A 230686-nucleotide genomic window follows, 5' to 3' on the forward strand; every position below is an offset into this window, starting at 1 on the left:
ATGAACCTTCTATTCATATGCATATGTTTACCCCAACAGCATTATATGTAGGTAACGAGCGCGCTGGCTTCTCTAATTGGAATCAACGATTCACTCATTTTTCTTGGGAAGATACGAGAGATGAAATTGTTGTGTTCGAGCCTATTTTATTTCAGAATATAAACAACCTTGAGGTTAGTTTTGAGTTTTTACAACAAAACGTAGATACATCGATGGTGATCGATTTGAATAAAGAGCAATCCTTTCCCTTTGAGGTCGATTTCTTAGAAGGTCAACTCACCATAGATGAATTCACTAATGAGCAAGATCAAGTATCGATTCAAGTAACAGATGAGTATATTGAAGGGCGTACGCACGAAAACTTGTTTATTTATGGGATGTCCAACGGACGTAGACAGGATTCTTTTTATCCTTCTTCTAGGATTGTAGTAGACAAACTCGGAGAAGAGTATCCTTTCCAGCTTATTATACATCAGTGGGATTTACTTGATGAACCTCGTCACTACACTACTGAATATCAAGACTTGAACAACAAATCAGTAGATGTCGATCAACTACGAATTGACGGCTATGTAGAAACCATCCCCCTAGATGAAATATTCGCGATTGAAAACATTCAGGAAGTTCAAGAATAAACAACAAAAAAAGTCCTCCGCTCGAGCGGAGGACTTTTCATCTATTTTTCTTCTCTAATTGTTGCAAAGGCCTTTTCTGCCGCTTCTATGGTACGATCAATATCTTCTTCAGTATGCTTCGTTGATAAGAACATTCCTTCAAATTGAGAAGGTGGTAAAGAAACTCCATTCTCAAGCATAAGCCGGAAATACTTCTTAAACATATCTAAATCCGAAGAGGAAGCCGTTTCAAAATTAACGACCTTTTCATTCGTTAAGAAGAAACCGACCATGGAACCTGCTCTCGTCACATAATGAGGGATATCGTATTTCGCAGCGGCCGCTGACATTCCAGTCGCTAGTCGATCCCCTAGTTGGTCAAAATGCTCATAACTTTCAGGTGAGAGTTGTCGAAGGGTTTCATACCCAGCAGTCATGGCGAGTGGGTTACCTGACAGCGTTCCTGCTTGATAAATATCCCCTGCTGGGGCAATTCGCTCCATAATCTCTCGCTTGCCACCAAATGCTCCCACAGGTAAACCGCCACCGATCACTTTACCAAGACAAGTTAAATCAGGGGTCACGCCAAGTTCTCCTTGCGCGCAATGGTACCCGACACGGAATCCCGTCATGACCTCATCAAAAATCATTAATGAACCATGATCTTCCGTGATCGACCTTACTCCTTCAAGAAAACCGGGCTCCGGTCGAACAACGCCCATGTTTCCTGCAACTGGCTCCAATATCACTGCAGCAATATCATCACCAAAGTTTTCAAAGGCAAGTTTCAAACTGTCAAGGTCATTATATGGCACTGTTAACGTGTTAGAAGCAACAGATTCAGGTACACCAGGGCTATCAGGCAATCCAAGTGTTGCCACACCTGAACCTGCTTTAATTAACAGAGAATCTCCATGGCCATGATAGCAGCCTTCGAATTTGAGAATTTTATTTCTTCCTGTATAACCACGGGCAAGACGTAACGCACTCATTGTTGCTTCAGTCCCAGAGTTAACCATCCGAACAACTTCAATGGAAGGGACCCGTTCAATCACTAATTCAGCAAGCTTCGTCTCCATTTTATGTGGAGCACCAAAACTCGTCCCTTTTTCAGCTGTTGTTTTAATCGCTTCAATCACTTGATCATCGGCATGACCGTGAACGAGAGGTCCCCAAGAAAGAACATAATCAATGTATTCGTTTCCGTCCACATCCCAAATGTGTGATCCTTTGCCGTGATCCATATAAACAGGGTCCATATCTACTGACTTAAAGGCTCTTACTGGACTATTTACACCGCCTGGCATTAGAGGTTTCGCTTCATTAAATGCTTGTACTGATTGTTCCCATTTCATCACTTCGTCCACCTTTCTATTTATCTTCATTGAGCCATTTGGCTACGTCTTTAGCAAAATAGGTTAAAATAATGTCTGCACCTGCTCGTTTCATGCTCGTCATTTTTTCCATCACGATCGCCTTTTCATCGACCCATCCATTCTGAGCAGCAGCCTTGATCATCGAATATTCACCACTCACATTGTAGGCAACAACTGGAAGGTCGTGACGATCTCTAACATCACGGATAATATCTAAATAGGATAAAGCGGGTTTAACAATAAGATAGTCAGCCCCTTCGTCCACATCAGATTGTGCTTCTCTAAATGCTTCTCGACGATTTGCTGGATCCATCTGATATGTCTTTCGATCACCTGATTGAGGGGAACTGTGTGCTGCATCTCTAAATGGCCCGTAGAACGCTGAAGCGTATTTGACAGCATAGCTCATGATCGGAATGTTGTGATAGCCGGCCTCATCTAATCCTCGACGAATGGCAGCTACAAACCCGTCCATCATGTTAGATGGGGCGATAATATCCGCTCCTGCTTCAGCTTGAGATACGGCTGTTTTGGCTAACAAATCAAGAGACTCATCATTGATAATTTCACCATTCTCCACGACGCCGCAATGTCCATGATCGGTAAATTGGCACAAGCACGTATCAGCTATTACCGTGAGCTGGGGGTGCCGCTCTTTAATTTGACGCGTTGCAGATTGTACGATCCCATTATGATCATAAGCGCACGTTCCCTCGGCATCTTTAGAAGCTGGGATCCCAAAAAGAATGATTGATTCGATTCCCAATTCTACTGCTTCATCTACTTCTTCATTGATTAGGTCTAAAGAGCGTTGGTATACTCCTGGCATGGATGGAACTTCATTCTTGATCTTTTCCCCTTCCAACACAAAAAGTGGATAGATCAGGTCTTCCTTTCGTACATGTGTCTCACGAACGGATGCACGAATACTTGGCGTGCTGCGTAACCGGCGGTGCCGGCGAAATTCTAATTCAGACATGAATGACTTCCTCCTCTAAATGTTCTCACGATACTCTACTAATTTGGATAATACTGCATCCAAAGTAAATTCATTTGGAATAATCAGCTTTTCTATATCATAACGCGAAAGGGCTTCAGCTGTCACAACACCCACGGCGGCAAAGATCAGCTGAGAAGTTACATAAGGTCTATGCTCTTTTTCCAGTTGAGAGAAAAAAGACCGAACAGCCGACGGGCTAGTAAGCAGAATAACATCTAATTCCCTCCTGCCAACCAAGTCGTTCAGGCGCTTTTGTTGATCGGTGTTCGAGACTGTTTCGTAAGCTACCATATCAAAAATCTTTCGGCCAGATTTAGCCAGCCTGTCTGTTAACACATTTCGAGACTGACTACTTCTTGGGTAAAAGAATGTCTCTTCCGCAGAAGATTCTTCTATCAATGCCTCTGCTAAATGCTCTGCATCAAATTGAGCAGGAGAAAGAGCTGGCGAATATCCTTCTCTCTCCAATATTTTTCCTGTTTTTTTCCCTACGACGGCTATTTTTTTCGTTTGTAGGACATCCAAAAGAGAGTAGCCACATTCTTCTATAGCTTTACGTGTAAAGTAAAACCCATTCGCACTTGTAAAAATAACCCAGTCACATTGAAAGATCCCGTTCAGCTGGTTCGATCGTTTGTTTTTGTCTCTAGGTGATTGTATGGAAATGAGGGGAATTTCGATTGAAATTCCCCTCCGTTGTTTAATTGCATTTGTTAAAGAGGCAGCTTGATGAACAGCTCTTGTATTTAATATTCGAAGTCCTCGAAGTGAGCTCATCAGAAATCTCCCTTGAAATTATTCCAATTCTTCTTTGACTTTATCAAGTACTTCTTTTGCTCCCTCGTTCAGCATCTTCTCTGCTGCCTGTTTTCCAATCGCCACAGGGTCATTTCCCGTAACTGTTTCTTTAAAAATAGTTTGTCCGTCCGGGGAAGCAACTAAAGCGGTTAGCGTCACTTGATTATCCTTTTCTAACTGAGCATAACCTGCAATTGGTACTTGGCATCCGCCTTCAACGGTGTGAAGGAAAGACCGCTCAGCAGCTACTGTTCTTTCTGTTTCAGGATGGTTAATATGAGCAAGAAGAGATCGTAAATCTTTATCTTCTTCTCGACATTCAATCCCTAATGCTCCTTGACCAACGGCTGGAAGGCATATAGTCGGATCTAGAAATTCCGTCACGATGTCTTCTGTCCACCCAACTCGTTCTAGTCCAGCAGCAGCAAGGATAATTGCGTCAAACTCCTCTTCCCGGCATTTGCGTAACCTTGTGTCAATATTTCCTCGTATCCACTGAATTTTCAAATCAGGGCGCTGAGCAAGAACTTGCGCACTCCGTCTAAGACTGCTCGTTCCAACAATGGATCCTGGAGGTAATTCCATCAACGTTTCGCCACTATTGGAAATGAATGCGTCTCGTGGATCCACTCTGTCGGGAACAGCACCAATCACAAGCCCGTCAGACATTTCAGAAGGCAAGTCTTTCATGCTGTGGACAGCCATATCAATTTCACCGTCGTACATCGCTTTTTCAATCTCTTTAACGAATAGACCTTTTCCGCCTACTTTCGATAAGGTAACATCAAGAATTTTATCTCCTTTTGTCACAATCTCTTTGATCTCAAACTCATAAGGGAGGTTTAAAGCGTTTAATTGATCAATCACCCATCTAGTTTGAGTCATGGCTAAATTACTTCTTCTTGAACCTATTACTACTTTTCTCATGTAGAACCTCCGTTGTACTTATAAATATCTTTTATTCTAATCAACTTTCCCAATGACTGTCATGGGTTATGTATCTATCTACCAAATATGAAATTCTGAAAACGAACTGGATAAAAAGTAATTAATCAATAAGACTAGAAACGCAGCGATGTTTAATAGTGCTAAATTGTAGCCTCTCTTTTTCTTGACTTGATACTGAAATAAATATATCCCGTATACAATAAGAACAATAAAAGAGCTCAACACTTTTAAATCATACCAAGGGATCGTTTCAAACTTGATCCAAGCCCAAATCATCCCAAGAATAAGACCAATTAACATCAATGGAAATCCGATTAATGCGAAAATAAACGATCTCTTTTCTAGATTTGATAAATTTCCTGTTCTTGTCATCCGTTCTCCCCACCGTTTCTTCTTTAACATTTGATGCTGTAGAAAATATAGCATCGAAAAAGAGAACGATAAAGTAAACGTGGCATAGGACAGCAACAAGACGACCACATGAATAATCAGCAGTTCTAAAATAAATAATTCAGCTAATTGTGAAGATACATCGCCTGCTGGAGCAAAAATACTGATGGTCAGTACAGAAAAACCAATTAAATTGACGAAAAAAATAAGAAAATCCATCCGATACAATCGGTTAATAATAAGAGAGAACGTCACAAGAATCCAGGCATAGAAAAACATCCCTTCAAATATCGTCATAATTGGCAGACGACTATATTCAAGCGCTCTCAATCCTAAAAATACCAATTGTAAGATCCAGACAATAGAAAGCAACCAGAAGGCAATTCGATTCACCTTCTGGTTGTTTTGTATAAAATCAATAAAGTATCCGAGTACACTCAGACAATAAAATACGATGATGAGGATATATAGCAAATTTAAACCTAACATGCTCCAATCCCCTCTCTAGAAAGAGCGGGCGACCGCTTCGCTTTGCGCAGCCAATTTTGATTTCCGTTTCTGAATATTCCACTCTCGCTCAATTCTGTTGATCTGAATATCACAAGCTAACACATTTTCTTGTTTCATTAATTGTTCTTCAAGAGCAAATACTCTTGTCATATAAGCGAGCAATTCCTCTGAGTTTTCTTCTTCCGGTACTTCTTTTAGCGCCGTAATCGGATCACGCAGAAGCTGATTAATCACACTCTTCATATGTTTCCTAATAACCTTCTTTTCCCGATCAGATAGACTGGATAGTTTTCTTTCAAGACTTTCCATCGTATCAGATTGGATCGCTGTAGCCTTGTCACGAAGAGCAGTAATAACTGGAACAACACCTAATGTATCCAACCATTGTCCAAAATAAACTAGCTCTTCTTCAACCATAAGTTCAATCTTTTCAGCTTCTTGTTTTCTATCTTCAAGATTTGCAGCTACAATGCCTTGCAAATCATCTATATCATACAAGTACACATTATCAAGATCAGCAAGTTCCGGATCTAAGTCTCTAGGAACAGCTATATCAACTAGAAACAGCGGACGACCGTTTCTTTTCTTGATTAATTGCTTCACTTCTTCTTTATGAATAACATAATCTTTTGAACCTGTTGAGCTAATTAAAATATCCGTAGATTCAAGAGAGTTGTCTAAGTGACTAATATCTTCTGCTTTACCAAGAAATTTCTTCGCTAATTCCTCAGCTTTTTGTTTCGTTCTATTAATCACAGTTATATCATTTACCCCACTTGAAGACAAATGTTTTGCCGTCAATTCACTCATTTTACCGGCGCCCATAATTAAAACCTTTTTATCTTTAAAGTCACCGAATATTTTCTTGCCAAGCTCTACAGCAGCATAACTGACAGATACAGCATTTTCCCCAATCGCAGTATCGGAGTGCGCTCTTTTAGCAAGGGTAATCGCCTGTTTAAATAAGTGATTAAAGATGGTTCCAGTTGTTTGTTGCTTTTGTGCCGCTAAAAAACCTGTGCGAACTTGTCCAAGTATTTGTGTCTCACCTAAAATCATCGAATCGAGACCGCAGCTTACCCTGAAAAGGTGCTCAATCGCATGCTCATCTTCACGGATTTGCAAATAATGACTGAATTCTTCTTTTTCAATACCGAACCAGTCAGCAAGAAAAACTTTCGTATAATAACGACCTGTATGCAATTGATCTGCTACAACGTAAATTTCTGTACGGTTACAGGTCGAAACAACCACACATTCTAACACGCTTTTGGATTGGCGTAATGTTGTTAACGCTTCGTCAAGATCATCTTGGAAAGAAAATTTCTCTCGTATTTCTACTGGAGTTGTTTTATAATTCAAACTGGTTACTAGAATATGCATATGGTCACCCCCCTGACTTCAAACCGACATCTATTTTACATTGTTTATCTTAATATGACAAAAAATTGTTTTTGTACGTTTATGAATAACTCGTCTTATATTATAACATTTTTAATCTGAACACAATAAATCTAATGCTTTTTTTCTAGTGAAAACTTTGTGACAAGGCTGACAATGACTTCCTATGTGTGAAAATTATTCTATGTTTAAATGATATCTTGCCCTAAAAGACTGTTTTTAGTCACTTAATTCTGCTAAATCGAAGGAGCTACCCTTACTATGAAATCAAATCGGACACTACCTGGAGTGATGTTAATCATTGTGGGAATTTATTTTTTATCCCAACAGTTTGATTTTTCACTTCCTTATACAGATATTCTTCTTAAATGGCCTTCAATCCTATTATTCTTTGGCCTCGCCCTAACTTTTCAAGGTTTCTCAAACCGAGATGACCATAAAATGTTCTCAGGGATCGTTTTACTAGGTTTCGGGATATTATTTCACGCTATACATACATTTGAATATTGGAATTTTCAATGGCCCTATTTCACGTTAGTCATTGCCATCGCTTTTCTATGTAAATATTTTGTTAATAAACGAGACGGGGCTGCAACGGGAATCATTCTTTTGCTCATATCTGCATCTGCGTTGTTCTTCACTTCAATTATGGAGTGGCTTCATTCCATCCATCCAGCATTAGATTCTTATTGGTCAGTGATTCTTATTCTAGTAGGACTATACCTTTTATTTTTTCGTAAAAAATAGCTGTAATGTCACATTAACACAAAGTGAGCCCTTCAAGATGTGAAGTAGCTCACTTTTTTTGTGAAGGTTTTTGAATCAGATAACCTCTTTAAAAGATTAGCTAGGTTCATTCTCTTCATCGTTCTCTTTCGGAAAACGCTCTGTCTTTGAAAATAGCAGTTGCGTGATTTCCTTCCAAGCTCGGTCTTTACCGTAGGCAGTTTCAGAAGAAAATAATATAACTGGATCTTCTTTGTCCACTTGGAGCCCTTCTCTGATTTGCTTAATATGTTTATCCCATTTCCCTTTAGAAATTTTATCAGCCTTCGTTGCAACGATGATTACAGGGAGGTCATGATGTTTCAACCAGTCATACATCATCTCATCATCAACCGTTGGCTTGTGTCTTGCATCAATGAGTTGAACGACGCCTTTTAACTGTTCTCTCTTTTCAAAATAACTTTCCATCGTACGACCCCAAGCTTCACGTTCCGATTTAGATACTTTGGCGTAACCGTATCCTGGAACATCGACAAAATGGAAACGGTCATTAATGAAGTAGAAATTCAATGTCTGAGTCTTTCCAGGACGTTGAGACGTTCTAGCTAATCCTTTACGAGTTAACAATGTATTAATAAATGAGGACTTGCCCACATTCGAGCGTCCTGAGAGAGCCACTTCAGGATAAGGCCCTCCGGGAAATTGATGATCTTTCGCTGCACTTATAATTAATTCTGCGCTTGTTGTTTTCATTTATTTATTCCCTACCAATGCATGTTTGAGTACCTCATCTAAGTGTGAAACTGGAATAAACGTCAGGTCATCCCGCACACTGTCCGGGATATCTTCCAAGTCTTTCTCATTATCTTTTGGCATAATGATATGGGTTAATCCTGCGCGATGAGCACTCATAGATTTTTCTTTCAATCCTCCTATAGGAAGAACTCGACCTCGGAGAGTAATTTCCCCTGTCATCCCAACTTCTCGTCGAACCGCACGATTCGTTAAAGCTGAAATAAGGGCTGTCGCCATCGTGATCCCAGCAGAAGGCCCATCTTTTGGTACTGCCCCTTCTGGAACGTGGATATGGATATCGTTCTTTTCATTAAAACTTGGATCGATCGATAACTCTTCTGACTTAGACCGAATATAACTGAATGCAGCTTGAGCCGATTCTTTCATAACATCTCCAAGTTTCCCTGTTAACGTTAATTTTCCTTTACCAGGAGCTATAGACACTTCAATAGTTAACGTGTCTCCTCCGGCAACTGTATAGGCTAAACCTGTCGCTGCTCCAATTTGATTTTCTGATTCCGCTTTTCCGTAACGGAATTTCGGTTTTCCTAACATCTGCTCGATCGTTTTATCAGTTACGACTACACGTTTTTTCTCATTGGAGACAATCATTTTAGCAGCTTTTCTGCAAATCGTGGCCATTTGTCTCTCTAAATTTCTTACTCCAGCTTCTCTCGTGTAATAACGAATCACTTTTAAAATAGCTTCATCTTTTACTTGAAGTTTGCTTTTGGTTAAGCCATGTTCCTTCAATTGTTTAGGCAAGAGATAACCTTTAGCAATTTCCATTTTTTCCACTTCCGTGTAGCCTGGAATATGGATGACTTCCATACGATCTTTTAATGGAGCAGGAATTGCACCAATATTGTTCGCTGTAGTGACGAACATGACTTTTGACAAATCATAAGGTTCTTCAATGAAGTGATCGCTAAAAGTATTATTTTGTTCCGGATCCAACACTTCTAGTAAAGCAGAAGAAGGATCTCCTCTAAAGTCGTTGGCCATTTTATCTATTTCATCTAGTAAAAAGACTGGGTTAACACTGCCTGCCTTCTTCATTCCTTGAATAATACGACCTGGCATAGAGCCCACATACGTCCGGCGATGCCCTCGAATTTCAGCTTCATCACGAACGCCCCCTAAAGACATCCGCACAAAATTACGATCTAAGGACCTTGCGATCGATCTGGCTAGAGAAGTCTTCCCTACTCCTGGAGGTCCCGCTAAACAAAGAATAGGTCCTTTAAGTTCTTTCGTAAGCTGCTGCACAGCTAAGTACTCTAACACTCGTTCTTTCACTTTTTCAAGGCCATAATGGTCTTCATCTAATATAACTTCCGAACGATGTATATCAAGCAAGTCAGTAGTTTCTTTGTTCCAAGGAATTTGCACGAGCCATTCAATATAGTTTCTGATCACGGAACTTTCTGCAGAACTTGCAGGCATTTTTTCGTACCGCTTCAATTCTTTGTATGCTTTTTCTTCCACAGATTCGGGCATGCTCGCTTTTTCAATCTTTTCAGTCAATTCCTCTATGTCGCCTTCCTTGCCTTCACGATCACCTAATTCCTTTTGGATCGCTTTCATCTGTTCACGTAAATAATATTCCTTTTGCGTCTTTTCCATCGATTTCTTTACACGTTGACCGATTTTCTTTTCTAGCCCTAGTACTTCTCTCTCGTTGCTTAAAATGTCCAATATTTGAGCTATGCGATCGTTCACTGCAATTGTTTCAAGAATCTCTTGTTTCTGAACAATTTTAAGGGGCAAATGTGAAGATATAATGTCAGCCAATCTTCCAGGCTCACTGATATCTGAAACAGATGCGAACGTTTCTTGTGAAATCTTCTTCGATATTTGAATATATTGTTCAAATTGTTCCAGAACATTGCGCATCATCGCTTGTTCTTCAACGGTCGCTTCTTGCCGTTCTTCTATCAATTCCACTTCTACTTCAGATAAGTCTTCATGATCAATATAATTTTCAATATACCCACGCTGAAGGCCTTCTACAAGGACACGAATAGTTCCATTCGGCAGCTTAAGCATTTGATTCACTTTAGCTAATGTACCAACAGAATAAATATCTTTCTCTTCAGGTTCATCTGTGGAAATTTCTCGCTGTGTGGCAAGAAAAATTTCATTGTCTTCCACCATCGCCTTTTCCAACGCTTGAACGGACTTTTTTCGACCTACATCCAAATGAAGAACCATTGTCGGATACACAAGTAATCCTCTTAATGGAAGTAGTGGTATTTTTCTCAATGTTTGTTCGCTCATATGTAAAACACCTCCGTATTTTCCATACTCTATTTAGAGTTGGAGGCTTATCACCAACAGTTTTTAGTGAAAGCCTTCTTCGTATAATTGTTCGTCTTCACCGCGTACATCCCTCTCTAACAAGGGGGTGAAGAACTATAAATGGAGTAGACCCTTCGCAAAAACGACGTCATCCCATTGGATCACGTCTTAGGGGCTAACCTGATGCTTGTTCAATTTTATCCTATTGTCCCTTCTTTGTCTAACAATGCAACAGATGAAAGGATTGCTTCTTGTTTCTCTTCCCTTTGCTTGTCTTTTACCTTTAATGTGAAATCAAAAACTTCCTTTAAATGATCAACAGGATAAATTGAAATCCCTTCCATTTCTGTTAAGATTGATTGACAATTGGCTTTTGGAATAATGACTTTCTTTATTCCAGCCTGTTTGGCTGCCTCAACTTTAGCAACGATGCCCCCTACTGGTTTCACGTCTCCATGGATCCCTACTTCGCCAGTCATCGCCACTGAATACGGTACTGGAATTTGATGAATGGCCGAATAAATAGCGGTTGCCATCGTAATTCCCGCCGAAGGTCCATCTACAGGGACTCCCCCTGGGAAATTAACGTGGAGCTGATAATCTCCTATCTGGACACCCATATGCTGTAGGACTGTTAATACATTCTCCACAGAGCTTTTGGCCATGCTTTTACGTTTCATTGTCCTCATTTGATTGCCTGTGCTTTCTTCATCTGCGATTCCCGTAACGGTAATTGACCCAAGTCCTTCTTTCTTTATGGCGGTCACTTCAAGATCCAATACAAAGCCTACCCCAGGTCCACCAACAGCTAAGCCATTTACAAAGCCAATTTTATCAAATGGTGATATTTTCTTTTCCATCCTAGGAGATTGTTGACCTGCATGGATGACCCACTCCAAATCAAGGGAACGGAGAACATTTCTTCCTTCATTCAGGGCAATTCCAGCTGAGAGTTGAATCATATTGACCGCTTCTCTCCCGTTTGTGGCATATCTCGCTACCAACTCATAGACCGTTTCTTCTACATGAAAATTCAATTGTTTGATCGCCTTTTTCGCTACCACTTTCACTTCTTCCGGAGTTAAGTCCCTGAAATAAACCTCAACACACCGAGAGCGAATAGCAGGGGGGATTTCTTCAGGCCGTCTCGTCGTTGCTGCAATTAACCTGAAATCTGCTGGTAGTCCTTTTTGAAAGATGTCGTGGATATGATCTGGAATTTGTTTGTTCTCTTCATGGTAATAAGCACTTTCTAAAAACACTTTCCGCTCCTCTAACACTTTCAATAATTTGTTTATTTGTATGGAATGCAATTCGCCTATTTCATCAATAAATAATACTCCACCGTGGGCCTTGGTTACTGCACCTTGTTTAGGTTGAGGAATCCCCGCTTGCCCCATAGCTCCTGCCCCTTGATAAATAGGATCGTGTACTGATCCAATAAGAGGATCTGCTATCCCACGTTCATCAAACCTCGCAGTCGCTCCATCTAGTTCGACGAAAACAGAGTTTCTCGTAAAAGGTGAGTGAGCATTTCTCTTAGCTTCCTCTAAGACCAATCTAGCCGCTGCAGTCTTCCCTACACCCGGCGGCCCGTAAATAATCACATGCTGAGGGTTCGGTCCGCATATGGCTGCCTTTAAAGAGCGAATCCCATACTCTTGTCCGACCACGTCGGCAAAAGATTTAGGACGAACTCTCTCTGATAAAGGTTCAGTTAATTTTATCTGTCTTAAACGTCTTAGCTGTTCCATCTCTTTTTGAGATTCTTTATCGACGGATACTCGCTGAGTTCGTTGATTTCTTAGCAAATTCCAGAAATAGAGACCAATCACCACACCGAAAAAAAGCTGGATAAGAAACGCAAATCCTGTTAAGGTCATTTTCCATCCTCCTGTAACTGTTTGTGAAATTAGTGTTTCCGAACAGAATCGAGTTAATCTCATTTTTCAAAGGAGGTAGAAATTAGTAAGTTTGATATGTGTGTAGAAAAGAAGCACATAAGAAAAGGCCTTCCTTTAAAAGGAAGACCTCTATGACTTATGCACTTTCTTTTGGCTCTTGTTGATCTTTTATTTCTTCACCGTTCTCAGATAGTAATGTCGGGCGTTTGTGGTCCCTTACCGTCTCATCCGTAATGATACACTTAGCAATATCATCTCGAGAAGGCAGTTCATACATAACATCGAGCATCATTGACTCAATAATAGACCTTAAACCACGAGCTCCTGTTTTACGTTCAATGGCTTGTTTCGCCACTTCACGAAGAGCATCATCAGAGAATTCCAGTTCAACATCATCCAACTCCAGTAACTTCTGATACTGTTTAACTAGAGCATTCTTAGGTTGTGTTAAAATTTCCATTAAAGCGGCCTCATCTAAATGCTCCAAGCTGGCAATAACCGGTAATCTTCCGATAAATTCGGGGATCAGTCCGTAACGAAGCAAGTCTTCAGGCAAGATTTTAGATAAATATTGTCCTTCTTGCAAATCTTCTTGCCCAACTTCAGAACCAAATCCAATCACTTTTTTACCTAAACGTCGTTTAATAATCTGATCGATTCCGTCAAAGGCACCACCAACAATAAACAGAACGTTAGTAGTATCAATCTGAATAAACTCTTGATGAGGATGCTTACGTCCTCCTTGAGGCGGTACACTTGCAGTCGTACCTTCAAGAATCTTCAGAAGTGCTTGTTGAACACCCTCACCTGATACATCTCTTGTAATGGATGGATTTTCTGATTTACGAGCTACTTTATCAATCTCATCAATATAAATGATTCCACGTTCAGCTTTTTCCACATCGTAATCAGCTGATTGAATCAATTTTAATAAAATATTCTCTACATCTTCCCCAACATACCCTGCTTCAGTTAGAGAAGTAGCGTCTGCAATCGCAAACGGAACATTCAAGATCCGCGCTAACGTTTGTGCCAAAAGTGTCTTCCCGCTTCCCGTAGGTCCGATTAGACAAATGTTACTTTTAGCCAATTCCACTTCGTCATTTTTTGAGCTGGAATTAACACGTTTATAGTGATTGTAAACAGCTACTGAAAGTGTTTTCTTTGCTTGATCTTGACCGATCACGTAATCGTTTAGAATTTCACGAATTTCCTGCGGTTTAGGAATATCTTCCATTTCCACTTCTTCATCCGTTCCAAGTTCTTCTTCAACAATTTCCGTACAAAGTTCAATACACTCATCACATATATATACGCCCGGGCCGGCCACTAACTTTCTTACTTGATCCTGTGTTTTACCACAAAAAGAACATTTCAATTGTCCTTTTTCTTCGTTAAATTTAAACATCCTCTTCACCCCTTACGGTAAGATTGAAACATATTTTAATTAAGAAAACAATTCGTTCCCTCGCAAATTGTATGTTTACATTGTACGTCTGCATATGTGTTTTTAATCATAAAAGGACGATGAACTTTCACACAAATTTTAAACAACAGCTTATTAATTCAGTTATCCTTCTCATTAAAGTGTACCATAATTTAGTTAAATATGATAAGAAAAGCACGAGGTATCCGATTAGTCGTAAACACTTTCTGGAAAATAGATAGTCAATCATCTAATTATCAAAGGGTACATTTAGTTTGATCAATAATCACTTTAAGAACGCTGTTTCAATATGTAGTATGATTAAAGATTAGTGGTTAAATGATCTCCTTGTCAAATGTAAAGTCTTTATTTATGTATAAAACAAGGCACGATTAACTCGCGCCCTGCCTTCTTCTAATCATTCACATTTATGATTACTTTTTAGTGCTTTCGCTCACTAACAAGTCAATCGCTTTTCGAACTTTCAAGTCCGCTTTCAATGTATCTGTACCACCTTGCATAGCAAGAATTTGCTTGATTTCATCAGCAGAACGTTGGTACATTTCAGCCATTTTTTCAATTTCTTGATCTACATCTTCTTCAGATGCTTCAAGGTTTTCTTCAATTGAAATAGCTTCAAGAGTTAAGTTCATGCGAACACGTTTAGCAGCATCATCTTGGAATTGTGCTTTCATTCCTTCTTCGTCTGTTTGAGCGAATTGATAATACATATCCATCGTCATTCCTTGAGATTGTAGACGTTGTCCAAATTCCTCTAACATACGGTCAACTTCTGTGTTGATCATCGATTGTGGAATGTCTACTTCTGCATTTTCAGTAGCTTTTTCGACTAAAGTATCTTTCATCTTCGCCTCAGCTTCTTGTTTTTTAGCAGTTTCAAGTTTTTCACGAACGTCTTTTTTCAAGTCTTCGAATGATTCATGCTCTTCATTCACATCTTTTGCAAACTCATCATCTAATTCTGGAAGATCTTTACGCTTAATGTCGTGTACCGTAACTTGGAACTTAGCAGCCTTACCAGCAAGCTCTTCAGAATGATACTCTTCTGGGAATTCCACGTTTACTTCTACATCTGTTCCAGTTTTCACGCCGATTAGCTGATCTTCAAAACCTGGAATGAATTGTCCAGAACCGATTTCTAATGAATAGTTCTCTGCTTTTCCGCCTTCAAACGGCTCTCCATCAACGAAACCTTCAAAATCCATAACTACTGTGTCGCCTTTAGCAACCTCGCCGTCTTCAACAGCAACAAGGTCAGCGTTCTTTTCTTGAAGTTGCGTGATCTCTTGATCCACGTCTTCATCTGTTACTTCAACGCTCTCTTCTTCTACTTCAAGACCTTTGTATTCTCCAAGCTTCACTTCAGGTTTTACTGTAACTGTTGCAGTAAAGGTAAGTGGCTTTCCTTTTTCAATTTCGTCGATATCAATTTCAGGACGGTCTACTGGCTCAATGGCCGCTTCTTCTACAGCTTCTGAGTAAGCTTCTGGTAAAAGAATATCTAACGCATCTTGATAAAGTGATTCAACACCAAATTTTTGTTCGAAGATCTGACGTGGTACACGTCCTTTACGGAATCCTGGAACGTTAACTTTCTTTACTACTTTTTTAAATGCTTGATCTAATGCATCATCTACGCGTTCACTGTTCACCTCAACAGTTAATACACCAGAGTTGCCTTCTTTTTTTTCCCATTTTGCAGTCATATATACTTTCCCTCCAAGATAAAATAAATCATTTTTTCCTCGTGTCTAATTTACAACCCTTATATTATAACATACGTGTCTTGCTTTTCAATGATTTATCATTGATCATTCATATGAAGCGGCTAAACCTATTAATTATGTATGCCAATTCTGGTTATGTAAGATTTGATCCCATCGTAAATAAAAATGACTCGCTTTCTTTTAAATGATCTACCGCTTTCTTCACTTCAAATTCATCAGCTTCATACTTTTTGATCGTTTCATTCAGGCTTTTCTCATCTTCAAGGAGCGCAACGCCCATATGATGAAGAGCGCATGCCCATATTTCAATATGGAGAGGCTGGGGAGACTTTGGATATATTGCGAACAAGTAATGCCACCATACTTGTTGAACCATTTCAAATAAAGAGGGATTCTCTTGTCCTAACACTTGTTCTAACCTTCTTACGACTGACGTACCAAATTTCTTATGAAAAACATCCTCTAAATCTTCAATTCTTACCGAATACTGTTGCCCAAATTTATGTACTTCAAATTCACCTGTAACATTCATTTCTTTCAACGTTTGCAATATGTAGCTTTTTAATACAGGTTGATTTTCTTTCCCTTTTAAAAATATCCGGTATGCTTCCTCTACTTCTTGAGAGTCATGATGACTTAATTTCTGAATCGCACCCCACTGTTGATCAGGGTTCCCCTTCTTTAGTGTTTGAATAAGTTCTTCTTTCGAAGGTACAATCTCCAGAGAATCTTTCTCCATCATATCTAACTCTTCATCTACTTCTTCAAATCCTTCAGTCATATGTCTTGAAAACTCCAAGAGATGATAAAGTGATTCCGCCATCTTAGCTGGGAGTTTATTTTCTGCAATCACTGCATCTAAGATGTCTACGACTTCTTGGTAATCTCCCAATTGAACAAGTAGCGATACATATACTTGTAGGACATCATAGTAATCGCCAATCCCTTCATTAAGCATTGATTCGCAATGTTTCTTAGCTTCTTCTAGTTGGTGGAGTTCAATATTTGTAATAACCATTCCGTAACGAGCTTGGGCATGATCTGGTTCTAGTTCAGTTGATTGTCTAAAGTAGGATAAAGCGTCATAGTATTTTTTTTCCTTCAAGGAACTCATTCCCTTTTCAACAAGCTTAGCTACAAGCCCTGGAAAAAGGATGACGTTATCGTCTGAACCATTTGTTTCGTTTCCCATACATTCTGACCCCCTTTTTTATGTAGTGTCTTTTTCATTAGTTTATCAATTAAGGTATGGAAAGACAAACTTAATTAATGACTAAAGTCATAATTTTTAAAAAAATGTTTTCATTTATGTCTTTTGGTGAATATACGAAGTAAAAAGCTCTTATTCAAGAAGGAGGAATCTTCATGCTGGTATTGCTCTTGCTCGTTATGATTGCTTCGCTGATCAGTTATGTCATTCTTAAGGAGCCCCGATCAAAAAGACCGACTTTTACAACTGTGAAGAAATATGAGTCTCGCCTTTTACCTAGTGATTTACGATATCTATATGATGCACTGACATCGAGAGGATATTACGTAAGTTGTGAGATTAAAGAGAAACGAAGTGACATTCCTCTTGCCTTGGAGCCTTTTCGAATCGCCCTTATCCCACGAGATAAAGGAATCATTAAAAACACTTGGTTAACAGTATACTTAAACATGAAAGGTTGGAAGACGATTTTGTTCTCAAGTCCAAGTTCTGAGAAGCAACTTGATGAGATCATTGCAGAAATTGAAGGGTACCACCCGACTAGCATGAATGATATGAAGAAAGTACAATAAGAGAGACATGGTACTTGTATTTTTTTATCCTAGCTAGGACAGGCTAGGTTTTTATTTTTGCCTTTTTCATTTAGACTACGCTGATAATAAAAATGCAGCTCGTTTCTTCATCATGAACCGAGGAAGAACTTCGCTCCCTTTCAGCGGATGAACCATCAAATGAAGAATGTTCATTCATCATCATTCAGATCGAGGATGAAAATATAATTAAACTAGACATAAGCAACTGAGGAGTCCATCTTTTTTTACAGCAACAAAAAAAGCACCTTTATAAAAGGTACCTGTAAGTAATTTAAATGGCGTCCCAGGAGAGATTCGAACTCCCGACCGACGCCTTAGAAGGGCGTTGCTCTATCCAGCTGAGCTACTGGGACATTGGGTTTTCATATTTTGTTTGAGTTACTAAATGAAATAATGGAGCGGGTGATGGGAATCGAACCCACATCATCAGCTTGGAAGGCTGAGGTTTTACCACTAAACTACACCCGCACTTATAAAAATTTCTCTTTCAAACTTTGTTTTGTCATGCTTCTTCCTCTTCTAGCATCGCTCTGTAGTTCTGTCCGTCGAAGCAACTCACAGCTTATTCACTGAAGCTTTGTTCGTGGCTGAGGTTTTACCACTAAACTACACCCGCATAAAGAAAAGACGGAATTGTGTTTGCTAACTGTTAATCTAACTTTTCGTAACAGCGACAATAATAAATATATACAATTCCGTCCTTAATGTCAACAGTTTATGTGAAAGTTTTTACTAAGGTCAGCTAATTTGTTTCCATCGAGGTCATAAAAGTTAACTTCGATTTCATTTTCTTTCGTTTCAACGATTACATAAGTCCCCTTAGGATACTGCCTTGGCAGACGCATACTTCCAGGATTCAAGATAACCATATTCTTTTCCTGAATCGCCAGTGGAACGTGAGTATGACCGTAACAAATGATCTGCGATTCCGTTTCCATTCCTTTGTAAATTAAATTCATTTCCGATGTTTTTACATTTAATAAATGGCCATGAGCTACAAAAAATCTCATGTCTGCTACATCCTCCACGCACTCTTCAGGAAAGTCAGTTCCAAAATCACAGTTCCCTCGGACTGTGTAAACCTCATTCAGAGCTGAAGATGAGGCCGAGAGTTCAGAATCACCACAATGGAATAACGCATCCACCTCATAACGGTGCCGATCAACAATTTTCTTTACTTCTGCATCCCAGCCGTGACTATCACTCATTACTAATGCTTTCATGTCAAATCACCTTTCTAAATATTTTCTTTAGACCACTCTTCCCAATAATCCGCTAATTTCACTAAAGCATTCGCACGATGACTTAATTTATTTTTCTCTTCTTTTGTTAACTCCGCCATCATTTTATCCAACTGAGGCAGATAGAAAAGGGGATCATAACCGAAACCGTGATCTCCTTCTAGAGTTTGTGAAATGATTCCATCACACGTTCCTCGGACGGTCTTCACCTTTCCAGTTGGAAAATAAATCGCCAATGCACAAACAAACCTTGCCGTTCGATCTTTGTCCGGAACACCTGATAATTCAGTTAGAAGCTTTTTATTGTTAGCTTCATCGCTTTTAGCCTCACCTGCATACCGAGCTGAGAAAATCCCCGGCTTTCCATTAAGAGCATCAACTTCCAATCCTGAATCATCAGCCAGAACCGCTTTACCTATTCTCTTACCAATGGTTTCCGCTTTTTTCATTGCATTATCTTCAAAGGTGTTCCCATCTTCAACTACATCTATCTCTTCCGGTAAATCTAATAATGATTTCACTGTTAAACCTTTTTGTTGAAAAAAAGCTTTAAATTCTGCTATTTTCCCTTTGTTCCTTGTAGCAATAAAAATTTCTTTATTCACTATTTCCCGCCCCTTGTTTTCATTAACCTTCAATATTTCAGGTCATTCTTTAGCTGAGCTCTCGATGGTTTCCCCGAATTCTTTTAATGCATCTTTTTGCATTTGGAAAAGCTCATAAATTCCTTTTTCAGCAAAGTCTAACATTTCGTTTAGCTGTTTTCTTGAAAATGTTGCTTCTTCTCCAGTTCCCTGAACTTCTACTAATTGACCATCACTTGTCATAATAACATTCATATCAACATTGGCTTGAGAGTCTTCGATATAATCTAAATCTAAGATCGTTTCATTTTCTTCATTAACACCTACGGAAATCGCTGCTAAATATCCTTTTAGAGGGTTTTTCTTCAGTTTCTCTGCTTTTAATAATTGTTCAAATGCTAACCCCATGGCCACAAAAGCACCTGTAATTGAAACTGTCCTTGTCCCACCGTCAGCTTGAATAACGTCACAGTCAATCCAAACTGTCCTTTCTCCTATGGCATCCAAATCCACTACAGACCGAAGAGCCCTGCCAATCAATCGCTGAATTTCCATTGTTCTTCCGGTAATTTTCCCTTTAGAAGATTCTCTAATATTACGCTGCTCCGTTGCCCTTGGTAACATGGAATACTCTGCCGTTATCCAGCCTTTTCCCTTCCCTCTCATAAAAGGAGGTACTCGGTCTTCCACACTGGCAGAACAGATTACTTTTGTATCCCCAAAAGTAACCAATACGGATCCTTCCGGATGCTTTATGTAATTTGTGATAAATTCTACTTTTCTTAATTCATTATCAAGTCGTTGATCTTGACGCACGATACCACTCCTCAGTTTGTCTCACTATAATTATGTAAATCCATTTTTTCTTAAAAAACGAAAAGAAGAAGCAGGTTTTAACAGCTGCTCCTTCTAATAATAAGTCTTTCCAATAGCAATTTCAAATATAGGTTAGATTAAAATTGACCGACATTTACTTGATTAGGTCTCACTACAGGTTCTGTGAGCGACTCCCCGTTACTCATCATAATTGCAGACTCAGAGTCTACCATCAACGATACACTTTCAATCTCTTCTTGTTCCGTCAATGAAAGAACGAGCATGTTTAAGACATTTTCTGAAATAGCCGTGCCCTGCAATTGACTTAACAAAGCTTCATTAAAATTCAGTGTTAACGTTCCATTGTCAAGATCTGGTTCCTCAATTAGCGCTACTTCCTGACGGAAATCAGTTAATAACTGGGACGTGTAAGATGGCCCTTCTAACAGTTCATTGATTACCGCTTCATATAGGTCATCTTGTTGATCTACTCTTCTCGTGACTGGGACGTAGTATGTTTGATCATCCGTTTGTGAAAGGAAATAGACGACAACTGGTGAAGTTGAAACAAGATCAGCTTGATCATTTACTTCTAAATTAATACCATGTCCTCTAGTGTACCCCTCCCCTATAGGCGTGTCATTTTGTGGCATAGCCGCTAACTCTTCTCCATTAATACTTAATTTTACTCGGTCAACTTCTTCTTCTTGCGTCAATGTCCAAGTAATAGATTGAAGAATTTGCATTTCTTGAGAAGGATGATAATCCGTAAAAGACTCATTTAGATCAATGGTAGCTACTCCGTTCTTTACTTTAACGCCTAACACTTCTGTTTCTGGTGGCAGTACAGCTTGGAAGCCATTTGGCAATTGTTCTGTCACTGGCCCTTCCTGCACTAGGTGTTCTACAAGTGCTGTTAATTTATCCTCAGGCATAAGCATGTTCATTGTTTGAGGGGCAACCATCCCATTCCGATCAACGAGATACAATTCATGGAGCTCTTCATCGACGGTCACAGGACCACCTTTCTCCTCTGCACCCTCTTCATCCATTGGCTCCTCTGCATCATCCATATCATCCGTAATTGAACTTATTTGTCCGTCATCAACATCCTGGTCCATCACTTCTACTTCCAGCTCATCTTCATCCTCAATATAATCAATTTGTGGCGGATCAATCTCTTCAAGAACATCATCTGTGATTTGTGATCCACATGCAGTAAAGAGCATCACCATTGTTGCGAAAAACAAGATAGCGAGCCCTGTTCGTTTCCAACCTCGTTGCATTGCATTCCCTCCTTGACTGTTTGTACTATGATATATACGAGCTTTTAACGTATTTATACCAAGATAATTCCAGAGTAACGAAAAAACACAACGTCATAGACGTCGTGTTTAAAATGGTAGATATTCTGTTGATTATTGTTATCTGATTTGGCGGTTTGTAGTAACTAAATTTAAATCTGTTTCCCTTACTTCGAATAGATGACACCCTAACCAACTTTCTGCTACTTTTTGAAATAACTTCTTGGAACCTGTGGTATAGAAGATGTGTTTAGGCTGATTTTCCCCAGTATAAAGTATTTCTTTATAATACAATAAAGCACTGACTTCTCTTGCCGTTTCATCACCGGAACATATAACAGCTACTTTCTCCCCTGTAACATCTTGAATCAAAGGGGCAATGAGCGGATAGTGAGTACAGCCTAAAATTAAGCTGTCAATGTCATAATCCAATATAGGAGACAGAGCATCCGAAATAATTTCTTTTGCATCATCCCCACTAAATTCTCCACTTTCAACAAGAGGAACAAGCGTAGGACAAGCTAGGCTGACTACCTTTACTTTATCGTTGATTGAGGTTAGTTCCCTATGATAGGCTCCGCTGGAAATGGTGCCTTCTGTGCCAATCACGCCAACTTCTTTATTTTTTGTCGTCTTCAATGCGGCAATCGCTCCTGGATGGATGACTCCAATCACAGGAATAGATAACTTCTCCTTCGCTTCTTCCAATACGACTGCTGTGGCAGTGTTACATCCGATTACTAATAATTTAATATCTGCTGAAAGAAGGTAATCAATCATCTCCCACGTAAACGTGCGAACTTCTTCTTCCGTCCTCGGTCCGTATGGACAACGAGCTGTATCACCAATATAAATGATTTCTTCTTTAGGTAATTGACGCATTAACTCTGACACAACTGTTAGACCGCCAACTCCTGAATCAATAACTCCAATAGGCTTTCTCACAATCAAATGGCCTCTTTCTATAGTTAAAATGACTTCCAGGTTTTTGCATCTCGCTTCATTTCATCAAACAGGTAGCTTAAACTTTTTTCTAAAAAATCAACATTTTCCGTAGAAAAATCACCAAGCACGTTTTGTAAATACGCTTGCCTTTCATTAATCACTTCCCGAATAATCGTAGCACCTCTGTCTAGTAAATGGATTCTCACGACACGACGATCATTGGTATCTTTTACACGCTCGACAAGTTCATTTTTTTCCATACGATCTACAAGATCTGTTGTCGTGCTACATGCTAAATACATTTTTGATGATAGTTCACCAATGGTCATATCACCATATTCATGTAACCACTGAAGGGCAACAAATTGAGGTGGTGTGATTGGAAATTCATTTAAGATTTCTCGTCCCTTTTGTTTGACAATGTCTGCAATCATACGTAATGATTTTTCAATATGTGCTACTTGTGTAAGATCCACAGTCTGTTCTTTACTCTGTTCAGGCATTGTCCTATCTCCTTTCAAATCTCTTTCCACTGTCGTTGAATATAAATAAGGATACTTTATATTTTCCTTGTTTTTCATAAGAATATCAAGTCTTTCAATGAAAAGAAAGCTCTCATTTGAGATTTTAAATAAAAAGAAACGCTGATTTATAGTGTTATTCATACTATAAATCAGCGTATTCATCATTTGTATAAAGGTGCTGAATTAGAGAAATGACTTTTCAACCAATTCTTTTACTTCATCAGCGGTATTCAATAAAAGTGCCTTTTCAGCAACTTCTTTAGCTTCACTTTTAGTCATTTGACTAATCTGACTTCTGGCAGGGAGTACGGATGTAGCACTCATACTGAACTCATCTAGCCCGAGTCCAAGAAGTAATGGAATTGCCAATTCATCTCCAGCCATCTCGCCACACATGCCTGTCCATTTACCTTCAGCATGAGAGGCATCAATAACCATTTTTACTAAACGTAAAATTGCAGGATTGTATGGTTGATACAAGTAAGAGACTTGTTCATTCATCCGATCAGCTGCTAAAGTATATTGAATTAAATCATTTGTTCCAATACTAAAGAAATCAACTTCTTTTGCAAATTGCGGAGCCATGACAGCTGTAGACGGGATTTCTACCATGATTCCAATTTCAATGCTGTCACTTACGTCTTTTCCATCTTCTTGAAGCTTCTTCTTCTCTTCTTCAAGAATAGCTTTCGCTTGTCGGAATTCGTCTAATGTAGCAATCATCGGAAACATAATTTTCAAATTACCGAATACACTTGCTCGTAACAAAGCACGCAATTGCGTTCGGAACATATCATCCTTTTCCAAGCAAAGGCGAATCGCACGGAAACCTAAGAAAGGATTCATTTCTTTAGGTAAATCTAGATAAGGTAGTTCTTTGTCTCCACCAATATCTAATGTACGGATGACAACAGGTTTCCCATCGAGGTTCTGAACGACCTTTTTGTAAGCTTCATATTGCTCTTCTTCTGTAGGAAGCTCATCTCTACCCATATAAAGGAACTCCGTACGATAAAGACCTACACCTTCAGCACCATTATTGATGACCCCTTCAAGATCATTAGGTGTTCCAATATTGGCTACTAACTCTACTAGTTGACCATCTTTAGATTTTGAAGGTTCATGAACAAGCTTCGCCCATTCCTTCTTCTTTTCTTCGTAATCCGCAAGCTTCTGACGATACTCTGCCAGTTCCTCTTCTGTCGGATCTATGATCACATTTCCTTCAAGACCGTCAACAATGACTTGCATTCCTTGTTCACCAGATTTAGTGACAGATTTCGTCCCCACGACTGCAGGAATTTCCATCGAGCGAGCCATGATCGCTGAATGGGATGTTCTTCCACCAATATCTGTTACAAAGGCCTTTACAAAATCTTTGTTTAATTGAGCCGTATCTGAAGGCGTTAAATCATCAGCAATTAAAATGACTTCTTCATTTAATTCTGCTAAAGAAACGATAGGTTTACCAAGAATGTGCGCTAATAAACGTTGAGAAACATCTCTAATATCCGCAGCACGTTCTTTCATATATTCGTTATCCATGTTCTCAAACATCGTAATAAATGTATCTGAAACTTCTTTGAGCGCAAAAGAAGAATTCACTTTATCATCTTTTACTTTCTGACGAATCGTGTCAACTAATTCAGGGTCACTTAACACGAGTAAATGAGCTGAGAAAATTTCAGCGTGATCTTCTCCAAGATCATTTTTCGTTTTCTCTTTTATTACCTCTAATTCAGACTTGGATTTTTCCAATGCTGAATCGAATACTTGTAGCTCTTCTTCTACATTTTCTACAGTTTTCTTTACAACAGTTAGATCTGGCGTTTCAAGGCGAAATGCTTTTGAAATAGCAATTCCAGCTGAAGCTGCAATTCCGTTTAGCTGTACTGACATTACTCAGCGAGTCCTTGCTTCATAATTTCATCAAGACCTTGAATAGCTTCCTCTGCATCTGGACCTTCAGCTTTAATTGTTACTTCAGCACCTTGGCCAACACCTAAAGACATTACACCCATAATTGATTTCAAGTTAACGGATTTTCCGTTATATGCCAGGCTAACTTCTGACTCATACTGCCCTGCTTTATTTACTAACTGTGTAGCTGGTCGAGCGTGGATCCCTGTTTCTGCTGTAATAGTGAAATTCTTTTCTGCCATGATTAAGACACTCCTTCAAGTTTAGTAAAATTTTAATTACATTTTTAATTCGAATGTTGTTAGAACGACAAGAAGCACTAAAACACTCGTCTACGCCTTCGTTACTTATTGTTACCCTAATTGATCTCTTCTCACGCTTTATCTTACAACATTATCTTTCACTGTAACAATAATAGAGAAGCGGTTTCAATCAAAAGGAAAAGGCATGAGTAAAGGTTGTCTATGAAATGAGGGTCCCCCTATGGAAAGGTGCATTATGTTGCAACATTCCTTAATCATACACACCTCTTTACTCATGCCTGATCATATCAGTAACACGTAAACGAGTTATGTTTTATTTTGTTTATCCAACACAGTTTGGACATAAATCATTAAATGAATGACTTCCGAACTGCCCAAGGATACTCTTGCTGACTTCTCAATCATCCGAACTAAGTTCCGTGATATATTATAGCATAAAGGGTTATTTTCCTTCAACATTAATATCACTTCTTCGTTAAATTTCGATCCTTCATCATTCACCGGCTCTTTCATTATTTGTTTGATATGATGAATGAGTCTACGGAAAGAAACGAGATCATGACTTAATTTCACTTCTGCCTTTTCTTCTATATAACGGACACATCTTACTAAAAGGTCAGATTCTTTGTTTAATGAAGAGTGACTGTCACGGATAGCACTTTGAATATGAAGAGTAATAAAACCAACCTCTGCCCCAGGAAGCCTCAAACCCGTCTTATCATGGATAAACGCCACAACACTCTCAGCAATCTGATAGGTATCATAATACAACCATTTCGTCTCCGTTAAAAAAGGGTTTTGTATTTCTGTCCGATCCCTGGTTCGCTGAAGAGCCAACGCCAAATGCTGAGTTAAAGCAAAGTGTAATTGTTCTCCTAATTGAAAACCGATAACCTCATGAATTTTCTCGATCGATTCATGGATAATTAATAATGTTTCTTCTGTTTCTTTTGTAACTAATCGTATGTATTTTTCCTGTTCTTGTTCATCTACAAGGGAATAAACTTTATCGTACGTAGTCGACTCAAAGTAATCACCGTTCTTCATTCCAAATCCGATACCTTTTCCAATAAAAATCACTTCTTGATTATGGTCAGACTGAGCAATAACAACATTATTGTTTAGCGCTTTCTGAACAGTAAAAGGTCCTTGTACCATTTAGACACCTTCTCTTATATCTTCGACATTTAGTTACATTTATCATATAGAGATTCACTGTGTAAATCAACTAATCTAAAACGATAAACCGGCTTCCATATCAGAAGCCGGTTTACATCAGATCTTCAGTTCACCTAATCGAATCAACTCAATGACTGCCTGGGACCGCCCCTTCACCCCGAGCTTTTGCATCGTGTTTGAAATATGATTGCGAACTGTCTTCTCACTTATGAAGAGCTGCGAAGCAATCTCTTTTGTCGTTTGATCTTGAACGAGCAATTCAAAAACTTCCCGCTCCCTTTTCGTCAACAATGGTTTTGGCCTTAGATCATGATCCTTCATACATTCACCCTTCCTTGCATGGGCTGTTCTTTCGATATTTTGGCGAATATTTAGTCATCAATATCTTATGTGAAAGGTACAGAGCCCGTGACAACAAAGAGTTATGTTGTTAATAAATACCTGTTTTCAAAGCTTCAATCGCTGTCTCGTCCCAAACAGTGGACTTCCCTGTTTTCTTGGATACCTGTACAATCCTCCCTCTCCCAGACATACATAATTCTTTCGTTTCATTTGTAATCATATAGTGAATTTCAACTGATGAATTTCCAATTTCGACAACTTTCAGTCCGATCTCCAACTGTTCATCAAAGAATATTTGTTTCATATAATCACATTGCAAGTCTGCTGTAACAGGTATCGTTTCGCCATCGTGACTCATCCAATGTTGCATTAATCCTGACTCTTTAAAAAATTGAATTCTTGCGTGTTCAAAAAACACAAAAGCATTCGTGTTATTCAAGTGTCCAAATGCATCCGTTTCAGAAAAACGAACCGTTACAGGATAAATATATTGGAACTCGTTTCTCCAACGATCGACTTGGTCAATATAACTTGGTAGCCTCATAAAAATCCTCCTAGACAATGAATGAATAATCATTCATTTTTTATTTGAATAAAAGGGGCAAATAAATTGCCCCCACTTTAGCAAAATTAAGCTGTATGATCTGTACCGAAGAAATTTTTAAATGATTGTAATGTCGTTTCCCGATTCAGCGCTGCGATAGATGTTGTCAAAGGAATTCCTTTAGGACAAGCTTGGACGCAGTTTTGCGAGTTACCACAGTTTGATAATCCGCCTTCGCCATCCATTAATGTTTCAAGTCGCTCAGCTTTATGCATCGCACCCGTTGGGTGGGCATTAAATAATCGAACTTGAGACAGAGCAGCAGGGCCAATAAATTCTGATTTACTATTTACATTTGGACAAGCTTGCAGACAAACACCACACGTCATACATTTAGACAACTCATAAGCCCATTGTCGTTTTGCTTCAGGCATTCTCGGACCTGGCCCTAAGTCATACGTTCCATCAATCGGAACCCATGCCTTGACGCGCTTTAACGAGTCAAACATACGACTTCGGTCTACTGTTAAATCTCTCATGACCGGAAAGGTATGCATCGGTTCTAATTTAATCGGTTGTTCTAATTGATCAATTAACGCTGTACATGATTGTCTCGGTTTCCCATTAATAATCATCGAACAGGCTCCACACACTTCCTCTAGACAGCTAGCATCCCAAGCAACGGCCGTTGTTTCATCTCCGTTAGCGTTAACAGGATTCCGGCGAATTTCCATCAATGCTGAAATAACATTCATATTCGCACGGTATGGAATCGAGAATTTCTCTTCGTATGGTTCGCTATTTTGATCCACTTGACGTTTAATTACGAGTTGGATGGTTTTTTCACTCATGCCTTTTCACCAGCCTTCTTCTTAGAAGTATAGTCACGCTTACGAGGCTTGATTAAAGAAACATCTACTTCTTCATACTCAAATTCAGGAGATTTTGTTACTGGATTATACTTTGCTTTTGTTGTCTTCAACCACTCATCATCATTACGATCCGGGAACTCTGGCTTGTAATGTGCTCCACGGCTTTCGTTACGATTATGAGCACCAATAGTAATCACTCGAGCTAAGTTCATCATAGATCGCAATTGTCTTATGAAAGCGGCACTTTGGTTTGTCCACTTAGCTGTATCGTCAATATTGATGTTTTGATATCTGTCTAGAAGTTCTACGATTTTCTCGTCCGTCATTTTAAGTCTATCATTTTCACGAACAACGGTTACGTTTTCAGTCATCAAACTACCTAGCTCCTGATGCAATTTAAAGGCATTCTCATTTCCTGTCATGCTAAGAATTTCTTCTAACTGCTCTTGATCCTTTTGGACTTGGCGATCAAATACAGTGCTATCAAGATCTTCTGATGTGGTCTCTAGACCTTCAATATATTCCGCTGCCTTAGGTCCAGCAACCATTCCTCCATAAATAGAGGATAGTAACGAATTGGCTCCAAGACGGTTTGCCCCGTGAATGGAATAGTCCACTTCTCCTGCTGCGAACAATCCAGGAATATTCGTCATTTGATTATAATCAACCCATAGTCCACCCATAGAATAGTGAACAGCCGGGAAGATTTTCATCGGTACTTTACGAGGGTCATCACCCATGAATTTTTCGTAGATTTCCATGATCCCACCTAATTTTAAATCAAGCTCTTTAGGATCTTTATGGGAAAGATCAAGGTATACCATGTTTTCCCCATTGATTCCACGCTTTAAATCTACACACACGTGGAAAATTTCTCTCGTCGCAATATCACGTGGAACAAGGTTTCCATAAGCAGGATACTTCTCTTCAAGGAAATACCACGGCTTGCCATCTTCATCGTAAGTCCACACTCGTCCACCTTCTCCACGAGCTGACTCACTCATTAATCTAAGTTTGTCATCACCTGGAATCGCTGTCGGATGAATTTGAATAAATTCACCGTTCGCATAATACGCTCCTTGCTCATATACAGCTGCTGCTGCATAACCCGTATTGATCATTGAGTTGGTTGACTTACCAAATATTATTCCAGGTCCACCAGTAGCTAAAATAACAGCATCCCCGCGGAATGATTGAATTTCAGATGAATTCAAGTTCTGAGCAGTCATCCCTCTACAGACTCCGTCGTCATCAATCACGGCGTGTAAAAATTCCCAACCTTCATACTTTGTAACTAATCCGCTTACTTCATGCCTGCGAACTTGTTCATCCAAAGCATAAAGTAATTGCTGACCGGTCGTGGCGCCTGCATATGCCGTTCTATGGTGTTGCGTACCTCCAAATCGGCGAAGAGCAAGCAATCCTTCAGCAGTTCTATTAAACATGACACCCATACGGTCTAATAAATGAATAATGCCAGGTGCTGCGTCACACATTGCTTTAACAGGTGGTTGATTGGCTAGAAAGTCCCCACCATATACTGAATCGTCAAAGTGCTCCCAAGTAGAGTCACCTTCACCCATTGTATTTAATGCTCCATTGATCCCGCCTTGAGCACAGACAGAGTGAGATCGTTTAACAGGCACGACAGAAAATAAATCGACTGACATTCCAGCTTCTGCTGCTTTAATCGTCGCCATGAGACCCGCTAGGCCGCCACCTACAACGATAGTTTTTCCTTTGCTCATTATTAACACTCCTTCTTTTTGGCTATCCGACAAATGCTAAAATGGAACGAATTCCGATATAGGTCAATGCTACAAATACCCCTAATGTCACGTACGTAGCAATTTGTTGAGACCTTGGCGTAATCGTAATCCCCCAAGTAATGGCAAACGACCATAGTCCATTAGCAAAGTGGAACGTTGTTGCCGTAATACCAATAATATAAAGGATTAACGCGAGTGGATTTTCGACAATTTCAGCCATCATGTTAAAGTTGACTTCTGCTCCTAGTGCAGCGGCAACTCTTGTTTCCCACACGTGCCAAGTAACAAATATAAGTACAATGACTCCCGTTACTCGTTGAAGTCGGAACATCCAGTTCCTGAAATAACTATATGTAGACGTATTATGTTTTGCTTGGAATGCAATATAAAGTCCGTAAACTGCATGGAAGATTAGTGGTAAGAAAATCAATGTCACTTCCATAAAATATCTGAATGGAAGATTTTCCATGAAATGAGTGGCTTGATTGTAAGCTTCTGGGCCTCTAACGGCAAAATAGTTTACTGTTAAATGTACAATCAAAAAAGCCCCTACCGGGATGACACCTAGTAAAGAATGAAGTTTTCTGTAAAAGAATTCACGATTCGTGGACATCTTACTCTCCCCCTGTTTAGTAGTTTTCTGGAGATTCTATTAAAACGATAAAAACACGTACCTCCTTTTCTAAATATATTACTTTAAAAACTTTGTCAATATTTGAAACAGCCATCAATTTGAACATTAAATGACAATTTCATTTTACTCCTCAAACCCTGCTTCGTCAAGAAAGCGGATACAGCCTTTATTTTAACAGAAAAGCGTTCAACATGGCACAATCATTGAAATTTTCTGATAAAAAAATCCAAATAAAAATGGTTTATCTTCTAATTTTTGGTAGTGGCGCCCGTCTATCAATGAAGGGCGCCTCCTATTAAGAACAATTAGGAACAATTCGAAAAAATAATAGATTGCTCACTTGCTAACAGTGTATTTTTTCACAATACTTTTCATTACCCTATGATAATTCTTTCCGTCGGGTATTTGAAATGTGTTTTCTTCTCATTTGCTCGAATGGAGAATAAGAAAGCGACAAGACCCACTCGTCCGATTAACATGAGCAACATTAGCGTTAATTGACTAGGAAGAGTGAGGTCTGGAGTAATTCCCATAGATAATCCACACGTTCCAAAGGCAGAACTAGCTTCGAAAATGATCGCCATCAAAGCTACTTCGCTGCTACTCTCAAACGCCGAAATCAATATGATGGATGCAAACAGGCCTACTACAAATACCGACAGGACGATAAAAGCTTTTTGACGATCTTCCTGATGGATCTCTCTTCCGAAAACTTTCACATCACTTCTCCCTTGGGCAAAGCTTCGAATCGTTAAAAACATGACAGCCAACGTAGTTGTTCGTATACCCCCACCTACACTAGAAGGACTGGCGCCAATAATCATTAAACCAGATATTAACAGCAAACTAGCTAACGTTAAATTGGAAACGTCCATCGTTGCGAGTCCGCCACTTCTCGCTGTTGCGGAATTAAACATGGAGAAGAATAATTGCTGATGCCAAGTCATTCCATCGTAAAATTCCGTTCGTTCAATTAGCCACAACCCAATCATCCCTATGAAAAACACAATGAAATAAGTTGAAGTTGTGATCTTTGTAAATAAACTGAATCGGAAATTCGAATTTTTAGATGAAAAGTATTCTTTTAATTCCATTAATACCGGAAAGCCAATCGCACCGGCAAAGATAAGCAATATATTCACTAATTGAACAAAATAATCATCCACAAATGGGATTAACGATTCCCCAGTCACGTCAAAACCTGCATTGGTAAAGGCAGATAACGCACCAAAAGCTCCTTGATAAAAAGCTTCGAGAGTTGAATCGAAATAATTTAAATAATACGTTCCTAAAATAAAGGCTCCTATGAGTTCAATTCCTAATGCTACGAATAAAATGCCTCTCATCAACTTCACTAGTCCTGCGAATGATATTTGGTTTTGGTCGACCATGATTAACATGCGTTGAGATAACGGAATTTTTTTACCTAAAACCATCCAAACGAAAGTCCCCAGAGTCATTACTCCGATACCCCCTAGTTGAATCGCCATCGCTAGAAAGAAAATACCGATTGAACTATATGTTTCGGATACGTTTACAACTGAAAGTCCTGTCACACTAACTGCACTAACTGAAGTAAACAATGCTTCAGAGTAAGAGACCGATACTCCATCCTGAGAGGACATAGGCAAGAAAAGAAGGACACTGAAGACTAACATAGCAGCAATATAAGAAAATACAATTATCTTAAAAGGACTTAAAATCTTTGACATCTTCATTTGCATCTTTTCAACCCTCCAAGCAAAGTCGAAAATTAGTATACCATGGACTAACAAAGGATTCCATACAAGAATTGGAACTGTTAGTAAAAGAAAAGGAATTTTTTGCTTATATCAGCCAACCGCTCCTTTGTTTATGGTAAAATGGGATAAGAAAACTTGGACAAACAGCGAAGGATGAGATTGATGCCAGAAAAATTAAATCATCAAGACGAAACACAACCCTCTCAAGTTCCAGCATTTAGCTATGATCTTATAAGACACGAGCTTATTCCTGAATTATTAGGTGAAGACGAAGGAAGGATATTATATTGGGCAGGTAAATCTTTAGCAAGAAAACAAATGGATCTTAATAAAAATATTAACCCTTATGACTTTTTCACCGAAGCCCATTGGGGATCCCTGCAAACTGTAAAAGAATCAAAAAGTGAGAGAATATATGAATTAGCTTCTTCTCACCAAGAAAATAAAAGACCTTTCACATTAGAAGCCGGCTTTCTCGCCCAATTTGTTGAAATTGAAAAAGGAGTCGTTTCAGAATCTTCCTATGCGATCAAGCGTAACAAACCTCTCACCATTACTATTACAGTACGATGGGACAAAAAAGATCCTGCGAATAGTTAAAGAGTACATAAAAAGCACACTTCAAATACATTTTGAAGTGTGCTTTTTTATTTCACCCTTTTTATAACAGACTTCATCCGTTAAGACGCCCTAAATGTTCGTCGCCCTTCTCCATTCACAATAATTTAAAAATGACGCTTGCCGCCTAATAGTTTATCCTATAAACTATCTATAAGTTGAATGGATGAAAGGGGTCTGAAAGTGAATAGTACAAAAATGAATGAATTGATTGAACAATATGCCAATGTGTACTTGTTTGCTACAAAAAAAATCGAACACATTTTAGCTGAAAAGGTAATCCCTATGTCTGTAGAACAGTATGGAATTCTACGTGTGCTAGATATGAAAGGGGCAGCAACTGCCAAAGAGGTGGCTGAATATACAGGTGTGCATAAAAGTGCTGTGACAGCCAAAACGACACGACTTGAATCAAAAGGTCTTGTTAAACGAACGCAAAGTGATCAAGATCGACGACATATTAAAATAGAATTAACGGAAGAAGGCAAAAAAATCTATGATCAATCAAAAGAAGCCATGGCTGAATTTATTGCCGTTTACTTCAAACAGCTTGAGGCTGATGAAGTAGAAAACTTCTTAAACGTTTATAAAAAGATTAATAAAATGCTTGAACAGGAGAACCAAACATTATGAGCCGTTATTATCGGTGGATTTATGCGTTGCCTATTATCTGGATTGTTTGCGGTATCTGGCTGTTTATCATTAGCCCTGATATGGATCAACTCGTACGAGAGCAAGGACAGTTCTCCATTCCGGATGAATATTCTTCAGCTGTCACTGAAGAGATACTAAAAGATAATGAAAGTACTTCTGGCGAATCGATTCTCGTTGTATATCATGATGAACAAGGAATCACAGAACTTCAAAAACAAGATGTTCACACTCAACTAGAATCTATAGGTACCGAAATTAAAGGGTTTCCTGTAGAGGAGGTCCTTAGTCCACTTGATTCTGAAGAACAGGAAGAATACTTAATTAGCTCTGACGGAACCACTATGATGGCCCTCCTTACGATGGATATAAATCTGAATGACATCCCTCTCGTTAGAAACGACCTTGAAGAAGAGGTGGCTGTAGAGGGAATTGACCATTTTGTGAGCGGATCCTCTATTATTGAAGACGATGTAATCATCAGTTCAGAAGAAGGTTTAGCCAAAACAGAAATAATCACCGTCATCTTTGTAGTGACGATCTTATTCCTTGTTTTCCGGTCATTTGCCGCTCCATTCATTCCATTAATAACCGTTGGTGCAACGTATTTTGTGACAGTTTCTATCGTCGCCTTGTTGATCGATTCGTTTCAATTCCCTGTGTCAAACTTCACGCAAATTTTTATCGTTGCAATATTATTTGGAATTGGCACGGATTATTGCATTTTACTGTTAACTAGATTTAAAGAAGAATTGTATCATGGAGCAGACAGGTTAACAGCTATGATGCGAACTTATCGAGCCGTGGGTACTACAGTTTTTTCAAGCGCTTTAACTGGTTTTATTGGGTTTGCAGCAATCGGATTAGCGGATTTTGATTTATACCAGTCCGCAGTCGGGGTTGCCGTTGGAATCATTATCCTCATAGCGGCTCTATGGATTTGGATTCCTGCTGCCATGTTATTATTAGGGGAAAAATTATTCTGGCCATCCAAAGCTGGATTAGAAGCTACCCAAAGCAAGTTATGGGGAGTATTAGGTCGATTCTCCATTTACAAGCCTGGTTGGACGTTAATGCTACTCTCATTGGTTTTAATTCCTGCAGCACTCTTTTACGATCAAAAGCTTTCCTATAATTCTTTGGACGAAATTAGTAGCGATTATCCTTCTGTTCACGCTGTTGATCTTGTCTCTGAGAAGTTTGGAGAAGGTCACTCTTTTCCTGTAAATGTGGTTATAGAATCGGACGCTCCATGGGACCAACCTTCTATGATGCCTTATATTGAATTAATTAGTGCTGAACTAACCAAAATAGATTCTGTTGAAGAAGTACGCAGTGTAACCCGTCCTGAAGGGATCATTATTGAAGATTTTAGAATTCCAGTGATTGCAGAAAATTTAGCTGATGGTTTATCAGATATGGAAGAAGGTCTTGAAGGTCTCTACGACGCTCTCATCGAAATACACGATGATATCCGTGGTCAAGAGGACGACTTAGCTGACGCTTCAACAGGCGTTAATGAGTTAATGAATGGGACTGCTGATCTTCAAGAAGGTCAAGAACAGTTGGCCGATGCTGTTGACGAAACAAGCGAAGGGACAATAAATTCAGCAGAAGGACTTACTCAACTTAGAACTGAATTATCAACGATCAATGAGGGTATTGCCGAACAATTAGAAAGTAATTCACTTCCTGCAGAACTATCTCAATCGCTCTTGCCCTTTTCAAATGGAATTACAGAACTCACTGGGGGCTTCCAAGAAGTCGATGATGGTTTGAGAAGCCTAGCTGAAAATCAACGTTTACTTGCAGAAGAATTGAGAACTCTTGCTACTGGCTTAGACGCATTGCAAAGCGGTCAAAGGGACATGGGGGAAGCTTTTGAAGGTATCCAAGGCGGGTATGATGAGTTAGCTGATGCCATGTTGGATTTAGCAGATGGAGTAGAAGAAATCCAACAAGGTCTTACAGATACTGAAGACATTTTAAATGAGATAGCAGAACAGCCCGTTCATCCTCTAGAAGGGTTTTTCGTTCCACAAGCTGTTTTTGACGACGGGGATATGGAAGATCTAATAGAATTATTCATGACACCTAATCAACAAGTCGCTTTATTTGAAGTTGTCCTAGCAGTTAACCCTTACAGTAATGAAGCCATTGAAATCGTTGAAGCAGTGGAAAGTCAACTGGCCAATGCTCTAGCAGGAACCGCGTTAGAAAATACTCGTTATTCCGTTGGTGGCCTCTCCGTCGTCAATCGTGATTTACAACAGATTTCTGATGAGGACTTTAATCGAACAGCGACTATTATGCTTTCAGGCATATTTATAGTTCTTGTCATTCTTTTAAAGTCACTGGTCATGCCTATTTATATTATAGGTTCACTTATCCTCACCTACATCGCCTCAATGGCATTTACAGAACTAATCTTTGTGAGTGTATTAGGCTATTCAGGAATAAGTTGGGCCGTTCCATTTTTCGGTTTTGTTATGCTCATGGCATTGGGAGTAGACTATTCAATCTTTCTTATGGGACGTTTCGGAGAAAATATAAAGACACTTCCAGTAAAAGAGGCCCTCCTGTCTGCGATGAGGCAGATAGGGACAGTGATCCTTTCTGCTGCGATTATTTTAGCCGGGACATTCGGAGCCATGATGCCATCTGGTGTTCTCTCCTTAGTTCAAATAGGCACACTTGTGCTAACAGGATTACTTCTGTACTCGTTAGTCATGCTCCCTCTGTTCGTACCTGTGATGGTTAGGATCTTTGGTGATAAAAACTGGCTTCCGTTTAAACGGCCCTACAAAGAAGAATAATGCTTTAAATAAAAACTACAGTTTAGAAGGTTGTCTTCATACAAGAGAAAAAGCTACACGGGAGAGTTTCTCCCATGTAGCTTTTTCCGGCTTAGCTTTTCTATAAAGCAGCTTCTTTTACCTTATTAATCTTCTCTTTTTCATTATCATCTAATCCAAAGAACGCGTGTAATGCTTCAGCTGCTCGAACCATATCACCGTCAGGAACAACAGTTGAAACGGCAATCTCAGACGTGCTAACCATTTTCACTTCAATTTCTTCTTTTCCTAATACTTTAAACATATCTGCTGCTACACCAGGATTAGATACCATTCCAGAACCTACAATGGAAACTTTTGCTAAACTGCTCTCATGGCGTATGGTGCTATAACATAATGTTGGTTTGTTATCATGAAGGGCATCAATCGCCTTACCAAGATCAGACGTGTTAATTGTACAAGATACATTTAACCCGTGATCAGATGTCACTTGTTGAATAATGACATCTACATTAATGCCTTGATTTGCCAACAAAGAGAATAGGGTTGACATTGTATCATATTGATTAGGTAATCGTTCAATGGTGATTTTAGTTAACTTGTCTTCAAAAGCCAAGCCTCTTACGATTAAATTCTGTTCCATAGTTGCTTCCTCCTCGACAGTCGTTCCTTTTACTTCCTCCATGCTCGATCGAACGATCAGAGTCACTTGATGATTTTTGGCAAATTCTACAGCTCTCGGGTGCAGGACACCGGCTCCTAAATTAGCTAACTCTAGCATTTCATCGTAAGAGATACTATCTAGTTTTCGAGCTTTCTTTACATACCGAGGGTCTGCGGTGAAAACTCCTGTTACATCTGTGAAGATTGAACACGACTGTGCTTTTAGAGCTGCAGCCAATGCCACGGCAGTCGTATCAGAGCCACCTCGTCCTAGTGTCGTAATATCTCCGTTCTCACTTACCCCTTGGAAACCTGCTACAAGTACAGCTTTTCCTTCATCTAAGTGTTCTTGCACATTTACTGGATCGATATCTGTAATGCGTGCATCCTGATGGACATCTTCCGTTTTGATGCCTGCTTGCCAACCAGTTAATGATACAGCATCTACTCCGATTTCTTTCAATGCCATAACTACGAGAGAGATTGTTACTTGTTCCCCTGTAGTGAGTAACATATCCATCTCTCGGGGGTCAGGATTATCTGTAATATCATTAGCTAATTCTACTAATTTATCAGTAGACTTTCCCATAGCAGAAACGACGGTTACCACTTTTTTTCCTTCATCCATCTTGCGTTTTATTTTTTCTGCCACTCTCTTGATTTTTGTTACGTCACCTACAGATGTACCTCCGAATTTTTGGACAACCGTTGTCACTATGAACGCCTCCTCAATTTTATACCGATCTATTTTATTTATATTGCTTCATTCGTTGTAGAGAAGACCTCGAACATTTTCAAAATAGCAAAGTTTCAAAAGTCTTGAAATCACTTGAATGTTCCGATATTTCCGATTAGTAAAACTTCTTTAATTTAAAATAAGTTGATTCATTCACTTAGCTAAAGGATTAAGAGAATCGACAGGGAGACTTCATCTCACTGCCGAACTAATGTCTACTTCGGCGAAATCCACCAAGATAGAACCTTATCGTTCTTTTGTGCCTACTCTTAGTTTTCACTAGCTCTATCTAATTCAAGAGCCGAAGGACGAAATCTTTTTATTCAAACTCATTCAATAGATTACCAAACGGTTCTTATCATCGCAACACTCATCTAGCGTCATTTCTTTTCTTCTTCGTCGATGATTCTCCTTAAGCTTTCAGCAACCGCCTGAGGTACCCCTACACGCTGAATTTCTTCTACTGACGCCTCTTTTAACCTTTTCAAAGAACCAAATTCCTTTAGTAGCAAGCGTTTTCTCTTTTCTCCAATTCCGTCGACTTTATCTAAAATGGATTGAAACATATTCTTTTTACGTACGTTTCGATGAAAGCTGATAGCAAAGCGATGGACTTCATCTTGAATCCTTTGTAATAAATAGAACTCTTGACTCGTTTTCGATAATGCTACAACTTTCGGGGGATCTCCTATCATCAATGACGATGTACGGTGTTTCTCATCTTTAACCAACCCACACACAGGAATCGTTAAATTTAATTCATCTTCTAAAATCTCTTGAGCTGCTGAAATTTGTCCTTTTCCCCCATCAATAACAATTAAGTCCGGCAAAGGAAGTTCTTCTTTTAAAAGTCTTAAATAGCGACGGCGCACCACTTCTCGCATCGACTCATAATCATCGGGCCCTTGGACCGTTTTGATTTTGTATTTACGGTAATTCTTCTTATCTGGTTTACCGTCTACAAAGGAGACCATCGCTGAAACAGGGTCCACCCCTTGAATGTTAGAATTATCAAAAGCTTCGATTCGGTAGGGAGTATCGATGTTCATCGCTTGTCCTAATCGATCCACAGCATAGATTGTTTTTTGCTCATTTCGTTCGATCAGATCAAATTTTTCTTTCAAAGCGAACTTAGCATTTTTCGTAGCTAATTGAATTAATTCCTTCTTTTGACCTTTTTTTGGTTGCACAGCTTTTATATTTAAAAATTGAGAAACCATGTCCACTTCGATGTTTTCTGGAAGAAGAATTTCTGTCGGTTTTTTATGATGCTCTTCTAAGTAGAACTGACCTAGAAACGTATAGAAATCTTCTTCAGGATCTTGATAAGTGGGAAACAATGAGACATCACGTTCAATTAATTTACCTTGGCGCACAAAAAACACTTGGACACACATCCAACCTTTATCCACATAGTATGAAAACACATCACGGTTGACTTGATCAGTTAATGTCATTTTCTGTTTTTCCATCACTGCTTCAATATGCTGAACTTGGTCTCTTAATTCTTTCGCACGCTCGAAATTCATTTCTTCAGAAGCTTTATACATCTTTTCAGTTAGTTGTTCTTTAACGGTTTGATGCCCCCCATTTAAAAACTTGGAGATTTCTGATACTAAACTGTCATTTCTTTCTTTTGTCACAGTGAATTCACAAGGTGCTAAACATTGTCCAATATGATAATACAAGCAAACTCTGTCGGGCAACGTTCGACATTTTCTCAACGGGTACAATCGATCTAATAGTTTCTTCGTTTCGTTGGCAGCTTGCGCATTAGGATACGGTCCGAAGTATTTAGCGCCATCTTTTTTTACCTTTCTAGTCGTCAGTAATCGGGGGTGCTCTTCTTTTGTAATTTTAAGAAAAGGATATGTTTTGTCATCTTTAAGCAAAATGTTATATCTTGGTTCATACTTCTTTATAAGATTCTGCTCTAAAACGAGCGCTTCTAGATCTGATGATGTAACGATATATTCAAAATCAGTGATCTCACTGACAAGTCTTTGTGTCTTTTTATCATGGGTTCCTCTGAAATAAGATCTGACCCGGTTCCGAAGAACTTTTGCTTTCCCAACATAGATAACAGTTTGATGTTTATTCTTCATTAAATAACAGCCTGGTTGAGCAGGTACGAGCTGAATCTTTTCTTTTAATTCTTCCATCAACATGCTCCTTTAATCAACGATTGTATTTACTATAGCACGGTATTTTATCCTGTTTCCAGTATGAAGAGCATCAGATGTCCTTGAATGACAATTTTCAGCATGCACCTTAATTCACCCGTTCGTGGATCATTCTACATCAACACGCTTGTTTAATATATCCATCCACTAAAAAAAGCTGACTGCCAACTAAGGCAATCAGCTTTCTTATTATGCGATTTAAAGATGTTTGTTTAATGTGTCAGCTAAAGCTTCCTTAGGTTGGAAACCAACCACTTGATCCACTACTTCACCGTCTTTTAGGACAAGTAGTGTAGGAATGCTCATTACTCCGAATTTACTAGCTGTTTCTTGATTTTCGTCCACATCAAGTTTAACAATCTTTACTTTATCGCCCATATCTCCATCTAATTCTTCAAGAACTGGAGCAATCATTTTACATGGCCCACACCAAGGTGCCCAAAAGTCCGCAAGAACGACCCCTTGATTTGTTTCAGTTGAAAAGTTTTGGTCTGTTACATTTACAATTGCCATTGTTTATTCCTCCTCTTAATCATTCATACATGTGATTTCACTTTAAATTACCCTATAAAGATTGTAATGAATCTCATTCAAAAAAGAAACTAATATGCTTGAGTTCCTTTATAGGCTAACCTAATTCTTTTTCACTAACCATATCATAACCAATTTATATAGACTACGCAAAAAAAATGCTTGTAAGAAAGGCACATCTTCTCTCTTTTGTCATGCTAACGGTGAACTTGAGAAAGGACTTAGCACCAGCTTAACTAGAAAGAGTTAGAACGATCTATTATCAACAAAAACTTTTAACAGTACCTTCATATAGAGCAAGAGAATTTTTCAAAAAGGCTGTGGCAGGATTACTAATCCTGCCACAGCCTTTTATAGATCAATATGATTTATACTAATACTTTTTTAAATTCGTCTGTCAATTTAGGAACGACATCAAACAAATCTCCTACAATCCCGTAATCAGCGATTTGGAAAATCTCCGCTTCAGGATCTTTATTGATGGCCACAATGACTTTTGAATTCGACATCCCCGCTACGTGCTGAATAGCTCCGCTTAATCCAACTGCAATATATAAGTCTGGAGTTACCACTTTTCCTGTTTGACCAATTTGAAGGGCATAGTCACAATATTCCGCGTCACACGCCCCACGGGAAGCTCCTACCGCTCCACCTAGCACATCAGCTAGCTCATTTAAAATGGCGAAATTCTCTTCACCTTTCATACCTCTTCCGCCAGCTACAATAACAGAAGCCTCTGATAAATCCACGCCTGATGCTGTGTTTTTCACTACTTCTTTAATGATGGTTTGTAAGTCTTTAATCTCAACATCTAAGCTTTCCGTACCTCCTGAACGTGATTCATCTCTTTCAAGAGCTGGAATATTGTTCGGACGAAGAGTCGCGAATACCAAGCCGCTCTCAATGACTTTCTTTTCAAATGCTTTACCTGAATAAATTGGTCTTGTGAAGACCGTTTCACCTTGATCATTTTCCATTGAAACGACATCGGAAACAAGCCCGGACTTCAAACGACTGGCAAGCTTAGGTGCTACGTCCCGTCCAATCGACGTATGACCTAATAGAATGCCTTCAGGATTCTCTTTTTCTACTACAGCATGTAGTGCCTGAGTATATCCTTCGGGAGTATATTGAGCTAACTTGTCACTTTCAACCGTAACGACTCGATCTGCTCCATAAAGGATCATTTCATTAGCTAAGTCTCCAATTGTTTCTCCTAACAAAGTACCTACAACTTCACCGCCATCAGCAATTTGTTTTGCCGCAGCAATGGCTTCAAAAGAAACATTTCTAAATTCTCCGTCGCGAATTTCGCCTACTACAAGTATTTTTTTAGACATATCGGTCAACCCCTCCTGTTATATCACTTTCGCCTCGTTTTTCAATAATGAAACTAATTCTGTTACTTGCTCTTCTGTTTCACCTTCAAGAATCTTTCCTGCCGCTTTCTCAGGTGGTAAATATTTTTCTACTGTTTTCGTCTTCCCTTCAACATCGTCCTCTTCCAAATCTAAATCATCTAAGTCGAGAGTTTCTAAAGGCTTTTTCTTTGCTTTCATAATTCCAGGTAGTGATGGGTAACGAGGCTCATTTAATCCTTGCTGAGCAGTCACTAGCAAGGGAAGAGGAACTTCTAGTATTTCTTGGTCCCCTTCTACATCCCGCTCGATGTTCGCTTTCCCATCTTCAATGTCAATTTTCACAATAGAAGTAACATGGTTAAAACCAAGTTGTTCAGCTAGTCGGGGACCTACTTGACCTGAACCACCATCGACAGCTATATTTCCGCCTAAAATAATATCCACTTCTTTATCTTTAAAATAAGCTGCTAAGATTTGTTCTGTTGAATAAGGATCTCCATGTTCCACATCTTCGTCTTCAATAAGAACTGCCTTATCTGCACCCATAGCAAGCCCTGTGCGAATCTGTTTTTCTGTTTCTTCATCTCCAACGGAAACGATTGTTACTTCTCCACCGTGTTCGTCACGTAATTTAATCGCTTCTTCAATGGCATATTCATCGTACGGATTAATGATGAATTCAGCTCCGTCTTCGACAACCTCTCCATTTTCAATTTGAATTTTTTCTTCCGTATCAAATGTACGCTTCATGATTACATAAATGTTCATATATTTCCCTCCCAATAGAATCTTGTTATCTTCACAACTAGAATAAACCGCTTACAAAAATGCTCTTAATTAACGATCTTCAAAAAGAGGTTTTCTCTTTTCCATGAATGCTTTGATCCCTTCAGAAGCATCGCGTTTTTCAAATACATCGCCAAACCTTACCGCTTCTTTTTCTTGGCCACGTTCCAATTGTTCTTTTTCAGATTCTTGAACAAGTTCAAGAACGTACGATAAGGACGGAGCGCTTTTCTCACTAATGTTGTGAGCGAACTCCTTCGCTTTCTCTAAGAAATTTTCTGAAGGAAAGCTTTGATTAGCTAAACCTAATGAGACGGCTTGTTCACCCGTGACGGGTTCAGATGTGAGCATCATTTCCGTCGCTTTCGCCTTCCCTACTAATCTCGGTAAACGTTGAGTTCCGGCGAAGCCTGGAATCAGTCCTAATTGCAATTCAGGTAAGCCTAATTTAGCATCATTTGCTACTAGGCGAATATGACAGGCCATGGCTAATTCTAAACCGCCACCTAATGCTGCACCGTGAATGCAAGCCAACACTGGTTTCGTCGATAATTCAAATTTTCTAAAGACTCGCTGGCCTTCACGAGACATTTCCCTGAACTGCTGTCCATGTTTAACAGATGTGAATTCTTTAATATCTGCTCCTGCGGCAAAAAATCGTCCTTCTCCTCGAAGAAGAATCACTTTTACTTCTGGAGTTTCAATTAACTCATCAATAGCCTGTTCGAGCTCTAGAATCATCTCCTGAGAAATAGCATTGGCAGGCGAATGATTCAAGGTAATGATGCCTAGTCGCTTCTCAGTTTCTAATCTTATAAATGAGAAATTATTCATTATTTCACTCCTTTACAAGTTCATTAATTATCCATTGCTTCTAGACAGCCCTCTAAGTAACAGACGATGAATGGTTTCAGCAAGAGGTACCAAATCATATCGATGATCTTTCATCACCCAATTCGTAACCACCTCATCGATGGCACCGAATATGAGTTGGCGAGCAATGCGATGATCCAGTTCTTCTTCAAAAACTCCTGAATCAGACCCCTCTATCAGAATCGAATCCACAAGATTTAAATAATCTTTTAATACTTCATTCACTTTGTGACGTATGGAAATATTTGATTGACGAAGCTCAAGCTGGGTGACAATAGCCAAGTCATGATCCATTTCTAATTGCTTAAAGTGCATTTCTATTAAAATGAATAGTTTTCTTTCAACAGATGGTTCGACGGAAATTTTTTCTTTGATTTGATCAACAAAAAATCCCATCTTTTCCTCAAACAAAGAAATTAATATATCTTCTTTATTTTTGAAATACAAGTAGATCGTTCCATCCGCTACCCCTGCTTCTTTAGCAATCTTAGAAACTTGGGAATGATGATACCCGTTCTCCGCAATAACTTTCACTGCGGCGTCAATGATTTGTTCATATTTTTGGCCTTTCTTTTTCCCCATCGGATCACTTCCTCAATCAATTCCAGAATAAATGAATGATTGTTCATTCATGTTTATATTTTAGAGTATTATTATGATTCTGTCAATTAGTAACATGACATTGTCATCTTTAGCGAATATAGCTAGCCCGTACAGGGCAAAGTAATCATAACATCCGTTTACAGCTCCTCTTCTATGGTATTCCTAATTATCAATCTAATCAACCATCTTTTTAAAAAAAACTCATGGATTCTTAGAACATAGACATAGCTCTTCGTCCGGCGCATGGAAGTGACGCTCTCTCCCATCGTGACTTCTGATGTAATTCTAGATCACCTATTGAATAAAATACACTATCATCGAGGAGGTTGTATTTATGGAAAAGATCATTATTGCAGTATACAAGGAAAGACAGATAGCTGAAGAAGCTTTCCACCAATTATTAACAATCGTTTCTAGAGAACAAATCTCACTCGATGATAGCGAACATTCTTTCAAGGACAGAGTGGCTGACCTATCCCTCCCTCCAATCACAAATAATATCTTTTTCGAAACATTACTTGAGACTGTGTCTTTTGATCAACCTTTAGCAGGGGCATATACAGGAGGATTCTTTCAGACTATTATACACTCCGATTTTAAACAAGAAGCTGCGGGAAGTAAGGATCTCCACTCAAGAGAAGGACATTCGGTGCTCACAGTGGAGACCAAAGAAAGTCACGCCCAACCCGTTCTAGAAATTCTTAAACGATATTTCCCTATTTATTTAATGGAGAAATCTATTTCGTGAACTGGTTGTAATGAATTGATATACAGTCATAGTGCATAGGTGCTGCGCTACTCAACCGTAAGAACCGTCCCCCTGGTTACCTTGGTTACAGCATTAAATCAAGAAAGAGACTTGACATTTAAGTCAAGTCTCTTTGTTATTTAACTTGTTACCTTTTCCTTTTGTTTTTCCTTTTCTTCTTCAAGTAACGCTCTTCTTAACACTTTTCCTACCATGGTTTTCGGTAACTCCTTGCGAAATTCAAATAACCTTGGAACTTTGTAAGCTGAAAGTCGTTCTCGACAGAAATCATTTAATTCTTTTTCTGTCACATCCATCGATTCTTTCAAGACAATAAAGGCTTTGACCGTTTCTCCTCTGTAAGGATCCGGTACCCCTACCGCTACAGCCTCTTGAATCGCTTCATGTTCAAAGAGAACTTCTTCGATTTCGCGCGGGTAAATATTAAATCCTCCGGCGATAATCATATCTTTTTTACGATCTACAATGAAAAAGAAACCTTCTTCATCCATATAGCCCATATCGCCTGTTAACAACCAACCATCATGGAAGGTCGCTCCTGTATCTTCAGGGCGATTCCAATAACCTTGCATCACTTGAGGACCTTTGATGATCAGTTCACCTACTTCACCAGGCTCAGCAGGTTCTCCAGTTTCAGCAGATAAAATGGCTACATCTGTATCGGGCCACGGCAAACCTATACTTCCGGATGGTCGTTTGCCCCACATTAAATTAAAATGCGTTACAGGAGATGCTTCTGTTAAACCAAATCCTTCTGAGAGCTTTCCTCCAGTAAGATCTTCAAACCGTTGCTGAACTTCAACTGGTAAGGGAGCTGATCCACTAATACAAACCTCAATTGATGACAAATTATATTTTTGCACAGTTGGATCATTGATCAGACCAATGTACATCGTTGGAGCCCCTGGAAAAATAGACACTTTCTGCTTTTCAATGGCTTGCAGCGTCTGCTTTGTATCAAATTTAGGAAGGATGACCATTTTGGATCGATCCATCACTGCGAAATTCATGCCCACCGTCATGCCATAGACATGGAAAAAGGGCAGTGCACAAAGAATTACTTCGTTCCCATGGTCAAGTTTGTGCATCCATTTAATACACTGAGTCGTATTCGCAACCAAATTGTAGTGAGTGAGCATAACGCCTTTTGCTACACCGGTTGTTCCTCCTGTATACTGCAACAGTGCCAAATCTTCTTTTGGATTCACCTCCAAAGGAATTTCCTGGTTATCTGCAGATTTCAACAACTGAACAAAAGAATGTGTGGTCCGGCCATACTTTACATCTACTTTTAAACCAGTGTTTTTCTTTTGAATAAACGGATAAATAAGGTTTTTTGGAAATGGCAAATAATCTTTAATATGAGTAACGATGACATGCTCTAATTTTGTTTTTCCTAACACATTCATTACTCGAGGGTAAACAAGATCAAGACAAACGATCACTTTTGCACCCGAATCTACCATCTGGTGTTCTAACTCACGTTCAACATATAGTGGATTCGTTTGAACTACCACTGCACCAGCCATGAGAGTTCCATAATAACTAATGACTGATTGCGGTGTATTAGCTAACATGATCGCTACACGGTCTCCTTGTTCCACTCCCAATGACCGAAGAGAATTGGCAAAACGAAGAGAAGATTCATAGACTTCAGAAAATGTCATTTCTTTCCCCAGGAAATGAAGTAAAGTCTTATTTGGTTCTCTTTCTGCCCCTTCACGTAAGTATTCTTGAAGTGTCTTTTCGTCGTAATCAATATGTTTAGGAATGTCTTCTGGATAATGAGCGAGCCATGGGCGTTGTACTTCTGCATCCATGTTAAATCCTCCTTTGAATCTCCTTTCAACTAAGACATTCATTCCTCTCTCTTCTCTATTCTAATGAAATCGTTTCCAATTGTGAAGAGTTTTGTGAATTTTTTGTAATAAAAGCGTATTTTTCCTGCCTATGTACCATGTTAGACGTTCGATTTATGCCTACATTAACAAAAAAAACACCATCCAATGAGATCGTTTATCAAAATCAATTTAAAAACGTAGCATCTGCTTCCATGCAGATGCTACTTTTGTTTATGATTGGTCTTTTGTTTTTTTCTTTTCTTCTTCCACTAACACACGTCGTAAAATCTTTCCTACCATCGTTTTAGGAAGTTCTTCTCTGAACTCATAAAATTTAGGTGCTTTAAACGCTGCTAAGTGCTTTCTCGCATACTCATCTAACTCTTCCTCTGATAATGTCTTTCCTTCTTTCAGTACGATGAAGGCCTTTACCGTCTCCCCACGGTAAGGATCAGGAACACCGATGACACAAGCTTCCTGTATATCTTCATGTTCATAAAGAACTTCTTCAATTTCTCGAGGATAAATGTTAAATCCTCCTGCAATGATCATATCTTTTTTCCGATCCACAATGTAGAAGTAACCTTCTTCGTCCATATAGCCCATGTCTCCCGATAAAAACCAGTCTTCTCGGAAAGATGCCTGGGTTGCCTCAGGACGATTCCAGTATCCTTTCATTACTTGAGGACCTTTGATGATAATTTCGCCTACCTCATTAGGTTTAGCTTCTTCTCCAGTCTCTGCAGACAAAATAGAAACATCCGTATCAGGCCAAGGTAAACCTATTGATCCTGGTTTACGTTTCCCCCATATTAGGTTAGATACAGCTACAGGAGATGTTTCCGTTAAACCATATCCTTCCACTAGACTACCATTTGTTGCTTCTTCAAATTTCGTCTGAACTTCAATCGGCAACGGTGCAGAACCACTAATACACGCTTTAATTGAAGATAAGTCATGCTTTTTTATATCCGGATGATTTAATAATCCAATATACATCGTTGGCGCTCCTGGATAAAGGGTAGCTTTGTGTTTCTCAATTGATTTTAAAATTCCTTTTGGGTCAAATTTAGGCAAGATGATCATTTTAAAGCCCATTCGAATAGCTAAATTCATAACCGTTGTCATTCCATAGACATGGAAGAAAGGAAGTGCAGCAATGATGACCTCTTCCCCAGGTACCATTTTGTACATCCATTCTTCACATTGCTGGGTGTTCACAACAAGATTATAATGTGATAGCATGACCCCCTTCGCAGGGCCTGTTGTACCACCTGTATATTGAAGTAAAGCTAAATCTTCTTTAGGATTAATTTCTAAAGGTATTTCTTTTGCTTCACCTTTGTTTAATAACTCAACAAATGAATGCAATCGCTCACTATATGTTAAATCTACTTTAATGCCTGTATTCTTTTTTTGAATGAAAGGATAGATCATGTTTTTAGGAAAAGGTAGGTAGTCTTTTATTCCGGTGACAATAATGTGCTTAAGCTGTGTTTTCTCTTTCACTCCAGCTACTCTAGGGTACACGAGATCAAGACAAATCATCACCTTAGCCCCTGAATCATTCATTTGATGCTCAATCTCTCTCTCAACATAGAGAGGGTTGGTTTGAACAACGATTGCCCCTGCAAATAAAGCCCCATAATACGAAATAACAGCTTGAGGTGTATTTGCTAACATAATGGCAACGCGATCCCCTTGTTCCACACCTAAAGATTTCAACTGATTGGCAAGTTTAAGGGCAGAATCATAGACCTCTTTATAATTCATCTCTTTACCCATGAAATGAAGCGCCGGCTTATCTGGATACCGTTCAGAAGCCCTTTTCAAATAGCTTTGAAGTGATGACACCTCGTAATCAATGGATGTAGGAATTTCTTTTGGATAATGTTGAAACCACGGCTTTTCCGTTAATGTTTCCATACCATAACCTCCTTTTTTATCTTTACCCTCTCCTTCTAAAAGATAGTAGTCGATGAAAAGTGAACGAAACGGATGCTAAGTGAACAATCGCTCAGTTACGTTACCTTTTCATCGATAGGCATTCTCCCCTCTTATTAACATTGTAATGAAAACGCCTTCAAAAGAAAACACATTTGTTCAAATTTTTTGAATTTTTATGATTGGAAAGTTGTGTGAATTTAATTGATATAAAAAAACAGCCCCTTAAAAAAGAGGCTGCAATTCCCAATTCATGTGAAAAAGGCAAGATATATCACACCGGCGATCATAAATCCGCCGCACAGAACGACTAATACTTTCCAAAGTGTTTCCATAAATAACTATCTCCTTTACCATTCGTTATCCAATGCTCGCACCAATCACATATGAAAGAGCGACCGACAATATGAAAGAAAGGAGGCCAACAGCTTTGTTGTCTCTTTTAAGCTCTTCATCTACCTTGAAGCCCGGAGTCAAAAATTCATAAATAAAATAGACAAACAGGAGTAATACAAAGCCGAACACTCCCCACCCTAGCAAAGCTAATACCGAATCATTAGCCATAATGGAATGACGAAATACATTAGCTACTCCAAAAACCTTTCCCCCAGTAGCGAGGGCAACGGCCACATTTCCTTGTTTAATTTCAGTCCATGTACCGTATTTCGTTACCCATTCAAAAATAGCTAAAGTCATAATAATGCTCATGACAACAATACTGTAAATTCCAGCAGTATATACATAGTCATGACTGAAAAAAGCTTCCACACCCATGTCCTCCTCGCTTACTTAAGCGATACGATCGTCACACCAGATCCGCCCTCTCCTTGTGTACCCATTCGAGTTTCTTGGACGTTTCTGTGCTTCTTCAATAATTCTTGTACACCTTTTCGTAATGCGCCTGTTCCTTTTCCGTGAATGATAGATACTTGATGGTATCCAGCCAAGACAGCATCATCTAAATATTTTTCCACATCCATCATCGCACTTTCATATCTTTCTCCTCTAAGGTCCAGCTCTGTTTTAACTTGAGCATTTCTTCCCCGAACAGTGGCAAGAGGTTTCGTTGCGACGGCTTTAGGACGGTTTATATAAAGAAGATCATCTTTTTTCACTTTCATTTTCATCATACCTAATTGCACGTAATATTCTTTCTCGCTAATCTCATCTACGATATGACCTTTCTGGTCAAAACTAATGACTTTCACCTCATCACCTGGGATCAATTTATCCACTTTCCCTTTCACTACTTTCGGTGATGGTTTCTTTTTTCCTTTTACAAGGGATGGTTCCGTTTGTTCTAACCGTTTCTTAGCATCAATAAGTTCATGATCTTTAATAGTAGGATTGTTCTTCTGCATTTCACGAAGTTCCGCGATGATTTTTTCCGCTTCTTCTGCTGCTTGTTTCACAGAATGGGCCGCTTTGTCTTCAGCAGATTGTAACACCTTCTGTTTTTCTTCATCTAGCTTTTCCATTTCTGCCGCCAGTTCACGGTGGATCGTTTCAGCTTCCTTACGTAACAGCTCAGCTTCAACCATATCCTGTTCAGCTTTTTTCCGGCTGTCTTCTAAAGAAGAGATCATCTTTTCCATCTGGTTTGAGTCGGCAGTAATATGTCCCTTTGCTTCGTCTATGATCTTATCGCTTAAGCCTAGTCTTCTACTTATGGCAAAGGCGTTACTACGACCCGGTACACCGATTAGCAAACGATATGTCGGCCTTAAAGTCTCCACATTAAACTCAACGCTTGCGTTCATCACACCTTCACGGTCGTACGCGTAGCCTTTCAATTCACTGTAGTGAGTTGTGGCAATCACCTTCGCTCCCACTTGGTACACATGGTCAAGGATTGAAATAGCTAGCGCTGCGCCTTCAGTAGGATCCGTCCCTGCCCCTAATTCGTCAAATAAGACAAGCGATTGAAAATCAACTTTCTCCATGATTTGCACGATATTAGTCATGTGTGACGAAAAGGTACTCAAGCTTTGCTCAATAGATTGTTCGTCTCCTATATCTGCAAATATTTGTTGAAAAACAGCTGCTGTAGACCCTTCTTCACAAGGAATATGTAACCCTGATTGGGTCATCAGCGTTAATAGGCCGACCGTTTTTAATGTGACCGTTTTCCCCCCAGTATTCGGACCGGTGATAACGAGAGAAGAAAACTCTCCTCCTAATTCCACATCGATGGGGACAATCTCTTCTTTTGGAATCAACGGATGACGAGCTTTTGTCATTTTTATGATGCCTTCCTCGTTTAAGGTAGGCTGTGTCCCTTGGATGGATTGACTATACAGTGCCTTAGCAAAGATAAAGTCTACTTCTGTCATGATTTCCACAATCGTCGCCAGCTCTTCCACGAATTCACTCACTCGTGCTGAAAGCTCCTGAAGAATCCGTTGTATTTCCTGTTTTTCTTTTATTTTTGCTTCACGAAGCTGATTATTAATTTGTACTACTGATTCCGGTTCCACAAACAACGTAGCTCCTGAAGCTGACTGATCGTGAACCATCCCCCCGAAATGTCCTCGGTATTCTGCTTTAACAGGAATAACATAGCGGTCATTACGAATCGTAATGATGGCATCGGAAAGCATTTTACGACCACTAGATGATCGGGTAATGCTTTCTAACTTGGATCTTACCCCTGACTCATGGGACCGAATTTGTTGCCGGATCGATCGCAAGGCTGTACTAGCCGAATCTAGAACGCCTCCATTCTCATCAATGGCGTGGTTAATTTCCTGCTCTAATTCAGATAGCGAAACCATTTCACCTACTAATTGCGGAAGAATCGTTAAGTCCACTTCATCTTCTACTAACCCTTCAATAAAACTTTTGAACCTGCGACTTCCATAAAGGGTCGATGAAATATCCAATAACTCCATTTCATTTAAAAGGCCGCCTATTTCTGCACGTTTAATAGATCCTCTTATATCTCTTAAACCACCTAATGGTGCTTGGCCTTTCAAACGAATGACCTTTGCCCCTTCAAATGTCCGTTCTTGAGCATCGGTTATTTCTAGCATATCAAAAGACGGCGTGAGCTCTTTTACTCGTTGTTTCCCAAGAGAAGAGCTAGCGAATTGTATCAATTGATCCTTCATTTTGTTGTACTCTAATATACGACAAACTCGTTCAATCACGAAGGTCACTCCCTACTGTTTCTATCTGTTTTTCCATATAAACTCTTTGAATTGTTCTGCTGTCCAAGTATTAACCACCGTGTCTTTTTTCAGCCAGCCTCTTTTAGCTGTGTTCACACCTATAGGCATATGCTCAAGCATATCAAACCTATGTGCATCCGTGTTAATAGCAAGCTTCACGCCCATAGCTTGAGCTTTAACAACCCAGTCGGCAGATAAGTCTAGCCGGTTAGGATTAGCATTGAGCTCTAAAATCGTATCTGTTTCAGCCGCTAGTTCAAACAACTTTTCCATATTTACAGGATATCCGTCTCTACGTCCAATCAGTCTTCCCGTTGGATGGGCAATCATGGCCACATGAGGATTAGAGCATGCCTTAGCTAATCGCTTCATAATCGTCTCTTCATCTTGCTGAAACGAAGAATGAATGGATGCAATAACAAAATCAACTTCCTTTAGTGTATCGTCTGTGTAATCCAAACTTCCGTCTGGTAAGATATCCATTTCAATCCCTGTGAAAACCGTAAAGTCATTCATTTTTTCATTTAAGGCACGTACCTCTTCATGCTGACGTTTCAATCGCTCTACTGTTAAACCGTTAGCCACCTTTAAAAATTGAGAATGGTCGGTAATTGCCATGTATTCGTACCCTTTTTCAATACAAGCTTGCACCATCTCTTCAATCGATTGAGCTCCATCACTCCAAGTCGTATGCATATGAAGGTCTGATCGAATCAAGGAAAGATCGACTAAATCATATTTGTCGTGGTAGCTTTCCAACTCCTTATTACCTTCACGGATTTCCGGCGGAATAAAAGGTAGATCAAAGTGTGCAAAAAACTCTTCCTCTGAGTCGAAATGTTTCACTTCACCTGTAGATTCTTGCTCCACACCATATTCACTGATCTTCTCACCCCGCTCTTTCGCCAATTGACGCATAAGAACATTGTGATCTTTCGAGCCAGTAAAGTGATGGAGTGTCGTCGCAAACGACTCATCTTTAATCATTCTGAAATCCACTGGAACAATCAGCTCATCATACTGCAGTTCAACACTGATTTTTGTTTCCCCGTGACCGACAATCTCTTTAATATGATCCATTGATACAAGCGTCTCACCCACAGCTGTTGGATCTTCTGTCGACAGGATAAAGTCAAGGTCCTTCACCGTTTCTCTTCCTCTGCGAAAACTACCCGCTAGCTCAAAACGTTTAATAAGCTCTATATCCTTCAAGCGATCATAAAGATCCTCAACAGCAGGGAGTACTTGGGCCAATGTTAACCGTTCAGGACGTTTACCTAGTTCTTCTAAAGCAGCCAGGATCTTCTCTTCTGTCTTTGCACCAAAGCCAGCCAGTTCTTGTACCTTATGTTCATTACATACTTTTTTGAGCGAGTCTGCATCAGTCACGTTTAATTCCTGATATAATTTCCCAATCTTTTTTCCACCGAGCCCCGGAAGCTTTAATAATGGTAAAAGACCTTCAGGAATTTCTTCTTTTAATTCATTTAGCAATGGCGTCTCGCCCGTTTGTACTAAATCGTTGATAATTCCCGCAGTTCCTTTACCAATTCCAGATAACTTAGAGGGATCCTCTATTTCGGCTAACGTTCTTTCGTCTTTTTCCAATGCCTGCGCTGCTTTACGATAAGCTGAAACCCGGAAGGCATTTGCTCCCTTGATTTCTAAATATACAGCAATCCGTTCCATAGCTTGTAACACATCTTTTTTATTCATAGCTGTCATCACAGTCACCTCATTCAATGATCTTGTAAAATTAACGATTTTATCTGCTTCTCCATCATATCCAATCGGTCTATTTCTCCGCAAGCTATAAGAAAAGGCTAAACCCTCTTCAAAGCTAAGACAAGTCAAAGGAGGAACAGCCAACTAAAAGTACCTTTCCAAAATAAAAAGAAAGCTTCTCGCCATTGACGAGAAGCTAATTGTTCCAGCCCTTACTCCAAAGTTCTTTCAGTTCATTTGAAATAATCGGTGTGTAATCAAAAATCATTTGCGCAAATGAAGATCCTTGCAAGATCGCTTGTACCATATCAATTTGAATGAGAGCAGCCAAGTGAAGGAAGACGGCGATCATCACTAGTCCTTCTAAAAATCCGAAGATTCCGCCAAGCCATCCGTTTACAAAATGCAGAATTGGTAAGTGAGCAAGAAAATCGAATAAAGATCCAACAATTTGCATTAAAAACTTTGTAATAAAAAACAACGCAACAAAAGCAATTCCGTTATAATACACCTCTTCTACACTAAATGAGTCCACAAGGAGGTGCAATCCCGAGTCGTCTGATAGTTGAGGAAATGGAATCCATAACCTGATGTACTGAGCAACTTGTTGATAATATATATAAGCTACAACGAAAGCGACGACTAAACCTATTAAGTGGACAAGTTGAAGAACGAGTCCACGACGAAAACCTACAAAAAAACTAATCATTAATATAAAAAATAAAATCAAACTAAGCATCGTTTTTAGTCCTCATCTTTCTTTTCATCTTCCAATTTTTTCAACAGAGTCAAGTAATCATTACCTATATTAATAGCTGTTAATACCGCTAATTTCGTAGAATCCAAATAAGGGTTATGATCTTTTAAATCTTTCATTTTTCTATCTATAAGCGTTGCAATAGCTTCGACTTGCTCAGAGCTTTCTTCTCCGACGATGGTATATTGCTGGTTATATATTGTCACGCTTGTTCGACGTTTTTCGCGTTCTTCTTCCACCAATAATCCCCCATTCGTCATAGAAATCCTAACATATATCATAACATGTCATATCTTCAATGAAAATATTTTATACTAAATAGATGAAAAAGAGTTACCTTTTCTCTATACTTTGATAAAGATACCTATTTCTAATTTCTGAGAAAGGCGGCCTTGATATGAGTTATGAAGTATTAGTCATCCCGAAAAAACAACTTCCAGAGTTAAAAAAATATTATCATTCATCACTAAAAGGACAGCCCCCTCAAGGAGCTTTTTTCGCTGCCAAAACAAGTGCATGCAGTATTACTGCCTACCAATCCGGTAAAGTTCTCTTTCAAGGAAAAGGCGCATCTGCAGAGGCCGATAAATGGAAGAGGACTGGCGTTTCGACTACAAAAAAAACGGCCAGTTCCTCTTCAAAACGTTCAGGTGTAGACAACCATTCCTCCTACCCTCCTAACAATGTAGAACAAAAAATCATGTTAGGAAGCGACGAAACCGGGACAGGCGACTATTTTGGTCCTATGACTGTCGTTTGTGTTCATTTAACGGAAGAACAAATGAAAACGATTGATCGTTGGGGCGTTCGCGATTCAAAAACGATTAAAGACGAGACAATAAGAGAGTTAGCGCCAAAATTGGTAAAGGAATGTACGTACAGTTTACTTATTCTTAATAATGAGAAATACAACTCTTTGCAAGAAAAAGGAATGAATCAAGGACAAATGAAAGCTCTCCTTCATCATCAAGCGATTGAAAATGTCATGGCAAAATGTGAAGAAGAGAACCTTTTCTATGAAGGAATCTTAATTGATCAGTTCGTTTCGCCTGCAGGTTACTATAAATATCTTGCCTCACAAAAGAAAGCATGGACTTCTGAAAAGCCTTTATATTTTGCCACGAAGGCAGAAGGCTTGCACCCTTCAGTTGCAGCAGCATCCATCTTGGCCAGATATTCCTTTCTTCAGGAAATGGACAAGTTGGAGAAAAATTTAGGCGTAAGAATTCCTAAAGGAGCAGGCCCAAAAGTGGACGAAGCAGCAAAAAAATTACTTCAGAAAAAAGGGCAAGAGACGCTATATAAAGTAACGAAATGGCACTTCTCTAATACTCAACGAGTGCTTATGTAATTTGCTTGCTTTCTTATTTTTATTCGCGTTGATGGGTTCTTTAGCCCAACAACGTTTTTTATTAACAATTTAGCCGAAACATTCTCTTATAATACTTCATTGCAGGCTGATCGTTTTGCTTCAATTGTGATATTTGAGGTAAAAAGACCGCATGCGTAGAAATTTCAGCATAGGACCTCTTGTTTTGTGCATAGACGCTCTATTTTTCAGCATAGACCACTAGTTTTTGTGCATAGAACCCCTGTTTTTTCAGCATAGAGAGACATCTACAGAACTGACTCTACATTTAGTTATACGAAGACTATATCGTAAATAACAACAAAAAAACTGCACACTTCCCAAACTAGGGAAATGTGCAGAAAGGGTCATTAGGAGCGCAAAATAGCTCCGGCATTTTCTTCTAAAGCCAGCAATACTTTTTCATGAACAGCTGACACTTCTTCTTCTGTTAACGTTTTATCACGATCCAAGTATCGAAGTGAGAAAGCAAGGGACTTCTTCCCAGGCGCCAAGTTTTCCCCTTGATAGAGATCAAATACTGCTACTCTTGTTAATAACTTGCCTCCGTGATTCAAAATGATCCTCTGTAAGTCTTCAGCTTTCACACTCTCATCTACTACAAGAGCTATGTCTCGATCCATAGCTGGGTACTTAGGAATCGCTTCATAACGAAGGTTCTCCTCTGTCCCTTCCATGAGACTCTGCAAATTCAATTCAAAGACATAGGTGGCTGGTAACGACCATTCTTTGGCTGTTGATGGATGTAGTTGACCTAAGAAGCCAACCTCTTTTCCGTCTATCTCAAGTAAAGCCGTTCGTCCAGGGTGGAGACCTGCTTTTTCATACTGAACGTAACGAATCTCACCGTTTACGTCCAACTCAGACAAAAGTCCTTCAACGATCCCTTTAACGACATAGAAATCAACAGGTTTCTTTTCTCCTTGCCAGCTATGTTCATGCCACAAGCCCATAAATGCACCTGATACATACGTTTTTTCCTCAGGTTGAACCGTTACTTGATTCTCTTCTGTATGGAAAACAGAACCCATTTCATAGAGGTGTACATGGTATGAATTACGATTTTTATTGTAACTAAGAGCATCTAGTAAATGGGGAAGAAGCGTTGTTCTAAGCGTACTTCTTTCCTCACTCATTGGTAAAGCCACTTTCACTCGAGATTGAACATTCTCAGTGAAATGTGCTTCCTTTTCTGCAGTAGTTAATGAGTAGCTAATGGCTTCATGCATTCCAGCTCCCTCTAGAAAACGACGAGTCTTCCTTTTTTTCAATTGTGTCGTCGTAAGTCCACCTGGTGTAGTTGGTGTGTTCGGTAACGTTGTTGGAATATGATCGTATCCATATAACCTAGCTATCTCTTCCACAAGATCCGCTTCAATCGAGATATCTTGTCTTCTTGTAGGAACATCTACCGTAAATAGGGCATTATTTTCTTTAAAAGGAAATTGAAGCTGATCAAAAATCCGCTCGATTTGCTCTACTTCTAATTGTGTTCCAAGAGTATTATTTACCTTATCAAGCGTAATCGACACTTCTCTTGGTTCACGATTCAATTGATCAAACTCAACAGGTCCTTCTAATATCTCTCCACCTGCTAACTGTTGAATAAGAGAAGCGGCACGTAATCCTGCTGCAGCCACACGATTAGGATCGACACCTTTTTCAAATCGAACGCTTGAGTCACTGCGCAACCCTAAATCACGTGATGCTTTTCTGACCGGACCAGGATCAAAATAAGCGGCTTCTAGCAAGAGGTTCACTGTGTCATCATTCACTTCAGAAGTTGCCCCACCCATCACACCTGCAAGAGCAACAGGATCTTCTCCGTTTGTGATAACAAGATGTTCACCAGATAACGTTCTTTCTGATTCATCAAGTGTGACAATTTTTTCTCCTTCAGTCGCACGACGAACGAGTACTTCTTTAGATCCAAAAGTATCCAAGTCAAAAGCGTGTAGAGGCTGTCCGTATTCTAAAAGGACATAGTTTGTTACGTCCACAACGTTGTTAATAGGTCGAACGCCGGAAGCAATAAGAGCTGTTTGAAGCCATAATGGAGATTCTCCAATTTTCACTCCTTTAATGACAGTTGCACCGTAATAAGGGTTATCGCCTGACGCTTCTACATGAACCTTTACAAAGTCACTAGCTTTTTCTTTTGAAGCCACAATGGCTGGCTCAGGGACCTTCACGTCAACACCAAGAATCGCTGCAACTTCATACGCTACTCCCAGCATACTTAAGCAATCAGATCGATTAGGTGTCAGATCCAACTCAAGAATTGTATCATCCAAACCGAGGGGAGATAATGCGTCTTCTCCTGCGAGCATTTCTTGAGGGAAGTTAAAGATGCCTTCGCTATATTTTTTAGGAACTAACTTTCCTTCAAAACCTAACTCTTGAAGAGAGCAAATCATTCCTTCTGATACTTCACCGCGAAGTTTCGCCCGTTTAATTTTCATTCCACCAGAAAGGCGCGCTCCCACTCTTGCAACGGCCACGTATTGACCTTCTCCAACATTTTTCGCGCCACAAACGATTTGAACTGGCTTAATCTCTCCCACATCCACTTGACAAATGTTGAGCTTATCAGCTTCCGGGTGCTTTACACACTCGACAACCTTTCCTACAACTAGATTCGTGATCTCTTTATTAAGCGGGTGAATGGCATCAACTTCTACACCGCTTCTTGTTAGTTTTTCAGCGACTTCCTTAGCAGAATACTCATCTATATCAATATACTCTTTTAACCATTTATATGAGACTAACACGATATTTCCTCCTTTATTATCACTTCAACACTCCTATTTAAAACCTTATACACGGGTAAATTGAGACAAGAAACGAGTATCATTTGTATAAAAATGACGAATATCATCAATGCCATACTTCAGCATGGCAAATCGTTCTACACCCATACCAAATGCAAAGCCCGAATATTTCTCAGGATCAAATCCGCCCATTTCAAGAACATTTGGATGAACCATTCCGGCACCAAGAACTTCAATCCACCCTGTATGTTTACAAGTGCGACATCCTTTGCCGTGACACATGGCACATGAAATATCCAATTCGGCTGAAGGTTCAGTGAATGGGAAGAAACTTGGTCGAAGGCGAATGTTTCTTTCCTCTCCAAAATACTTCTTTACAAAAGTGGCAAAGATTCCTTTTAAATCACTCATACGAATCCCTTCATCCACGACAAGCCCTTCGATTTGCATGAACTGATGAGAATGAGTCGCATCATCTTCATCACGGCGATACACTTTACCAGGACAAATAATTTTCACAGGACCTTGGCCTTCGTGTTTTTCCATCGTTCTCGTTTGAACAGGTGACGTTTGAGTTCGTAATAACAGATCAGACGTTACGAAAAACGTATCTTGCATGTCACGTGCAGGATGGTGCTTCGGTAAATTTAAAGATTCGAAATTATAATAGTCTGTTTCCACTTCCGGTCCTTCTGCAACATTGAAACCCATCCCGATGAATACATCTTCGATTGTTTCTACCACAGAAGTTAAAGGATGACGGCCACCTTTAGAAACAGGACGACCAGGTAAGGTAACATCAATACTTTCTTTCTTAAGCTTTTCTAGTAAAGCTGCTTCTTCAAATGCTTTTTCTTTTTCTTCAATATAGCTAGTCACAGATTCACGAACTTCGTTGGCTTTTTGGCCAACTTTCGGCCGTTCCTCTGCTGATAGCTTTCCCATCCCTTTCATTACTTCAGTGATCGGGCCTTTCTTACCTAGATAAGCAATTCTCACTACTTTTAAATCATTTAAATCCGACGCATCAGCTACTTTTTTCATCGCTTCATCATGAAGCTCTTGCAAGCGGTCTAACATGAATATTCCTCCTTTTATTATGCTTTGTTACTACTCAAAATTGACAAATGTAAGACTTATCATTTCCACTGAAATCCCATTATTTACCTTTTAACTGGAAAAGCCGGTTAGCTATTAACAATGGGTTTCAACAAAGCCATGAATGTTACATTTTTTCTTCAAGGTAGGATTACCTAAAAGATGAAGTGGTTCAACTGTTAATCTATCTAAAAAAACAAAAAGAGCCCTCTTCCCTCTAAAGGGACGAAGACTCGCGGTACCACCCTTGTTAATACGACACGTCAAACATTGCCGTATTCACTCTAATGAAGAAGATAACGGTCTTCTTACCGGATCACCTTAACAAGACATCCTTGTCTTCCAGTGCCAACTCCAGAGTGAATTCTGCCGGGTTCCTCATAGAAATGCTTTCAGTCTAAGACATTTCCTCCCTAGATGGGAACGAATCAGCATACTACTCTCCTTCTTCGTCTTTTCAGTGCTTATATGTTGAATATTATATAAGGTTTGTCTCCATTTCGCAAACCTTCATTTAAAAGAAATGGCGAGCTGTATTATTTGTAAACAAATATCACGTCTCACGAAGATGATAAAGCAAAATTCCTGTAGCAATCGCAACGTTTAAAGATTCCGCATCGCCAAATATAGGAATGTATAAATTCTGGTCTGTCATCTTCAACAGATTCTCACTGACTCCGTTGCCTTCATTTCCAACAATCAAAGCAAAATGTTCTTGAGGTTCAATAGCAGTATATGTACTTCCTTTAAGGCTAGTCCCAAAAACAGGCACATCGTTTTCTTTACACAATTCAATTGCTTCTTCTAAATTCATCTTCTGAATAGGTAAATGAAACAAGGAACCTTGTGTAGATCGGATCACCTTTCCATTAAAAGGATCAGCTGTTCCATCACCTAACACAACTCCGGACATGCCTGCAGCATCTGCCGTTCGTATCATCGCTCCTAAATTTCCCGGATCCTGTACGCCATCAACAAATAAATATTTTCCTCCTTCTAGAGGAAGATTCATATTTAAAGGCTTTTCACATATAGCAGCCATCCCTTGAGGAGTCTCTGTCTCAGATAATTCTTTCATCACTCGCTCACTTACATAAATTAATGATAATTCTTTCACATTCCATTCTTGAGGCATTTCAAGCCCTTCTTGGATAATCAATTCTTTAATCACTAATTGTGACTTTAATGCTTCTTCAATTAAATGCCTCCCTTCAATGAAGAAGAGGCCAGATTTCTCTCGTTCTCTTTTCGTATGCAATTTTTTCCATGCTTTTATTTTCGGATTTTGAATCGATTCAATAATTTCCATGTTTTCTCCTTTCCCACTTGTTCAGAAAATCGTCAGCGTTCGATAAACGGTTACATGATTCCATACTATCTTTACATATTCTTGGATGTTTTCATCCATACTATAACAGATTTCTCAAATCAAAACGATTTAATTTTTAATAGATCTAATAAAGAAAGGGTGATTTTAATGAGTAACTTTAATTTACGCGGAGCTATTTTACAAAATGTATCGGGGAGTAGTCAAGATGACGTAGAAGCTACGATCGTCGATGCCATTCAAAGTGGAGAAGAAAAAATGCTTCCTGGATTAGGTGTATTAATGGAGATTTTCTGGAATGAAGCAAATGAAGATGAGAAGCAATCACTAACGGAGAGGATTTCCAGAGGCCTCCAGTAAACAAAATTTTAGTGCTCGAACATGAAAGCAAAGATCTTTGCTTTCATGTTCTTCTTTTACGTTCTTAACTTGATCCTTTATCAACCAATGAGGAAGATCAACGCTCCCTTTCTCCTGAGGAACCGTCAAACTTCCATGGGAGTATCACGGTGAGGTAGACTGCTTTAATCTCTTCTAAAGTTCCCCATGACTTCCATGCTCTCACTGACACTAACAAATGCATTTGGATCAATCTCTTTCAAAATAGGCCGTATAATCGCCAGCTCATAGCGAGTGATCACCGTATAAAGAACTTTCTTACTCTCACCTGAGTATGCTCCTTGACCTTCTATGACGGTAATTCCCCGGACTAAATTATTAAGAAGCTCTTTCTTCAGTTCCTCTCCTTTACTAGAAACGACCATTAAGCTCAGTTTTATGTGACGAGTGTGCACACGATCGATAACAAGCCCAGTAATATAGATAGACAACATCGTATAGAGAGCTAGATCCCAAGCGAAGAAAAAACCTGAAATCACGACCACGATACTATTTAAAGCGAAAATTAACCCTCCGAGGGGAACATCCCACTTCTTGATTAATACAAGACTGACCACATCAAAACCGCCCGTTGAGCTGTAAAAGCGAATAATGATTCCTATTGCAGCACCAGCAATGACTCCTCCAAAGACAGAAGATAATAAGGCATCATCTGTCACTTGGATAATGGGAATATAGATCATGGAAATCGAAGTAACGATAACTGAGAAGACACTGTTTCCGATGAACTCTTTACCTAATTTCATCCATCCTAATACTAAGATTGGGATATTCAATATAAAGATCCAATACCCTGTGTTGATTGGCGTTAACAGTCCAAAAACCATAGCGAGTCCTGTAACTCCTCCAGTTAACACTTCATGAGGTAATAGAAATAAATTAAAGGCAAACCCCAATATGATTGATGCTACTAATATGACAAGAAGACGACTCGTTTTTTGCATGAGATCACTCCTAACTTCACTCTACGTTAAAAACACTGAGTGAAGTATAATGACTAATACTGCCTATCGTCAATAGGTATGTGACATTTATTTGCATAAATCCGTCTTTTGCATGAAAAAAGCTGACCCTCTCAAGGCCAGCTTGGATAACTTATTTAGTTAAAAGTAATTTGCTCGACTGTTTTACGATCCATCTTCTTAATGACTTCAACGATCAGTTGACATGCATTTTCAAAATCGTCGCGGTGGAGAATGGCTGCGTGAGTATGAATATAACGCGTGGCAATGGTTATCGATAATGCCGGAACACCGTTAGCAGTGAGATGAATCGCACCCGAGTCCGTTCCGCCACCAGGGACTGAATCAAATTGGTAAGGTATTTCATTGGCGTCCGCTGTGTCCGTCACAAAATCCCGTAACCCCTTATGTGATACCATGGAAGCATCGTACATAATAATTTGAGGACCTTTACCCATTTTAGCTAAGGCATCTTTTTCTGTAACTCCTGGCGTGTCTCCAGCGATCCCAACATCTACTCCGAAACCGATATCTGGCTTGATATAATGAGCCGAAGTCCGCGCACCACGAAGACCTACTTCTTCTTGCACGGTTCCAACTCCATAAACCGTGTTCGGATGCTCTTCATCTTTTAATCGACGCAACACTTCAATAGCAATCGCGCAACCAATTCGATTGTCCCACGCTTTTGCCATTAACATTTTTTCGTTTTTCATAACAGTGAAGTCACATACAGGAACAACCGAGTCTCCAGGACGGACTCCGAATTCTTCCGCTTCTTCCTTGCTTGTTGCCCCAATATCAATAAACATCTCTTTTTTATCAACGGATTTTTTTCGAGCTTCTGCTGGAAGAATATGTGGTGGTTTAGACCCAATCACGCCTGGTACATTTCCGTTTCTTGTCATAACCGTCACACGTTGAGCGAGCATCACTTGCTCCCACCAACCACCAACGCATTGAAATTTCAAGAATCCGCGGTCATCGATATTCGTAACCATAAAGCCGATTTCATCAAGGTGACCTGCCACCATAATTTTAGGTCCATCTTCCACAGATCCAGTCTTCTTGGCGATGAGGCTTCCTAGATGATCCATTTCTACATTGTCTGCAAACGGTGAGATGTATTTCTTCATTACTTCACGGGGCTCTCTCTCATTTCCAGGGATCCCTTTAGCGTCTGTTAGCTCTTTAAGCATTTTCAACATATCTTCCATGCATATTCGCCTCCTATAATTAGCTAAAAATTATGTACATATACCATTATAACGATGATAGAGCGTTTTCTCAATTCTTTTCGTAAATCGAAATAATTGAATCTTTTCTAATATCCTTGGTCTTGACGTTCATGGTTCACTTCATTTTTTCTTACATAGGCTTGATTAATGTCTGAAGCCGAAAAGCCCAATCCTGCTCCTAGTTGTATGTATCCTCTAAAGAGTTGCTCATACGCAGCTAGCGTATTTTCTTCACGTAAATAAAGAATATCTTTCATCGTAGCAAAAAAGCCTTCAACAAGATCTTCTTTGGATACTTTTATTGCTTCCGGATAATCTATGTTGATCAATTCATCAAAACCATACTCAATACCGATTGATAAAAGAAAGTGTATACCATCTACGTACTCTTCAAGAATGATTGTTTCCTCCGAAGGACCTTTTTCACTCCAAAATTTGAAACATCTTGTTTCGTTTGCCAGTTCAGCTAACTCAACTTGAAATGCCATCAGTTTTCTTTCCAACAAAGATTCTTCCACTAGACCTTGTTTGTCTTCAATATACTTATCTAAGTCTTTTTGCATCCTAAACAATTTAGAAAAATTCATCGTTTACATCTTCTCCTTGTTTATAATCAATCATTTCATTATACTTTAGTTAACTTCTAATAGTTTTAAATACCAACTTTTTTTCTACACCTAAATTTCTCATGATTTTATGAAACTTTCTATCATCGTTCATCGTAGCATATATTAAGAAAGCTTTCACACGAATAAATTTGATATTTATTTATAAATAAACTAGGAATTTCAAGGAGTTCCTCATGAAGGAGAGATGATCATGTTCACCGTGATCTTGTTTCGAGTATTCCTTCTGATCGCTGTTGGAATCATCGTTTTCAGTTTAGCGAAATACCTTATTGATCCTCGCCGTAAGCTTGAAACGGCCCATAGACAAGGAAATTTTTATTTATTAGACGATCCAGATAATGTCCGCAAAAACATCTTGTTTACGTTTCGCAGTACGATGTTTGAAGGTGAGAAGTTTCTCGGGGCAGCAAATGATTCGTTCGAGGTCACTTCTATCATGGTATGGACAGAAGATGGTGATCAATTGCAGGGATTAAGCAGAAGAGACTTTCAATTTATTGAGAAAGAATTATTATTACGCTATCCAAAAGCAGAAGTAGAATGGCGCAGTCCCATTCGAGAATTATTAAAAAGATTGGAACGGCGTGGAAAATAACTGATCTACATGAAATACGACAGGCAAGGAGAATTATTTCCGCACTCTTTCCTACCTCCTCTTTATAGGGAGCCTTTCATCAAGGCTTGTTCTGTTAATAGTTAAAGCCAACCCTTTACTCATCGAGTGAGTAAAGGGTTGGCTTTATTTATTTATCCTCTTTCGTATGCTTTCCTGGGAAAAAAACGGTGCCATTTATACACGGCAGTTCCTCGCTTTCCTAGATAAGAAAAAATTAGCGCTAAGCTTCCAAAGAATATGATTGACACGTACCAAGGCATTTCGGTTATTGCTTGACCAAAAGCAGTGAACAACATCGAAGGAAGAATAACTCCTACTACTGAATAACGCATGTATTCTTTAAAGGATGAAGTCATCTCCATTAAATATAAGGAAAGTAAATGAAAATGAACAAAGGGCATCATTCGCAAAATCATAACCTGTCCGATTGTCATTGTTTTATCCTTAAACATTTTCTTCTTTAATCTTATCACTCTGTTTCTGATCGAAGGAAAGACAAAAACTAGTTTATAAAAGACTAAACTCATCAGAGATAACCCGATGATAGAATAAATTGTTCCATAAACAAATCCAAATAAATACCCACCGACAATACATATAACAATAACAGGGAGAAATAAAAGCGGCCGTACAAGGTGCAATAAGATAAATAAAACAGGCGCAAGCCATCCTGCTTCTTCAATGATTTGAGGAATTGCCTCGTTGAATGTTTCCATGATGACAGTCATCCTCCTCTCGTGTTAAGTGTATGTTCGGGCAAAGGTGGTCATGCTTACAAAACCACTTCTGATTAGTACATCCAATATATCATAGCCGAAACATGTATTGCTATGAGTAGTGGGAGACCAAGACGAAACTTCAGTTTTCTAGTTTTATGACGAAGCACATTAGAAGCAATTAGCATCCCACTTGCCGCTCCAATTAAAGCGGTGAACATCAGAGTGTTTTCTGAAATTCGCCACTCCCCTTTTTGGGATTTCTTCTTATCAGCAGCCATGAATGCGACACCTGTAAGATTGATTACGACTAGATAGCCAATGAAGAGTAACATTAAAGATTCCATAAGCGTTTCGTTCGCTCCTTTATGATCTTCGTAAATAAAAAAGGTGACAACGAAAGATTATATACAATCCTCCGTGCCACCCTTGGAATTCTTACTACTATTACTTCAAACCTGCTTTTGCTTTTTCAGCAAGATCAGCGAATGCTTGTTCATCATGAACAGCTAAGTCTGCAAGCATTTTACGGTTCATGTCGATACCAGATTGCTTAAGACCATGCATGAAACGGTTATAAGAAAGACCGTTAATGCGAGCTGCAGCATTGATACGAGCAATCCAAAGCTTACGGAAGTCGCGCTTCTTCTGGCGACGGTCACGGTAAGCATAAAGGAATGACTTCATTACCTGTCCTTGTGCTGTCTTAAATAATCTATGCTTGGAACCTACATACCCTTTTGCAAGTTTTAAAACTCTTTTACGACGACGACGGGCAACATATCCGCCTTTTACTCTAGCCATCGTAATCCCTCCTTTTAAGTCAAATTATTCGTAGTTGTTGTACGAACGGTATTCATTACATCTAATCCATTAATGGAAAAGTGTTTTATATCATATCTCCGATGCGCTTTTGGTCACCTTTGCTTACAAGTCCAGATTTACGTAGCTTACGCTTTTGCTTCTGAGATTTGTTTGCAGATAAGTGGCTTGTGTAAGCATGGCCACGCTTTAGTTTACCAGTCCCTGTCTTCTTGAAACGCTTTGCTGCACCACTATGGGTCTTCATTTTAGGCATTCTAAATTCCTCCTGTCCGAGTATTCGTTGTTGTTGTCGGTGGGTGAATCTCCGGTCGGTTTCTGTTGTCTTGCAATTGATCAAGTCGATCAACGGTGAATCGGTCTATTTTTCAGCCAGTGGAGCAAGAATTAAGAACATGCTACGGCCTTCCATTTTAGGTTTCGATTCAATTGTTGAAATGTCTTCACATTCTTTGGCTAACTTCATAAGAACATCGCGACCAAGTTCTGAGTGAGTAATGGCACGTCCACGGAAACGAATGGCTGCTTTTACCTTATCTCCTTTAGTCAAAAACTTCCGAGCGTTACGTAGCTTCGTGTTGAAGTCGTGCTCTTCAATATTTGGACTTAAGCGAACTTCTTTTAAGTTAATCACTTTTTGTTTCTTACGAGCTTCTTTCTCTTTCTTTTGTTGCTCGAAACGATATTTCCCGTAATCCATGATGCGGCAGACGGGAGGTTTTGCATTAGGCGCAACCATGACTAGATCCAAATCTGCAGTTCTTGCCATATCAAGAGCTTCTTGTTTTGACTTCACACCAATTTGATCTCCATTTGCGCCGATTAAACGAACTTCTCGAGCGCGGATGTTTTCGTTTACGAACATATCCTTACTAATATTGAGCCACCTCCATGATAATTGCGGATCAAAGCAAGATGTTCCTCTTCATCATCGTCCTTTCGATCGAAAGGACGATGATGACACAAAAAAAAGCGTGGGTGCTAATCATTAGCGCCCACACTTCTACATACGTGTTTGAAAAAGTCGAAACCTGTCAACGTCTTTGTCAATCAGGTGAGAAGCGGGCGCTTCTTCTTGCTTTGTTTCCTGTGTTTTGTTCACTTGAATAATTTATCATACCCAGATAGACATGTCAAATAGTTTATTTAGAGAATCGCTCAATGTCTTGTTTGATTTGCTGGATAAACTGTTCAAGGCTGACTTCTTCTGTTTCCTTTTTACCGTACCGGCGGACGTTCACGCCGTTCGCTTCAATTTCTTTATCTCCCAATACGAGAAGGTAAGGAATTTTTTGCATCTGAGCTTCGCGAATCTTATATCCTAGCTTTTCATTACGAACGTCTACATGAACACGAACGCCTGCTTTTTTCAACTCATCTTCAACTTTTCTTACATAATCCATATGCACATCGCTTACTGGAATGGCCTGAACTTGAACTGGGGCTAGCCACGTAGGGAAAGCTCCTTTATATTCTTCGATCAAGAAAGCAACAAAACGTTCCATTGTTGAGACAACACCGCGGTGAATAACAACAGGACGGTGGTCTTTACCATCTTCACCAACGTATGTCAGATCAAAGCGATTAGGCAAGTGAAAGTCTAATTGAACAGTCGAGAGCGTTTCATCTTTTCCAAGGGCCGTTTTCACTTGAACATCCAGCTTTGGTCCGTAGAACGCAGCTTCCCCGTCTGCCTCAACGTAATCTACTCCCATATCATCGACTGCTTCTTTGAGCATTGCCTGAGCTTTTTCCCACATCTCATCATTATCCACATACTTCTCTTTATCTTCTGCATCTCGATAAGATAAGCGGAAGTAATAATCATTTATACCGAAGTCTTTATACACGGCTTGAATGAGCTCCACCACTCGAATAAATTCATCCTTCAATTGATCAGGACGACAGAAAATATGCGCATCATTTAAAGTCATAGCCCGTACACGCTGTAATCCAGCTAATGCCCCTGACATTTCATGACGATGCATTGTCCCTAATTCTGCAATTCTTAAAGGCAAGTTACGGTAACTGTGCTTCTCATGCTTATAAATCATCATGTGATGGGGGCAATTCATAGGACGAAGAACTAAATCTTCGTTATCCATCTCTAGGATGGGAAACATATCTTCCTGATAATGATCCCAGTGGCCAGATGTTTTGTAAAGATCTACGCTACCTAATACCGGTGTATAGACGTGATCGTAACCAAGGCGCTCTTCAATATCAACAATGTAGCGCTCTACCGTCCGGCGAATCGTCGCACCTTTAGGAAGCCATAATGGCAAACCTTGTCCAACTTTTTGATTTACTGTGAAAATGCCCAGTTCTTTTCCTAATTTTCGGTGGTCTCTCTCTTTACGCTCTTCAAGCAATTTTAAATAATCATCCACTTGATTTTGCTTTGGAAAAGCCGTTCCGTAAATTCGTTGCAACATTTTATTGTTACTATCTCCACGCCAGTAAGCACCGTTGATCGTCATTAGTTTGAATTTCTTTAGTTTACTTGTGGATGGAACATGAACGCCGCGACAAAGGTCGAAGAACTCACCTTGTTCATAAATGCTGATGACTTCTCCTTCGGGGATATCTTCAAGGAGCTCAAGTTTTAAATCATCCCCAATTTCTTTATAACGCTCAATCGCTTCTTCACGTGTTACTTCCACTCGATTAATTTCCAGGTTTTCTTCAATAATTCGTTTCATTTCTTTCTCTATCTTCGGAAGGTCTTCCGGAGTTAAAGCTTCCGGCATATCAATATCATAGTAAAAACCTTCTTCAATAACAGGGCCTACACCTAACTTCACATCACCGAAAAGTCGCTTCACAGCTTGAGCCATTAAGTGAGCCGTACTGTGGCGAAGGATGTGCAATCCATCCTCTGAATCATATGTCACAATTTCAATTCGTCCATCTTTTTCGATTGGTTTCTTGAAATCAATAGGCTCGCCATCTAATTTTCCAGCTAACGCATTCTTCTTTAAACCTGGAGAAATAGATGCGGCAATTTCCTCAGTTGTCGTTCCTTTATCAAATTCCTTTTTCGCCCCATCAGGGAACGTTAAAACAATTTTGTCTTTTAGTTCTGCCATTAGTAACACTCCTTTTTACAAAATAGATGTCGATAGGAACGAATTATTCATTTATACTTTATTCCTTTTTACAGAAGATAACAAAGCACAATAAAAAACACCCGTCCCTTGAGTAAGGGACGAGTGTGAGACCGTGGTTCCACCCTTTTTTCTGAATACAAAATAAGCATTCAGCTTCGTTCATTCCGTAACGGGGAGTACGTTGATGTATACTAAGATTCATTAATCTCTCTCTGTTCCACATCAATGCTTAGAGGGGGTAACACATGAGTTGCACATAGGAAACTTCCAGCCGTGATTTCCTTCTCTGTAAGGCAATTACCATGAATCATGTCCTCATCATTGCATACATTATGATGGTGCTTATGGATAGTATTATAATCATCCATTTTAAAAAAATCAAGACAGAAATTTAAAGCGGGGATGATTGCACGTACTAAGCTCATTGGCTTTATCATCAATTAAAACAATTCTCTCTTCAAAGATGTTTTTAAGCGTATGAAATAAATCATCATCACATTCTTCAGAGTGAATCATAATTTTAGCTGGCGCCATGCTTACTAACGGGCCAATCATTCGCTCATGAATAGGTAAAAATTTCTCGAAAGGCGTGGCCGTTTCAAGCCATTGACAAATTTGATGGAAAGGAATTTGTTGATGTTTTCCGTCAAAGAAGTCTATCCCTCTACTTAGTCTAACGTAGACAGTCTCAATCCTTGGTTCATGAGAATTTAAAAAATCCCTGCACCTTTGAAGCATCATCTGATAATCAATCTCCATCCGGTATTCATCAATGGCTGTTTCTACTATACTCAGTAGACTTTCTTTACATGTTTGGAGTCGAAAATAAAGGAAAGAGTCGAAAGAAAAAGAAATGTTTTCTTTTACAAAAGGAGCGATTTTCTGATAAATTTCCTGTTGCCATTGTATAAATGTTATCAGTGTTTTTTGCTCCTTATGTGTTGGCGAGGGATAAAATAGTGATTTTGCCGTTTCTACAATGGATTGAATCTCCATTTCTTCTTCATAATGAAAAGTCTCTTTCAAATATTCCTCCACCCACTTCTTGAAAAAAATCATCGCTGTTGTATTCGTAAGCACACTAATAATAGCATGCTCTATCATGTGGTCCCCAGAAGTAAACCCACCAATCGATAAAACAGCTCTTTTTTCCTTTTGGTCCAATTGAATCGTTACTTGTTTTTGAGCTTTGTTCGTTACCATAGATAAAGAATGATGAAGTTGTTCGTAAAAGGATGCACCAATAAGTGAATCCTTGAATTCAATTGTTAACAACAGCAGCCCCTCCCAATCGTCCAATTCGAGTTGAGGGTCTTGTTGGTCCGATCCCAGCTGATTTTCAACTCTTTGCGCTAATACATATATATGGATAGGCTCTAAATTTATGAATTGAAGTTTACTGGAAATCAGAAAAGCATTTAGTCAATGAAGGACTTGTTTATGTATGAGGGGGGGCAAAAGGCGAGATATAGAGGACACAAGGATAATAATATGAAAATCTATAGCTCTCTTTAATTTGACAGAAATTAAAGAAAGGCTGCCTCTACGTCGATGATTGATCAACGTAAGAGACAGCCCTGTATCTTTTAATTTTGCATGACAAAGTCTTTTTCGACCACTTCGCCTTCTGCAAATTCATGAATCGTATTGTATTTCGTATCCCGTTGAACAGGAATTTTACCTGCTTCACGGATCAAGCGAATAATTAAATTTGTATCCACTTTATACGTCGCACCTGCCGCTGAAACAACATTCTCTTCCATCATCGTACTACCAAAGTCATTACAGCCGTAAGAAAGAGATTTTTTCCCTGTTTCAGGCCCCATCGTTACCCAAGAAGACTGGAAATTAGCAATATTATCTAGGAATATACGAGAAATCGCTAAATTTTTCAAGTAATCTCTTGGAGTGACTTTCTCGCCTTTCATGTTCGTATTCTCAGGTTGGAATGTCCATGAAATAAATGCAAGAAAACAATCGGCATCATCTTGAGCATCTCGAACACGCTGAAGGTGTAGAGCTCGTTCTTCATACGTTTCACCGAAACCAATCACCATCGTTGCCGTTCCATGCATACCCACTTTTTTGACCATTTTCATACACTCGATCCATTCTTCCCATGTCCCTTTTAATCGGCTAATTCGTCGGCGAGTACGGTTATCTAGTATTTCAGCTCCGCCACCAGGGACAGAATCTAATCCTGCTTCATGAAGTTCCGTCAGCACCTGTTCTAAAGAAAGGCCTGATACTTCTACCATTTTATATATTTCTGCCGGTGAAAAAGAGTGCATCGTAATATCAAATCGTTTTTTGATTTCTCGAAGTAAGTTCGTATAATAACTAAATGGAAGGTTAGGGTTCGTCCCACCTTGCATTAATATTTCAGTCCCATTTACATCTTTGGTTTCTTGAATTTTTTGAAAGATGACGTCGTCGTCTAATACATAACCATCCTCTGCATTCGGTGGTCGATAAAATGCGCAAAAGCGACAGTACGTATCGCAAAGATTTGTGTAATTGACATTTCTACCAATGACAAAACTTGTTTTAGGCTCTGGATGCCATTTTTTCATCTTTTCATTGGCTACTTCACCCATTTTTTCTACTTCATCACTTTCATAAAGTTTAATTGCATCGTCCACGGAAAGTCTTTCCCCATTACGTGCACGTTCGAGAATATGATCTATACTCATCGTGTTTCCCCCATTCTCAAAAGCTTGTACTCTTTTTCTATACTAACATAAATAGAAGCCATTTCGCTCGTAAAGAGTCAAAAATCAGCTTCATTATGACGGTCTTGTGACTGTTTATTGCAAGGAGACAGAGGAATAAGGCGTTATTATGACTTTTCTCGTTTATTTTCGCCTTTCATATCAATCACGTCATTTAAATGTTTGATTCTTTCTAGTATTCTTTTTGCTTTTAACTGATCCACTCTTTCCACTCCGCCACGTTGCGTAGAAGAGAGATGAATTTCAAGTTCGTGTAAATCAAAGTTGGAAGTGAATATTGTTGGTAATTTTTCCATCATTCGAAATTGTAGGATCGCTCCTAAAATGTCATCTCGAATCCAGTTAGACATGGTTTCAGCACCGATATCGTCTAGAATCAGGACAGGTGCCTGCTTCACTAAATCCATCTTTCCCTGATACGAGCCATCAGAAATCCCATTCTTCAATTCCCGGAAAAAATCAGGAGCATAAACGATCATCGTAGACATTTCTTCGTCTGCTAAGTAGTTAGCAATCGCCCCAACCAAAAATGTTTTACCTACTCCGAATGGGCCATGAATGTACAATCCTCTTCCATCTCCGCCAGGTTTCACTTCTGCGCAGAAGGCCATCGCTTTCGTGTAGGCATGCATCCTTGATGGATGATCTTCATGAAAATCTTCAAAACTAACTTGAGTCATTTCCTTTGGAATGTAAAGACTTTGTACAAAAGAAGCCTGTCTTTTACGCTCTTCATCTTTTTTCTTCAATGAACAAGGGTAATATTCAAGATGAATTTCGTTTCGGTAAAGGCTCAATTTAGGCTGATAACCTTGAATCAAGTTTGGGCAATTTGCAAGGCCGGGACAGTGATCGCAATTTTCCCATTGTTTCTTATATTGATAAAACTCATTAACACCGTTCTCTATTTGTTTCTCAGATAATTCAGGGTTACCTGCAATAAACGAACGAATGCGGTCGTCTTGCATTGTCTCTTTTTTAATCTTTTCAAAACGTTCGTTAAATCCACCCTTTGAAAATTGGCTTAACGATTGATTGATGGAATCCATTTATGATTCCCCCTTTTGTTGCTTCTTTTTTCTTAACATTTCCCGATATTTCGCCGCTTCCTGTTTAGCTTTCACTAATTCTTCTTCGTTGCCTTCTTCTTTCTGCCACTTTTCATCTTTCATCCATTTAGGGACTGGTTCCTGTTTCACTGGTGCTGCGTAAGACCTGGATTTCTTAGTATATGGTTGATCAGGTTTTTGCTTGAATTCTTGTCGTTTTTGATTCTCTTTGATCGCAAGCTCCATCGCTTGTTTGACGGTACGTATCTTTTTCCTGTTCCAATGTCCTGCAATAGTGAAGGCTAATGGCTTAGACAATTTCTTGTCGTTTACCATAAATATATAGTCAAGCAGAACATTGACAACGCCCGGGGCTAGTTTATATTCAAAGATGAGCCGTTCAATGGTGTCCATATCTCCTTCATAAACTTTAGCCCCGTTGCTCAATTCCTCTAAATATTCAATTGGAGCTGTCGTTTCAAAATAATGAATCGTTTTCTCTTCATTCGTTTCAGGTACTTTATTAAGAGATTTCAATTCATCAGGCTGTTTTCGTAACCCTAACCTTGGAGGTTCATCTTTTTCATTCATGCGGTAGCGCCTTTTCGCTTGAGTTCTTAACTCATCTAAATCCAACTTATCTGTGTGTAACATGGCATCTTGAATAACATTCGCCATTTCTTCTGGCGGTAGTTTATAAATAAAGGCCAGCTGATAAATAAGCCGCTGATGTTTCGGTTTTTCCAGTTCTTCTTTAGGGATAAATGAAGGTAAATAAGCAGTTAACTGTTGAAAATCAAAATCCCCTTCTCCCATTTGATATGGTGAATTTGGTTCAGGACGCCCCACTAGAGAATCCGTTGATGAGAGCATTTCAAGCATCTCGGGATTTGTACTTTTCAATTCCGATGGGTGAATGGATGTAAACACTTGACTAAAACCTTGTGTTACATTTTCTAATTCTTTCGTGTCTATTGCTTCGATACTGAATAATTGCCGAAGCTCTCGGTATTGATCTTTACTACCTAATTTATTATAAAGAAAAACACTTAATAAATCGTCCCTAAAAAACTGGGCGGCATTCATTGGCGGATGAAGATGATAATAATAAACATACTCTTCTTCTTCCTTTTTACGATAAACAGTTAACAAGCCTATAGCTTCCAGTTTTTTTCGTTCTTTAAAGAGGTGATCTAAATGCTGTCCAGTAAAGATCATTAATGACTTATGTGTTCGTTCTACCTTTTTGGATGACTGTTTTTGAATGTCTAAACATAAGGTCATATATAGACTATAAGCGGTCGCTCCGATTAAGGGCTGGTAGAGCAAAGTAAGAACGTCATGATCCAAAGGATTGGCATGTTCACTCATGTATGCAACGTAACGATTGGATGGCAACACTTCTTTCCAATGCATTTCATTTCACCTATACTTTCTTTTGAGTCCATGAAGCCTAACCTTTTTTATAAGGCTATGGTATTGATGATTGTTGAGGATGTTAAGAGTAGGTCTACCATGCTGAGAGTAATCGTCTAACTACAAAATGAACTTAAATGATCTATAGAGAAAAATGGAGCAGCAAGGCCCCATTTTCATTTAACTTATTTTTTGTTTTCACGGTCGATAAGTTCTTTTAGTTCATCTACGAAAACATTTATATCTTTAAATTGTCGGTAGACAGATGCAAAACGTACATAAGCCACATCATCCACTTGTGCAAGATATTCCATAACTTCTTCGCCAATCTGATCGCTGTTAACTTCAGAAAGTCCTTTATTTCGAATATCCTTCTCTACATCATCGGTAATGGTTTCTAACTTCTCCAAAGGCACTGGCCTTTTTTCACAGGCACGAATGAGTCCTCTTAGTAACTTTTCACGGCTAAATTCTTCTCGGTTTCCGTCTTTTTTCACGACTATGAGTGGCGTCTTTTCTATACGTTCAAAAGTTGTATAGCGATAACCACAAGCTTCGCATTCTCTTCTGCGTCGAATGGAACGACCTTCATCACTCGGTCTGGAATCCAATACTTTAGTTCCATTATGATGACAACTTGGACAAATCATTGGCACTTCACTCCATTCTGTGGCTAACCGTCGTTATTAAGTCAGTTCATTCCCTATTCCAGTTCCAACAAATTGAAGCCTGGAATCTAACTCTTTGTACATCACTTCAATCACTTTTCGACTGAAGCCGAAATCACTGAATAACATTGTTTCCGTAGATACTGAAAAATCAACGGCTGTCCGGAAAGGTCTGACCATTATGATTGTAACAACCATAAATGCTTTTTTCCCTTTTTTAACATTAACGATAATTTCGCCATGGTCTTCTGAGATGGAAGCCACTTCAAAACCTTCCTTGTTTTTCAGCAAAGCTTCAACTTCTTTGATCGCTTTATCTTTCATTATTTTATAATAATGTGTTTGTAAACTTTCTACATGATGATTTTCACTTGTCTCAGTGCTTGTACTAAATATCTTTTTCAGCGTTTGTTTCATTCCCATTTTTTCATCCCACCTCGTCTCTATTAAGGATAGCAAGAAAAAAGAAATTGTTCAATTGAAAAACGCCCCCTCGCAAAGGATAGAGCGTGAATCATTTCATGAACTTGATAAACCTTTAAGAGCTCTTCTTGTTCTAATTTGAATTTCGCCCATGCCACGAGGCAGTTCAATCATTTCAGATGATTTAGCTTCTAGACTTTTAGCGATGTAAGAAACTGCAACATTTGGATCCATACGAACTCCACACGTATACACATCTATGCTTGCATATCCGTGTTCAGGAAAACTATGAATAGTCAAATGAGATTCACTTATGATAACCACACCGCTAATCCCTTGCGGAGCGAATAAATGGAAGGCCACTTTGACCACTTCAGCTCCCGCAAGATGGGCTGCATCAATAAAAACCTGTTCAATGTATTGCAAATTATTTAATTTATCTACTGCACAGCCCCATAGTTCAGCTATGATATGACGCCCCATCGTTTCCACTGTCCTCAGCCCTCACCTTATAAAAAGTTATTGCTACCTGTATACATGACTGTAGCACTTGCCATTGATCTGCAAGTGCTACTTTTGTATTCCCTGTCGTTAATGTGCCGAATTGATCTGTTGATTATTCATAACACATCGTTTTAGTTTGTTCAGCGGGAACCTAGACTTCTATTTAAATCGAGATTCTAACCTTGATTAGGAGGCAGTCACTTTCGACTTTAGTGGCAAACTAGCTCCGACATATTTAACTAAATCAACTACACGGCAAGAATAACCCCATTCATTGTCATACCAAGCTAACACTTTAATTTGTCGATGATTGATAACCATGGTACTTAGTCCATCAATAATGGAAGAATGAGTATTTCCATTAAAGTCAGTTGATACGAGAGGCTCATTTGTATAATCCAAAATCCCGTGCATAGACCCCTTTGCTGCTTGGCTAAATACTTGATTCACTTCCTCAACTGTTGTGTCACGTTTTATATTGCCAACAAAATCTACTAAAGAAACGTTGGGAGTCGGGACCCTCAAGGCCATACCATGAAGTTTTCCGTTCAATTCTGGAAGTACTTTCCCAATCGCTTTTGCAGCTCCTGTTGTCGTCGGTATGATTGATTGACCGCATGCTCGAGCTCTTCGTAAGTCTTTATGAGGGTTATCAATATTTTTTTGGTCATTTGTATAGGAGTGAACCGTGGTCATCACTCCAGACTCAAGATCAAATGCTTCATTCAAGACTTTCACAACCGGTGCCAAACAATTCGTAGTGCAAGAAGCATTAGATAGAATATGATGTCGCTCCGGGTTGTAAGCCCTTTCATTCACACCATACACAATTGTCATATCTTCGTCACGCCCTGGAGCAGTGATAACAACTTTCTTTGCACCTGCTTCAAGATGAAGCCCCGCGTCTGCTCGAGATGTGAACTTCCCAGTGGCCTCTACAACCACATCCACGTCAAAATTACCCCAAGGCAATTGTTTAGGATCACGATTCTGACAAAGAATCACTCTTTTTCCATCTACAATCAAAGAGTTTCCATCTGTTTCAATCTGTTTATTTAGTGTCCCATGAATAGTGTCATACTTTATTAAATGAGCCAACGTTTCTGGAGGATAGCTAGCATTTATAGCCACCACATCTATTTGACTGTCTTCTATACACTTTCTAAATACCATCCTACCAATTCTTCCAAAACCATTAATTGCTATACGCGTCATCATGATCCCTCCACACTATATAGTACATACAATTACTCTTATTATGTTAAATAGTATAACATATTATATGATTTAGGTTATTAGTTTTGTGAAAAAAAAGGGCGTTTGTCAAAAAAAATAGAGTGCTAGTTAATTAGCACTCCTTCTTCCATTCATTTAACAAATGAATGACTTGGTTTCTTGTTTCCTCTAAGGTACCTTCATTATTTATCACATACGAAGCAAATTTCTTTTTCTCATCTATAGGTAATTGAGAATCTATTCTTTGATTTGCTTCTTCTATTGAAAAATTATTCCTTGTTCTTAATCGATCAAGCTGGATACGCGGCGATACGTATACTAAAAGAACTTCATCGACCATATGGAGTAATTCGCTCTCAATAAGCAATGGTATATCCATGACAATCAATTGGTGGCCTTTTTTCTGCCATTCTGCTGCTTGAAGACGCATTTCTTCTCGAACAGCAGGGTGAACAATTTGATTTAAAACTGTTCGTTCCTTTTCGCTCTCAAACACAATCTTCCCTAACTTCTCTCTATTGATCGTTCTGTCCTCGTGAAGGATCGTTGAACCAAAATGGTCGACAATTTTTAGATAAGGCGAACGACCAGGTTCTACAACTTCTCTAGCGACGATATCTGCATCGACAACTGGTATTCCTTCATTCTTTAGCATCGTAGAAACGGTGCTCTTACCAGAAGCAATACCTCCTGTTAAACCTATAATCATTTGTGCCTCCCCCTTCGTCATTTACCTTTCTAGAGTTTGAATATACCGATCATAATGAGTAGAATTCCTGGAGCATATGCTACATGTTTCATTTTTTCTGTTGTGAACAAACGTTCCCCGGTAAATTTCCCTAGTACGAGAAACAAGCCGCACATCAAAGCTACACTTCCTGCTAAAACCCAAGGGGATCCACCAAATAAAGCAGCACCCATACCAGCCCCAAATGCATCAAGCGACAATGCTGTCCCCAGTAAAAAAGCTTCTCTGCCAGTAATCGATCCTGAATCATCTAAATCAGCTTCCATAGGTTTTCTCAACACATTCACAACAATACCGAGTCGTTTTAATTCGACATTTAGCAATGTACTTTCTTGAATTCTTATTTTCCGTGCTGACTTTGGTTTTCGCAAGACTTGATAAAATGCATATAAGCCTATCGTTATTAAGATGGCTCCACCTAGTTGCTCAGCCCGCGCAGGGGACATATATTCACTAATTCCCCCTCCGAGCCACATAGCCAATAAAACAGCGAACGCTGAACAACCCATGATAAATAAGACCGATAATAAAGGTAATCTCATCTTTCGCAATCCATACGTCACACCTACACCAAAGCTGTCTAAACTAACAGCAAAAGCCAATACAAACAAAGGTAGATAGTCAGTCATTAGGATGGGCCCCTTCCCTTTCTTGCTATGTTAGTATATGGCAGGAGCCCATCCAACGTACTTCTTTCCTTCATTCTATTCTTGAAATTGTGGCTGACAAGAAGGGCATGTATGTGTGCCTCTTCCACCTACAATCGTTCTTATTATTGGAGTGCCACACGTATGACAAGGTTCCGCAGTACGACCATAAACACGTAAATTCTGTTGAAACATGCCCATCTCTCCTTGACCATTCACATAGGATTTAATTGAAGAGCCTCCAAGTTTCACCGCTTCATTTAATGTTTCTTGAACCGAAGTAAATAACACGGCCCTTTCACCTGGCGAAAGGGAATTTGCCGGCTTTTCAGGATGAATTCTCGCTTTAAATAATGCTTCATCTACATAAATATTCCCTAATCCTACAACAACAGACTGGTCCAAGAGAGCAGCTTTAACAGCTCTTGTCGTTCGGCTCAAGCGTTGAGTTAACTCTTCACTCGTAAAGTGAGAAGATAATGGCTCTGGACCTAATTGGGACAATGGACGATTCACGTTCTCCTCTCCTTTTTGGAAAAGGTGCATCGTTCCAAATTTACGAACATCTCCATAGCGTAACTCTCGCCCACTTTTAAATGTAAACCGGACATGTGTGTGAGGAGCCTCTTCTTCTTCCTTTTGATAAACACCGTAGCGTCCCTCCATTCTTAGGTGAGAGACTAGCGTATAATCATCTAAACAAAAAACAAGAAATTTTCCCCTTCTAGAAATTGAACGAAAGGTTTGCCCTTCCAATAGATGAACAAACTGATTCACATCATCCGGTTCTTTAATCATTTTCGGCCAAGTCACATTTACTTGCTCAATGGTTTCATCAATAATAAGTTCTGATAACGTTCGTTTGACTGTTTCAACTTCAGGTAATTCTGGCAATTCATTCACCTTCTCATCTATCAAATTCTCACATGTCAGATGGCTATTTTGCGTCGTACCATGTATCACCATAAGCAACGTCTGCTGTGAGAGGCACATCTAACTTCACTGCATCTTCCATGACTTTCGGAACCAGTTTCTTCATTTTTTCCAGCTCTTGTTCCGGCACTTCAAATATTAATTCATCGTGTACTTGCAGGAGAAGTTTTGATTCCATGTTTTCTTTTTCTAACGTTTCCGCCATATCCACCATGGCCTTCTTAATAATGTCTGCAGCACTTCCTTGAATCGGTGTATTCATGGCTGTCCGCTCTGCAAAACTTCGTTGATTAAAGTTTCTGCTCGTTAGTTCTGGTAAATAGCGGCGCCGGTTTAGCATCGTCGTCACATAACCTTTTTCCCGCGCTTCTTCAACTACATTTTCCATATAGTCTTTAACCCCTGGATAACTTTCAAAATACCTGTCTATAAACGTTTTTGCTTCTTTTCGAGTGATATCCAAGTTCTGTGATAAACCATAGTCACTTATTCCGTAAACAATTCCGAAGTTTACTGCTTTTGCCGTTCGGCGCATTTGGTCTGTCACTTCATCTCCACTAACTCCGAAAACATCCATGGCAGTCTTCTTATGCACATCCATCTCGTCTGTGAATGCTTGTTTTAGATTCTCATCTTGCGAAATGTGAGCTAACACTCTTAATTCAATTTGTGAATAATCTGCGGCCAAAATAAATGATTTCTCTTTTTCAGGCACAAACGCATGACGTATTTTACGACCTTCTTCAAGTCGAATTGGGATGTTTTGTAAGTTTGGTTCTGTTGAGCTCAATCTGCCCGTTTGAGTGATGGCTTGATTAAAGATTGTATGAATTTTTCCTGTCTGTTTATGGACAACTTTAAGGAGCCCCTCTATATAAGTGGAATTCAGCTTCCCTAATTGTCTGTAATGAAGGATGGTAGGAATCATCTCATGTTCATCTTTTAACTTTTCTAAAACGTCAGCCGAAGTAGAATAACCCGTTTTCGTTTTCTTAATCGCAGGCAAATTTAACTTTTCAAACAGCACTTCCCCTAGCTGTTTCGGTGAGTTGATATTGAATTCGACCCCCGCAAGTTTATGAATCTTCTCTTCCATTTCATTTAAACGCTCTACTAGGCTTTCACCCATTTTTTTAAGCTCTTCTTGATCAACTGATATTCCGTTTTTTTCCATCCTACCTAAAATAACGGATAAAGGCATCTCTAAATGTTTAAATAGTTCTAGCTGACTGTTTTCAATGAGTTCTTGTTCCAAATCATCTTTTAAATCTAATATGGCAGCTGCTTTCCTGCCTAAATGTTGAGCCAGCTCTTCTTGATTAGGTACGTGACGCTTTTTTCCCTTTCCGTATACAACCTCATCTGATTGAACTCGGAGACTTTGCTTTCGCTTAGCAATATCCCCCATCTCATGAGAACTGGCAGAAGGATCAATTAAATAAGAAGCTATTTGAACATCAAAACAAACACCATCTAATAACACGTCTTTCCAGCCGAGAGATACAACTGCCCTCTTAGCATTAAAGATATACTTTTCCTTCGAAGCATCTGCTGCCCATGTCTGAAAAGAATGACTTGCAATCGCTACCTCTGATGGAATGAAGAAGACTCCATTACTGTTGGCAATAGACAAACCTATGACTTCCGCTTGATGGTAGTTTTCGTCCAACGCCTCAACAACGAGTGCGCTTGGGGATTGCAGCATGTTGTCAGTCACTTCTGTCACCAATTGGACATCAAGTTCTTCCATTTCTTCTTTTTCAGATCCTTCATCTACACCAATTCGGTCTAAAAGAGAAGCAAATTCCAACTCTTTAAAAAGCTCCTTCAATTCATGTTGATGAGGTTCTCCCAGCACTAAATCTTCAAAAGTCAAACTAACTGGCGCATCTAGCATAATCGTAGCAAGCTGTTTACTCATAAGAGCTTGTTCTTGATTGCTCTCAAGTTTTTCTTTTAACTTTTTCCCTGACACTTCATAAATGTGTTCATAAACACCTTCAACGGTTTCATACTGTTTCAACAATTTTAAAGCGGTTTTTTCTCCCACGCCAGGAACACCAGGAATATTGTCAGAGCTGTCGCCCATTAATCCTTTCATGTCGATAATTTGCATAGGAGTGATTCCGTATTTCTCATCCACCATCTTTAAATCATATGTATCAACATTCGTTATTCCTTTACGAGTAAGGGCAACATGGACTTTGTCTGTTACTAGTTGCAACAAGTCTTTATCACCTGTATAAATTTTCACATCTAAATTTTCTTGCTTAGCTCCTTGGAGGGAGAGCGTCCCAATAATGTCATCAGCTTCGTAATTTTCCACTTCGAAATAAGGGATATTAAACGCTTTAAGTAAATCGCGCATGACAGGCAGCTGTTCTGATAGCTCAGGAGGCGTTTTCTCTCGTTTTCCTTTGTATTCTTTATATGTTTCATGACGAAAGGTCGTCTTCCCAGCATCAAAAGCTACAAGCATGTGAGTAGGTTTTTCATCTTCTAATATTTTTAAAATCATCGTTGTAAATCCATAAACAGCATTTGTATAAACCCCTTTTTCGTTATTTAACAAGGGCAATGCAAAAAATGCACGGTAAGCTATACTATTTCCGTCTACTAGGACTAGTTTCTCCACGTCTAACACCTCATTTATTCATGATATCTGTATTTTATCACGAATGGCTGAGAATAAAAAAAGGAACGAAAGCTCTAGGGGAGACTTTCGTTCCTATCAAAGGGGATGTAAAACTTGAAGCAACCTCAGAAGAAAGATTGCATTCATATAAAACAGTTCACCCTCTCACTATACGAGATGAACGTAAACACCACGTAAAGGGACTGTTAATATATTGTAAAGTTTTAATTGAAGTTATTTATTCTCTGGCCTTCGCTTGTAAAACATGAGACGAAAAACCGTTCCTTTTCCTTCATCACTTTCAACTGATAAGTTAGCATGGTGGGCTTCAGCTAAATGCTTCACGATGGCTAATCCCAGTCCTGTACCGCCTGAATTACGACTTCTAGCACGATCTACTCGATAAAATCGTTCAAAAACTCTTGGTATTTCTTTTTTATTGATTCCAATTCCAGTATCCTCAACTTCTAATAAAACCGTTTCCGCTTGTTCTTTTACTCTTATCGTTATTGTCCCCTGTTCCGGTGTATAGACAATAGCATTATTCACAAGGTTAATTAGAATTTGTTTAATTCGGTGAGGATCGCCTGCAATCATAGGAGTTCCAGTGACTTTCTTCACCAGTTTCATTTGTTTCTTTTCTGCCTTGTCATTTAATATGAGAAAGACTTCATCAGTTAAAGAATCCAATGAAATTTCCTCCCAATTTAATTGAAATTGGGTCCCTTCGATTTTGGAAAGTTCCAACAAGTCATAAATCAAACCCTCTAACCGCTCAGATTCATTGGCAATAATTGTTAAGAACTGTTTCCGCAAATGTTCATCTTCCATGGCACCGTCTAGCAATGTTTCAGTAAAACCTTTTAATGATGTAACGGGCGTTTTCAATTCATGAGAGACATTAGCAACAAAGTCTTTTCTTGCTTGCTCTAATTTTTTCAACTCTGTAATGTTATGGAAAACAAGGACAATCCCTTTCAACTTATCATCTTGACCCAAAATGGGAGCGCCATGAACATCAAAGTGTTTATAGTAAATACCGATTTGTAATTTAATTTGTTTCCGAGTGGGCTTTTCAGTTAGGAAAATTTCCTGGATAAACTTGATAATCTTTTTATGTTTGATCACCTTATAGTATAGTTGATTTTTCCATAATTCAGTTTCTTCATCAAAGATTACTTTGCACGATCGGTTAAGAAGAGTAATATCCCCTTTCGTATTAATTAAGATCAAGCCACTCCCCATATTTTCAATTAACGTCTCTAGACGTTCTTGCTGGTTCTCATACGTTTGTGTAATCTGTTGCAGATTTTCAGCAAGGACATTGATGGAACGATTCAATTCACCTGTTTCCAAGTTAGCTCCTTCAAATGTTCTTGCACTGAAATTTCCTTTGGCAAGTTCATTAGCCACTCTTCTTGCATCTTCTACCGGCTTAACCATTTGATTCGTGAGCTTAGAGGCAAGCACTAGAATGATCAGGAACGCGATAAAGAAAGAGACGAATAACAAGGTCCATATATTTTGATAAACCGAATTTAGTTCTTCCATTTCCATCCCTAAGCGAAGAAACCCAGCCTGTTCTCCATTAGATTCCAGTGCCATAGCATAGTAAAGAAGTTCGCTTTCTACGGTAGCACTATAGCGTGTTTCTCTTGCTGGGGTTCCTTGGATGACCGATTGTATTTCCTGCCTGCTTAAGTGGTTCTCCATGTCCTGCGGATCAGCGTCCGTTTCTGCTAGTACTTCGCCATCAGGAGCGACTATAGTGATTCGAACATCTAAACGATCAGCTAATTCCATAGTGACTTCTTGCAAACTTTCTTGATTACCAAGATCCATATCTTGCAGATAATAAGCAACCACGTCTGATTCTTTTTCTATTCGATCACTCATTCGTTCTAAGTAAAATTCTTTGAAAAATGGTCCTTGGATCGCTCCTAATCCAGCTAATACTAGCAAAATAATCAGTGACAATGGAACAATTAATCTAAAACGATAACTATTCATCTTTTGTCGGTGTCTCTAATTTATAACCTAAACCGCGGATGGTTTTAATATAGATAGGCTTTTTAGTATTCGGTTCAATTTTCTCTCTAAGATGACTAATATGAACATCAACGATTCTAGTATCCCCTACAAACTCATAATTCCAGACAGCATTTAGTAATTGATCCCGCGTTAACACTCTTCCTCTATGGGTAGTAAGATACACGAGTAATTCAAATTCTTTAGGAGTTAACTCCAGAGGTTCCCCCCGCAAAAATACTTCGTAGTTATCTGGAAAAATTTCCACATCCCCAAAAGTAATCGTATTATTTTTCTTTTTAGTTTCTTGAGGTGGATGAACGGACTGAGACCTTCTTAAAATTGCTCTGACGCGAGCGACCACTTCTCTAGGACTGAATGGTTTCGTCAAATAATCATCAGCACCTAACTCCAGTCCAAGTACTTTATCGAATTCATCATCTTTAGCTGTTAACATGAGAATCGGTGTCAAAATTTTATTCTGCCTTAACTCTTTGCAAACTTCTAAACCATCCATTTCAGGAAGCATTAGATCAAGAACAATCATATCAAATGATTCTTTCAATCCCTTTTCTAACGCCGATTTTCCATCCATAGCGGTTGTAACATCAAATCCTGCCTTCTCTAGGTTAAATTGAAGCAAGGTCAAAATTGATTCTTCATCATCTACAATGAGTATTTTTTGTGACATTCTTCTTCCTCCCGATTTGCTTTGACCCCCAAGATCAATTTTATCAAAGCTTTCTATTTCTTTTGTGACTGTTTATTTTATCTTACTACATTTTTAATTAATGACAAAGCTCTCTACAAGGCCAATAGATAGATGAATGACTAAAATAGTGATGATTCTCCTCTCTTATGTATTAAACAAAAGGAGGAATATATACCCAAAAAAAGTTCCTCTCCTGTATTTAGAAGAGGAACCGTTCAATTTAAAAGTTGTCAAAGTTTCCTGAATCGTGTGTCATAGGTTTCCAAGGATAAGGGGGTGAAACGACTAGAGATCCCTCTAAAACAGTTTCATCATACTCGTCTTTCCCAGTGACAGCCATATATACCTTGTGCTCTTTCTTCTCTAAGTTTGTAATAGTAGCCTTTAATTTAAACGTTCCATAATGATACAAGGGCTTTGGGAATGATAAATTTTGCTGAAGAATTGCACTGCCCGGTCCAGGAAAATTCATTGAAATGACGGATGAGACAAACCCATTCAACATGATATGAGGAACGATTGGTTTCTTAAAGGGAGTTCTCGATGCATAATCATGTTGGATATAAATTGGATTTGAATCATCTGTAAAGCCTAAAAATAGCAGAATATCTTTATCTTCAATTTTTTTCTCCTGTTCAAACACATCTCCAACGTTTAACTGGTCAATCGTTTTACCTAATTTTCTTTTTCTTGTAAACAATTACATCACCCCACTGTATAATAACTATGATTAGTAAGCGCTTTCAATAGAGGGTAAAGAAGAGAGAAACCCTTTCTTTAGGGTTTCTCATTTACGTATCCTCTATTGAACTAATTTCATAACCTCTTTAACAGAGTCAACAGACTTATCAAGACCTGCTTTTTCTTTTTCATTAAGTTCTAATTCAAAGATTTTTTCAATGCCATCTCCACCTAAAATGGTAGGAACGCCTAAGTAAATATCATTATACCCATACTCACCTTCAAGGTAAGCAATCGACGGAAGAATACGTTTTTTATCTTTTAATATAGCCTCTACCATTTGAACAATAGACGCTGCTGGTGCATAGTATGCACTGCCTGTGCCTAGAAGGTTAACAATTTCGCCTCCACCTTTACGTGTACGTTCCACAATGGCATCTAGACGGTCTTTAGAAATTAATTTTTCCAGTGGTATGCCTCCAGCAAAGCTGTAACGGAGCATTGGCACCATATCGTCTCCATGACCACCTAATACGAATCCTGTTACATCTTCGACAGAAACATTTAATTCTTCAGCTACGAATGTATTAAATCGTGCAGTATCTAATACACCAGACTGACCAATCACTCGATTCTTAGGGAATCCAGATTCTTTGAATACTGAATAAGTCATGGCATCCACTGGATTTGTTAAGACGATGATAAAACAATCAGGCGAGTACTTTACAATTTCTTTTGTGACACTTTTCATTATTCCAGCATTTGTCGCGACTAAATCATCTCGACTCATCCCCGGCTTTCTAGGAATACCCGCTGTAATCACAACGATATCAGAATTAGCAGTATCTTTATAGTCTGACGTTCCCGTAATTTTAGCGTCAAACCCTTGAACTGGGCTCGCTTCCAACATGTCTAGAGCTTTCCCTTTAGTAGGATTTTCCGATTGAGGGATATCTACTAATACTACATCTCCAAGTTCTTTTTGAGCTGTCATTAGCGCAGTTGTTGTCCCTGTAAAACCTCCACCAATAACACTGATTTTTCTTCGTTTGATTGTCATATCTATCGCCCTCCCATATTTATGACTAAATTATCGATAAGTTGAGAGTATGAAAAGTAACCGCTTTCTTCACGGGGACAGACTTCGAGATTCCAAAGGAATCTACCTCTGAGAATCTCGATTGATCTGCTTTTCCGCGACAGTGTTGCGGTTTTTTCTAAAATAACAACTGTCTATAACTTAGTCTTTTTTAATAAAGACTATAGAAGATAAGTGATTCATATCAATTTACAAGTTGGAAATTAATGCATCACCGAATTCAGAACACTTTACTTCAGTAGCGCCGTCCATTAAACGAGCAAAATCATACGTGACCGTTTTGTTTCCAATTGTTTTGTCCATGGAGTTCTCGATCATATCTGCTGCTTCTACCCATCCTAAGTGACGAAGCATTAATACGCCAGATAATAGAACAGAAGATGGGTTCACTTTATCTTGTCCTGCATACTTCGGAGCAGTTCCGTGAGTCGCTTCAAAGATCGCATGCCCAGAGTCGTAGTTAATGTTCGCTCCTGGAGCAATACCGATCCCACCAACTTGAGCAGCTAGTGCATCAGAGACATAGTCCCCGTTTAAGTTCATTGTTGCAACTACATCAAACTCTTTAGGGCGAGTTAAGATCTGTTGTAAGAAAATGTCAGCAATTGAATCTTTAATAATGATTTTACCTTCAGCTTCGGCTGCAGATTGTGCATCGTTTGCAGCAGCTTGTCCTTTTTCTTCTACAATACGATCATATTCTGCCCATGTGAATACTTTATCGCCAAATTCCTTTTCAGCAAGTTCGTATCCCCAATTCTTAAACGCACCTTCAGTAAATTTCATGATGTTCCCTTTATGGACAAGAGTAACACTCTTCCGTCCTTCGTCTAGAGCATATTGAATCGCAGAACGAACAAGGCGCTCAGTACCTTCTTGAGATACTGGCTTGATTCCAATACCTGACGTTTCTGGGAAACGAATTTTTGTCGCACCCATTTCGTTTTGCAAGAAGTCGATCAATTTCTTCACTTCATCTGACCCTTGTTGATATTCAATCCCTGCATAAATGTCTTCAGAGTTCTCACGGAAAATAACCATGTCTGTATCTTGAGGACGTTTAACAGGTGACGGAACTCCCTCGAACCAACGAACAGGACGTAAACAAGTATATAAGTCCAACTCTTGTCTAAGAGCTACGTTTAATGAACGGAAACCTCCGCCAATCGGTGTAGTTAAAGGTCCTTTAATAGCGATGAAATATTCACGGATCGTTTCTAATGTTTCTTCAGGAAGCCACTCACCAGTTGTATCATGAGCTTTCTGACCAGCAAGAACTTCTTTCCAGTGAATTTTCTTCTCTCCGTTATAAGCTTTATCAACAGCTGCTTCGATTACACGAGAAGCTGATTTCCAGATATCCGGTCCAATTCCGTCTCCTTCAATATAAGGAATTACTGGCTCACTCGGTACATTTAATACTCCATTATTTACTGTAATTTTTTCACCTGACATAAAAAAATACCTCCTATAAAATATATGTATTGATACATAGAAGAAGAAAGAAAATCATCTCTCTTCTTCTTGTTAAACACGGGTTATCTTTCTTCTAATGGTACCCACTTTTGATGATCCGGTCCTGTATATTCTGCACGCGGACGGATTAAACGATTGTTTTCAAACTGCTCTAAAATATGAGCGATCCATCCAGATACTCGGCTAACCGCAAAGATCGGCGTAAAAATATCATGTTCTATACCTAAACTATGGTAAACAGATGCAGAGTAAAAATCAACATTTGGAAGAAGTCCTTTTTCGTTAGTAACCACTTCATCAATTTTCACACTCATATCATACCATTTAGACTCTCCAGTTATCTCAGTTAACTGTTTAGACATTTCTTTTAGATGTTTCGCTCTTGGATCACCGTCTTTGTATACTCGGTGTCCAAAGCCCATGATTTTAACTTTACGCTCTAGAGCATCTTTAATATATGATTCAGCTTTGTCAACTTCACCAATTTCTGAAAGCATGGACATCACACGTTCGTTAGCTCCACCATGTAAAGGCCCTTTCAAGGCGCCAATAGCCGCCGTAATACCTGAATACATATCAGATAAAGTAGCTACACATACACGAGCTGTAAACGTCGATGCATTCAACTCATGATCCGCGTGTAAAACAAGCGCTTTATTAAACGCTTTTTCAGAAGTGGCATCTGGTTCTTCACCATTTAACATGTAAAGGAAGTTTGCTGCAAAACTTAAGTCCTCTTTAGGTGCTACTGGTTCTTTTCCTTGTCGAATTCTCGAAAAGGCGGTCACTATAGTCGGTAACTGAGCTTGAAGTTTAAGCGCTTTTTCGTAGTTTGCTTTTTCATCTTGCTCATCTGCTTCACTATCGAATAGCGCTAGAGTTGAAACAGCTGTTCTAAGAGCGGCCATTGGATGAACTTTGTCAATAGGATACGTTCTCATTTGATCGAGAACTTCATCAGGAACTTTAGCAGCTGAAGCTAATTGCTTATTAAAATCAGCCAACTCTTCTTTTGATGGAAGTTTATGGTTCCAAAGTAAATAAACCACTTCCTCAAAGCTAGCATAATCAGCCAAGTCGTCAATATTATACCCGTGATACGTTAATACACCATCAATAATTGAACTGACACTTGACGTCGTCGCGACAACACCTTCTAAACCTTTAGTTGAACTCATGCTACCTCTCCTTTGCAATAAATATGGCTTATGTATTGTTAACACCCGTAACCATGGCTTTTCTAACAATAAGCACTCCAATACCGAGTGAAGGTTCACTCAATGATTGTTCCGATATCAATTTATTTTCCTAAAATACTTTAAGGTAAACATGTTACCTACGTAACAAATGATAACAAACATGTCACTAAAGAGTAAGCGGTTACGAAAAAGCTAAATAACGAAAACCAAATAGTTATTTCTATGTATTTGGTATCATCCGCTTTCTATTATACCATTTTTAACATTTTTGTGAACGTAAAATTTTAAAACAAACCAACATTCACATTTGCCTGAATTCTTTGAATTAGAAGGAACGCCATTCAGCTACCAAAAGACGAAAAAAACTCTGCTATTTTCATGGCCATGTAGGCAATCCCTGCACCGATTAATGGTCCCACTGCTACCCCGTTAAAGACGGCAACAGCTAATATAGTACCGAATACGAGAGCTACTGTAATATGCGGATCTGTTTTTAACAGATCAATTCCATTAGCAGCAATCACTGCTACAAAGATTCCAGAAGCTAAAGCAATCCACGCGTAGGAGGATTTCAATGCTTGTTGAAGATCTTTCAGACCAATTTCTCCCGTAACGATTGGAACAAGAACAGCTATTGTAATAATCGTTACCCCAATATTAATGCCTTTTTGTTGGGCAAAGGGGAGTACTTTATCAGCTAAACCTGACCATTTGACAATCAATAAAAAAGATACAGCTACAATCAGCGATTGGTTTTTGGCAAAAACTCCTACGGCCAACAAAATGAACATAAATATTGTTGCTTGACTCATTTTGGTCTCCCTCTCTATTATTTCGTACAAATTATTCTAACATATCCTTCGTTCCACCGACATTCCCCAGCTCATTTCAATAAAATCATCTCATAAATTACCTGGACATGCATAGCTTATAGTAGGTGAACAAACGGGAGATGATGATCTATGGACAGGAATGATTCAAGCTATACTTTAAAAAAACTAATTCTCTTATCCATGATGATTCTAAGTTTCTTATCTTTCTCGTTCGTTTCCGTAGTTTATTTTTATCCCTTTATTTTAGCTTTTCTGTTCTCTCTTTTATTTCTACCAGTTGTAAATTTTTTAGAAACTCATTGGAACTGGAACCGGGCATTTGCCACATTATTTGTTATTGGCTCTTTTATTTTCGTTTTATTAACGATCGTTACTTTTATCATTGCCGAACTCGTTCACGGTTTATCCTATTTGATGAAAGTATTACCTGCCTATATTGATGAAATTTTAGCAACCACAAAAACATTTCTAAATTCAACCATCTTTCCATTTATACATACCATGGCTCAATTCACATCCGGTTTAGGTAAACAAGCGAATATGAATTTTGATCAAACAACCGACCAACTTTTAAGTCAAGCAGGACTTCAAGTAGGCAATGCTCTTCAATTCATCTTAAATAATTTAAGGAATTTTTTCCTTGCCATTCCTCACGCGATGACAATGATTTTATTTTCTTTACTAGCGTCTTTTTTTGTGACGAAAGATTGGCCGCAAATCATTTCCTGGCTAGATAAACATACACCTAAGCGTTTATTCCAGTTTACAAACCGTATTTTCTTGGAATGGAAATCTGCAGTTGGCCATTATTTAGTAGCTCAACTAACGCTAGTATCCATCACTGGGGTAATCGTCTTCATTGGACTACTTGTCTTAAATGTTGATTATGCATTTACTACTTCCTTACTCATTGCCGCGGTAGACATCCTTCCTTATATAGGAACTGGCATTGTCTTTCTTCCGTGGATTATCTATTCTTTTTTAAATGGAAGCTGGTTCATGACTATAGGGTTGGCGGTTTTATACAGTATCGTCGTTCTTCAAAGACAAATTTCAGAACCGAAAATCATTTCACACCATATAGGAACTCCCACACTCATATTTCTTTTTACCATCTTTGCCTGTTACCAATTTTTCGGCTTTGCAGGAGTTCTGTTCGGACCTTTAGTCTTGATTGTAACGCAATCCTTTGTCAGAGCTGGAGTAGTGGACGAAATTAAAACATTTTTAGGAAGATAAAAGATGTTTAAATCTTTATTCCGATTTAAGATTGCACTTCTGAACCGGTATTTGGGCTTTTATTAAATCATGAATCACAAAAGAGATATTCTCTAATGAGAATATCTCTTTTCGGTTAGTAGCCAAGAAAATCTAGACTTTGCTAGTCTCCATAATATTATGGTTTGCGATTCCAACGGTTATTAGATACATAGACAAAGTTCCCTGACTTCACGGCTTTTTGAAAAACTTTTTGTAAAAAAGCTTTGAAAACCGATCGCGTCTGTGGAATTAATAGAAAAAATCCAAAGGCATCTGTTAGAAATCCTGGGGTCAATAGAACAACTCCCCCAACAAGAATACATATCCCATCTAATAACACTCCCCCTGGAACTTGCCCTTGAGAAGTTTGCATTTGTGCGGTTCGAATGGCATTTAAGCCTTCCTTTTTAGCAAGAGCAGCTCCTAGAACTCCTGTCAAGATGATCAATAATATTGTTAAAGGTACCCCGATCGTATTTCCAGACAATATAAGCACCCAAATTTCCAATGCAGGAACAACAATGAGCAACAACAAGAATATTTTTCCCATTTACAATCTTCCTCTCATAAAAATCAATTTACCTCTTTATAAACGAATTACAAATAAATATAACTCTACCGTGAAATATAAATGAGTGTGTTTCAGTTTCTTTTTCAAGGATGAGGAAGACTTTTCGATTTCCTCGAGAGTTGCCAAGACCTCAGGCTGGCATAGTCCTATAATACAGGTTATCTCTAATCAACAACATTTATTTGAGTTCAAAAGAAAAAGAGAAGGGAGACAAGTCCCTTCTCTTTTCCCTTTATTTATTATAGGATACTTGCTTGTCCTTTGTAAATCTTTCCGTGCTGACCGTCTACTGTAATCATGTCTCCATCGCTAAACAACGAGGTTGCATTATCTACTCCTACAATGACAGGGATGCCTAAATTCAGGCCGACAACTGCAGCATGGGAAGTTAATCCACCTTGTTCAGTAATAACTGCTGAAGCCTTCTCAAATGCCTCCATCATGTCGCGGTCTGTACTTGAAATAACGAGAATATCTCCATCTTTTGTTTTGGAAATAGCTTCGCTCGCATTATTTGCAACGATGACATTACCTGTTGTTGCTTTTCGTCCAATACCTTGTCCTTTAGCAGCAACTTCGCCAATGACATGAACTTTCATCAAGTTCGTTGTTCCTTTTTCACCTATTGGAACACCTGCAGTAATGACGACGAGGTCACCATTTTTTACAACGCCAGTTTTAAGAGACTCATCAACTGAAAATTGTAGCATTTCATCCGTTGAATCTGCTTTAGGTCCTACTTGTGAATGAACTCCCCAAACAAGAGCTAGAGCTCGTGAAACACGGTCGCTGCTAGTTATTGCTACAATCGGAGATTCCGGTCGATATTTAGAGATCATTCGAGCCGTATGACCGCTTTCAGTTGACGTTAATATCGCTGAAGCACGTAAGTTTTGAGCTGTATGCGTGACTGATTCACTGATTGCATTCGTTACCGTATGTTCACTTTCTTTTGACCTTTTGCGCAAAATATCTTCATACTTCAATGCAGTTTCAGTCTTAATTGCAATATTTCTCATTGTTTCAACTGATTCAACTGGATAAATTCCAGCAGCAGTCTCCCCTGAAAGCATAATTGCATCTGTACCATCAAAAATAGCATTTGCTACATCACTTGCTTCTGCTCTTGTTGGACGAGGGTTTCTCTGCATAGAATCAAGCATTTGCGTAGCAGTGATAACCGGCTTTCCTAGCTTGTTACATTTTTTAATTAATTCTTTTTGAACAAGTGGTACATCTTCAGCAGGGATCTCAACACCTAAGTCTCCTCGTGCCACCATTAAACCATCTGAAACTTCAAGAATTTCGTCGATGTTATCGACACCTTCTTGGTTTTCAATTTTAGGGATGATTTGAATATGACCTGCATTGTGTTTTTCTAGTAGTTCACGAATTTCAAGAACGTCTGATGCGCGGCGGACAAATGATGCAGCGACAAAATCTACATCTTGCTCAATTCCGAACTCAATATCTTTTGCGTCCTTTTCAGTAATACCTGGAAGATTGACGCTAACGTTCGGCACGTTAACTCCTTTTTTATTTTTCAACACACCGCTGTTAACAACGTCTGTAACTAGTTCATTTTCTTTGATCTCTGTTACTCTTAGTTCAATCAGTCCGTCGTCAAGTAATAAAGTTGAACCGACATGTACGTCATTTACGAGACCTGGATAAGTGACAGAAATTACTTCTTGATTCCCTACGACCTCTGTCATTGATACTCTTACAGTCGCTCCACGCTCTAATGTAACTTCTCCGCCTTCTAATGTTTGAGTACGGATTTCAGGCCCTTTCGTATCCAGAAGGATAGCGACGTTTTCTCCTGTTTGAGCCGCAGCTTCGCGAATGTTTTTAATACGAGAACCATGTTCTTCAAAGTCACCATGGGAAAAGTTTAAACGGGCAACGTTCATCCCTGCATTAATAATCTTTGTTAACTTCTCTGGGGACTCACTTGCTGGTCCAATTGTACATACGATCTTTGTTTTTCTCATCTTTCATCCTCCTCAAAAATATGAAACCAATAGTGTCATACTTACCTGATTCCTCTCTTCCCGCACGAAAGCTAGGACAAACAACGTTGCCCCAGCAATCGATGGTTTCTAATGGAACCAAATAAGTGAGCTGTACCTTATATAGATAATTCCTGTGATAACTTATACATCTTTTCATCTAAAGCATGTTGCCTTGAAAGAGCTTCATCAATATTGTGGGAAACTAATTCGTTCTTTTCAATCCCCACCATTTTTCCAGCTTCACCTTCTAATAATAGTTCTACGGCTTTAGCTCCTAGTCTACTTGCCAACACTCGGTCCTGTGCTGTTGGTGAGCCGCCACGTTGGATATGTCCAAGAACAGTCACGCGAGTTTCCAATTCAGTTTTTTCCTGAATCTCTTTACCAATGTCTACACCTGAACCGGCGCCTTCCGCGACAACGATAATACTGTGCTTCTTACCACGATCATGCCCTCGCTTTAAGCGTTTAATAATATCTTCCATGTCATCATCAACTTCTGGAACCATAATTGTTTCTGCTCCGTCAGCTAAACCAGACCATAAGGCTAAGTCTCCAGCGTCGCGACCCATAACTTCAATCACATACGTCCGTTCGTGAGACGTTGCAGTATCGCGGATCTTATCAATCGCATCGATGATTGTATTTAGAGCAGTATCAAATCCAATGGTATAGTCAGTACCGGGAATATCATTATCAATCGTACCAGGAACCCCAATCGTTGGGTACCCATGCTCCACAAGTTTCTCTGCACCACGGAAGGAACCGTCCCCTCCGATAACAATAAGACCTTCTATTCCAAATTTCTTTAATTGTTCAATTCCTTGTTTTTGACCTTCTATCGTTTTGAACTCTTCACATCTAGCTGTGTAAAGTTTCGTTCCTCCACGGTGAATGATGTCACCAACAGAACCTAATTCTAATTTTTCGATATCGCCGTTGATCAAACCAGCGTAACCATAATAAATACCATAAACTTCAAGACCATGGAAAATCGCCTTACGAACGACAGCTCGAATGGCCGCGTTCATACCGGGCGAATCACCACCGCTTGTTAATACACCTATTCGTTTCATATGAATGTTTCACCTCTAATTTTCAGTTCTATTTTTTAATATGTGTTAAAAATACCATTTTCATTTATTAAAAACAATAGAGATCAGACATCTATCAAAAAGGCTTTCTCCATAAAGAGAAAGCACAAGTCTTATTCATCAACCATGACACCGTTTACATGGTCGTATTCACCAATTTTATTAAATTTTTCGTAACGTTTGTTCACAATTTCATTTAAGTTATATTTTGTTAATTCCACAATCGCAGATTTCAATGTCTGCCGAATATATCCAGCTTGAACATCTACATTCCGATGAGCCCCACCGCGTATTTCATGAATGACATCGTCAATGAGAGCTAACTCTTTTAGATCGGTCGCTGTAATCTTCATCGTTTCTGCTGCCCTTTTCGCTTGTGCAGAATCTTTCCATAACAAAGCTGCCGCTCCTTCAGGTGAAATGACTGAATATGTCGAGTTCTCAAGCATATAAATGCGGTCACCAACTCCAAGAGCAAGCGCCCCACCGCTTCCCCCTTCTCCGATGACAATACAAATAATCGGAGTACGGAGGCCTGCCATTTCTATAAGGTTACGAGCAATGGCTTCACTTTGACCTCTTTCTTCAGCAGACTTTCCAGGATAAGCACCTTTCGTATCTATGAAGCAGATAACAGGTCGGCGAAACTTTTCAGCCTGTTTCATAAGTCTTAACGCTTTACGATATCCTTCAGGGTGAGGCATCCCGAAATTCCTTTTTAAGTTATCTTTCGTACCTTTTCCTCTTTGATGGCCAATGATCGTGACAGGTGTACCTTCAAACTTGGCAATTCCACCAATAATAGCTGCATCATCTCCATATAATCGATCCCCATGGAGTTCCATGAAGTTAGTAAATAATCTGTCAATATAGTCCATTGTTGTGGGGCGTTGACTATGCCGAGCCAACTGCACCCGATCCCAAGCGTTCATATTGCCATATATATCATCTTCCAACTGTTCTAGACGATTTTCCAGTTTTTCAATTTCACCGGACAAGTCTATATCTTTTTCAACAGTGAATGTTTTTAGTTCTGAAATTTTGTTTCTTAGTTCTATGATCGGTTTCTCAAAAGGTAGTTGCTCAGCCATCAGTTCCGTCCTCCTCTCTGTTTATTAAAGGTTGCTGATGGATATCCAATATGTTCTCAAGTGTTTGCTTTAATTCTTTACGGTGGATGACTTGATCTAATTGGCCGTGATTCATTAAAAATTCAGCGGTCTGGAAATCATCAGGTAATTTTTGCCGAATCGTTTGTTCAATAATACGGCGCCCTGCGAAACCAATTAGTGCCTTAGGTTCAGCTAAGTTTATATCCCCTAGAGAGGCGAAACTAGCTGATACTCCACCAGTAGTAGGGTGGGTCATGATAGAAATGAATAATAATCCGGCTTCATGTAGACGATTTAACGCGGTACTCGTTTTCGCCATTTGCATAAGACTGAATACACCTTCTTGCATTCGTGCACCACCAGAAGCTGCGAACATAATGAATGGCTTTTTTTCTTCTACAGCATGTTGAATAGCTCTGCACATTTTTTCGCCAACAACAGATCCCATGCTTCCCATTCTAAATCTTGCGTCCATCACGCCGATCACAACGCCCATACCTGCAATCGTTCCTTTTCCCGTGATAACCGCTTCATTTAATCCTGTTTTTTCGCGATCTTTAGCGGATTTTTCTTTATAGTCCGGAAAATCAAGTGGGTCTTTAGCGATCATCGTTGCATCGAATTCTACAAAGCTTCCTTCATCAAGTGTGATATTTATTCTTTGTGAAGAAGTCAGTCGATGGTGAAATTGACAGTTGTCACAGACCATCTGATTTTTTCGTAACTCCTTCGTATACATAATCGATTTACATTGCGGGCACTTTGTCATTAGTCCTTCTGGGACTTCTTGTTTTGCTTCCTCTGTGGGAATCGTAGCGTACTTTTTTCGTTTAGAAAACAAATCTCTTATCACAATCTCACCTCTTTTTATTAGAAAAGCGCAAGTGCCTTACACACACCGACGTAAAGAATGGGTAAAATAGTTTCCCCATTGCGGCAGGCGTCCACTTAAAAGACTTTTCAGTGACCTAGTTGTTAGGAAGCCTTCGTTAAATACCATTCAAATTTAATATAAAATGTTGCTCTTTATAAAGTTTTGCCTATAAATCTGTTTTATCATACCTTGTTACCAGAAACGATTCAAGGCTGCTATTAGGAACTAGTCCTAATTTCAGTTTCAAAAAACACTGTTAATATTGTATTAACAGGGATGTTTAAAACCGACTATTTTCCAAGTGATTTTTCAATTTCTTGATCGCTCGCTCTTCGTTACGGTTCAAGATGGCTTCATAAATTCCCTGATGTTCAATTATCGAATTCTCAGGTCTTCCTTCTCGAGCCAGAGACTCTCTTAAAGCGATCTTGCTGTATTCTACTAGTGGGCGCCATATATTTAACATCAATTGATTATGACTGCATTCTACTAGTGTTTTGTGAAATAGATAGTCTTCTTCTACAGGTAATTCTCCTACAGACCACGTTTCATGAGACTCATGAATCAAGTCACGTAAAAGATTTAATTGTTCTTGTGTTGCTCGCTTACAGCCTAGTCGAACAGCTTCTATTTCGATGATTTGGCGAGTTTCGGTAACATCTTGCCTCGCCTGCTGGTCTTTCAGGAAAAAACTCGCTAACACTTCTGCAAGCCTGTGACTTCCAGGTTGCTGAATAAACGTTCCTTCACCTTTTCTCGTCTCTATCAAATCGAGCAGTTCTAAAGCCCGTAACGCTTCACGAACTGACGATCTTCCCGCTTGAAGGCGTTCCGCCAGCTCCCTTTCTGAAGGGAGTTTATCCCCAACAGTTAACTGATCGTGATCAATAATTTCTTTCACTTTTTTCAAAATATTCAGATAAGCTTTCTCGCCTTCACTCATTGCCTTCTTTTAGCCTCCTGGACTTTAAAGAATGTAATGAAAGGTCCCCTAAACCTTCTCGGAGAACCTTTCATCACCTTTTATAGATCGAGATTATTTACTTGTTATCTCCATCAATAATAGTTAATTCTTTCGTTCTCTTTTCAACGTCATCAGGATTCACTTTTCTTCTAGCTACGCCAGTTTCCATCGCTGCTATGGCCACACTTTTGGCCACTGCAGGAGCTACTCTCGGATCAAAAGGTGCTGGAATAACATAGTCAGTGTGAAGATCTTCTTCTCCAACTAATTCTGCTATAGCTTTAACAGCCGCTACTTTCATTTCTTCGTTGATGTGAGTAGCCCGAACGTCTAATGCTCCTCTGAAAATACCTGGGAAAGCTAACACGTTGTTCACTTGATTAGGAAAATCGGAGCGGCCGGTACCTATTACACTTGCTCCCGCGTCCTTTGCTTCCTCCGGCATGATTTCAGGAACGGGATTAGCCATAGCAAAAATAATTGGATCGTTATTCATGCTTTCTAGCATCTGCTTAGTTAATGCGCCTGCAACAGATACCCCAACAAACACATCTGTTCCTTTAATCACTTCTTCTAATGATCCTTCTAGTTTTTCTAGATTCGTTACAAGAGCCATCTCATGCTTTAAATTATTCATTCCGAAAGGACGGCCTTCATAAATAGCTCCTTTAGAATCACATAAAATAAAATGTTTACATCCCATGCTCATCAATAATTTAATAATGGCAATTCCTGCAGCCCCCGCTCCATTGACGACAACTTTAATTTCAGCCATAGACTTCCCTGAAAGTTTAAGGGCATTCAGGAGACCTGCTGCTGTAACAATAGCGGTGCCATGCTGGTCATCATGAAAAACAGGAATGTTCATTTCTTTCTTTAAACGTTCCTCTATTTCAAAACACCTAGGTGCAGCAATATCTTCTAAATTAATTCCTCCAAAAGTCGGTTCCATTAATTTCACTGTTTCAACAATGGTATTAACATCATTTGTATTCAAACAAATTGGAAATGCATCTACACCAGCAAAAGATTTAAATAGAACAGCTTTTCCTTCCATTACTGGCATTGCTGCTTCAGGTCCAATATTGCCTAAACCTAAAACTGCCGTTCCGTCAGAAACAACACCTACCATATTTCCTTTAACCGTATAATCATAAACAGTTTGAGGATCTTCAAAGATCTCTTTGCACGGTTCAGCAACTCCAGGTGAATAAGCTAACGACAAATCGTTTGCATTACGAACAGGTACTTTCGATTTCGTTTCTATTTTCCCCTTATTGATGCGGTGCATATGTAATGCTTCTTCTCTTAGTGTCGTCACTTTCCCCACTCTCCCTTATGAACGTAATCGAAGTGGTCTGACCACCCCATAGACAACTCTCATTATAACAAATTTTTAATCTGGTTACACCCTTGGTTTTTTCAAAAACACATTCTTATTTCCTAAAAGCCCTTTAATTTTCAAAATAAAGCTGTCGTTACTTGCAACATTCCACATTTCAGATAAGCGAATCGCTTTTTTATTTGATTCATATTTTAATACGACTGCAACTTCTCCTGGTGTATCTTGAAGATAACGTTTCAACTTATCCAACGTGCCGTCCCGCTCGTGCAAATTGGTAATATATAAATATAGCACTGGCTGGTTTCGTTCCTGTTGTTTTCTTTTAAGCTCTTCCACTGTTATGCATTTATCAAGAAGTATTTTATTAGCCCCTTTATGCTCTTGCAATCTTCCCTCAACAAATAACAACTCATCTTTTTGAATTTTCGTTTGGAACTTTTGAAACGGTTTAGGAAAGATGGTGACTTCTACTTCTCCCGTATCATCAGACATTCGAAGAAAGGCCATTTGCTCTTTTTTCTTTGTCTGAATTACTCTTGATTCCTCTACTAACCCTGCAATCCGTACCATTTTACGCTCTTCTGCTTCCTCATTGATTTCAGCAATCATTGAACGACCGTAAGAATCAAGCATTTCCCTTTCCTGTTCTATCGGGTGACCAGAAGCGTAAAATCCAAGTACTTCCTTTTCGTAGCGTAGCCGATCTTGATCAGAAAGAGGAGCTACATCTGTGTATCGAGGTTCATGCTCTTCTTCAAAAAACAAAGGGGCCTGACCTCTTTCTGCTTTTTCTCTTTCTTTAGCACCAAAGTCCATGGCATCATCAATTGAAGCAAGCAAAACGGCACGATCTACCTTGAAGTCATCTAGAGCTCCTGTAAACGTAAGCGCTTCTAATGCTCGACGCGGCAAAAATTTCGTTGGAATTCTTGCACATAAATCAAATAAACTGGCAAAAGGAGCCTTCTTCCGCTCTTCGGTGATGATATCTACCGCTTGAAAACCAATGTTCTTTAACGAAGCCAGACCAATCCAAATGGTATGATCTTTTACAGTAAATAGAGCCTCACTATGAAGAATTGAGGGTCCGTCTACATCAATCCCCTTTCTTTTTGCCTCGGAAATATATTCAGAAAGCTTATCCTGATGATGGATCGACATATCCATTAAACCGCTCAGAAATTCAAGGGGAAAGTTTGCTTTTAAATAAGCTAGTTGATAAGAGATCATACTGTAAGCGACTGCATGACTTCGATTGAAGCCATAATCAGCAAACTGAACAATAAGATCATATACAATCTCAGACTCAGAAAAACTGTATCCTTTTCTCTTTGCCCCTTCTACGAATTGCGCTCTCGTTTCTTCAAGAACTTCTCTTTTCTTCTTTCCAACTGCTCTTCTAAGTACATCTGCTTCTCCTAAGCTGAACCCTGCCATTTTAGATGCAACCTGCATAATCTGTTCCTGATAGATCATAACTCCATAAGTAGGTTTAAGAATCTTTTCTAGGTCAGGATGAGGATAGGAGACAGGCTTCTCGCCATGCTTCCTGGCAATATATGCTGGAATATTGTCCATCGGGCCCGGTCGGTATAGAGCGTTTACAGCCACAATATCTTCAAAATGAGTGGGTTTCAATCGTCGGAGGACGCTTTTCATACCGGAAGATTCTAACTGGAAAATCCCGCTTGTATCCCCTTCACCTAACATACGAAACGTTTTCTCATCATACGGTGGAAGGTTATTTATAGAAACAGCTTCTCCTCTGTTTTTCAGAATAAGTCTCAAAACTCTATCGATAAAACTTAGGTTTCTCAGACCTAAAAAATCCATTTTCAGCAGTCCGATATTTTCCAAGTCTCCCATAGGGAATTGAGTTAAATAGAGACCATCGTTCCCCATTTGTAGAGGAACGACCTCTGTTAATGGTTCTTTACTAATAACGACGCCTGCTGCATGAATAGAGGTGTGCCTTGGTAAGCCCTCTATATTCTCAGCTATACGAAACCATTCAATAAGTTCTTCATCATTTGCTATCATTTCTTTCAAGGTGGTATTTTCTTTAACCGCATCACGAAGACGAATATTCGGGCGACTTGGAATAAGTTTAGCCACTCGATCAATCTTTGTCGCTTCTACACTTAACGCTTTACCTGAATCTCTTAAAGCCGCTTTAGCTGCCAATGTCCCAAACGTAACGATTTGCGCTACATGGTTCTTCCCATATTTTCGTGCGACATATTGAATTACTTCATCACGTTGTTGATCTGAAAAATCGATATCTATATCCGGCATAGACACTCGTTCAGGGTTCAAGAAACGCTCGAACAACAATCCGTATTTGATTGGATCAACATTTGTGATTTTTAGTACGTAAGCCACTAGAGAACCTGCAGCGGAGCCACGGCCAGGGCCTGTCAAAATCTTCTGCTCGTGAGCGTACTTCATAAAATCAGCAACAATTAAAAAATAATCTTCATAATTCATATCAGAGATAACTTTTAATTCAAAGTCCAATCGATTTCTTACTTCGTCTGAAGGGGACGAGTATCTTTCATATAAACCTCTCTCACATATGTCTTTCAGATATTGATGAGAGCTACTTTCTTTCGGTACAGGGAAATGAGGTAAAACCGGCTTGCCTAAGTCTATCTCTACATGGCACTTTTCGGCTATTCGGCCCGACTCTTCTAATGCCTCGATCCAAGATGGAAAGACTTCTCTCATCTCTTCTTCACTCTTCAACGAATACTCTTCACAAGTCACTTCATCAGACATGGAAGATAGGCGTTCACCTGCACGTATCGCCTGTAAAACACGATGAGCATCCACTTGATTCTTATGGATGAAGTGGACATGATTGCTAGCCACAACAGGAAACTGTTTATCATTCAGCCACGTTCGAAGAGCTAATAACCGTTCTCTTTCTTTCTTTCTCCAATGATTTTGAATCTCTATATAAACATTTTCTTTCCCTGCAAAAGATTGTAATTGTTTCAATAACTCGTTCGCTTCATTTGATGAACCTGTTTCCACAAGCTGTTGAATTTCACCTTGCTCAAATGGACTGATTACAAACACATCTGATAAATGGGTCATCATTTCTTGGAAAGTAATATAAGGGTTCAGTGCTTTTTCCTTTGTTTGAGCTCTACTTGTCAATGTTAATAAATCACGATAGCCTTGATTATTCTTCGCAAGAAAAAGCAATCGGTAGGGCGCATGCTCTCTTTCAGAGAGAACAGATCTTGCTACAGCTAACTCCACACCTATAATTGGTTTGATCCCCTGCTCTAAGCATTCTTTGTAAAAAGGAATAATTCCGTGCATCGCATCTACGTCTGTGATCGCAATGGATGAAAAGTTTAACGTGACCGCTTCTCTCACTAAATCTTTTATTTTCGCTGCACTTTGCAGAAGACTAAATTCACTATGTACATGAAGGTGAACATAATTCAATAGGAGCCCCTCCTTTCTAAAATCTTATTGTCTAAATTGTATCAGAAACAACTGGTACTATCTCTCCGATCGTCATAACAGAAGCTTTTCTACATTATAACGCAAACACACGTTTGTTTCACGAAAGAAAATCGAAGTCATACGTGTCCACTATTGTCCATATTTATAATTATGAACCAATTGATAAGGAGGACTCGTCATGGATAAAGATTTTATAGCCACACTTGTGATAGATTTTTTTGTAGCTTTTGGTGTCATCATCGGTGGAACCATTGTGGGAGGAATTGGTGCTTATCTTATAGGTAAACCTCCCTTGTCTATTATGTATGATTTAGCTTCCAGTTTAAAGATATGGGCGCTTGTAGCAGCAATTGGAGGTACCTTTGATGCCATATCCACCTTGGAGAGAGGAATTTTTGAAGGAACTCATGCTGATATTTTCAAAACGTTAGTGATGATCTTTGCCGCCTTATCTGGCGCACACAGTGGCACAGTTCTCATTCAATGGATCACACAAGAGGGGGTCAAATGAGAATTCCACCACTTTATCGTGACAAGAGCTGGCAACGATTTTTTGCCGGCTTTTTTATAGGTCTACTATTCGGCTGGATGTTTTTTTTATACCATTTTGGTACAGTTCATGAGAAGTTAGTTCTAGAAATCGGTGATCAACAGACTGAAATCGAAAAACACGTAAAAATGATTGAAATTTTAAGAGAAGATCAGGATGAACAAAATGAGGAAAATCAAAAATTACTAACCGTTCAAGACATACGCATTTACTTCATGAATGAAGATGATGTGAGATTGAGTGAATTAACACTACATGAATTAAGAGGGGCAGTAGAAAGTGAATTAGGAGAGGTTCGAAATAAAAATATTGAAACAGTAGCTAATTCAAGAAATTTCATTTTGAAAACCGTTCAAAATAAGATTTTTATTGTAAATGATAAAAGATATCAATTGAAAGTAGAGCAACTATTTCTTTCAACAACTCTGGAGATGCACGTGATGATTGTCCCGGCAGAGTAAGCAGTATCGACGTTTCTGTGAACATTCTTTCTAAGTTGTTTCGATATGTTAAGGTTTAGGGTATTATAAAAGTAACAAGAAGATATTTATCAGCCAATATTGTGAACCGTTTCACAATTTATGTTATTATTAAACAAGTTAAGGAGGCGTTAACGATGAAAGTGATCAGTAGAAGTAAAATGGCTCAGGAGAAAGTAAAAACTCTTCAGTCTGGTTACACGGCCTTCGCTGAAACGAAAGAGTTGTCTGAACGACTCAGACAGGAGTTACACAATTTAGGAATTGATTATATTGAGGAATCGACCAATGTGGGATCTTGGTTCATTCCAAAAAAATGAGCGTGGTGCGAAATCCACGCTCTTTTTTTGATTACTAATTTATTCTCATGGATTCATCTTGCACAGGTCATCTAATTCATTAAGAACTTGTTCTGTTTCATCCCAGCTAGAGACGGATGCTCCAGAGGCCATAGGATGGCCACCTCCATTAAACCTGCCGGCTAACTCATGGATTTCAGGACCTTTAGATCGAAGACGAACCCGAATGACATCCTCCTCCTCCACAAAAAACACCCATGCCTTTAACCCTTTTAAGCTTGAAAAACAATTCACGATTGACGCCGCTTCTTTAGATGTGACTTGAAACTGTTCTAAAGTCTCTTTTGTCAAGTTGACATACCCAGCACCGGAAGGTAATACATTCAGTTCACTTAGAACGTACCCCTCAAGCCGTAACACTGGTAATGTCGTTTCATAAAGGTGATTATAAATATCCGCCCTGGAGAAATTAGCTTTTATCAATTTTCCAGCATATTGGAACGTTTTTTCAGTAGTATTGGAAAATTGAAAGCGCCCTGTGTCCGCCACTATACCTGCATACAATAAACGGGCCATCTCATCATTCATGTTGGAATCTTCTTCAAGCTCTAAAGATAATTCCAAAATCATTTCACTAGTGGAGCTAGCAGTTGGGTCTACCCACATAATCGACCCATAATGATCAAGATTTGGATGATGATCAATTTTTATCGTTTCTTTTCCAAGAAGATATCGTTGATCGTCAATCCTTTCCGTATTAGCCGTATCACACACGATAACTAAAGCACCTGTATAGGTTCCATCAGATATTTCATCCATGTTAGCTAAGAACGTTAACGAACTCTGTTGTTCACCAGCCAGTAAAACAGTTTTATTTGGGAAATGATGCTGTATCAACATTTTCAATCCAGCTTGAGATCCAACAGCATCGGGGTCAGGCCTAACGTGACGATGGATGATGATTGTGTCATATTCTTTTATTTTATTAATAATTTCTTGTTTCAAGTGGAGCACTCCTCTTTAATCAAATTCTTTTTTATTGCCATTCGCAATGAAGTTGCTTACAAGCAGTTTCTACTTTACAATAAAGGACGAAAGTCTTTCGTGGAAAAAGCATTTGTAAAGGAGAAAATAAAGATGATCCTTCTATTTCTAATCTTCAGTTCAATAGTTGTTTTTGTCTATTTTAAAGTACAGCAGTCACGAGGAGTTGGTCCAATGGAAACGCGTTGGCACTCTTCTAAAGCTAGTATGTCAATAGGCGTATTTTTTATTGCTTTCGGGGTAAACAGTTATGTGAACTTGCAATCTTCTGTAGCCGCTATTGTTGCCCTTTTATTCGTTACTTTCGGAGCGATAAATATTTTCTTTGGCTATAAGCATTATAAGGCCGTCTCTCCATACGCTAAAAAGGAAATGGCGGAAAATGAGAAGCAAACAGCAAAATAATCAATCCTAGATAGCGCCCTAAAACATAAAGTTTTAGGCGCTACGTTTCTTTTAGCGATCAATTAATTGAGCCATTAGCATTGCTTTCCCTACAATTTTATCTTGGTGGAATAATTCCACATCCACTTTACCAAATTTACGTCCTACTTCTAGTACTTTAGGTCGAACGAGAATCAACGTATCAATTTGAACAGGTTTAATGAAAAACAACGTCATACTCTCAACCACAAGGTCCCCTTTTTTATACTTCCTTAATACCCTACTTCCTGCCTCCGTTACGATGGTTGTCATCACCCCATAAGAAATCGTCCCTAAATGATTGGTCATTTGAGGTGTTACTTCCAGTTGAAATCCGAATTCACGGGCAGTAGAGACATCTTCAAAGTGCCTAGTCACTAAATCCTCAATGGTATCACCAACGTGAGGCTGCCTTTGAATCATCTGCAGAGCTTTAAGAACATCCTGTCTACTAATTACACCAAGCAACTTCTTGGATGAATTGATAACAGGTAGAAGTTCTATTCCTTCCCAGACCATCATATGGGCCGCAGAAGCAACAGACGTTTGACTAGTCACTGTAATCGGTTGCTTTGTCATCACTTTTTCAATTTCTGTGAAGTGACTAACTCCCATCACATCTTTTGCTGTGACAATTCCATGCAGTTTCAATTCATCATCTACGATAGGATATCTACTATGACCTGTTTGTAGATTAAATTCGTGCCACTTCTCTACTGTATGAGCGGTTGTTAAGAAATTGGTATCTTCTACCGATATTAAAATATCCTCTACAGAAATAATTTCTTTTTTAATTAGTTGATCATAGATCGCTCGATTAATCATCGTAGCAACCGTAAAGGTATCATACGTGGTGGAGATAATCGGTAGATTTAACTCGTCCGCCAATTGTTTCACTTCGTCATTTGTATCAAATCCGCCAGTGATTAATATCCCTGAACCTTCTTCGAGAGCTAATTTATGTACTTGTTCACGGTTACCTACTATAAGCAGATTTCCAGCTTCCACATAGCGCATCATCGCCTCAGCTTTCATAGCACCAATCACAAATTTATTAAGGGTTTTATATAAACCATTTCTTCCACCTAAGACTGAACCATCTACAATATTAATGACTTCTGCATAGGTGAGACGTTCTATATTATCTTTTTGTTTCTTTTCGATACGGATGGTCCCTACTCGTTCAATCGTACTGACTAACCCTTGATTTTCAGCATCTTTGATCGCTCTATATGCTGTTCCTTCACTGACATTTAAAACTTTAGCAATATGCCTAACTGAAATTTTATTTCCGATTTCTAAAGATCGAATATGCTGTAGTATTTGTTCATGCTTAGTCATAATGGGGGTCACTCCCTCTTTGATAAACTGTATAACCCTATTTGTCCTTCTGTACTATTACAAGTATAATCGCCCTTAAGAACGACTTCAAGTTTCATTAAAAACAACTTCTAAAAAAGAATGTATAACAGAGCTATATTTTGGGGTATATGAAAGATGAAGAAACACATTCATGAAAAAGTACGCCTTGAGAAAGGAGAAGGTTCTTTGTGCGTTTAACGACAATCATAGGTTTATGCATACTCATATTATTTTTTATTGTTTCATGTAATGACCGAGAAGCCAATCAGAATCAGATAGTAACTGAAGACAATGATACTGTCGAAGTTATTTTTGGTGACCAACAAATAAGCTTAACAGCCAATAACTATAAAGACTTAACTGAAGAAGCTATTGAGTTATATGAAGAAGAGACCTCCCTTTTCAAACCAAATCGCACTGAAATCCAAAAATGGTTTATTCGTTACTACATTCAAATGCATGAATATAACGAAAATGTTACAAATGAAGAGCTTTTTCAACTGGCAGAGGAAAGATATGAATACGAGGAAGCTTGGAAAGAATATGCCAGTGAAGCCTATTCAGTAACCGTAAGTGACGAAGCAGTGGAATCTCAAGCCAACTATAATCTTGATATTTATACAAGCAACCTTCCACCTTCTATTAAAGGGATGTCCAGCGGACTTGATTTATCCGTCGAAGAGTTCATGGTAGAGTTTGACCGGGACCATGTAGAACGTTCAGTCATTTGGCAGCAACTCATGCCGAAATTATTAGAAAAACACCAATCAGAAGAGGCTCAAACACTGGATGGTGTTTACTTGGGACAATTATATGAAGAAGAGGTCTTGGAGTACTTAGAAGAAAATACGTAAATGAAAAGAGCGCACCGATAGAAATTCGGTACGCTCTTTTTTTGAGTTATTTAAATGTCTATCTCATCCCCTGCTTCCAATACAATTCCTTCACCAGTTTTTACTTTATTAGCAAATTTATGAGGATCTTGTTCAATGACAGGCATCGTATTGTAGTGAACCGGCACAACTTTCTTTGCACCTATCCAATCCGCGGCAATCAGGGCATCTTCAGGCCCCATTGTAAAGTTATCACCAATTGGTAAAAAAGCCACGTCTATATCATGTTGTTCTCCGATTAATTTCATATCTGAAAATAAAGCTGTATCTCCTGCGTGGTAAATCGTCTTCCCTTCAGCGGAAAATACAATCCCACCAGGCATACCTGTATAAATAATTTGTTGATTTTCTTCGTCTGTATATGCAGAACCATGGAAGGCTTGCGTGTATTTCACTTTACCAAATGCAAAATCATGAGCGCCGCCTATATGCATGGGATGGGTATTTAAACCTTTCCAACCCAAGTAGGTAGCTAATTCAAAAGGAGCAACTACTAGTGCATCATTTCTTTTAGCTATGTCTACAGTATCGCCCACATGATCATTGTGACCATGCGTCAATAGGATGACATCAGCTTTCGTATCATTAGCTTTCAAATCGGTCATTCCATTTCCAGTTATAAATGGATCGATATAAATGTTTGTTCCATTTGTTTCAATTTTAACAACTGAGTGTCCGTGAAAAGAAAGTTTCATCTGTGAATTCTCTCCTTTTAAGATATTTTGACTCTCTCAACTATTTACCCTGCCCTTCTCCACATTAAGCGTCCAATTTAACTAAATGTGATATCATGAAGAAAAGCTTTAGACGACTGAAGATTTGTATATTAATTTAGAGGAGGAAAATGAATGTCAAATCGTATTGCATACATAAAAGAACACTTACAAAAGGAAAACACAGATGTATTAATGGTACAAACAAGAGCCAATGTACTTTATTTAAGTGGTTTTGACACTGACCCCCACGAACGGCTCGTAGCTGTCATTGTGTTTAAGGGTCACGATCCATTATTGATCTGTCCTAACATGGAAGTGAATCAAGTTAAAGAGGTTTTTCATCAGGGAGATGTCATTGGGTACAGTGATTCAGAAAATCCTTGGCAAAAATTGAACGACTACTTTACCACGAATCAACTGAGTTTGAAGAAAGTTGCTTTGGAGAAGAGTTTGTCGTGGGAAAGGTTACAAGCTTGGCAAACGATCAATCAGGACATCGCATTTACTGAAGCTGATCCAATATTAAATGAGCTAAGAATTATAAAGGATGAAGCAGAAATAGACATTTTGCGAGAAGCAGCTCAATTAGCCGATAAAGGTATTCAAGCTGGTATATCCGCTCTCAAAGAAGGGGTGACTGAAATGGAAGTCCTAGCTACAATTGAATATTCACTTAAAAAAATCGGCATTCGAGAGATGTCCTTCTCTACAATGGTTTTATTCGGAGAAAAAGCTGGAGATCCTCACGGAAATCCCGGATCTCGTAAATTGAAGAAGGGAGATGGGGTTCTTTTTGATCTTGGAGTCGTTTGGAAAGGGTATTGTTCTGATATCACTCGTACAGTTTTCTTTGATCATGTGAAGGATAAGGATGCTGAAATATATGAAACAGTTCTAGAAGCCCAAAAGAAATCATTAGCTTCTTGTCAACCTGGAGAACCGATTTCATCTTTGGATGTCATAGCCAGAAAACATATCACCGATGCAGGTTTTGGTTCTTATTTCCCTCATCGAATAGGACATGGTTTAGGGATTGAAGTGCATGAATTCCCTTCTTTGAATGACCAGAACGCAACCCTTCTCAAAAAAGGAATGACATTTACAATCGAGCCGGGTATCTATGTTCCAAACCAAACAGGAGTTAGAATTGAAGATGACGTATTAATTACTGAAACCGGCTATGAAACATTAACCCAATTCACAAAGGAATTAACGGTTGTCCCTTGTAAATAGTGATGCAAGTTGTGGAATTCAAGAGTCCTGTCAAAGGTCGTTAGAACCTGATTTCATTAACTTGTTCCTCATCCGTTCAATCATGATCCACGATAAAAGACCCTGTGCTAGGTTAATTTCCTTTCACAGGGTCTTTCATTTCATTTGGTTTCTTCCATAACCATGTTTGCAAACAGCGATCACTGTCTATTCGTTTCACATCTATCCGGACCGGATTTTCATAGTGCTCAGCAACCACATCAACTGTCTCCTCAGAAATAATCGGTTCAGACAAATCGATCACTTCTAACAATTGTTCAAAGGATTCTTTTGCTTCAGAACCTCTCAAAATCCTTGATCCTGCTTCGTATTCAAACAGGTTAGGATTTTCGTACTCCCATTCGTATAGCGTATCTTCTGTAGTTATTCTTATCTTTAACGATGAATCTTGCAGCCATTTGTATTCTTGTTCATTTGCAGGATTGATAATGGTGAGAAACATAAACGCCATTAATACTACTTTTAGAAACATCCATGATCACCTCTTTTGTATGATGTGGAAGACCATGGATATTTATTCCTGTTTAGCGAAATTTGTTTAGTACGTCCACACCACCGGTCACTTCTAGCACTGCCCCTGTCACCATATCTGATTTAGGGTCGGCTAAAAACAGGATTGTTCTCGCAATATCTTCTCCTGTTCCTGAACGACCCACAGGCGTTTCTGCATCAGAAACAGAAGAAGAATCTTCTATATTTGCTTCTTTCATCTCCCCCGTGATTTTACCTGGACAAACCATATTGGCTGTTATTCCATTTCCTGCTTCCTCAATAGAGATGGTTTTCGTTAATGAAACAAGACCCACTTTGGCCGCGGCAAATGCCGACCTGTAAATCCATCCTGGTGCATGTTGGGCCTCTTGAAATCCATAGGTAATAATTCTTCCATAACCTTGTTTTCTCATGATAGGTATGACATGTTTAAATAAATAGAAAGCTGACGATAAATTACCATCAATCATTTGCTGCCATTCCTCGTCGGAATAATCCATTAATTTTTTCCGTTCAAATATATAAGGGCCAGCATTTAGAATTAGCACATCTATTCTTTCAAAACGATCGTATGCTTGCTGAACAATATAGATTAGATCATTTTTGTTCGTCACATCACCCTTCACAAATTGAATGCGGTCTAGGTGATCATGCCACTTATCACGTAATTGTTCCAATGTCTGATTGTCACTTCGGTAATTAATTGTCAGAGAATAGCCTTCTGCTAACAACGTTTCAGCTACTTTTTTTCCAAGGCCTTTAGTTCCTGCTGTGATCAGTGCATGACGCATTCTATAACCCTCATTTCTTAGAAAAACTTTGATGTCACTTTTACTGTGGGAAAAAGATTCGAATAAGTACTTCCTCTTGTCATTATACTAATAGGCATGGATACTGTAAAAACATATACACTTAATATATGTGAACCGAATTGTCAAAATAATCAATAATAACTTTCGTCATTTATGGCTGGATTTGTTATAATATAGGTGTATCGCATCAATCTTTTCCTACTAAAAGGAGGTAATACTATGCCAATTAAATACAATACTATCTTAGTGGCTGTTGATGGATCTAGTGAAGCGAAGCGAGCTTTCAAGAAAGCGTCTGTTTTGGCGAAAGATCAAGGAGCAAAATTACTCCTTACTCACATTGTAGATACGAGAACATTTGCTTCTGTTGAACATTATGATCGGACCATTTTCACAGAAGCTGAAAAGTACGCAAGAGACATGCTGGAAGAATATAAGAAGCTCGCTCTTGCAAGTGGATTAACCGATGTGACTTTGATTTTAGATTATGGTTCTCCAAAGGTTAAGATTGCCAAAGATGTTGCGAAAAAATACGAAGTAGATCTAATCGTGACAGGGGCTACAGGGTTAAATGCCGTAGAACGTTTCTTAATCGGAAGTGTATCCGAGCATATTACCCGGCACGCAAGTTGCGATGTATTAATTGTTAGATCTGACTCGGATTAACTAATATTGGAGGATTTAGCATGGCAGTGGCATTTATTTACGATTCACGATTAGGAATCCCAGTGCCCGAATTAAAGAAACCTTGGGAAGACCTTGATCCTCAAAACCAAAGTGAGATCTTAGCTAAATGGGAAGAAGTGCGTGGGGATATACCTGATCGTATTAAGATCATAGAAGAATCGATTAATGAATTACAAGCTCAGCTTTACAGAGAAAGTGATTTTAACCGAAGTTGTCAAATCAATAGTGATATTGCTGAATTGGCATCGATCATTAACGATTTATGGATCTGGTACCGAACAGGTGATGACGTACACGTTACTGCCCGTTATTAAAATATGAATATACCAAGATCTCCATGGAGCAGGAAATTATATTCCTTGCTCCATTTTCTCTTGTAACCATCTTTTTTGATAAAATATATGAGCTGATTCTGCGATTTGAGAAGCAAATCGGTAGTTCATTCCTGCTCCAATAATGATGCCAACAATAGGAACTCCTTGAATCAATTTTTTCTTAGCAAACTTCACGATAATCAGTTTAATTAATTGCTTTAATGGTTGTTGGATCCATGCTTGAGCCACAACATCTTCTTTTCCTTCGTAAAAAAACAGATCATGATGATCAGGTAGAGTTTCTTCAAATAATTCATGCCAAGCAATACCTTGGAGTTCTTTAGGTAAAGAAATCGCATGAAACAATTTCAAAACAAGCATGACTTCAAACGGTTTCCTCATATCATATCCATATACCATAGCAATAAGCTGAATGGTGCGAAGATTAATAGCCAACATCAAAGGTAAATCAGCTAAAAAAGCAAGGATCCCTCCTGCACCTGTCAATCCTCCTTGTCCTAGAGCAGTAATCCTTTGTCTTGCTAATTGCTTATGTGCAATGAAGCGCAATTGATCTATAGATAATTTTTTCATATCCTTCAGTTCATTTACACCTGAATGGAAGACCCGCGCTTCTAATAAAAGATTATCTAACGAGCGTTTTTCTAATTCTGCTTGTTGTAATACAGCGTGAATGTGGAAAAGAGTCTCATCTAAAAGGGTAAGAACCCGTTTTTTAATAACAGGATTTAGTTGATGTATGGAGTGATTAAGCCATTTTTGATAAGTAAGTGAGAAATCATTCCCCCCTTGAGAAAACTGCGTTTTTTCCCAAGTCATCATTTCCTTCCATAATTCTTGTTCTCTATCTGATAAACTCATCTACATCCTCCTCTCTTTTATGTACCTTACGTTAACGATTCAACTAACTCTATAGAAATTCCTGCCAATTCGTCAGAGTAATTTACCTCCTCCACCAAATTACCACGGCACGAAAAAGAGCCAAAAAAAAACTGTCCCCGTATTTAGGGACAGCTTTGAACGTAATTAACTTAATCTCATCGTATCTCGAGCAATCATGACTTCCTCATTCGTAGGAATAACCATGACTTTCACTGGTGAGTGAGGATAATTTAAAAAGGCTTCTTTTCCACGGATTTTATTAAGGGTTGGATCCCAATAAATCCCCATAAATTCAAGACCTTTCAATACTTGAGACCGAATAAGGTCACTATTTTCACCTATACCAGCTGTGAAAATGACAGCATCTAACCCGTGCATTCTAGCCGCATAAGAACCAATATACTTATGAATACGTGAAGTAAATACTTCAAGAGCTAACTGTGCACGCTCATTTCCTTCTTCTGATTGGATTTCTATATCTCTTAAATCACTAGAAAAACCTGACAAAGCAAGCATTCCGCTCTTCTTGTTCAGCACATTCATAACTTCCTCTGCGGACAAATCTGCTTTTTCCATAATATAAGGAATTAATGCAGGATCAATATTCCCTGATCGTGTTCCCATTGTTACGCCTGCAAGAGGTGTGAATCCCATTGAAGTATCGATGGATTTACCTCCATCAATAGCAGCAATACTGGCACCATTACCTAAGTGGCAAGAAATCAATCTTAAGTTTTCAAGGGGACGACCAAGCATTTCAGAAGCCCTTTCAGATACATATTTGTGAGATGTACCATGGAAACCGTACTTACGAATACCGTACTTCTCATAATATTCATAAGGAAGACTATATAGATATGATTCCTCTGGCATAGTTTGATGAAACGCCGTATCAAAGACAGCTACCGAAGGAACGTTTGGCAAAATTTCTTTAAATGCGCGAATCCCAACTAAGTTCGCTGGATTATGAAGTGGGGCAAGTTCAGATACATCTTCAATCCCCTGAATAACTTCTTCTGAAATTAACACAGAGTCATTAAATTTCTCTCCACCGTGCACTACTCGGTGTCCAATACCTTCTATTTCGTCTAAAGACTGAATAACCCCATAAGTTGTCAGCTTGTCCAGCAAGATTTTAACAGCTTTAGCGTGATCTTCAATTTCTGTCGTTTCTTTTTTCTTTTCTCCATTTACTTCAATAGTAAAGACCGCATCATTTAATCCAATTCGTTCAACGAGGCCTTTTGTAACTACTTCTTCACTTGGCATCTCTAGAAGTTGAAACTTTAATGACGAACTCCCAGCATTGATAGCCATAATTTTAGACATAACGTAATCGCTCCTTCTTTTCTCATGCTAACTTATCTTATTTCTAATTTTCGTAATCATAAATAAATCTTGAATTGGTGCGTTTGGATTAGTAAAAATCAATTTTAGAACTACTAACTTTTTTTCAACATTAATAATTAAACCATGGTAGAAAACAGATTGCAACCTCTGTTTCAATTAATTTATCATACAGGACTATAACAATAATTCTCATCAAAATCCAGTAACTATAGTGAATATAGAGCCTATATACTCTCATCTGTCCCTGTACAGTTATAAAAAGAATGAAACACGACCGATGATGAGAAAAAGTGAAAGTTTTGTGAAATTTCTATTTTTCTTGTTTTAGTAAATCATCAAACCATGAACTAATTCTTTGCATCATATCTGCAAGTTGTGCTTCCTTTGTAAATGAAGGTAATTCCGCTAACAATGCTTGCTTTGGTTCAACAATTCCTTCTCCTCTTTTTCTCAATACAAGAATACTTTTTGCTGCCTGACTATTTTTAAACATGGAAGAAGGAAGTTGCATAAAGGAATAAATGACTGCTTCTTTCTTTATAAACTGATGCAGTTGCTTTGACTGGTCAGATTGAAACAGGTGATTCGGAACGACAAAGACGACAAATCCACCTGGTTTAACATGCTTTATAGACTGCTCAATAAGTAGATGATGAACATACGAATGACCTTTCTCTGCTCTCGTATCAAAATTCGTTACTACTTCATCATTTGGATAGTAACCTGCAGGTAAATCAGAAACTACTAAATCCACGTTAGTGACTGTAGGAGTGCTTACACTATCCTGATGAAAAAGATCTACGGAGTGCTTTTGTAAATTAGCATTTACAAATGCTAATTTCAATAAGGTTTCATCGGGTTCTGCACCAATGAAATGTGCGTTCGAATGCATTTGATTCATTACAGCCGTCATCAAGTTGCCCACCCCAACAGCAGGATCTAACAAAACTGGTTTTTGCTGTGATTGGTCATAACTTAACAACTTATTTACAATGTAGCCAATAAATAAACTAACTGCATCTGGTGTCATGGCATGATGGGGCTGTGTAGCTTCTTTCATTCCTTTAAGAACAGCTAATTGGACCGCTCTCCGATATTCTTCAGGCGCAATATCTTCTTTTGGGATTTTATCTATCATTGATGTGATCTTTTCTTTATTATCCTCAGAAACCTCTTGAACCACTCTATTTTGGAAGAAGTTCTCCCCCATCTCTCCAAGTGCATCTAAATAAGGCAGATCTAACTCATTTTTTAGAATTTCTGAACCTTCGTCTAATAATAAATAAACTTTTTCAGTGTTTGTATTTTTTTCCATGAATATCACTTCCTCTTTTTCAATCTAAACAGTGTTTACCAATAAACTTCACACGATTAAGTACGAAAGTCAACCAGTTACTAAAAATAACGAGCCACCTAGTAACCTCTTGAACGACGCTAGATGTTATTAACAGTAATAACGATTCGTTGATAACAGATATAAAAACAAAAGAAAAGCACCTTTACTAAGATGCTTTTCTTACAAAAATCAGATTATTTTGCATTATTTGCTGCTTCTACTGCCGCTTCGTAGTTAGGGTGGTTAGTAACTTCTGGAACATATTCCGCATATACCACCGTGTCTGAACTATCTACTACGAAAATAGAGCGGGAAAGTAGTCGAAGCTCTTCTATGGCTACTCCATATTTTTTTCCAAAATCCAGCCCGCGATGATCAGATAGAACTTGTACATTTTCAATTCCTGCTGCTGCACACCATCGTTTCTGAGCGAACGGAAGATCTACGCTTATTGTTAAAACTTCTACATTATTAAGATTTGCTGCTTCTTCATTAAATTTACGTGTTTGTTGATCGCAAACTCCTGTATCAACAGATGGAACAACACTAATCAGTCGAACCTTACCTTTTGAATCGGATAATTTTACTTCAGAGAGGTCGTTAGCTAATACTGTGAAGTCAGGTGCTTTGTCTCCTACAGACACTTCGTTTCCTACAAGTGTCACAGGATTTTCTTTAAATGTTACTTCTGCCATTTATAGATCGCCTCCTATTAAGAATTACAAATTGCTTTCGTAATAAGAGTACCACAAATATCCACCAATTAAACAGAAGTTTGCTTATTAAACAAATCCTTTAAAAATCAAAAGGTTGTTCATTTGAGTTTGGGCGAGGATCTTTTCCTTTACGCGAACCTTTATTTGAAGATTGAAGCATTTGTTGAATTTTCTCCACAACTTGAGGAGTAAACTCCATAAGTTTTTCATACAGGTGAGCTTGGTGATCTAAGTGAATCATCTTTACTCCATGACTGCTAACTACAAGAAAGGCAATAGGCGTAATAGAGACTCCTCCCCCACTTCCTCCACCAAAGGGATGTTTCTTTTCTTCTCCTTCAGGGCTTCTTTGGCCAGGACCATGCAAATTTTGATTCTTTAATACAAACTCGCTTCCTCCAGCTGCAAAACCAAATCCCACTTTTGAAACGGGCAATATTACACTACCATCAGGGGTTTCAACAGGATCACCTACGATCGTATTAACATCTACCATCTCTTTTAAATTTTCCATTGCCGTCTTCATAAGTCCTTGAATAGGATGTTCAGACATACGTTTTCCTCCTTCAGTAAACATTATCAACTACGCACTGCTACTTTTCTTATGCCGTAAAATCTTTAAACCCGTATGGATAGCATAACCGATTCGGAATGATACCATGCACCGAAAATTAGTTGCTAATGTCATCCCTTGAAAGTGAGGTATCACTTCTATTTCAGGTCGTTTAGTCATTCTCATGTAATGAGCTAATAAACCTACAAAACTTCCCTTCATCCCCCAAACTAATCCACACCCTGATCCTGTTTTTGCCGCATCATCCAAACCTAAGTGTGTTTGCCATTCGATTGATGATATTTCTACCTTTGATAAAAAATATTCTAGAATGAGATAGAATCCAATAATTTGCTTAAGAAAATCTTGAAATAGCTCTATATCCCGAATAAAATCAAATACAGAAAACTTTTTTTCCTCGGTTTCTTCTACTCCTAATCCCTCATTCGTCTCTCTATATACAACAGAAGGACTTTCCTCATCTAAATCCAAAGCTGGAATCTTCATGGAATAACGAAGTAAACGGAAAAAGGTTTTAAAGACAATCTTTCCGTCAAAATCTTTATTCTCTTGATGAATGTCTATTTCTATTGTTAGTTTCATGAACAAGAGCATAATTAGTAATAACAGGGTGATTAACACTATAAGAAATACAATCTCCATTCTCTCCACTCCACCCGTCCAGTTTCTTCCATACTTATCGTAACCAATTTCCACAAAAAAAATCCTGACAGATAAACCTGCCAGGATGACTATTTAAATATCCTCTTCTTCAGTACGAATAACTTTTCCTTTCCTTGGTTCTAATCCGACAAAAGTATGGCCAAGTCTGTCGTGAATTCCTCTTTTTTCTGAAGAGAATGGAACGATTAAATAAAGAAGATTTGTGAAAACGAGCGATTGGTGAATAAATCGTCCCACGATTTCCCTAAAAACAACATCTAGCCACGACAAGTGTGAATTTTCATATGAATAAACCTTAATACCAAAAATTAACTTTCCTAATGTTTGACGAAAATACTTCGTCATTAATGTAAAATAACCAAATGCTGTAACTGTCGACAAGAATCCTCCTAAGGTGAAGACTCCCCAAGTTAATTCATTAACATTTAAAAGTAGATAAAAAGGAACGAGGAGAATTCCCGTTAAGCTGGATACAATGATTAAATCAACAAGATATGCCCAGAATCTTATCCAAAACCCTGCGTATCCCACAGTCTTTTCTTCAGTTCGTTGATCTTGTCGTTCAATGATTTCATGCTCAGACGGCACATGGCTATGTTCTTCATTCATAGTCTTCACCTCAATTCGTATATAAGTACATTAATTGTGGACCTTGATTTTGTTGAAACCAATTCTTAACATCCGTTAACTGATGATTATTTACCATTTGCTGAATAGACCCGCCTAACAAAGCAGGAAAGCCAACATTGGCCTCATACTCCACGACGCTAATATCTCCGCGATCAAGATCTTCCTTCATCTCATCTATCACATCTTCCAAGTGACCTAAGCCATCAATTAAACCTACGTCCAAAGCTTGAGACCCTGTATAAATTCGACCATCGGCTAATTCCAACACTTCATCGCGATCAAATTGTCTGCCTTCTTCAATAACATGGACAAATTGATCATATGCATCATCGACAAGACTTTGCAAAATTTCCCGTTCATCGTCTGACATTTCTCTTGTTGAAGACATGATATCTTTATAAGGGCCACTCTTGATCACTTCAGCGTTGATTCCCCATTCTTCTGCAAGTTCACTTACATTTATTTGTTGCATGATTACTCCTAGAGAACCTGTGATAGTTTGCGGATTAGCATAAATTTGGTCAGCAGGAGCGGCTACGTAGTAACCACCACTAGCGGCCATGCTACCCATTGATACATACACTGGTTTGCGAAAATCTTCTTGAATCTCTTTCACTTTGTCGTGAATTTCATCACTTTCCACAACTCCTCCACCTGGCGTATTCACCCTTAATACTACACCGTGAACTTCAGGGTCCTCGGCAGCATGGTCTAATTGTTCAAGGAGTAAGCGATGATCATATCCCCCTGCAAACAAACCTCCACCTGCGTCTGCTTGGATCACTCCATTTAAATGAATGACTGCTAGCTTACCTCGATCTGACCCTTCTTCTAAAGTTGTTTCATGAAACGCTTCTCCACTTCCCCCGAACACTCCTTCAATTCCTGCAGAAACATCCGTTGTAAATGTACTCACTGCAAGAGAGGCAACAAACAGAACTGCTGCTATCGATAATGCTATCCACCTTTTTAAATTCATAATATCCTCCTCTTTCCATCTTTAATTTGAACTTGGCTTGTTTCGTTTTTGTTACAATTAAGTACCCTCTAATCAACACCTACTATTAACAAAAGAAATGGTGTTAAACAATGTATACCGTTTCTCTTAATCGATCCTCCCTTTTCACATACTCAACTTCATTCCTAATACTATCCACTTATCGATCTTTTTCTGATACTATTAATGTAGAGGTCGTTCTAGGTTACTTCTTTAATACAAAGAGTTCCAAACGATCATCTTCCAATCATGAACAGTGATGAATCTAACAAGAGAAAGGGAGAATCTATGCTATGATCGATCGAAAAAAGACGTATTTATTTTACAAACCTTCCGATGAACTTGAAGAAAAAGTACAAGCCATTCGTAAAGTTGGACGCAAACACGGTTTTCAGTTAGTTGAAGATCCAAACGATGCGAATATAATTGTGAGCTTTGGCGGAGATGGAACATTCCTGCAGTCTATTAGAAAAACTAATTTCCGGGATGACTGTTTATACATTGGTGTTAATGACGGGAAATTGGGCTTCTATACGGATTTCAGTACGACCGATTTAGAAAAGATTGAATTAGGTCTGCAATCTGATAATATTGAAGTTCTCCGCTATCCTACAATAGAAGTAACTGTAGATGGGATGAAAAGTTTTCAATGTTTAAATGAATTAGCGATCCGCTCAAACATTATTAAAACATTCGCTATGGACATTTACATCGATGATATTTATTTCGAAACGTTCCGTGGAGATGGAATGGTTGTTTCAACGCCTACAGGTAGTACGGCATACAACAAGTCTTTAAAAGGAGCGGTAGTAGACCCAAAGCTAAAGTCTATGCAGTTAACAGAAATAGCTTCCCTAAACAACAATCAGTATCGAACACTAGGTTCTCCTCTTCTGCTAAGTAAAGAACGGGAACTAGTATTGAAAATCATTCAAGATGGAAACGATCATCCGATTATCGCTGCTGACAATGAAGCATTAAGTATTCGCCATTCTCACGAAGTAAGAATAAAAGTATCTGAAAAAGAAATTAAAACCTTGCGAATGAAAGATAATCTCTTTGTTCATAAAGTAAAGAGAAGCTTTCTTTAATCTGTTTACTAGGCCCCTCTAAACAAGGGGCTATTTTTTTCTTTCATACATCGTCGTGTTATCTACAATGGTTCTTTCTACTTTTACGTTAAGCCACTCATCTGGCTCTAAATCAAATAGATCACTACTGAGCACCGTGAAATCTGCTTGATAGCCTGGAGCTATCATCCCCTGTCGATCCTCTTTTACAATAGCTTTCGCACTGCCAATCGTAAATAATTGAAGGGCTTCATACAGCGATAATTTTTCTTTCTCATTATATCCAACATGATTTTCAGACGGTTTACGTCTGGTCACGGCAGCATGTATTCCTAAAAGAGGATCGATAGGCTCTATGGGAGCATCTGAACCTCCTGCACAGATAAGACCGTGATCTAACATCTTCTTCCAAGCGAAGGAGTAGTCCAACCTTTCCTCCCCAAGTCTCTCTTCAACCCAAGGGAAATCAGATGCAACAAATCTTGGTTGAATATCTAATGCGACTGGTAACTTTTTTAACCGGTCTAACAAGTCTTGATTGACAACTTGCAAATGAATCAAACGGTCTCTCTTTCCAGAAGGTACCGGATATTTTTCAATGGCCGCTACCGCATAGTCTAGAGCTAGATCACCAATGGTATGGATGGCAACAGGCATCTGTTTCTTTCTAGCTTCTTTCACGATTAAGCTCAATTGCTCTTTGCTGTGAATAGACATCCCACGAGTTTCAGGATCATCGCTGTAAGGTTCGCTGAGTAATGCTGTGCGACCTCCTAACGCTCCATCAGCGAAAATCTTGACTGAACCTAAGTCAATATAGGGATGTTGGTGATGTTCAGCTTTCTTAAAAATTTGCTCTGCAACTTCGTGATGAACTAAAAGGTTGGTACGGAACTTTCTATTTTCACCGTCAATCACTTTGAAAAACGTTTGTAACGTTTTTTCTGCATCACCATAATAGTTTAAATCTTCAGAGTGTCCCCCTGTAAACCCATGCTTAAATAGATCTTCAAGTGACGTTGAAAGAGCCTTCTCAATATAAGTAAAACCTTCTTCAGGTAGAACTTTCTTTACAAGCTCCTGAGCCTGATCATGCATATACCCAGTAGGTTCACCCGAGTCATCTCTTTCGATTAAACCACCTGGGGGGTCAATTGTCTTAGAATCAATCTTTGAAAGTTCGAGCCCTAGTGTATTCGTTGTAATAGCATGTCGACACACCCTCGTCAGCATAATAGGATGTGTTGTAGAAACTTCGTCTAAAATATATCGATCGGGCACCGTGTGATTTTGATAAAGGTTTTCATTAAATCCTTCAGCCAATAGCCATTGTCCTTCAGGAATGAATCGAGCGGCATTCGTTAAAATTTCCTTTAACTCCTTTATACTCTCTACCTCTGAAAGATCCAATTTTAACAGTTTTTCCCCATGCCCAATCATATGTAAGTGGCTATCTACAAAACCAGGGTACATTACAGAACCATGTAGATTTATTTCCTCGGAAATATCGTTGCTATGGTGCTTTAAGATATGATGATATGTTCCTACCTCTACGACGTCTCCATTTTTGACAAATACTGCATCGTGTACCTCGTCCGCTGTCCGAAGTGTTCGAACTTTTCCTCCATGCCACAATGTCCCCATAAGAATGTTCCTCCCTTGCCCTTAATCTCATTTAATTTATACAAAAATACTTATATTTTTAGATTGATATAAGTGAATATTAGTTTCTTTTTTAGTGCCCTCAATAATGGTTAACAAAGATAATCATACAGGGAGTTGGAAAGAAAATCAAAAAGAAAGGGCATCTATGAAAGATGCCCTTTATAGCCAGAATATTTTATTATTGTTGCTTATAACCACTCATTTGTTGTTCAGCCATCTGAACTAACCTTTTTGTAATTTCACCACCAACAGAACCGTTAGCACGTGAAGTTGAATCAGGACCAAGCTGAACACCAAATTCTTGAGCAATTTCGTATTTCATTTGATCCAATGCTTGTTGAACACCAGGGACTACTAATTGATTTGAACTATTATTGTTAGCCATATGTTTCACCTCCCTTGTACACATAGAATGTGTAAAGAGGAGATACTCAATACAAGAAAATCAATGGGAAATTATCCAATAAAAGGGTATTAAAATAATTTTTCGAACCCTTTATTTTCATCTATTCCTTCATGAATTTTCATGGTTTCCATTCGTTCAACTGTTTGATCGACCATCTTTTCAATATCCAAAAAACTTTCATATCTTTGTGCTTTTAAATGATTAGGCTTTGTTTTCGATTCACTTGGCAAAAAGATCGTACAACAATCTTCATAAGGTAAAATAGAAATATCATACGTGCCTATTGCCCTTGCCACATCAATGACTTCCAATTTGTCCATTGTAATTAACGGACGTAAAACTGGAATACTTGTCACTTCATTAATGGCGTACATACTCTCCAATGTCTGACTTGCCACTTGACCGAGGCTTTCTCCATTCACGATACCCTTTGCTTGATTTATTTCTGCCAGTTTTTCGGTAATGCGTAACATGAATCGTCGCATAACGGTCATTTCATAATTATCAGGGACTTGTTTATGAATAGCTGTTTGAACGTCTGTAAACGGAACGATGTGCAGGTTCATGTTACCGCCAAACTTTGTAAGAACTTTAACTAAATCTTCTACTTTTTGTTTCGCCCGTTCGTTTGTAAAAGGCGGGCTGTGAAAATGAACAGCTTCGATCGTTACCCCTCTTTTCAAAGCAAGGTAGCCAGCCACAGGACTGTCGATCCCCCCTGATAGCATTAACATTACCTTGCCACTTGTCCCTACTGGTAATCCACCGGAAGCTTTTATTACTTTACAAGTAATGTAAGCAGCTTCTTGTCGTATTTCTACTTTTAAGTGAACATCGGGATGATGGAGGTCCACAGATAAATGATTCATATTTCTTAACACATGTCCGCCAACGATTTGATTCATTTCTTGAGATCCTATAGGGAAATCTTTGTTCGTACGTCTTACGGACACTTTGAATGTTCTATTTCCTTCTGGTAATGCATCTTTGGCTGCCCACAAAGCTCCCTCACAAATAGCTTCTTTTTCCAAAGGAACTTTAACAGCGGGACTGAAAGAATGAATACCGAAAACATTCTTCAAACGATCAGAGACTTTTTCTTCATCCTCCCCATTTAATTGGACAAACATGCGCCCAAATGACTTGCTCGTTTTAACTGCTGGAAACGGCTTTAATGCCTCACGGATATTAGACTGCAACTTTTGTTCGAAAAATTTTCTGTTTTTCCCTTTTAATGATAACTCGGCATAACGGATCAGAATGTGTTCGTAATTCATCATACTTTCACAACCTTCTTCATAGTAGAAACAATGTCTTTTAGCGTTTTTACAAAATATATAGCCTCATCTTTTGTATTATCAAAAGAAAGTGATACACGAATTGCCGAGGAGGCCCTTGTCTCACTGAATCCTAATGAACTTAAAACTCGGCTTGGTTCAAAATTTTTAGATGAACAAGCTGATTTAGTGGATACATAAATGTCTCTTTCAGCTAAGGCTTGTACGATCACTTCAGGTTTCATATGAAGAATAGAAAAATTCAATATATGCGGTGCTCTATTTAAAGGAGAATTCATGACAACCCCATCAATTTCTGAAACTTCACGCTCAATCCATGTTGAAAGATCTTTTAAGGAAGCTATCTTGTCGTCAGCTTTGTCAAACGCCATTCTCAGGGCCTTCGTTAAGGAAACAATTCCAGCTAAATTCTCTGTGCCTGGTCGAAACCCTTTTTCTTGTTGACCTCCTGAAAAAAGAGGAGAGAGTTTTAGGCCTTGCCGAACGTATAATACACCATTCCCTTTTAAGCCATGAAATTTATGAGCGGAAATGGTACATAGATCTATTGAAGCATCCTTTATAGACAAAGGAACCTTTGTAATCCCTTGGACATGATCGACATGAAACACAATTTTAGGATATTTGCGTAAAATAGCACCTGTTTCTTCCACCGGTTGTTTACTACCTAATTCATTACTAACATGAATCATAGACACAAGAATGGTCTCACTTGTAATCGCATTTTCTATTTGTTCAGCACTTACTTGCCCATTCATATCAGGAGTTAAGTACGTTATGGAAAAACCATCATTTTCTAGTTCTGCCATAGCGTCATGTGTGGACGAGTGTTCTAAACTAGTCGTAATAATATGCTTTCCCCTCTTTTGAAGTTGTCTAGCTGTACCTTTAATAGCCAAATTGTTCCCTTCTGTTCCTCCAGACGTAAAGAAAATTTCTTTTGCTTCGACAGCTAATATAGATGCTACCTTTTTTCTAGCATGATTCAATAACTGTTCTGCTTCTTTACCTAATGGATGAAGTGAAGAAGGATTGGCAAAATAAGAACGAGCTACAGTAGAGAAAGTATCAATGACTTCAGGATAAGGAATAGTGGTGGCGCTATTATCAAAATATACCATTGGTTAGAACTCCTTTAATTGTTCATAGCTTTTCAACAAATTATCATAACACATTTCTAATGATACCTACAGTTTTTTGTCAACCTTTGATCTATACGTTTTCTTTTAATTTATAGTTTTCACAATGTTCCCATTTGTGATAAAATATTTTTCGGCAATCCTCTACATATTCTAAACAAATATTCACCCTATGATTTGAAACGGAGGCTTATTTATGAATAATGATCACTACTCTTTTAAAGATACACTAATGCTTGGTCTGATGATGTTTGCGCTATTCCTTGGAGCCGGAAACTTAATCTTTCCACCTGCACTAGGCCAAGAAGCAGGTACATCGGTCTGGTCAGCAATTATCGGCTTTCTCGTAACAGGAGTAGGCTTGCCTATTTTAGCCATGATTACAATCGCTAAATCAGGTGGAAACCTGCAGCAAATTTCTCAACGGGTCGGCATTCTATTTGGTTTGTTTTTCCCTTTAGCTGTTTACTTAGCGATAGGACCTCTATTTGGTATACCAAGAACTGGTTCAGTTGCCTACGAAATTGGTCTATTACCTTATTTGGCCAATGGTCCAACTCCCTTATCGCTACTTTTATTCACGACTGTTTTTTTCGGGATCAGTTATTGGCTTAGCTTAAACCCTTCTAAATTAGTTCCGAGGGTGGGGAAGATCCTTACTCCTATATTAGTTACCGTTTTAGCTATTTTAACTCTCGTGGGTATTATTCAACCTGTTGGAACAGCAACTGCCCCAACTGGAGCATATGAGACTCTTCCTTTTTTCAGTGGATTTAAAGAAGGGTATTTTACGATGGATGCCATTGCTGCACTTGTATTTGGGATTATCATCATTACAAGAATGAAAGAACGTGGAATACAGGACAGAAAAGAGTTAACAAGAAGAACTATCCATGTTGGGATCATCGCAGGTACAGGATTGATCCTAGTTTATTTGTCTTTAGCCTATTTAGGTTCTACCAGTGTTTCTCTTTTAGGATATCAAGAGAACGGTGGAGCTATCTTAACTGGGATTTCTCAAGAGTTGCTTGGATTAGCAGGGCTTCTTTTATTGTCTGTAATAATTACTATTGCTTGTTTAACCACCTCTATTGGGCTCATATCTGCATTTGGTGAATATGTTAGAACGTCTTTCCCTGTCATTCCTTACTGGGCTGCTACAGGTGTTGTAGCCTTATTCAGTTTTGTTATGGCAAATATGGGATTGACTCAACTCATTCAGTTTTCTTTACCTATGCTGGTGACAATTTATCCAATTGCTATCGTTTTAATGATCTTGACCCTTTTTGAAGAGTTGTTTCAAGGAAGAAAAGAAGTCTTTGTCGGATCTGTCATTGGTGCGGCTCTTGTCAGTGTTGGTGACGGACTGGAAGCTGCTGGACTCTTCGAAGAAGCAATTACTAATTTCTACATGGTATTCCCTTTATATGATCAAGGGATCGGATGGCTCCTACCAGCAGCCGTAGGAGGAATAATAGGTTATTTTGTTTCACATGTGTTTCAAACGTCTATTAAAAAAGCATAGATATCATTATTCCCGTTTTTTAGAGCTGCTGGCAAGGTCCAGTCTCACCATTTTTGTCGGTATATTATCGATTAAATTTATCTGAGCATCCAAATGTACTTTTTTCAAAAAAAAGCTTACCGCCGCGGCGGTAAGCTTTTAATCATTAACTTCTAATAATTCTTCTAGTATGATATCGATGGAAATGGTTCCATCCGGAGCTATGTGATCAAAATCACCAGGATATATTTCACCATTCCCCCTGCTTTTTTCAACAAATTCATCTGATGGATTAAGTTGATTAACTTCTTTTGTTGCCTCTCTCTGAATGTCTAAATCCTTGTCTAGGTTAACCTCTTCAAGAGGGTCTTCCTCAGCTTCTTCAAACTCTTCTCCATAATATTCATATAGAGAATTTTGATCATTCTCAGCCAATGAATCAGGTTCACCTTCGCTATTATTAAAGAAAGAGAAAAGAAGAAAAAGCCATATCGTCAAACATACCGTGCCTATGCTTGCCATACCTATCCAGTCTTTTCTCATCTTCGATCCCCTCTATCAACGTTGATTATGAATTAGACACAAGCAAATTTTCTTGTTCTTTTATTTTCTCTATTGCGTTAGGGTCTACCGATTCCACTGCGTCGGTGGCCATTTCCAAAGCTTCTTCGTATAAGTATCTTCTAAAACGATCTTCCGCTTGCAGTAGCTTGATATTCACTTGGTCATGATGTCTTCGATAGCGATTTCCGTATTTAATGACAGCTTCAGCTAACTTTGCTTGATCAATTGTCTTTGTTAATTTCAACATGCATTCATCCACGTGCTCTCTCGCTTTTTCCACTTTGTGATTTACTTCGTTCATAGAAATAGGAATTTGTTTTAGCTTGTATGAAGCCTCATAGAGATTCTTTTCGGCTTCATCTAATTGAAAGATGATATTCTCGGGTACTCCCGGAATATTATGCTTCCTTAAATTTTTCTGACCTTGTAAAAGAGTGGTTTTAAGTTCACTGATCGCTTCTTCTGCTTTTCTTTCATCGCTTCTTAAGTGGTTTAGGTTTTCTTTTGTCTCCTGAACTTCATTTTCAACGTTCTCCAGTTCTGCGACAAAATCCTGAGTCATTTTCCTTAATGTAGTAAACGATTGTTTGTTCTCTTCAGAAGCATCCTCAATAACTGCATATTGGTTAGTAAGTTCCTTTATTTGTTTTTCAATTTTCAGTTGTTGTTCATCGTGAGCTTCATTAAGCTGATAATTTAGCTTAATTGTTTCTGTTTCAGCACGGAGCGCTTGAAATAAACTTGGAAGCTCATACAATCTTTCCCTTAAAACAGGCAATTCTTTCTCAACAAAATTTCTTGAGAGAACTTCATGTTCTAGTTTCTCATAAATATCGTTGATTTCCTGTTCAATACTTTCTATCGGTTGAGCAGCCTCATCCAATTTCAAATGCTCTAATAATGGCAAAGAATCTTTAAGGCGTCGCTTCATATCCTCTGTTAGCCATCCAAATGAAAAGTGATGAAGAGCATATCCGTTTTGTTGCATTTCCTCTAAACCATTCTCTAACTCCTCTAATTGTTTAGGCAAATCTTTTTCAATCTTCACCAAATATTGCGGAATAAGATCAATCATACGATCATAATCTTCAAGAAATGATTGAATGGTCAACAGAGTCTCTCTTGCTTGAAAGTAATTCCCTTCTTCTGTTTGTTCTTCAAAAGAAGAAAACATATCCTGTAAACCTTGCATTTTTTGTTCTAATACACTTCCCGCTTGACCTAGCGTCCCTTTTTGTACCCATAGTTTTTTCTTCGTTTCATCAAATTCATCTTTTACTATATGGATATCTTGACGATTCTGTTCTTCACTATGTACTAGTTGATCCACTTCTTCTACCATGTCATTCATTTGCTGCTCTACTGCCTCTAATTCTTCATCTACCAATTTTATATTTTGTTTCGCCTTATTAAATCGATATTTGTTGGCAAACTCCTCAATGTCGAAAAGCTTCTCTTCCATATTTGGCAATTGCACCGTCACTATGTGATCCCACTCTTCTCGCCATTGTTCAAATCTTTCCTCTGTTTCTCCTAACATCTTTAGTCCTTTAATTTTGGACAATTCTTCTGTAATGGGTTCATTCATTAATTGGAGTTTTTTGTTTTCCAAGCGGTCTACCTCGTTGAAAACCCTTTTCCTTGACCATGCCCCATAGATAATAATAAATAGAAACAGAAGTATAAAACCATAAATGATATATAACATTATGAGGCCTCCTCTACCTGCTACACTGCTGATTATGATAATCCACCGATAAAAATTATGTTACAATATACCCGATTCAAAGAATTATTAAACGTTTAAAAAGAATACTCCTATTCTTTTTAAATCATCTCCATCAAGAAACAATAATTATGAAATGAACTCAATTAATTCAATTTTTTACAAATATTCTCTAAGATGATTAAATACCCCCTTTATCATACCATGGAAATGTCACTTTTGGTCGGATTTATTCATGTTTTTTGCAGATAATTTAGAAAGGAATGGTTTCATTGATTACCCACGATAAGCACATTCATACGCAATTTTGCCCCCATGGGTCTAAGGATTCCATGTTTCAGTACGTAGAGAGGGCATTAGAACTCGGAATGTCTTCCATCTCATTTACAGAACATGCTCCTTTACCTGAAGGATTTACAGATCCCGTCCCTCAACTAGATAGCGCCATGTCAAAGGAAATATTGCCGCAATATATTGAGAAATGCCAACAAATAAAAGAAAGATTTATTGGTCAAATTGAAATAAATATTGGGCTAGAAGTGGATTACGTTGCAGGCTACGAAAAGGAGACAAGAAATTTTTTAAACACGTGGGGCCCTGAGCTTGATGACAGCATTTTGTCTGTTCATTTTTTGAAACCTGTGGGCGGTGCTTATGTTTGTTTAGATTATGATGCAAATGCTTTTCAAGACCTTGTTCGACAATGTGGTTCTTTAAAAAAGGTTTATGAACTCTATTTTGCCACATTGCATTCGGCCATTTCTTCTGATTTAGGAAGTTTCACACCTAATCGTATTGGACATATTTCACTTGTACGAAAGTTTCAAAAACTATTCCCGAGAGAGTTTGATGATTCCTCTATGCTTAACGAAACATTACAATTACTAAAAAAACACGATAAAGCAATGGATGTGAACGTTGCAGGGTTAGTCAAAGAATTTTGCAAGGAAATCTATCCGCCGGTTCCCTGGATCGAAAAAGCAAAAAATATGAACATCCCCTTATATTATGGGTCTGATGCCCACTCTGCTAAGCAACTTGGCCAAAACCGACACATGGTCGAAACCTTGCTCTAACGTTTTACAGCTTCTTCTGGTCTAGTTGAGGCTGTAACTGTATCTTTAAAGTGGATCGACACCCACTCACATAATTCAGAGAAATACTGATCCAAAAAGTGGTTTTCGTGAGGCATAAGGTGATACACTTCCCTAATATATTGAGGATGTAAAAATGGCATAGTCAACATCCCACGTAGCTGAAGAACAAAATACTCATTAGGCTTTGTATCCATTTCGCCTCTCTCATAAGCGATCTTCAATAAGGTATGATATAAGTGTTTCTCTTTAGTCAAATAGGATGACATTAATTCTCTAACTAACGTAGTATCTAACGTGATTTCCCTATGAACAAACCTAGCAAGTCCATGATGTTTTTGCTGGTACAGCATCACGTCCCAAATCGCTTTTAATAGGCTGTCAAATACTAGTTCATTATTTTCTTCAACGCGGAGAGCTTGTTTTTCAATGGCTGATACATATCCTTCTAAAAATTTAGTCATTAAATGCTCTAATAATCCTTGTTTACTGCCAAAGTAATATGAAATTAACGCAACATTAGCTTCTGCTTTTGTTGCAATATCCCTAACGGAAGCTCCTGTAAAGCCTTTGACATTAAAAAGTTCTATCGCTGCTTCTATAACCTTTTCTTTTGAGGCTTTTTTCTCCATCGAATCCCCTCCCCCCGACTTTCGCAGAATCATTCAAATAAGACTCCTATCTTCATTATTCACTGAAAGAGGAGTGATTTCCTGCCTAAATCACTCAACAAAGTGTATTTATTTATTCATTATGATCTCTATGGTATACTTTGCAAAAATGTTTATGAAAGGGTGAGTACTTTGTTCCAGCCTGAAACAAAAAAAGACACACTGCAAGAAAAATATCTTCTCCTCTCTAAACAATTAGAAGCCTTATTAGATGGCGAGGAAGATCAGATAGCAAATTTGAGCAATGCCTCGGCTCTTTTAAACCAGTTTCTCCAAGACGTGAACTGGGTAGGCTTTTATTTATGGAAAAATGGAGAATTAGTTCTTGGTCCTTTCCAAGGGTTACCGGCTTGTGTGAACATCGCTCACGGTAAAGGAGTATGTGGGACTGCAGCAAAAGAGCAAAAGACATTAATAGTCGACGATGTTCATTTATTCCCTGGACATATTGCTTGTGATTCTGCCTCTAATTCAGAAATTGTTATTCCAATAATGAAAGATGGATCATTGTTCGGAGTTCTTGATATTGATAGCCCTCAGAAATCTCGCTTCAATGAACAAGATCAAGACGGTCTTGAACGATTTGTTCAAACGCTTGTGAAACACTTGTAGTATTGCACACTTTTAAATAAGAGCCTCATTAATATACTTAAAAGAGCACTTGCAGTTGCATGTGCTTTTTTAACCTAGAAGAGAATAGTTCTTGCTGTTCATGAAAAACCATCACTTTAATTCATTGGTAGTTTTCGATCATCACTTGACTTTAACCTGAAATAATTATACACTGTACGTTGTGCAAATAAGACAGCCAATGTAAACGTCATGTAGTTCATTTCATTCCCGCTAAATGCGAGGGGTATTGTGTAACCTCTAGCTGTCGAGGCGAAGATGCCTAAAATGAAATGTCTAGGTGCGCGGGATTACTACTGTTAATTATTTCACGAAATCTTATATTTTAAAGGAGGAGCTATTTATGGCTCGCTATACTGGACCAACATGGAAGCTTTCCCGTCGTCTTGGAATTTCTCTAAGCGGAACTGGAAAAGAGCTTCAAAAACGCCCTTACGGACCTGGACAACACGGTCCCAACTCAAGAAGAAAGTTAACAGAATACGGAATTCAGCTTCAAGAGAAGCAGAAACTTCGTCACATGTATGGCATGAACGAACGCCAATTCAGCCGTATGTTCGAACAAGCTGGTAAGCAATCTGGTATTCACGGTGAAAACTTCATGATTCTTTTAGAATCACGTCTCGATAACATCGTTTACCGATTAGGTCTTGCTCGTACTCGTGCACAAGCTCGTCAATTAGTTAACCACGGTCACGTAACGGTCGATGGCGGACGCGTTGACATCCCATCTTATCGTGTACGTCCTGGTCAAACGATCGGACTTCGGGAAAAGTCAGTTAACCTTGACATCGTAAAAGAAGCACTAGAAGTTAACAACTTCACGCCAGCATACGTTGAATTTGATGCAGAAAAAGTTGAAGGAAAGTACACTCGTTTACCTGAGCGTTCAGAACTTCCTGCTGAAATCAACGAACAACTTATTGTTGAGTGGTATTCACGTTAATAACAGAAAACACAGCCATCTGGCTGTGTTTTTTTGTCTTTTAAAGGGGTGGGTGTGTGCTATAACTCCTTATCCAAGCGCGATCCCACTCTTGTCCGGCACTTTAGAATTCCTCCTTCACATTTTTCACAAAAAAATACCCTAGTCATGGACCAGGGTATTCCAACTTAATATTTAATTAAGAAAAACTTCTTTTTCCCACGTCGGATAATGGTAAACTTCTCATCAATTTTATCAGATTCACTCATCACCTTGTCCAGCTCTTGACAACGATCGCCGTTAATATATACAGCTCCATTTTTAATATCTTCTCGAGCCTGTCTCTTCGATGGGGAGATTCCTGATTCTACAAGAAGATCTACAAGCCCTTTGTCAGCTTCTTGAACTTCATAAGACGGGACATCTTTGAAACCTTGAAGCACTTCATCTCCAGTGAGTGACTTTAAGTCACCACCTCCAAATAAGGCTTCACTAATCCTTTGAGCTTGCTGCAAAGCCTTGTCACTATGAACAAAACGAGTCAGCTCCTCAGCAAGACGACGATGAGCCAATCGTTCATGTGCACGCTCTTGAAGTTCAGTTTCCAACTCATCAATTTCTTCTTTAGATAAAAATGTAAAGAACTTAAGGAATTTGATGACATCTTTATCATCTGTATTTAACAAAAATTGATAAAATTCGTACGGGGACGTTTTTTCAGGGTCAAGCCAAATCGCTCCACCTTCTGTCTTCCCGAATTTTGAACCGTCTGCCTTAGTCACTAAGGGAATCGTAAAGCCGTAAGCATCTGGACGGTCATTTTCTTCTGCGCCGGACATTCGCCTGATCAATTCTAAGCCTGCAGTGATATTCCCCCATTGGTCACTACCTCCAATTTGGAGCTTCACCCCTTCTTCTTTGTTTAATCTGTAGAAATCATAAGATTGGAGAATTTGGTAGCTGAACTCTGTAAACGAAATGCCTGAAGAGATTCTTGATTCAACAGATTCTTTAGCTAACATGTAATTTAATCCGAAATATTTCCCCACATCTCTTAAAAAATCGATTACGCTCATGGAGCCAATCCAATCGTAATTGTTGACTAGCGTAGCGCCTTCTTCCCCTTCGAAGTCAAGAAAACGTTGCAACTGGCCTTTAATTTTGTCACTAAACCCCTCTACGACGTTCTGTTCATTTAACGTTCGTTCAGCTTTCTTACCGCTAGGATCGCCAATTAGTCCAGTTGCCCCTCCCACTAGTGGGTAGGGTTTATGACCGTGAAGTTGAAAACGTCGAAGAGTCAAGATCGTTAATAAGTGGCCTATATGAAGACTGTCTCCGGTAGGATCAAACCCACAATATAACTTTACAGATTCCTTGTCCATCAGCGACTTTAAACCTTCTTCATCCGTCACTTGGTTAACTAGTCCGCGGAATTTTAAATCTTCTAATAATGTCATGTTATTCACCTCTATTTCGATTTTTAAACACAAAAAAACGCCCCTTAATAACTAAGGGACGAATAGATCGCGGTACCACCCTGATTGGAAAAATTTCCCACCTCAAAAAATGAGTTAACGCCTCACATACGAATCGTGTTTCCACGACTAAACTCCAAGGGGGTAATTCATTTCCGTCTTTACATCGGTTCGCAGCTACCACCGATTCTCTGAGCCAGGGAGACAAAAACTACTGGATCCTTTTCACAGTCCATTTTTCATTTATATATTTTATATTTTTATCATAAAGGCAGATTCATTGTCAATATACAATCAATATTTATATCAATTATGCTATATGTATAAGGTGGGGATATGCTATAATGTGAGTGACTTTTTAGGGGGTTTATTATATGAGTAACGAGAAATTTTCAATGAAAGAGTTCTTTAGTCGAAAAGAACCTAAATATGTAGTAAAAGGGGTTCGGATCACCTCTCAAGTTTTTTGGAATATATTCTTGATTTTTGCAACCATTGCTCTTATAACGATGTTTTTTGTAGGTGGCGCTGCTGCAGGCTATTTTGCGTCGTTAGTTCAAGATGAACCCATTCGCAGTTATGAGGACATGGAAAGAGACATTTATGATTATGAAGAAGCGACAGAAATTTATTTCGCTGACGATATTTATTTAGGCGATTTGCCAAGCCCTCTTGAAAGAAGAGAAGTTTCTTTAGATAACATTTCCGAGCATTTAGTCAATGCCGTAATTGCTACAGAAGATGAATACTTCTTTGAGCATGAAGGAATCGTACCTAAAGCATTGTTTAGAGCTGTCTTCCAAGACTTCTCCAATGCAAGTACGCAAACCGGTGGAAGTACCTTGACACAACAACTAATTAAGAATCAAGTTTTGTCAAGCGACGTAACACACGATAGAAAAGCAGTTGAAATTTTACTTGCCATGCGCGCTGAGAATTTCTTCGAAAAAGATCAAATTCTTGAAGCTTACATGAACGTTGTTCCCTTTGGAAGAAACGCTAACGGAAGACAAGTAGCTGGTGCACAAGCAGCAGCTCAAGGCATTTTCGGTGTTGATGCTTCAGAATTGAACATCGCTCAAGGTGCATTTATAGCAGGGTTGCCACAAAGCCCCTTTGCTTACACCCCCTTCACTGGACAAGGAGAGGTCAAAGAAAGCTTTGATGCCGGATTAAATAGGATGAATACAGTTTTAAGCCGAATGAAGTCCAGAGGTTATATAACAGAGGAAGAATATCAAGAAGCGTTAAATTATGATATTCGTGAAAATTTAGCCGAGCCTCAGCCTCGGAGCTTCGATGAATATCCTTTTGTAATTAATGAAGCTAGAAGAAGAGCAGAAGAAAAAATCTTTGATTACTTACTAGAACAAGACGATGTGGATTTAGATGAAATTGAAGATGAAAACCGCAGAGCTTTACTCGTTACTCGCTATGAAGAAGAAGCTACACGCGCTATTCAAAGAGACGGTTTCAAAGTTCATACAACGATCAACAAAGAAATTTATGATGCCCAGCAAGAAGTTGTTGAGAACTTCGAACATTATGGACCTAATAGAACTGAAATATTAGAAGGTGAAGATGGTGAAGATGTAGAAGTTACTCGCATTGAAGAACCCGGTTCTGTACTTTTAGACAATTCGACTGGTGCCGTAATCAGCTTTGTTGGCGGCCGTGATTTTGAACACCAAAACTTTAACCATGCAACCGCCGCTCATCGATCAACTGGATCGACGATGAAACCATTATTAACGTACGCAGTCGGTTTTGAAACAGGAGTTCTCCAGCCTGGGTTCATTACACCTGATACACCTTTTAACTATAACGATGATGAAGAACAACCTTTAAGTAACTTTGATAATGAATATCGAGGCTTAATGACAGCAAGGGAAGCACACGCTTCTTCAAGAAACGTCCCTGCGGTGAGAGAGTTTTTGAAGATTGATCATGATATTGCAAGAGAAGCATTAATTAACTATGGTTTTGGAGAATTCCTTGATGATGCAGAACCTTATGCAAGTACCCCGTTAGGAACTGTCGACCTAACGGTAGAAGCAAATACATCTGCTTTTTCAACTTTTGGAAACAACGGAAATCGCAAAGAGCCATATATGATTGATAGAATTGAAAATTCTGCTGGTGAAGTGATTTTTGAACATGAAGAAACAGAAACTGAAGTACTTTCTCCACAAACAGCTTATTTAATGATTGATATCATGCGCGATGTATTAGTATCTGGAGGAACGGCTCCTCAATTACCTGATTTTCTTGATTTTGAAGCAGATTGGGCGGGGAAAACGGGGACCTCAAATGAAATTATTGATGCTTGGTTTGTTGGGGTTAACCCAAATGTCACACAAAGCCTTTGGATAGGATACGATGACAGAAACCCTATTCAAGAAGAAGTGGATAACATTCGTTACGGTCCTCGTACTCAAATGCTCTGGGCACAATTAGCCAATGCAGCTTATGAAATAGACCCTGACCTTATGGCGCCTTCAGAGGACTTTGAATCTCCAGGCGGGATTGTAAGCGAGACGGTCTGCGGGATCTCTGGCAAGCTTCCATCTGATTTGTGTGAAGAAGCAGGACTAGTCACAACAGACTTATTTAATAAAGAGTTTGTTCCAACAGAGGAAGATGACAGTTTGGAAAGAGTTCAATATGTACGTGTGGACGACGGCATGTACAAAGCGTTGGATTCTACTCCAAGTGAATTTACCCGATCAGGGGTATCTGTTAAAGAAGAATACTTTGACTTTGCTGATGATGGCGATATTTCTGAGTACATCCCTGACGACTGGGATGACCTGATCCCAGATCGAGATGCTCCAGACAATGGAAACACTCCAGGAAGATTGCAATCTGTGTCAGCATCAGGTGGCAGTATCTCATGGAACGAACATCCTGAAGGTGACGTTGTAGGGTATCGCGTATATTATGCTTCAAATGAAGGCGGAAGCTTCAGAGAGGTAGACAGCGTCCGTTGGGACGAAGACTATGACTATTCTGGCAGTAGTGGCGTTTATCACGTGACAGCCGTTGACGTAGCTGGACGCGAATCATCTCCAAGCAGTGACGTTACTCTGGGAAGTGTATCTTCTTCTGATGAAGATGAGGAAGAATCTGAAGAAAGTCCTTCACCTGGTTCAGATGATAATAATGATGGTAGTGACGGTAATGATGAAGAAAACAATGATTCTAATAATGATGAAGGTTCTCAAGACGAAAACGATTCAAATAATGATAATAACGAAGCTACCCGAGAAGATGAAGACGAGGAAGAGAACAATAATAACGACGGCGGGAGCAACGACTCAGACAACAGTAACAACAACGGCAATAACGATGGCGGGAGCAACAACTCCAGCAACAATAACAACAGTAACAATAACGATGGTGGCAGCAATAATTCCGGCAACAATAACAGCAGTAACAATAATGACGACGGGAGCAACAACTCTAGCAACAATAACAGCAGTAACAATAATGACGACGGGAGCAACAACTCTAGCAACAATAACAGCAGTAACAATAACGATGGCGGGAGCAACAACTCTAGCAACAATAACAACAGTAGCAATAACGATGGTGGTAGCAATAACTCAGAGAACAATAACAGCGCTAGTAGTAATACGAACAACAATGATAGTAACAGCAACACGAATACTAGTGAGAACAACGGCACTAACAACAATAGCGGTAATGACGGTGAAGAAAATAATAACAGCTAACTGCTACTTCAGACAGGCAAGAGGAAATTCCTCTTGCCTGTTTTTTGTCATTAATTAGCATTTTTTTCTCATAAAAGCAACGTTTATGATATAGTTAAGACAAGGTCTTTTCTGACTATTAAGACAACATTTTTTTGCCAAATGGTTGAAGGTGGGGTGTCTGTGAAACACAATAAAACATATCATTCGTTAGAAATTCAAGGGAAGGACGGAAAAAAATTTCTTGTTGAAGGACCAGTAGAAAAACGAGTCATTGAAGAAGCTGAATTTGATGAAGGGCTTGTAGCATTTCGACCTCCTCAGCAACAAAAGAAAGCACTGCTGAAAGTCGCTGATTTACCTGAGAATAGAATTATCCTCGTAAGAGAAGAAAACAAGATCGTCGGCTATGCCATTTATCTTTTTCCTGATCCGTTAGAAAGATGGTCAGAAGTAGAACTAGAGAATTTAATTGAACTTGGGGCCATTGAAGTATCAGCCGATTACCGGGGTTACCAATTAGCTAAAAACCTTTTAAAAGTTTCCATGATGGACGATGCTGTCGAAGATTATATTATTATTACGACAGAATACTATTGGCATTGGGATTTACGCGGCACAGGTTTATCCATCTGGGCATATAGAGATATCATGGAAAAAGTGATGAAGACTGGTGGATTAGAATGGTACGCCACAGATGATCCGGAGATTTGTTCACATCCCGCAAATTGTCTTATGGCAAGAATCGGAAAACGTGTCGGCCCTGATGCTGTCCATGAGTTTAACAGAATTCGCTTCAAACACAAATATATGTTTTAAAGACAGGAAGGTGACGTTCTTTGATTGTACGTGACATAATGAAAGATCAACTGATTGTTTCTCATAAAGATATGACCATTTGTGACGCATTGGATTTAATGAAAAAACATCGTATTCGTCACTTACCTATCGTTAATGATTCAAATGAAATTATCGGGATCGTCTCTGATCGAGATTTAAGAGATGCTTCACCATCGATTTTCGACGATCAGCATAAGCAATTTATAAACCTTCCCGTTTCAAAAGTTATGATTGACGATGTCATAACGGCCATGCCTAGGGATTTTGTAGAAGAAGCTGCAAATATCATGGTAGAACAGCAAATCAGCTGCTTACCTGTTGAAGAAGATGACATTCTAGTTGGAATTATTACCGAAACAGATTTACTGAATACACTCGTTAAGCTTACAGGAGCTGACTTACCAACTTCACGTCTTGAAATTGAAGTGTCTAATGAGAGTGGTCAACTTTCTGACGTTTCTAATATTATTAAAGAGCATAAAATTAATATTCAAAGCGTCCTAGTTTATCCTTCATTCCATGATCCAAGTCGAAAAATTCTTGTCTTTAGGATTCAATCGATTGATTTACGGCCACTTTTAAAAACATTAAAACAAAGGAATTACCAGATTATTTGGCCGACAGAGTTGGAGATGAAAACATGAGGAATGAAGCCGCATATATCTTTTCACCTGAACAACTTCAGTATAAATTCCATAATGATCACCCTTTTAATCAGCATCGATTATCGATTACGAACGATTTATTAACCAAAGTGGGCGCTCTTTCTCCAGATTCGATCATCCCTGCTAGAAAGGCAAGCGTTGAGGAGCTGTTATTAATCCATGATGAGGATTACGTTCAAGCTGTTATAGGGGCTACTGAAGGACAAATCCGCTCATCTTATAAAACGACTTATGGGATCGGTACAGAAGATACTCCGGTGTTTCCTTTTATGCATGATGCTGCTGCATGGCTCGTCGGTGGAACGTTAGAGGCTGTTGATCAAGTGTTTGAAAACGATTACAAACATGCCCTTAACCTTGGCGGGGGCCTTCACCACGGTTTCAAAGGAAAAGCTTCTGGATTTTGTATTTATAATGACAGTTCCATTGCTATAGCTTATATAAGAAAAAAATACGACGCACGGGTTTTATATGTCGATACCGACGCCCACCACGGAGATGGGGTGCAATGGGCTTTCTATAATGATCCTGATGTGTGCACCCTCTCATTTCACGAAAGCGGTCGCTTCCTCTTCCCAGGGACTGGCCACGTGAATGAGAGAGGTCATGGAGAAGGTTATGGATATTCATTTAATATTCCTTTTGAGGCGTTTACCGAGGATGAATCGTGGTTAGAAGCGTATAAAACAGCTATGCGAGAAGTCGTAGATTACTTTAAACCAGACGTGATTATTACTCAAAATGGCGCGGATGCTCATTACTATGACCCTCTCACCCACCTTTGCGGTTCGATGCAATTATTCCATGAAATTCCTAAGATGGCCCATGAACTAGCACACGAGTATTGTCACGGAAAATGGATTGCTGTAGGCGGTGGAGGTTACGATATTTGGCGAGTTGTTCCAAGAGCATGGGCGCTCCTCTGGTTAGAAATGTCGGATCAAACTGCTGTCACTCAACAAAATATACCTGAGTCTTGGCTGGATCAATGGAAAGAAGAATCACCTGTGCAGCTCCCAAATATATGGACAGATCCTAAAGGGATGTATCCACAAATCCCCAGACAAAAAGAAATTGAGAAAAAAAATGAACGAACTCTTATAAAATCACTAAAACCCATCTATGATCAAAAAAATACCATAATAAAGAAGATCTAAGGCATTAGATCTTCTTTATTGCTTTTCAAATGGCTAAGGTAAAGAAATTTATTTATCACGTGTTATATATATTTTGTGGATCATTTGTTCGACGATTTTAGAAGAGGTTTCTGCTGCTTTACTCATAAATGTTTGAAAACTTTCAGTTGCTTCTCCGTTAGCTTTATCCGAAATGGATCGAATAATCACGAATGGAACGTTATGAAAATGGGCTACATGAGCGACAGCTGCTCCTTCCATCTCCACGCAATCTGCCTGAAAATGTTTATGTAACCATTCTACATGTTTTTTATCTGCGATAAATTGGTCGCCACTCACTACTTTACCTTTAAGAACCTTCATGCCATTAAGTTGAATAGTTGTAGCCGCTTGATAAGCCAACTCTACTAGCAATGAATCACCTGGGAAATCTGAAGTCCCTTCATACATTGGAATAGTTCCTCTATCAAACCCCAGTACGGATGCATCTAAATCATGGTGTTGACAAGAAGTTGAAACAACGACATCCCCAACTTCCAATTCTGGATTCGTTGCTCCTGCTACTCCTGTGAAAATCAAGTTCTCCACTTGGAACAAGTCGATCATTTTTTGAGCCGTCATGGCAGCATTCACTTTCCCTACGCCACTTTTTGCCATGACAACCTTTTCGTTCTTCCAACTCCCGACGTAAAAGGTATGATAACCTTCTTTCTTCTTTTCAAAGCCAGTCATAGCCTCTTGAAAGTACTCTAACTCAATGTCCATAGCCCCTATAATTCCAATTGTCATGAAGTCACGCTCCTTTGTTATGCTTGCATAGAAATATCCGGAGAAGATTCCCCGGATGAATATTCTATCTAATTAATATACCTCATTGTCATTGTAAGATGGATCAGAAATGACGAGAACGACTCTCCTGTTTTGCTGAAGGTTATCAGCGGTCGTATTCGGTGCAACCGGTCTTGTATCTCCATAACCAACGGCAAGAAACCTCTCTGCTTCCAAATCTTGTTCGTCTATCAAAAACCGGATGACACTACTAGCTCTCGCTCCAGATAATTCCCAATTTGAAGGAAACTGAGCTGTACTAATCGGTCGACTGTCAGTATGACCCTCTACTTTTACCATATTAGGAATCGTGGATAAGAGAGTTCCTACTTTACCAAGAAAAGGTTCTGCGTCCGTAATAATTTCCGCTCTTGCAGACTCAAACAAAGCTTGCTCTTGAAGAACAAGGACCACACCTCGATCATCTCTTGAAGCTGTAATCTCCTCGGTTAACTCGTTCTCCTCTAAATATTCTGTGACTTCTTCTAAGAGATCATCCAATTGTTCACTCATATCGTCTTCGTCCATTTCAATAAAGGACTCAAAAGGATCAATATCTTCTTCAAACGGATCATCTTTTACGTCTCGGTCTTCGGCAGGGTTTTCAAATGGGATCAAAGAAGGATTAAAATCAAAAACTGCTCGATCTTGAAACGAATCGGCAATGGCGCGAAATTTTTGCGCATCGACGACGGACATTGAAAATAATAAAATGAAAAAAACGAGAATTAACGTCATCATATCAGAAAAAGTAACCATCCACTTTGGCGCACCCTTTTCTTCACGAGATTGTCGTCGTCTATTCATTACTATCCTTCTCCTCTAATTCTTCTTCTTTTTCTCCTTTGGAGTGGTTTGGAAGAAAGGCACTTAACTTTTCTTGAAGAATTTTAGGATTTTGTCCTGATTGAACACCAATCACTCCTTCGACAACAATTTGCTTAATGAATACTTCTTCTTCTGTACTTAGCGCTAATTTATTAGACATAGGATTAAAAACGAGATTTGCTAACAAAGTTCCATATAAGGTCGTTAGAAGAGCAATCGCCATATTAGGACCGAGGGTCGATGGATCATTTAGATTCTGAAGCATGAGGACTAGTCCTACGAGAGTACCAATCATCCCCCAAGCCGGCGCATATTCCCCCGCTTTCTCTAAAATCACTCTTCCCTTCCGATGTCGCTCTTCCATGGCGATTACTTCAGCCATCATAATATCTTTAATAATATCAGGTTCAATTCCGTCTACAGCTAACAATACACCTTTTTCAATAAACGGATCATCTACATCTTCCAATCCCGCTTCAAGAGCAAGCAATCCTTCACGACGAGCTTTGGCCGATAGATCCACAAATGTATCTATTAAAGCTTGCAAATCTTGGTCTTTCGTTTGAAACGTTTCTTTGATTACTTTAGGTAATAGTTTTAAATCGGCTATGGAAAAGTTAATTAAAATGGCAGATGATAACCCCCCTAAGACGATTAATAAAGAGGCGATTTGAATAAAGTCAGTTAAATTACCTGCACCTGCTGCATTCGTATAAATTGCGGTGAATACTGCTGTCAATCCGATGAAAATTCCTACTGGTGTTAATAAGTCGATTTTTTTCATAATTCTCTCCCCAACCCTGCCCGTTGATCTATCTGCCATTCTATGTAGAGAACATCCCTATGAAAGAAAGGCTTCTGTCATGAACACATGACAGACAGCCTAAAGTGCCGCTAGATTTCCAAAGATGGTGGTCATCTAGTACTGCTCCTCTATTCTTTTTCTCCAAAAGAAGTGGATTGTCGGTATTCCATACGATGAGGAAGAACGACAACATTCTCAGTAACTTCTTCTTTGTTCATATATTTTGTTAACAATCTCATGGACACAGCCCCAATGTCATACATCGGCTGCACAACTGTTGATAAAGTTGGGCGTACCATAGTAGCTAACCTTGTGTTGTCAAAACCGATTATTTCAATGTCATCGGGAACTTGCAATCCAGCATCTTGAGCGCCATGAATAAGTCCAAGAGCCATTTCATCTGTAGAGGCAAAAACAGCCGATGGTTTCTCATCTAGTTTTAATAAAGATTCCATCGCTTCTAATCCAGAATCATGCGTGTAATCTCCAATCACCACTAGCTCCTCCGAGATATCAAGACCGGCGTCTTGCATGGCTTCTTTATAACCTGAATATTTCAAATATCCATTAATCGGATCTTCTAAGGTTCCTGACAACATAGCAACTCTTTTGTGACCTTCATCAATAAATGATTTAACAGCATCATAAGCGGCTTGCTTGTAATCGATATTGACAGAAGGGAACTCTTTCTTATCATCGATTGTGGCAGATAGAACAATTGGTACAGGTGATTTCTTAAACGTTTCTTCATGTTCTTTTGTAATTTCTCCACCCATAAATACAATGCCATCCACTTGTTTTTCTAAAAGAGTGTTCACAAGATGGATTTCTTTATCTTTATTTTGATCCGAGTTACATAAGATAATATTGTATTTATACATCGTGGCAATATCTTCAATTCCTCGAGCAAGCTCCGAAAAGAAAATGCTCGAAATATCAGGGATAATCACACCGACTGTGGTTGTCTTTTTGCTAGCTAGTCCTCTTGCTACTGCGTTTGGCCGATATCCTAAACGGTCAATTGCTTCTAATACCCTTTTTCTTGTTGTTGGCTTTACATTTGGATTACCATTCACTACACGAGAAACGGTTGCCATTGAGACACTGGCTTCTCTTGCTACATCATAAATAGTTATATTCATTGTTGCTCCTCCTTGTTTTTCTTCCATATTATGGTTTTCATACTTTCATAATGTAATGCTATAATACGACACTTTTAGGAGGGGCGCAAATTCTTTACTTATATCGACAAATCCTCCTAAAATGTTAAGTTCCTTAAATAAATTCCTTATACCTTTTAGATAAATAAAACTATTTATTTTACATATAAAGGAACAAAAGGAGCGTAAGTGTCATCCTGCTAGCTGTTTTCTTACATATAGATTGTCTCATACTAGTGAAAACTATGTAAAAAAAGAAAAAGCCCCAATGAAGGGGCTTTTCTATCAGAGCGGTCAATGCTCTTTCATGATTACTTAACTCCAACTTTCCTCGATTTATAAAGTCCTGATTCTTCTAACTTAGACATAAACTCATGGAATTGTGGAATATCCATTTGTTGAGCTGAGTCAGAAAGTGCTACCGCTGGATCAGGGTGAACTTCTGTCATAACGCCATCAGCACCTACTGCGAACGCAGCTTTTGCTGTAGGAAGAAGCAAATCACGACGTCCAGTAGAGTGAGTAACATCGACGAATACCGGTAGATGCGTTTCTTGTTTCAAGATAGGTACGGCAGAAATATCCAACGTGTTTCTCGTGGCTGTTTCATATGTGCGAATACCGCGTTCGCAGAGCATAATATTTCCATTTCCTTTTGAATGAATGTACTCAGCCGCATTGATAAATTCTGCAATCGTTGCGGACAATCCTCGTTTTAACAATATTGGTTTGTTGACACTTCCAGCAGCTTTTAACAATTCGAAGTTTTGCATATTTCTGGCACCGATTTGAATGACATCCAAGTAATCGACAGCTTTTTCTATATCATGTGGTGTAACAATTTCACTTATTACAGCAAGGTCATGTTTGTCTGCTACTTCTTTAAGAATTTTCAAGCCTTCTTCTCCAAGGCCTTGGAAATCGTATGGAGAGGTTCTTGGTTTAAAAGCTCCACCTCGTAAAAATTTGATTCCTTCTTTTTTCAATGCTTTCGCTACTTCATCAACTTGTTCGAAACTTTCAACTGAACATGGTCCGGCGATTAAACGCTGTTCTCCATCTCCAACTTTTTCTCCTCTAATTGTAACAATAGTATCTTCAGGGTGCTTTTTACGAGAAACAAGCAACGCCTTACTATGATCATCTTCTTGCAACTCAAGACTGGCTTTAAAGATCTCTTTAAAAATATGCTGAAGGGTAGAGGTTTCAAATGGTCCCTCATTATTATTTTCAATCAAATCCAGCATTTTTCTTTCACGTACAGGATCAAATCGATTTAGACCCTGCGCACTCTTTACTCGACCTATTTCTTGAGCGATTTTAGCACGCTCATTAATTAACTCTACCAACTGATCATTAATTTTATCTAATTGGCCTCTCAACTCTTCTAATTGTTCGTTGCCCATTACAAAAAACTCCTCTCTTTGCAGCAAAGTCTTTTACGACTTTTTCGATTTAGCCACTATTATAAACGATACATCCAAGATTGTCACCACCTTTTCTTTAATTCTTAAACGCTTTTAAGCGATAAAGTGTTTTGAGTGTCTTATGATTCCCTATATGTCAGCACAAAGACCAATCCTCATGTATAATAAAATTATTATGATTTTTTTGTTAAATGACATTTATCCACTTAATTAGTGAAAAAAAGATTGCTTATTACACTTTTTGAGACGGAATTTCTCCGCTCTCTTTTTATGTTCTTTTTTTAAGCATTGATAATCTTGTGAAAGAACGAACCAACAGAACGAGTGTAGGTCTTTCCTAACTTTTTTATTCTTAAGGTAAACTCTTATTTAAAAAGGACTAGTAAGAGAAGAGTCAATAGTTATGCTCCATTCGATCACTACAAGCAGGCGCTATTCACTCTTCTCGATTTTAATTCATAAATAAAGAGGTGATTCAATATGTCTTCTCCTTCGCCCGGCCTTATTTTCGCTTTGGACATTGGGACTCGCTCAGTTGTCGGTCTCATTTTAGAAAAGCAAGATCAAGGCTATCATGTTCTCGATGTGTATAGTGTTGAACATAAAGAACGCTCCATGTTAGATGGACAAATCCATAATGTATTGGCTGTATCCAGTACGATTACATATGTTAAAACTCATTTAGAAAGAAAACACGGGACGCTTAAAAAGGTCTGTGTCGCCGCAGCAGGGCGATCACTAAAAACAAAACGATCGAAGGTTGAAGTGGATATTCTAGGTAAACCTATTTTTGAACGGCAGTCATTGCTTCACCTGGAACTTAGTGCCGTCCAAAAAGCACAATTTGATCTAGCTAATGATTCTTACTCAAATCAAAAAGTGAACGACTATTGTGTTGGATATTCTGTGATCGATTATCGGCTCGATGGAGAGGCAATTGGAAGTCTTGTGGACCAAAGAGGTGAAACGGCCTCTGTTGAAGTGATTGCCACTTTTCTACCAAAGGTAGTCGTTGAGTCTCTCATATCTGCCTTGCAGCGGTCAAATTTGGAATTAGAAGCGCTGACATTAGAGCCTATTGCAGCAATCAATGTATTAATCCCACAATCAATGAGGAGACTCAATGTCGCCCTAATCGATATAGGTGCTGGAACATCAGATATAGCCATCACAGACTATGGAACAGTGACTGCTTATGGAATGGTGCCAAATGCAGGAGATGAGATTACTGAAGAATTAAGTGATCACTTTCTATTGGACTTTCCAGATGCAGAAAGAATAAAACGAGATCTGTCTGTAAAAGACAAAGTCATCATGCAAGATATATTGGGGATGGAAAACAGTTATCCTAATGAAGAGGTAGTAGAAGCCCTTCAACCAGCGATTAACCACTTAGCAGATCAAATCACTCTAGAAATCATAAGATTGAATGGACACTCTCCAAAGGCCGTTATGCTCGTTGGCGGTGGGAGTTTGACGCCCCTTCTACCTGAGAAAATAGCTGAACGGTTAGAACTTCCTAAAAGCCGAGTAGCTATAAGGGGCATTGATGCTATAAAAGGTCTAACGTTCGAACAGGAATATGAGGCTACTCCTGAGTTGGTGACTCCGATCGGGATCGCTATTGCAGCTAAAGAAAGTCCAGTGGAATACATCAGTATACGCGTAAATGAACAAACCGTTCGCTTGTTTGATATTAAGAAACTAACGGTAGGCGACGGCCTGTTATCTAGTGGGGTAGAATTATCCAAGCTTTATGGGAAACCAGGTATGGCGATTATGCTGAAATTGAATGGCAGAGTAGTATCTATCCCTGGTCAACACGGAACTCCGCCTGTATTAAAGAAAAACGGCTTGGAGACAGAATTAGATGCACCTTTAGTTCATGAAGACTATATTGAAGTTTCAAAAGGTCAGAATGGTGCCGATGCAACAGCTACCATTAGAGACGTCTTAGATGAACAACCAACCTTGTCGATCATATTCAATGGTCAACAAAGAAGGGTAGCACCGATCATCTTGAAAAATGGTCAGCAGGCAATGCTAAGTGACCAATTAAACGATCGAGATGAAATAGAATGTTATCCCCCGAAAACTGTTGAAGATTTGGCTTCCAAATTAGATTTAAAAGGAGACCTTATCACCTCTTCACCAGTACAAGTATATATTAACAATCAGTCGGTCACCTTACATGAAAAAAAAGCAACTGTATTTATTAATGGGATCAACGCCTCAACTTCTGCACCTATAAAGTCCGGTGATAAATTGGACATTATTTCAGAAGAAGATCAAGATCTCACGCTAAAATCTGCCATAGAAAAACTTTATGATCTCTCCTATCGTGAAATTGTCGTCACATTTAATAATGAACCTGTCCGTTTAGAAAAAGAAATGTACGATTGCTTTCAAAACAGGGAACACATTTCTCTGTATTCTCCCATAAAACAAGGAGATCGTATTGAAGTAACAAAAAAAAAAATATTTCTTTTATCTTTCAAGATGTATTTGCGAAAGTGAATATTCAAAAACCGAATGATCAGCAGAAACGACCAGTCATCTTAAGAAATGAGCAAGAAACCTCGTTCTCTTCTCACATTCACCATGGTGATATTCTTGCTTTAAAATGGGTAGATTTAGAATAGAACAAAAGCTGTACCAAACGGATTCGTTTGGCACAGCTTTATTTAATCGCTAGGTCCATAATTACAGTTGAGTAGTTGCTTTTTCAGCGTTTTTCTTTGTTACCTTCCAATGGGATGCGTTCCAAACCACTTCTTCTTTGTTAATAAATAGCACTTGAGGTGATTCATGCTTCACATTTAAGTCTTCAGCTATTTCATGGGAAACGTCTCGTAGCTCTTGAACATTTAAATAATAAACAGGATAAGCTGGATTAGAATCTGCATAACTTTCCATTTCGTTAAAGGCTTCACTGCTTATTGGGCAAGTTGTGCTGTTCTTCATTAGAAAAAAAGGTTCATTTTGTTTATAAAGCTCAGTGAGTTGCTCTTTACTTTCAATCTTTTTCATACTCAAGATGATGCCTCCCTAAATCAATTCATCGTTCATTTTTCAATCGTTCTTTTTCTTCCACTTCTTTCACCAGTTGTTCTACAGAGCGCTGTAAATCTTCCACTTCTTGCCTTACAGAAGCAGCAATATCTTCACTGATTCCGCCTAGATCATCCACTAAGTTATCGGCCGACTCTGTCAATTGCTCCATATCTTTTCTCAGTGAAAAAGAAAGTCGTTTCACTTTATCATAAAGATGAGTAGACTGATCCGACACGCTTCTAGCTGCCGTTGTAGCCATCGTGCTTCCTTTTTCTACAGCTTGATTTGTCCAATCTGACGTTTTATGTTTCGCTACCTTCGCCTGCTCATTAATAGAACCTCGAAGCTCTCTGCCAGATTTAGGTGTCAACAAGAACGCAACAGAAGCTCCAATTACGCCTCCAACCAAACCTCCGATTAAGAAGTCTTTTGTGTTAATTCCTTGATCACTCATGTTCATTCCTCCCTTAACTATTTCCTGAACTAAGTATTAAAGATTTTGCTTCGTTGTATTCGCTGCCTTCTTCGCTTTGTATTTCGTCCAAAAATCCAAGACCACATTGCCCCATTTCACAGCATTAGCCACTTGCTCTGATTGTTCATCGGCTTTACTAGAAACAGCATTAGAAACTTTTTTAACAGATCGATTCATATTTTGGAATGATTCTCCTAGATCCTTGGCGGCATCAAACACAGAGTTAAGTGAATCAGATTTATGTTGTAAGTCATCTGCTAACTGATTCGTCTTATGTAATAACTGTGTAGATTCTTTTGTTATACCATCCACTTGACTTTGCATTCCTTCAACCGTTGTAGAAACATTTTCCAAAGTCTTTTTCACTGATTGCAACGTTTGAATAATGTAAAACACAAGAAACGCAAACGCAATTGCGATAATTGCTACACTAACGTACATTAACCATTCCATGTCACATACCTCCTGATTATTCCTTATTTTTCATTTTAACCTTATAACGTTAAGATTCAACATCTTTTGCGAAATTTCCTGCTATGATTCGCGAATTATTGCCGTTCCACCCTCTATTCTGGTTAATTTGGAAAGAAGTGTGTAGAATAGAAATGGTAATCATACCAATAAAATCAAGGAGGCAAACGATGAGAGATCCTCGCGTGACGAAACTAGCTCAAAATCTAATACATTATTCTGTCAATCTTCAAAAGGGAGAAAAAATTCTGATCGAAAACTTCGGTGTCCAAAAAGAATTGGTGAAAGCATTGGTAGAAGAAGCTTATAAAGCTGATGCTATTCCCTTTGTTTCCCTTAAAGAGCATGAAATAAACCGTAGTTTGTTAATAGGAGCGTCTAGAGAACAACAAGAACAAACCGCAGAGTTTGAAGCCTACGTCATGGATCAAATGGATGCTTACATTGGCCTTAGAGCTGGTGATAATATAAATGAGCTTTCAGATGTACCTTCGGAGAAGATGAGTTTACATCAACAAACAGTGGGTACTAAAGTTCACAGGCATATACGTATCGCAAAAACAAAATGGGTAGTTCTCAGATATCCTAGTCATTCTATGGCACAGCTAGCTAAGATGAGCACTGAAGGATTTGAAGATTTTTACTTCAATGTTTGTAACTTAGATTATGCCAAAATGGAACTAGCGATGGACGCACTGGTCAAGCGTATGAATAACACTGATACCGTAAGACTGACAGGGAAAGATACAGACATTACATTCTCAATTAAAGACATTCCAGCAATTAAGTGTGCAGGAAGATTGAATATTCCTGATGGAGAAGTTTATTCTGCTCCCGTGAAGCATTCTGTTAACGGCACAATTACTTATAACACAGCTTCTCCGTACCAAGGAACAACCTTTGAAAATGTGAAACTAACATTTAAAGACGGGAAAATCATCGATGCTACGTCCAACGACACAAAAAAAATAAATGAAATTTTTGATACGGATGAAGGAGCTAGATATATCGGGGAATTCGCAATCGGTGTTAACCCTCACATTCTCCATCCAATGCAGGATATCTTGTTCGACGAAAAAATTGATGGCAGTTTCCATTTCACACCAGGCCAAGCATACGAAAATGCATATAACGGTAACGATTCTTCCATCCACTGGGATCTCGTCCATATTCAAAGGCCCGAATATGGCGGTGGAAATATTTATTTCGACGGTGAACTCATTCGCGAAAATGGACGTTTTGTCGTCCCGGAATTAGACGGATTAAATCCAGAAAACTTGAAATAAGAATTGCAAACTCCTTCTTAGAAAAAAAGATTGCTTTTGAACTGGTTAGATCCGGATTTAATCGCCCTTCTTGCAATTGATAAGGAGTTCTGTCCCTAGTAGATTCACTTTCCTGCTATGACAGTTATCCATGATTATAAGAATAAGCCAAAGGGAAAAGCCAACTCGTTTTATGTGAGTTGGCTTTTGGCTATATGATTTGAATTTTCTAGTCGTTTATAGTGTCTTTTCGTAAGCCGTCTGAAACTTTTGTACATCTCCCGCTCCCATGAATACAAGGACAGCCTTTTCGTGCTTTTGCAATACGTCCATTTCTTCTTCTTTAATTAGCGAGGCATTAGGTATTTTATCTTGTAAATCTTCAATAGAAAGTTGCCCATCTTTCTCCCTTGCAGAAGAGAAAATATCGCATAAATAAACATGATCCGCTTCACTTAAGCTAGCTGCAAATTCATCTAAAAACGCTTTTGTTCTTGTGAACGTATGAGGCTGAAATATCGCCACTACATCTTTATTTGTATATTTCTTTTTAGCCGATTCGATCGTCGCTGAAATCTCAGTTGGATGATGAGCATAATCATCAATGAGAATTTGATCTTTTCGTTTCTTTTCCGTAAAACGTCTCTTCACACCTTGAAACGTTTTTAATTGAGCTTGAACCGTTTCCAACTCGATCTCCTCATAGTGACATAATGCAATAATTGATAAAGCATTCAACACGTGGTGAGAACCGTATCCTGGGATGGTAAACGATCCATACAATGAACTTCGGACATATACATCAAAGTGCGTACCTTGATCGTCCGTTCTAATATCCTTTGCATAGAAATCGTTATCTTCACTTAACCCGTAATAAAGTACCGGAACTTGCGCGTTCAATTCTTGTAAATGTTGATCATCACCGCAAGCGATAATCGCCTTTTTTACTTGCATCGCCATTTCTTGAAATGCTTGGAACACATCACTGACATCCTTGAAATAATCAGGATGGTCAAAGTCAACGTTGGTCATAATTGCATAGTCCGGGTGATAATTCAAGAAGTGTCGTCTATATTCACAAGCTTCAAAAACAAAATATTCACTTTCTTCTTTCCCTTTGCCAGTTCCATCGCCAATCAAGTAGGATGTCGGTCTAGCCGCACCTAAAACATGAGAAAGAAGTCCGGTCGTTGTCGTCTTGCCGTGAGAACCTGTTACAGCAATACTAGTGAAGTTTTGGATGAATTCTCCCAAAAAGTGAGGATATGAATGAACCTCCATATTCAATTCTGCTGCTGCTTGAATTTCAGCATTCTTTTCATTATAAGCCGGTGAAGCAATGATCGTTTGTCCTTGACGAATATTCTCTTTTTCAAATGAAAGGATCGGAATTCCTTTTTGCTCTAAAGGCTTTTGTGTGAAAAATACTTTGTCCACGTCTGAACCTTGCACTTGATATTTCATATCATTTAGTATTTGAGCTAAGGCGCTCATTCCCGATCCTTTAATTCCAATAAAATGGTAAACTGTCATGATTGAACCTCCACGTTCTGATTTAAATCTTAACTTTATTTATACTAAAGAATTCTGTTTTACATTAATTAAACTAAGCAGTAAATGGGTAATGTTAACCCATTATAGCAAAAAAGGAAACCAAGAACCATCAAACCGTTGTCCTTCTTTCTGTAAAGATTCAACTCCTCGATTTAGCCCCATAGTTACCGATGTTAGCTAAGTTTTTGAGAATTTAGTGCGTCAATGCCATATTCCTTTAAATACCTTCTATAAACTGTCTTCCCTTTAGCAAATACTGCTTCTAATTGACTAATCAGTTTATCTTCTTCTCTAGAGTCAATTTTTATTGTAGGACCGATCAACTTCTTCTCATAGCCAATGGAAGCTATCCGAGCGAAAACTAATTCCCCTTCTTCTAGATTAGCTGAGAATAAATAGGGTGTAGCTTCCAGTGTCTTGTTGTCCTCACTAAATAGAGGAGTATAGATCACTCGTCCGTTCTCCACCTTATGAACACGTATAGGCTCAAGGTGCATGAGCATCAAAATTCCTGATAACTCCAACATCTCTTTTGACAACTCTGTTTTTTTAGTACGAACAAATAGATCGAGTAATCTCGAACCAACTACAGTCACATAATCAAATAATAACCAATGCTCAAAATGTAATTGTAAATTCTTATCTAATTCTAGTTCGGTTTCTAATCCTAGTTTATGACGGAACAGGTGCTTTGCTCGAACTTTCTCACGAAGGTTCGTTTCCGATTCAACATAGGTAAACATCCAATCATAAAGATCCGCAAAGATTCCATTCACTTTTTTTTGTTTAAATTTCTTTACTTTCTGCAGATCTACTAGAAATTCTGCTTTCTTACGATCCATTTCACATACTCCTTTAATCGTTCTGCTCAAATAATAACAACGAGCAATCTCTATTTACTCATTCCCTAAAAACCTTTCAATACTTTTTTCATAAGCTTGCCCTGTTTCTATTTCACGATGATTAAATCAAAGAGAAAAGCTGTTCAACTTTACACAATTGAACAGCTTTTCTTCTTATTTAATTTAAATCAATTTTTTGTAATCGGTCATTCTTACGGAGTTTGCGTCCTGTTTTCGCTTGAGGCTGTCCATTTAATGTAACACTGTCACCTGTGAAGCCGATATGAATATTGAGAAGACTACTCCCTACACCATACATATCCACTGGAGCGCCGATTCTCTCATACCTTTCAATGCGTTTGGCATCAAACCCACCTGAAGCAACAATTTTAACATGTTGAAACCCTTCTATGTCTAGCGCTTCCCTAAGAGCAAACAAAAGTTTAGGGTTAACACCACGAGGATCAAACGTCCCTAGAACCTCAGGGTGTCTATTGAAATACTTGTCAATTAAATGATTAGACGTATCTACCCTTACTCCTTCTAATTCATTCCCAAAAGCCCTCGCGACTTTAAGGGAATCCGTAATGACATCATTATTGTAGTCGACTAAAGCCAATAGTCCGTCATCGGGATAGGTTTCTTTGTAGGCTTTCGTAGCTTCAACAACGTCTCCTTCGAACAATTGAATCAGAGCGTGAGGCATGGTCCCCATTCCTCTTTTGCCCCACCATTCATTCATAGCATGAGTAGCCTGGGCTTTGGAACCACCTATATACGCTGCATAGCCATCACCTGATTGCATCATAAAGTGATCGTCTCTATCTCCCATGAAAATAACTGGCTTTTCCACTCCTGATGATTTTGCAGCTTTAACCACTTCATACACATTAGTTGCTACAGATGTTCTGCGAGCAAAGATTCCATCGATGACCCCTTCTAAAAATCCAAAATGTTGGTAAGGCCCTTTGATCGTCATCACTGTTTCAAAAGGATCTACTTTGTCTCCATCTTCCAAAGAGTAAACTTCTAACTCTTCAGGTTTAGTAGCGAATGTTTCTAATAAGGCAAGGACTTCATCGGTACCACACAATACCGACTGAGACTTTTGAAAAAACTGCATAGTCACGACATTATCTGGCTTGTACTTTTCAGCAATTTCTTTTGTTTTGAGAAAATAAACGGCCGAAAACCAGCCTTCGCCTACTCTCTCATCAAATTTAAACGTCTTATTCGTTAACCTTTTTATTTTACCTTCAAGCTTCAGACCAATTTCCTTCATTAATTTATCTCCTTGAACTTCCCTACTTCAACTTAATGATAAAGGGTTTCTTTAGAATGCTCTTGAATAACGGCTTCCATAATTTCAGCAACATCATGCTCGTTTACTTTTTGAATCCCATTTCTTAACACGATAAATTGGGATCGTTCTTCTAGTCTTAAAAGGTGAAGCCACTGCGGAGATACATATTGAACCAAATTTTCCAAAGACATCTGTTGCATTTGAACATCCCTCCCTGGTTTTAGTTCGATCTCGCGTGAAGATTGAAGCAAACGAAATCGATGTGAGTCACTACGCTAGCATATTCTTCGTTTTTCTCTTCATCACCTGAAAAGTATTCGCGGATCCCTTATTCAATTGTGACCGTGTTCGTGGAACAAGCTATATGATAAACATTGTATAGAAAAAAAGGAGTCATGTGTAGTCTTAATTCCTCTTTTATCTATTTTCTTCTTTTTAGTCCTGTTTTGTCAAATATACATCTCTTGGTTTACTACCTCGAGCAGGAGATACGATGCCGCGAGCTTCCATATCATCAATTAACCTCGCTGCACGGTTGTAACCCATCCTGAAACGTCTTTGTAGAAGTGATGCGGAAGCTGTTTGCTGCTCTAAAACAAATTCACACACTTCTTCAAAAAGATCATCCTCTGCCTCAACAGCCACCTGCTCCTTTAATTCATCTTTTTCAAATAAAAAGCCGGAGAAAGTTGATTCTTTTACGTAATCAACGACTCGATCTATTTCATCGTCTGAGACAAATGTTCCTTGAATTCGAACAGGCTTAGATCTTCCACTTTCTAGAAGAAGCATATCTCCTTTACCTAACAACCTTTCCGCTCCGCCTCCATCAAGAATGGTTCTGGAATCGGCTTGAGAAGAAACAGAAAAGGCCACTCTAGTAGGAATATTTGCTTTAATTAACCCTGTAATGACGTCCACTGAAGGTCGTTGAGTAGCTACAAGTAAATGAATGCCGCACGCTCTCGCTTTCTGGGCAATACGACAGATGGAATCTTCAACTTCCTGTGGGGACACCATCATCAGATCTGCCAGTTCATCAACTACAATTAGTAAGTAAGGGAGGCGTTTATCTGTTTGGCCTGAACGATCCATTTTCTCATTATATCGGGATATATCTCTTGCACCCTCTTCAGCAAAACATTCATAACGTCTTTCCATCTCTAGTACTGCCCATTTCAATCCTTCCGTTGCTTCTTTAGGATCAGTAATTACTGGAGCAGCAAGGTGGGGGATGTCATTATATGGCGCAAGCTCAACCATTTTAGGGTCGATTAACAATAAACGTACTTCTTCAGGGGATGCCTTATATACTATACTCGTCAAGATTGAATTGACACACACACTTTTCCCTGACCCTGTAGAACCAGCAATTAATCCATGAGGCATTTTTTGCAAGTCGGTGACCACCGGTTCACCTGAAATATCCATTCCCATAGCTACCGTCAACGGGGATTTGGCTTGTTTAAATGTTGGGTGTTGCAAAATCCCTCTTAAAAATACCGGTTCGGAAACATCATTTGGTACCTCAATACCTACTGTACTTTTTCCAGGAATAGGAGCTTCAATGCGAATATCTTTCGCGGCCAAACTCAACTTTAAATCATCTGTTAAGTTGACGATTTTGCTCACTTTCACCCCTGGTTCAGGGTGCACTTCAAATCTCGTGACACTTGGCCCCTTTGTCACATGAACCACTTCTGCTCGAATATGAAAATAATCGAACGTTTCATTTAATTTCTTTGTCTGCTCATCAAGCCAAGATTGGTCTTCATTCGATCTTATTGTAGGCATATTTAAAAGATGAAGAGGTGGGAACGCGTACGCAGATGAACGATTCGAACTCTCTTGAACAGATGAGTCATTTTTCTTATAGTCCCACTCGCTAATATTGTCATCAATCTGACGGATGGGTTGTACGGTTTGTCTAAAGGATCTACTTGGTTGTTTTTCTTCTATATTTTCAGTATCTTCAGTTTTAATTTGAACATTTTTCTTTATAGTTTGTTCACGTTCATCCACTCGTTTGACTGTTCGTCTATTATTATTCGCTTTAGGTTTAAATGGAACGATGTTCTCTTTGACATTCTTGCTAGAATCCACCGCTTCCTTCTGTTCTTTATGAAAGTCACTTACATAAACTTCATCTTTTCCTTTCAAACTATCGTCATTTTGCTCCTTAATATTTTGTTTTTCTGGTGCTTCTTCTTTGTTTGTCCATGCATCCGATTGGTTCTTATCTTGATTCTTTCTCGGTTGGTAACCATAGATTGGCGAAGGAATGGTTTGAACGGCGAAGTGATGCCCTTGAAACTTCTCTTTTGTCTTCTTAGAAATTGAAGTACCGTGAGGACTCACCACTTTTTCCTCTTCTTTTTCCTCTTCTTTTTCCGTTGTACTTTTTTGATTCTTTTCAATCACGTTTATCTTTCTAGGTTCCTCATCTTCGATCAGGGGAAAACGAAAGGACCCGTGTTTAGGATATTGGCTAATCATTCTCACTTCATCTTTATTTTTATCCACGTTTCTGTTAGAGGCATATGTATTTTTAAATGACTGCTTTTCTGGCAGTGTTTTCTCTTCTTCGTTGTCTGGAAACATCCATTTCTTTATTTTGAAAAAATAGTTATTTAGTGCCTTCTTATCCATCTATCATCACCTATTCCTTATAACGATTGTTTTGATCTTCTCAAATTTATTTCTGGCTTTTCTTCATAAGAAAAATAGAACTGGAGATCATCACTCTAGTCCCTTACATCCTCTATTATAAACACATGGTGCAAATGGAGACTTTCTAATCACTCGAAAAAAGAACCACCTTTAAGGTGATTCTTTTTAAGTACTTCTTTCATTTTACCTTTAGAAACAGGGAAAATCATCAATCTTTTTTCGCTTCTTTAGGCTTTTTCTGCGCGAGAATAAAGATTGGCTCTAGTTCTCCGTTCTCATACATAAACGGCAAAGCAGTTAAAGGGACTCTGCCTTGGGAAAAGAACTGAAAGACCATTTGTGCAAGAACATCGTAGCCGGTTTCATTTTGAATGTCTGCAAATATAAGCACATCGTGATGAGGGATCGCTACAGCTAATTCCCCTAAAGCTTTATCGGACATTTCTTTAAGTAAGGACTCGTTAAGGATTCTACTGGCATCATAGCCATCATCCATACTTAAAAAATAAAATGTATTTCCCGCTACTTTGTCCTGTTTCATCGTATGTTTTAACGACCGAAGATTAAATTTAGCGGCCTCTTGAATTTCTTGAAATGTTTTCCCTTCCTTCGCAAGCATTTCTTCATCAATTAATGAATAAGAAGCTCCTTGGTCCACGGCATAAAACACTCTTGTTTCAGCAGTGTGATCTGCATGAAGCAATTTACGGCCGTCATTTGTTTCCGTTTCAAAGGATGTGGAGCGGATAACCGGGAAGATGTGACTTTCATTTCCAGCTAGCTTCACTTCAGTCGTTAACAGCGTTAATCCTTCTTTAATTGTTTTCATAGTATCTTCCAAAGCTTGCTCTTTGTTTTCTTCAAATTTCGGCGCTAAGTTAGCCAAATTGATTGTCAACCCTTTATCAACTCTTTTATCAATAATTCTTAAGGTTCCTTGTTCTCTATCAAAGGATGTTACCCAATGTTCGTTGGTTAATTGACTCTCTATTTCACGTTTTAATTGAATTGGTTTCATCTTAATACCTCCAGTACGTTCCCATTTTAACATGATGTTCATTATTCACCAATGATTCTGCATTTAGCGGCAGTTCGTCAGCTGAAAGGAGAAGGATCTATTCTAACGGAGCCCAAGTGATAACTTTTTATATGATCAAATAAACGAAGTTTTATAAAAATACTTTATTGCTGTATGAAAGCATGGGCCGAATCTTTCTTAATCTTTTGAAAAAAGCAGCCCCCTAGAGAGCCGCTTAAATTGAATTTATTTTTGTTTTGCTTCCGTCAAAAAAGAATCAATTTCTTCTTTTGACTTTCGGTCTTTACTGACAAAACGATGGATTTCTTCTCCCTTTTTAAATACAAGAAAACTAGGAATACCAAAAATCTGTAGATCTTGGCACAATTCAATAAACTCATCACGATTTACTTTGTAAAAATTCAAATCACGATGATTTTGTTGTAATTCAGGTAAAACAGGTTCAATCACAACGCAGTCTGGACACCATCCTGCTGTGAACATCAGTACGGAACCTTCTTCTTGAATGACTTCTTGATAATGTTCCATTGATTTTAGTTCTTCCATGACAAACACTCCTTCTTATGACCTCTCGATGGCCATATCTCCTAATTTAATGATATTCTTTTTTCTTAACCATTCAGATAATACGAAACTAAGTATAGCGGGTAATAGAAAATGCAGCAAAATAATACTTAAGATGACGGACATACCACTCCCCATTGTATGGATTGTCATAATCTGTCCTACAAAGCCACTGGTTCCCATGCCTGCCCCCGCTTGATTGTTTTCCATATAAAACACCATTGTTGATAAAGGACCGACAATGGCTGCCGTAACAGTTGGAGGGATGAGAATGGCAGGATTTTTCACGATGTTTGCAATTTGTAACATAGACGTACCGATTCCTAAAGCTAATAACCCTGACCAGCGGTTTTCTCGAAAGCTACTCACTGCAAAACCAATCATTTGAGAAGCACAGCCAACAGTGGCAGCCCCTGCAGCTATTCCTTCAAGCCCCAGCATAATGGCAATGGCTGCACTTGAGATTGGGGCAGTTAGAGCAAGTCCCATAAATACGGCAACTAGTACTCCCATCAAAAATGGTTGCTGCTCCGTCGCCCACATGATAAATTGACCAAATTGACTTACTATGCTTGCAATAGGTGGTCCAATCAACATAGCGCTTCCAACACCTGTAATAATAGTAACGAGAGGAGTGACAATAATATCTATTTTTGTTTCTTGAGAAACCATTTTTCCAATTTCAGTAGAAATTAACGCTGCCAGAAAGCTACCAACTGGACCTGCCATTTCACCCCCTGCGGCACCACTAACGACTGCAGCAAATAATACAAGTCGCGGCGCACCTAGTCCATAGGCCACTGCAACTCCAATGGCTGGACCTGAGAGACTCATCGCTGTTTGACCCATCTGAACTAAAAGAGAAGCCCCCGGTACCACACCTTCAAGTTGGGAACCAATCGTTTCCATAATCAATCCGATAATTAAAGAGGAAAATAATCCTAAAGCCATGTAACTTAACGTGTTTACGACATAGTTTTGAAATGTTGGTTCTATTCCTTTACGCTTGAAAAACTCTCTCATGACAAACCCCTTAACGTATGAAATTTATTATCCTTTTTAAAATATCTATGGAACAAGAAGTAGCCGCATCGTTCACTTAACCCACGGTTTGAACCTTTTCAGTTCTATTATTTTCAAATATACCATAACACAATCATCCTTTTCACTTTGCAAGGATAAATATTGTTTTCTTTTCATGTGATCAGGGAAAAACATAAACTGGATGTAACTTTTAAGGAGGAGATCAACGATGAACTTAACCGTGTATTTAGCAGGTCAAATCCACGATAACTGGAGAAGCGAAGTAAAGGAGAAAGCAAAAAATTTACCTCTTCACTTTGTTGGACCGATGGAAAACCATGACCGTTCAGACAATATCGGCGAAGAAATATTAGGTGAGCAACCTAACTCTATTTTCAAAGACGACGCAGCTTCAAAGATCAATAATTTACGGACACAAGTGTTAATGGAGAAATCAGATGTTGTGATCGCTTTGTTTGGTGATAAGTATAAGCAATGGAATAGCGCAGCAGATGCAGCATCAGCAGTTGCCTTGAATAAACCTCTTATAGTAGTCCGACCTAAAGAGCTTCATCACCCATTAAAGGAGCTTTCCGAAAAAGCACAAGTGACGGTGGAGAATATAGATCAAGCAATCCAAGCTTTATCTTATATTTTTGAAGAATAGGTTTGAAATAAGTAAATCTTATTGAACTGAAAAAAGATCATCAACTTTAAATGAAGTTGATGATCTTTTTTATCATAGCCTAATCTTTAAGAAATCTTTTGTATTGACCAAACAAGAGCTTATTAATATGAATAAACATCTCTGCACGGTTTACATTTCCTGCCGTGAAAATGCCTACTGCCCCTTGACCTTTACGCACATCTCTCTCATTTAACCAGGAATCCATCGCATCCCCTAGCTCTTTTCCTTCTTGAACCATTCTAGCAATCGACTTAGGCAAGGGGATTCTAGCGCCAGATGCCACAAACAGATGCTTATCTTTCGAGACGAGAGCCCCCCAATTACACAAAAACAACTCATCATCGATGGTCATCACTCCTCCCTCGAGGCCAATGGCTAATTCTGCTTGTTGATCATGAATAAGAAAGTTAGCTCTGTTTAAAGCTCCTTCTTTCGTTTCCCTATCAGAGAATGGCTGAGAAGACACAGATGAAGGAGCATTCACCCCTTTAATGACATATTCTTGTCCAAACACAGCTTTAACTGAGGCAATTTTTGCTGGGTTTTCTGAACCCACATAGAGTGTCGGTCTCATAAAATACTCCTTCTCCTTCATTCCTACTTAATCAGTCTCCGTTAAGCGCATCGTCCTTCTTCTAAGAGTATGACCAAATCCAAAAAAAGAAGTCTCGATTAATGAATCGAGACTAGATGGTTTCTATTACACATTATCACGAATGGTTTTTAAAGTCGTTTGATCTGTTTGGCGAACTAGAGTTGTAATTAACTCTTTAGCCGCTGCGTAATCATCAATGTGAATCATTGATGCAGCAGTATGAATATATCTTGAACAAATTCCTATCACTGCAGATGGTACCCCGCTATTGGAAATATGCACTCTCCCAGCATCCGTTCCACCTTGTGATATAAAGAACTGATAAGGAATATTATTCGTCTCAGCTGTATCTAGAATAAATTCCCTCATTCCACGATGGGTCACCATCGTACGATCAAATATCCTTAATAATGCACCTTTACCTAAATGTCCAAAGGCATCTTTTTCACCGGACGCATCGTTAGCTGGACTGGCGTCAAGTGCATAAAAAATATCGGGCTGAATCATGTTTGCTGCGACTTGAGCACCTCGAAGACCAACTTCCTCTTGTACAGTGGCTCCGGAAAATAATATATTTGGTGTTTTTTCCCCTTTTAACTCTTTTAATAATTCAATTGATAGTCCTACACCATAGCGGTTATCCCAAGCTTTCGCCAACACTTTTTTGTTATTTGCTAGTGTCTCCATAGGACAGATTGGAACAATTTGCTGCCCCGGTTTAATACCAATTTTCATCGCATCAGCATGGTCATCTGCACCAATATCGATGTACATATTTTTAATTTCCATAGGTTTACTACGCTTTGCCTCATCTAGTAGGTGAGGGGGCACAGAACCAACAACACCAGTGACTGGACCACTATCAGTAATAATTTGCAATCGTTGAGCAAGTAATACTTGACTCCACCAACCGCCTAATGTTTGAAAGCGAATCAACCCTTTTTCATCTACTGAAGTCACCATGAAACCGACTTCATCCATGTGTCCGGCTACCATTACTTTGGGACCTTGTTCATTCCCTCGCTTGACACCAAACACTCCACCTAAGCCGTCTTGAATCACTTCATCACTATATTGACCTAATTGTTTCTTTACGTATGCTCTTACTTCATGTTCAAACCCTGGTGCTCCAGGAAGCTGAGTCAATGTTTCAAACATTTGATACGTTTCTTGATTCATAAAAAAACTCCTCCTATGTTTATGTATCTTCCTTATCATTTTAACGAATAGTCAGAATGGTTTCCACTTTTTTCGTAATACGAAACAATTTCCCCTAATTCATTTTTGTTATTTTATTTAAAATTTTGAAGAAGATTGGCTTTTAGATGATGTTTCGATATACTTAGAATGAAAGCCATTACAAGATTATTTATTATTCTTAGAAAGAAGGTGTATTTCATGGGTTGGAAACGATTCGCAGCAGGTGTAGGAGCTGGGGTAGCTGTTACCATTCTTGCAAAAAATCAGCTGGATAAAACAGATGGAAAACTATCACCGGAAAAAGCTTTGAAATTAGTTAAACGAAAAACCACCAATCTCGGAACCATTGAGGGATCTTGGGTACATATGGTTACGGAAGAATTTGAGCATGACCATTTGTTGTATCAAGTCTATCGTGGCGGTATTACTTGTTCAGATGAAAATGGAAAAATGGATGCCTATGAATTTTTTGTAGATTCCTCCACTGGAACTGTCCTTGCCTTGAATAAACAAGATAATTAGTATTCAGTACCTCACAGACTTTTCTGTGAGGTTTTTTTCATTAGATTATACAGTTGCTTTGTCACTCTCCTAACGTGATTTCCATTAAAACTCGGAATTCATATTCCCGAATGCCCTATCAACGAACTGGTATTTAAAAGTCCTAAATCTAATTCGTTCTTTTGACCCATTTCATTTTCCCCCTTAAGTTTCCTTACCCCCTTCTCTCCCTCTGTATTTCATTTTTTTCATAAACGGTTATTTTTTTTATCTTTTTTTGTTTTATTTACCTATCTTAGGACTCATAAAAATTTGTCGTATTTTGTAGAAAATTTGGTCTAATAGGAGTAAGAGCTTGATTTCCTAACTATTCTAAACTCATACTTATTTAGAAAATTTAGAATAATGATCCAATTGTTGCAAGGAAAAAATCTATCGACAACCGAAATAAAAGAAGAGTAGAAAATAAATCAAATCATTTTTTATCGATTTTTGGAGGTGATTCATTTCAACGGTTTTGGTACGAATAACAATTTTGACTTTGTTTAACCTCATTTCTCTTTTACAAGAGTATTGATTTGAGCACAAAGGAGCGGACAGCTTCATGGGAATTAAACAGAGTCTCATTTTAAATTATTTTAGGAGGGGTTTTTTTGAAAGGTATATTAAAAAAGAAAAGCGCATTTATTTTTCTCAGTACTTTGTTATTTTTGTCTAGTTTTGGTGGAATGGCGATGGGGCAAACACCAGATCGTTCTTTTGAAAGTTTAACGGAATTAAAAGGATCCTATGATTTTTCGTCCGATGACGACGTCACTGTCATGATTCAATTAGACGAGCCATCTGTAGTAGAAGCAAAACATAAAGGGAAATCGCAATCAAAAGGAAAGATTGAGTCAGCCAGAGATAAAGTCATCGCAGACATCTCTGCTAAGTTGCCGGATAGTCAAGTTGACCGAGAATATGACTACTTATTTTCTGGTTTAGCTTTAACGTTAACTGAAAAAGAGGTTCTTCAATTAACTGAAGTTGACGGTGTACAAGCCATCTATCCTTCAATTTCTTACGAAGCGAACGAATTTGAGCCTGAGTTGATTTCTGATGAAGCTTTTTCACCAGCAATGATGGACAGTGCCCCTTTCATTGGAGCCAATGAAGTATGGGAAGATTTAGGTATTACTGGTCAAGGTGTGACAGTAGCAGTTATTGATACTGGTGTGGATTATACTCACCCAGACCTTGCCCATGCTTTTGGTGATTATAAAGGTTATGACTTTGTAGATAATAATGACGATCCACAAGAAGGTCCAGGACAATATCATGGAACTCACGTGGCTGGAACAATCGCCGCCAATGGAAGAATCCAAGGTGTTGCACCTGACGCTAGCCTTCTTGGCTATCGAGTTCTAGGTCCTAATGGTGGAACAACTGCAGACGTTGTGGCTGGGATTGAATTAGCTGTGCAAGATGGTGCAGATGTTATGAACCTTTCCCTTGGAGCAAGCATAAATGATGCCGATTGGGCAACATCGATTGCACTTGATTGGGCAATGGCTGAAGGAGTTGTTGCGGTGACGTCCAATGGGAACAGCGGACCTAACAATTGGACCGTCGGTTCACCTGGAACGAGTCGTGAAGCCATTTCTGTCGGTGCCACTCAACTTCCATACAACGAATATGATGCTACTCTATTCACTAGTGAAGGAACAGAATACCCTTCTACGGAAGTCATGGGATTCAGTAATGATGAAGACTTACTTGCCCTTAATGAGGGGGTGTATGAATTCTTCAATGCAGGTTTTGGTACAGTAGCGGATTTTGAAGGAACAGATGCAGAAGGAAATATTGCACTTATTTCACGTGGGGCGATCCCATTCGTGGAAATGGCTGAAAATGCTGCTGCAAATGGAGCTGTTGGAGTTATTGTTTACAATAACGCAGACGGTCCGATTCCATTCGTCATTCCTGGAATGGACGTTCCAACATTGAAACTAACTGCCGCTGATGGTCAAAAAATGCTTGAAGAACTGGAAAACGGGAATAATGAAGTGAGTTTTGAGATTGATTTTGCTAGAGAAGTTGGAGAAACGGTGGCTGACTTTTCTTCCAGAGGACCAGTATATGGTACATGGATGATTAAGCCTGACGTTTCAGCACCAGGTGTAGATATCGTCAGCACATTCCCTGATGACAGTTATGCATCTCTTCAAGGAACAAGCATGTCCGCTCCTCACGTAGCAGGGGCTGCAGCACTCTTATTAGAGAACAATCCCGATTGGAATACCGATCAGGTCAAAGCTGCATTAATGAACACAGCAGAGTCAATCAGTGACGCTGACGGAAATGTTTATCCATTCAATACTCAAGGCGCTGGTAGTATTCGTCTTGTAGAAGCATTAACAACCGAAACATTAGTCACGCCAGGCTCTTACTCTTTCGGTGTCTTTGAAAAAGAGAATGGCCGACAAGTGGAACGCCAGCACTTTGAAATTATGAATCTCTCCAACGAGAGAAAGCGTTACGAGATTGATGTAGATATTTACGATGGTAGTGATAGTATTCGAGTAAGTACGAATAATAACTTGAATGTGAAAGCAGGCAAAAGTCAAAAGGTAAACATGAATGTTGAAGTGAATGCAAGTGGATTAGAGGCAGGATATTATGAAGGGATGATCACTCTCACTCATGGTAATGATGAGATCGAGGTACCGACTATTCTTTTCGTGATGGACCCTGATTATCCTCACTTGAGCTATGGAGGGATCACTAGCGTAAGCGATGAAGGAATCTTCGACTTTTATTTAAATTTAAATCGTGATGTAGATTACGTAGAGACGTATATTTTCACTGCTGGACTAGCTCCAGTGGCCTTTGTAGAGGAATTTGGCAACCTGCCTCAAGGGGAACATGATCTTACAGCGGATGCTTCAGACTTTTATGATCTGCTTCCACCTGGAGAGTATGCTTTTGTTACATTTATCGGTAAAGGTGATGTGGAAGAAGGATATGTGGTTGGCTATTTTGAAAAATAATTTTAACTTAGCATAACAATAAAAGCTGTTCAAAGGGGTGAATTCCTTTGAACAGCTTTTTCTTTCTATAGAGATTTCTTACTCATTCGATCGGTCTCGTTCAAGACTATCAATCACTTCTTTTCCAGAAGAATCCCACTTTAATAGGCGATATTTATAATCATGATAAAACATAAACCAAGATTCTTTTTCAATTGCCGGTAAGACATACTGTTGCTTCTTGGCGATGGAATCGATTGGGTAATCATCATAGGCAAGAACCCATAGAACGTTTTGATGGGCGTGTGTCGGCATAATATCTGCCATATGCCAGACCTCTTGACCACCTCGCTTTATGTGAAAGATACAATGGCCGGCGCTGTGCCCGCCCGTATGAATTAGACGAATACCCTGAAGAACTTCCTTTTCATCTTTAAACGTTTTTACTTGACCAGAGATCGCTTTCCAATTCTCTTCAAAGTAAGTGTTTCTAGAACGAATATTTGGATGACGTATCTCATCCCACTCCGTTTCTTGAACGTGGATGATCGCGTTTGGAAATGTAGAAACCAACTGGTCGTCTTGCCACATTGTTAAGCCACTGGCATGGTCGAAGTGCATATGCGTCATTAGAACTTCATCAATATCTTCTCTAGTTAAACCAAGTTCCTTCAAATTGGTATTAATCGCTGATTCTTCCGTCATACCATAGTTTTTTTTCGCTTTTTCAGAAAGTTTATCATTCCCCATGCCTGCTTCAAGCAAAAGGTTTTTACCATCTGCTTGAATAAGAATCGGATCAGATCTTAATTCAATTTGATTTCGGTCGTTTACAGGATATTTTTTTGACCATAGCGCTTTTGGCACAACGCCAAACATCGCTCCCCCATCCATATGGGTGTCTCCTCCGTTTAACCATGTGAGTGTTACATCATCTGAGATTTTCCATTGCTCCATTGCCATCTTGTGTTTATCCCACCTTTTTTATTTAGATCAGTATACCTCTTCTGCGTCGAAGCATGATTAACCTGTCAGAACAGCTTATCAACTTCAAAGAGTTTGACCTCAAAATTTATCGGTAAGCTTCGACCCTGAAAATCCTCATCCCTTTACTGGAAAATTTCTCTTCATATTCTGTCATAATGTTGTCTTCCATGTCACTGGAATGCAAATCAAGACTGACATTTTTCAGTTTCAAACCGTAATGAGTGAAACTTTTTAAAGAATATTCGAACAACCCTTGGTTATCTGTCTTGAAATGGATCTCACCTGTGTCTGTTAATATTTCATCGTATTTTTTCAAAAAGCTTTCGTGAGTTAAACGTCGTTTAGCATGCTTGTTTTTAGGCCATGGATCAGTAAAGTTGATATATAGACGATCCACTTCCCCTTCACTAAAGAAATCAGTAATGTTATGAACGTCTTCTTGTAAAAACAAAAGATTCGATTTCGGTTCTTCAATGACGCGTTGAACACCCGTAACAAGAACACTTTCATATTTTTCGACCCCAATAAAATTTGTATTAGGATACGCAGCGGCCATTCGAGAGACAAACTGCCCCTTCCCTGTGCCCACTTCTACAAATAAAGGAGACGTTTTTTCAAATCTCTCTGTCCACTTCCCTTTCCACTTTTGCGGATCACTTTCTACTACTTCAGGATGATTCTCAATGAGCTCAGCAGCCCACGGTTTATTTCTTAAACGCATCTCGAATTTCACACTCCATTATTAATAAAGATCTTTTTTACAAAAGAGCCAAACCTGTATTATTTCGATACTAACTCTTTAAAATTAAGAATATCATAAACGAAACAATCACGTTAAGTTCCTTACGTGTTATTTTTTTAATGGTACGAAACATGTGTATTTTTTCCATAGAAGGGAAAACAGTAAAATAGGTATAACTACGATTCAAATAAAACAACGGAGGGTGTTTAGATGAGTATTCAACAAATTTTAGAACAGCTTCAGTCGTTACTGAAACAGCAAAAAGAGAATAGTGGAGGAACAAAAGAAGAATTCAATAAAATTGAAGGAATTATTAAAGTTTTAAGAGAAGAAAACATTAATGAAAATTTTGACGGTACGATTCAAGAAATTCATTCGTACGTAGATAAGTCAAAAGAGACAGATAGCTTGGATGAATGGGTACAATTCCACAAATTGAACTTATCCAGATGGGTGGAGGAATTGTCTTTATTAATTGACGGTGGTGGCAAAGTGACCATTGATTATGAACAACGAAAAGGCAGAGAAGTCTAATTTTCTCCTCATGCGTATAAAATCGTTGGATTCTCACATCCTTTTCTCATAGGGGTTCCTTTGTAACCCTAAATGAAAGGATGAGAACAAATGTCGATTGATTACCATCACCAACTCGAATTGTTAAACGATATTCTTGAAAACCAGTTAGATGAACATTATGGGAGTCACGATGAATTTCACCAATTGCAAAGTTTGATTCAATCGCTAACACAAAACCCTGATGTTCCTCTCGAACTGAAACAAACACTGGCAGCGATTGAACAATATGCATATCAGCATGACCAAGAAGGACAGCATGCAATCTCACCTTCTCCGGAACTTTCACAGTGGATCCAAGCTGTTCAATCCACAAACCAGCAATTAAAGTAATATTGGTTTCATTTATGAGGTAGTCAACACTGACTATCTCTTTTACGATCCTTCAAATGAACACTTTTTTACCTTCCGAAAAGGGATGTGTCATCGGCTTAGCCAATGACACATCCCTTCCGTTTTACTTATCTTTTTTGTGGTGACCCGCTTCATGAAGAATTTCACTTAAAAGGTCAGACCATTTTGTAATATCATGATATTCGTGTCGTTGCCAGTACCATAGGATATTCTCTACGCATTGAGCAACCATGTACCATTGCATTCGCTTCATTAAATTAGCATCCATTGATACTCCGTATGTTTGTAACCAAGACGACCAGTCGTCCCTGGGAATGTATTCATATAAGAGAGGTGCTAAGTCCAGTGCAGGATCAGCTACTTGCGCCCCATCCCAGTCAATTAAAAACAAATTATTAATGTCATTATGAATCCAATTATTATGGTTTACATCTGCATGACATACGACATAGTTGTCTTCGCTATAATAAGGGGTATGATTCGAAAGCCAAGTTAACGCTTCGTTCACATACGGATCCTGTATATGAAGATGCTCTGTTTTCTTAATTATATTTAACCGAATAGCTTCAGGAGTTAAAGGTCGGTTTCCCATTCTTTTAAACATATCCAGTAAATCTTTTGATTGATGAATCTTAGATAATAACGCGGCTACTCGATTATCGTGCATTTCGTACGATTTCAATTCTCGGCCGTCTACCCATCGTTGAGCAGTAATTACATCCCCGTTTTCAAGACGTTTCGTCCATAACAATTTGGGTACGATCCCTTCAGCAGAAAGAACGGCCAAAAACGGTGAAGAATTTCGTTTTATAAAGATTTTTTGTTCTCCTTGTTCAGCAACATACGCCTCGCCAGTAGCTCCACCCGCTGGCCTAAGCTGCCATCCTTCACCCATGAAATGTTCCAATCGTTTCACCCTCATTTTCATTCATCACTTTTTATCCGGACGCAAATTACTTTATACAATCATTCATTGAGTGTATAAAAGTCTTTTACCATTGTAAATAAGTTTGCTTGTTTCTTCAACTTAAACTCGTGATTTTTTTATAAGCAGGAATTCGTAAGGTTCTAATTCTGTGTATTCTCCAATAATTGATGTATTTATGACGGAAGCATTACTTGTACTAGAAACTAAAATTTCCCAATTACCAGGTGAAGGAAGGATAATCTGAAATCTTTTTCTAGTCGGATTCACGTAAACACAAAAATCCCTCTCGTTACCTAATAAAGTAAATCCAAATACAGGCGCCGGTGTTGATAGAATGTGTAGCCTTCTATCTATTTCCGCTTTTGATTTCATTCGAAACACAGGAAAGTCATTGCGGATCTTTAATAGAGAACGAACAAAATGAATATGATCCTCCCTCTTTTCACGTTCAGACCAATCTAGTTGATTAATCTCATCAGGAGAAATATAACTGTTACCGTCACCCTTTTTCGACCGGAACCATTCTTGACCTGCATGCAAAAATGGGATCCCTTGGCTAACAATGGTTAAGCCCGTGGCCAACTTATGCATTTCCCTTCTCTCTTCAGCTGCTTCTTCACCATTTGAATGCTTTAACCTGTCCCAAAGAGTATGGTTATCATGACACTCAACATAATTGACAGTTTGCGTAACTTCATGGACAAACGGAGGAATCGTTTCGTTCTCTCCGCTTGATCCTTTCACAAGTTGAGGAAGCCGCTCAATAAATTTTCCTTTTCCGTTGATATACCCGTAATCATAGAAGTCAAAAAGATTTCCTTTAACTGAATCTCTGAAGAAATCGTTGAAAAAGCGAATCCCTAAGACCTGATGTGATTGACTGCTAGTTGCCCGTTGCTCAGAAGCAAAAGCCGTTGGTAATTCCCAACCTTCCCCCAACAGCATGATCGGGTTCTCTTCTATTTGACAGCGTCTTTCAATTTCATTCATCGTGTCGATATCCAATGTTCCCATAAGGTCAAATCTAAACCCATCTATCCTATACTCTGACAACCAATAATCGATTGTATCTAAAATAAATTTTCTAACCATGATTCTTTCCGATGCAATATCATTTCCAACCCCTGTCCCATTACTCAGCGATCCATCAAAATGATATCTAAAGTAGTAGCCGGGGACGAGCTTTTCGAAAGATGATTCTTCCATGATGAACACGTGATTATAGACAACGTCTAAAATGACCGATAACTCTTCTTTATGAATAGCCTGAATCAGACTTTTCAATTCGGTTATTCGAGAAAAAGGGTCTGTCGGATCTACAGAAAAACTTCCTTCTGGCACCTGATAGAAAAGAGGATCGTAACCCCAGTTATATTGGGCGTCAGGCAAGAGATCATCTATACGTGCAAAATCATTCACAGGTAATAACTGCACATGTGTAACACCTAAATCTTTAATATAGTCAAGTCCGGTGGAATAACCTTGTTTCGTCTTGGTGTTTTTCTCTGTTAAACCTAAATATTTTCCTTTATTTAAAACCCCACTGTCTTGGTGGATGGTAGCATCTCGAACGTGTATTTCGTAAATTGAACTATTTTGTAAATGATCAATCACTGGCTTTGGTGTTTCCTTAAAATCATTAGGATCTGTCTTGGAGAGATTTGCGACTACTGCTGCCCTACTGTTCACAGTTAAAGCTTTTGCATATGGATCAACGACTTCTGTCTTACGTCCATTTACAGTAGCCAAATATAAATAGGCCAATCCGTGACAATCTTTATCTACAGAACATTCCCACACACCTTTATCTGTTCTGATCATAGGAATCTTTTCATCAGAAAGACTTAACACAACATCTGTTGCTACAGGGCTCCAGACTCTGAATACCGTATAGTTAGAATGGTACGTTGCGCCAAGTTCCGCGTTGGGAGCAGCGAATTCTTTTTCAAACCATTCCGTTCGAACGATCTTTCTGGTATGAACGGGAATTTCTTTATCATTGAAAAGAAACATCAATTCTTTTCCAATCGGCAATGCTTCCGATGTGCGAAAAAGAACGGTATCTTGATCGATTATTTTTTCAACCAATAACGTCCATTTATCATGATCAACTGAAATTTTTGCTTTTTTTATTCCTATAGTATCTTCGGCTAAATCGTTTCCTTCAACCTCAACAAAGTGAATATCGTCAAGCCAGGCTTTATATTTTCCCATGATGTCTCCCTCTTTTCTTAAGTACAAACCTTAAAGCAAGGTGATTAGTAGTCTCTTCTACGTCCAATTGTTTATAGTCCTTAACCTATAATGAGAGGAATAAAACCTATCCCCAGAGAAAAAACACTTATTATTAAAGGAGCGTTATACGCCAAATGATTCGTCTGAAAATCCGTTTTTTTTTATAATTAGGCAAAAATGCAACATCGTTTCTTGAAATTTTACATACTTTAAAATTTTTGGCCATTAAAACAGGAGATTCTCTGTAGACTAGAGAATCTATAGTATATACATCTTTTATGAGTTAAGCTATGTGTAATATGTTAGCTGATAAAAGTTTTTTTATATTTTATTCCTGTTCCTCTGAAAGTGCTTCTTTCTTTACCTAGTTTTCATATCGATCCATTTTACATTCATGTCTTCTAAATCGTTTAAATTTTTCGCGTTACACCATGCAGTCATCTTAACAATTTACGATCGGAAACATAGTGTCAAGGTACTCTAAAATATGAAAGGATTATGCCTATGAACTATCCTCTTTCAGAACACGATATTTATTTATTTCACCAAGGTACACATTATCATAGTTATGAGTTGCTAGGCTGTCACGAAGCAACTTGGAAAAAAGAAAAAGGATTTCGCTTTACCGTTTGGGCCCCTCACGCATCCAGGGTGTCGATCGTTGGAGATTTTAATCACTGGACCGGAGAAGATTATCCTTTAGAAAGATTAAACAAAGAAGGATTATGGGTAGGTTTTTTTACAAGTATCCCACCAGGCACCACTTATAAATACAGCATTGTTCATTCCAGTGGTCAGCAAATTCTCAAATCGGACCCTTATGCTAGACAATCTGAACTTAGACCAGCTACGGCGTCTCTAACGCCAAATGAAGATCTATATGAGTGGAAAGACGAAGAATGGCAACAAGCGAAGGCTAATTACAACCCTTATGAGTCACCGATTAATATCTATGAAGTGCACTTAGGTACATGGAAAAAAAAATTAGGAGATGAATTGTATACTTATCGTGAATTAGCTCAAGAGTTAATTCCTTATGTGAAAAGTTTAGGTTATACCCATATTGAATTAATGCCTGTAGCTGAGCATCCATTTGATTTATCTTGGGGATATCAAATTACTGGCTACTTTTCAATTACGAGCCGCTACGGGAGTCTAAATGATTTTAAATACTTTGTAGATCAATGCCACCTTCAAGGTATTGGAGTAATTATGGACTGGGTTCCTGGTCATTTCTGTAAGGATTCACACGGTTTACGTCAATTTGACGGGGAACCGCTGTATGAATATCTCGATGAAAGAAAAGCGGAAAAAACATCATGGGGAACACTAACCTTTGATTTTGGGCGTCCTGAAGTGCAGAGTTTCCTATTATCTAACGCTATCTACTGGTTAAAAGAATTTCACATTGATGGCATTCGGGTAGATGCTGTAGCCAGCATGATTTATCTGAACTTCGATAAAAATGATGGCGAAGAAAAGGTCTACAATTCATACGGCGGTGACGAGCATCTTGAAGCTCTTGCATTTCTAAAAAAACTGAATCAAACCGTCTTTCATTATTTTCCAAATACATTAATGATGGCAGAGGATAGTTCAGACGTTCCTCTCGTTACTTCCCCGATCCATGAAGGTGGCTTAGGATTTAACTTCAAATGGAACATGGGCTGGATGAATGACATGCTTACTTATATGGAACACGATCCACTTTACCGAAAGTGGAACCATAACTTGTTAACCTTCTCATTTATGTACACCCATAGCGAAAATTTCGTCTTACCTCTTTCACACGATGAAGTGGTCCACGGAAAGCGTTCTTTACTAAATAAGATGCCTGGGGATCAATGGCAGCAATTTGCAAGCTTACGACTGTTATTTGGCTATATGATAGCCCATCCAGGTAAGAAACTCTTATTTATGGGTGGCGAAATTGGACAATACGATGAATGGAAAGACAAAGAGCAGTTAGATTGGCATTTGTTAGATTTCCCTCTGCATAGAAACATGTTTGATTATGTCACAAACTTAAACCATTTTTATTTAACAGAAAAGGCTTTCTTTGAAAAAGATCATGATCCAGAGGGTTTTGAATGGATCGACCCCCATAATATTGATCAAAGTATTGTTGCGTTTATCCGAAGAGGAAACGATCCTGAAGATGAAAGAATTATTGTATGCAACTTCACTCCAAATGTTATTTATGACTACAAAGTTGGCGTTCCTAAACCAGGTGAATACAAAGAAATTTTCAATTCAGATTCGGAAGAATTTGGAGGATCCGGACAAATGAATCGTGAAGACCATTTTAGTTTTTCAGAAAAATGGCACAGCTTCGGACAACATATCAAGATTATGGTTCCACCTTTAGCTATATCAATCTTCAAAAAAAATAAATCAGAAATTGAGGAGGATGCATAAATGAAAAAAGAATGTGTTGGAATGCTACTTGCGGGTGGCGAAGGGAAACGATTAGGATTATTGACAAAAACTATCGCTAAACCTGCAGTTCACTTCGGAGGAAAATATCGGATTATTGATTTCACACTAAGTAATTGTTCTAATTCAAGAATTCATACGGTAGGAGTATTAACCCAATATTCCCCGATGTTATTAAACAAACATATCGGAATAGGAAAACCCTGGGACTTAGATCGTCAAGAAGATGGGGTGTCGATCCTTTCTCCATATACCGCTAAAAAGGGAGGAAATTGGTATCAAGGAACAGCTGATGCCATCTCTCAAAATATCCACTATATCGATCAATACGATCCAGAATACGTTTTAGTTATTTCTGGAGATCACATTTATCAAATGAATTACGATAAACTGATCGAGCATCATAAAGAGAAAAAATCAGAAGCAACCATATCAGTCATAGAAGTTCCTTGGGAAGAAGCTTCACGCTTCGGCATATTAAATACAAAAGAAAATCTAGAGATCTATGAATTCGACGAGAAACCGTCTAATCCTAAAAGCAATTTAGCTTCCATGGGTATTTATATATTCAATTGGAAGACATTACGGAAGTATTTAACTGATGACTCACAATCAGAAGATTCCTCCCATGATTTCGGGAAAGACATTATTCCAGCTATGTTAAACGATAAACTTCCATTATATGCTTACCGTTTCCAAGGATATTGGAAAGATGTCGGTACCATTCAGAGCTATTGGGAAGCAAATATGGATTTGTTAGAAGAGGATCTATCTTTATCTTTAAATAATAAAGAGTGGCGAACGTATTCTCACGACACAAACTATCCACCTCATTTTATTGACCAAAATGCCGTAGTTCAAAATTCATTGGTCAATTCAGGTTGCTGGATCAGCGGTCAAGTAACTAATTCGATACTATCTGAACGAATTGACGTAGGAAAAGATTCTACCATCCACGAGTCTATCCTTCATCCGGCTGTTCGAGTAGGCAATAACTGCACCATTAAACGGGCAATTATCATGGAGAACGTTTCGATACCTGATGGTGTAACGATCGATGGTACACAATATGAGGAACCAGTTGTCATTGACGAAGAAAATGTACTTGAGTTTATAAAATAATCGAAGAGGGTGGTTTACAATGGATTCTTTAATGGGGTTAATCAATATAGAACATGAACATGATTTTTTAGAAGAATTGACCTATTTCCGCTGCGGAGCCGCTGCTCCTTTTGCCGGTCGATACCGGTTAATTGATTTTACTTTGTCTAACATGGTCAATTCAGGAGTAGAAGAAGTAGCGATCTTTACGAACCATAAATACAGATCTTTAATGGACCATATAGGAACAGGGGCCGATTGGGAGTTAGCCAAACGTCATGGGGGGCTGTTCATTTTGCCTCCAGACTGGAATGATCCAACAGACATTTCCAGAGGTGACCTTCGCCACTTTCATAATAACCGCGACTATTTCCACCGCTCCAAAGCAAATCATGTCATCATTAGCGGCAGTCAATTTATATCTAATACGATTTACAAGAAAGTTTTTGATTATCATTTAGAACGAGACGCAGATGTAACATGTATATCTACAAACGTAGACGACTTTAAACCAGAACACATCTCTCAGCTTCGGATTGAGCATAATGAAGATGGATGGGTGAACAATTTTACGAATGACCAACAAAACCCACACATTTTTACCGGAATATATATTATCAAGAAAGACGTCCTTCTTGATTTAGTAGATCAATGTATTGCCTTTCATAAAGACCACTTTTTCTTTGATGGGATTAAATCAAACCTAGACAAATTAAATATACAATTTTTCAATTACAACGGATATTCTGCATTCGTTAACTCAGTTGAGAGTTTCTATAGACATAATATGAATTTACTGAAGCCAGAAAACTATCGATCCCTTTTCTTTAAAAATCAATTCATTCGAACCAAAATTAGTAATGAGCCTCCGGCTAAATACAGAGAAAGTTCAAATGTAACAGAGTCCATGTTAGCTAACGGATGCGTGATAGATGGTGAAGTGTCCAGCAGTGTCCTTTTCCGAGGGGTTCGGGTAAATAAAGGTGCAAAAGTTAAAAATTCCATTGTTATGCAGAGGTGTACGATTGAGGAAGGTGTCTATTTAGAGAATGTCATTCTAGATAAGGACGTTCATATTACAGCGGGCCAAACATTTATAGGGTCCAAAGAAAAGCCTTTTGTCGTGGCGAAAAGAAAAGAAATATAAGAAAGGAGAAGAGATTCAAATGGAAAAAATATTATTTGCTGCTTCTGAATGTACCCCTTTTGTGAAGACAGGAGGACTTGCTGATGTGATTGGATCTCTTCCCCAAGCACTTCAAGATGCCAAATTAAGTGAAGTAAGGGTCATCTTGCCTTTATATGATGAAATCTCATCCTACTGGAAAGAGAAAATGGAAAGAAAAGCAACCTTTAATGTAAAGGTGGGGTGGCGAGATCAACATGCAACTTTATATACATTAGAGCATGAAGGCGTCCTTTACTATTTTATTGCAAATGAGCTGTATTTCACTCGAAAGGGAATATACGGCTATTATGATGACGGAGAACGCTTTGTATTTTTTAGCCAAGCTGTGATAAGTGCGTTTCCACACCTAGACTATGAACCTAATGTATTACACGGTCATGATTGGCAAACAGGCTTAGTCATGGCATTTGCAAAAATATCTCCCCCCCTTCCTAATTTAAAAACTGTGTTTACCATTCATAACATAAAATATCAAGGAATGATGCCACACCAAGCTTTCGATGACTTGTTTAACTTGCCTATGGAACATTTTTCCGGATTTGAGTGGAACGGCATGATTAATTGTATGAAGAGCGGTCTTTTTCATGCAGATAAAATCACTACTGTAAGTCCTAGCTATGCAGAAGAAATTAAAGACCCTTATTATAGTGAAGGATTACACCCCATCCTTCACGAACGAGATGCAGATTTAGTAGGAGTCATTAATGGAATTAACATCAAAGATTATCATCCAATGAAAGACCCATACATTAAAGTAAACTACAAGCATTCTCGTGTGAAAAAGAAAGAAAATAAAATCTTCCTTCAAGAAGAATTTGGACTTCCTGTCAATCGAGATATCCCTATGTATGTAGCCATATCGAGACTGGTTGAACAAAAAGGATTCCATTTATTAGAACGGATCTTAGAAGATTTTTTACAAGAAGATGTTCAAATCATTATCCTAGGCACTGGTGAAAAAGAATTTGAAGATTCTTTTTCACACATCGCAAGCCGTTATAGAGATAAAATGGTTACCTTACTGAAATTTGATGAAGGATTAGCTAGGCGCCTTTATGCAGGTGCAGATTTCTTTATTATGCCTTCTATGTTTGAACCTTGTGGTTTATCTCAGCTGATTGCCTTGCAATATAAAACAGTACCTATTGTTCGCGAGACCGGAGGATTGAAAGATACAGTCCAACCATTCAATGATTTTACAGGCGAAGGAAACGGATTTAGCTTTACTAACTATAATGCTCATGACCTTCTCTCCGTCTTAATGTATTCTCTTAACGTCTATCACCAACCCGAGCATTGGAGTCGTTTATTAAAGAATGTTAATAAAAGTCAATTTAGTTGGAAAGAGTCAGCAAAAGCTTACGCTGAAATCTACGAGCTATTAGTAGAACCGGCAATGATTGAGGAGTGAACGGAATGAACACATACAATAAAGAAGCTTTTGTTACCCTTTTGAAAGATAAATTGACAAGAAAAAACATAAAACATATAGACGATGCCACCGATCAGGATCTATATTATGTCATTGCGTCGATTGTTAAAGACGAACTAAACCCCCATTGGTTGCAAACACAAGATAAATATGTAAAAAACGAGACACGAGAAGTTTATTACTTATCGATGGAATTTTTAATCGGTCGATTGATGGAAAGTAATCTGCTTAATTGCGGGTTACTTGAGGTCTGCAATGAGGCACTGAAAGAACTAGGCAGAAATCCTGAAGACATCTATAAAAATGAACACGATGCCGGACTTGGAAATGGTGGTTTAGGAAGATTGGCGGCTTGTTTTCTCGATTCCATCGCTTCATTGAATTATGCTGGACACGGAAGTGGCATTCGCTACAGATATGGTCTATTTGAACAGCGAATTATTCACGGTAACCAAGTTGAATTACCTGATTATTGGTTAAAAGAAGAGTATCCTTGGGAAACAAGAAAAACAGATGAAGCGATTGAGGTTGAATTTGGCGGACATGTTCAAATGCACGCAAAAAATGACGGGTCGTTGGAATTTTCCTATCATGACACAGATAAAGTGATGGCTGTCCCCTATGATGTCCCTGTCGTTGGGTATCAAAATGAAGTAGTAAACACGTTAAGACTATGGAGCGCTGAGCTTTCACCAGAAGAGTCAGATTTTTTGGCGGAAGCTAACGGTCAATACTATCATCATTTAGATCACACACATTCTGTGGAGCAAATCTCGGGATTTTTATACCCTGATGATTCTAGTTATGAAGGAAAAGAACTAAGGTTAAAGCAGCAGTTCTTCCTCGTATCTGCAACGTTGCAAGGGATCATTAAAAAATTCAAGAAAAATCACGACCTGCCTCTTTCGTCATTGTATGAAAAAGTAGTCATACAAATTAATGATACTCACCCGAGCTTAGCTGTTCCTGAACTAATGAGAATTCTCATGGATGACGAAGGATTTGAATGGGACGATGCTTGGCATGTAACGACGAACGTCATTGCTTATACGAATCATACGACGTTAAGTGAAGCTCTTGAAAAGTGGCCAACTACGATGATTCAACAGCTTCTCCCACGTCTTTACATGATTATCGATGAGATTAACGAGAGATTCTGCAAAGGTATTTGGTTTGACCATCCGGAACTTCGTCATGAAATTCCTGGTTTAGCGATTATCGCTGATGACCAAGTTCATATGGCCCGTTTAGCTATTGTAGGAAGTTTCAGTGTAAATGGTGTTGCGAGGATTCACACAGAAATTCTAAAGAATAAAGAAATGAAAAACTTTTACACGCTATTTCCCGATCGATTTAACAACAAGACTAACGGGATTACTCATCGCCGTTGGCTTTTACAGGTGAATCCGTGCCTATCTAATGCAATAACAGACGTCATCGGTCCACAGTGGATAAAGCAACCGAATAAATTAATTAGTTTATTAAGGTATTCAAATGATGCGCCATTTTTAGAAAAGATTAATAAAGTTAAACAGAGTAACAAACAAACATTGGCGAAAATCATTCAACAAAAAACGGGCGTGGTCATAGACGAACATTCTATTTTCGACGTACAGATTAAACGACTCCATGAATACAAACGGCAATTATTAAATATTTTCCATGTTATTTATCTTTATAATGAGCTTAAAGAAAATCCGACGATGGATATCACACCTAGAACGTTTATTTTTGCAGCAAAAGCAGCCCCTAGCTACCATTTAGCTAAAGAAGTCATTAAACTCATTCACCATGTGGCTTCCATCGTCAATTATGACAAAACGATCAATGATAAACTGAAAGTCATTTTCCTTGAGAATTATAACGTCAGTCTCGCTGAAAAAATCATTCCAGCAGCTGATATTAGTGAGCAAATTTCCACAGCAAGTAAAGAAGCTTCCGGAACAGGAAATATGAAAATGATGATGAACGGAGCTATCACACTAGGAACACTTGACGGAGCAAACATAGAGATTAAAGACCTTGTTGGCGATGAGAACATCTTTATTTTTGGGTTAACTGCGAAAGAAGTTTTGAATTATTACCAACATGGCGGGTATGTCGCAAAAGATATCTATCATAATGATGATCGAGTCCGAAAAATTTTAGATCAATTAAATCACGGGGAATTTGGAGCTCACGAGATTGAGTTTAAGGATATTTTTTATAACATTCTTTACCATAATGACCCTTACTTCGTATTAAAGGATTTCGATCCTTATATCGAATCTCATGAATTAATTGAACGAGCTTATCGCGACAAGAAATATTGGCAGAAAATGAGTGTAACAAACATAGCTTATTCAGGAAAGTTCTCAAGCGATCGAACCATTAGAGAATACGCATCAGAAATTTGGAAGTTACGGTAGCATATATTATGAAAAAGCACTGAATGACGATTCTGGTCGTCTTCAGTGCTTATGATATGTCAGTAGCCCATTCTTTAAGAGAAACATCAACCTCTTCTTTTTCTGCTATTGTCATTGACGGTTGAATCATAAATAATTTTTCGTTACTTTGAAATAATTGATATTGTTTTCTTTCCATATGCCTCTTACACCATTCTTCTAAATCTTCCGTTGCTTGTTTAACGGAGGTAGCAAACACCGTGACATCTCCATTATTCAAAGACATTTCTACTCCTCTACTTCCATTCCAGTCATAGGATAAGCAAAGAGAAATAATGATCCTCGAATTTAAACGAGCATGTCTGTTTTCTATATTCATTCTATCCCTCATTTAATATGATCTGTCTAAATAACACACTTTTACTATCTTATCGAATGGCTCAGTCTTTTTCAATAGTAATATGAGAGTTTTCATCAAAGCGATCCCGATTTCCTTCGACACGATTTTCAGAGATGGTAAGACTATGAGAAAGAAATTTATCTGCTATCTTCAATTGTTGGTTTTTGATAGGTGTTTGATTTTTCAGCAGCGTTTGACGGAATTGTTGAAAGTTTCGTTTATCTATCAGCTGAACTCTCTTGTTAGTAGAGGAAACATCTATAAAACTGTCTTTAGCCAAGACAACATGCTTCATAGGTAAGGTTACATTCATTTCTTCTAACAGACCTTGCAGCACCGTTCGCATTCTATTTAAAGAAATATACGGATGAATAAATCTCTCTTTCTTTTCATTATGGTTTCTTATCCAAAAGCGATCTGTCTCAGCCTGAAAGATGGTACGGCTATTTCCAAAAAGTGGCTTTATCATCCTGATTTCTGTTGGTGTAAGAATGATCACATCTAAGTCAACTTGAGCTTGCTTCAACATAAACACCGGGTTGTAAAAGATAAAACACGTATCGGGAAGTTGTTTAACTAAAAAATTGAGTAACGAATCGTAATAGTAACTTCTTTTCACTTGAGAGATTTCAGACACCGTTGAGCTTGCCCAATTCATCTGAAACTGGAACAGTTCATCCCGATAAGCTTGCTTCAATTGTTCTATAGATTGAACAGAAAGTTGATTTTTTGACGGCAAACTCATTTCTTCTTTTGTTTCAGTGTGCTTCTTTCTAAGAAGTTTATTCCAAGACCTTTGCAACAAAGATTCTTCATTATTTTCGTAGATGTTCCATGTTGGAAGATGTTCATACCCTTTTCTCTCCGCTTCCCAATCTTGTTTTAACCTTTCCCAGCGCTCTTTTTTCAGGCGAACATAGCGGCTTGGGTACCGATATACATCTATTTCATACCGGGATACATAATCAGATAATTTTACAAGTTGAGCCATGATAATCCCCCTCTGTTCACTCTTACTTTGCTAATTGAATCGTAGATATCTTTTCGTACATAGGTTTCTGATTCGGTCGAACGTTGTACAAACAGATCTGTTCGACGATTTGTTCTGTTTCTTCTATTTTCATAGGAAAGCTCCACTTATTTTCTATGTTGACCTGTGAATCTTTCCATTTTTTTGCTAACGTTACATGTGGTCGGTATGGACGGTTTTCAACGGGAAAGCCCTGCTCCTCAGCCTCGTGCTGGATGATGGATTGCAGCGTCACTAGTTGATCGTTTTTTTGAGGCTCTAGGTAAAACACACGTGGTTTTAGACTACTTCCAAAATAATGAATGGCGGAGAAAGTCATGGAAAAAGAATGGAATAAACTTAATTTAGTTTCAAGGGTTTTCCATAACTTTACCCTCTTTTCAGGGTCCCAACTACCTAAAAATAACAATGTCATATGAAAGTCCTCAATATGAACGATATTTTTATAGTATTTGGATAAAAGATAAGTCTTTTGAATAGATTCACTTGAATTTTTGATATTCTGACTCATAGGAATCCCAATAAACGAATGATTGCCCATCTATACTTCCCTCCTTTATTCTCTTTAAGAAGCTATGATATAATATATTAATCACATCTATTTAGTTTGAGATTGAAAAGTGCAAGTTGCTCTCGAATATAAACGACTTTGTTCGCAATAGAAAGGATGATAAGTAAACATGAAAATAGTCAATAATATGTCGGAGCTCATTGGCGATACTCCTTTAGTCAAACTTCAAAAACTTCCTGATCAGGGTGGAGCTCAAGTATACTTGAAGTTGGAATTTATGAACCCCAGTGGAAGTGTAAAAGACCGCGCAGCTTTTAATATGATCGACAAAGCCGAAAAGCAAGGTTTAATTAATAAAGATTCTGTCATCATTGAACCTACTTCAGGTAACACTGGAATTGGCTTAGCAATGAATGCAGCTGCTAAAGGTTATGAGTCTATTTTAGTCATGCCTGACACCATGTCAAAAGAACGAATCAACTTGTTAAAAGCTTATGGAGCAAAAGTGGAATTGACTCCTGGAGACAAAAAAATGCCTGGAGCGATCGAACGAGCTCATGAGCTTGTAAAAGAAATTCCGAATAGTTATATGCCTATGCAATTCGAAAACGAGGCAAACCCTGATGCCCATCGCTATACAACAGCGGCAGAGATCGTTGATGGTATGAATCAGTTAGGGAAAAAACTATCTGCATTTGTTGCTGCCTCTGGAACAGGTGGAACGATAACTGGCACGGGTGAAGAACTACAAAAAGAATACCCGGATGCTACCATTCATGTTGTAGAACCAAAAGGATCTCCTGTTTTGTCAGGGGGGAAACCTGGGCCTCACAAACTTGTTGGCACAAGTCCAGGATTTATTCCACCAATTTTAAACGAAAAGGTGTATGGAGAAATTTTTCGGATCTCAGATGAAGACGCCTATGATATTACTCGCAGGTTATCTCAAGAAGAAGGCATTTTAGTTGGTCCTTCCTCCGGTGCTGCCTGCTACGCTGCTCTACAAGTAGCTAAACGGCTTAAACCTGAAGAAGTGGTTGTAGCTATAGCTTGTGACACAGGCGAGCGCTATCTTTCAACAGATTTATTTGATTTTGAGTAACTATTACAAAGGAAAGCATCTCTCCCGTTAGAACTACATTGCCCGTCCAATTGTTAGACATCGTCTAGCAGATGGACGGGCTTTATAGCTATCTAACTAATGTTCCTTTAACTTTGGTTCGGCGATTGCTAGACCATTTGAGCTTTCAGCTTTTTTTGAACGAATCATCCATAATGTTAGAGCCGCACCACTCAAGGTGAAAATTCCATAAAATAGATAGACCGACAAAATGGAAGACCACTCCATAATGAGCCCAGCACTGATACTGAAAAACCACGCACCTAACCCATTTCCTACAGCTGAATATATAGCAACAGCCGTTGCTTTTACCTCCTTTGGTGCCAGTTCAGTTACATATTGTAAAGCAGCAGGTACGAATAATCCGATACTAAACCCTTGAATAATGGTCGTCATGTAAATAAATTCAGGAGTCGGTCCAGTAGAGTAGAAAATCCAGCGAATACCTGAAGCTAATGCTGCAACGAATAAGATGACTAAAATCCCTCTTTTCCTTATCCATTGACCAGCCCATCTCATAAAAGGTACTTCACTCCCTGCTGCTAGAAGGAATGCAAACCCCACGCCTGCTAATGACCCTCCGCTAAATTGAATTAACAAGCCGAAATAAAAATTATTTGCCATAATGGGTCCAAATACCAAGAAGGTCACTATTAGAAACAGGAGGAAGCCTGGAACTTTTACTAACTCTTTCATTCCACCTCTAATATCTACTTTTGCTGTTACAGACTCTTTCGGCATTCCTAATGAAAAATATGCACTAATAAACAATACAAGGGCAAACCCATAGAAAATAATTCCTTGACCCAGCCAGTCAGATAACATCCCCATGAACCACACAGCCAATGCAAATCCAACCGCTCCCCACATACGGATGTTTCCATAATCTCCACCGTTTTTATAAACATAGTTCATTGCCATACTATCTGATAAAGGGATGATTGCACTTTGGAACATAGCTAGTCCTGCTGCAATTGCTACTAGAATGACATACTCTTCTGCCAATAAATAAGTGAAACCCACACTTCCTGTACCGATCACTGCAATAGTCAGAAGCAGCCTAGGGCGTTTAGTATAGTCACTTAGAAGGCCCCAAACAGGTTGAGTAAGCAGCATGACTATTGGTCCTATAGAAGTAATCATTCCTATTTGTGAGCCTGATAATTCTATCTCGTTTTGAAAATATACTGACAACAGAGGAAATAATCCGCCGAAACTGAAATAAGCAAGAAAGTAAAATACTTTCATATTCGTAAACGTACGTTGTTGAGCATCCATTCCTAACATCCCTGACCTTCTGATTATATATTTACCTTTTAGCTAACTCGTATACAGCTCTTGTGTAAATAACTGTCATCGCTAATAAGTGTTTAATAGAGATGTATTCATCTGCTTGATGAATTACATCTTTTTGTCCTGGAAACAACGGTCCAAAGGCCACCCCTGCATTTAATGCTCTTGCATAAGTCCCTCCCCCAATGGCAAGAAGTTCAGCTTGTTCGCCTGTCTCTTCTTCATATACTTTTGATAATATCTTAACTAGCTCATGGTCTTTATCCATTGCATGCGGTGTCTCATGGACACGAGTGTCTCCCACATAACCGTAAGCTTGGAAATGATCATCAAGACTTCTTTTAATAACATCAAAAGAAGCTCCTTCAGGGTAGCGCAAATTGATTCCTATCTTGGATTCACTCCCTTGTTCATACATCATTTGACCAATATTAATCGTTAGATCACCTAACTGTTCATCAGAATAGGCTATATCTATGTTTTCTCCGCGAGAATCTTTCAAGAACATTGCTACAAGCGGGGTTATAAAGTTCTTTTCTTCTATATTTAATGGTAATTTAATTAAAAAGCCCGCTAATAGGAGTCCTGCATTCACGCCATCTTCAGGTTCCATTCCGTGAGCCGAAAAACCATTTAATGTGAGCTCAACATTAGAGTCCCTTATGTTCAATGAACCTTTGCAATCGTTGTGAACGAGGTACTGATGAAAAAGGTTCCTTAATTTGGATGTGTTCTCCACTTGTTTAATATCCAGCTTGGCGACCGCCCGATCTGGCACCATATTTAACCGGTGACCCGAGTGAAAACTTCGAACTAACCCTGTATTGGAAGTAAGTTTCGTTTCATAAATAAAATCACAGATGCCTTTCTCCGCGTAAATGATTGGAAAGTCTGCATCCGGTGCAAAACCAAGAGAAGGCATCTCTTCATGTTTGAAATAATGATCCACACAACGCCATTGACTCTCTTCATCTGTTCCGATAATTAGTCGAACCCTTTTACCTGTTTCAATTCCTGCGTCCTTTAAAATTTTCAGAGCATAATAGCAGGCCATCGTTGGTCCTTTATCATCTAGAGCCCCTCTCGCATAAATCTTCTCGTCTCGAATTTCCGCATTAAAGGCAGGACTTGTCCAATCGTCTCCTCCGGGTACAACATCAATATGGCATAAGATTCCTACAATCTCTTCCCCTGTTCCCCATTCTATATGAGCTGCATAGCCATCATGGTCCTTTACTTTAAATCCTTCTTGTTTAGCCTTATGTAACAACCAATCGTATGCTTCACGAATTTTCTCTCCAAAAGGAGCTTGTTTAGAAACGGTCTTTTCGTCTAGTACGCTCTCTATTTGCAAAAACGATTGTGTGTCTTTTACAATCGTACCTTTTCTTTTATCTACTTCATTTTTCCAATTCATAATAACATTCTCTCCCTTTTTTAGCTCATCCTCATATAAGTATACGCCTTTAAGGAACCTGTGCAAATAATCATGAGTGAACTTGAAGAAAGTCATGCAACATGACACGACCATCAGGACGACGAAATAGGCTCATTAACATAAAATTAAAAATATTTACAAGATGATTACTTTACTCTGTCTGCTTTATTGCGTTAAAATAAAGGTACAGATAAGGAGGGAGACATGAATTTAAGCGCAATGATAGATGCATAAGTTCAACAATAACAAAACACTCTAAATACCAGAGTAATGAAACGTTCCTTATCCACTCTGGCAACCTTGCTTCAAGATTAAAAAGAGAGCCCCAAACGACTAAGGCTCAACATCCATCGTCCGTTTGTCCATACAAGCGACTTGAACCTTTAGTCTACTTTGATTTCAAAACATCGCCCTGATCATCAAACCTTATTCACAGCAGTAACGGGTGACCAACTTAAGGAGTGATTTTTTGAAGCCATCAACTGACCGAATGTTGACTCGGATTAAATCCATCTACCTCTACATTAGAAAAAGGGGAAGTGTCTCCACCAGGGAATTGGTTGAGGAGTTCGGTATTACCGAACGAACCGCTCAACGGGACTTGAATGTGCTTGAATACAACAACCTTGTCGTCAGCCACGAACGAGGTGTCTGGACAACGACTAATAGAAAAATAAAAGTTTCTTAAATATGAAAAATCGCAAGAAGGCCTCTTAAGCCGTCTTGCGATTTTTTTAATTAATATATTTTATTCACCTTTTTGGAGCTTCGCTAACTCAAGCCCAGTCAACTCCCGGTAACTACCTCTCTCGAGATGAGGATCTAAATAAAGAGAGCCCATACGTTCACGTTTGAGATCGATGACTTTGTTACCTGTTGTTATAAACATTCGCTTTACTTGGTGGAATTTTCCCTCTTGAATCGTTATCTTTACAACGGTCAGATCTTCAGGATCAACTAGATCAATGGTAGCTGGCTTTGTTTTATACCCGTCATCAAGGGTCACGCCACTCTCCAAAGCATCGATATCCACTTGTGATACAGGTGCATCAAGATGGACAAGGTAAGTTTTATCCACCTTCTTTTTTGGAGAAGTCAGTTGATGGGCGAGCTTACCGTCATTTGTTAATAACAGCAAGCCTGTTGTATCTTTATCCAGTCGCCCTACTGGAAAAGGTTGAAAAAGAACTTCTTCTGGCTCTAACAAATCAATTACCGTTTTTTCTTTTGCATCTTCTGTTGCAGAAACGTATCCTTTAGGTTTGTTCATGAGAAGATAAACAAACTCTTTATATTTTACCGGTTCGCCAAAGACTTCGATTGTATCTTTCTCCGGATCTACGTGGACTTTACCATCCTTGACTACTTCTCCATTGACAGTAAAGCCTCCTTTTTTCAACAGTTTTTTCACTTCTTTTCTTGAACCATATCCGGTATTCGCTAAAAGCTTATCTGTCCGCAAACTTACTCCCTCATTTCTTCTACTCTTCTTCCCCAAACATATAATGTCTCGTTCGAATATTTACGTTCAAAACAATTCCCACTGCCAACATGTTCGTGATGAGAGCACTCCCCCCGTAACTGACAAAAGGAAGAGCTAAACCAGTAATTGGAACTAACCCAATGGTCATTCCGATGTTTTGAAATATTTGAAACACCAGTAAACCAATAACTCCTGCAACTAAATACGTACCGAAAGAATTATTACATGAAAAAGCTATGATTACCATGCGATAAAGGAGTAAGAAATAAACAACAATTAACACTGTGGCACCGACAAAACCGAATTCTTCACCAATAACGGTGAATATGAAGTCTGTATGCAATTCAGGTATAACCCCACTTTGAGATTTCATCCCCGACGTTAAGCCAGTACCGTATAACTGACCAGCTCCAATCCCTTGAAGGGCGTGATATAGCTGATATCCTTCTGCACCGATGTTCCCACTTGGGTCTAACCAAGCATAAATCCGACTCAACTGGTGAGTTTTAATAACCATATTAAAAAGCTCAAAAAAGTTGTTATGGAGCCAAACTAAAAATCCAATCGATGCGATAACCAAACTAGTTAATAAACCGATCATACGAAAAGTAACGCCTGCCATAAGGATCATAATAAATATGATCGCCCCTACCACTAATGCTGTCCCTAAATCCGGTTGAACTAAGATTAACGCAAAAGGGGGTAAACCAACGGCGAGAATTTTCCCTACGACAATACAATCTGTTCTAAAAGACTTCTCTCTTGGCTTCTTAGTAATGGTATACAGAAGATGGGCGAGGGATATAATCAAAATAATTTTTACAAATTCTGATGGCTGAAATTGAAAAAGACCCTCGACCCTAATCCATCGTTGTGCGCCATTAATTTCAGTTCCGGCAAAATGGACGACTAATAATAACAGCATACCGCCAATATAAAACGGTACAGAAAAGTTTTTAAACATTTCATAGTCTACGAGCATGGCTCCTATCATAAATATTGTTCCGATAGCAAACCATATAATTTGACGTTGTATAAAAAATCCTGGCGTATTATATTGCTCTGTAGAAGCAGCACTGTATATAGCTAATAAACTAATACACATCAATACGAATAAATAGAATAACAATGTATAATCCAACTGTTGGAACGCACTTTTACGTTCTTGCATGTTTCCACCTACCAAAAATTCTTAAATTATTTGCTACTTGCTGCTTTTCTAAATGGTGTTTTTCGCTCTTCCATAGAAAAATGTCTTTCATCACTTCGGCGTTCTTGGCGCTCTCGCTCCGTTCTTCTGGAAATATTCGCTAATATCCCCATAGATATAAACGTGATCATGAGTGACGAACCACCATAACTCAAAAACGGAAATGGGATCCCTGTTATAGGGAGAATTCCATTAACTGCTCCCGCATTGAAGATCATCTGTATCCCTAGTTGGAACACGATCCCAAATGCCAATAAACTTCCAAAAGTATCACGGCACCTGGTCCCAATTAGCACGCCTCTTCCGATGACAAAGAACATTAAAATAAATACAGCTGCGATCCCTAACAAGCCTAATTCCTCACTGATAATCGCCAATATAAAATCTGTATGAGCTTCTGGAAGATAGAATAATTTCTGCACACTCTGCCCAAGTCCAGCTCCAGATACTCCTCCATGAGCAATAGCAATATAAGACTGTACAAGTTGAAATCCTTCAGTCTGTTCAAGTTCAAAGGGATTTCTGTGGCCTACCAAACGATTTAGGCGGTAAGGAGCTGAATGGGCATAATGATATAACGCCCAGCCTGCTAAAGAGCCTAATGAAATAAGATGTAACATCCGAGCACCAGAACAAAACGCAATCAATCCAGCGACTAAAACGATAGAAGTAGCCGTACCTAAATCCGGTTGCATCATAATTAATATAAAAAATACAATGACGACAATGAGAGGTGGCATGACACCTTTGAAGAATTTGTTTATGTAAGACTGCTTTCGCGAATAGACATACGCTAGATAAATAATCGAACCGATCTTGACAAATTCTGAAGGCTGGATCGTAAAACCAGCTATATTAATCCATCGTGTCGCTCCATTGACATCGTGACCAACACCTGGAATCAAGATTATCAATAATAGAAAAATTGAACCTAAGACGATAAAAGGTGATAATTTGCGATAATGTCGATAAGGGAAAAACATAAAAACTGTAAATAAAATGGCTGAAATAATCAGCCATTGAAGCTGTCGATCAAAAAAATGCGTAATATTACTATACCGCTCATAACCTTGCACAAAGCTTGCACTGTATATCATTACAAGACCAAATAAAGCTAAAAAAGAAATACTAACAATTAAATACCAATCTATATAAAGCTTTCTTTGTTTTTCTTCTTCCAAGGCGTTCACCTCCGTTACGATGAGCATCGCCCATACTAATCCTCTTATTATAGCAGATGGAATCATCCTCTAAAAGAGACTTCAGGACTGACTGAAAAATTTACACGATTGTCGTATTTTCCATGAACAGAGATAATTACAATAGAACGTGAAAGTTTTTACAAGCGATTGACCTTACATTCACATATAATTTCGATATTTTTTCCTTAATTACTAAGTAAATGACTACCCTGAAATAACACAATAGATACTCACTTTGTTTTCAGAGCTTTATCAAATCGTGAAAGTAGCTAAACTCACATGTTAACGACGTTCAGATCGGAAATCAGACCCTGAACGTAGCTAAACTCGCATGTTAACGACGTTCAGATCGAAATCAAACCCTGAACGTAGCTAAACTCGCATGTTAACGACGTTCAGATCGAAATCGAACCCTGAACGTAGTAGCTAAACTCGCATGTTAACGACGTTCAGATCGAAATCGAACCCTGAACGTAGCTAAACTCACATGTTAACGACGTTCAGATCGAAATCAAACCCTGAACGTAGCTAAACTCGCATGTTAACGACGTTCAGATCGAAATCGAACCCTGAACGTAGCTAAACTCGCAAGGTTGACTACATTAGTATATAGCGTGGAAGATTCTTACTCCTTTTCCGTCGATGAACTACGAAATGTTCTCAATAAAACCACCTAGGTCACTGAAAAAATGGAAATTCAGTTTTAACAATGCATCAACATTCAATACACCAAACTATTGAAGAAATTGATTAGACCTGCGAGCAAGCTAGGCTGCTACTTCCTTTTATTTTATAAAATAGGGTAGCCGAAACAAATTTTCATTCACCATGGTTTAGAAATACTCTCATGTGTATCTACCTGCGTAATGATCGAAATTTATCAGCTTATTTTAAAAAACGTCTGGCCATGAAGGCCAGACGTTGTATAAATCTATTCTTTATCCTCTTAAAGCTTTCGCTACTGTTGTTACGCGTTTACCAAGTCTTTTAGCCATTGTAAGATCTCTTTCATCCGGCTGTGCACTTCCATCTGGACCGGCAACTGTAGAAGCTGAGTACGGTGATCCCCCAATTCCATCAGTCGTTAATTGTTCTGGATTCTCTCCGTAAGGAAGTCCTACGTAAACAAATCCAAAGTGAAGTAATGGAACTAATGAAGTAATAGCCGTTGTTTCTTGACCACCATGGATCGATCCAGTACTCGTAAAGATCCCTGTTGCTTTTCCTTCTAATTCACCATTCATCCATAACGCTCCAGCTGAATCAAGGAATTGCTTCATTTGAGCAGGCATGGAACCATAGCGTGTTGGAATACCCCATACAACGCCGTCCGCCCATTTTAAATCGTCATGAGTTGCTACAGGAATGTCTTCTTGAGCTTTTTGCGCTTGAACGTAAGCATCTTGCCCTGACATTGCTTCCTTTACAACCTCAAACTCTTCGACGCGAACAATTTTCACTTCCGCTCCTTCAACTTCAGAAGCACCTTCCGCAACTGCTTTTGCCATCGTGTGAATATGTCCATAGGTACTGTAATAAGGTACTAAAATTTTTGTCATAGCCTTAACCACTCCTCCATAATAATTTGTTTACAATTAATGTATTACCTACGTGTATTCTTCCTTACGAAGGTAATGATTAAACTTCTTATTTTTATAAATAAGCAATACTTTCGTTTGTTGCTTACCTTTAGTAAGTATATTATCTTACTTACTTACTAAAGTCAAGTGGATTATGTTATAATTAAATTAGCACCATGACTGTAAGGAGTGATAACAATGGAAAAAATGAATTTATGTCCGAAGTTTGAAACGGCCTTTCAATTATTAGGTAAGCGCTGGAATGGTCTAATTCTTCGAGTTCTTTTCCAAGGTCCAGTCAGGTTTCGTGATATTTCCGCCAATATTCCAAGTATGAGCGACAAAATGTTAGTGGACCGTCTTAAAGAATTAGAAATAGCTGGTTTAGTTCAACGAACCGTATTTCCAGAAACCCCCGTTCGAATTGAATATCAGTTAACGGATAAAGGAAAAGCACTGGAACCTGCACTAGACGAAGTGCAAGCATGGGCAGAACAGTGGATGGAGTAAAAAAAGATGCTTCTCAGGAATGAATAAACCTGGAAGCATCTTTTTTATTTTATTCCTTTTTTAAAAAATCAAAGCGGTGACCCAAAATCTGCCCTGCCAAACCTGAGCGAATACTCATATTCATATAAACGATAGCTCCTGACAAAATGGTAATGACGAGAATGAACATAGCATTCCATCGACTTTCTAATGGGATGAGTTGCTGAAAACCATAACTTAGAAAAGCAACCACGATCGCCATAACGATGGAAAAGGAGCAAATAAGTAATAGTCGTTTAAAAATAAAACTATAATTGTATGAAGCAAATTTCCCTATGGCCCACACGTTAATTGTTATGGCAATAAGGTAGCCGATCCCAGTGGCTAGCACGGCTCCTTGTGCTTCAAACAATGATATGAAGATTCCGTTAAAAATTGCTTTAAAAAGCAACCCAGCCGTTAGAGCAATGACTGCATATTTTTGTCTATTGATGCCTTGCAATAAAGATGCGGTGACCGCGAAAATGGAAAAAGCCACGGCTACAGGCGCATAAGATCGAAGGACTTCCGATCCGATCACAAAATCATCCATTCCGAATAACGCCGCATAAGAAGGCTCCGCTAACACCATCAGGCCTACTGCAGCAGGGATGGTTAAAAAGAAAATAATTTGATACGTCTGTGTGATCGTTCGTTGCAATCTTTCTGTCTCTTGATTAATAAATGCACTCGTCACCGTAGGCAAAATAGTGAGCGACATTGCCGTAGCAACAGCTACAGGGATCAAGATCAATTTGTGAGATGCCTGTGTAAATGAAGCGTAATATGTTTCCGCGATCCCCTGAGAGAAACCGGCACCCATCATCGCTTCATTAAAAGATAATAAATCAACGGTTTGATAGAGTGGGATGGATAAACCGACAAATGAAATCGGCAAAGCATAAGCAAATAATTCTTTATACATTTTAGGAAGAGGAATTTGATGATCGACAGTACTTTCCTCTATTTGTTTTTGCAGGCCTGTCCATCTCTTTTTCCAGTAATATAGAAGAACAGCGAGCCCGCCTAACGCTCCAACAAATGCACCAAATGTGGCGAAACCAACGGCCGTACCTAATTCTCCATCAAGGACATCAATAATGAAGTATGTTAACGCAAGAATGAAAACGATCCGAATGATTTGTTCAATGACTTGGGATATCGCTGTCGGGCCCATAGATTGATGTCCTTGAAAGTATCCGCGAATCAAAGCCATGATTGGTACAATAATTAATGCGACACTTACCATTCTGATAGTAAAGACGGCATCTGAAACAGAATTTCCTTCCAGACTGTCTGGATCCAATACTTGGTTAGCGATCGGTCCTGCGAGAAAGAACAAAGCTATAAAAGCAACGAATCCAGTGATCGACATGACAATAAGCCCTGACTTTAATAAGCGCTGACCTGTTCTGTAATCACCTAAGGCGTTATATTTTGATACAAATTTCGATACGGCTAGCGGGACACCTAGTGTGGCTAGACTTAAGAGAACCGTATATGGAGTATAACCATATCCATATAGAGCCAGTCCATCATGTCCTACAATAGCCGTGAATGGGAATATGTAAATGAGACCTAGCATTTTGGAAATGAAAATACTGGCGGTTAAAATCATTGTGCCTCGAATTAATTGGTTTTCAGACATATCTTTTCTCCTAATATGATGACTCTGTTATGTTGCTTATCATGATTTTCATTGTGGTCCATTCGAGTTAATTGATACAGCCACTTATTGCATCTCTACCGATTATGACCCCTGAGGCCAATTCCGGAAAAAACGAATTCTATCACAACATAAGTTCTTACAAAGCTCATCTTAAAATTAAAACACTGCTAGCATTTTATCATATTTTGTTATTTAACGGACAACTGCACCCCAAAAAAAGCGATTCAGCTTTTGGACTGAATCGCAGATTTCCCTACCCTTCGATCACTTTCACATAGACTTTTCGTTGTCTAGGTCCGTCAAATTCACAAAAGTATATCCCTTGCCACATTCCTAAAATCAGACTACCTTTTTCAATAATCACCATTTGCGATGCACCCACTGTACTTGCTTTAAGATGGGAAGCAGTATTCCCTTCTGCATGGCGATCACGCGAATGGTCCCAAGGAAACACCTCATTTAAACGCATGATCATATCTGTTTTCACATCTGGATCTGCATTTTCATTTATGGTAATTCCACCTGTGGTGTGGGCACAGTAAACGTAAGCTACCCCTTCACTTACTTCACTTTCATCTATGATTTGCTGAACTTTTTTAGTGATGTCTTGCATTTCGTCACGTGAACCAGTAGAAATGGCTAACTTTTTCAACATTCTACTTCCTCCTTCATCACGATGTTCTATCCTCTAGCGTGGTCATTTGTAGCCTTCACAGCGTGTTTAATGATAGAAGAGAATTCATTTTCTGTTAATTTCTTTAACCCTTCAGCTGTAGATCCTCCTGGAGAAGCTACTTGATCCATTAATTCTTGTGGATCGTGGCCATTTTCCAGCATAGCGACAGACCCTTGCATCATTTGAACGACAAGTTTTCTAGCTTGCTCTGGGCTCACATCATATGAAACTGCCGCTTCTTCCAGTGCTTGTGCAAAAGCATAAACAAATGCCGGTGCACTTCCAGTGATAGCTGTTAAATCGTGGACTTTTTCCTCTGATAATTCTTCTGATGCTCCAATAGAGGAAAGGACTTGTGAAAGTATCTCTCTATGTTTTTGTTCCACGTAATTACCACAAGCAAACGTCGACATGGATTGGCCGATTTGAGCTCCTGTATTTGGCATGATCCACGCCACTGGAGTCCCTTTAGGAAGACGCGCTTCCATGTATGTTGGATCAATACCAGCTGCCACCGTTATAATAAACTGCTCATGAACTTCATGAGAAAGTTCTCGCAATAATTTATCATGGGTATGAGGGGGAGATGCTAAAACAATCACATCGTTTTTGTTCATCTCTTCTTTCCAATTTGAAGAGATATCAACAGAATAGTTGGCTTTCAACCGGTTTAATTTCGCTTCATCAGATTGATTAGTTACTGTAATCGCATGCTCATGGTTTTCATTTGATAAAAGTCCATTAATAATTGCTTCGGCCATTCTTCCTGCACCGATAAATAATATATTTGTCTTCATCATCATTCAACTCCTTTATCACGATATTTAACATAACATGATTTCAGAGCAATAACAAAAGAGCACCGAGTATGGTGCTCTTTTGTAGACTTTCATTTAGCTAATTTCTCTTAGACGACGTTCAAGCTGCTTGAGTTTGAATTCATGTTTGTTTGCTTTCTCATATTGCTTAAGTTTTCGCTTAAGTCGTCCTTTTGTCCATGAAAAATCAATATTTTTCTGATTTAAATAAGAAGCGAAAAAGTCTACATTTCCACTTTCATATTTGTAATCATCTTCTACGATATCGAAATAACGGTCAAAGGCTTCAAATAAGGTTGCACCTTCAGGGACAAAGTCTCCATAAATATCAAGACAAAGCCTGTAGTTGTTTTCTCGTAGTTTTGTTAAGAAAGTATTTAAGAATGTTTCTTCGCTACCCTCAATTACATATCCTTTTCTCTCAAGTAAATTTAAAAAGATCTTCAATTCACTATGGTAAAAAGAATAAGCTTTTCTCATTTCCTTAGTCATATTAATATTGATGCTAACCGTACCTTCAGAGCGAGCATGCAACATGTTCAACAGTGCACGAGATACATCCGGTTTTAATAGAAAAGTTGGATGAACGGTTCTCAGGTACTTCTCAACCTCCGTATTTACTAAAGATTGCATCTTTTCATTTCTTTTCATTTCGAGAAGCGCTGTTTTTCTTTCAAGTTCAGCGTATTCTGTCATTCTCTGCTGCGTTTCTTGACTCCAAACAGCACGTTTAGCTTCAAACTTATTTTTCAATTGTTGAAACATGTGCATCTCCTCCTTTCACGATTTTTAAGTTTATATTTTTTCCCCACAAGCAGTGTAGCATACTCAAAACAGAAATAAAATAGAGTTTTTCGAAAAAAATTGAACGATTTGTTACCTTATAAGATCTCAGTTACTCTTAAGCATTGAAATGGGTTGAAATCGCTGTTTTTAGTAATATTATCTGATAATTTCTGTTTCTATTACATTTTTAGGTGTAGTACTTATCCTTAATTAATTAGTAAATACGATTTCGACGAAGGGACATTTAATGAGAACACTTGAATATGTATACTCTCGCGAAGTAGAATCAAGAAAGATCATGAATTTGAAAAGCTTACTGAAACGAAATGAGGTCATTGTAATGAAAGATGTTATCATCATCGGTGGTGGTCCGGCAGGGCTCATGGCTGCCGTTGCTGCAGCTGAAAACGGCGCTGACGTACTACTAATTGATAAAGGAAGCAAATTAGGTAGAAAGCTTGCTATTTCTGGAGGCGGCCGTTGTAATGTAACAAACAGAGCTGATATAGAGGAAATTATTAAACACATCCCTGGAAACGGGAGATTTATGTACAGTCCCTTTTCTATCTTTAATAACGAAGATATTATTGCCTTCTTTGAAGGGCTCGGAATTCAGTTGAAGGAAGAAGATCGTGGCCGAATGTTCCCTGTGAATGATAAAGCGATTGAAGTGGTAAGAGTTTTACTTAATCGTATCCGATCATTGAACGTGGAGATTCGTACTAAAACTGAAGTGAAAGATGTCCTTTATGATGAGGAGAACAAAGTGGTTTCAGGTGTTAAACTTAGTAATAACGAGGTTATTAAAGCAGCAAAAGTGATCATCGCTGTTGGTGGGATGTCTGTCCCTCACACTGGTTCCACAGGGGATGGTTATCCTTGGGCTCGTAAAGCTGGACATACAATCACTGAACTATATCCTACTGAAGTACCCATCACTTTAAGTGATGAATTTATAAAAAAGAAGGAGCTTCAAGGGTTATCACTACGGGAGGTTCGACTCTCTGTAATGGATCCTAAAAAAGGAAAATTAATTAAGGCCCATGAAGGAGACATGATTTTCACTCACTTCGGCATTTCAGGACCTATTGGGCTTCGTTGCAGTCAATATATAGTGAAGGCGAAGAAAAAACATAAAGTAAATAAAGTACCCATGTCCATTGATCTTTTTCCTGAAGTAAACCAAGAGGAACTTTTTCAAAGGATTATGACTACTCTTAAAGATCAATCGAAAAAAGCCGTTAAGAATGCTTTATCTGGTTTTGTTCCTGAACGAATGATTCCCGTTCTTCTTAGAATGGCTGAAATTGATTCTCTGAAAGTATTTGCAGAACTTTCTCAAGATCAGCTTCGCACCCTATCACATCTAACGAAGAATTTTCCACTCACTGCTACAGGGACGTTGTCTATCGATAAAGCGTTTGTAACAGGCGGCGGTGTCAGTGTGAAAGAAATTCAACCGAAGCGAATGGAATCAAAGCTTATGAAAGGGTTGTTCTTCTGTGGAGAAGTACTGGACCTCCACGGTTATACAGGGGGATATAATATAACCGTTGCATTTTCGACTGGCTTCACAGCAGGAAGTGCAGCCTCTGAAAAAGAATAAAGGAAAGCCTGCGATCAGAGGAGTGCTACTCTGATCACAGGCTTTTTTTGTTTGTTTTATTTTTAGGGTGTTAGCTTCGAATGTTGACGACGTTCAGAAACCCATCGACACCCTGAACGTCGCTAAACCCGCAACTAGCGAAGTTCATCGCTTCTTACCAAATCATTAATTTGCTACAATGTTGACCAGTTTACCTGGAACAGCTATAACTTTACGAACGGTTTTTCCGTCAATTTCTTCTTTTACTTTATCAATATCCACAGCTGCTTGTTCCATATCCTCTTTACTAGCGTCTTTAGCTATGGTTAATTTCGAACGGACTTTTCCGTTCACTTGAACGACTATTTCTACTTCGTTTTCCACTAACCATGAAGAATCAAATACCGGCCAAGTACTGTATGACAATGTCCCTGCATGACCTAAATGGCTCCAAAGTTCTTCACTTACATGAGGAGCTACAGGTGCCAGTAATTTGACGAATCCTTCTAAATGGCTTTTAGATAGTTTCTCCTGTTTATAAGCTTCATTTACAAAGACCATCATTTGAGAAATACCTGTGTTAAAGCGAAGAGATTCAAAATCCTCGGTAACTTTCTTGACTGTCTTATGGTAAACCCGAGTCATTTCGTCAGTCCCCTGGGCATCTACAATCGATGGATTTAGTTGGTTCTCATCGTTAATCATCAATCTCCATACTCGGTCAAGAAAACGACGGGCTCCGTCTAATCCGTTCTCGCTCCAGGCAATTGACGCGTCCAATGGACCCATAAACATCTCATAAAGTCGTAAAGTATCCGCACCGTGGGATTCCACAATGTCATCAGGGTTTACAACATTCCCTTTCGATTTACTCATTTTCTCATTGTTCTCACCAAGAATCATTCCTTGGTTATACAGCTTTTGGAAAGGCTCTTTCGTCCCGACTACGCCAATATCATAAAGGACCTTATGCCAAAAACGTGCGTATAGTAAATGTAATACAGCGTGCTCTGCTCCTCCAATATAGATATCTACTGGAAGCCACTGTTCTATTTTCTTCGGATCGGCCAGTTGGTGATCATTATCCGGATCAATGTATCGTAAGTAATACCAGCAACTACCTGCCCATTGTGGCATCGTATTTGTCTCACGCCGTCCCTTTTTACCAGTTTTCGGATCAGTTACATAGAGCCAATCTTCGTTATTAGCCAATGGAGATTCACCTGTTCCTGATGGTTTAAACTCATCCATATCAGGAAGTGTTAGCGGCAACTCCTCCTCAGGTACTGGTTCCATCGTTCCGTCTTCCCAATGAATCATTGGAATAGGTTCACCCCAATAGCGTTGTCGACTAAAGAGCCAATCGCGAAGACGATAGGTCACTTGTTGAGTTCCTTTATTGTTTTCTTCAAGCCATTCGCACATCTTAGAAATAGCCTCTTCGTTTTCCAAACCATTTAGGAAGTCGGAATTTACGTGAGGTCCGTCACCAGCGTACGCTTCTTTAGATACATCTCCACCAGAAACGACTTCTACGATCGGCAGATCAAAGGTCTTTGCGAATTCATAATCACGCTCGTCATGACCTGGAACTGCCATAATTGCTCCTGTTCCATAATTCACGAGGACATAATCGGCAATCCATACAGGAATGTTCTCACCTGTTACAGGATGAATTGCATATCCTCCTGTAAATACTCCAGTCTTTTCTTTAGCCAGTTCTGTTCTTTCTAGATCACTTTTTGTTGCCACTTTCGTTTGATAGGCTTGAACTTCAGCTTTACGGTCATCAGAAGTAATCTCGTCAACGAAAGAGTGTTCTGGCGCTAATACAAGATACGTTGCCCCAAATAGTGTATCTGGGCGAGTTGTAAACACGGTCAGTTGCTTGCCTGAATTCTCAAGAGTAAAATGAACATCCGCTCCTTCAGAACGACCGATCCAATTGCGCTGCATATCTTTGATGCTCTCAGGCCAGTCCAGTTCTTCAAGGTCTTCAAGAAGACGGTCGGCATAGGCAGTGATTTTCAACATCCACTGCTTCATGGGACGACGCTCTACCGGATGTCCTCCCCGCTCACTCTTTCCGTCAATCACCTCTTCATTAGCGAGAACGGTTCCGAGGGCAGGGCACCAGTTTACTGCTACTTCATCTACATACGCTAAACCTTTTTTGTACAGTTGAAGAAAGATCCATTGTGTCCACTTATAATATGACTGGTCGGTCGTGTTCACTTCTCGATCCCAATCGTAGGAGAAACCAAGAGCTTTAATTTGCCGACGGAAGTTATTAATATTCAGTTCAGTAAATTCCCTCGGGTGCTTTCCCGTATCTAACGCATATTGCTCTGCTGGTAACCCGAATGCATCCCATCCCATAGGATGAAGCACGTTGTACCCTTGCATTCTCTTCATCCGTGAAACAATATCTGTCGCTGTATATCCTTCTGGATGTCCTACATGAAGTCCCGCTCCTGATGGATAAGGAAACATATCTAAAGCATAAAACTTCTTTTTAGAAGGATCTTCAGTTGTTTTAAATGTCTTGTTTTCTTCCCAAAAATGTTGCCACTTCTTTTCGATTTGTTGATGGTTAAAAGCCAATTCAACAACCTCCCTTGTATTCTTTCATTTTTATAATTTAGCACAGTAACGCTAAAAAGCAAAAAACCTCCCGTCTCTAGCTGTCACTAGGGACGAGAGGTTTATAATCCTTCCCGCGGTACCACCCACGTTTAGTACATTTATTCCATGTACTCACTCAAAGCCAGTAACGCAGGCTATACGTCAAAAGGTACAGAATAACTTCCCTTTTGCAACTCCAAGGTGAGTTCATGATGGGCCATGGTTAACTTTCACCAACCGTTAACTCTCTGAAACATGGACAACCATTACTATTCCTTTTCTCCATCTTTACACGCGAATTTATAGTGTTCATTATATGCTATTGTATGCATGGATGTTTGAACTGTCAAGAAACTGTAGGAACATCATAGACGATTTGTCATACTTTTATACCTATTCACTTTCATGAAGGGAAATATAATTATGCTGTTCCCCCATTCATCACCCATAAGTAAGTATTGCTATCATCGTGATCATTAGCCGCTTGCTTTTCCTCTTTTCTAAGAAGCTGATTTTTTAGCATCTTCCCTTGTAAACGAAAGATGAGGAATGCCACGGTCGAAGATCTTTGTCATGACAAACGGAATGAGAAATAACACAACGAGTGTATAAAAGAGTGCTGACATTCCGAATACATCCGCCATGATCCCGCCAAAAAGCGGTCCAATTAATCTACCACCGGTGCCTATACTATTTACGATTCCTTGATAAAAGCCTGCTTTCCCTTCTGGTGCCAACTGATAAGCAATAGTCGGAACTGCAGGCCAGACGAACATTTCACCAACAGTTAAGATAATCATCGCAACGACGAACGCAGTAAATACCTCTGCTTGGGCAAGAACGAGAAAAGCAATCATAAAGATCCCTATCCCAACATAAATCTGTGCTTTTAATGAATGAACCCATCGGTTAATAAAAAATTTAATGAGCGGCTGGCAAAAAATAATCATTCCCCCATTAATCGTCCACAATAGGCTGTAATAACTAAGAGGAATACCTAGGGCTTGCGTGTGAGCAGAAATGGTTGACGGCCATTGAGCATAAGCTATCCAGCAAATTAAAAAGCCTGAACATAGGAGCAACAGGGCGTGAAACCTTTTTTTGTGCTCCACCTTCTCTGCCTGTTCAAACACATTCGTCGTCGAACTCTGCGCCCCGTCCACTTGCAAATGTCTAAAGAAGAAGAACGCTAGACCGAAAAAGCCTAAATACATGAGTCCATTACCTAAAAAAACAAAATCAAATCGAAAGCTAGCAAGAAAGCCACCGATAGCAGCTCCTGTTGCTACGCCTACATTTTGCGCTACATAAATGGCATTAAATGGACGTCTACCTCCTTCAGGCCATACGGCTCCTGCCATAGCGTACATACAGGGAACCATCATCCCTGCCCCAAATCCAAGACCAATCAATAAAAGCACATAGGCAAGAAACGATTCGTGAAGGACAGCTAATGTAAATGCGCTAATAATTGTAATTGTCACTCCGATCATAATCGTCCTGTAACCTCCGATTCGATCGAATAGTTTGCCACCTATTAAATTACCGATGACCCCTGCAGTCGCATTAACCATCAAAACACTTCCGGCTACAGTTAACGACTGGCCTAGTTCTTGACTCATATAAATGGTGTTTAATGGCCACAGAAAGGAGGCTCCAGTCACGTTGATTGCCATACCAATCACTAAGATCCAAATCGCTTTGGGCACATTAATCCCCCTTATTATTTCGTTACTCTAATTAAAATAGTAGTAGATCTTGGTCAATTTAGCAATCTACTCTTCTCAGATTCATTGTTTTTTTACAATTAAACTCATTTTTGATCGTGATGTATTATGATAGGATGAGAAAAACAGATAAAAAGGGGTAATCGCGATGATTGATTTACGAAGTGATACAGTGACAAAGCCCAGTCAAATTATGAGGGACGTCATGGCTAAAGCAGATGTTGGCGATGATGTATATGGAGAAGACCCTACGGTGAACGAACTGGAACGTTATGCTGCTGAACTGCTTGGAAAAGAAGCCGCCTTATTTGTCACAAGTGGCACACAAGGAAACCAAGCCGCCATTCTTACTCATACTAGGCCTGGTCAAGAAGCGATCATGGATGAAGATGCTCATGTCTTTGTTTATGAAGGGGCAGCCATCTCCGCCTTTGCCGGAGTGCAATCTCGAACATTGCCTCACATAAGAGGGGAAATTTCGATGGAAACTTTAAAGGAAGCGATCAGAGCAGATGATGTTCATTATCCTGAAACGGGCTTGATTTGGCTTGAGAACACGCATAACCGCAGTGGAGGAGCTGTTCTCAATCAAACTTACTTAAAGGATGTTCATCTTCTTGCTAAACAATCTCGTATTCCTGTCCATATGGACGGGGCAAGATTATTTAATGCGGCAGTTGCTTCAAATACTTCGGTACGAGACATAGCTCAATACGTGGACTCTGTTCAATTTTGCTTATCAAAAGGATTAGGCGCGCCCGTTGGCTCGATCCTCGCAGGTGAGCAAACATTTATTGAGAAAGCGAGAAAGAAGCGTAAAATGCTCGGAGGCGGTCTGAGACAAGCGGGTATATTGGCTGCACCTGGTTTACTTGCGCTGAAATCGAATATTCAGAGATTAGCCGAAGACCATGATCAAGCCAAGAGATTAGCTGAAGCAATTAATACGTACACAGACCTTTCAGTCAATCATGAAGTTGAGACAAACATAATTGTTGCTGACACTCATGAATCCAAAATGACTGCCCCTGAATGGGTAAACGCCATGAATGAGAAAGATGTTGCTATTATTCAATATAAACCAGAAGCTCTTCGCTTTACTACAAACTTAGATGTTTCAAAGAAAGATATAGACGCCGTCATTGAAAAGCTCAAAGACTGTAGTAGAAAGGCTGATGATTAGAACATGCAACAAGAAACACCGCTCCTTTTTGGAGAAAAACGATACCGTACTTGGAACTATCACTTGAAATCTCAATTCGGAGAAAAGATATTCAAAGTCCCCCTCGATGGAGGGTTTGACTGTCCTAACCGGGACGGAAATGTAGCCAGTGGCGGCTGTACATTTTGTAGCGTTCGGGGATCAGGAGATTTTGCCGGCGATCGTAAAGAAGATCTCGTCACTCAGTTTCACACGATCAAAGACAAAATGCACCGAAAGTGGAAGAAAGGAAAGTATATTGGCTATTTTCAGGCATACACCAATACGTATGCTCCAGTATCTGAATTACGGGAGATGTTTGAAACCATTTTACAACAGGAAGACGTGGTGGGATTGGCCATTGCTACTCGGCCTGACTGTCTCCCTGACGATGTGGTAGACTATTTAGCTGAACTGAATGAACGGACTTATCTTTGGGTTGAACTTGGCCTTCAAAGTGCTCATGATCGGACAGGAGAGCTGATAAATCGCGCTCACGATTTTCAATGCTATCTGGAAGGTGTCAATAAATTGAGGCGCCACAATATTCGCATCTGTTCTCATATCATTAACGGCCTGCCACAGGAAAACCATCAAATGATGCTCGATACAGCAAAAGAAGTTGCCAAACTCGATGTGCAAGGGATCAAAATTCATCTTCTCCATCTTCTCAAACGCACACCGATGGTGAAACAATATGAAAAAGGGCTTGTCGATCTCATGAATAAAGATGACTACGTCACTCTCGTCTGTGACCAATTGGAAGTGATTCCTCCTTCCATGATAATTCACCGATTAACAGGGGATGGTCCAGCTGATTTGATGATCGGTCCGATGTGGAGTTTGAATAAATGGGAAGTTCTCAATTCGATCGACGCAGAAATGAAACGACGTGGAAGTTGGCAGGGAAAATACTATTCAGCGTCACTACAAAATGGGGAGGTTCATCGCACATGAATTTAGCTGGGGTTCTCCCGTTCGCAAGAGAAACACTTCAAAAAGCGGTTCCCTTAAATGGGGTGGCCGTAGATGCCACTGCTGGAAACGGTCACGACACTGCTTTTTTAGCTAAACTTGTAGGCTCTAAAGGGACCGTTTACAGCTTTGATATTCAAGAACAGGCAATAAACGCAACAAAAGATCGATTGAAACAAGAACAATTAGAAGAGCGAGTCACCCTCATTCAGGAAGGGCACGAAACACTAAGTGATCATCTTCTTCCTGATCACCAAGGGCACATTGACGGAGCCATCTTCAATCTCGGCTATTTACCAGGAAGTGATAAATCAGTCGTCACTTCATCTGCAACAACGATCGAGGCGATTAAACAGTTACTCATCCATCTAAAACCAAAAGGAATTATCGTGCTCGTCGTGTACTATGGCCATGAAGAAGGAAAAATCGAAAAAGAGAACCTCCTTCCTTTTGTCCAGTCTCTACCTCAGCATGAATTCCATGTATTGGAGTATCGTTTTACTAACCAACATAACGACCCTCCATTTATTATTGCCATAGAAAAAAGAAAACCGTAACACAAACGAGCAGCTAGAAGAGTCTCTAGCTGCTCGTTTGGTTTCTATGTACCGCTTTTTGTCCGGTACATCCATCCGTTTAAATAAAAAAATAGTGTGGACGCTCCGCCACTTCGGATCAGCCTTTTGCCCTTTTTCTTAAGAGCAGGATCCTTTTTAACTTTATCATCCGCGAGATAAATAGCTATCAGCCCATTGTTAATTAGCCTATGGAAAGATGAATCGGGTAAAGGTCGCAAAGATTTGTCAGCTTCTTTAAAGAAGTGTTCCATTCTAGAGAGCATGTCTTCTTCATTTTTGTAATAAAAACAGAAGTTCAAATCACCTTCTTCACGATCTTCTTCCTGATCAATAAAATAATCCATCAAAATGTGCAATCCTTGAACCCACGGGAAATAGCCTTTCTTAATTTCGATTGCCTCTTCTGGCGTCATTGACTGTTTGCCTGCAGAATAAGAAGCTAAGCAAAAGATTCCAAGAGTGGAACCGCTGCTAGCCGAGAATTCGTACCAACGCATCGGACCGACACTTTGTTTATGGTGATCAAACCAAGTGGTTAACCTAGGAACCCTCTCCTCCTCTTTCACATGTTTATGAACTTGCAAATCACTATATAAATTGGCCAACTTGACTGTTTCTTGTTGAACAGCGGGGTAGGACGGAAAATGTCCGATGCACTCTTGACACGTTTTTACTAAAGAGGTTAAATAGCCCCCATCATCTTTTTCATCTCGAAACCGATAATAGTCTCTCACTTTTGCTCCTTCAGTTAAGGCGTCCGGCATAGATTCGTGCAAAGCACGAAAGTCTGCCGGATCTAACGACGTACTACGATCACACAAATTATCTAGATAGTCACTAATCGTTTGGTAAGCAACAATGAAGCGGACAACTTCACGAAAACCATCCCCTGAAAGCAAGGCATAGATGGCTCCACCTTCACAGTGGAACGTTTTTGAATCTATGCTCATCAGCGCTTGAGTTCGTAATTCTTCATTTGGTATTTCTTCTGCTTTTTTTCTCCACTCTGCCAAGTACTCGTGAACGACAGGTATTACGTGTTTATAAACTTTATACATTAACGTCCATGAAGTTTTTGGAATTCTCACAACTTACTCCTTTTTTCAAGTTCGCTCTGTTATAGATGAGTCTTTGGCCGAGTCTCAAGGACATTACTTGAACCCACCAGCTACCTGAGATAGAGCGTCACGGATTTTTCTTAAATCATTAACGGCATTCAACATATCATTTCAGTTCACACAATTAACGGTTAAGATGCATCGTTACGAAACCAAGCATGTGAGCAAGAACCTCTCTCTTTTCTGGTTCGTTCAGAACTTCATGATATAATCCTTCCCATTCTTTGTAATATTTATCTTGAAGATCGACTTGGTCAAACCATTGCTTTACGGAGTGTTTGTCCACAATTCGATCATCGCCACCTTGCATTAAAAGTAGAGGAATTTCCGGAAACGTATCGATTTCTTGATGAGCACGGTGAATCGACTTTTCAAGTTCTCTGTACCAACGAATACTCACTTTTTTAATGAGTAATTCATCTTGCTCGTCTCTTGTTCTCATAGAGGGATCACGTGTGCCAGAACCAGGTGCCAAGTTCGAAGGAAAACGAAGTTCAGGTGTAATCCGATTTAACATGTAAGAGATCGCTTTTTTACTTGCAGGCGTCTTATTATATAACCCGAAACATGGTGAAGATAACAACACCATCGTTGGCAAGTCCCTTTCATCCAAATTCATCAATGTACGGGTTGTGATTAAACCTCCCATACTGTGACCAAGAAGGATCACAGGTAAATCATACCTTCTAGCTTCTTCTAGCCACGAAGACACGGTGTTTATGTATAAATCGAAAGTCGGAACGTGTCCACGGGGGCCTGCAGTGGTTCCTTGTCCTGGTAAATCGCCCATTATTACATGAAAGTCAAACTGATTTAACTTCTCTACCACCCACTTGTAACGAACGTGGTATTCCCCTGCGCCATGAACAATTACAAAAACACCTTTCGCTTTCTTTTTATCTACTTCCCATTTCCACATAAACTTCCCCTCTTTCCGCTTTTTTTCTTTATCTTCCCCTTCCAACGAAGATTCGTCAAGTCATACGAAGTAGAGATTGTTCCCCTTGTAAGGCTAATTTGATACACTATAATCACTTTCAAGATTATGAATGGAGAGTGACACACATTGAAAATTTACTCTTATAAAGGTCAAACCCCTGTCATTGATTCTTCTGCATTTGTAGCCGACGGTGTAGTAATTACTGGAGACGTGAAGATCCATGAGCAAGCTAGCATATGGTTCAATACCGTTATCCGCGGGGATGTATCCCCAACGATTATCGGAAAGGGTGTAAACGTCCAAGACAACAGCACTTTGCATCAAAGTCCCAATTTACCATTATTGCTTAAAGAAGGCGTCACAATCGGGCACCAATGTATTCTACATAGTTGCGTCGTAGAAAAAAATGCCCTCATTGGAATGGGCTCTACGATTCTAGATGGAGCAGAAATTGGTGAAGAAGCATTTATTGGCGCCGGAAGTCTTGTACCGCCTGGAAAGAAAATCCCTCCCCGGACATTAGCTCTTGGACGTCCTGCAAAAGTCGTTCGTGATTTATCGGAAGAAGATATCGTGGAAATGAAAAGAATCCGGGCGAGTTATGTAGATAAAGGGCAGTATTACAAATCAATGGTGGACAACGATCAGTAGCGTTTAATAGTTAAAAGCGCGAATGGAAAAAATCCCATTCGCGCTTTCTATAGTTTATTTCCCTGCAATCTGTAATGCTTCTTGTTTCATCAGTTCCGCTTTATCCGTCGCTTCCCAAGGAAGAGTGATATCCGTACGACCGAAGTGACCATAGGCAGCCGTCTGCTTATAAATTGGACGTCGAAGATCAAGCATTTTAATAATGCCTGCTGGACGAAGATCAAAGTTTTTTCGCACCACTTGGACGAGAACTTCTTCAGAAACTTTTCCAGAATCAAACGTATCAATAGCAATCGATACAGGTTGAGCTACACCAATCGCATAGGCAAGCTGAACTTCACAGCGATCAGCGAGGCCAGCCGCTACGATGTTTTTCGCAACATAACGAGCAGCATATGCAGCTGATCGGTCTACTTTCGTCGCGTCCTTGCCTGAAAAGGCACCGCCACCGTGACGAGCATATCCGCCATAAGTATCGACGATAATTTTACGGCCTGTTAATCCCGCATCTCCTTGTGGCCCTCCAATGACGAACCGACCCGTTGGATTTATAAAATATTTCGTTTCAGCGTCTAACAATTCCGGAGAAACCACAGGTTTGATTACTTTTTCTTTTAAATCCTTCTTAATCTGATCTAAGCTGATTTCAGGATGGTGTTGCGTGGAAATAACAATCGTATCCACACGAAGGGGTTGCTGATTTTCATCATATTCAACAGTTACTTGAACTTTACCGTCTGGACGAAGATAATCAATCGACTCATCTTTTCTCACTTCTGCCAGTTTTCTAGCAAGCTTGTGAGACAATGAGATAGGTAAAGGCATAAGTTCAGGTGTTTGGTTATCAGCATAACCGAACATTAACCCTTGATCTCCTGCCCCAATGGCTTCAATTTCATCTTCAGACATTTGACCTTCTCTTGCTTCAAGAGCTTGATCAACACCTTGAGCGATATCAGCGGACTGTTCATCAATAGAAGTTAATACGGCACAAGTTTCATAATCAAAGCCATATTTAGCACGAGTATAACCAATGCCTTTAATCGTTTCTCGAACGATTTTCGGGATGTCAACATACGTTGATGTTGAGATTTCTCCAGCTACTAGAACTAGTCCCGTGTTAACCGATGTTTCGCACGCTACACGAGCATTTGGATCATTTTTCATAATTTCATCTAAAATAGAATCAGAAATTTGGTCACAAATTTTATCGGGATGACCCTCTGTTACTGATTCTGACGTAAATAATCTTGTTCTACCTGCCACAATACGTACCTCCTTGGAAATTACATCTTTAGTATATAAGATAACCTTCATTATCGACGGTACTCGTTCTCCCAGCAGAATGGTCCAAATCATCGACCTGAAAAAATAAAAAAACCTTCTCCCTATAGAGGAAAAGGTTACGTTCCATTCGCCTTTCGCCTCTTATCGACCAAGACATACACATAGATATGCCTTGCAGGTTAGCACCGTTCACCTTTTTTTAAATGTGGTGATGGTTGCTGGGCTTCGTCGGGCCTGTCCCTCCGCCTACTCGGGATAAGAGTATCCGTTCGCAAGAAGAATACATGATTTTTTAATTACTGTCAAGGTATGTGCTTAATGAATGACTATAAATGAAATGCTCAAGGATTCACGTATATGGCAATCTATTGACGTTTTAGATAAATCATATCTTCATTTAGGAAAATGTATTAAAATTTAACTATAGAAAGAATTCAATTTCCTCCAACAACACAACTTTGCACTCAGCTACAGATGTCTTACTAAAAATCTCTGTAATTACCCCTTCCTTTTACTCTTTCATTTGACTAAAAATTTTTTCAGTTATTCTCATTTTTAAAGTATGTACTATTACATCTAATGTGTTATACTATTTTACAAATCCAATAAATTAAAGCGCTATCATAACGGTGTAAATCATTCATTTTACTAGATCACGTCGCTCATCACATACAAAACGCTAGTGCTTAATGATATTAGGGAAGGAATGATAATTATGAGTATGGTTCATTTCGAAGCCGCGTTAGGTCGATTGTTACAAGGTGACCGAGTTCACAAAGATTTATCCGTTCCTCGACTTATTGAAAAGGGGTTGCAAAGAGGCGAGGGAGTGTTAACCTCAACTGGATCCTTCCGCGCAACGACGGGAAAGTATACTGGACGCTCTCCAAAAGATAAGTACATTGTCGACGAAGTGTCAACGAAAGATAAAATCCATTGGGGAACCGTAAATAAGACGATCTCTTCAGAAGTTTTCGAGCACTTATATGAAAAAGTGTTACACTATTTATCCGAAAGAGATGAAATATTTGTTAGACACGGATTCGCTGGGGCTGATAAGAACTACCGGCTTCCCATTCGAATTGTGAATGAATTCGCTTGGCATAACTTGTTTGTCCGTCAACTATTCATTCGACCTACTGAGACCGAATTAACAAGTTTACTTCCAGAGTTCACCATTGTTTCTGCTCCTGGATTCAAAGCTAATCCTGAAATCGATGGGACAAATTCTGAAGCATTTATCATTGTGTCCTTTGAGAAAAAAACAGTTCTCATAGGTGGCACAGAATATGCTGGTGAAATGAAAAAATCTATTTTTTCGATTATGAATTATTTACTTCCAGAAAAAAATGTACTTTCAATGCATTGCTCAGCGAATGTAGGACACGAAGGGGATGTTGCCTTGTTCTTCGGTTTGTCCGGCACAGGAAAAACTACACTCTCCGCCGATCCGTATCGCTCCCTTATAGGAGATGATGAACATGCTTGGTCACCAAATGGTGTGTTTAATATTGAAGGTGGTTGCTACGCGAAGTGTATTCAACTGTCTGAAGAGAAAGAACCCGAAATCTATCGAGCGATTCGCTTTGGCTCTGTTTTAGAGAATGTCGTATTGGATGAGATTACGAGGGAGCCTGACTATGAGGCAAATGACTACACTGAGAATACTCGGGTTGCCTACCCTCTTGAATCGATCCCATCTTCAATAGAACCTAGCATAGCGGGTCATCCAAATACAATCGTATTTCTTACAGCTGATGCCTTCGGAGTCCTCCCTCCAATTAGTAAATTATCACCGGAGCAGGCGATGTATCATTTCTTATCAGGCTATACGAGTAAATTAGCAGGCACGGAAAGAGGGATTACATCCCCCCAAGCAACGTTTTCTACTTGCTTTGGTGCTCCTTTCCTTCCGCTACCGGCTGCAAGATATGCAGAGATGTTAGGGGATAAGATGCTCGAGCACAATACCGATGTCTACTTGGTGAACACTGGATGGTCAGGAGGACCTTACGGGGTAGGACAACGTATGAAGCTATCTTATACACGGGCAATGATTCGTGCAGCATTACAAGGAGATTTAAATGCCGCCGAGACCATCGTTGATCCCATTTTCGGACTGCAGATTCCTCTCCATTGCCCTGGCGTCCCTGATGAAGTATTGCAACCTAAAGAAACGTGGCAAGACGCAGATGCTTATGATCAGAAAGCTATGGAGCTGGCGATGAAATTCAAAGAAAATTTCAGGAAGTTTTCTGATATGCCAAAGCCTATCGCTGAAGGCGGTCCAACGATATGAACACACACTCCCCAGGTGAGGGCCTGGGGAGTTATTCGTTTTTACGAGCTTGTTTCATCCAATCGCACGCTTTTCTCGTATAGGTCAACTGTTCTCTGACTGAGAGAAGGTGACCTCGATTAGGAATGATCCATTTCTCCGATTTTTTCTTTTTTTCTATAAGTTGATCATGTAATTGGTGTGCATGTTCCACACCCACGTGCTGATCGAATTCGCCGTGAATAATAAGCACAGGACAGTTGATGTCATCTGCCATCGAAACAGGCGATCTCATTTTATAAATCGAATCTGATTGAGATGGATCTCCTGAAAAGGTACGACGCAACATTTTTCGCAGATCGGGTCGCTCTTCGTACATAAGGTGACAATTGGATACCCCGCCCCAAGTTATCAGCGAAGCAGGCTGATACTCCGCTGCCGTTAAACCTGCCATAATCCCACCTCTGGAAAAACCAACTACATGAACTCGTCCCTCTCTTACCATAGGGTGGGTGCTTAGCATTTCAAAGGCAGCAAAGGCGTCTTTCCGATCGTCTCCACCAAAATCTTCGCGACCTTCTCCTCCTTTATTGCCTCTATAAAACGGAGCAAATACAACAAACCCTTCAGAGGCATATTGCATAATTCTTGGGATTCTTACCATCCCTACATTTTTGATTCCTCCGCGTAAATACACCATTCCCTCATAATTGCCTTTTTCTTTCGGTTCAATTAAATATCCTTTTACTTTATATTCTTCAGACCAGTACGTCACTAAAAATAGATAGAAGCGATCGGAAGGAGAAATGATCGGTTCCTTTGAAATCATATATCGCATAAAAACCTCCTGAAATGAATGGGCGCGTTCAACAGCACACATCTCCATCTATAAACATACTTTATCACAACGATATGAGCAAACACCCATTTTAAGAGGAGGAACAGACCATGAGATTCATGAAAATATGGCTATTTACAATGTGTTCAGCTGTATTTCTATTAACTGGTTGTAATCAGGAAAAAGAGTTAACCGAAGTGAGCTTAGCTGAAGTGACAAGGTCTATTTTTTATGCCCCGCAATATGTAGCGATTTCTGAAGGTTTTTTTGAGGAAGAAGGATTGGATGTTGAATTAACAACCACATGGGGCGGAGATACAACGATGACGACCCTCCTCTCTGATGGGGCCGACATAGCCTTAGTCGGAGCTGAGACTTCCATGTATGTCTTCGCACAAGGAGCGAATGATCCAGCGATTAATTTTGCTCAACTCACCCAAACGGACGGTACATTTCTCGTCTCTCGTGAGCCGGTTGAAGATTTTCAGTGGGAAGATTTGAAAGGGACCACATTTCTGGGCCAACGTCAGGGCGGGATGCCACAGATGGTTGGTGAATATGTGTTGAAACAAAATGGGATCGAACCCCATGAAGATCTAGAATTAATCCAAAATATCGACTTCGGAAATATTCCATCTGCCTTTGCATCCGGCACAGGTGATTTTGTTCAGTTATTTGAACCGCAAGCGACGTTATTTGAAGAAGAAGGCATTGGTCACATCGTTGATTCCTTCGGCACACAATCTGGTGAAATTCCATATACTGTGTATATGGCGAAACAAAGTTTTCTAGAAAAAGATACGGAAACGATTGAGAAGTTTACTCGGGCTCTCTACCGAGCTCAGCAGTGGATCCAACAGGAAGATGCGGTCACTGTAGCTGAGTCGATTGAACCCTTCTTCGATGAAACTTCTTTAGATGTGATAGAACAAGTGTATATCCGCTACCGAGATCAAGGTTCTTATGCCACTTCTCCTCTCTTAAATGAAGACGCCTGGTATCATCTACAAGCAATTATGGATGAAGCAGGTGAACTCCCAATGGATATTGACTATGATGATCTCGTTAACCGAGAAGTAGCTGAGAAAATAATAAATGAATAAGTAACACGAAGGAAAGGAGAGGAGTCTTATCGCTTTTCTTGAGCTTAAACAAGTAGAAAAAACATTCTTCGCTTATGATTCTTTCACTACAGCAGTTGAAGAGATCGATTTAACCATTGAAGAAGGTGAGTTCATTTCCATTATTGGCCCAAGTGGTTGCGGGAAATCCACTCTCCTTTCTCTTATTTCAGGTCTTCTTCTTCCTACAAGCGGTCAAATATTATTAGACGGTAAAGTCATCCAGAAGCCCACTCCTGAAACAGGTTACATGCTTCAACAAGATTACTTATTTCCGTGGCTGACCATTAAAGATAATATTACTTTAGGATTAAAAACATTAGGAAAAACCAAGCAAGAAGAAATGAATCTAGCATTTCAGTTACTTGAAACGCTCGGTTTGTCAGATAAAAAAGACCACTACCCCGCTCAATTATCTGGGGGAATGAGACAACGGGTTGCTTTAGTACGAATGCTCTCAACAGATCCAAAATTACTGTTATTGGATGAACCTTTTTCAGCTTTAGATTACCAAACAAAATTAAAACTGGAAGATCTTGTTTTTACAACGATACGAAAACACAAAAAAACGGCGATCCTTGTAACTCATGATATCGGTGAAGCTATCGCCATGAGTGACCGAATTATTTTACTCACAGGTCGACCAGGAAGAATTAAACAAGAGTTTATACTTCCTGACGATTTGACGGTGACTCTTCCGTTTGCGGTTCGGGGAGATCTTCAGTTCAATCCATTATTTCAAAAGATATGGAAGGAGATGGAGTCCCTTGAAAGTGAATCGCAAGGAGATGCAAATACAGTATAAAAAACGTACGAAAAAGCGTACAAGACTCATTCGAATCACCCAACTTTCTATTCTACTCGTTTTCTTCTCTGGATGGGAACTGGCTGCCTCAGCCCGTTGGATTGACCCGTTATTATTCAGTTCCCCATCGCGAATTTGGGATTTGTTTTTGCTTCGAATGATGGACGGAAGTTTGGTTACTCATACATCCGTAACTTTGTTTGAAACCGTCCTCGGTTTTTTACTCGGTACGTTTCTTGGCACATGTCTCGCCGCTATGCTTTGGTGGTCCCCCTTTTTATCGAGAGTCCTCGATCCTTATTTAGTGATTTTAAATTCCATGCCAAAAGTGGCTCTCGGCCCCATTCTTATTGTTGGGCTCGGTCCTGGGTTCACGTCTATTATTGCTATGGGGGTTCTTATCTCACTGATCATTACGACGATGGTCATTTACCATGCTTATAAAGAAGTAGATGAGAATTATTTGAAGGTAATTAAAAGCTTCGGGGCATCCAAAAGGCAAACCTTTTTTAAAGTGATCTTTCCCGCCTCTTACCCTACATTGATTTCCACTTTGAAAGTAAACGTAGGCCTTGCATGGGTAGGAGTCATTGTAGGGGAATTTCTCGTATCAAAGCAAGGCTTAGGATATATGATCATATACGGCTTTCAAGTTTTCAACTTCACACTGGTTATGCTTGCACTTGTCATTATTGCCATTCTCGCCACAGGCATGTATCAGGCTGTGGAACTAATAGAAAAAAAGCTCATTCGTCATCAATCATGACAGAACGAGCTTTTTTACATGTTTATCAATTCGTTTTCACGAAAATACTTTCGGTGTATTTCTTCCATACTTAAAGGAAGAACATTGTCTTTCATAATGAAACTATATCGCTGGTTCGTACGAACATCCTTAGGTAGTTCGCTCATTAATTTAGGTCCTTTCGTTTCAAGATAGTTCTTTTTTGAAATCATTTCCTCAATAATTGCGAAATAAACGTTTTTTATAACGATTTCACTTTTTCCTTTAACCCGATATTGGCCGATGTAAAAGAGTTTCTGAACGACTCCTCCTGTTTCTTCGAACACTTCCCTTATTGCAGCGTCTTCTGCATTCTCATCCGCTTCCACTTTTCCTCCAGGAAATTCGATGCCTCTAGAAGGATGAATCGTTAAAAGCCAACTTCCTTTATACCACGCAACAACCCAAACGTGCTTTGGAGCGTCTGAATAAGGGTGATCATCAGCTGAGAAGCTTACTTCATTATGATAATAGTCTTGAAATGAATGTTCCTTTATCATTTCTCCATAACCTCCAAACAGTTCGTACATCATAAAACTTGTACAGGCTCTCAATATTATTTTAAATGAAAATGAACCTGTTTGTCTAATTTATGAAAAAATGTAGAAGTTGCGTGGTCTACAAATAGAAACCGGCGTATAAAACGCCGGTCTCCTTTAGAAAAAACTATTTCAGATCCTCTTTGAATTTCTGTGCTTCTTTTTTCACGTCGTTTACTGGGTCGGCGACATCGCTAGTAAGTTCTCTCGTCGACTTTTTAAACTCTCTTAATGTTTGTCCTGCCGCCCGTCCGATTTCCGGAAGCTTCTTCGGCCCAAATATAACCAACGCCAATGCAAGAATTAATACTAATCCTGGAATACCTATATTTGATAACATGTTATTTCCACCTTTCAATTTTTTTATTATACGTACAAAGGGGTAACTGTTTCATCTACTTTATATCCCCCTAATTGCTCCACATTCCGTTTAAATTCCTCGCTCTTCAATGTGTCTAGTAATAATTGTCCTTGTGTTCCCATGAAAAAATCTTTTGTCATTAATAAATCATATGATTCCTCTTCAATCGGAACAAAATCTAATTCCATCGCTTTAGCCGCTGAGTATATTCCCATTCCAACTGCTTTTTCATCCATTTTCACCTCTGCCGCTACGCTAAGATGAGTAAACATTTCACGTTCATAGCCGTTAATCTCTTGGGGGAGAATTCCGTTCTGTTTCAGTAAATGATCAAATAAAATCCGTGTCCCTGCTCCTTTTTGTCTGTTTACATAGTGAGCTTGTGTATGAGCGATATCAGTGATGACTTTGAGACCTAGGGGATTACCTCTTGGTACAATCATTCCTTGTTGTCTTTTTAAAAAGGGGAGGAGGACAAGGTCCATTCCTAGCAAGAATTTCTTGATGTACGATAAATTGTACTGATTCGTCTCAGGATCTAGCAAATGAATACCTGCCACGTGGGTTTCCTGTCGTTTTATCGCCAACAGCCCGGCCATACTCCCTGTGTGACTTGCTGTCACTTTCGATAATAAATCTGTTTTTTTCATTTCAGATGAAAGGACATCAATAGATAAATCATGGCTTCCTGAAAACAAGATAGACGCTTGAATTTCAGAACGTGGTTTCATTAACTCTGCCTCTACTTTTTCCCCTTGTTCAATCCCTAGTTGACCTGCGGGAATGGTAATGACGCCATCTGACTTTACAAGAGACATCGTCACACTTGCTGAGCGGGTCAAAGGATTAGCTATGTATTTCCCATCCACATAGCCAATATGAACCCTGATAAAGTCTTCAGATCCCATAGAAGAAACGATTCTTCTCCCGGCATGTACTGTCAATGTATCTTTTTGCGGCAGTGGGATATTTAAGAATCGATGAATGATCGGTTTGACGAACCAGTCCATCACAAAATAAGCAGAGACAGGATAACCGGGGACACCGATCACAATCGTTTCATTTATTTTCCCAATGATAACAGGCTTCCCTGGACGGGTGGCAATGCCATGAGTAATAACTTCCCCAAGCTCTTGAATAATATGAGCAGTATAGTCTTTCGATCCTGCTGAAGAGCCTGCGTTAATAATAACGACATCCGCCTCCGCAACACCTGTTTCTAATGCTTCACGAATCTTTTCAGGGTCATCTTTTACGATCGGTTTCAGATCAGGTTCTCCTCCCCATTCTTTCACCAGTTCAGAAAAAATCGTTCCATTGAATTCGATAAGCTTACCTGGCTGCAAAGGTTGATTAGGTGGCACCAGTTCACTTCCCGAAGGATAAATGTGAACTTTCGGCTTGCGCTTTACTTTCACATTCTTCACAGTTGAAGCAAGCAGTGCTCCTGCATCAATCGGACGAATTTTGTGCCCTTGCGCAAGCAACATTTCACCAGAAGTAATATCTTCACCAATTGGTCGAATTCGCTGCCAAGGTAAGGCTGGGGCTATAATTTCTAGTACGCCTGTTTTCACTTCGTTCACGTCTTCGATCATAATCACTGCATCGAATCCATGGGGGATTAAGTTCCCTGTATCCACGTAAACAAAATCGTCATGTTCAGTTAACCGAAGCGGATTCGTTTCATGCGCTTCTTCTGTATCTCTTGACCTAACAGCAATGCCGTCCATAGCTGAAGCATGAAAGTGAGGATTGGAAGAATGAGCGTATATGGGTTCTGCCGTAATTCTTCCGACGGATTTCTCTGTAGTTACAATCTCTGTTGTATCATGGAAATTGACCATACGAAAACATTGTTCTAAAGCTTCTTCTCGAGGTGTGTCTTCTAAATAAATCGTTCGTTCTCGCTTTGTTTTCACAGAATTCCCTCCCTACAGAAAATAATGAATAGTGACAATATCGCCTTGCTTGATCCCTTCTTTCTTTTCTTCAATTTCAAGAAGGCCATCACTTTTCACCAAGGTTTTCATCAGCCCTGATTTTCCTAAGGCTGGGGTTGCTTTAAGAAAGGGAGTTCCTTCTTCAAGAGTAACACGAATATAGTCTGTCCGCCCTGGAGAGGAAGGGATATTTTGTGACAGAACGGCCTTGGTCGTGACTGGCTTATACTTTTCCTCTCCTCCAAGGCGTGAAATAATTTGTTTACCAAAAAGCTGAAATATAATCATTGCAGAAGCTGGATGTCCCGGAAGGCCAATGACAGGCTTACGAGATGACACGGAAAAAATGGTTGGTTTCCCCGGCTTGACCGCCACCCCGTGAACGACAATACCAGGGTCATTGTCGCCTAGAGATTCGATCACCTCAGTTGTATAATCTTTAGCGCCTACTGAACTTCCTCCAGAAATAAATAAAGCGTCACATTCTTGAAAGAGTCTCTCTGCTTTTTGATAAAAATCATTAAACTGGTCCGATGCGATGTGACTTACTTTCACGTCTACACCCCATTGCTTTGCGAGAGCTGGGATCGTCACCCCGTTCACATCGCGAATCTTTCCGAGAGCCAGTTCCTTTGTATCATAAGGAACGATTTCATCACCAGATGAAAGGTAGCCAATGACGACTTTTCTCACGACAGAGATTGAGTCGATTCCTAATGATGCCAGGGCTCCTAGTTCTTGTGGTCGGAGTGTTTTTCCTTTATATAATAATACATCTCCTGAACTAGCATCTTCGCCCCTTCGAATGACATTCTCGTGTTTAGCAACAGCCCTGGTTACATTCAATAGATCTTGGACTTGTTCACAGTCTTCAATCATTACGACTGCATCACTTCCCTCAGGAAGCATCCCTCCAGTTGGGACGTAAACAGCTTGTCCTGAATGAATAACTTTGGTTGCTACTTCTCCCATCTCCACTTCACCTATAACCTGCAGGAATCCTGGCATTGCTTCGCTTGCACCATATGTATCCTTTGATATAACCGCATATCCATCTACGGTAGACCGAGTAAAAGAAGGAACATCTTCTGTTACTTTTATATCTTCTGCCAATACTCTACCGAGAGCCTCTGATAAACGAACTTCTTCTGTCTTTTCCGTTCTTCTAACTTGTTGATCAATCAACTCTCTCATTCTCTTGACTGATTGCACACGAAAAAAGTCCATAGACTGTCCTCCACTCTTATAAGCTATTACGGGAAACCACCCAATTATAATCTTCTGGCCGGTTCATATTGAAAAAAGCAAGTTCAATTTCATCCATTGTCATGCCCGCCTCCATTAAATCTTTTTCTGTAAGATTCTCGACGTGAAGGTTGGCAAGAACATCTCGGATTCGCCGCTTTCCTTGACGCAGTTGATTTTCCACAACAGGCAGAGCTTTCTGATGATACAGTGCATATAAAGGGTTCTCTCGCCCATAAATAATCGGAATGATGGCTTGAGCCTTTGGAGATGTTTTCGTTTTATTCACTAGAATATCTATCACTCTAAGATCGAAAAAGGGAAGGTCACAAGCCACAACAAGGTTCCATGCATTGTTCACTACTGATAAGCCCGCTTCAATCCCTGCAAGCGGACCTTGATCTGTTTTTTTATCCTTTATCATTGGAACCTGAAGAAACCGAAAGACTTCTGGTTCATTCGTTACAAGGACTAATTTATTGGTGACAGTCTCTAATTTCTGTTTCATCCTCTCAATGTTGGTTTGACCTTCTATCATAAGAAGAGCCTTGTTAACCCCCATGCGACTTGATTTTCCCCCTGCAAGTAAAATACCTGTTAATTCCATAAGCGATGAACTCCTTTAAACCATGTTACTTCATTTCATCTCCATAACCTTCTTCTTGGGCTACGAAATCCAAATGGATCGTTTCCAAATCCAACATTGCCGCCGCCTTGTTCTCTAAGATTTTCGACGTTTCTACAAGTTTCAAATAATTGTTACACGTTTCGCACACTTCGATTCTTGAGACGTCATCCTCTTTAATATTTAAATAAAACAAATGCTCGGGCCGATCATCACCACAATGGACACATGCCAGACGTTTTTGCTTCATCTCTGTTTCACATCGAGGACAGAATAAACATTTCTCACCTTTCAGATCAATTTTTGCAAGACGATGAGGCTCGCCACAACAAGGGCATGTGCCCATCACGTCGAATTCATTAATAAAGCCCTTGCACTGGAAAGCGAGCAACTGCATGAAAGGTCGCAACGCTTGCTCCGCTAAAAAGTGAGGAAGCCAAGGAGATAACTCTCTTTTCTCCGCAAACGTTTGAAAATAACCGGTATTAAATGTAATTGATTCTTTAATCCATTTTACGATGTCCTCCTCTGTTAAATTCGAGATCAGACGAGATAATTCCTCTTTCAATGGTGGTTGATGTTCAGATAGAACGCTTTCAATTTCCACAATGGATTCTCTATATAAATCGGGTGGGACAGGTGATTGTTTAAGTTGAGCAAATACAGGTATTTCATAATTGAATTCTTGTTCTTGAACTCCGCTGTTCACACTGTTAGCTAAATAGTTCCTTAGCTGTTGTTGTTTATCTATGATTGCTTTTTGCAAGGCAACATACTCTTCAGACACGACATTCGGATTCATCAAATCCCTCCATCCTGACTAGTTTCTTTCTTCATTATATCTTTCAAAAGGAAAGGGTGTCTACAAGAGACCAACGATCATAGTTGTATCTGCATGGAAAATTGATACAATAAGTTCATACGGTAGCAAAATCGAACTATAATACTCACAGTTAGTCTAATATATAAACGAGGAGAACTAAATGAAGCCTTATCGATTTTACATTATAATCGTTTTGCTTATCATGACAGGTGCTAGTTACCTTATCATAGAATCCGCTAATAATTCTGAGTCATTCACCATCCAAAAAACAACGTTAGAAAAAAACAAAACAGTTATTTCTGACTTTGCACTCGTTTTGGACTCTCCATCGATCGAGACCAAAGAGAAGCAAGTGATTGAAAAATGGAAAAATACGTCATTGGAACAATCCGAATGGGGAGAGGCCGTTTCAGGAGTTAAAAACCGTATGGATACTGATGATAAAGTGATTGCTTTAACATTTGATGCATGTGGGGGACCTTACGGAGATGATTATGACGAGGAATTAATTCATTTTTTACGCTCTGAACAAATTCCCGCTACATTATTTTTTAACGCTAGATGGATTGAGAGTAATCAGGAAATTTTTGTTGATTTAGCTGAAGACCCACTGTTTTCTGTGCAAAATCATGGGACGGAACACTTGCCTTTATCAGTCACTGGAAATACCGCTTGGGGAATTCAAGGCACCTTTTCTGCGGAAGACGTCGTTGAGGAAGTCATGGATAATCAACATCTGATGACAGAACTAACTGGAGAGAGCCCAAAATACTTCAGATCTGGAACAGCCCATTATGATAATGTAGCTGTTGAAATTGTAGAGGATCTTGGTTTAACGGTGGTTAATTATGACGTCCTTGGAGATGCTGGAGCTACCTTTTCTGCCTCCCAAGTAGAAGAAGCATTGCTTCAATCCACTTCAGGGTCCATTCCTCTCTTACATATGAACCAACCAAACAGCGGAACGGCTGAAGGGGTGATGAACGCCATTCCACTGCTTGAAAGTCAAGGTTATACGTTCGTTCGGCTCGACGGTCAAACCTTAATAGAGTAGCACCGTTACTTTACAACGAGAACATCCACGGTAGAATAACGGACAATATTCTCTGAGGTACTGCCGATAACCAAATGATCGTAAGAGTCAATCCCATTAGATCCACATACAACGATATCAGCGGATACCTCATCTATAAGATCGTATGTAATCACTGTTTTTGGATTCCCTTTTTCTATTCTTAATTGATAATTTGAAAACTTTGCTTCTTTCAACTTCTCTTCGATTTCATTTTGCATTTCTTTAGCGTGCTCTTCGGCTAGTTCAGTTATCTTCCCTGGTTTGTCTGCAAATAGATGAGGAGATCGTAAATCTACTACGTAGGCCACTGTAAGTGCTGCATCATTCCTTTTAGCAATGTTAATTGCTTTTACAAGAGCTTTCTTAGCGTCAGTTGACCCATCATAAGCTACTAAAACGTGAGTATAAGTTTCGTCTAACATATCGTTATTCCCTCCTAAGTGAAAAGTATCTTCTCTTCAATTATAACCTGTCTCTCTTAATTAAAAATGGATAATTTCCGAATTTTATATATGTTTAGCGCGAGTAAGAATATAACGAAGAGATAAACGATATCGTTTATCTCTTCGGTTAGCAGGGAGTCAATTTTCATTAAGTAGGCATCACCCATACAATTTGCTGAATTCGAATGAAAAATGATGATCCTTCAGACTGGATCACAACATGATCAGGCTTCACATCAGCTACTTCTCCTCGAATACTCCCTTCAGTTGTTTGGACTACCACCTTTGAACCCTGAATGGATTGAAGAGTTTGAACGACAAATGGATCATATTGGGCAACATATTGCACTGTGTCTCCCTGTTGATTTCTGGATTGGTCATTGTACATCATAACAAAATCCCTCCTCCTCTTTTATCTAAGACCAATCCCATCATATGCCCATACTTTCATAAATGTGCCCGGTTCATTACAAAAAAAACAGTACCTGTATAAGTGAACAGATACTGTTTTTTTATGAGAACAAAATGATATTACATATTAAATTTACGAATCACTTCTTGTAACTCTTCAGCCATATGTGCCAGCTGATTGGCAGAAGCATTGATTTCTTCCATCGAGGCGTTCTGTTCTTCTGCCGAGGCCGCAACGTTTTGGGTATACCCTGCAGACTGTTCTGCTATTTCCGTTGTTTCTTTCACTGATGTTTGGACTGTATCCGCTCCTGCATCAACTAACTCCATAGCTGAAGTAACTTCTTGCATTTGCGCTGAAATTTCTTGAATGGATTCTGACAGCTCTTCGAAAGAACTTCCCGCATCTTTCACATATTTCATGCCGGACGTGACTGCTTCCCGATCATTTTTTGTATAAGCAACTGATTCTTTTACATCTCTTTGAATCTGGCCAATTAGACCGCTAATCTCTTTAGTTGCTCCTGAGGTTTGTTCGGCAAGCTTTCTAACTTCATCCGCAACCACTGCAAATCCTTTGCCCTGTTCTCCGGCTCGAGCCGCTTCAATTGCTGCATTTAAAGCTAAAAGGTTTGTTTGTTCAGCAACATGAATCCTGAACGATTTCATGCCGCAACTCCGCAAGCTCTGTGAGACGTTGCTGTTGAAGGGGACCGCTATCTTCAGGAATTCGTGTGATGTGCTCATCAAAAGAGGCGATTTGCGATTGAACTGATGAAAATAATTGTTGAGATTCCTCACTATACATTCTTCCGTCTAAACTTTCCAAATATGTATTCAGTAAATCAGACTGTTCCTCAAAAAACGCAGTGTCATTCGTGTCTCCTGTTCGATAATAATCTGAAACCATGATGTATTTAGACCTTACCAATGAAGCAACATCGGTTACCACAATAGAACGTTCACTGAACTCAGCATAGGAATCCATTTCATTACCAATTTGATTTAATTGAAAATAAGTGATACCAGAACCTGCGATTAATAAAAACACCATAATAGCAAATGTACCTAATATTTTCATATTAATTGATAAACTATTTAATTTCCTCAATATATTCACCCTTTTTTTAGATATATAGTTTTTTAGAATCATTTCATAGGTAAAATACGACATATTGTGTGCATATCCATCATAGTAAATAATGATAAAATACCTAGTAATTTCTATTCACATTAGTGAAAAAAAGACAAACATGATATAAAAGTCCCCACTTAAAAAGGGTAGATATTATTTTTCTCTGACCACAAGTGGACTTAAGAAAAGAAACATAAGAGATAAACCACTTCACATTTGTTAACGTACCTTCCTTATTAGGTCTCGTGGTATAATAAAATTATTGCTTTATTGTTAAAATAGACAAGCTTTCCATATTAAAAAGTTTGATGGTCGTATTTATCATTTTCATATTGAGGTGAACGCATGCAGCGGAACAAAATCATAATTTTAATAGCAGGTACCATTATTCTACTTATTCTTATTTTCATCATGAGTTGGTTGGATCGTGAAGGCTCTTCCCCTAACACTACTCAATCTAATTCAGGAGTGACGGAAACAACCGAAAACACTAATAACGAGATCCAAAATGATGAACAAAGTAATAGTGAAAACTCTCTGAACGTCCAAAGCGACGAAGGGTTGAACGAAGCTAATGAAGGAACGAACGAGTTAGATGATAGGGAAATTCAAGAAATTGCGCAAGAAACCATCTTACAACACGATTTAAATGAATCAGCAACTGAATTATCTGAGGAAACTTTATACAATCATTTCTTGTTATTTAGTGATTATCGATCTACTATTAGTGAAGAAGAGGATCTTGCTTCGAACGAGAATGAATCACAGGGCGAGTGGCCTGCCATTGAGCTTAAGGGTTGGTACGATCATGCGGTAGAAGAATATCAATTTACCTACTCAGAAGACCATTTTCTCCAATTCATACGGGAGGAAAATTTGTTAGAAAATGAAGAGCGTTCTCTGAAGATTTTATTTGACGAACTAGAAAACACAAACGAAAACCTCTACATTCGACAGTTGGAAATTCACTATTTAAAACCATACATATGGGAAAATGTGAAGCAACAGGTAGCGTCGGATACATCTGAAGATTCCACTGAAGATGAAGATTATCAACATTTCCGCTCTTTTGAACAAGAAATCTTGAACGATTTAATTGAAAAACACCCAGAAATGTTCGAAAGCGAATAATCAAGTAAAAAACTCGTCCTATATTCTATAGGACGAGTTTCTTTATGGTTTGTAGATTTGAAAATCTAAATAGAATGAATGATTAATGGATGGATCTATCTTATCTTCTACTTGGACTATTGCCCGCTCAGAAAAATCTAAATCATCTACCTTTACATACAGAGTTTTCATTGAACCGGAGCCACGAGTTTCTCTTCTGAAATACTCCACTTCATGATCCTCTTGTAAAACCTTCACATTATAAACGTACCCTTTATTTTCATAGAAACGTATGTGAACAGGGAGAAATTGATCCATTAACTCCGGTTTTAATTCTTGAGGAACGGGTCTTCTGCCGTAGCGATCGAAAATGTTACGTGATTCTTTTAAGACAGTTAAATAAGGTGTTTCTACGTAAGCAAAAGCTACATCTGTTTCTTGTAGTTCTGTTACTTCAGATTTATCTAGCAAGAAGTCATCAATCAACTCAGTGGACGTTACTCCTTTTTCAATAGCACTTAAGATTTGCTCATCATTTAAATAATAAACATAACTTTCATCTTCAAAAGATTTTTCCATCTTCTCTCCAATTGGGGAATCTGGCATTCCTAAAGTTCCGTCGACAGATCCCTGAAATAGAAACATGAACCCACTTATAATAAGAATCGTCATCGTCATCATACTAATAAACATTTTCTTTAACATATTCATCCCGTCCTCTTTGACATCATTATACAAGAGAAGACAGGGAGTTGAAACCATCCCTCGTTATACTGTAATCACTTCATACCCTTTCAACATTTCACTCAATGAGCTTTCTAGCTCATGATCATTGGTTAATACGGCTAATGGTTTTAATCTAGAAGCGACTTCCGAGAGACGATCTACGTGATGTTGGGATGAAACATACAAGTAGTCCACGATAACAGTTGAATCCACTAACTCTGAAGAAGCTACGATACGGTAACCAAGGCGCTTCCAGCTGTTCAGTGATTCATCCGTAAAGACATCATCAACTGTAACGATGACTTTCCTTCTCGGTCCTTCAGCTGTATGTTCAATTGCTGAACGTTTCGCTTTATTTAGAATCTCCTGTTTTACATATTGAGGCTTCTCTTCCTTTTTGCCGGTAGCCAAAGCAAGAGCTTGATCAAGGTCATCATAAATGTCTTCAATATCTTCTAGACCAACGGATAGTCTGACTAGGTCTTCCGTTACGCCTGTGGTTACCAAGTCTTCTTTCGACAGTTGCAAGTGAGTCGTGCTTGCTGGATGGATGATTAAACTCTTTGCGTCTCCAACATTTGCCACGTGCGACCAGAGCTTCACATGACTAATTAGATCTCTTCCCGCTTCCAAACCACCTTCAATTCCGAAATTGACTACTGCCCCGAAACCATTCTTTAAATATTTCTTGGCAAGTTTATGGGCAAAGTGTTCTTCTAAGCCAGGATACTTTACCCATTTCACTGCAGGGTGAGCCTCTAGTTTTTTAGCTAATTCTAATGCATTTTCTTGGTGCTTTTTCATTCGTAGGGACAGCGTTTCAAGCCCTTGCAATAGCTGAAAGGCATTAAACGGACTTAAACTTGCCCCTAAATCCCGCATGAGCTGAACCCGAAGTTTTAATATAAAGGCCAGGTCTCCTAAATCACGTGCGTAAACAAGACCTCCATAACTATCATCAGGCTCATGAAAACCAGGGAACTTCTCTTCATTCCATGTAAATCTTCCTCCATCTACCACGACCCCACCAATGGTTGTCCCATGGCCACCGATCCATTTTGTGGCTGAATGAATGACAATATCGGCTCCATGTTGAAGTGGCTTGCAGTTTGCCGGTGAACCGAATGTGTTATCAATAATAAGTGGAATATTGGCCTCATGTGCCACGTCAGAGATCGCCTCAAAGTCCAGGACATGAAGGCTCGGATTTCCAATCGTTTCTGCGAATACGGCTTTTGTTTTCGGAGTAATCGCCTGCCTCACTGCTTCTGGCTTTGTCACATCAACGAAATGAACATGGATACCGTACTTAGGGAGGGTCACTGCAAATAGGTTGTATGTGCCACCATATAAGTTTGATGCAGCAACAACCTCATCTCCAGCGTGTGCAATATTCAAAATTGTCATCGTGATCGCTGCCATTCCAGAAGACGTTGCTAAAGCACCAACTCCATCCTCCAAGACCGCCATCCGCTTTTCAAATACATCTACCGTTGGATTCATGATTCTACTGTAAATATTTCCAGGTTCTTGCAACGAAAACAACCTCTCTGCATGATCCGCATCATCAAACACATAAGAAGTCGTTTGATAAATAGGTACTCCTCTCGATCCCGTAGTTGGATCAGGGACTTGTCCAGCATGAAGTAGTTGCGTTGTCGTTCCATAATGATTCACATTTTTCGCCATTTTTACAGCCTCCTTAAAAATTTATCTGTTAAAATTCATATTCAGATTTGACGAACCGTTAGACCGAAAAAGAAGGGAGTAAACATTGAGTAAACAGTCTGATCTTTACACGTAGTCATATCTAGAACAAAAATGATTAACAGAGCTGATAAATAAAAAAGCCCTCTGTAAAAAAACAGAGAGCTGATTTCTTATGAACATTCATAAAAAAACACCTCTCTCATCTATCAAAGCATGGTGCTTTGCAGGAATTGGCACCTTGCTATGCTAGTCATAGCTGGTTGCCGGGCTTCATCGGGCCAGTCCCTCCGCCACTCTAGATAAGAGAATAAAAATCAAGGGTGAGGTTGTAGTTAGCATCAACTAGCTTAAAGCTCAGTCGATAATTATTTGAATATTAACACTTTAATAACAACTCGTCAATATGTTTGTTGGCGTTCATTGATTAGAAGATGGCTTGTTAAGAAGTTTAGTGAACTCGTTTAAGCTCTCCTTGTTTACCGACGTCCTAAACAAAGACTGAATTCGTTTGAAAACGATTGCGAATTTCTGAAAATATAAACTTCACCTCATCTTCCCTTTTCGCTGTTGGGTAGGGATTGAAGCTGTGTTATACTTCCTCTGACTTAAGAACATAAAGGAGGTTGTGGGGCTATGAATCAGCTATTTGAAGGCATTCGTTTAAAGCCTATACTCATTATAATTATTGGAACACTTATATTCGGTTTTGGTATCATTCACTTTAATTTACAAAATGGATTGGCCCACGGAGGATTTACAGGGATCACATTACTGCTGTATTACTTATTTACAATCGAGCCATCCCTGTCCAACCTTTTATTGAATATCCCGCTGTTTTTAATTGGCTATAAATTATTCGGGCGCCTCATGCTTATGTACAGTTTAATTGGGACCATTTGCCTTTCTGCCTCCTTGCGTATATTTGAACTTTATCCTGTAACCGAGCTTCCGTTGCAAGATGATATGATTCTCGTATCGATTTTTGCCGGGGTTTTTGTTGGAACAGGTCTAGGAATGATCTTTCGTGCTGGGGGCACAACTGGTGGTGCCGATATTCTTGCTCGATTAGCAAACAAATATTTCGGTATGAGCATCGGAAGATTTATGTTCTCATTTGATGCAGTGGTCATTACGATTTCGTTAATTCATTTATCCATGACAAATGCCATGTATACTCTTGTTACCGTTTTTGTTGCGGGAAGAGTGATTGATTTCATCATTGAAGGAGCTAGTGCAGCTAAATCAACCATGATTATCTCATCCAAAACAGATGAGCTATCGAAAGCGATAATTGAAAAAATGAGCCGAGGATCCACGGTATTAACTGGTAAAGGAAGTTTCACTGCCGACGAACGAAGCGTTTTATATTGCGTGGTCAATCGCAACGAACTCATTCAATTAAAGAAAGTGATTGAAGAAGTAGATCCTTATGCCTTTTTCTCTGTAAATGATGTAAAAGAAGTATCAGGTGAAGGATTTACATTTGATAATCAGAAACGACCACTCAAACCAACCACGTAATCATTCGAAGTAACAGCAAAATATGTTTCACGATGCAAAGAACCTTGACCTCATTCAAGGTTCTTTTGTTTGTTGTGGAAGATTTTCTATATAGATCTCTTTATATTATTTTCACTATTTCAAATAAATTCTCTAAAATGCAGGTTTACAGATGGCTTGTTTTTCTATAGGCTAATCTTTAAATACGATTTTCGAGAAGATCAGAGGAGGACAAAATGATTAAAGCCATTTTTTTCGATTTAGATGATACGCTGCTTTGGGATGAAAAGAGCGTAAAAAAAGCGTTTGAATCCACTTGTAGCTATGCTGCATCAAAGTACGATTTTCAACCAGAACAATTGGAAGAGGCCGTCCGCTCAGAAGCACGGGATCTTTACGCAAGTTACGATACGCATGAATTCACTAAAGTTATTGGCATCAACCCGTTTGAAGGTTTATGGGGAGATTTTGGTGACAAAGGTGAGCAATTCAATAAAATGAAACAAATTGTGCCAGCGTACCGAAAAGATGCTTGGACAGGTGGTTTAAAAAAATTAGGCATAGATGATCCTAAGTTCGGTTCTGAACTGGCTGAACGATTCCCTGCTGAAAGGAAGAAAGCACCTTTTCTTTTTGAAGACGCTTTGCCGGTATTAGAAAAGCTGAAACAAAACTATTCGTTATTAATGTTAACTAACGGTTCGCCTGAACTTCAAAATATAAAATTAACCATCACACCGGAGTTATCTCCTTTTTTTGATGAAATCATTATTTCAGGGGATCACGATCGTGGAAAACCAGACGAAGCCATTTTTCATTATGCCTTGGAAAAAATGAGTGTAAAAAAAGAAGAAGTTCTTATGGTGGGCGACAATTTAATGACTGATATCTTAGGTGCGAATCGAACAGGGATTAAGTCCATCTGGCTTAATCGGTTCGGTAAAAGCAAAAACGATGTCATCCCTTATAAGGAAATACAAAACCTCCATGAGCTTTTCGACTTGCTCAATGAATTGGACTAATTCATAACTAAAATAGAAGAGGGTGTCCCCAATAACCTTATTTTCGGTGACACCCTCTATTAGTTTTAATCCAGTTTTCTCTGTTTTTCTCACGTTTTCGTCCTGATCCATTGGGTCTTGCTACGCTGGTAGCACCCTACCTAGCATGACACGTCATGCCTTTTTTATCACTACGCCACTATTTTTTTCTTCCATAATCCAAGGAGCAATGCAGTGACTGCTGCACCAGCTAAAATGGCAACGATATACATCGGCCAGTTATTTACTAATGGGATAACAAAGATTCCCCCGTGAGGAGCCTCTGTGGAAGCTCCAACCATCATGGCTAATCCACCTGCAACAGCAGAACCGGCAATGATTGAAGGAATTACCCTTCCTGGATCAGAGGCTGCAAATGGAATCGCCCCTTCTGTAATGAAAGATGCTCCTAAAACATAATTCGTTTTTCCTGCATCTTTTTCTTGAGTGGTAAACTTATTTTTGAAAAAGGTTGTTGCTAAAGCTATACCTAATGGAGGTACCATTCCTCCTGCCATAATTGCAGCATGGGGAGCAAAGTTCCCAGCCTCAATCATCGCTATACCGAATGTGAACGCCGCCTTATTGATCGGACCTCCCATATCAACTGCCATCATGGCGCCTAACAATATACCAAGAAGAACGATGTTTCCTGTACCTAAGTCACCGAGCCAGTTCACTAATCCTAGTTGAATAGCGCTTAGAGGTGTAACTAGAAAATACATCGCTAAACCAGTCAAGAATATACCAAATAAAGGTAATAAAAGAATTGTACGAATGCCGTCAAGAGCTGTAGGAACGAAAGCAAATACTCTTCTTAATCCTAGAACTAGATACCCTGCTAAGAAACCAGCAATGATTCCACCTAAAAACCCTGCGTCTCCGTTTGCGGCCATCAGGCCACCTACCATACCTGCTGCTAACCCTGGTCTATCGGCAATACTCATAGCTATAAACCCAGCTAACACTGGAACCATTAAGAAGAAGGCATTCCCTCCACCGATCGTTGCTAAAATCTCGCCAAAGGCCGTAATTTCTCCTTCAACTGGATCTTCAAAGAAAAAGGATAGTGCGATTAAAATTCCCCCACCGACAACGAAGGGAAGCATATTGGATACCCCGTTCATTAAATGCCGGTAAAAAGCAGGTCGTTTATCTTTTTCTTCATCAGACCCTCCAGAAGATTCCCCACCTTGATAAATGGACGCATTTCCACTGGCCGCTTTTTCAAGCAGTTCTGCTGGGCGTCGAATCCCCGCTGTAACAGGTGCAGTAATCATTTTCTTACCTGAAAACCTTCCTTTTTCAACATCTGTGTCTGCTGCAATTATTACAGCATCCGCTTTACGAATATCATCGGCCGTTAATTTGTTTCGGACACCGTCTGATCCATTCGTTTCAACTTTAATATCATAGCCGAGCTCTTTAGCTTTATCTTTTAAACCATCTGCGGCCATATACGTATGGGCGATACCTGTCGGACATCCTGTAACAGCTATAATGAACGGTCGGCCGCGCTGAGGTTGAGCACTGTTTTCTTTTTCCGTAGAGTCTAACTTTTCTTTTTCCTTTAGATCAACCGCTTTCAAAATTTCCTCTTCAGAAGAAGCGTTCATTAGCGTTTCCCGGAAGCTCTCATCCATAAGTAACGTAGAGAGCCTCGAGAGGGTTTGGAGGTGAATATCATTAGCTCCCTCGCTTGCTGCGATCATGAAAAACAAGTGACTTTTTTCACCGTCTAAAGAGTCATAATCTACTCCACATTTAGACCTTCCAAAAACAATCGCTGGGTCGTGTACGGAAGAGCTCTTAGCATGAGGAATA

The 230686-nt window shown here is 39.0% G+C and carries 212 protein-coding genes, 2 tRNA genes, 2 riboswitches and 4 other annotated features (2 of these 220 only partly in view); of the genes, 57 read left to right on the plus strand and 157 right to left on the minus strand.

The genetic code is table 11. From position 1 onward, the window contains the following. Window positions 1–635, plus strand: partial view of a DUF4179 domain-containing protein gene (locus tag CR194_RS10930; protein WP_110609689.1) — the final stretch only. Its footprint begins 961 nt before the window's first position; the window shows 635 of its 1596 coding nt (coding positions 962–1596); its start codon lies beyond the left edge, outside the window; it ends in the stop codon at window positions 633–635. Between the two features lie 41 nt (window positions 636–676). Here CR194_RS10930 and hemL read toward each other — a convergent pair whose 3' ends face one another. The 6 genes from hemL to hemA form a co-directional block, all read right to left on the minus strand. After that, window positions 677–1969, minus strand: coding sequence for a glutamate-1-semialdehyde 2,1-aminomutase (gene hemL, locus CR194_RS10935; protein WP_199228163.1), 1293 nt, complete (start codon window positions 1967–1969; stop codon window positions 677–679). Window positions 1970–1985: 16 nt separating this feature from the next. Then, on the minus strand, window positions 1986–2969 hold the full coding sequence (hemB, locus tag CR194_RS10940; RefSeq protein WP_110609691.1) for a porphobilinogen synthase: 984 nt from the start codon (window positions 2967–2969) through the stop codon (window positions 1986–1988). A 15-nt stretch (window positions 2970–2984) separates the two neighbouring features. Beyond that, window positions 2985–3767, minus strand: a complete 783-nt coding sequence (locus CR194_RS10945) for a uroporphyrinogen-III synthase (RefSeq protein WP_110609692.1) — start codon at window positions 3765–3767, stop codon at window positions 2985–2987. A gap of 18 nt (window positions 3768–3785) precedes the next feature. After that, window positions 3786–4715 (minus strand): hydroxymethylbilane synthase, encoded by a 930-nt coding sequence (hemC, locus tag CR194_RS10950; protein WP_110609693.1) that lies wholly within the window; start codon window positions 4713–4715, stop codon window positions 3786–3788. Between the two features lie 78 nt (window positions 4716–4793). After that, window positions 4794–5615 carry a cytochrome C assembly family protein gene (locus CR194_RS10955; RefSeq protein ID WP_110609694.1) on the minus strand — a complete coding sequence of 274 codons (822 nt, stop codon included), beginning with the start codon at window positions 5613–5615 and terminating at the stop codon, window positions 4794–4796. Window positions 5616–5630: 15 nt separating this feature from the next. Then, a complete protein-coding gene (gene hemA / locus CR194_RS10960) occupies window positions 5631–7019 on the minus strand; it encodes a glutamyl-tRNA reductase (RefSeq protein ID WP_110609695.1) in 1389 nt (462 codons plus the stop codon). Window positions 7020–7298: 279 nt separating this feature from the next. Here hemA and CR194_RS10965 point away from each other — a divergent pair, with 279 nt between their 5' ends. Then, on the plus strand, window positions 7299–7784 hold the full coding sequence (locus CR194_RS10965; RefSeq protein ID WP_110609696.1) for a LiaI-LiaF-like domain-containing protein: 486 nt from the start codon (window positions 7299–7301) through the stop codon (window positions 7782–7784). A 96-nt stretch (window positions 7785–7880) separates the two neighbouring features. On the opposite strand, the gene yihA is transcribed toward CR194_RS10965, so the two are convergent. The 6 genes from yihA to CR194_RS10995 form a co-directional block, all read right to left on the minus strand. Further along, window positions 7881–8516, minus strand: coding sequence for a ribosome biogenesis GTP-binding protein YihA/YsxC (gene yihA, locus CR194_RS10970; RefSeq protein ID WP_110609697.1), 636 nt, complete (start codon window positions 8514–8516; stop codon window positions 7881–7883). Further along, entirely contained in the window at window positions 8517–10838 is a 2322-nt protein-coding gene (gene lon / locus CR194_RS10975; protein WP_110609698.1) for an endopeptidase La, read from the minus strand. A gap of 218 nt (window positions 10839–11056) precedes the next feature. Next, window positions 11057–12742: an ATP-dependent protease LonB gene (lonB, locus tag CR194_RS10980; protein ID WP_110609699.1), complete on the minus strand. Its 1686-nt coding sequence runs from the start codon at window positions 12740–12742 to the stop codon at window positions 11057–11059. 157 nt (window positions 12743–12899) lie between these two features. Further along, window positions 12900–14171 carry an ATP-dependent protease ATP-binding subunit ClpX gene (clpX, locus tag CR194_RS10985; RefSeq protein WP_110609700.1) on the minus strand — a complete coding sequence of 424 codons (1272 nt, stop codon included), beginning with the start codon at window positions 14169–14171 and terminating at the stop codon, window positions 12900–12902. A 452-nt stretch (window positions 14172–14623) separates the two neighbouring features. Beyond that, window positions 14624–15916 (minus strand): trigger factor, encoded by a 1293-nt coding sequence (gene tig / locus CR194_RS10990; RefSeq protein ID WP_110609701.1) that lies wholly within the window; start codon window positions 15914–15916, stop codon window positions 14624–14626. 154 nt (window positions 15917–16070) lie between these two features. Next, window positions 16071–17129 carry a tetratricopeptide repeat protein gene (locus CR194_RS10995; RefSeq protein WP_110609702.1) on the minus strand — a complete coding sequence of 353 codons (1059 nt, stop codon included), beginning with the start codon at window positions 17127–17129 and terminating at the stop codon, window positions 16071–16073. Between the two features lie 173 nt (window positions 17130–17302). On the opposite strand from CR194_RS10995, the gene CR194_RS11000 reads away from it, so the two are divergent. Then, entirely contained in the window at window positions 17303–17719 is a 417-nt protein-coding gene (locus tag CR194_RS11000) for a hypothetical protein (RefSeq protein WP_110609703.1), read from the plus strand. Window positions 17720–18016: 297 nt separating this feature from the next. On the opposite strand, the gene CR194_RS11005 is transcribed toward CR194_RS11000, so the two are convergent. The 17 genes from CR194_RS11005 to CR194_RS11085 all read right to left on the minus strand — a co-directional run bounded on the left by CR194_RS11005 (window position 18017) and on the right by CR194_RS11085 (window position 32401). Further along, window positions 18017–18093 (minus strand) — tRNA-Arg (locus CR194_RS11005). Window positions 18094–18134: 41 nt separating this feature from the next. Continuing rightward, window positions 18135–18208 (minus strand) — tRNA-Gly (locus CR194_RS11010). A 239-nt stretch (window positions 18209–18447) separates the two neighbouring features. Then, the gene (locus CR194_RS11015; protein ID WP_110609704.1) at window positions 18448–18963 is read right to left on the minus strand and encodes a metallophosphoesterase family protein; all 516 of its coding nucleotides are present in this window, start codon (window positions 18961–18963) and stop codon (window positions 18448–18450) included. Between the two features lie 14 nt (window positions 18964–18977). Further along, window positions 18978–19586, minus strand: a complete 609-nt coding sequence (locus CR194_RS11020; protein ID WP_110609705.1) for an XTP/dITP diphosphatase — start codon at window positions 19584–19586, stop codon at window positions 18978–18980. Between the two features lie 42 nt (window positions 19587–19628). Beyond that, on the minus strand, window positions 19629–20381 hold the full coding sequence (rph, locus tag CR194_RS11025; RefSeq protein WP_110609706.1) for a ribonuclease PH: 753 nt from the start codon (window positions 20379–20381) through the stop codon (window positions 19629–19631). 137 nt (window positions 20382–20518) lie between these two features. Continuing rightward, complete coding sequence (locus CR194_RS11030) at window positions 20519–21667, minus strand: GerMN domain-containing protein (protein ID WP_233254319.1); 1149 nt, start codon at window positions 21665–21667, stop codon at window positions 20519–20521. 138 nt (window positions 21668–21805) lie between these two features. Then, window positions 21806–22630, minus strand: a complete 825-nt coding sequence (gene racE, locus CR194_RS11035) for a glutamate racemase (protein WP_110609707.1) — start codon at window positions 22628–22630, stop codon at window positions 21806–21808. Window positions 22631–22653: 23 nt separating this feature from the next. Next, a complete protein-coding gene (locus CR194_RS11040) occupies window positions 22654–23133 on the minus strand; it encodes a MarR family winged helix-turn-helix transcriptional regulator (protein WP_110609708.1) in 480 nt (159 codons plus the stop codon). 204 nt (window positions 23134–23337) lie between these two features. After that, window positions 23338–25053: a phosphoenolpyruvate--protein phosphotransferase gene (gene ptsP, locus CR194_RS11045; protein ID WP_110609709.1), complete on the minus strand. Its 1716-nt coding sequence runs from the start codon at window positions 25051–25053 to the stop codon at window positions 23338–23340. Further along, window positions 25053–25316, minus strand: coding sequence for a phosphocarrier protein HPr (locus CR194_RS11050; RefSeq protein ID WP_110609710.1), 264 nt, complete (start codon window positions 25314–25316; stop codon window positions 25053–25055). Before CR194_RS11050 ends, ptsP begins: the two co-directional genes overlap by 1 nt. 327 nt (window positions 25317–25643) lie before the next feature. Next, window positions 25644–26495, minus strand: a complete 852-nt coding sequence (locus CR194_RS11055) for a PRD domain-containing protein (RefSeq protein ID WP_110609711.1) — start codon at window positions 26493–26495, stop codon at window positions 25644–25646. Window positions 26496–26612: 117 nt separating this feature from the next. Next, entirely contained in the window at window positions 26613–26837 is a 225-nt protein-coding gene (locus tag CR194_RS11060; protein ID WP_110609712.1) for a helix-turn-helix domain-containing protein, read from the minus strand. Between the two features lie 109 nt (window positions 26838–26946). Beyond that, window positions 26947–27402 carry an acyl-CoA thioesterase gene (locus CR194_RS11065; protein WP_110609713.1) on the minus strand — a complete coding sequence of 152 codons (456 nt, stop codon included), beginning with the start codon at window positions 27400–27402 and terminating at the stop codon, window positions 26947–26949. Between the two features lie 86 nt (window positions 27403–27488). After that, on the minus strand, window positions 27489–28253 hold the full coding sequence (gene sdhB, locus CR194_RS11070; RefSeq protein ID WP_110609714.1) for a succinate dehydrogenase iron-sulfur subunit: 765 nt from the start codon (window positions 28251–28253) through the stop codon (window positions 27489–27491). Continuing rightward, window positions 28250–30022, minus strand: a complete 1773-nt coding sequence (gene sdhA / locus CR194_RS11075; RefSeq protein WP_110609715.1) for a succinate dehydrogenase flavoprotein subunit — start codon at window positions 30020–30022, stop codon at window positions 28250–28252. Before sdhA ends, sdhB begins: the two co-directional genes overlap by 4 nt. A gap of 22 nt (window positions 30023–30044) precedes the next feature. Then, window positions 30045–30656, minus strand: coding sequence for a succinate dehydrogenase cytochrome b558 subunit (locus CR194_RS11080; protein ID WP_110609716.1), 612 nt, complete (start codon window positions 30654–30656; stop codon window positions 30045–30047). A gap of 395 nt (window positions 30657–31051) precedes the next feature. Further along, window positions 31052–32401: a TrkH family potassium uptake protein gene (locus CR194_RS11085; RefSeq protein WP_110609717.1), complete on the minus strand. Its 1350-nt coding sequence runs from the start codon at window positions 32399–32401 to the stop codon at window positions 31052–31054. 180 nt (window positions 32402–32581) lie between these two features. Here CR194_RS11085 and CR194_RS11090 point away from each other — a divergent pair, with 180 nt between their 5' ends. The 3 genes from CR194_RS11090 (at window position 32582) to CR194_RS11100 (ending at window position 36504) form a co-directional block, all read left to right on the plus strand. After that, window positions 32582–33019, plus strand: a complete 438-nt coding sequence (locus tag CR194_RS11090) for a DUF2507 domain-containing protein (RefSeq protein ID WP_158282245.1) — start codon at window positions 32582–32584, stop codon at window positions 33017–33019. 201 nt (window positions 33020–33220) lie between these two features. After that, entirely contained in the window at window positions 33221–33670 is a 450-nt protein-coding gene (locus tag CR194_RS11095) for a MarR family winged helix-turn-helix transcriptional regulator (RefSeq protein WP_158282246.1), read from the plus strand. Continuing rightward, window positions 33667–36504, plus strand: a complete 2838-nt coding sequence (locus CR194_RS11100; protein ID WP_110609720.1) for an MMPL family transporter — start codon at window positions 33667–33669, stop codon at window positions 36502–36504. The genes CR194_RS11095 and CR194_RS11100 overlap by 4 nt, the downstream gene beginning before the upstream one ends. Before the next feature lie 100 nt (window positions 36505–36604). On the opposite strand, the gene CR194_RS11105 is transcribed toward CR194_RS11100, so the two are convergent. The 7 genes from CR194_RS11105 to CR194_RS11135 all read right to left on the minus strand — a co-directional run bounded on the left by CR194_RS11105 (window position 36605) and on the right by CR194_RS11135 (window position 44198). Then, window positions 36605–37861 carry an aspartate kinase gene (locus tag CR194_RS11105; protein ID WP_110609721.1) on the minus strand — a complete coding sequence of 419 codons (1257 nt, stop codon included), beginning with the start codon at window positions 37859–37861 and terminating at the stop codon, window positions 36605–36607. A 401-nt stretch (window positions 37862–38262) separates the two neighbouring features. Then, complete coding sequence (gene uvrC, locus CR194_RS11110; protein WP_408640755.1) at window positions 38263–40044, minus strand: excinuclease ABC subunit UvrC; 1782 nt, start codon at window positions 40042–40044, stop codon at window positions 38263–38265. A gap of 219 nt (window positions 40045–40263) precedes the next feature. After that, the gene (gene trxA, locus CR194_RS11115; protein WP_110609722.1) at window positions 40264–40578 is read right to left on the minus strand and encodes a thioredoxin; all 315 of its coding nucleotides are present in this window, start codon (window positions 40576–40578) and stop codon (window positions 40264–40266) included. Window positions 40579–40964: 386 nt separating this feature from the next. Next, complete coding sequence (locus tag CR194_RS11120; RefSeq protein ID WP_110609723.1) at window positions 40965–41936, minus strand: electron transfer flavoprotein subunit alpha/FixB family protein; 972 nt, start codon at window positions 41934–41936, stop codon at window positions 40965–40967. A gap of 18 nt (window positions 41937–41954) precedes the next feature. Further along, window positions 41955–42725, minus strand: a complete 771-nt coding sequence (locus tag CR194_RS11125) for an electron transfer flavoprotein subunit beta/FixA family protein (protein ID WP_110609724.1) — start codon at window positions 42723–42725, stop codon at window positions 41955–41957. 69 nt (window positions 42726–42794) lie between these two features. Then, a complete protein-coding gene (locus CR194_RS11130; protein ID WP_110609725.1) occupies window positions 42795–43577 on the minus strand; it encodes an enoyl-CoA hydratase in 783 nt (260 codons plus the stop codon). A 27-nt stretch (window positions 43578–43604) separates the two neighbouring features. Then, window positions 43605–44198 (minus strand): TetR/AcrR family transcriptional regulator, encoded by a 594-nt coding sequence (locus CR194_RS11135; RefSeq protein WP_110609726.1) that lies wholly within the window; start codon window positions 44196–44198, stop codon window positions 43605–43607. Between the two features lie 355 nt (window positions 44199–44553). Between CR194_RS11135 and CR194_RS11140 the strand changes: the two genes are divergently transcribed. After that, entirely contained in the window at window positions 44554–44967 is a 414-nt protein-coding gene (locus CR194_RS11140) for a hypothetical protein (RefSeq protein ID WP_110609727.1), read from the plus strand. A gap of 140 nt (window positions 44968–45107) precedes the next feature. Here the strand turns inward: CR194_RS11140 and CR194_RS11145 are convergent, their stop codons facing one another. The 7 genes from CR194_RS11145 to zapA all read right to left on the minus strand — a co-directional run bounded on the left by CR194_RS11145 (window position 45108) and on the right by zapA (window position 54664). Next, the gene (locus CR194_RS11145) at window positions 45108–46808 is read right to left on the minus strand and encodes an AMP-binding protein (RefSeq protein ID WP_110609728.1); all 1701 of its coding nucleotides are present in this window, start codon (window positions 46806–46808) and stop codon (window positions 45108–45110) included. Window positions 46809–47060: 252 nt separating this feature from the next. Next, window positions 47061–48755: a long-chain-fatty-acid--CoA ligase gene (locus CR194_RS11150; protein ID WP_110609729.1), complete on the minus strand. Its 1695-nt coding sequence runs from the start codon at window positions 48753–48755 to the stop codon at window positions 47061–47063. 378 nt (window positions 48756–49133) lie between these two features. Continuing rightward, window positions 49134–49547 carry a DUF350 domain-containing protein gene (locus tag CR194_RS11155; protein WP_408640756.1) on the minus strand — a complete coding sequence of 138 codons (414 nt, stop codon included), beginning with the start codon at window positions 49545–49547 and terminating at the stop codon, window positions 49134–49136. An 11-nt stretch (window positions 49548–49558) separates the two neighbouring features. Continuing rightward, window positions 49559–51922 carry an endonuclease MutS2 gene (locus CR194_RS11160; RefSeq protein ID WP_110609731.1) on the minus strand — a complete coding sequence of 788 codons (2364 nt, stop codon included), beginning with the start codon at window positions 51920–51922 and terminating at the stop codon, window positions 49559–49561. 21 nt (window positions 51923–51943) lie between these two features. Continuing rightward, window positions 51944–53668, minus strand: a complete 1725-nt coding sequence (gene polX / locus CR194_RS11165; protein WP_110609991.1) for a DNA polymerase/3'-5' exonuclease PolX — start codon at window positions 53666–53668, stop codon at window positions 51944–51946. A 196-nt stretch (window positions 53669–53864) separates the two neighbouring features. Further along, window positions 53865–54407 carry a CvpA family protein gene (locus tag CR194_RS11170; protein WP_110609732.1) on the minus strand — a complete coding sequence of 181 codons (543 nt, stop codon included), beginning with the start codon at window positions 54405–54407 and terminating at the stop codon, window positions 53865–53867. 5 nt (window positions 54408–54412) lie between these two features. Continuing rightward, window positions 54413–54664 carry a cell division protein ZapA gene (zapA, locus tag CR194_RS11175; protein ID WP_233254320.1) on the minus strand — a complete coding sequence of 84 codons (252 nt, stop codon included), beginning with the start codon at window positions 54662–54664 and terminating at the stop codon, window positions 54413–54415. Between the two features lie 158 nt (window positions 54665–54822). Between zapA and rnhC the strand changes: the two genes are divergently transcribed. Beyond that, on the plus strand, window positions 54823–55776 hold the full coding sequence (rnhC, locus tag CR194_RS11180) for a ribonuclease HIII (protein WP_110609734.1): 954 nt from the start codon (window positions 54823–54825) through the stop codon (window positions 55774–55776). 368 nt (window positions 55777–56144) lie between these two features. Here rnhC and pheT read toward each other — a convergent pair whose 3' ends face one another. The 3 genes from pheT to CR194_RS11195 form a co-directional block, all read right to left on the minus strand. Beyond that, on the minus strand, window positions 56145–58565 hold the full coding sequence (gene pheT, locus CR194_RS11185; protein ID WP_110609735.1) for a phenylalanine--tRNA ligase subunit beta: 2421 nt from the start codon (window positions 58563–58565) through the stop codon (window positions 56145–56147). Between the two features lie 45 nt (window positions 58566–58610). Further along, the gene (gene pheS / locus CR194_RS11190; protein WP_110609736.1) at window positions 58611–59645 is read right to left on the minus strand and encodes a phenylalanine--tRNA ligase subunit alpha; all 1035 of its coding nucleotides are present in this window, start codon (window positions 59643–59645) and stop codon (window positions 58611–58613) included. A 236-nt stretch (window positions 59646–59881) separates the two neighbouring features. Beyond that, window positions 59882–60122: a binding site (T-box leader), on the minus strand. A gap of 94 nt (window positions 60123–60216) precedes the next feature. Then, window positions 60217–60972 carry a TrmH family RNA methyltransferase gene (locus tag CR194_RS11195; protein ID WP_110609737.1) on the minus strand — a complete coding sequence of 252 codons (756 nt, stop codon included), beginning with the start codon at window positions 60970–60972 and terminating at the stop codon, window positions 60217–60219. Window positions 60973–61140: 168 nt separating this feature from the next. On the opposite strand from CR194_RS11195, the gene sspI reads away from it, so the two are divergent. Next, entirely contained in the window at window positions 61141–61350 is a 210-nt protein-coding gene (sspI, locus tag CR194_RS11200) for a small acid-soluble spore protein SspI (RefSeq protein ID WP_110609738.1), read from the plus strand. 164 nt (window positions 61351–61514) lie between these two features. Here sspI and CR194_RS11205 read toward each other — a convergent pair whose 3' ends face one another. The 3 genes from CR194_RS11205 to CR194_RS11215 form a co-directional block, all read right to left on the minus strand. Then, complete coding sequence (locus tag CR194_RS11205; protein ID WP_110609739.1) at window positions 61515–62333, minus strand: YitT family protein; 819 nt, start codon at window positions 62331–62333, stop codon at window positions 61515–61517. A gap of 155 nt (window positions 62334–62488) precedes the next feature. Then, window positions 62489–63568: a M42 family metallopeptidase gene (locus CR194_RS11210; protein ID WP_110609740.1), complete on the minus strand. Its 1080-nt coding sequence runs from the start codon at window positions 63566–63568 to the stop codon at window positions 62489–62491. A 107-nt stretch (window positions 63569–63675) separates the two neighbouring features. Beyond that, window positions 63676–64176, minus strand: coding sequence for a dUTP diphosphatase (locus CR194_RS11215; protein ID WP_110609741.1), 501 nt, complete (start codon window positions 64174–64176; stop codon window positions 63676–63678). Window positions 64177–64408: 232 nt separating this feature from the next. On the opposite strand from CR194_RS11215, the gene CR194_RS11220 reads away from it, so the two are divergent. Next, window positions 64409–64813, plus strand: a complete 405-nt coding sequence (locus CR194_RS11220) for a sigma-w pathway protein ysdB (RefSeq protein ID WP_110609742.1) — start codon at window positions 64409–64411, stop codon at window positions 64811–64813. Between the two features lie 152 nt (window positions 64814–64965). On the opposite strand, the gene CR194_RS11225 is transcribed toward CR194_RS11220, so the two are convergent. The 25 genes from CR194_RS11225 to CR194_RS11345 all read right to left on the minus strand — a co-directional run bounded on the left by CR194_RS11225 (window position 64966) and on the right by CR194_RS11345 (window position 90480). Beyond that, window positions 64966–65550: a TVP38/TMEM64 family protein gene (locus tag CR194_RS11225; RefSeq protein ID WP_110609743.1), complete on the minus strand. Its 585-nt coding sequence runs from the start codon at window positions 65548–65550 to the stop codon at window positions 64966–64968. 74 nt (window positions 65551–65624) lie between these two features. Next, the gene (locus CR194_RS11230; RefSeq protein WP_110609744.1) at window positions 65625–65897 is read right to left on the minus strand and encodes a DUF1294 domain-containing protein; all 273 of its coding nucleotides are present in this window, start codon (window positions 65895–65897) and stop codon (window positions 65625–65627) included. 100 nt (window positions 65898–65997) lie between these two features. Continuing rightward, entirely contained in the window at window positions 65998–66354 is a 357-nt protein-coding gene (gene rplT / locus CR194_RS11235) for a 50S ribosomal protein L20 (protein ID WP_110609745.1), read from the minus strand. Window positions 66355–66439: 85 nt separating this feature from the next. After that, window positions 66440–66628 carry a 50S ribosomal protein L35 gene (rpmI, locus tag CR194_RS11240; RefSeq protein ID WP_110609746.1) on the minus strand — a complete coding sequence of 63 codons (189 nt, stop codon included), beginning with the start codon at window positions 66626–66628 and terminating at the stop codon, window positions 66440–66442. A gap of 105 nt (window positions 66629–66733) precedes the next feature. Next, window positions 66734–67237, minus strand: coding sequence for a translation initiation factor IF-3 (gene infC, locus CR194_RS11245; protein ID WP_110609747.1), 504 nt, complete (start codon window positions 67235–67237; stop codon window positions 66734–66736). Window positions 67238–67332: 95 nt separating this feature from the next. After that, window positions 67333–67455: a sequence feature (ribosomal protein L20 leader region), on the minus strand. Window positions 67456–67514: 59 nt separating this feature from the next. After that, on the minus strand, window positions 67515–69461 hold the full coding sequence (gene thrS, locus CR194_RS11250) for a threonine--tRNA ligase (RefSeq protein WP_110609748.1): 1947 nt from the start codon (window positions 69459–69461) through the stop codon (window positions 67515–67517). A gap of 399 nt (window positions 69462–69860) precedes the next feature. Next, the gene (locus CR194_RS11255; protein ID WP_110609749.1) at window positions 69861–70757 is read right to left on the minus strand and encodes a putative sporulation protein YtxC; all 897 of its coding nucleotides are present in this window, start codon (window positions 70755–70757) and stop codon (window positions 69861–69863) included. A gap of 311 nt (window positions 70758–71068) precedes the next feature. After that, complete coding sequence (gene mqnC, locus CR194_RS11260) at window positions 71069–72175, minus strand: cyclic dehypoxanthinyl futalosine synthase (protein WP_110609750.1); 1107 nt, start codon at window positions 72173–72175, stop codon at window positions 71069–71071. A 146-nt stretch (window positions 72176–72321) separates the two neighbouring features. Continuing rightward, window positions 72322–73263 (minus strand): primosomal protein DnaI, encoded by a 942-nt coding sequence (gene dnaI / locus CR194_RS11265; protein ID WP_110609751.1) that lies wholly within the window; start codon window positions 73261–73263, stop codon window positions 72322–72324. Beyond that, window positions 73264–74679 carry a replication initiation and membrane attachment family protein gene (locus CR194_RS11270; RefSeq protein ID WP_110609752.1) on the minus strand — a complete coding sequence of 472 codons (1416 nt, stop codon included), beginning with the start codon at window positions 74677–74679 and terminating at the stop codon, window positions 73264–73266. A gap of 185 nt (window positions 74680–74864) precedes the next feature. After that, entirely contained in the window at window positions 74865–75329 is a 465-nt protein-coding gene (gene nrdR / locus CR194_RS11275) for a transcriptional regulator NrdR (RefSeq protein WP_110609753.1), read from the minus strand. Between the two features lie 36 nt (window positions 75330–75365). Beyond that, window positions 75366–75770, minus strand: coding sequence for a DUF1499 domain-containing protein (locus CR194_RS11280; protein WP_110609754.1), 405 nt, complete (start codon window positions 75768–75770; stop codon window positions 75366–75368). Window positions 75771–75866: 96 nt separating this feature from the next. After that, complete coding sequence (gene speD, locus CR194_RS11285; protein WP_110609755.1) at window positions 75867–76262, minus strand: adenosylmethionine decarboxylase; 396 nt, start codon at window positions 76260–76262, stop codon at window positions 75867–75869. A 198-nt stretch (window positions 76263–76460) separates the two neighbouring features. Further along, complete coding sequence (locus tag CR194_RS11290) at window positions 76461–77489, minus strand: glyceraldehyde-3-phosphate dehydrogenase (RefSeq protein ID WP_233254321.1); 1029 nt, start codon at window positions 77487–77489, stop codon at window positions 76461–76463. Window positions 77490–77622: 133 nt separating this feature from the next. Further along, a complete protein-coding gene (coaE, locus tag CR194_RS11295; protein ID WP_110609757.1) occupies window positions 77623–78219 on the minus strand; it encodes a dephospho-CoA kinase in 597 nt (198 codons plus the stop codon). Window positions 78220–78248: 29 nt separating this feature from the next. Further along, the gene (ytaF, locus tag CR194_RS11300; RefSeq protein ID WP_110609758.1) at window positions 78249–78887 is read right to left on the minus strand and encodes a sporulation membrane protein YtaF; all 639 of its coding nucleotides are present in this window, start codon (window positions 78885–78887) and stop codon (window positions 78249–78251) included. 75 nt (window positions 78888–78962) lie between these two features. Then, window positions 78963–79799 (minus strand): DNA-formamidopyrimidine glycosylase, encoded by an 837-nt coding sequence (gene mutM, locus CR194_RS11305; RefSeq protein WP_110609759.1) that lies wholly within the window; start codon window positions 79797–79799, stop codon window positions 78963–78965. A gap of 43 nt (window positions 79800–79842) precedes the next feature. After that, entirely contained in the window at window positions 79843–82482 is a 2640-nt protein-coding gene (gene polA / locus CR194_RS11310) for a DNA polymerase I (RefSeq protein ID WP_110609760.1), read from the minus strand. A 225-nt stretch (window positions 82483–82707) separates the two neighbouring features. Further along, window positions 82708–84450, minus strand: coding sequence for a two-component system histidine kinase PnpS (gene pnpS / locus CR194_RS11315; protein WP_233254322.1), 1743 nt, complete (start codon window positions 84448–84450; stop codon window positions 82708–82710). Between the two features lie 25 nt (window positions 84451–84475). Continuing rightward, entirely contained in the window at window positions 84476–85192 is a 717-nt protein-coding gene (locus tag CR194_RS11320; protein WP_110609762.1) for a response regulator transcription factor, read from the minus strand. A gap of 241 nt (window positions 85193–85433) precedes the next feature. Further along, window positions 85434–85913, minus strand: coding sequence for a MaoC/PaaZ C-terminal domain-containing protein (locus CR194_RS11325; protein ID WP_110609763.1), 480 nt, complete (start codon window positions 85911–85913; stop codon window positions 85434–85436). A 102-nt stretch (window positions 85914–86015) separates the two neighbouring features. Then, window positions 86016–86954 carry a malate dehydrogenase gene (gene mdh, locus CR194_RS11330; protein ID WP_110609764.1) on the minus strand — a complete coding sequence of 313 codons (939 nt, stop codon included), beginning with the start codon at window positions 86952–86954 and terminating at the stop codon, window positions 86016–86018. A 228-nt stretch (window positions 86955–87182) separates the two neighbouring features. Next, the gene (gene icd / locus CR194_RS11335; RefSeq protein ID WP_110609765.1) at window positions 87183–88448 is read right to left on the minus strand and encodes an NADP-dependent isocitrate dehydrogenase; all 1266 of its coding nucleotides are present in this window, start codon (window positions 88446–88448) and stop codon (window positions 87183–87185) included. Window positions 88449–88531: 83 nt separating this feature from the next. Further along, a complete protein-coding gene (citZ, locus tag CR194_RS11340) occupies window positions 88532–89647 on the minus strand; it encodes a citrate synthase (protein ID WP_110609766.1) in 1116 nt (371 codons plus the stop codon). 362 nt (window positions 89648–90009) lie between these two features. Then, the gene (locus CR194_RS11345) at window positions 90010–90480 is read right to left on the minus strand and encodes a DUF441 domain-containing protein (RefSeq protein WP_110609767.1); all 471 of its coding nucleotides are present in this window, start codon (window positions 90478–90480) and stop codon (window positions 90010–90012) included. 150 nt (window positions 90481–90630) lie between these two features. On the opposite strand from CR194_RS11345, the gene ytvI reads away from it, so the two are divergent. Then, window positions 90631–91740 (plus strand): sporulation integral membrane protein YtvI, encoded by a 1110-nt coding sequence (gene ytvI / locus CR194_RS11350; protein ID WP_110609768.1) that lies wholly within the window; start codon window positions 90631–90633, stop codon window positions 91738–91740. Window positions 91741–91897: 157 nt separating this feature from the next. On the opposite strand, the gene CR194_RS11355 is transcribed toward ytvI, so the two are convergent. From CR194_RS11355 to dnaE, 8 genes are all read right to left on the minus strand, one after another. After that, window positions 91898–92311, minus strand: a complete 414-nt coding sequence (locus tag CR194_RS11355) for an FxsA family protein (protein ID WP_110609769.1) — start codon at window positions 92309–92311, stop codon at window positions 91898–91900. Between the two features lie 260 nt (window positions 92312–92571). Further along, window positions 92572–94326, minus strand: coding sequence for a pyruvate kinase (gene pyk / locus CR194_RS11360; protein ID WP_110609770.1), 1755 nt, complete (start codon window positions 94324–94326; stop codon window positions 92572–92574). A 137-nt stretch (window positions 94327–94463) separates the two neighbouring features. Continuing rightward, window positions 94464–95423 (minus strand): 6-phosphofructokinase, encoded by a 960-nt coding sequence (pfkA, locus tag CR194_RS11365; protein ID WP_110609771.1) that lies wholly within the window; start codon window positions 95421–95423, stop codon window positions 94464–94466. A 131-nt stretch (window positions 95424–95554) separates the two neighbouring features. Then, the gene (gene accA, locus CR194_RS11370) at window positions 95555–96532 is read right to left on the minus strand and encodes an acetyl-CoA carboxylase carboxyl transferase subunit alpha (RefSeq protein ID WP_110609772.1); all 978 of its coding nucleotides are present in this window, start codon (window positions 96530–96532) and stop codon (window positions 95555–95557) included. After that, complete coding sequence (gene accD, locus CR194_RS11375) at window positions 96525–97406, minus strand: acetyl-CoA carboxylase, carboxyltransferase subunit beta (protein ID WP_110609773.1); 882 nt, start codon at window positions 97404–97406, stop codon at window positions 96525–96527. The genes accA and accD overlap by 8 nt, the downstream gene beginning before the upstream one ends. A gap of 301 nt (window positions 97407–97707) precedes the next feature. Next, entirely contained in the window at window positions 97708–98370 is a 663-nt protein-coding gene (locus CR194_RS11380; RefSeq protein WP_110609774.1) for a FadR/GntR family transcriptional regulator, read from the minus strand. Between the two features lie 97 nt (window positions 98371–98467). After that, on the minus strand, window positions 98468–99712 hold the full coding sequence (locus CR194_RS11385; RefSeq protein ID WP_269845713.1) for an NAD(P)-dependent malic enzyme: 1245 nt from the start codon (window positions 99710–99712) through the stop codon (window positions 98468–98470). A gap of 84 nt (window positions 99713–99796) precedes the next feature. After that, window positions 99797–103195, minus strand: coding sequence for a DNA polymerase III subunit alpha (dnaE, locus tag CR194_RS11390; RefSeq protein WP_110609775.1), 3399 nt, complete (start codon window positions 103193–103195; stop codon window positions 99797–99799). Between the two features lie 199 nt (window positions 103196–103394). Between dnaE and CR194_RS11395 the strand changes: the two genes are divergently transcribed. From CR194_RS11395 to CR194_RS11405, 3 genes are all read left to right on the plus strand, one after another. Next, complete coding sequence (locus tag CR194_RS11395) at window positions 103395–103727, plus strand: YtrH family sporulation protein (RefSeq protein WP_110609776.1); 333 nt, start codon at window positions 103395–103397, stop codon at window positions 103725–103727. Then, a complete protein-coding gene (ytrI, locus tag CR194_RS11400; protein WP_110609777.1) occupies window positions 103724–104227 on the plus strand; it encodes a sporulation membrane protein YtrI in 504 nt (167 codons plus the stop codon). Before CR194_RS11395 ends, ytrI begins: the two co-directional genes overlap by 4 nt. A gap of 155 nt (window positions 104228–104382) precedes the next feature. After that, complete coding sequence (locus CR194_RS11405; RefSeq protein ID WP_110609778.1) at window positions 104383–104565, plus strand: hypothetical protein; 183 nt, start codon at window positions 104383–104385, stop codon at window positions 104563–104565. Between the two features lie 45 nt (window positions 104566–104610). On the opposite strand, the gene CR194_RS11410 is transcribed toward CR194_RS11405, so the two are convergent. After that, window positions 104611–105549 carry a DHH family phosphoesterase gene (locus tag CR194_RS11410; RefSeq protein WP_110609779.1) on the minus strand — a complete coding sequence of 313 codons (939 nt, stop codon included), beginning with the start codon at window positions 105547–105549 and terminating at the stop codon, window positions 104611–104613. A 132-nt stretch (window positions 105550–105681) separates the two neighbouring features. Here CR194_RS11410 and CR194_RS11415 point away from each other — a divergent pair, with 132 nt between their 5' ends. Next, window positions 105682–105993 (plus strand): YtpI family protein, encoded by a 312-nt coding sequence (locus CR194_RS11415; RefSeq protein WP_233254323.1) that lies wholly within the window; start codon window positions 105682–105684, stop codon window positions 105991–105993. A gap of 51 nt (window positions 105994–106044) precedes the next feature. Here the strand turns inward: CR194_RS11415 and CR194_RS11420 are convergent, their stop codons facing one another. Next, entirely contained in the window at window positions 106045–107352 is a 1308-nt protein-coding gene (locus CR194_RS11420) for a DRTGG domain-containing protein (RefSeq protein ID WP_110609781.1), read from the minus strand. A 209-nt stretch (window positions 107353–107561) separates the two neighbouring features. On the opposite strand from CR194_RS11420, the gene CR194_RS11425 reads away from it, so the two are divergent. Further along, window positions 107562–108227, plus strand: coding sequence for a hypothetical protein (locus tag CR194_RS11425; RefSeq protein ID WP_110609782.1), 666 nt, complete (start codon window positions 107562–107564; stop codon window positions 108225–108227). Window positions 108228–108277: 50 nt separating this feature from the next. Here the strand turns inward: CR194_RS11425 and CR194_RS11430 are convergent, their stop codons facing one another. Then, on the minus strand, window positions 108278–108961 hold the full coding sequence (locus tag CR194_RS11430; RefSeq protein WP_110609783.1) for a metal-dependent hydrolase: 684 nt from the start codon (window positions 108959–108961) through the stop codon (window positions 108278–108280). Window positions 108962–109114: 153 nt separating this feature from the next. Here CR194_RS11430 and CR194_RS11435 point away from each other — a divergent pair, with 153 nt between their 5' ends. After that, the gene (locus tag CR194_RS11435; protein ID WP_110609784.1) at window positions 109115–110215 is read left to right on the plus strand and encodes a M24 family metallopeptidase; all 1101 of its coding nucleotides are present in this window, start codon (window positions 109115–109117) and stop codon (window positions 110213–110215) included. Between the two features lie 112 nt (window positions 110216–110327). On the opposite strand, the gene CR194_RS11440 is transcribed toward CR194_RS11435, so the two are convergent. Continuing rightward, window positions 110328–110726 (minus strand): hypothetical protein, encoded by a 399-nt coding sequence (locus tag CR194_RS11440; protein WP_110609785.1) that lies wholly within the window; start codon window positions 110724–110726, stop codon window positions 110328–110330. A 52-nt stretch (window positions 110727–110778) separates the two neighbouring features. Further along, a complete protein-coding gene (locus CR194_RS11445; RefSeq protein WP_110609786.1) occupies window positions 110779–111537 on the minus strand; it encodes an SDR family oxidoreductase in 759 nt (252 codons plus the stop codon). A 240-nt stretch (window positions 111538–111777) separates the two neighbouring features. On the opposite strand from CR194_RS11445, the gene CR194_RS11450 reads away from it, so the two are divergent. Together CR194_RS11450 and CR194_RS11455 are read left to right on the plus strand one after the other, a co-directional pair. Next, window positions 111778–112224: a universal stress protein gene (locus CR194_RS11450; protein ID WP_110609787.1), complete on the plus strand. Its 447-nt coding sequence runs from the start codon at window positions 111778–111780 to the stop codon at window positions 112222–112224. A 20-nt stretch (window positions 112225–112244) separates the two neighbouring features. Further along, a complete protein-coding gene (locus CR194_RS11455) occupies window positions 112245–112559 on the plus strand; it encodes a hypothetical protein (protein WP_110609788.1) in 315 nt (104 codons plus the stop codon). Window positions 112560–112595: 36 nt separating this feature from the next. Here the strand turns inward: CR194_RS11455 and CR194_RS11460 are convergent, their stop codons facing one another. From CR194_RS11460 to sppA, 8 genes are all read right to left on the minus strand, one after another. Continuing rightward, complete coding sequence (locus CR194_RS11460) at window positions 112596–113441, minus strand: EcsC family protein (protein ID WP_110609789.1); 846 nt, start codon at window positions 113439–113441, stop codon at window positions 112596–112598. A gap of 165 nt (window positions 113442–113606) precedes the next feature. Continuing rightward, a complete protein-coding gene (locus tag CR194_RS11465; RefSeq protein ID WP_110609790.1) occupies window positions 113607–114791 on the minus strand; it encodes an acetate kinase in 1185 nt (394 codons plus the stop codon). Between the two features lie 331 nt (window positions 114792–115122). Beyond that, on the minus strand, window positions 115123–116127 hold the full coding sequence (locus CR194_RS11470; protein WP_110609791.1) for a class I SAM-dependent methyltransferase: 1005 nt from the start codon (window positions 116125–116127) through the stop codon (window positions 115123–115125). Between the two features lie 215 nt (window positions 116128–116342). Further along, complete coding sequence (tpx, locus tag CR194_RS11475) at window positions 116343–116843, minus strand: thiol peroxidase (RefSeq protein ID WP_110609792.1); 501 nt, start codon at window positions 116841–116843, stop codon at window positions 116343–116345. Window positions 116844–116943: 100 nt separating this feature from the next. After that, a complete protein-coding gene (gene ytfJ / locus CR194_RS11480; protein ID WP_110609793.1) occupies window positions 116944–117417 on the minus strand; it encodes a GerW family sporulation protein in 474 nt (157 codons plus the stop codon). 30 nt (window positions 117418–117447) lie between these two features. Then, complete coding sequence (locus CR194_RS11485) at window positions 117448–118134, minus strand: DUF2953 domain-containing protein (RefSeq protein ID WP_110609794.1); 687 nt, start codon at window positions 118132–118134, stop codon at window positions 117448–117450. 39 nt (window positions 118135–118173) lie between these two features. After that, complete coding sequence (locus CR194_RS11490; protein ID WP_110609795.1) at window positions 118174–118710, minus strand: RDD family protein; 537 nt, start codon at window positions 118708–118710, stop codon at window positions 118174–118176. A gap of 10 nt (window positions 118711–118720) precedes the next feature. After that, window positions 118721–119710 (minus strand): signal peptide peptidase SppA, encoded by a 990-nt coding sequence (gene sppA, locus CR194_RS11495; protein ID WP_110609796.1) that lies wholly within the window; start codon window positions 119708–119710, stop codon window positions 118721–118723. Window positions 119711–120021: 311 nt separating this feature from the next. Here sppA and CR194_RS11500 point away from each other — a divergent pair, with 311 nt between their 5' ends. Beyond that, entirely contained in the window at window positions 120022–120819 is a 798-nt protein-coding gene (locus CR194_RS11500; protein WP_110609797.1) for an NAD kinase, read from the plus strand. A 30-nt stretch (window positions 120820–120849) separates the two neighbouring features. On the opposite strand, the gene CR194_RS11505 is transcribed toward CR194_RS11500, so the two are convergent. From CR194_RS11505 to CR194_RS11520, 4 genes are all read right to left on the minus strand, one after another. Then, window positions 120850–122442, minus strand: coding sequence for an amidohydrolase (locus tag CR194_RS11505; RefSeq protein WP_110609798.1), 1593 nt, complete (start codon window positions 122440–122442; stop codon window positions 120850–120852). Window positions 122443–122641: 199 nt separating this feature from the next. Next, window positions 122642–122848 carry an alpha/beta-type small acid-soluble spore protein gene (locus CR194_RS11510; protein WP_110609799.1) on the minus strand — a complete coding sequence of 69 codons (207 nt, stop codon included), beginning with the start codon at window positions 122846–122848 and terminating at the stop codon, window positions 122642–122644. Between the two features lie 89 nt (window positions 122849–122937). Beyond that, the gene (thiI, locus tag CR194_RS11515; RefSeq protein WP_110609993.1) at window positions 122938–124146 is read right to left on the minus strand and encodes a tRNA uracil 4-sulfurtransferase ThiI; all 1209 of its coding nucleotides are present in this window, start codon (window positions 124144–124146) and stop codon (window positions 122938–122940) included. Beyond that, complete coding sequence (locus CR194_RS11520) at window positions 124146–125288, minus strand: cysteine desulfurase family protein (RefSeq protein WP_110609800.1); 1143 nt, start codon at window positions 125286–125288, stop codon at window positions 124146–124148. The genes thiI and CR194_RS11520 overlap by 1 nt, the downstream gene beginning before the upstream one ends. 214 nt (window positions 125289–125502) lie before the next feature. Here CR194_RS11520 and brnQ point away from each other — a divergent pair, with 214 nt between their 5' ends. Next, window positions 125503–126831, plus strand: a complete 1329-nt coding sequence (gene brnQ, locus CR194_RS11525) for a branched-chain amino acid transport system II carrier protein (protein WP_110609801.1) — start codon at window positions 125503–125505, stop codon at window positions 126829–126831. 138 nt (window positions 126832–126969) lie between these two features. Here brnQ and CR194_RS11530 read toward each other — a convergent pair whose 3' ends face one another. Both CR194_RS11530 and ezrA read right to left on the minus strand, forming a co-directional pair. Then, the gene (locus tag CR194_RS11530; RefSeq protein WP_110609802.1) at window positions 126970–127353 is read right to left on the minus strand and encodes a hypothetical protein; all 384 of its coding nucleotides are present in this window, start codon (window positions 127351–127353) and stop codon (window positions 126970–126972) included. A 25-nt stretch (window positions 127354–127378) separates the two neighbouring features. After that, complete coding sequence (gene ezrA, locus CR194_RS11535; protein ID WP_110609803.1) at window positions 127379–129082, minus strand: septation ring formation regulator EzrA; 1704 nt, start codon at window positions 129080–129082, stop codon at window positions 127379–127381. A 290-nt stretch (window positions 129083–129372) separates the two neighbouring features. Between ezrA and hisJ the strand changes: the two genes are divergently transcribed. Next, window positions 129373–130176: a histidinol-phosphatase HisJ gene (gene hisJ, locus CR194_RS11540; RefSeq protein WP_199228166.1), complete on the plus strand. Its 804-nt coding sequence runs from the start codon at window positions 129373–129375 to the stop codon at window positions 130174–130176. Here the strand turns inward: hisJ and refZ are convergent. Continuing rightward, a complete protein-coding gene (refZ, locus tag CR194_RS11545) occupies window positions 130173–130826 on the minus strand; it encodes a forespore capture DNA-binding protein RefZ (RefSeq protein WP_110609995.1) in 654 nt (217 codons plus the stop codon). The two genes, hisJ and refZ, sit on opposite strands and share 4 nt — an antisense overlap. Before the next feature lie 171 nt (window positions 130827–130997). Here refZ and CR194_RS11550 point away from each other — a divergent pair, with 171 nt between their 5' ends. Continuing rightward, window positions 130998–131477 carry a GAF domain-containing protein gene (locus CR194_RS11550; RefSeq protein WP_110609804.1) on the plus strand — a complete coding sequence of 160 codons (480 nt, stop codon included), beginning with the start codon at window positions 130998–131000 and terminating at the stop codon, window positions 131475–131477. Between the two features lie 361 nt (window positions 131478–131838). After that, entirely contained in the window at window positions 131839–132441 is a 603-nt protein-coding gene (gene rpsD / locus CR194_RS11555) for a 30S ribosomal protein S4 (protein ID WP_110609805.1), read from the plus strand. Between the two features lie 167 nt (window positions 132442–132608). Here the strand turns inward: rpsD and tyrS are convergent, their stop codons facing one another. After that, entirely contained in the window at window positions 132609–133880 is a 1272-nt protein-coding gene (gene tyrS, locus CR194_RS11560; RefSeq protein WP_110609806.1) for a tyrosine--tRNA ligase, read from the minus strand. A 51-nt stretch (window positions 133881–133931) separates the two neighbouring features. Further along, window positions 133932–134136, minus strand: a binding site (T-box leader). Between the two features lie 136 nt (window positions 134137–134272). Here tyrS and CR194_RS11565 point away from each other — a divergent pair. The 4 genes from CR194_RS11565 to CR194_RS11580 all read left to right on the plus strand — a co-directional run bounded on the left by CR194_RS11565 (window position 134273) and on the right by CR194_RS11580 (window position 140273). Beyond that, window positions 134273–137632 carry a transglycosylase domain-containing protein gene (locus CR194_RS11565; protein ID WP_110609807.1) on the plus strand — a complete coding sequence of 1120 codons (3360 nt, stop codon included), beginning with the start codon at window positions 134273–134275 and terminating at the stop codon, window positions 137630–137632. 162 nt (window positions 137633–137794) lie between these two features. Continuing rightward, window positions 137795–138430 (plus strand): GNAT family N-acetyltransferase, encoded by a 636-nt coding sequence (locus tag CR194_RS11570; RefSeq protein ID WP_110609808.1) that lies wholly within the window; start codon window positions 137795–137797, stop codon window positions 138428–138430. A 38-nt stretch (window positions 138431–138468) separates the two neighbouring features. Beyond that, window positions 138469–139095, plus strand: coding sequence for a CBS and ACT domain-containing protein (locus CR194_RS11575; RefSeq protein ID WP_110609996.1), 627 nt, complete (start codon window positions 138469–138471; stop codon window positions 139093–139095). Further along, a complete protein-coding gene (locus CR194_RS11580; RefSeq protein WP_110609809.1) occupies window positions 139092–140273 on the plus strand; it encodes an acetoin utilization protein AcuC in 1182 nt (393 codons plus the stop codon). The genes CR194_RS11575 and CR194_RS11580 overlap by 4 nt, the downstream gene beginning before the upstream one ends. Before the next feature lie 48 nt (window positions 140274–140321). Here the strand turns inward: CR194_RS11580 and CR194_RS11585 are convergent, their stop codons facing one another. The 5 genes from CR194_RS11585 to CR194_RS11605 form a co-directional block, all read right to left on the minus strand. Then, window positions 140322–141041, minus strand: a complete 720-nt coding sequence (locus CR194_RS11585; protein WP_110609810.1) for a 5'-methylthioadenosine/adenosylhomocysteine nucleosidase — start codon at window positions 141039–141041, stop codon at window positions 140322–140324. Between the two features lie 72 nt (window positions 141042–141113). Next, window positions 141114–141887 carry a flagellar motor protein MotS gene (gene motS, locus CR194_RS11590; RefSeq protein WP_110609811.1) on the minus strand — a complete coding sequence of 258 codons (774 nt, stop codon included), beginning with the start codon at window positions 141885–141887 and terminating at the stop codon, window positions 141114–141116. Then, window positions 141880–142692 (minus strand): flagellar motor protein MotP, encoded by an 813-nt coding sequence (motP, locus tag CR194_RS11595; protein ID WP_110609812.1) that lies wholly within the window; start codon window positions 142690–142692, stop codon window positions 141880–141882. Before motP ends, motS begins: the two co-directional genes overlap by 8 nt. Window positions 142693–142841: 149 nt before the next feature. Next, complete coding sequence (ccpA, locus tag CR194_RS11600) at window positions 142842–143855, minus strand: catabolite control protein A (RefSeq protein ID WP_110609813.1); 1014 nt, start codon at window positions 143853–143855, stop codon at window positions 142842–142844. 329 nt (window positions 143856–144184) lie between these two features. After that, window positions 144185–145279 carry a bifunctional 3-deoxy-7-phosphoheptulonate synthase/chorismate mutase gene (locus CR194_RS11605; RefSeq protein ID WP_110609814.1) on the minus strand — a complete coding sequence of 365 codons (1095 nt, stop codon included), beginning with the start codon at window positions 145277–145279 and terminating at the stop codon, window positions 144185–144187. Window positions 145280–145780: 501 nt separating this feature from the next. Between CR194_RS11605 and pilM the strand changes: the two genes are divergently transcribed. Together pilM and CR194_RS20725 are read left to right on the plus strand one after the other, a co-directional pair. Further along, a complete protein-coding gene (gene pilM, locus CR194_RS11610) occupies window positions 145781–147817 on the plus strand; it encodes a pilus assembly protein PilM (protein WP_233254324.1) in 2037 nt (678 codons plus the stop codon). Beyond that, a complete protein-coding gene (locus CR194_RS20725) occupies window positions 147814–147942 on the plus strand; it encodes a hypothetical protein (RefSeq protein ID WP_269845714.1) in 129 nt (42 codons plus the stop codon). The genes pilM and CR194_RS20725 overlap by 4 nt, the downstream gene beginning before the upstream one ends. Window positions 147943–148003: 61 nt before the next feature. Here CR194_RS20725 and ytxJ read toward each other — a convergent pair whose 3' ends face one another. From ytxJ to CR194_RS11625, 3 genes are read right to left on the minus strand one after another with little or no spacing between them, the layout of a single operon-like run. Further along, a complete protein-coding gene (gene ytxJ / locus CR194_RS11615) occupies window positions 148004–148336 on the minus strand; it encodes a bacillithiol system redox-active protein YtxJ (protein ID WP_146035940.1) in 333 nt (110 codons plus the stop codon). A gap of 22 nt (window positions 148337–148358) precedes the next feature. Next, window positions 148359–148808, minus strand: a complete 450-nt coding sequence (locus tag CR194_RS11620) for a YtxH domain-containing protein (RefSeq protein ID WP_110609815.1) — start codon at window positions 148806–148808, stop codon at window positions 148359–148361. 36 nt (window positions 148809–148844) lie between these two features. Continuing rightward, window positions 148845–149282, minus strand: coding sequence for a DUF948 domain-containing protein (locus CR194_RS11625; protein ID WP_110609816.1), 438 nt, complete (start codon window positions 149280–149282; stop codon window positions 148845–148847). A gap of 188 nt (window positions 149283–149470) precedes the next feature. Here CR194_RS11625 and CR194_RS11630 point away from each other — a divergent pair, with 188 nt between their 5' ends. Continuing rightward, the gene (locus tag CR194_RS11630; protein ID WP_110609817.1) at window positions 149471–150586 is read left to right on the plus strand and encodes an aminopeptidase; all 1116 of its coding nucleotides are present in this window, start codon (window positions 149471–149473) and stop codon (window positions 150584–150586) included. 216 nt (window positions 150587–150802) lie between these two features. On the opposite strand, the gene murC is transcribed toward CR194_RS11630, so the two are convergent. The 8 genes from murC to CR194_RS11670 form a co-directional block, all read right to left on the minus strand. After that, window positions 150803–152098 (minus strand): UDP-N-acetylmuramate--L-alanine ligase, encoded by a 1296-nt coding sequence (gene murC, locus CR194_RS11635; RefSeq protein WP_110609818.1) that lies wholly within the window; start codon window positions 152096–152098, stop codon window positions 150803–150805. Between the two features lie 194 nt (window positions 152099–152292). Next, window positions 152293–152961, minus strand: coding sequence for a hypothetical protein (locus tag CR194_RS11640; protein WP_110609819.1), 669 nt, complete (start codon window positions 152959–152961; stop codon window positions 152293–152295). A 178-nt stretch (window positions 152962–153139) separates the two neighbouring features. After that, complete coding sequence (locus tag CR194_RS11645) at window positions 153140–154243, minus strand: nicotinate phosphoribosyltransferase (protein ID WP_110609820.1); 1104 nt, start codon at window positions 154241–154243, stop codon at window positions 153140–153142. Window positions 154244–154275: 32 nt separating this feature from the next. Beyond that, window positions 154276–154464 (minus strand): hypothetical protein, encoded by a 189-nt coding sequence (locus CR194_RS11650; RefSeq protein ID WP_110609821.1) that lies wholly within the window; start codon window positions 154462–154464, stop codon window positions 154276–154278. A gap of 235 nt (window positions 154465–154699) precedes the next feature. Continuing rightward, the gene (locus tag CR194_RS11655) at window positions 154700–156913 is read right to left on the minus strand and encodes a DNA translocase FtsK (protein ID WP_110609822.1); all 2214 of its coding nucleotides are present in this window, start codon (window positions 156911–156913) and stop codon (window positions 154700–154702) included. 229 nt (window positions 156914–157142) lie between these two features. Further along, window positions 157143–157952, minus strand: coding sequence for a DUF1444 domain-containing protein (locus CR194_RS11660; RefSeq protein WP_110609823.1), 810 nt, complete (start codon window positions 157950–157952; stop codon window positions 157143–157145). Between the two features lie 246 nt (window positions 157953–158198). Continuing rightward, a complete protein-coding gene (locus CR194_RS11665) occupies window positions 158199–158519 on the minus strand; it encodes a thioredoxin family protein (RefSeq protein WP_110609824.1) in 321 nt (106 codons plus the stop codon). Window positions 158520–158534: 15 nt separating this feature from the next. After that, a complete protein-coding gene (locus tag CR194_RS11670) occupies window positions 158535–159560 on the minus strand; it encodes a PTS transporter subunit IIC (protein WP_110609825.1) in 1026 nt (341 codons plus the stop codon). A 229-nt stretch (window positions 159561–159789) separates the two neighbouring features. Here CR194_RS11670 and CR194_RS11675 point away from each other — a divergent pair, with 229 nt between their 5' ends. Beyond that, window positions 159790–160227: a YtoQ family protein gene (locus CR194_RS11675; RefSeq protein WP_110609826.1), complete on the plus strand. Its 438-nt coding sequence runs from the start codon at window positions 159790–159792 to the stop codon at window positions 160225–160227. A 79-nt stretch (window positions 160228–160306) separates the two neighbouring features. On the opposite strand, the gene CR194_RS11680 is transcribed toward CR194_RS11675, so the two are convergent. Continuing rightward, window positions 160307–160822 (minus strand): DUF84 family protein, encoded by a 516-nt coding sequence (locus CR194_RS11680; protein WP_110609827.1) that lies wholly within the window; start codon window positions 160820–160822, stop codon window positions 160307–160309. Between the two features lie 126 nt (window positions 160823–160948). Next, window positions 160949–162022, minus strand: a complete 1074-nt coding sequence (locus CR194_RS11685) for a M42 family metallopeptidase (RefSeq protein WP_110609828.1) — start codon at window positions 162020–162022, stop codon at window positions 160949–160951. Window positions 162023–162190: 168 nt separating this feature from the next. On the opposite strand from CR194_RS11685, the gene CR194_RS11690 reads away from it, so the two are divergent. Together CR194_RS11690 and CR194_RS11695 are read left to right on the plus strand one after the other, a co-directional pair. Further along, window positions 162191–162565, plus strand: a complete 375-nt coding sequence (locus tag CR194_RS11690) for a PepSY domain-containing protein (protein ID WP_233254325.1) — start codon at window positions 162191–162193, stop codon at window positions 162563–162565. Between the two features lie 632 nt (window positions 162566–163197). After that, window positions 163198–165576, plus strand: coding sequence for a S8 family serine peptidase (locus CR194_RS11695; RefSeq protein WP_233254326.1), 2379 nt, complete (start codon window positions 163198–163200; stop codon window positions 165574–165576). A 78-nt stretch (window positions 165577–165654) separates the two neighbouring features. Here the strand turns inward: CR194_RS11695 and CR194_RS11700 are convergent, their stop codons facing one another. Both CR194_RS11700 and trmB read right to left on the minus strand, forming a co-directional pair. Next, window positions 165655–166512, minus strand: coding sequence for a YtnP family quorum-quenching lactonase (locus CR194_RS11700; RefSeq protein WP_110609999.1), 858 nt, complete (start codon window positions 166510–166512; stop codon window positions 165655–165657). A gap of 115 nt (window positions 166513–166627) precedes the next feature. Further along, window positions 166628–167263, minus strand: coding sequence for a tRNA (guanosine(46)-N7)-methyltransferase TrmB (gene trmB, locus CR194_RS11705; protein ID WP_110609830.1), 636 nt, complete (start codon window positions 167261–167263; stop codon window positions 166628–166630). Window positions 167264–167494: 231 nt separating this feature from the next. Between trmB and CR194_RS11710 the strand changes: the two genes are divergently transcribed. Both CR194_RS11710 and CR194_RS11715 read left to right on the plus strand, forming a co-directional pair. Next, window positions 167495–167818 carry a YtzH-like family protein gene (locus CR194_RS11710; RefSeq protein ID WP_110609831.1) on the plus strand — a complete coding sequence of 108 codons (324 nt, stop codon included), beginning with the start codon at window positions 167495–167497 and terminating at the stop codon, window positions 167816–167818. Between the two features lie 90 nt (window positions 167819–167908). Beyond that, on the plus strand, window positions 167909–168190 hold the full coding sequence (locus CR194_RS11715; protein WP_110609832.1) for a YtzH-like family protein: 282 nt from the start codon (window positions 167909–167911) through the stop codon (window positions 168188–168190). 124 nt (window positions 168191–168314) lie between these two features. Here CR194_RS11715 and CR194_RS11720 read toward each other — a convergent pair whose 3' ends face one another. Both CR194_RS11720 and pulA read right to left on the minus strand, forming a co-directional pair. Continuing rightward, on the minus strand, window positions 168315–169133 hold the full coding sequence (locus CR194_RS11720; RefSeq protein WP_110609833.1) for a phosphotransferase family protein: 819 nt from the start codon (window positions 169131–169133) through the stop codon (window positions 168315–168317). Between the two features lie 105 nt (window positions 169134–169238). Beyond that, window positions 169239–171353 carry a type I pullulanase gene (gene pulA / locus CR194_RS11725; protein ID WP_110609834.1) on the minus strand — a complete coding sequence of 705 codons (2115 nt, stop codon included), beginning with the start codon at window positions 171351–171353 and terminating at the stop codon, window positions 169239–169241. A gap of 525 nt (window positions 171354–171878) precedes the next feature. On the opposite strand from pulA, the gene glgB reads away from it, so the two are divergent. The 5 genes from glgB to CR194_RS11750 are packed head-to-tail and all read left to right on the plus strand — an operon-like array spanning window position 171879 to window position 179940. Further along, window positions 171879–173792: a 1,4-alpha-glucan branching protein GlgB gene (glgB, locus tag CR194_RS11730; RefSeq protein ID WP_110609835.1), complete on the plus strand. Its 1914-nt coding sequence runs from the start codon at window positions 171879–171881 to the stop codon at window positions 173790–173792. After that, window positions 173793–174932 (plus strand): glucose-1-phosphate adenylyltransferase, encoded by a 1140-nt coding sequence (locus tag CR194_RS11735; RefSeq protein ID WP_110609836.1) that lies wholly within the window; start codon window positions 173793–173795, stop codon window positions 174930–174932. It abuts the gene before it with no gap. A gap of 19 nt (window positions 174933–174951) precedes the next feature. Next, complete coding sequence (glgD, locus tag CR194_RS11740) at window positions 174952–176058, plus strand: glucose-1-phosphate adenylyltransferase subunit GlgD (RefSeq protein ID WP_110609837.1); 1107 nt, start codon at window positions 174952–174954, stop codon at window positions 176056–176058. A 19-nt stretch (window positions 176059–176077) separates the two neighbouring features. Further along, entirely contained in the window at window positions 176078–177511 is a 1434-nt protein-coding gene (gene glgA / locus CR194_RS11745) for a glycogen synthase GlgA (RefSeq protein WP_110609838.1), read from the plus strand. Window positions 177512–177516: 5 nt separating this feature from the next. Then, window positions 177517–179940 carry a glycogen/starch/alpha-glucan phosphorylase gene (locus CR194_RS11750; RefSeq protein ID WP_110609839.1) on the plus strand — a complete coding sequence of 808 codons (2424 nt, stop codon included), beginning with the start codon at window positions 177517–177519 and terminating at the stop codon, window positions 179938–179940. 49 nt (window positions 179941–179989) lie between these two features. Here CR194_RS11750 and CR194_RS11755 read toward each other — a convergent pair whose 3' ends face one another. From CR194_RS11755 to thpR, 3 genes are all read right to left on the minus strand, one after another. Continuing rightward, window positions 179990–180298 carry a hypothetical protein gene (locus CR194_RS11755; RefSeq protein WP_110609840.1) on the minus strand — a complete coding sequence of 103 codons (309 nt, stop codon included), beginning with the start codon at window positions 180296–180298 and terminating at the stop codon, window positions 179990–179992. 61 nt (window positions 180299–180359) lie between these two features. Further along, window positions 180360–181310, minus strand: a complete 951-nt coding sequence (locus tag CR194_RS11760) for an NERD domain-containing protein (RefSeq protein ID WP_110609841.1) — start codon at window positions 181308–181310, stop codon at window positions 180360–180362. A gap of 22 nt (window positions 181311–181332) precedes the next feature. Then, window positions 181333–181890 carry an RNA 2',3'-cyclic phosphodiesterase gene (gene thpR / locus CR194_RS11765; protein ID WP_110609842.1) on the minus strand — a complete coding sequence of 186 codons (558 nt, stop codon included), beginning with the start codon at window positions 181888–181890 and terminating at the stop codon, window positions 181333–181335. A 139-nt stretch (window positions 181891–182029) separates the two neighbouring features. Between thpR and cysK the strand changes: the two genes are divergently transcribed. Further along, entirely contained in the window at window positions 182030–182962 is a 933-nt protein-coding gene (gene cysK, locus CR194_RS11770) for a cysteine synthase A (protein ID WP_110609843.1), read from the plus strand. 96 nt (window positions 182963–183058) lie between these two features. Here cysK and CR194_RS11775 read toward each other — a convergent pair whose 3' ends face one another. Beyond that, the gene (locus CR194_RS11775) at window positions 183059–184267 is read right to left on the minus strand and encodes an MFS transporter (protein ID WP_233254327.1); all 1209 of its coding nucleotides are present in this window, start codon (window positions 184265–184267) and stop codon (window positions 183059–183061) included. A 22-nt stretch (window positions 184268–184289) separates the two neighbouring features. Further along, window positions 184290–185690 carry a dipeptidase PepV gene (pepV, locus tag CR194_RS11780; RefSeq protein WP_110609844.1) on the minus strand — a complete coding sequence of 467 codons (1401 nt, stop codon included), beginning with the start codon at window positions 185688–185690 and terminating at the stop codon, window positions 184290–184292. Window positions 185691–186180: 490 nt separating this feature from the next. Between pepV and CR194_RS11785 the strand changes: the two genes are divergently transcribed. Beyond that, on the plus strand, window positions 186181–186399 hold the full coding sequence (locus CR194_RS11785) for a DeoR family transcriptional regulator (protein ID WP_110609845.1): 219 nt from the start codon (window positions 186181–186183) through the stop codon (window positions 186397–186399). A gap of 60 nt (window positions 186400–186459) precedes the next feature. Here CR194_RS11785 and CR194_RS11790 read toward each other — a convergent pair whose 3' ends face one another. The 4 genes from CR194_RS11790 to wrbA all read right to left on the minus strand — a co-directional run bounded on the left by CR194_RS11790 (window position 186460) and on the right by wrbA (window position 191165). After that, the gene (locus tag CR194_RS11790; protein WP_110609846.1) at window positions 186460–187173 is read right to left on the minus strand and encodes a pseudouridine synthase; all 714 of its coding nucleotides are present in this window, start codon (window positions 187171–187173) and stop codon (window positions 186460–186462) included. 19 nt (window positions 187174–187192) lie between these two features. Beyond that, window positions 187193–188365, minus strand: a complete 1173-nt coding sequence (gene rodA, locus CR194_RS11795) for a rod shape-determining protein RodA (protein ID WP_110609847.1) — start codon at window positions 188363–188365, stop codon at window positions 187193–187195. Window positions 188366–188391: 26 nt separating this feature from the next. After that, the gene (gene ftsW, locus CR194_RS11800) at window positions 188392–189612 is read right to left on the minus strand and encodes a putative lipid II flippase FtsW (protein WP_199228167.1); all 1221 of its coding nucleotides are present in this window, start codon (window positions 189610–189612) and stop codon (window positions 188392–188394) included. Between the two features lie 932 nt (window positions 189613–190544). Beyond that, on the minus strand, window positions 190545–191165 hold the full coding sequence (wrbA, locus tag CR194_RS11805) for an NAD(P)H:quinone oxidoreductase (RefSeq protein ID WP_110609848.1): 621 nt from the start codon (window positions 191163–191165) through the stop codon (window positions 190545–190547). 219 nt (window positions 191166–191384) lie between these two features. On the opposite strand from wrbA, the gene CR194_RS11810 reads away from it, so the two are divergent. Beyond that, window positions 191385–191696, plus strand: a complete 312-nt coding sequence (locus CR194_RS11810; RefSeq protein ID WP_110609849.1) for a winged helix-turn-helix transcriptional regulator — start codon at window positions 191385–191387, stop codon at window positions 191694–191696. 49 nt (window positions 191697–191745) lie between these two features. On the opposite strand, the gene CR194_RS11815 is transcribed toward CR194_RS11810, so the two are convergent. The 4 genes from CR194_RS11815 to CR194_RS11830 form a co-directional block, all read right to left on the minus strand. After that, a complete protein-coding gene (locus CR194_RS11815) occupies window positions 191746–193362 on the minus strand; it encodes a putative polysaccharide biosynthesis protein (protein ID WP_110609850.1) in 1617 nt (538 codons plus the stop codon). Window positions 193363–193636: 274 nt separating this feature from the next. Next, window positions 193637–194038 carry a secondary thiamine-phosphate synthase enzyme YjbQ gene (locus CR194_RS11820; RefSeq protein ID WP_110609851.1) on the minus strand — a complete coding sequence of 134 codons (402 nt, stop codon included), beginning with the start codon at window positions 194036–194038 and terminating at the stop codon, window positions 193637–193639. Window positions 194039–194064: 26 nt separating this feature from the next. Further along, window positions 194065–194862 carry a pyrroline-5-carboxylate reductase gene (gene proC / locus CR194_RS11825; protein WP_110609852.1) on the minus strand — a complete coding sequence of 266 codons (798 nt, stop codon included), beginning with the start codon at window positions 194860–194862 and terminating at the stop codon, window positions 194065–194067. Between the two features lie 90 nt (window positions 194863–194952). Next, on the minus strand, window positions 194953–195642 hold the full coding sequence (locus CR194_RS11830) for a hypothetical protein (protein ID WP_110609853.1): 690 nt from the start codon (window positions 195640–195642) through the stop codon (window positions 194953–194955). Window positions 195643–195961: 319 nt separating this feature from the next. Between CR194_RS11830 and CR194_RS11835 the strand changes: the two genes are divergently transcribed. Further along, window positions 195962–197269 (plus strand): BaiN/RdsA family NAD(P)/FAD-dependent oxidoreductase, encoded by a 1308-nt coding sequence (locus CR194_RS11835; RefSeq protein WP_269845715.1) that lies wholly within the window; start codon window positions 195962–195964, stop codon window positions 197267–197269. Window positions 197270–197434: 165 nt separating this feature from the next. Here the strand turns inward: CR194_RS11835 and leuS are convergent, their stop codons facing one another. Then, window positions 197435–199852 (minus strand): leucine--tRNA ligase, encoded by a 2418-nt coding sequence (gene leuS, locus CR194_RS11840; protein WP_110609854.1) that lies wholly within the window; start codon window positions 199850–199852, stop codon window positions 197435–197437. Window positions 199853–199937: 85 nt separating this feature from the next. After that, window positions 199938–200165: a binding site (T-box leader), on the minus strand. Between the two features lie 208 nt (window positions 200166–200373). Further along, window positions 200374–201582, minus strand: coding sequence for an MDR family MFS transporter (locus CR194_RS11845; protein ID WP_199228168.1), 1209 nt, complete (start codon window positions 201580–201582; stop codon window positions 200374–200376). A 166-nt stretch (window positions 201583–201748) separates the two neighbouring features. Here CR194_RS11845 and ltaE point away from each other — a divergent pair, with 166 nt between their 5' ends. The 3 genes from ltaE to CR194_RS11860 are packed head-to-tail and all read left to right on the plus strand — an operon-like array spanning window position 201749 to window position 204333. Then, the gene (ltaE, locus tag CR194_RS11850; RefSeq protein ID WP_110609855.1) at window positions 201749–202783 is read left to right on the plus strand and encodes a low-specificity L-threonine aldolase; all 1035 of its coding nucleotides are present in this window, start codon (window positions 201749–201751) and stop codon (window positions 202781–202783) included. 3 nt (window positions 202784–202786) lie between these two features. After that, complete coding sequence (locus tag CR194_RS11855) at window positions 202787–203758, plus strand: TIGR01212 family radical SAM protein (protein WP_110609856.1); 972 nt, start codon at window positions 202787–202789, stop codon at window positions 203756–203758. Continuing rightward, window positions 203755–204333 carry a tRNA (mnm(5)s(2)U34)-methyltransferase gene (locus tag CR194_RS11860; RefSeq protein WP_110609857.1) on the plus strand — a complete coding sequence of 193 codons (579 nt, stop codon included), beginning with the start codon at window positions 203755–203757 and terminating at the stop codon, window positions 204331–204333. The genes CR194_RS11855 and CR194_RS11860 overlap by 4 nt, the downstream gene beginning before the upstream one ends. 44 nt (window positions 204334–204377) lie before the next feature. Here the strand turns inward: CR194_RS11860 and CR194_RS11865 are convergent, their stop codons facing one another. Further along, entirely contained in the window at window positions 204378–205442 is a 1065-nt protein-coding gene (locus CR194_RS11865) for a tetraprenyl-beta-curcumene synthase family protein (RefSeq protein WP_158282248.1), read from the minus strand. A 154-nt stretch (window positions 205443–205596) separates the two neighbouring features. Further along, complete coding sequence (locus CR194_RS11870) at window positions 205597–206391, minus strand: alpha/beta hydrolase (RefSeq protein WP_110609858.1); 795 nt, start codon at window positions 206389–206391, stop codon at window positions 205597–205599. A gap of 147 nt (window positions 206392–206538) precedes the next feature. Between CR194_RS11870 and CR194_RS11875 the strand changes: the two genes are divergently transcribed. Continuing rightward, a complete protein-coding gene (locus tag CR194_RS11875) occupies window positions 206539–207063 on the plus strand; it encodes a gamma carbonic anhydrase (protein ID WP_110609859.1) in 525 nt (174 codons plus the stop codon). A 54-nt stretch (window positions 207064–207117) separates the two neighbouring features. Here CR194_RS11875 and metK read toward each other — a convergent pair whose 3' ends face one another. Further along, the gene (metK, locus tag CR194_RS11880; RefSeq protein ID WP_408640757.1) at window positions 207118–208380 is read right to left on the minus strand and encodes a methionine adenosyltransferase; all 1263 of its coding nucleotides are present in this window, start codon (window positions 208378–208380) and stop codon (window positions 207118–207120) included. Between the two features lie 108 nt (window positions 208381–208488). After that, window positions 208489–208612: riboswitch (SAM riboswitch) on the minus strand. 453 nt (window positions 208613–209065) lie between these two features. On the opposite strand from metK, the gene pckA reads away from it, so the two are divergent. After that, complete coding sequence (pckA, locus tag CR194_RS11885; protein WP_110609861.1) at window positions 209066–210649, plus strand: phosphoenolpyruvate carboxykinase (ATP); 1584 nt, start codon at window positions 209066–209068, stop codon at window positions 210647–210649. A 31-nt stretch (window positions 210650–210680) separates the two neighbouring features. Here pckA and CR194_RS11890 read toward each other — a convergent pair whose 3' ends face one another. After that, a complete protein-coding gene (locus CR194_RS11890) occupies window positions 210681–211466 on the minus strand; it encodes an alpha/beta hydrolase family protein (protein ID WP_233254328.1) in 786 nt (261 codons plus the stop codon). Between the two features lie 119 nt (window positions 211467–211585). Here CR194_RS11890 and CR194_RS11895 point away from each other — a divergent pair, with 119 nt between their 5' ends. Genes CR194_RS11895 through CR194_RS11905 form a run of 3 tightly spaced genes read left to right on the plus strand, consistent with a single transcriptional unit; the run spans window position 211586 to window position 214158 of the window. Then, the gene (locus CR194_RS11895) at window positions 211586–212569 is read left to right on the plus strand and encodes an ABC transporter substrate-binding protein (protein WP_110610006.1); all 984 of its coding nucleotides are present in this window, start codon (window positions 211586–211588) and stop codon (window positions 212567–212569) included. A gap of 28 nt (window positions 212570–212597) precedes the next feature. Further along, a complete protein-coding gene (locus tag CR194_RS11900; protein WP_110609862.1) occupies window positions 212598–213392 on the plus strand; it encodes an ABC transporter ATP-binding protein in 795 nt (264 codons plus the stop codon). After that, complete coding sequence (locus CR194_RS11905) at window positions 213376–214158, plus strand: ABC transporter permease (RefSeq protein ID WP_110610007.1); 783 nt, start codon at window positions 213376–213378, stop codon at window positions 214156–214158. Before CR194_RS11900 ends, CR194_RS11905 begins: the two co-directional genes overlap by 17 nt. Window positions 214159–214172: 14 nt before the next feature. Here the strand turns inward: CR194_RS11905 and ytkD are convergent, their stop codons facing one another. From ytkD to CR194_RS11935, 6 genes are all read right to left on the minus strand, one after another. Further along, window positions 214173–214676: an RNA deprotection pyrophosphohydrolase gene (gene ytkD, locus CR194_RS11910; protein ID WP_110609863.1), complete on the minus strand. Its 504-nt coding sequence runs from the start codon at window positions 214674–214676 to the stop codon at window positions 214173–214175. Between the two features lie 166 nt (window positions 214677–214842). Next, a complete protein-coding gene (locus tag CR194_RS11915; protein ID WP_110609864.1) occupies window positions 214843–215055 on the minus strand; it encodes a twin-arginine translocase TatA/TatE family subunit in 213 nt (70 codons plus the stop codon). Window positions 215056–215081: 26 nt separating this feature from the next. Then, window positions 215082–216998, minus strand: coding sequence for a molybdopterin biosynthesis protein (locus CR194_RS11920; RefSeq protein ID WP_110609865.1), 1917 nt, complete (start codon window positions 216996–216998; stop codon window positions 215082–215084). A 12-nt stretch (window positions 216999–217010) separates the two neighbouring features. Then, window positions 217011–218246: a molybdopterin molybdotransferase MoeA gene (locus CR194_RS11925; protein ID WP_110609866.1), complete on the minus strand. Its 1236-nt coding sequence runs from the start codon at window positions 218244–218246 to the stop codon at window positions 217011–217013. 16 nt (window positions 218247–218262) lie between these two features. After that, on the minus strand, window positions 218263–218871 hold the full coding sequence (gene mobA, locus CR194_RS11930; protein WP_110609867.1) for a molybdenum cofactor guanylyltransferase: 609 nt from the start codon (window positions 218869–218871) through the stop codon (window positions 218263–218265). A gap of 25 nt (window positions 218872–218896) precedes the next feature. Continuing rightward, the gene (locus tag CR194_RS11935; RefSeq protein WP_110609868.1) at window positions 218897–219691 is read right to left on the minus strand and encodes a formate dehydrogenase accessory protein FdhE; all 795 of its coding nucleotides are present in this window, start codon (window positions 219689–219691) and stop codon (window positions 218897–218899) included. A gap of 181 nt (window positions 219692–219872) precedes the next feature. Between CR194_RS11935 and CR194_RS11940 the strand changes: the two genes are divergently transcribed. Continuing rightward, window positions 219873–220766: a polysaccharide deacetylase family protein gene (locus CR194_RS11940; protein ID WP_110609869.1), complete on the plus strand. Its 894-nt coding sequence runs from the start codon at window positions 219873–219875 to the stop codon at window positions 220764–220766. A 5-nt stretch (window positions 220767–220771) separates the two neighbouring features. Here the strand turns inward: CR194_RS11940 and CR194_RS11945 are convergent, their stop codons facing one another. The 4 genes from CR194_RS11945 to CR194_RS20110 form a co-directional block, all read right to left on the minus strand. Beyond that, window positions 220772–221209, minus strand: a complete 438-nt coding sequence (locus CR194_RS11945; protein ID WP_110609870.1) for a universal stress protein — start codon at window positions 221207–221209, stop codon at window positions 220772–220774. Between the two features lie 169 nt (window positions 221210–221378). Then, on the minus strand, window positions 221379–221621 hold the full coding sequence (locus CR194_RS11950; protein WP_110609871.1) for a YuzF family protein: 243 nt from the start codon (window positions 221619–221621) through the stop codon (window positions 221379–221381). 140 nt (window positions 221622–221761) lie between these two features. Beyond that, window positions 221762–222310, minus strand: coding sequence for a methyl-accepting chemotaxis protein (locus tag CR194_RS11955; protein ID WP_146035941.1), 549 nt, complete (start codon window positions 222308–222310; stop codon window positions 221762–221764). Next, window positions 222282–222722: a hypothetical protein gene (locus CR194_RS20110; RefSeq protein ID WP_233254329.1), complete on the minus strand. Its 441-nt coding sequence runs from the start codon at window positions 222720–222722 to the stop codon at window positions 222282–222284. Before CR194_RS20110 ends, CR194_RS11955 begins: the two co-directional genes overlap by 29 nt. A gap of 399 nt (window positions 222723–223121) precedes the next feature. On the opposite strand from CR194_RS20110, the gene CR194_RS11960 reads away from it, so the two are divergent. Beyond that, window positions 223122–223907: a hypothetical protein gene (locus CR194_RS11960; RefSeq protein ID WP_110609872.1), complete on the plus strand. Its 786-nt coding sequence runs from the start codon at window positions 223122–223124 to the stop codon at window positions 223905–223907. A gap of 42 nt (window positions 223908–223949) precedes the next feature. Here the strand turns inward: CR194_RS11960 and CR194_RS11965 are convergent, their stop codons facing one another. Together CR194_RS11965 and CR194_RS11970 are read right to left on the minus strand one after the other, a co-directional pair. Further along, window positions 223950–224591, minus strand: coding sequence for a hypothetical protein (locus tag CR194_RS11965; RefSeq protein WP_233254330.1), 642 nt, complete (start codon window positions 224589–224591; stop codon window positions 223950–223952). Window positions 224592–224654: 63 nt separating this feature from the next. Next, a complete protein-coding gene (locus CR194_RS11970) occupies window positions 224655–226301 on the minus strand; it encodes an O-acetylhomoserine aminocarboxypropyltransferase/cysteine synthase family protein (protein WP_110609874.1) in 1647 nt (548 codons plus the stop codon). 217 nt (window positions 226302–226518) lie between these two features. Then, window positions 226519–226628, minus strand: a riboswitch (SAM riboswitch). A 327-nt stretch (window positions 226629–226955) separates the two neighbouring features. Here CR194_RS11970 and CR194_RS11975 point away from each other — a divergent pair. Both CR194_RS11975 and CR194_RS11980 read left to right on the plus strand, forming a co-directional pair. Then, the gene (locus tag CR194_RS11975; protein ID WP_110609875.1) at window positions 226956–227843 is read left to right on the plus strand and encodes a YitT family protein; all 888 of its coding nucleotides are present in this window, start codon (window positions 226956–226958) and stop codon (window positions 227841–227843) included. A 215-nt stretch (window positions 227844–228058) separates the two neighbouring features. Next, entirely contained in the window at window positions 228059–228844 is a 786-nt protein-coding gene (locus CR194_RS11980; protein ID WP_110609876.1) for an HAD family hydrolase, read from the plus strand. Between the two features lie 170 nt (window positions 228845–229014). On the opposite strand, the gene CR194_RS11985 is transcribed toward CR194_RS11980, so the two are convergent. After that, window positions 229015–230686, minus strand: partial view of a PTS fructose transporter subunit IIABC gene (locus tag CR194_RS11985; protein WP_110609877.1) — the 3' portion only. Its footprint extends 191 nt past the window's final position; the window shows 1672 of its 1863 coding nt (coding positions 192–1863); its start codon lies beyond the right edge, outside the window — the gene reads right to left on this strand; the stop codon is at window positions 229015–229017.

The organism is Salipaludibacillus keqinensis, from assembly GCF_003226325.1.
Lineage (GTDB): Bacteria > Bacillota > Bacilli > Bacillales > Salisediminibacteriaceae > Salipaludibacillus > Salipaludibacillus keqinensis.

What these genes read in the sequence shown, in the direction of transcription:
- CR194_RS11565 (WP_110609807.1), top strand. Translation starts at nt 134,273, where the DNA reads ATGAGTAACGAGAAATTTTCAATGAAAGAGTTCTTTAGTCGAAAAGAA.
- pheS (WP_110609736.1), bottom strand. Translation starts at nt 59,645, where the DNA reads ATGTTAGACCGCTTGCAAGAGCTTCATGATGAAGCGATGAAAAAAGTA.
- CR194_RS11605 (WP_110609814.1), bottom strand. Translation starts at nt 145,279, where the DNA reads ATGGGCAACGAACAATTAGAAGAGTTGAGAGGCCAATTAGATAAAATT.
- CR194_RS11835 (WP_269845715.1), top strand. Translation starts at nt 195,962, where the DNA reads ATGAATTTGAAAAGCTTACTGAAACGAAATGAGGTCATTGTAATGAAA.
- CR194_RS11935 (WP_110609868.1), bottom strand. Translation starts at nt 219,691, where the DNA reads ATGAATCCGAATGTCGTGTCTGAAGAGTATGTTGCCTTGCAAAAAGCA.
- CR194_RS11955 (WP_146035941.1), bottom strand. Translation starts at nt 222,310, where the DNA reads ATGAAATCGTTCAGGATTCATGTTGCTGAACAAACAAACCTTTTAGCT.
- dnaI (WP_110609751.1), bottom strand. Translation starts at nt 73,263, where the DNA reads ATGGATTCCATCAATCAATCGTTAAGCCAATTTTCAAAGGGTGGATTT.
- pulA (WP_110609834.1), bottom strand. Translation starts at nt 171,353, where the DNA reads ATGGGAAAATATAAAGCCTGGCTTGACGATATTCACTTTGTTGAGGTT.
- CR194_RS11435 (WP_110609784.1), top strand. Translation starts at nt 109,115, where the DNA reads ATGTCAAATCGTATTGCATACATAAAAGAACACTTACAAAAGGAAAAC.
- pckA (WP_110609861.1), top strand. Translation starts at nt 209,066, where the DNA reads ATGAGTATGGTTCATTTCGAAGCCGCGTTAGGTCGATTGTTACAAGGT.
- rpsD (WP_110609805.1), top strand. Translation starts at nt 131,839, where the DNA reads ATGGCTCGCTATACTGGACCAACATGGAAGCTTTCCCGTCGTCTTGGA.
- CR194_RS10945 (WP_110609692.1), bottom strand. Translation starts at nt 3,767, where the DNA reads ATGAGCTCACTTCGAGGACTTCGAATATTAAATACAAGAGCTGTTCAT.
- hemC (WP_110609693.1), bottom strand. Translation starts at nt 4,715, where the DNA reads ATGAGAAAAGTAGTAATAGGTTCAAGAAGAAGTAATTTAGCCATGACT.
- ezrA (WP_110609803.1), bottom strand. Translation starts at nt 129,082, where the DNA reads ATGTTATATATCATTTATGGTTTTATACTTCTGTTTCTATTTATTATT.
- thiI (WP_110609993.1), bottom strand. Translation starts at nt 124,146, where the DNA reads ATGAATTACGAACACATTCTGATCCGTTATGCCGAGTTATCATTAAAA.
- CR194_RS11155 (WP_408640756.1), bottom strand. Translation starts at nt 49,547, where the DNA reads ATGGGTGTGGAAGCTTTTTTCAGTCATGACTATGTATATACTGCTGGA.
- CR194_RS11685 (WP_110609828.1), bottom strand. Translation starts at nt 162,022, where the DNA reads ATGAATCAAGAAACGTATCAAATGTTTGAAACATTGACTCAGCTTCCT.
- CR194_RS11140 (WP_110609727.1), top strand. Translation starts at nt 44,554, where the DNA reads ATGGAAAAGATCATTATTGCAGTATACAAGGAAAGACAGATAGCTGAA.
- CR194_RS11630 (WP_110609817.1), top strand. Translation starts at nt 149,471, where the DNA reads ATGAGAGATCCTCGCGTGACGAAACTAGCTCAAAATCTAATACATTAT.
- glgD (WP_110609837.1), top strand. Translation starts at nt 174,952, where the DNA reads ATGGATTCTTTAATGGGGTTAATCAATATAGAACATGAACATGATTTT.
- CR194_RS11940 (WP_110609869.1), top strand. Translation starts at nt 219,873, where the DNA reads ATGAAGCCTTATCGATTTTACATTATAATCGTTTTGCTTATCATGACA.
- CR194_RS11395 (WP_110609776.1), top strand. Translation starts at nt 103,395, where the DNA reads ATGGATAAAGATTTTATAGCCACACTTGTGATAGATTTTTTTGTAGCT.
- CR194_RS11660 (WP_110609823.1), bottom strand. Translation starts at nt 157,952, where the DNA reads ATGAAACCAATTCAATTAAAACGTGAAATAGAGAGTCAATTAACCAAC.
- CR194_RS11460 (WP_110609789.1), bottom strand. Translation starts at nt 113,441, where the DNA reads ATGAGTTTATCAGATAGAGAACAAGAATTATGGAAGGAAATGATGACT.
- CR194_RS11520 (WP_110609800.1), bottom strand. Translation starts at nt 125,288, where the DNA reads ATGGTATATTTTGATAATAGCGCCACCACTATTCCTTATCCTGAAGTC.
- CR194_RS11640 (WP_110609819.1), bottom strand. Translation starts at nt 152,961, where the DNA reads ATGGATCGTAAGAAAGCAGAATTTCTAGTAGATCTGCAGAAAGTAAAG.
- CR194_RS11215 (WP_110609741.1), bottom strand. Translation starts at nt 64,176, where the DNA reads ATGAATTTTTCTAAATTGTTTAGGATGCAAAAAGACTTAGATAAGTAT.
- CR194_RS11030 (WP_233254319.1), bottom strand. Translation starts at nt 21,667, where the DNA reads ATGCAACGAGGTTGGAAACGAACAGGGCTCGCTATCTTGTTTTTCGCA.
- citZ (WP_110609766.1), bottom strand. Translation starts at nt 89,647, where the DNA reads ATGAGTTCAACTAAAGGTTTAGAAGGTGTTGTCGCGACGACGTCAAGT.
- CR194_RS11690 (WP_233254325.1), top strand. Translation starts at nt 162,191, where the DNA reads ATGAAAGCCATTACAAGATTATTTATTATTCTTAGAAAGAAGGTGTAT.
- CR194_RS11085 (WP_110609717.1), bottom strand. Translation starts at nt 32,401, where the DNA reads ATGCAAATGAAGATGTCAAAGATTTTAAGTCCTTTTAAGATAATTGTA.
- metK (WP_408640757.1), bottom strand. Translation starts at nt 208,380, where the DNA reads ATGAAGGTTATCTTATATACTAAAGATGTAATTTCCAAGGAGGTACGT.
- CR194_RS11530 (WP_110609802.1), bottom strand. Translation starts at nt 127,353, where the DNA reads ATGAGAAAAGACTGGATAGGTATGGCAAGCATAGGCACGGTATGTTTG.
- proC (WP_110609852.1), bottom strand. Translation starts at nt 194,862, where the DNA reads ATGATGATGAAGACAAATATATTATTTATCGGTGCAGGAAGAATGGCC.
- sdhB (WP_110609714.1), bottom strand. Translation starts at nt 28,253, where the DNA reads ATGAGTGAAAAAACCATCCAACTCGTAATTAAACGTCAAGTGGATCAA.
- CR194_RS11585 (WP_110609810.1), bottom strand. Translation starts at nt 141,041, where the DNA reads ATGACAATTGGAATTATAGGGGCTATGGACATTGAGTTAGAGTACTTT.
- rnhC (WP_110609734.1), top strand. Translation starts at nt 54,823, where the DNA reads ATGAGTTATGAAGTATTAGTCATCCCGAAAAAACAACTTCCAGAGTTA.
- CR194_RS11715 (WP_110609832.1), top strand. Translation starts at nt 167,909, where the DNA reads ATGTCGATTGATTACCATCACCAACTCGAATTGTTAAACGATATTCTT.
- CR194_RS11050 (WP_110609710.1), bottom strand. Translation starts at nt 25,316, where the DNA reads ATGGCAGAAAAGAATTTCACTATTACAGCAGAAACAGGGATCCACGCT.
- CR194_RS11490 (WP_110609795.1), bottom strand. Translation starts at nt 118,710, where the DNA reads ATGAATGAAGAACATAGCCATGTGCCGTCTGAGCATGAAATCATTGAA.
- cysK (WP_110609843.1), top strand. Translation starts at nt 182,030, where the DNA reads ATGAAAATAGTCAATAATATGTCGGAGCTCATTGGCGATACTCCTTTA.
- CR194_RS11775 (WP_233254327.1), bottom strand. Translation starts at nt 184,267, where the DNA reads ATGTTAGGAATGGATGCTCAACAACGTACGTTTACGAATATGAAAGTA.
- CR194_RS11575 (WP_110609996.1), top strand. Translation starts at nt 138,469, where the DNA reads ATGAAAGATCAACTGATTGTTTCTCATAAAGATATGACCATTTGTGAC.
- CR194_RS11965 (WP_233254330.1), bottom strand. Translation starts at nt 224,591, where the DNA reads ATGTTAAAGAAAATGTTTATTAGTATGATGACGATGACGATTCTTATT.
- CR194_RS20110 (WP_233254329.1), bottom strand. Translation starts at nt 222,722, where the DNA reads ATGAAAATATTAGGTACATTTGCTATTATGGTGTTTTTATTAATCGCA.
- CR194_RS11670 (WP_110609825.1), bottom strand. Translation starts at nt 159,560, where the DNA reads ATGAGAGAGTTTTTCAAGCGTAAAGGAATAGAACCAACATTTCAAAAC.
- CR194_RS11915 (WP_110609864.1), bottom strand. Translation starts at nt 215,055, where the DNA reads ATGTTATCAAATATAGGTATTCCAGGATTAGTATTAATTCTTGCATTG.
- CR194_RS11860 (WP_110609857.1), top strand. Translation starts at nt 203,755, where the DNA reads ATGAATTTAGCTGGGGTTCTCCCGTTCGCAAGAGAAACACTTCAAAAA.
- pilM (WP_233254324.1), top strand. Translation starts at nt 145,781, where the DNA reads ATGTCTTCTCCTTCGCCCGGCCTTATTTTCGCTTTGGACATTGGGACT.
- CR194_RS11210 (WP_110609740.1), bottom strand. Translation starts at nt 63,568, where the DNA reads ATGGAAGATATGTTGAAAATGCTTAAAGAGCTAACAGACGCTAAAGGG.
- CR194_RS11470 (WP_110609791.1), bottom strand. Translation starts at nt 116,127, where the DNA reads ATGGAAAAAAATACAAACACTGAAAAAGTTTATTTATTATTAGACGAA.
- CR194_RS11810 (WP_110609849.1), top strand. Translation starts at nt 191,385, where the DNA reads ATGGAAAAAATGAATTTATGTCCGAAGTTTGAAACGGCCTTTCAATTA.
- CR194_RS11080 (WP_110609716.1), bottom strand. Translation starts at nt 30,656, where the DNA reads ATGTCCACGAATCGTGAATTCTTTTACAGAAAACTTCATTCTTTACTA.
- ytfJ (WP_110609793.1), bottom strand. Translation starts at nt 117,417, where the DNA reads ATGTCTGAACATCCTATTCAAGGACTTATGAAGACGGCAATGGAAAAT.
- CR194_RS11450 (WP_110609787.1), top strand. Translation starts at nt 111,778, where the DNA reads ATGCCAATTAAATACAATACTATCTTAGTGGCTGTTGATGGATCTAGT.
- ccpA (WP_110609813.1), bottom strand. Translation starts at nt 143,855, where the DNA reads ATGAATATAACTATTTATGATGTAGCAAGAGAAGCCAGTGTCTCAATG.
- CR194_RS11760 (WP_110609841.1), bottom strand. Translation starts at nt 181,310, where the DNA reads ATGGCTCAACTTGTAAAATTATCTGATTATGTATCCCGGTATGAAATA.
- glgB (WP_110609835.1), top strand. Translation starts at nt 171,879, where the DNA reads ATGAACTATCCTCTTTCAGAACACGATATTTATTTATTTCACCAAGGT.
- CR194_RS11960 (WP_110609872.1), top strand. Translation starts at nt 223,122, where the DNA reads ATGCAGCGGAACAAAATCATAATTTTAATAGCAGGTACCATTATTCTA.
- CR194_RS11820 (WP_110609851.1), bottom strand. Translation starts at nt 194,038, where the DNA reads ATGTTGAAAAAGTTAGCCATTTCTACTGGTTCACGTGACGAAATGCAA.
- CR194_RS11580 (WP_110609809.1), top strand. Translation starts at nt 139,092, where the DNA reads ATGAGGAATGAAGCCGCATATATCTTTTCACCTGAACAACTTCAGTAT.
- ftsW (WP_199228167.1), bottom strand. Translation starts at nt 189,612, where the DNA reads ATGCTCATCGTAACGGAGGTGAACGCCTTGGAAGAAGAAAAACAAAGA.
- CR194_RS11650 (WP_110609821.1), bottom strand. Translation starts at nt 154,464, where the DNA reads ATGCAACAGATGTCTTTGGAAAATTTGGTTCAATATGTATCTCCGCAG.
- thpR (WP_110609842.1), bottom strand. Translation starts at nt 181,890, where the DNA reads ATGGGCAATCATTCGTTTATTGGGATTCCTATGAGTCAGAATATCAAA.
- CR194_RS11345 (WP_110609767.1), bottom strand. Translation starts at nt 90,480, where the DNA reads ATGAGTCAAGCAACAATATTTATGTTCATTTTGTTGGCCGTAGGAGTT.
- motP (WP_110609812.1), bottom strand. Translation starts at nt 142,692, where the DNA reads ATGAAAAAAATCGACTTATTAACACCAGTAGGAATTTTCATCGGATTG.
- thrS (WP_110609748.1), bottom strand. Translation starts at nt 69,461, where the DNA reads ATGGCAGAACTAAAAGACAAAATTGTTTTAACGTTCCCTGATGGGGCG.
- ltaE (WP_110609855.1), top strand. Translation starts at nt 201,749, where the DNA reads ATGATTGATTTACGAAGTGATACAGTGACAAAGCCCAGTCAAATTATG.
- CR194_RS11125 (WP_110609724.1), bottom strand. Translation starts at nt 42,725, where the DNA reads ATGAACATTTATGTAATCATGAAGCGTACATTTGATACGGAAGAAAAA.
- CR194_RS10995 (WP_110609702.1), bottom strand. Translation starts at nt 17,129, where the DNA reads ATGGGAAACGAAACAAATGGTTCAGACGATAACGTCATCCTTTTTCCA.
- tyrS (WP_110609806.1), bottom strand. Translation starts at nt 133,880, where the DNA reads ATGACATTATTAGAAGATTTAAAATTCCGCGGACTAGTTAACCAAGTG.
- CR194_RS11830 (WP_110609853.1), bottom strand. Translation starts at nt 195,642, where the DNA reads ATGTTTCAACAATTGAAAAATAAGTTTGAAGCTAAACGTGCTGTTTGG.
- sppA (WP_110609796.1), bottom strand. Translation starts at nt 119,710, where the DNA reads ATGAATTTAAAAAGGTGGATAGCATTATCGATAGCAGCAGTTCTGTTT.
- pfkA (WP_110609771.1), bottom strand. Translation starts at nt 95,423, where the DNA reads ATGAAACGAATAGGTGTATTAACAAGCGGTGGTGATTCGCCCGGTATG.
- CR194_RS11290 (WP_233254321.1), bottom strand. Translation starts at nt 77,489, where the DNA reads ATGACGCGTATAGCAATTAATGGTTTTGGAAGAATTGGTAGGATGGTA.
- CR194_RS11655 (WP_110609822.1), bottom strand. Translation starts at nt 156,913, where the DNA reads ATGGATAAGAAGGCACTAAATAACTATTTTTTCAAAATAAAGAAATGG.
- pyk (WP_110609770.1), bottom strand. Translation starts at nt 94,326, where the DNA reads ATGAGAAAAACAAAGATCGTATGTACAATTGGACCAGCAAGTGAGTCC.
- CR194_RS10965 (WP_110609696.1), top strand. Translation starts at nt 7,299, where the DNA reads ATGAAATCAAATCGGACACTACCTGGAGTGATGTTAATCATTGTGGGA.
- glgA (WP_110609838.1), top strand. Translation starts at nt 176,078, where the DNA reads ATGGAAAAAATATTATTTGCTGCTTCTGAATGTACCCCTTTTGTGAAG.
- hemB (WP_110609691.1), bottom strand. Translation starts at nt 2,969, where the DNA reads ATGTCTGAATTAGAATTTCGCCGGCACCGCCGGTTACGCAGCACGCCA.
- pepV (WP_110609844.1), bottom strand. Translation starts at nt 185,690, where the DNA reads ATGAATTGGAAAAATGAAGTAGATAAAAGAAAAGGTACGATTGTAAAA.
- infC (WP_110609747.1), bottom strand. Translation starts at nt 67,237, where the DNA reads ATGTTCGTAAACGAAAACATCCGCGCTCGAGAAGTTCGTTTAATCGGC.
- motS (WP_110609811.1), bottom strand. Translation starts at nt 141,887, where the DNA reads ATGAATAGACGACGACAATCTCGTGAAGAAAAGGGTGCGCCAAAGTGG.
- refZ (WP_110609995.1), bottom strand. Translation starts at nt 130,826, where the DNA reads ATGGAGAAAAAAGCCTCAAAAGAAAAGGTTATAGAAGCAGCGATAGAA.
- mqnC (WP_110609750.1), bottom strand. Translation starts at nt 72,175, where the DNA reads ATGAGTATAGATCATATTCTCGAACGTGCACGTAATGGGGAAAGACTT.
- CR194_RS11925 (WP_110609866.1), bottom strand. Translation starts at nt 218,246, where the DNA reads ATGGACTTTTTTCGTGTGCAATCAGTCAAGAGAATGAGAGAGTTGATT.
- CR194_RS11220 (WP_110609742.1), top strand. Translation starts at nt 64,409, where the DNA reads ATGTTCACCGTGATCTTGTTTCGAGTATTCCTTCTGATCGCTGTTGGA.
- trmB (WP_110609830.1), bottom strand. Translation starts at nt 167,263, where the DNA reads ATGCGTTTAAGAAATAAACCGTGGGCTGCTGAGCTCATTGAGAATCAT.
- CR194_RS11905 (WP_110610007.1), top strand. Translation starts at nt 213,376, where the DNA reads ATGCAAATACAGTATAAAAAACGTACGAAAAAGCGTACAAGACTCATT.
- ptsP (WP_110609709.1), bottom strand. Translation starts at nt 25,053, where the DNA reads ATGTCAGTACAGCTAAACGGAATTGCAGCTTCAGCTGGAATTGCTATT.
- CR194_RS11380 (WP_110609774.1), bottom strand. Translation starts at nt 98,370, where the DNA reads ATGAGTGAAGGCGAGAAAGCTTATCTGAATATTTTGAAAAAAGTGAAA.
- sdhA (WP_110609715.1), bottom strand. Translation starts at nt 30,022, where the DNA reads ATGAGCAAAGGAAAAACTATCGTTGTAGGTGGCGGCCTAGCGGGTCTC.
- ytaF (WP_110609758.1), bottom strand. Translation starts at nt 78,887, where the DNA reads ATGACTGACTATCTACCTTTGTTTGTATTGGCTTTTGCTGTTAGTTTA.
- CR194_RS11870 (WP_110609858.1), bottom strand. Translation starts at nt 206,391, where the DNA reads ATGTGGAAATGGGAAGTAGATAAAAAGAAAGCGAAAGGTGTTTTTGTA.
- CR194_RS11680 (WP_110609827.1), bottom strand. Translation starts at nt 160,822, where the DNA reads ATGAGACCGACACTCTATGTGGGTTCAGAAAACCCAGCAAAAATTGCC.
- CR194_RS11015 (WP_110609704.1), bottom strand. Translation starts at nt 18,963, where the DNA reads ATGAAAGCATTAGTAATGAGTGATAGTCACGGCTGGGATGCAGAAGTA.
- CR194_RS11440 (WP_110609785.1), bottom strand. Translation starts at nt 110,726, where the DNA reads ATGTTTCTAAAAGTAGTATTAATGGCGTTTATGTTTCTCACCATTATC.
- CR194_RS11065 (WP_110609713.1), bottom strand. Translation starts at nt 27,402, where the DNA reads ATGAGGCTACCAAGTTATATTGACCAAGTCGATCGTTGGAGAAACGAG.
- CR194_RS11060 (WP_110609712.1), bottom strand. Translation starts at nt 26,837, where the DNA reads ATGAAGGATCATGATCTAAGGCCAAAACCATTGTTGACGAAAAGGGAG.
- CR194_RS11625 (WP_110609816.1), bottom strand. Translation starts at nt 149,282, where the DNA reads ATGGAATGGTTAATGTACGTTAGTGTAGCAATTATCGCAATTGCGTTT.
- CR194_RS11280 (WP_110609754.1), bottom strand. Translation starts at nt 75,770, where the DNA reads ATGGGAATGAAACAAACGCTGAAAAAGATATTTAGTACAAGCACTGAG.
- ytkD (WP_110609863.1), bottom strand. Translation starts at nt 214,676, where the DNA reads ATGATAAAGGAACATTCATTTCAAGACTATTATCATAATGAAGTAAGC.
- CR194_RS11970 (WP_110609874.1), bottom strand. Translation starts at nt 226,301, where the DNA reads ATGGCGAAAAATGTGAATCATTATGGAACGACAACGCAACTACTTCAT.
- tpx (WP_110609792.1), bottom strand. Translation starts at nt 116,843, where the DNA reads ATGGCAGAAGTAACATTTAAAGAAAATCCTGTGACACTTGTAGGAAAC.
- CR194_RS11355 (WP_110609769.1), bottom strand. Translation starts at nt 92,311, where the DNA reads ATGGGAAAAATATTCTTGTTGTTGCTCATTGTTGTTCCTGCATTGGAA.
- accA (WP_110609772.1), bottom strand. Translation starts at nt 96,532, where the DNA reads ATGGCTGAGCAACTACCTTTTGAGAAACCGATCATAGAACTAAGAAAC.
- ytrI (WP_110609777.1), top strand. Translation starts at nt 103,724, where the DNA reads ATGAGAATTCCACCACTTTATCGTGACAAGAGCTGGCAACGATTTTTT.
- sspI (WP_110609738.1), top strand. Translation starts at nt 61,141, where the DNA reads ATGAGTAACTTTAATTTACGCGGAGCTATTTTACAAAATGTATCGGGG.
- CR194_RS11710 (WP_110609831.1), top strand. Translation starts at nt 167,495, where the DNA reads ATGAGTATTCAACAAATTTTAGAACAGCTTCAGTCGTTACTGAAACAG.
- CR194_RS11120 (WP_110609723.1), bottom strand. Translation starts at nt 41,936, where the DNA reads ATGTCTAAAAAAATACTTGTAGTAGGCGAAATTCGCGACGGAGAATTT.
- ytvI (WP_110609768.1), top strand. Translation starts at nt 90,631, where the DNA reads ATGGACAGGAATGATTCAAGCTATACTTTAAAAAAACTAATTCTCTTA.
- CR194_RS11735 (WP_110609836.1), top strand. Translation starts at nt 173,793, where the DNA reads ATGAAAAAAGAATGTGTTGGAATGCTACTTGCGGGTGGCGAAGGGAAA.
- CR194_RS11455 (WP_110609788.1), top strand. Translation starts at nt 112,245, where the DNA reads ATGGCAGTGGCATTTATTTACGATTCACGATTAGGAATCCCAGTGCCC.
- CR194_RS11430 (WP_110609783.1), bottom strand. Translation starts at nt 108,961, where the DNA reads ATGAAACTTTCTTTTCACGGACACTCAGTTGTTAAAATTGAAACAAAT.
- CR194_RS11405 (WP_110609778.1), top strand. Translation starts at nt 104,383, where the DNA reads ATGAAAGTGATCAGTAGAAGTAAAATGGCTCAGGAGAAAGTAAAAACT.
- CR194_RS11135 (WP_110609726.1), bottom strand. Translation starts at nt 44,198, where the DNA reads ATGGGGAAAAAGAAAGGCCAAAAATATGAACAAATCATTGACGCCGCA.
- CR194_RS11145 (WP_110609728.1), bottom strand. Translation starts at nt 46,808, where the DNA reads ATGGATGCAGAAGTACAACGCCCATGGCTCGCTCATTATCCAGAAGAC.
- trxA (WP_110609722.1), bottom strand. Translation starts at nt 40,578, where the DNA reads ATGGCAATTGTAAATGTAACAGACCAAAACTTTTCAACTGAAACAAAT.
- CR194_RS11950 (WP_110609871.1), bottom strand. Translation starts at nt 221,621, where the DNA reads ATGATGTACAATGACCAATCCAGAAATCAACAGGGAGACACAGTGCAA.
- clpX (WP_110609700.1), bottom strand. Translation starts at nt 14,171, where the DNA reads ATGTTTAAATTTAACGAAGAAAAAGGACAATTGAAATGTTCTTTTTGT.
- CR194_RS11055 (WP_110609711.1), bottom strand. Translation starts at nt 26,495, where the DNA reads ATGGTACAAGGACCTTTTACTGTTCAGAAAGCGCTAAACAATAATGTT.
- CR194_RS11895 (WP_110610006.1), top strand. Translation starts at nt 211,586, where the DNA reads ATGAAAATATGGCTATTTACAATGTGTTCAGCTGTATTTCTATTAACT.
- CR194_RS11130 (WP_110609725.1), bottom strand. Translation starts at nt 43,577, where the DNA reads ATGAATAATTTCTCATTTATAAGATTAGAAACTGAGAAGCGACTAGGC.
- CR194_RS11855 (WP_110609856.1), top strand. Translation starts at nt 202,787, where the DNA reads ATGCAACAAGAAACACCGCTCCTTTTTGGAGAAAAACGATACCGTACT.
- CR194_RS11445 (WP_110609786.1), bottom strand. Translation starts at nt 111,537, where the DNA reads ATGCGTCATGCACTGATCACAGCAGGAACTAAAGGCCTTGGAAAAAAA.
- CR194_RS11150 (WP_110609729.1), bottom strand. Translation starts at nt 48,755, where the DNA reads ATGGAAACATTAACGGAAAAGCCGTGGTTTCAACATTATCCAAAAGAA.
- CR194_RS11620 (WP_110609815.1), bottom strand. Translation starts at nt 148,808, where the DNA reads ATGAGTGATCAAGGAATTAACACAAAAGACTTCTTAATCGGAGGTTTG.
- CR194_RS10955 (WP_110609694.1), bottom strand. Translation starts at nt 5,615, where the DNA reads ATGTTAGGTTTAAATTTGCTATATATCCTCATCATCGTATTTTATTGT.
- CR194_RS11720 (WP_110609833.1), bottom strand. Translation starts at nt 169,133, where the DNA reads ATGAGGGTGAAACGATTGGAACATTTCATGGGTGAAGGATGGCAGCTT.
- lon (WP_110609698.1), bottom strand. Translation starts at nt 10,838, where the DNA reads ATGAGCGAACAAACATTGAGAAAAATACCACTACTTCCATTAAGAGGA.
- CR194_RS11890 (WP_233254328.1), bottom strand. Translation starts at nt 211,466, where the DNA reads ATGCGATATATGATTTCAAAGGAACCGATCATTTCTCCTTCCGATCGC.
- uvrC (WP_408640755.1), bottom strand. Translation starts at nt 40,044, where the DNA reads ATGGAAGAATTAAAAGAAAAGATTCAGCTCGTACCTGCTCAACCAGGC.
- rpmI (WP_110609746.1), bottom strand. Translation starts at nt 66,628, where the DNA reads ATGCCTAAAATGAAGACCCATAGTGGTGCAGCAAAGCGTTTCAAGAAG.
- CR194_RS11500 (WP_110609797.1), top strand. Translation starts at nt 120,022, where the DNA reads ATGATCGATCGAAAAAAGACGTATTTATTTTACAAACCTTCCGATGAA.
- CR194_RS11755 (WP_110609840.1), bottom strand. Translation starts at nt 180,298, where the DNA reads ATGAATATAGAAAACAGACATGCTCGTTTAAATTCGAGGATCATTATT.
- polX (WP_110609991.1), bottom strand. Translation starts at nt 53,668, where the DNA reads ATGACAGCTATGAATAAAAAAGATGTGTTACAAGCTATGGAACGGATT.
- CR194_RS11100 (WP_110609720.1), top strand. Translation starts at nt 33,667, where the DNA reads ATGAGCCGTTATTATCGGTGGATTTATGCGTTGCCTATTATCTGGATT.
- CR194_RS11645 (WP_110609820.1), bottom strand. Translation starts at nt 154,243, where the DNA reads ATGAAGGAAATTGGTCTGAAGCTTGAAGGTAAAATAAAAAGGTTAACG.
- wrbA (WP_110609848.1), bottom strand. Translation starts at nt 191,165, where the DNA reads ATGACAAAAATTTTAGTACCTTATTACAGTACCTATGGACATATTCAC.
- CR194_RS11700 (WP_110609999.1), bottom strand. Translation starts at nt 166,512, where the DNA reads ATGGAGCAATGGAAAATCTCAGATGATGTAACACTCACATGGTTAAAC.
- yihA (WP_110609697.1), bottom strand. Translation starts at nt 8,516, where the DNA reads ATGAAAACAACAAGCGCAGAATTAATTATAAGTGCAGCGAAAGATCAT.
- CR194_RS11505 (WP_110609798.1), bottom strand. Translation starts at nt 122,442, where the DNA reads ATGGGGACATTGTGGCATGGAGGAAAAGTTCGAACACTTCGGACAGCG.
- mobA (WP_110609867.1), bottom strand. Translation starts at nt 218,871, where the DNA reads ATGGAATTAACAGGTATTTTACTTGCAGGGGGAAAATCAAGTCGCATG.
- CR194_RS11230 (WP_110609744.1), bottom strand. Translation starts at nt 65,897, where the DNA reads ATGGAATCTTTAATGTTACTCTTCATTGGCTATCTAGTCGTAATCAAT.
- icd (WP_110609765.1), bottom strand. Translation starts at nt 88,448, where the DNA reads ATGTCAGGTGAAAAAATTACAGTAAATAATGGAGTATTAAATGTACCG.
- CR194_RS11195 (WP_110609737.1), bottom strand. Translation starts at nt 60,972, where the DNA reads ATGGAAATTATTGAATCGATTCAAAATCCGAAAATAAAAGCATGGAAA.
- CR194_RS11320 (WP_110609762.1), bottom strand. Translation starts at nt 85,192, where the DNA reads ATGTCACAAAAAATACTCATTGTAGATGATGAAGAATCAATTTTGACC.
- hemL (WP_199228163.1), bottom strand. Translation starts at nt 1,969, where the DNA reads ATGAAATGGGAACAATCAGTACAAGCATTTAATGAAGCGAAACCTCTA.
- CR194_RS11090 (WP_158282245.1), top strand. Translation starts at nt 32,582, where the DNA reads ATGCCAGAAAAATTAAATCATCAAGACGAAACACAACCCTCTCAAGTT.
- CR194_RS11205 (WP_110609739.1), bottom strand. Translation starts at nt 62,333, where the DNA reads ATGCAAAAAACGAGTCGTCTTCTTGTCATATTAGTAGCATCAATCATA.
- rodA (WP_110609847.1), bottom strand. Translation starts at nt 188,365, where the DNA reads ATGCAAGAACGTAAAAGTGCGTTCCAACAGTTGGATTATACATTGTTA.
- hemA (WP_110609695.1), bottom strand. Translation starts at nt 7,019, where the DNA reads ATGCATATTCTAGTAACCAGTTTGAATTATAAAACAACTCCAGTAGAA.
- CR194_RS11420 (WP_110609781.1), bottom strand. Translation starts at nt 107,352, where the DNA reads ATGACTAAGCATGAACAAATACTACAGCATATTCGATCTTTAGAAATC.
- tig (WP_110609701.1), bottom strand. Translation starts at nt 15,916, where the DNA reads ATGACTGCAAAATGGGAAAAAAAAGAAGGCAACTCTGGTGTATTAACT.
- brnQ (WP_110609801.1), top strand. Translation starts at nt 125,503, where the DNA reads ATGAATAATGATCACTACTCTTTTAAAGATACACTAATGCTTGGTCTG.
- CR194_RS11225 (WP_110609743.1), bottom strand. Translation starts at nt 65,550, where the DNA reads ATGGAAACATTCAACGAGGCAATTCCTCAAATCATTGAAGAAGCAGGA.
- lonB (WP_110609699.1), bottom strand. Translation starts at nt 12,742, where the DNA reads ATGACCTTAACAGGATTTGCGTTTCTTATCCAGCTTTTTTTCGGTGTG.
- mdh (WP_110609764.1), bottom strand. Translation starts at nt 86,954, where the DNA reads ATGACAATCAAACGAAGAAAAATCAGTGTTATTGGTGGAGGTTTTACA.
- CR194_RS11510 (WP_110609799.1), bottom strand. Translation starts at nt 122,848, where the DNA reads ATGGCTAACAATAATAGTTCAAATCAATTAGTAGTCCCTGGTGTTCAA.
- CR194_RS11170 (WP_110609732.1), bottom strand. Translation starts at nt 54,407, where the DNA reads ATGCTTAGTTTGATTTTATTTTTTATATTAATGATTAGTTTTTTTGTA.
- CR194_RS11415 (WP_233254323.1), top strand. Translation starts at nt 105,682, where the DNA reads ATGATCCTTCTATTTCTAATCTTCAGTTCAATAGTTGTTTTTGTCTAT.
- CR194_RS11945 (WP_110609870.1), bottom strand. Translation starts at nt 221,209, where the DNA reads ATGTTAGACGAAACTTATACTCACGTTTTAGTAGCTTATGATGGGTCA.
- CR194_RS11665 (WP_110609824.1), bottom strand. Translation starts at nt 158,519, where the DNA reads ATGGAAGAACTAAAATCAATGGAACATTATCAAGAAGTCATTCAAGAA.
- CR194_RS11750 (WP_110609839.1), top strand. Translation starts at nt 177,517, where the DNA reads ATGAACACATACAATAAAGAAGCTTTTGTTACCCTTTTGAAAGATAAA.
- CR194_RS11465 (WP_110609790.1), bottom strand. Translation starts at nt 114,791, where the DNA reads ATGTCTAAAATTATGGCTATCAATGCTGGGAGTTCGTCATTAAAGTTT.
- coaE (WP_110609757.1), bottom strand. Translation starts at nt 78,219, where the DNA reads ATGATTATAGGTTTAACAGGAGGTATTGCTTCTGGTAAGAGCACCGTT.
- CR194_RS11040 (WP_110609708.1), bottom strand. Translation starts at nt 23,133, where the DNA reads ATGCCTGAACAGAGTAAAGAACAGACTGTGGATCTTACACAAGTAGCA.
- nrdR (WP_110609753.1), bottom strand. Translation starts at nt 75,329, where the DNA reads ATGATTTGTCCAAGTTGTCATCATAATGGAACTAAAGTATTGGATTCC.
- CR194_RS11000 (WP_110609703.1), top strand. Translation starts at nt 17,303, where the DNA reads ATGCTGGTATTGCTCTTGCTCGTTATGATTGCTTCGCTGATCAGTTAT.
- CR194_RS11270 (WP_110609752.1), bottom strand. Translation starts at nt 74,679, where the DNA reads ATGCATTGGAAAGAAGTGTTGCCATCCAATCGTTACGTTGCATACATG.
- rplT (WP_110609745.1), bottom strand. Translation starts at nt 66,354, where the DNA reads ATGGCTAGAGTAAAAGGCGGATATGTTGCCCGTCGTCGTCGTAAAAGA.
- CR194_RS11815 (WP_110609850.1), bottom strand. Translation starts at nt 193,362, where the DNA reads ATGTCTGAAAACCAATTAATTCGAGGCACAATGATTTTAACCGCCAGT.
- CR194_RS11975 (WP_110609875.1), top strand. Translation starts at nt 226,956, where the DNA reads ATGAATCAGCTATTTGAAGGCATTCGTTTAAAGCCTATACTCATTATA.
- CR194_RS11980 (WP_110609876.1), top strand. Translation starts at nt 228,059, where the DNA reads ATGATTAAAGCCATTTTTTTCGATTTAGATGATACGCTGCTTTGGGAT.
- CR194_RS11675 (WP_110609826.1), top strand. Translation starts at nt 159,790, where the DNA reads ATGAACTTAACCGTGTATTTAGCAGGTCAAATCCACGATAACTGGAGA.
- murC (WP_110609818.1), bottom strand. Translation starts at nt 152,098, where the DNA reads ATGACAGTTTACCATTTTATTGGAATTAAAGGATCGGGAATGAGCGCC.